Raw genomic sequence first — 230,686 nt, 5'->3', positions numbered from 1 at the left:
CACCACCGACCCGCTCGCGGTCCGCATCGTCTTCCCCGCCGACGCCTCCCTCGACGGCGGGGAGGTCGCCTGGGCCTTCGGACGCGAACTGCTCGACGCAGGCCTCCACGAACCCGCCGGCGAGGGCGACGTGCACGTGTGGCCGCGCAGCGGCACCAGCACGGTGATCGAACTGCTCTCCCACGAGGGCGTCGCCGTCGTGGAGTTCGACAGCGCGGATCTGCGCTGCTTCCTCCTGCGCTCGTACGACGTGGTCGCCGCGGGTCAGGAACACGGCGAGACGGACGTGGAGACGGGCCTGGCCGCCCTGCTGCGCGGCGTCTGACCCGCAGGTCGGAGGTCTCCCGACCTCGTGCCCGACCCGATGTATGTGCCCGTGAGCTCCGGGCGAGCGGCCCGGGAACCGTGCACCGTGCTGCCCCGACAGACAGCCACCGCCCACGAGTTGCCGCCCCGCGAAACCGCCCGGGTACCCGCTCGGCCGTCGCACCGACGGCCACGCCACACCGTTCGCCGCCTCCGTCCACGGGAGCCGCACGGGCGTGGCCCGGCCCTCCTGCCGTGACGGCCCTTCGGCGCCGCACCTGTGCACGTACCCGCTCCGACCGCGCCTCAGCAGCGCCCTCGATCCCAGCAGCGCCCTCGATGGCAACGGCGGGCCCGGTGGCCGTCCGTCGGGGCTGCCGAAATGGTTCGGGGAGGGCGCACCCCCGGCAGGGTCGGTGCGCCCTCCCCGCGTGCCGCGCCGTGCCCGCGTCACGTCTCCATGGCGAGCGCCGCTCCGTGACGGCGCGCGATGTCCCCGGGCACGTCACGTCCGCGGGAGCATCACGCCCCCGGGCACGTCACCTCCGCGGGCCCGTCCCGCCATCCGGCGTCTCACCTCTCCATGGCGCCCGACTCCCGTCGGTGCGCCACGACTTCACGGCGGGCAGATCACCGCTTCGCGGCGCGCTCCCCCTCGTCCGCCGCGCCGCCCGCGCCCACGAGCCCGGTGCGGGTGCCCGCTTCGGCGAGCCGCGGTTCGATGCGGCGCATCTCCCGCTGCCCCACCGTCCCGATGACGGACGGCAGATAGCCGCGGATGCCCTGCATCCCCCGCAGCCACCACTGGCCGTACACGTGGCGGGACCGGCGTTCGATGCCGGCCACGATGCGGTCGACGGCCGGGCCCAGCGGGTACGTGCGGTTCGCCGGCCACGGGAGCCGCTTCCGCAGGTCCCGCATGACCTCGTCCTCGTCGGCGCCGCGCACCATGTCGGTGTCCGTCCAGGACAGATAGCCGACGCCGACCCGTACCCCCTTGTGGCCGACCTCCGCACCCAGGCAGTGCGCGAACGCCTCCACGCCCGACTTCGAGGAGCAGTACGCACTCATCATCGGAGCGGGCGTGATCGCGGCGAGCGAGGCTATCTGGAGGAAGTAGCCGCGCGAGGCGATCAGTTGGGGCAGAAACGCCCGACCGGTCACGGCGCCGCCGATGAGGTTGACCTCGATGACGCGGCGCCACGAGACCGGATCGGAGTCGACGAACGGCCCGCCGCTCGCGACGCCCGCGTTGGCGACCACCAGGTCGACCTTGCCGAACCGGTCCTTGACCTCACCGGCGATCCGGGTCATCGCGTCATGGTCGGTGACGTCACCGTGCCAGTGCGCGGAGTCCGTGCGCAGGGACTCGCTGACCCGCTTCAACTCATCGGGCTCCAGGCCGATCAGCGCGACCTTCGCACCGCGCGCGGAGAGCTTCCGCGCGAGCAGCTCCCCCACACCGCGGGCGGCTCCGGTGACGACCGCGACCTGCCCCTCCAGGCTCCGACGACGGCTCACGGCGTCTCCTCCTTCTTCTCGGTCCTCGACTCCGGCTGCTGCGACTTGCGCTTGGTCCCGGACTTGGTCCCGGTTCCGGACTTGCCGGCCCCGGACTTGGCCTTGGTCCCGGTCTTGGTCTCGCCGGCCGCCCCCTGCTTGCCGGTCCCCTGCTGCGCAGGGATGCCGGCCCGCTCCGGAGCGGCGTCGGTGAGGTGGTCGCGTACGAGTTCACGCAGCACCCCGCTCACCATCGACGGCGTCTCGACCGGCGTCATGTGCCCGCGTCGCGGCAGCTCGTGCAGGCCGGTGCACTGCGGGAGCGCGTCCGCGATTTCGCGGGCCAGCGCGGGCGGTGTCAGCCGGTCGGCCGCGCCGCTGATCACGGCCGTCGGGACGCCGAGCTCGCGGGCGTTCGCCGCGATGTCCAGCTTCGAGAGCACGCGCCCCCAGGCTCCGCGCTCGCGCGGCCGGCAGGCGTGCACGATGCGGGCCACCACGAGGACCTGTTCGGGTGTCGCGTCCGGGCCCATCGTCCCGTACTTCATCGCCCTCTTCGTCAGCGGCGACACGGGACCGAGCGGCAGCCCGGAGTGCAGCAGGAACCGTTGCGCCCGCTCACGGGCACGCTCCGAGCGCAGAGGGATGACCCGCGCGGACGCGACGAGCCGGTGCGCACCCGTGTTGCACAGCATCAGGGCGGCGGCCCGCTGCTCGAGGACGGGACGCCCCGCGGCGGCTATGAGGGTCATGGCGCCCATGGAGTGACCGCCCAGCACGGCCCGTTCGCCCGGCTTCAGCGCCGCGTCCAGCACGGCGCACAGGTCGTCCGCGAGCGTGGCGGGGCTGTAGGCGTGCGGGTCCGTGCCCGGCGTACGGCCGTGGCCGCGCTGGTCGTACGCGATCACCCGGTGACCGGTCTGCGTCAACTCCCGTATGACGGCGCCCCAGAAGCGGGTCGAGCAGGTCCAGCCGTGGATCAGCACCACGGCCGGGTCCGTCTCCTCCCCGTGGATCTCGACGTGCAGCCGGGCGCCGTCGGCGGACGTGGCCGTCAACTCCCGTGCGGCGGGCGGCGGGTCGTAGGGGCCGGGCGTCCTGCCCAGCGCCGAGGTCAGGCGCGCCATCAGCCCTCCTCCGCCGCGTGAAAGGCCGCGGTCTTGGCGCCGCGACCGGCCGAGCCGGGCACGGTCGCGCCACCGGCATTGACGCGAGCGGCGGTCGAGGAGTTCTGCGAGGGCCGGCGGTGCACCACGTACTCCTCCAGCCGGACTTCGCTCGTCACCTTGTTGAACTCGGAGGTCGTGCCCGGCCAGACGGTCGTGTTGCGGCCGTTGGCGTCGAGGTACCAGCTGTCGCAGCCGGTGTTCCACACGCTCCGCCGCATGCGGTCCTGCACGTGCCTGTTCCACGCATTGACGGCCTCGGGCCGGGCGTCGAAGGCGACCTTGCCGGACTCCCCGCCCAGGGTCTCCAGCTTCTTCACGTAGTCGACCATGTAGTTCAGCTGCGACTCGATGATGAGGATCATCGAGCTGTTGCCGAGGCCCGTGTTGGGCCCGATGACCGTCATCAGGTTGGGGAATCCGCTGGCGGAGCAGCCGCGCAGCGCCTCCATGCCCTCCGACCAGGACTCGGCGAGCGTCGTGCCGTCGGCGCCCTTGACGCGGTGGGCGATCGGCATGTCCGTCACGTGGAATCCGGTGCCGAAGATGATCGCGTCCACTTCGGCCTCGGTGCCGTCCGCGGCGACGAGGGTGTTGCCGCGCACCTCCTTCAGACCGGAGGCGACCAGTTCGGTGTTGGGCCGGGCGAGCGCCGGATAGTAGCTGTTGGACAGGAGGATGCGCTTGCACCCGATGCGGTACTCCGGCGTGAGCTTGCGCCGCATCTCCGGGTCCTTGATCGCGCGCTTCATGTGACGGGTGGCGAGCCCCTCGATGAGGCCGAGCATCCTCGGGTGCTTGGCGAAGGCCGAGACCTGCAACTCGCGTATCCCCCACAGGATCTGCCGCCGCAGGAAGTGCGTGGCCGGCACCTTGGCGTGCAGCTTGCGCTCCAGGGCGGTGATCTCCCGGTCCGCCCTGGGCATCACCCACGCCGGGGTGCGCTGGAAGAGGGTGAGCCGTTCGACCTCGGGCTGGATCGCGGGCACGACCTGGATCGCGGAGGCGCCCGTGCCGATGACGGCGACGCGCTTGCCGCGCAGGTCGTAGTCGTGGTCCCACTGCGAGGTGTGGAAGACCTTGCCCCCGAAGCTCTCCAGGCCGGGGATGTCCGGGATCCTGGCCTCGGAGAGCGGGCCCGTCGCGCTGACCACGAAGTCGGCGGTCAGCCGGGTTCCCTGCCCGGTGGTGATGCTCCAGTGGAGCTCCTCCGGATCCCAGCTCATCAGCTCGACCTCGGAGTTGAACCGGATGTGCTGCCGCAGCCCGAAGGTGTCGGCCACGTTCTCCAGGTACGCGCGGATGTGCTCCTGGCCCGAGAAGGTCCGCGGCCACTCCGGGTGGGGCGCGAAGGAGAAGGAGTACAGGTGGGAGGGCACGTCGCACGCGCATCCCGGATAGGTGTTGTCGTGCCAGGTGCCTCCGACCGCCTCCCGGCGTTCGAGGACGACGAAGTCGGTGACTCCGGCGCGGCGCAGCCGTACGGCGGCCCCCAGGCCGCCGAATCCGGATCCGATCACCGCCACCCTTACGTGCTCGTGTTCGCGCTCGGCCGCCATGCCGCCGCCTCCCGGGGGTCCGACTGATTCGCCGCCATCAACATGCCAGTAATCACTGGCACGGTTGGAGCGTAAGCCAGACGGATACCGATGGGTAGGGGTCGTGCAAGGGAAGTTACCGCAGGTTGCACCGAGCGCCGGCCGACGCAGGCCGCGGACGCAGTCCCGGGCCGGACCGGTACATACCGACGATCCCGCTGGTTAAGCTGCCACGATGACCGACGACAGCGAGCGAGCGCCCGACACGGACCGGGCCGTCCCGGGCGGCGCCGGTCACGCCGTGCCCAACCAGAACGGCGCCGGGGACCGGAGACATGCGCACGGCGTGGCCGCACAAGTGCCGCCCGGCGACGCCACGGTGGACGCGGGCGCCCGTGCCGGTGCCGGGACGACGGACGCGAACGCCGGGACCGGGGCGGCGGACGAGGGCACCGGTGCCGGGACGGCGGCCGGTGCGCGGGAGTTCCGTGCGGCGGAGCTGGCCGAGCTCGCCGGCATCACCACCCGCACCCTGCGCTTCTACCGCGAGCGCAAGCTGCTGCCGCCGCCCCGCCGCGACGGCCGCATCGCCTGGTACGACGAGCACCACCTGGCCCGGCTGCGCACCATCTCCGGACTTCTCGCCCGCGGCCACACCCTGGGCGGCATCGCCGATCTGCTCGGGGCCTTCGAGAGCGGACGCGACTCGCACGGCACCGCCGAGCTGCTCGGGCTCGAATCCTCAATGATCACGGCCCTCTTCGCGGAGGAGACGCCGATCCGGCTCACGCCCGAGGAGCTGGCCGACCATTACCAGGGCGAGGTCACCGTCGAGAACCTCGCCGCCTCCCTCGACATCGGCTACATCGCCGTCGACGGCGACGAGTTCGTCCACGTCAGCCGCCGTCTGCTGGACGCCTCCTCGGAGCTGGTGAAGAAGGGCATCCCGCTCGCCGCGGTGCTTGCCGCGGGCCGGGAGTTGCGGACGCACGCGGAGGCGGTCGCGGAGGTCTTCACGGAACTCTTCCGCACCCACCTGCTGCCGAAGGAACAGGCCGCGGCCCCCGACGGCCTCGACGCCGAGTGCCTCAACGAGTTGCTGACTCAGCTGCGTCCGCTCGCGAAGCAGGTCGTCGAGGCGGAACTCGGACTGGCACTGGACCGCCGCGTGCGGGCGGAGATCGATCAGTGGATGGCCCGGGGGATCGAGGCGCGGGCCGACGGCGCCACGGGCAAGCCCTCGGACGAGGGCACTGCTGCCGGCTGACTCCGCGCGGAGGAAACCGGTTGCCGGTTCTCCTGCCCTCGGACAGGGTCCGGCCATGACTCACGCCGACCGGACCTCGCACCCCGACGCCCCGGTGCTCGCCGCGGAGATCACCGCGTATTACGAAAGGGGCGGGGAGTACAACCGCCTGCGGGAGGGCGACGGGCGCCTGGAATTCTGGCGCACCCAGGACGTACTGCGCAGACTCCTCCCGCCGGCCCCGGCCCGGATCCTGGACGTGGGCGGAGGCAGCGGGATCCACGCCGAATGGCTCGCTGCCGACGGCTACCGCGTCGACCTTGTCGATCCGGTCCCCTCACACGTCGAGCAGGCGGCAGGCATACCGCGGGTCCGGGCGCACGTCGGTGACGCGCGCTCGCTCGACGTGCCGGAAGGGACGGCGGAAGTCGTCCTGCTCCTCGGCCCGCTCTACCATCTGACCGCCCGTCGCGAGCGTGTCGCGGCCCTCGCCGAGGCGCATCGCGTCCTGATCCCCGGCGGACTGGTGGTCGCCGCGACGATCAACCGCTTCGCCGGGATCCACGACACCCTCAACAAGGGCGCTTACTTCGACCCCGGTCTGCGCCCGCAGATCGAAGCCGCCGCCCACGACGGACGGTTGCGCGCCGCGGAGGGGGAGAAGTCCATGTTCACCACCGCCTATTTCCACCAACCCGAGGAAGTCCCCGCCGAGTTCACGGCGGCCGGCCTGACACCCACCGGCCAGTACGGCTTGGAGGGCGCCGCCTGGCTGATGGGGGGCCTCGCCTCCTGGCTGGACGATCCGGGCCGGCGCGAGCTGGTCCTGCATGCGATGCGCCGGACCGAATCCGTGCCGTCGCTGCTCGGCGTCAGCGGCCACGTCCTCACGGCGGGCCGCAAGCAGGACGACGCACCGGACGCCGCCGGTTCATAGCCCGCGGGGCAGCGGCAGGCCCGGCGAGGCAGCGGGGCGTCAGGACCGCCGGGCGTCAGGACGCCCTGGGCGATCAGGCGACGAAGTCCACGCTCACCGGGGCGTGATCGCTCCAGCGCTCCTCATGACTGGCGGCCCGCTCCACGACCGCCTTGATGGCGCGGCCCGCAAGTCCCGGCGTCGCGACCACGTAGTCGATGCGCCACCCCGAGTCGTTGTCGAAGGCCCGCCCCCGGTAGGACCACCAGGAGTACGGGCCCGGGACGTCCGGGTGCAGCGCCCGTACGACGTCCTCGTAACCGCCGTCCGAGGGGTCGAAGACCCGCGAGAGCCACTCCCGTTCCTCCGGCAGGAAGCCGGAGTTGCGGCGGTTGCCGCGCCAGTTCTTCAGGTCCGCCTCCTGGTGCGCGATGTTCCAGTCGCCGCACACCAGCACCTCACGCCCGTCCGCCGCGGCGCGTTCACGCAGGTCGCGCAGGTACGGAAGGAAGGCGGACATGAAGCGTTCCTTCTGCGCCTGCCGTTCGGTGCCGACGTCGCCCGACGGGAGGTAGAGGCTGGCCACCGTCATGCCGGGCAGGTCCACCTCCGCGTAACGGCCGGAGTCCTCGAACTCCTCGGCGCCGAAACCGATCCGCACCTGGTCCGGTTCACGCCGCGTGAGCACCGCCACCCCCGCCCGTCCCTTGGCTGCGGCGGGCGCGTACACCGTGTGCCAGCCCTCGGGCGCACGCACGTCGTCCGGCAGCTGGTGCGGCTCGGCCCGCACCTCCTGGAGGCACACCACGTCCGCGTCGGTGGCCGCCAGCCACTCGCGGTAGCCCTTCCGGGCCGCGGCCCGCAGCCCGTTCACGTTGATCGTCGTCACCTTCGGCATTCCGGTCACCTTACGATGCGTGCATGCGCCTCGACCGTGTGCCCTACGACCACCCCGACGCGATGAAGCTCAACGACGCCGTGCAGCTGGAGTACGCGGAGCGCTACGGCGACGGCGGCGACATCACGCCGCTCGACCCCGCCATGTTCGAGCCCCCGAAGGGCCTCTATCTGATCGCGTACGAGGACGACGGACGCCCCGTCGCGACCGGTGGATGGCGCACGCAGAACCGCAACGACGAGGGATACGCGGACGGCGACGCCGAGATCAAGAGGATGTACGTGGTGCCCGAGGCCCGCGGGCGCGGCCTCGCCCGTCTGGTCCTGGCCGCCCTGGAGGACGACGCGCGTGCCGCGGGGCGCACCCGCATGGTGCTGGAGACAGGAACGGAACAGCCCGAGGCGATCGGCCTGTACTCGTCCTCGGGCTACGGGCTCACGGAGAAGTTCGGCCTCTACCGCTTCGAGCCCGCGAGCCGCTGCTACGCCAAGCCGCTGTGACCGGCTGAGCCGAGCCGCTCCGACGGACAGGTCCTACGCCGAGCCGCTCCGACGGACAGGTCCTACGCCGAGCCGCTCCGACGGACAGGTCCTACGCCGAGCCGCTCCGGCCGGGATGCGGTCCGCCGGGCGCGGCAGGCCCGGCGGGCATGCCCGGATGCCCGCCGGCGGGCCCACGCCAACCGTCCGGTCCGTCCGGCCCGTCCGGTCCGCCGCCCTGTCCGGGAGGTGGGACGGGCGGCGCCCCGCCGGCGGCCGACCGTGCCAGCTCCGCTGCCGCCGCGATGCCGTGCTCCTCCACCGACACCGCCCGCATGCCCGGCAGTTCGGCCGCCAACTGTGCAGTGAGCACCCGGCCCGGCGGCAACTCGACGCAGCAGGCGACGTTCTTCGCCGCCAGTGCCGACGTCACGTCCCCCCAGCGCACGGGCCGCGCGACCGACCAGGCCAGGTCGTCGAAGACGGCGTTCGTGTCGCCGAGCAGGGAACGGCCCTGCACTCCGCCGACGTAGGCGACCGACTGCGGTCGCCGTTTGACCGTCGCCAGATGCTGCGCGAGCCGGATCGCGACGTCGCCCCCCGGCTCGTTCGTGCTCTCGGCGGCGTGCAGCAGCTCGCCGCGCAGCCGGACGGCCCGCAGGGCCTCCTCGAAGGTGAGCACGTCCGCGAGCACCGCCGCCGCGTAACCGCCGATGCCGTGTCCGGCGACGCAGACGGGACGCACCTCCTCGTCCTCCGTCAGCGCACGCGCCCCGGCGACTCCGGCGATCAGCAGCGCCAGATGGCAGGCGACCGGTGAACGCTCCAGCGCCTCCCGGGAGTCCAGCTCGACGATGCCGTCCGCGTACTCACGGCCGGGACCGGGGCCGGGGCCGGAACCGGCGCCGCCGGCACCGCCGGTGCGGGAGGCGAGCTTCCTCAACGCCCAGTCCGCCTCGGCCAGTACGGTCGCGGACGCCTCGGTGTCGGGCAGCCGGTGCAGCATGCCGGGACGCTGCGAACCCCGGCCGGGGAAGAGGAACGCGATGCTCATGGGGTCAGACTGGCCCGCGGTGCGCCCGGGGCGCCAATCGGGCCCGCCCACGAAGGCCCGTCGAACTGCCTTGCCCACAAGGCCGGGAGAGGAGCCGGTCCACTGTCCGGCGCCCCGGGCCCGGCCCCCGGTGAGGCCCCTGGAAAGGGGCGGAAAGCGGTTCAGCTCCTCACTCGTCCGTGTGAGGGTGACTCCATGCAGTCTCCCGAGGACCCCCCGCTGGCAGAGAAGATCCAGGCCGACACCGCGCACTCGGCACGCGTGTGGAACCACCTGCTGGGCGGACGCGACAACTACCGCCCGGACCGCGACGTGGGCGACATGATCCTCAAGCTGTTCCCCGGGATAGCGCGCATCGCCCGCCTCCAGCGCCGCTTCCTCGTGCGCGCCGTGCACCACCTGGCGGCCGAGGCCGGAATACGTCAATTCCTCGACGTGGGCACGGGATTGCCGACCGCGGACAATACGCACGAGGTCGCACAGCGCGTCGCTCCCGCGAGCAGGATCGTCTACGTCGACAACGACCCGCTGGTACTCGTCCACGCGCAGGCACTCCTCACCAGCACCAGGGAGGGCGCCTGCGACTACGTCGACGCCGATGTCCGCGACCCCGCCGCGATCCTCGAAGCGGCAAGCAGGACGCTGGACTTCGGCGAACCGGTCGCACTCACGCTGCTGGGCACCATGGGGCAGATCCCCGACTCCGACGACCCCGCCTCCGTCGTGGCGCGGCTCATGGACCCGCTTCCGCCCGGGAGCCATCTCGCCCTGAGCGACGGGACGGACACCGACGAGGCCCTCAACGAGGCCATCGCCGCCTACAACGAGAACTCCGCGAGCTCGTACCACCTGCGCAGCCCGGACCACATCGCGAGCTTCTTCGACGGCCTGGAACTGGTGGAGCCCGGCATCGTCAGCACCTCCGAGTGGCGCCCCGACCCGGCCGACGCGCACGAGGCGGCGCGTGCGGCACGTGCGGCCGGGGCGGACGGACCGGTGGACGCCGTCTGCGGCGTGGGGCGCAAACCGTGAGGCGCATGCCGGGGACCGGCGCAGGCAGCGCGGCCGTTGCGGGTTCTGCCGGGCGGCGTCCCGCATGACGGCTGCCCCGGCCGGCCCGGCCGGCCCGCACCCCCTGCTCGGCCTCTTCCTCGCGGCAGCCGGGGGACGCTTCCCGCCCGCCGACGGCGGCGTGACCGTGCTCGGCCCCCTCCCACGCGGCCTGGAGTGCTCCGTCGCCTTCACCGGGCACGCCGTCATCGCCACATCGCTCCCGGCGGAAGAGGTGGAGGCCATGAGGCCCGACGGCTTCGGAGGTTCCCTCTCCCCGGACGTCCTGCGCGCCCTCGCCGGGCCGGCCGGCACGATCGGCTGCGTCGACGCCACGCTGACCGCCCGCGGCACCGGCGGCACACCCCGGCTGCCCGGACGCCCCTGCCTGCAGGACCACCCACGCGTCCTGCACGCACGCGAACTACGCACGGACGTAAGGACGTTCGGCGACGAGCGCGGACTGGTCACCCTCGCCGAGGGCCTGGCCGGACGACGCGAGATCAGCACCGAACTCCATGACACGGCAGGAAACGCGGGCCGCGGTCTCGGCCGCTCCCTGGTCCGGGACGCCCTCTCCCTGGTGCCCGCCGGCGAGCCCGTCTTCGCAGCCGTCTCCCCCGGCAACGCCCGGTCGCTCCGCGCCTTCCTCGCAGCGGGCTTCACCCCGGTGGGGAGCGAATCCGTCATCCGCCCCTCCCGCACGGGACGCGCGAGGCCGGGCGCGGGCGGGAGAGCTCCGCTCGGCGCGAGAATCGCCGAGGCGGAAGGAGACGGTGCGACCCCATGAGCGCGGACCGGCACCCCATGGACCTCGACGCGTACGAGTTCCGCACCCGCTCCGGGCCCTGCTTCGTGTGCGCATTCGTGGCCGGTGACCCGGAGTTCGCCCACGAGGCGGTATACGAGGACGAGGAGCACATCGCGTTCCTCGACCGCTGGCCGACGCTGCCCGGCAAGGTACTCGTCGCTCCGAAGCGGCACGTCGAGCACGTCGTACGCGACCTGGACGAACCCGCGTATCTGCGCCTGATGCGTGTGCTGCGCGGCGTGGCCCTGGGCGTGGAGGACGTGCTCGCGCCGGAACGGACGTATCTGCTGTCGCTCGGCAGCCGGCAGGGCAACGCGCATCTGCACTGGCACGTCGCGCCGCTGCCGGAGGGAGTGCCCTACCGGGAGCAGCAGTTCCACGCACTGATGACGGAGAACGGCGTGCTGTCCATGTCTTCCGAGGAGTCGGCGGAGCTCGCGGCGCGGCTGCGCCGGGCGTGCGCCGCGAGACTCGGCGGGTAGTACAGGACGGCGGGGCGGCACGAAGGCGTGATCGCGCCTGTGCAAAGCCGGTGTCCGGTGCTTCCATCATTGTCATGACCATTGTCATGACAATGAACCGCCGTACGTTTCTGCGGGGCACATCGGCACTCACCCTCACCGCACTGGCCGGTGCCACGACGGCGGGCGAGGCGCACGCGGCAGCCACCGGGACCGGCGGACGCGCCGGACCGGAAACGTGGATGTCACAACTCCCGGACGGCTCTCTCCTGCGCGAGCTGACCATCCCAGGCACCCACAACTCCGGTGCCCGCCACGGCGGTCCGTGGACCGAGTGCCAGAACACACCGATCGCGGATCAGCTCTCGTCCGGCATCCGCTTCCTCGACATCCGCTGCCGCCTCTTCGAAGGCTCGTTCACGATCCACCACGGGCCCTCCTACCAGCACCTCAACTTCGATGACGTGCTGGTCAGTTGCCGCGACTTCCTCGCCGCCCACCCGTCCGAGGCGGTCCTGATGCGCGTGAAACAGGAGTACTCGGAGGAGAGCGCCGAGCAGTTCCGGCTCGTCTTCGACGACTACCTGGACAACCGGGGCTGGCGCTCACTGTTCCGGCTCGGCCCGGAACTTCCCAACCTGGGCACCGCGCGAGGCGGCGTCGTCCTGCTCGGCGACTCCGAAGGGCTGCCCGGCGTGCGCTACGGGGACGAGCGGCTCTTCGACATCCAGGACGCGTACATGGAGGAGCCCGGCGCCAAGTACCCCCTGATCGAGGAGCAGTTCCGCAAGGCGGTCGGCCGCCCGGGCAAGCTGTACGTCAACTACGTCAGTACGGCGGCGCTCCTCCCGCCCCGCTCCAACGCCGACCGGCTCAATCCGCGCGTCCGGGATCTGCTGGGCTCGCCCGGGAACGCGGCCTGGCAGGGGCTGGGAATCGTCCCCATGGACTACCCGAACGAGCACGGCCTCACCGAGGCGCTGCTGAGCCACAACCCCCGCGCGGCGGCGTTCACGCACCGTCCGGACACGGCTGCCGCCCGCCACGTCGGGTAGCGGGCAGCCGGTTGCAACTCTCAGGTCACTTCTGCTTTATGTCCTCGCGCTTCACCTCCAGATTCACGAAGCGGGGCTCCGACGTGCACAGCTCGCGAACCCGTTCCGCGTTCTTCTGCGTCCCGGGAAGCTTGCTGTTCTCCATCGCCGCCTCGTACGAGGGGAATTCGACGATGTCGACGAAGTGGGCGGGCTTGTCACGGTCCTGACCGTGCATCTCGTGCATCACGGTCCGCTTGCCCTCGGTGTCCTTCATCCACTGATCGAAGATCTTGTCGAGTTCCTCCGGCCTGTCCGTCTCGTACTCGATGAGCTGAACGAATGTCATGACACTGCCTCCTGCCAGCGCTCTGTCAGTTTCCTGTCGCACCTGTCAGGACACCGCCCGACCGCCGCCGGCCCGTCCCGCCCGGGCTCCTGACCTCCGTCAACGCGGACCACCCCTTCGCTCACACTCGGAGCGGCACCGGGTGAATCTCGTCCACGGGGTGCCCGGCCAGTTCGTGCACGCGCCGCACCGCGTCCTCGGAGGGCGCCTCCGACAGGCAGAACACGGTCCCGCTTCCCGGGTCGGCCCAGACATGCTCGAAGTGCACGCCCTCGGCATGCTCGGCGGCCAGATCCGCCCGGTGGGCCTCGTCGAGCTGTTCCGCCGTGATGCCGGTCATTCCGCGCGTGACGTCCATGAACTTCGGCACAGTGCTCTACCTCCGGCGGTCGCAGTTACGGTCCCGCTGCATCCATGGTGCAACCGACGGACAAAAACCCCCAAATACCCTCTGCTCAGCATATCGAACACACTGCTCCCCGGCAGCGCCGGTAACCCTTCACGACGGTGACAAAGACGCCCGCGCGCCGAGGACGCGATCTAGAGTCGTGGGGCCTTCTCAGTCCCAGGGAGCGCTGATGAGAGACCAGTTGTCACCAGCCGAGGCCGGCAGCACCCAGCGGCGCGACGAGGGGGCGCCACTGGGAGCCCGGCCGAGGCGGCTGGGCAGGCTCGCCCTCCCGGCACTCGCGGCGGCCTCGGCCGTCGCGCTGCTCGGCGGGTGCAGCGGGGACTCGGGCACCGCCGCGGTGGCGAAGTCCTCCAAGCCTCCGACGGTGGAGAAGCTCGCTTCGGCACTCAAGTGCAAGGCCGACATCCAGAAGAAGGTCGAGGACTACCGCCTGGGCGTCTGCAAGTCTGGCAAGACCACCTACACCTTCGTCACGTTCAAGGACAACCGCGCCAAGCGCGGCTGGCTGGACTACTCGAAGGACTACGGCGGCACCTACCTCGTCGGCTCCCGCTGGCTCGTGGTGACGGTGAAACCGTCGAAGCTGGGACCGATCCAGGCGAAGTACGGCGGCACCATCGAACGCGGCAGAGCCCACGGCGGCCACGGCCGCTCCTAGCGGTCCGCCCTCCGGACAACTCCCGGGACACCGGCAGCCCCGGACTCCCCTGCGTTGCCACTCATGAGCGCGCCGGCACCGCGACCGTACGCTCGGCACATCCTCGTGGGCACGGCCTGACCGACCGGCCCCGGGGCCCTGCCCTGCCCCTGCCCCTGCCCCTGCCCCTGCCGTCAAGTGGTGCCACCGGACGGGCAGTTGCGATGCCGGGACCAGGGGCTCTCCGACGGCCGTGACGGCGCGGGACCGTCGTGACGGCACATGACCGCCATGACGGTGCAGGTCTCGCAGCGCGTCCTGCGCATTCCGGGACGGCCGTCGCACCCCTTGCCGTTGCCGTCGACCGCCCTCGCCGTGCGTCCAGCCGGCGAGGTCCGCCGCGCGACATGCTCCCCCTGTGCCTCAACTGCCGTACGGCGGCGACGCATTGGGGGATACGGGCCTGCTGCCGTACCGCCTCGGACCTCCTCCCGCCCCCGCGCACGCCGGGGGAATCCGCGGCTCCGCACCCATTGACCCACGCGAGTTCACGATCTTAGCCTTCATTCTCATATATAAACGCCGTCCATGTACGGAGCGAGGATTCATGGCGCAGATCGACGCGGGGTCCAAAGAAGCCGCAGGACGCCTCCGCGGCCACGTCGGCAGAGACGCTCCGCCCTCCCTCGCCGCGAGCTTCCGCTTCCCTGACGGCGAGAGCTTCGCCCCTGCGCCGCAGCCCACGTGTCCGAGGGCCCGTCCGGCCACCGGACCGGGCACCGGCTCGCCCGCCCACGCAGCCGAGGAGTTCAGCGCGTTCAACATTCTGAACGAAGGTGAGTGCCGCAGAACCGGCACCGGCGCTGCCGGGCCCGCCTTCCCGCACCACCTGACGCACCGCACCCCACCCGTACCCCGGCGCGTCCCACGCCCCGGCCCCCACAGTTCGAAGGGGAACTGAGATGCCTCTCCTCGTAGTCGGGATCAGCGTTCTGATCCTGCTCTTCCTCATGACGAAGCTGCGCCTCAACGGCTTCGCCGCACTGCTGCTGGTGGCGGTGGGCGTCGCGCTCGTCCAGGGAATCCCGACGGCGAAGATCCCGGAGGTCCTCGCCGGCGGCATCGGTGACCAGATCGGTGACACGATGCTCACCATCGGCCTGGGCGCCATGGTCGGCCGCGTCATGGGGGACTCCGGCGCCGCACAGCGAATAGCCGGCAAGCTCCTCGGAGCGTTCGGCCCCCGCTGGGTGCAGGTGGCCATGGTGGTGACGGCCATGCTCATCGGCGTCACGATGTTCTACGAGGTCGCCTTCGTCATCATCGTGCCCATCGCGTTCACGATCGTGCGGGTCACGGGGAAGAACCTGCTGTGGGTCGGGCTTCCGATGTCGATCGCGCTCTCCACCATGCACAGCTTCCTCCCGCCCCACCCGGGCCCCGTCGCCGTGGCCGCAACGTTCCACGCGTCCGTCGGTCTGACGCTGTTCTACGGGCTGTTCATCGCCGTGCCCGCCGGTGCGCTCATCGCCCTGATGTGGCCCCGCCTCCCGTTCGTCAAGGCGATGAACCCCTCCATCCCCGAAGGCCTCGTCAGTGACCGCGTGTTCGAGGAAGAGGAGATGCCCGGCCTGGGGTGGTCCCTGTCCGTGGCCCTCTTCCCCGTCGTGCTGATCGCGGGCGCCGCGGTCACGGACATGGCCGTCTCCGGGCCGAGTTCACTGCTGAACTTCGTCCTGTTCATCGGTTCGGCCCCGATCGCGCTTCTGCTCACGCTGGTTCTGGCGATATGGGCCTTCGGGCCCCGGACCGGACGCAGCCTGGCGGACGTGAGCGCCTCCTGCTCCTCGGCGGCCAGGGCGATGGCGATGATCCTGCTCGTGATCGGCGCCGGCGGCGCCTTCAAGCAGGTCCTCGTCGACGGCGGCATCTCCGACTACATCAAGGACCTCACCCATGGATGGCCCATCTCGCCGATCATTCTCGCGTGGCTCATCGCCGTCATCCTCCGTATCGCGCTGGGGTCCGCGACCGTCGCCGTCGTCACGGCGTCGGGGGTCGTGCTGCCGCTGCTCTCCGGCAGTGGAATCCAGCCCGAGCTGATGGTGCTGGCCGTCTCCTGCGGTTCGATCGCGTTCTCGCACGTCAACGACCCCGGATTCTGGATGTTCAAGGAGTACTTCAACCTCTCGGTCATCGACGCCATCAAGGCCCGCACCACCTACACGACCGTCCTGGCCGTCCTCGGTCTCGGCGGTGTCCTGGCACTCGAGTGGGCCGTCGACGGCCTCAGCCTCTGACGCCACGCCGCCACCACGCCACATCGCCACCACGCCGCCCGAACGGCACGGACGGCACGCGGACGGAAGGACCCCGGGTGATCGGCGCACGCCCCACCACCCGCACCTCGACCACGCACACCGCCCCACCGCAGCCAACTGCCGCCGCTCACCTGGAGGTTCACTGCCATGAAGCAGCCGACCGTCACCGGCTTCTCCGTCTACCCGGTCGCCGGCCGGGACTGCATGGAGCTGAACCTCTCCGGCGCGCACGGCCCGTACTTCACCCGCAACGTGGTGGTCCTCGAGGATTCCGAAGGACGCACGGGGCTCGGTGAGGTCCCGGGCGGTGAGAAGATCACGCAGACCCTGCGCGACGCCCGCCCCCTCGTCGTCGGGGCGAGGACCGGTGACTACAAGCGGGTGCTGCGCGAGATCGGCGACCGGTTCGCGGGACGCGACACGGGAGGGCGGGGCAGCCAGACCTTCGACCTGCGTACGACCGTCCACGCCGTCACCGCAGTCGAGTCGGCCCTGCTCGACCTCCTCGGACAGCACCTCGACGTCCCCGTCGCCGCCCTCCTCGGCGACGGGCAGCAGCGGGCCTCCGTGCGCGTCCTCGGCTACCTCTTCTACGTCGGCGACCCGGGCCGCACAGATCTGGAGTACGTCCGCGAACCAGGCTCGGCAGTGGACTGGTACCGCATCCGGCACGAGGAGGCCCTCACGCCCGCGGCGATCGTCCGCCGGGCCGAGGCCGCCCACGACCTGTACGGCTTCCGCGACTTCAAGCTCAAGGGCGGCGTACTGGAAGGCTCCGAGGAGGTACGTGCCGTGCGCGCGCTCAAGGAGCGCTTCCCCGAGGCCCGCATCACGCTCGACCCGAACGGCGCCTGGTCGCTGCGCGAGGCCACCGAACTGTGCCGGCCGCTGGTAGGCACCCTCACCTACGCCGAGGACCCCTGCGGAGCGGAGGACGGCTACTCGGGGCGGGAGATCCTGGCCGAGTTCCGGCGCGCCACCGGCCTGCCCACGGCGACCAACATGATCGCCACGGACTGGCGGCAGCTGACCCACGCCCTGGCCCTCCAGTCGGTCTCCATCCCCCTCGCCGACCCCCACTTCTGGACCATGCAGGGGTCGGTACGGGTGGCTCAGCTGTGCAACGCGATGGGCCTCACCTGGGGATGCCACTCCAACAACCACTTCGACATCTCCCTCGCCATGGTGACCCACTGCGGTGCGGCGGCCCCCGGCGAGTACAACGCGCTGGACACGCACTGGATCTGGCAGGAAGGACTGGAGCGGCTGACCACCGACCCGCCCCGCATCGCCGACGGCGAGATCGCCGTGCCCGACGCCCCGGGCCTCGGAGTCGGAGTCGACATGGACCGGCTCCTCGCTGCTCACGAGCTCCACCGGGAAAAGGCGCTGGGCTCGCGAGACGACTCCGCCGCGATGCAACACCTCGTCCCCGGCTGGACGTTCGACAGCAAACGCCCCTGCCTCGTGCGCTGACACCGCGCCGGTCCCCGGCGGCGCATCCCCGGTCCGAGAGCACCCGAGCGCCTCACATCCCCCGGCGTCGCGGCCGTCAATCGGCGAGGGGACCAGGAAGGCGGACAGTACCTGTCCGCAAGCGGTGTCAGGGTGCCTCCATGGACACATCCGAATCCGGATGGAACCGGACCCTGTGCGAGCAGTGGCAGTTCCACTGGAACCATCAGCTCCGGGAGCGGCTCGAAGGCCTCTCCGACGACGAGTACTTCTGGTCGCCTGTACCAAACGCCTGGAGCGTGCGGCCGCGCGGCACATCGAAGGCGCCCGTCACAGCCGGTGCCGGGGAATTCACCATCGACTACGCATTCCCCGAACCGGTCCCGACACCGTTCACCACGATCGCCTGGCGGCTCGGTCACGTTCTCGTCGGCGTGCTCGCCGCACGCAACGCCTCGCACTTCGGCGCGCCCGCCGCCTCGTACGAGACCTGGGAGTACGCCGGAGACGCGGCCACCGCGCTGGACCAGCTCAGGACCCAGCTCGATGTCTGGCTGGCCGGGGTACGGGCGCTCGGTGAGAGCGGACTCCGGTCCCCGGTCGGCCCGGAGGAGCCCTACCCCGAACTGACCATGGCCGATCTGGTGCTGCACATCCACCGCGAGCTGATCCACCACCTTTCCGAGGTATGCCTCCTGCGCGACCTCTACCTGCACACGAACCCACTTCGAACGGAGTGACCCGATGAGCCGTCACATCCAAGTCACCTTCGACGCCCACGACCCGCGGGCACTGTCGACGTTCTGGCGCGACGCGCTGGGCTACATCCACCCCGCCCCGCCCGGAGCCGACCTGCCCGAAGGCGCCGACGTGCTGGCCGCGTGGGACGACTTCCTCGCGCGGGTGGGCGTGCCCGAGGAGCAGCGCAACACGAGATCGGCCGTCGAGGACCCGGACGGGCACGGCCCGCGGCTGTTCTTCCAGCAGGTACCGGAGGACAAGGTCGCCAAGAACCGCCTCCACCTCGACGTCCGCGCGGCTCCCGGCCTGGAGGGAGAGGAACGGATGGCGGCGCTCGAAGCCGAGTGCGACCGGCTCGTCGCGCTGGGAGCGACCCGGCTGCGCCGCGACGAGCCCGCTCCCCCGCTCAGCGCCGGCTTCATCGTGATGGCCGACCCCGAGGGCAACGAGTTCTGCCTGGACTGAAACCTGCGGGCCGGTCTCCGGAGGGCTCCGGTGCCCCCTCACACCCACGCCGCAGGGACGCTGCACGCCCGCCGCGCCGGAGCCAGGTCCCCCCAACTCAGCCGGTTCCAGGCGTGCTTGGGCCGCCGCGCCTCACCCAGCCGCTCGTACACGGCGACTGCCACGTCCGGCAGATCCCGGGGGCGTCAGGTCACCCAACGCAGCAGCAGCCGTACTCCGCTGCTGTACGGCACGGCAGAGCCCCCGCCGGAACTCCTCTCCGACGGGGGCTCTGACCTGCGGTTGGGTGTTCACGAGTACGTCTGACCAGCAACATTACGGACGTCTGAAGATCGTTCCCCAAGTCGCAAGTGATCGTTTCCCAGATCTTGGCCGGTCACTGATGGCTACGGAGCCATCGCCTCTGACTTGGCCTGTCATTCGATTGCTATGCCCAGGACACAGTCCGACCGCCACGGTCAACTCCACCGCGGCCAGCCCTCACGGCGTCAGCAAGGTCAGCGGGGTGAGGCCAGGTCGGCCGCGCCGGTTCGGCGCGGCCGACCTGAGCGTCAGATGCGTTCCCAGGCAGCACCCAATTGGTCGGGGGAATAGCGGCTGTTCAGTCCGGCGACGACCCAGGCGAGCGCCTCGTAGGCAACGAGCGCGCCCTCAACAGGCGTGTCACCCTTCGCCAGGGTCTTTTGCAGCCGGTAGAGGTGCGTGAAGGCTTGCTTGGTGTCCCCGCGCTGGAGAAGATTCTTGACTTGACCGGCAGCCTTCGCGGTAGCGGCTTCGGCGTCGCCGTCCGGGACTTGGCCCAACTCGGCGAGAGCCGCGTGCACGTCCAGGAAGCGCTGCGCAGTCTCCAACTGCTGGGGTTTGATGGACAAGGTTTCCTGAGCCGCCGCAGCCGTCAGCATGGTGAGTTCGAGGACGTCCTGCTCGACGCCATCGGACTTCCCAGTGACCTGGCCGACAAGCACGACGTCGGGGGCGCGCTCAGGCATCGGCCCAGATTCCGGCTCGGCAAGCAGCAGCCTCAGTGCCAGCAAATCGGACTCGATCGCGGACGACGGGCCTACCACGCTGAGTTCTGCCTGACGCGTCATCGGGTCCAGTGCAGCGAGGATCGCCCTCGGATTCACCTGCACAAGGCTGCCGCCGTCCTGCTGACCGGCCGACACGACAGTACGACGCTCCTGATCCCAGTGGATCTTTTCCGCGCCCTCAGCGGTGAACGTGGCGACTGCGAAGGAACCCGCCCCGAAGTCCGTGTATTCACAGGCCAGTTCACGGGACGCGAGGATGCGGAAGTACTCCGCTTGTGCCGCTGGTACGTCGAGCCCGTCGGTGGCTCCGGTCCGAATGGCTGTCCCGGCCTTCACCACGGGCGGTGTGAGCCAGGTCTCCGGGCTGCCGTCGTGACTGGCAGGAGCCAGGGCGAAGCGAACGGGAAGGCCGACCTCCCGGCCGAAGGCCAGGTCAGCCCCGTCGTGCCCCGGGTTGACGAGGACGGCACCGGTACCGAATTCCGGCTTGACCCAGGCAGCGGTCCAGATCGGCAGCAGGTCGCCGGTAAGGGGATGGCGGCAGTACCGGCCCGTGAAGGCAAAACTGCGACCGGCAGGCAGACCAGAACTCAGCGGGTGCCCCGGATACACGGCGATGGCGCATGCCGCGGGGCTGGGTGACCAGTCGGTGGTGAAGACCTCCAGCGTGGGATCCGAGTGCTCGGGGTTCTCCAGCGGAAAGGTAAACAAGGCACCCGTTGTGCGGCGGATGGCCTTACGCTGACGAGCCGCTACGGACTGCGGCCACATGCCATCTTCTTCGGCCCCGACGCGCTCCCGTGCCGCGCGGGTCGGCACGTACTGAATCTCTCCCGTGAGGGGCGGCTCACCTTTGCAGGTCAGTGCACTGGCTGCCGCGAGTCCTGTCAGCGCTGAGGCAGCATCGGCACTGCCGTCGATGGCGGTAGACGTACGGCCCTTGATGCCGGCGAGCCGACCGGCGAATCCGGCGTAACTCCGGCAGCGCATGGTCACCAAGGGCGACTGAGGGTCCATAAGGGACAGGGTGATGTGGTTCACACGTCTCTCCAGTGTGGCGGTCGTGCATGCATGCCAGACCCAGCACGTGACGAAGTAGGCAGGTGACGAGGACGCGTCCTGCCTGCCATGCGGGGCCAGAGCAGCGTCGACCACCAACGGACACGGCAGAGCGTCCAGTTGGCAGCAGGTGATCAAGACGCGGCTCTGCGGCGATTGTGTCAAAAGGCGAGGAACTCAGGACGGTACCGACGGCTGTGGCGGCAGCGGTGAGATCGGCAGGACTCACGGCGAACTACTCCATGATTCGGGTGGCACCGGGACCACCGCCGAGGGGGCCGCCAGCAAGCTCCGGTCCTGGATCAGGCCTGGTGCTTGAGGATGTAGCCCGTTGCGTCGCCCACGGTCTGAAGGTCCTTGACCTCGTCGTCCGGGATCTTGACGCCGAAGCGCTCTTCGGCGGCGACTACGACCTCGACCATGGACAGCGAGTCGACGTCGAGGTCGTCGGTGAAGGATTTGCCCGGCTGGACGTCCTCGACCGGAATGCCGGCGATTTCGTTCACGATCTCGGCGAGACCGGCGACGACCTCTTCCTGAGTGGCGGTCATGTGGACTCCTTCTGTGTTGTTGGCGATGTTGGCTGCTTGCAGTTGGAAGGGGTTGGCTGTGTGCGGAGCCACTGCTGTTCTGCCCGCCGGTCGTCTGAGAGACCGCCGCATCGAGAGCGGGACCTGGTCGGCTGACTTGGGGTGGTTCCGGATTACAGATTGCGCACGAGGCCGCCGTCGCAACGCAAAGCCGTCCCGGTGACGTACGACGCCGGCGCGCTGCACAAGAAGGCGGCGGCTGCGGCGAATTCGTCGGGGCGACCGTAGCGGCGAGCCGGAATCGTCGCGATCGATGCCTCTTCCACCTCGGCGGTGGTACGCCCGGAACGCTCGGCGTTCGAGGCATCGACAGCAGCGGTGCGGTCAGTCTCGATTCGGCCAGGCAGCAAGAGGTTGACGGTCACCCCGTCCGCGGCGACCTCGGCAGCCAGCGTCTTCAAGTACCCCGCCAGCGCAGCGCGCCCGAGGTTCGACAGCGCAAGGTTCGGCAAGGGAGCGGCGATTCCACTGGAACCCACCGCCAGGATTCGGCCCCAACCGCGTTCACGCATCGCCGGCAGCGCGAGCGAGACGAGTCGGATGTGCTGGCGCAGCGTTGCGTCGAGCGCTGCGTCGATGTCAGCGGAATCGACATCGACCGCAGGTGCCGGCTTGGGCCCGGGCCCGTTGAGTACGAGGACGTCGGGTGGACCAAATGCCGCTACCGTTGCCTCGAACAGCTTCGCCGGGCCGTCCTCCGAGAGGCTGTCCACCTCGACGCCGACTGCGCTGGGCAGGCCCGCGGCGATCTTGGTCGCCCGTTGCCCCCGCCTGCCGCAGACCACTGTGCTGGCTCCTTCCTCGGCCAGGGTTCTGGCGATCGCTTCGCCGATGCCTCCCGTCGAGGAACAGACGAGGGCCGTACGGTCTGACAGCCCGAGATTCATCAGACCGCCTCCGCACACGGCGCGACGGCTCGCCGACACGGCATGGTCGCCGCCCCGGAGGACGGCGGCACGGTCCGCGACCGCATGGACTCGCTCCGAGCGCCGCCATCGGCATCGGTCCGCTGCGCGAGCGCACAGGGACACCGCCGTATCCCGCCTCTGCCGACAGCAACTTCCTGGAGGCGCAGCCGCTCGCCACGCAAAGTCATCAGGCAACCTCCTCAAAGACTCGCCGACCTGTCGCAGTGCTGACGCCGAGCGCTGCGGAGGCTCGCCATCCGGCTGTGACAGTCAGCAAGGGGTGTGATCAGAACCGGTTTTCTCCCTGACGTGGGAGCCTCATAGCGCCTAGGCAGTGCTGCGGAATCGGGAGCCGCGCAGCTGGCGCAACGGCCTGTTGCCCAGGACGGCGAAGAGCGCCCCGCCCAGCATGATCAGCGTGCCGATCAGCTGTATGCCTGTGAAGGACTCACCAAGGAAAAGAGTTGAGGAGAAGGAACCGAAGACCGGCACGGTGAACATCATGATCGTCGCCGTGGACGGACTCACGCTACGCAGCCCCCGGTAATAAAACAGGTAGGCGATCGCGGTCGGTCCTACAGCGAGGAAGATGACGTTCGCCCACGCAGGGCCCGAGACGGACTGCCATGACACGTCCGCCACCGCTGGCACAGCGAGCAAAGTAAGTCCCAGCCCGCCGATACCGGTTCCCCAAGCAGTCGCCCGCAGCGGGTCCACTCCTGCTAGGAGCGACTTCGACAAGATGCTGTAGGCGGCCCAGCACGCGGCTCCTGCTACGAAGATCAGGTCGCCGATCAGCTGGGTGGATCCGGCGGCATCCCCTCCGATTCCCAGGAAGAAGAGCAGGGCCCCGGTCGCACCGACCGCCAGCCCGGCGATCCTCGCCCACGTCGCCCTTTCCCGGCCCAGCAGGATGACCGTGGCAGTGGTCAGAATCGGGCTCAGCACGGGCACGATGATGCTGCCGTCGAGCGAGGGGGCCAGGGACAAGCCCCAGAAGAAGAAGATGTTGTAGGCCAGAACACCGAGCAGGCCGACCAGCCCCGCCCGCACGGCCGCTGCGCGCCCGATGGGACGTGAACTGCCGCGGAACACTGTGGCCAGGATGATCAGCAGCAGTCCACCGCCCCCGAACCGGAGGGCTGCGGCGACCTCATGCGGCATCTCGCCGACGACGACCTTGGAGCTGGCGAATGCGCTGCCGAACATGACCATGGTTACGAGGAGGTTCAGATAAGGAGCAGCGGCAGAGCCTTCCTTCGCGGCCACAGGCGAGGCTTCCGCCACAGGAGCGTCACCGCTCCCTTCACCGTCCTGTCGGTGTGCTTCCCCGGACTGTGCACCAATCGCGAGCTTGGTCCGGGGTTGACCGGGTGGCTCGTGTTGTTCATTTTCCATGGATCTGAACCCTACTGTTGCGGCGTCACACTGACTTCAAGCGGTGTACGTGGCTCGGCGGGAGCAGGCGCGGCACCAATCCGGCGGCCTCGTACCACAGTTGGTGCCGCACAGTCCGACCCGGTCGGACTCGGTCCGCAGCCCCTGGGAGGATCGGGACCGCTCCGCGAGCCTGTTCACGGGACGGAAGCCGACCGGGCCGACAGGCGGCAGGATCAACGGCAGGTGCTAGCGGCCGGCGACCCTGTCCAGAACTTCCTCGCCCTCGGGATTGCGCTTCGCACTGATGATCTTCTTGTGCGGGTCGCTGTCCATGACCAGCGGAAGGACTCCCGTCTGAGAGCCGCTGCCCGCGAACGGTGACCACAGCGGCCCGTCGTGGAGAGCCTGCAGATCAGTCAGGCTCAGTCCGCTGATCCGTTCCAGGCGGGCGGCGAGCGCGCCCGCCTTCTCCTTCCCGGCCAGCAGTGCACGGATCCGGTCTTCGTCCTCCAGGAGCTCGGGGTGCTCTCCTTCGAGGTAGTCGCGCAGGTTCACCGCCCCTCCCGCGAAGGGGGAGTAGACCATGCTCACCAGTTGCGTGGTGTCCACGCCGAACGCGTCATCGCCGTACCGGGTCGCGGCCGCGCGCATCGACTCGACACCGACGTCGGTGCGGTAGCGCGCCTCCATCTCCTCGACAAGATGCTCGGGGAAGTGCTTCCGGCGCATCAGCTCCAGGGCGAAGTCGACGTATTGGGCGATGCCCTCCTGGTAGGTGCGCTTGTATACGTGCTCGGTCCTCAGGCCACGCAAGTGCGCCATGAGTGCGGGGTTCGCACAGTCGGACTCGGTGAAGTTGAACGCGATCTCGTCGAAGACGAAGCCGAGGTAGTCCGTCAGGAGCCGCCAATGGGCTCCCGAGGCATAACTCGTGTAGTCGTAGACCGAGAAGAACTGCAGCGCCGTGGGGATGTCCGAGGTCACCCCGCGCTCCTTGACACGATCGACGTTCTCCGTGCCGTGGATCTCCTGGAAGTAGGCCTGCGCCAGCCCGTCGAGCGTCTCCAGAGTGCCCCTGAAGCCCTTCTTGCTGTCGGCGGGCTTCTGCCCGGCCCCACGAGCGAGTTGACGAATCCACAGCGCGTAGTCGCGCTGCTCCTGGGGAGAGTCGCCGGTGATGATCAGATCCACGCCCTGGCCGTGACGGGCTGCGACGCCGAAGGAACTCGCCACGTTCAGGTTGCAAGCATTGCAGAACGTGGCCCTGCCATCGCCGTAGGACCGATGTCCGGACATGAGCATGTCGGTGCGGTTGAACGCGATAAGGCGGTGCGGCATGCTGCGATCCCGGTCGAAGGGCACCACCTGCCCACCCTCCACAAGCAGCAGCTCCACATCCGGGTCGTCGTAGAGCCCCAGCGCGCGGTAGGTACGGTCGATGTTCAGCATCACCTGATACGGCATGCCTCCGTGCCGCATGGTCACCACCCGCAGGCGGAAGGTCTCGCCGCGTCGCTCGGCAAGAGTCAGGTGGACCGCACGCACGAACGCGACAGCGTAGGCGCTGTCCTTGCCACCGCCATACGCGACCATCACCGTGTTCTGGCCGACCTCGTCCTGTCGTGGGAGGGCGTTGTAGAGCTCGGTGGTGCAGTCCTCGACGGCCGGCACGTCCTGCTCGGGGAGAGCTTCCCTCAGGTTCTTCAGAATCGTCGTGCGCATCGACATCCTTCCTGGCTGCTCATCCCGAAGGACGCAGCCGACATCAGTCGTCAAAGCCTCAGGCACCGAGGCTTGTTGTCATGGACGGACGCATGGAACAGCGCTTGATCGCTCCGCTGGCCAGCAGGCGTGCCTAGCTGTACATCCGAAAACGAGCCGCCCGACCGGTTCTTTGTATTCCTCGGTTTCTAAGTCGTAGAACCCGCCCTGTGGGCTACACGTGGCGTACGAGATTAGGCTCTTCAAAGATTCACAAAGAATTCCACCGCTCGTTAACCTGCTGGTTACCCAGGGCGCGCACCTGCGGCGCCCAGGACAGGCATAAAGAGCTCGACTTACCAGGTGTGCCCGGTCGGTCAGGCTCACAGAAGTTCAAATCGTTGAACCCTGAATGAGCGCCCCCGTCGGTAGCCGTTGGCGGCTTCGGTGTTATCCCAACAACACCAGAATGGCGATGTCAATCGGAATCCGAGGTTCTGGATATGGAGAGCGTGTCCTGCATCACACTCCCCATACGGAAACACGCGGTCATTGCCGCCCTGGGGATTCGGTTGGTCTGAGAATGTCCGGATTTAGAATCCCTGTAGGGCTGTTCGGATAGTGAGACAGGGCTTTCGGGGTCGATCCGCCTCTCCTAACGTCCGGGTCGACGACGCAACGACTTGACAGGTAGTCAATGTCTCAGTGTTAGCGTCGAGTTGACCGATTCGGCTGACGGTCACATCGCAGAGGGGGAAGCTGAGTCACTTTTCAGGCCCACGGCCCGTGCTGGCCTTGTGCGGCCTATCTGAGCGCGCCCGGATTTCGTGTGTGCGCAGCGCGTAGTTCTCTATCGGAACCATTCGGCCGTCCGCATTGGCGAATGTGCGGGAGAAAACGCCCAGCCCACAACCCGTTGTACTTGTACTGTCGGCGCCCATTACTGGCGGCACTGTATGCCCCGGTAGAGCCGACAGAGGTCACGCCTGCCCAACTCGGTGAACATTGACCAAAGTCACGTCGATCCAATGAGCTCCGGAGGATACGTATGTCCAAAGAAAAGGCTCCACAGTTCGATCCGCAGAAGGCGGAGATTCTCGATGCGACGCTGCGAGACGGCTCGTACGCGGTCGACTTTCAACTCGATGAGAAGTTCGTCAGCGAGCTGCTGGGCCGGCTCGATGAGACGCCAATCCAGAAGGTCGAGATCGGGCACGGTCTCGGGTACGAGGCGGAGCGATCGGGCATCAAGGCCTGCAACATCGATCTCAAGCGCTGGTGCCAGATCGCGCGGTCGGAGATGACGGCCACCTCGTGGGGGATGTTCGCCCAGCCCGGATTCAGCCGGCTCTCCACGCTGTCGGATCTGTGCGGCGAGGGGATGTCGTTCGTCCGAATCGGTGTGGAGCCCGAGCGGGTCCCGGAGCACCTGGAGTACATCGAGCGTGCCACCGAGCTCTGCGGTGAGGTCTACCTGAACCTGATGAAGACCAGCGGTACGCCCGCCGAGGAGCTGACCGGGTTGCTCAGCGAGGTCACTCCGTCCATCGCCGGTCTGTACGTGGTCGACTCCTACGGCTCCATGCTGCCGAGCGACGTCCACCGCTACGTGACCCTCGCCAAGGAGTCTTTCCCCGTTATCGGGTTCCACGGTCACGACAACCTCGGCATGGCGAACGCGAACAGCATCGCTGCGCTCGAGGCCGGCGCCACGATCATCGACGGCACGCTCGACGGCATCGGCCGCGGCGCCGGCAACGCAGAGACCGAGTCGCTTGCCGGCATCTTCCGCACCCTCGGCGAGGACAGGTTCGACTACAAAGCGCTGGCCAAGCTGGCGTACTTCTGCCGGACCAGCCTCGAACTCCTTCCCGAGGACCGGAATATGCAGGTCCTGGGCGGGGTGATCGGGATGCATTCAGGGTTCTTCCCGCTCATCGAGCAGCTGTGCGCCGAGCTGACCGTGGACCCGGCCTCGTTGATGGAAACCGCCGTGGAGCTGGCCCCCCGAAGCGCCGGCAAGAGCGACATCCGTGCCGCGGCACAGCGGATTTCCCAGAGCAAGGAAGCGGCCTGACGCCGCCGCGCCGACTGCACCCCAACGCAAGATCGGAGGATCGCGTGCGACTGGCACGATTCAGCACTGAAGACGCTCACGAAATATTCGCTCACCATCAGGGCGGCTGGGTTCAGCTGTCCGGCATCGAAGGCTACGAAGCCCCGGGCCGCCTTGTGGACCTGCTGGACGAGACCTCCAGGAGGGAACTGGCGGCACTGCTCGATCCCATGCCGCAGGCTGGGCAGGACGATGTGCGGCTGGAAGATGCCGCGACAGTCGTCGAGGTCGGCGATATTTGGGGAGCGGGCCTGAACTACAAGGGTCACTCCGCTGATCTCAACACCGATCAGCCCGCATCGGGGCCGGGGTCGTATCTGCGGCCGGGCAACTGCCTGATCGGCAACGGCCAGCACATCCGGCTGCCTTCCTGGAGCAAGAGGGTGACCGCCGAGGCGGAGCTGGGCCTGGTCATCGGCACCTCATGCAAGAACGTGCGGCGACAGGAGTGGCGGTCGGTCATTGCCGGCGTCACGGCCGTCCTGGACATGACGGCGGAAGACGTCATCCGTGAAAACCCCCGCTACATTCCCTGGGCGAAGGGGTTCGACACCTTCTGCAGTGTCGGCCCCCAGCTGGTGACCCTCGACGAGTTCGAGGACGCGGATCTGCAATCGCTACGGGTCTCGACCGTGCTCAATGGCGAGACCGTCGCCTCCGCACCCGTGGCCGACATGAAGTATGACCTCGGCTTCCTGGTCGAGTACTTCACGGCCGATCGGACTTTCACCCCGGGCACCGTCATCTGCACCGGAACCCCGGGTGCCGCGGTGATCAACCCCGGCGATTCCATCACCTCCGTAGTCGAGGGAGTGGGCACTCTCGCTCACACCGTGAAGTAACAGCGACTGACTGGAACATGGCCAGGTTAGATCCAGCGTGAAGGACTGAAGACTTGACCGTACAGCAGATATCAGTGGTCGACGCGATCGAGCGCACCATTCAAGAGCATCCGGAATGCAGTGCCATCGAAACCGTGAACGGCGTGCTCAATTACCAAGAATTCGGTGGCCACGTCCGCGACTTCGCCGCACAACTCGAATCGTCCACAGAGCCCAGCGAGTTCATCGGAATCGAAGCCGTTCGGACCTCAGGCTCCATCGTCGCCATGGCCGGCGCCCTGCGCGCCGGACGCCCGTTCGTGTTCATCGACCCCCGCGACAGCAGCTCCTCCAACTCGAGCAAGGTGTCTTCCCTCGGCATCAACCAGGTCGCCAGGAGCACACCCGCCCTGTCGCACCGGCCCGAGCTCATTCCGACGCCGCCCGAGTGGCGTGCTGACGCAGGAGATCACCGCCTCGCGACACCCGCGGAACTCGCCCCACACCAAGGCAGTATCGGCTACGCGATCCACACCTCGGGATCGACGGGTGAACCCAAGTGCGTGCTCGTACGCACCGAACCGCTGGCGCGAATGATCCAGGACCATGTGCGCTCGCTGGAATTGACCACGCAGAGCCGCAGCCTGCAGTTCGCCCGCCTCACGTTCGACGGATGCATCACAGAGATTCTGTGGACCCTTACCGCCGGCGCGTGTCTGGTAGTCCTCGGCGAGGAACAGCTGAGCCCGGGAGCAGTTCTCCAGGAAACGTTGGAGAAGTACCGCATCACCCATCTCAAGACAACGCCGTTCGCGTTGACGGCGACCGAGCCGACGAGCGCGATGAGACTGGAGCACGTCATCAACGGTGGCGGAGCCTGCCGTCAGGCGGTCGTCCAGAAGTGGTCGCCGACAGCGGGATTCCACAACGCGTACGGGACCACCGAAACCACCGTCTGCAACTTGCTCAGCGATCCTCTGGACCCCAACGACTGCACTGTGTCCGTTCCCCTCGGCGCAGTGGTGGGCGACTGCGACTACGACATTCTTCCGCTACCGGCGACGGACGGGGAAGAGCGCCCCAGGTCGACGATGGCACGCGGCGAGCTCGTCATCACAGGCGAGAGCGTCGCGATCGGCTACCTGACCGCGCAGGGCTTGCGGCTCTTCGTCGACGATGACGGCAACCGGGTCTACCGAACCGGCGACATCGTCGAACGCCGCGGCGGACAGGTCTTCTTCGTCGAACGGCTCGACCGGCAGCTGAAGGTCCGCGGCTATCGCCTCGATCCGGGTGAGATCGAGAACGCTGCCTGCCGACTTGACGGGGTCGTGGAAGCGGTAGTGACCGCCGAGTCCCATGCCAGCGCGGACGACTCCGCCACCGATGCGCTGGTCTGCTACTACCAGGGTGCCGCTACGCCCCGCGAGATGCGCACGCACTTGGAGTCGGTCCTCGACTCCTACAAGACCCCCTCCGTGATCCAACAGATCGAGAAACTGCCCTACACGCAGAACGGCAAGGTCGACCGCGATGCACTCCGGGCAGGGCGCCATTCCGCACCGGACACGAGCAGAACGATCACACCGGAAGAGCAGATCCTCAATCTGGTGCGCCAACTCACCGGTGTGGACGACGTCGGCCTCGACGACGACTTCTTCGATGTCGGTGGCGATTCGGCCTCCACGGTGCTCCTGGTCAACAAGCTGAAGGAACTCGGCTGGATGGACGCCGGCGTCCGGGATGTACTCCGAGCGGAGAACTTGAAGGTCCTTGTCGATGAACTACGTGACCGGGGTGTGTGATCACGATGTGTGGCGTGTGCGGGACCTTTTCACCGAACGGCGGGGGCGACCGCAGCATCGCTGCTGCGATGCACTCCCGGCTTGTCCATCGCGGGCCCGACGAGACCTACTCGCTGAACACCCAGACGATCTCCGTGAAGCTCGGCCGCCTCGGGTTCACCGGCCTGGTCGACGGTTGGCAGCCTGCGGAGGATCGCAGCGGCCGCTATGTGGCTATGACGAACGGTGAGGTGTTCAACTCCCAGGCTCTTCGCGAGAAAGTGGGCACCGACCGGCAGATCAACGGCGTTGACGTATCCGTCGTCCCAGAACTCGTCGCGCAGTACGGGATCGAGGGACTCCGACTGGTGGACGGGCAGTTCGCCACAGTGATCTTCGACCGAGCCGCGAATTCGCTGTTCCTGGCCAGGGACCGGTTCGGCATCTGCCCGATGTACTACACCGTGACCGGCTCGGACGTTCACTTCTGCTCAGAGATGAAACCACTGGTGCAGTGCGTCGACCGGCCGTGGAAGGTGGACATCGGTGCGGTTGACCAATACTTCTCCATGGGCAACATCGTCGCACCGCGAACCCTGGTCAAGGAGGTCCAGGCCGTTCCCCCCGGGGGCGCCGTCAAGTTCGACGCCAACGGCCAGGAGACTCAGCGATATTGGCGGTACGGCGAGTTCTCGCCGGCTACAAGGCCCGTGTCCGGGGAGGCGCTTCGAGAAGGTCTGAAAGAGTCGATCCGTGACCGCCTCCAGGCTGACGTGGAAATCGGCGCCTACTTGAGCGGGGGTTTCGACTCCACCGCGATCCTGATGGAAGCGGCCGCTCTTGCCGACCAGCCTGTGCGGACCTTCTCGGTGGTATTCGACGATCCGGGGCTCGACGAGGGGCGCTTTCAGCGTCAAGTGGCAGACACCGTCGGCAGCAAGCACGAACAGATCCTCTGCAGCCAGAACGACATCGCATCGCGGTTCGAGGAGATGGTGCGCCACTGCTGCTACCCGCAGCGCGAGACGTACAACGTGGCCGCCATGATACTGGCGAGCACCGTGCGTTCGTCCGGCATCAAGGGAGTTGTGTCCGGAGAGGGCGCGGATGAGTTGTTCTTCGGCTACGACTCCTACGCCTTCGACAGCGCGACCCGATCGAACCGCAGCTCGCGCGCCGAGAACGAACAGGCATGGGGCAGGGCGGATTTCGGCTGGGAGGTCAACTGGCGCAAGCTGAGCCAGCGTCGGGAGGCGTACCTTGCCCCTCTGGCACAGGAAGCGCTCAAGGGCCACGAGTTCTGGCGTACGAGGCTGATCCCGTTCTCCGACGACGAGGTCAAGTCGCTCTCTGCGATGCAGCTGCGCTCGATCGCCGATGTGTACGTCCAGATGTCGGGCCACCTGCTCGGTGACCACGGCGACTCGATGCTCATGGGCAATTCCATCGAAGGCCGCTACCCGTTCCTGGGCAATTCGGTCGTCTCGCTCGCTCTCCAAGCCGAGGACAGTGCGAAGGTGGTCGATTTTGAGGGCAAGGCATGCCTCAAGTCGGCCTACGAAGGAATCGTCCCCGAGTCGGTTCTGCGCCGGGGGAAGCACGGGTTCACCGCATACGACCTGCGCTCGGTCACGGACGCCCGGACCTGGGATGACTGGCGCGGCCTGGTCGAAGCCAGCGGCATCTTCACTCCCGACTGCATTGAGAAAACTACCGGTCAGGGCGGGGCGGACAAGTGGGACTTCCGGCTCAGTGCGATCAGCATCGCCATGATCATGGACGAGCTGGGGCTAGGACTCTGAACCCGATCGCACTCCGATCCGCCGGTGCCCACCGGCGGATCACGGAATGGAATCGGCGACGGCAAAGCACGGAGCCACCCATGCCCCCAGATTGGAGAAACCAGTGAATCGCGAGAGCGCAGGCGTCTTCGTCTTCCCGGGCGCCGGCTCCTTCGGCAGCGAACTGACACTTGTGCTCGAGGAGTTGAAGCCTTCAGCCTGGCTCCTCAGGTACCCGGGTCGCTTCGGCAGAGATTTCGGCAGGGCCGCGACGTCCTTCGAGGAGGTCGTGGAATCGTGCGTCAGCCAGGTTAGGCGCGTGCAACGAGCCCGCCCCGTCCTCGTCGGACACAGCTATGGCGCCTACGTCGCCCATGCCACAGCAGGAGAACTGGAAAATCTTGGCACGGAGGTTTCCGCACTGGTGGTCGCCGGCGCCACCGCGCCGGCACAGCTCACAGTGCCCGAGTCGGCCACCAGAGATCAGTCGGACACCGCAGCCTATTTGGACAGCATTGACCCCGGTCTCATTTCGGATGCTTCCAGTGAGTGGCAAGAAATCATTATCGAAACCGTGATGCAGGATCTCAGACTCCTGAAGGAATTTGCAGCGTCAAAGTATCCGAAAGTGCGATGCCCGATCTTCGCCGCCCGCGGCGACGGAGATCCGCTGACGTCAACCACAGGAATCGGCGAATGGGTCGACGTCACCGTCGGCGGGTTCACTCAACGAGTCTTCCCCGGCGGTCACTCGGATCTGCTGAACTCGCCTGAGTTCGCCTCGTGGTTGCGCGAGGTGCGAAGCGGATGAGTGCGTCCAATCACCTCTGGCATCGCGGCACGCACGCTGATCCTGGAGACCGCTGGATGAGCGATGCGATACGCGCGCCGCTCGGATCTCAGATCGCACGGAAGGAGGAAGTGCGCGCCCCTTCAGCGCTGCCGGACCAGGGTGGCCTGCCGTGCCTGAGTGCGTTTCCCAGCCAACATCGAGCGGGCTTCAGTCCAAAGTCTGAGCCCCCCAAAGAAGGTCAACCGTGGGCAAGAGGATAGTCATAGTCGGAGGCGGGGCCACGGCTGTAAGCGCAATGGCACATATCGTCCGAATATCCGGCGTGGAGAGTGTGACATTCGTGGCCCCGCGGTCGGTCGGTCTAGGAACGGCCTTCGGCACGACTGACCCCGCCCTGCTGTGCAACACGTCGGTGGACGTCACATCGCTGGTGGCTGAGGGAGAGTCGGATCTCCTGGCCTACCTGGCGGCCCGGGGGCACGCCGTCCACGCGGATGACTTCGTGCCCCGCTACATGGTCGGCCAGTATTGCCGTGAGCGCTTCAACCGGTATGTCCGAGAGGCGCGGCGCGCGGGCATCCGCGTCACGCATCTCGGCGACCGCGCCGTCGCAGTCGACCGGCTCGCCGACTGGAACTACCGGGTGGTCCTTCACTCCGGGGCCTCCGTTACCGGGACGGCCGTCCTGCTGTGCCACGGCGCCGACGTTCCGATCCTCCCGGCGGAAGTTCGGCAGTATTCGAGGCACCCCCGCCTCATCGCCGCAGCCCACCCATCGCAGAGGCTGCGGGAACTGCCCTCGCAGTCACGCGTCTTGGTGATAGGGACCAAGCTGTCCGCCATCGATGCCGCCCTCATCCTGGGTCGCGACGCACAGCGTCACACCGTGCTGACCTCCCCCTCGGGGGTCCTGCCGTCCGTGCGCAACCGGCTTCGCCGCATGCCCTCCCCCGGCTTCGAAGAGGACGTGTGGGCCGACCTCGATCCTGACGACGAACGCCTGGGCCGCATCCTGGCCCGCCAACTACTCGCGGCTGTCCGCTCCTTGCAGCCGGGCACACCGGCGAGCCGCCCCCGTACCACTGGCGAGGCTGCCGAGATCCTCTACGAGGAGATACGTCTGGCCACTGCGTCGCAGGTCCCCTGGCAGGACATCGTGGCGGAGCTGATCGACGTGATCAACGAGTACGCGTCGCGATGGGACGCCGATGCCCGCTCCGCTGTCCTGGGCCGCTACAAGGCACTGATGTCCCGCTACATCTCCGCGATTCCCCTTCACAACGCATCCCTGCTGGCCGGATACCTCTCAGACGGCCGATTGCGGATCGCACCGCGGTATCTCCGCAGCATCGGTCCCCATGGATCCGGTTGGACGGTGGAGTGGCCCGACGGCAGTCGCGAATCCTTCGACTACATGGTCTGCGCCGCCGGCTACGAGGCCTTGCCGATGCGCTGTCCCCCCGACGGGCTGCACATCGGTCACGGTTCTGACGGGTCTGCGCCGGAGGTCCTTGAAGACCTCCGTGTGCGATTCGCCCCGGAAGACCCGGCCGAGCGCATCTGGGCACTCGGTGCCTGCGCCGGCACCCGCTACCCGATCGTCAATTACCTGCGAGCCGCTGCCCAGCATTCGGCCATCGTCGCCGCCCAACTCGCCGAGGACAGCGTGGAAGATCTCGAATTGCGCGTGGAAAGGACTTCCCTGTGATCGCCCTCATCAACCCGGTTTCCAGCGGTGCCACACTCGCTGACGCCTTCCAGGAGGAAGGCGCTGACTGCCTGCACATCTACACCCAGGACCAAGAGTCCGCGTTCCACGCCGCAGCGAGCGGAACGGCCAAGGCCTACCTCCACGCCCAGCTCAGCGAGACCGCCGAGCACCTGCGCTCAGTGGGGGTGAACACGGTAGTCGCAGCAAGCGAGTTCGGCGTCACGCTCGCCGATGAGCTCTCCGAGCTGCTCGAACTGCCCCACCAGCGGCACGAGTTGCGGGCCGCACGGCGAGATAAGTACCTGATGGCTGGAGCGCTGGCCGATGCCGGCCTCTCCCACGCCCGCACCGTCATGGTCCGCAGCGAGGGCGAGTTGCGTGACGCCCTGGACGGTTGGGACGCGTTCCCTGTCGTGATCAAGCCGCTCAACAGCGCGGGCAGCGACGGATGCCACATCAGCGCCGACGCCGACGAAGCCCTCAGCGCCTACCGCGGGGCCGCCGGTCGCCTCAACCTCATGGGAGAGGTCAACCAGGGGGTCCTGGTGCAGGAGTTCCTCGACGGCACTCAGTACATCGTGAACACCGTGAGCATGGAAGGCCGGCATCTGCTCACCGAGGTATACGCGGAGCGCATCGACCGCGTGGAAGACGCCCCCGTGCTGCGGCACATCATCTCGCGCCCGGCTCTCGAGGACGCGGAGCAAGACCTCGTGGACTACGTGCTGCGCTGCCTGGACGCCCTGGGGGTACGCGAAGGTGCTGCGCACACGGAGGTGGTGCTGACCAGCCGGGGGCCGCGGTTGGTGGAGGTCAATTCCCGCGTCATGGGACCGTGCCTTGCCCCCGACCCGTACCACGCGGCATACGGCTACAGCCACCAGCACCTCACAGTCGAGCGGTTCCTACGTCCAGAGGACTTCCGGAAGCGGTTCGACCTGCCCTACGGTCCCGCGCGTACGGTCGCCAAGGTCTTCCTGCGTTCACACCGACCCGGTGTCGTGCTGGCCATGGACGGACTGCGCACGATGAGGCGGTTGCCCGGCTTCCACAGCATTGCCCGGCTTCCCGCGATCGGCGTGCCGGTCCAGGACCGCTACCTCACGACCGGTGCGAGCGGCATCGCCTTCTTCGTCCACGAGGACGACGAACTCCTGGAGCACAGCCTGGCCACGCTGCACGACATCGAGGACGCGGCCGGGATGTACCGAATCGCGGAAGTCGACGGCTGAGTCATGGCGGTCATATGCATCGTGGGATCGGTCCTGCTTCAGGCGGGCATGTTCGGCTACATCTCCGGCCGTCTAGACCCCACAGACAGTCTCTACCTCTCATGCGCGGGCTTCGGATCCGCCGCGGTGCTGTTCAACGCACTCCTGCTGTTCCGCAGGGGCAACCGCCCCCGCCGCGCAGACCCAGAGCCCAAGGCCACGGGATTGCTCGTGCTGATGAACATCGTCACGGCGATCACCTTCCTCGGCTTCTACACCTCGCTGGCCTGGATCCCCGCTGCACTGGCCAGCGGCACAGAGGCGGCTGTCGGGCCGATCGCCATCGCCCTGCTCGCGCTCGTCGGGTACGGGCAACGAGCCACCCGGCGAGGGTGGTTCGCCGCCGGTCTCCTGGTCCTGCTCGGGGCAGGCGTCGCCTACAGCCTGACGGACCTCGACGGCTCAGAACCGGCGGCGACAGCCTTCGGCCTCGCCCTGGTTGTCATCGCGGGCGTCGGAGCAGCCGGACTGGCGCTGATCTCCGCGGAGTTGGGGCGCCGCGAGATCGACCCCGTGCGCGTCACCGCACATCGCTTCCACCTGACCTACCTTGCCGGCGGGGCGCTGCTGGTGTCACAGGGTGGGCCCGGAGACGACTGGACGGCCCGGCTCCCCGAAATGCTCGCGACGGGCGCTGCCGCCGTGGCAGTTCCTCTTTTCCTGCTCCAGGCGGGGATTCAGCACGTCGACTCCATGGTGGCGATGGCGCTGCTGACCACCCTGCCCGGCGCCACATACCTCGCTGAGACGGCTTTCCACGGAGAGTTCAGCGGAACCTCTTTCGGGCTCATCCTCTGCCTCACCGCCGTGGCGGCTTGGTACGCCAAGACGGCGACCAAGGAGACGGACAGTGCGCCGGCAGGTGGTGACGGCGTGGAGTCACCTCAGGGTCCGCGCACGAGTGCGGCGGATCCTCAGCCTGACGCGGTACGGAGATCCCGTATCACCGAGATGCCATGAAGGAGCGACAACGAGGCCCCTGGAAGGAAATCGGTCCGCGCAAGCCCCGCCAAACGTCGCGTCGGCACCACTCGACGGGCACCCGTGCACCGCTCAGTCGCCGTACGGCAGCAGCCGACTCGTGACAGTGCATCAACTCAAGGCCGCACCGGTATCAGCAAGCTGCCGGCAGACCGTCTGCCGCAGGGCGTTCCCGATGACGTGTGCGCGGACGCCGGCTACATCGATTCACTCGCGGATTTCGATGCAGGATTCTTCAACATCTTCATGAACGGCAAGGACGACAGCGACGTCGCCGACATCTGCTACACATCGAACGTCGGGCGCACCCACCACTCCTGGCGAGTATCCGCCCCGGTGACAACCGCGGCGGACCTCACCCGGTTCGTCGAGCGGCAGCAGCACCGGGTCGAACGGCTGCGCTCGACCACCGGCAGGAAGAACGTCGCGCTGATGTTCTCCGGCGGCGGCACCCAGTACCCGGGGATGGGGCTGTCGCTTTTGGGCGTCTGAAAGGCGAAGAGTTGGACATCGGCAACCCGAAGCACCGTCCGGCACCTGGGCAGGTCGCGCAAACCCTGCTCACAGCCATCATGATCACTGTCGGCAACCTCGACATCCTGGATACCTGGCTCGAGGTGCGCACAGGATCCAACCTGGTCGACCTGGACTACGAGTCCATCCCGGCTGCCGCACCGCCCCAGGCAGAAGCCCCCGAGACGGCTATTCGACCTCCACCCCAGGGCAGCTGACCAGGCAGCGGCACAACTCCACATCCATGCCAGTCGGCCCCCGACCGAGGGGCCAACTGGCATGCCCTGACAGGGGCGGTGCTGCGTAGCCAGGCTCTTCCAGCACTGCACGCCCCGCCCCACCACCCCGAACACGCATCGAACGGACCTCGGAAACGCAAGAATCCCGTCCGATCTCCATGATCGAACGGGATCTCGTCAACCGCTCTCGCGCTATCTCAAGAACGGCCCGCGGTGGGGTGTTCACGAGTACGTCTGACCAGCAACGTCCCAGGCTCACGAAGATCGTTTCCCAATCCACGAGTGATCGTTTCCCAGATGGCCCGCTCGCTGCTGGAGGGCCCAACAGGCATTTGCCGCCCTGGACGGCGAAGCCGACATCGCCTGACAGCCGTTCAACCTCGAAGAGCCGCCGCCCGACCTTGAGCCGGGTGGCCCTTCGAAGGGTGGTCTAGCGCGCGGCGATGCCGGTGGCGCCTCGTGCCGACGAAGTGTGTTTCCCCCGGCTACCGCGGGCCGCTCACGTGTCCTGCGCGACCACCGGCCTCTCGGGGGTGCGTTCTGTCGCCTCGTGTCCATCGTCTCCATCAAGCGAGACCGATCGCGTCTCCTTAGTGAGCGTCAACACAGCAATCGTCATCAAGCCCATGGCGATGAGGTAGACGACCACCGGCCACGGCTCGCCACCTGCTCCGGCCACGAGAGCTGTGGCAATCATCGGCGCGACGCCGCCGATGATTGATGTCGCGTGGTGGGTGAACGATGTGCCGGTGTAGCGGATGCGTGTGGGGAACAGCTCGGCCAGGAACGTGCTCTGGACGCCGTAGTTGGCGAGTTCGACACCGCGTACATGGCCAAAGCCCAGGATGATCAAGCCGGTCGAGCGTGTATCGAGGAGCCAGAAGAAGGGGAATGCAAGGCCGATCCCGACCAGCGCGCCGCCCAGGAACACCGGAAGCCGGCCGATTCGGTCGGCGAGCTTGCCGAACATCGGCGCCGTCCCGAGCGCGACCGCGGCGCTGACCGCAACGGCCACGGTTCCGGGGAGTCCGATGTCGTTGGCTATGTAGGTCAAGCGACCGTGATAACGACATAGCCCTGAACAGCGAGGCAGGCCAAGTCGTCGTCCCCGGCGTGGTGGTCAAACTGTCCCGCACACCGGGCACCGTGCACATGGCTCCCCCCGACCCCGGGCAACAGCCACGACTCGCTGAGGAAGCCGCGGATGACGGCCAGAACTCCACTCCAGTATCGAGGGGGTGACGGTTGACGACGGCTGATCCCGCCCCGGCGGAACAGTCGGCCAGCAGAATGGCTGGGCCCGCAGCATGCCGACATTGACCAGCCAGTCCCCGTCCAGGGCCACTCCAATGGCCACGCCAGCAGGATCTTGCCCCGGAGCGTGCACATCCGCGCCCTTGCCCATGGCGCCAACGCCCCAGATAGCGCTGGTCCCAGCCCCCGGACCATCCCGTCCAGCAACGCCCCCTTGCCTGTAGACGACCAGTGTGAGTCCGAACCCGGTATGGACATGCCGAATCAACCCGGTACGCTTCGTCACTTGGAGAGTGCCTTCCACCGTGGAGAGCCTTCGACGAACCTCGTCCACCCAGCTCAAGAGGTCTCTCTGCTTACTTGATCGGCCACTGGCACGGGTTGCCGGCGGCGGCAGCATGACGACGGCACGGGGGTGCGGTGAACACGTCGGCAGGCCAAGGAGGGGCATCCGATCCCAGAACTCTGGGCGGGCATGCTGCGTATCTGCTGGATCAGGCACTGCGCACCGGAGACCAGAAAGCGCTGGGAAAGTCGATCGGCTTGCTGCGGCAGGCGCTGGCCTCGGGCCCGGTCGATCACCCGAGCAGAGCCGACTGGCTGTCCAATCTTTGCGGTGCGTGTCTGCTTCGGTTCCAGCAGAGCGGGGAACCGAATGACCTTGACGAAGCGGTGAGCGCAGGGCAATCCGCGCTTGCGGCGTTACAGCATGCTGGCTCCTCACGCACCGGGACACTGGGCAACCTGCTGGGAGCCCTCCAAACGAGGTATGCACGTGCTGGGTCGCTCGGTGACTTGGATGACGTGATCACCGTTATCCGCGCACTTCTGACAGCTACGCCAGATGACGATCAGGACAGATTCGGGCACTTGCACGGACTCTGCAGTGCGTTGCAGGACAGATTCAACGCGACCGGCACACTGGCCGACCTCGACGAGGCAATCGAGGTGAGCCATGAGATGGCGAGATCGACACCGCCCGGACACCCCAACCGCGCGGCAGTGCTGGGCAATACCGGCAACGCGCTGTTGATTCGGTTCCAGCGCACCGAGGAAATGGCCGACCTTGACAAGGGTGTAGCAGCAATACAAGAGGCCGCCGAGGCCATCCCGGACAGCAGCCCCGACCGGCCAGCGGTGCTGTCCAATCTCAGCGTGGCTCTGAGGGCAAAGTTCGAACGCACCGGGGAACTCACCGACTTAGATCAAGCCGTAAGCATGGCCCGGGAGGCCGTAGCCCTGACGCCCCGGCAGCACACCGCGCGGGCCAACCGGGTAGGAGTTCTGGGCAACGTTCTGAAGGCCAAGTTCGAACGCACCGGGGAACTCACCGACCTGGATCAAGCCGTAAGCATGGCCCGGGAGGCCGTAGCCCTGACTCCGAAGGGGCATTCCGATCGCGGCGGGTACCTCTCCAGCCTAGCCCTGGTACTGCATGCCCGGTATGCGCATACCGGGTCGCTCGATGATCTGGACGAGGCAGTCAGCACGGGGCGAACCTCAGTGGCAGACACCCCCGGCCAAGGCGCCGACCGTGCAAGAGCACAGGTAAACCTGGGTCTCGCGTTGGCCGCCCGGTTCGAGCGTACGGGCTCCGTCGATGACTTGGATGACGCGATCACCCTGAGCAGAGCCGCTCTGTCGCATACAGCGGACGAATTCCACGGACGCGCCGCGGCCCTCACCAATCTCAGCAGCGCCCTGCAGCAAAGGTTCGACTTGCTCGGCGAGTTGAGCGACTTGGAGGCTGCGGTAAGCGCAGGACGCGATGCAGTCACTGCAACACCACCCGGTCATACCGCCCTTCCAAGCCACCTTGCCCATCTGGCAAGTGCTCTACATGCCCGTTTCGACCGCAGCGGCGAATTGACCGACATCGACGAGGCAATCCGTCTGCAACGCGCTGCCCTCGCGGCGACCCCCGATGGTCACCCGCAACGCATCGGAATGCTCAACAATCTCTCCAACGCCTGCCAAAAGCGCCTTGACCACAGTGGAGACTCCGCGGACATCGACGAGGCAGTCGATCTGCAACGCGCCGCAGTCGCGGCCGTACCGGAGAACCACCCGGGCCGTGCATCGGTACTGTCCAACCTCTGCGGGGCCCTGCAGGACCGGTATCGACGCAGCGAAGATACGCGAGACCTCGACGAGGCAATAGCCGCCGGCAGGTCTGCCCTCGCACTCGTCCCGGAGGACCAACCGCACCGTGCCACGATACTGATCAGCCTCGGACTCGCCCTGCAGCAGCGGTTCAACTACACAGGATCGCCTGGTGATCTCGATGCCGGAGCGGCGGCCTACCGTTCGGCGGCGGAAATGGCGGCGGCTCCGCCTACCCTGCGGCTGCGGGCAGCCCGCGGCTGGGGCAGTCTGGCCGTCTTGGGCGAGCGATGGACGGAAGCAGTGCAGTGCTTCGCGTCAGCCACGGCGCTGCTAGAGCGAGTTGCACCCCGCAGCCTCGCACGCGCCGATCAAGAGCATCGCTTGTCCGAGTCCGGTGGATTCGCCTCGGAAGCTACAGCCTGCTGCTTGCAGGCCGGCCTCCCCGCACGTGCCGTGGAGCTCTTCGAGGAGGCCCGCGGGGTGCTGCTGAGCCAGGCTCTGGACACGCGCACGGACCTGACCAACCTTGCCGCGCGTCATCCGGAACTTGCCGAAAAGTTCACCGCACTGCGGGACAGTCTGGAAGCGCCTTCCCAGCCGGGAGCACTCGGGCAGACTGCGGCCTCCGTCGGCCTGACCGGTGGCAGCTCGCCGTCAGCGCTGCCTGCTGATCCGATACCGGACCGCCGGGAGAAAGCGGAGCAACTCGACGAGCTCATCGCAGAAGTCCGCATGCTGCCCGGCTTCGAGACTTTCCTGCTCCCTCCTTCAGCCGATCACCTGGCGACCGCCGCCACCGACGGCCCCATCATTCTGATCAACGTCTCTCACATCCGCTCCGATGCCCTGATCATCACCCCGCTCGGTGTCCGGAGCCCTGTGGCCCTGCCGAATCTGACCCCTGACGCCGTGTATGACCACTTACTGCAGTACATATCGGCCCTGGAAGAAGGCCCCGGAACCTCCACCGAGACTATTGAGCGCTCCGAAGAGAAGCTCACCGCCGTCTTGCAGTGGCTATGGGACTCGGTGGCCGGTCCGGTCCTGGAGGAATTGGGCATCACCAGCACACCCGCAGACGACGAGTCGTGGCCCCGGCTGTGGTGGTGCCCTTCCGGACTCCTGTCCTTCCTGCCACTGCACGCCGCTGGCTACCACAACAGCCGTTTCACACCCGCCCCCCGTACGGTGCTGGACCGGGTCGTCTCCTCCTACACCCCGACCGTACGCGCGCTGACCCACGCACGCCGTGGCCACGCTGATGTCCCGCTCGGTGAACACCGCACTCTAATAGTGACGATGCCACGCACTAAAAACACCCCCGATCTCCCCGGAGCGCTGGCTGAAGCCGAACTACTTCGGGAGCTGCTGCCGGGACCGGTGCAGATCCTCCGTGGCCCGCAAGCCAACTACGCCAGCGTGCTGGAGGCGCTGCCACAAGCGAGCCGGGCACACTTCGCCTGCCACGCCTCCAGCGATCTGCTCAGCCCGTCTTCCAGCCATCTCGCGCTCCATGATCACGAAACCAGACCCCTGACGGTCACCGACATCGCCCGGCTGCGCCTTGCAGATGCGGATCTGGCGTTCCTGTCGGCGTGCTCAACGGCCCAACCGGGTGCTGTATTGGCCGACGAAGCCATCCAGCTGTCGTCAGCCTGCCAACTCGCCGGTTACCGCCATGTCATCGGCACGCTGTGGTCGATCAGAGACCGTCAGGCCGTCGACCTCGCCCGCGACGTGTACACGTCGCTGATCAACGCGGGCAGCACGGATGACGCAGCGCGTGCCCTGCACACGGCGACCCGTCGGCTGCGTGCGGTCTGGGCAGCGGCTCCCTCGGTGTGGGCGGCACACATCCACAGCGGAGCCTGAAGGGGGGTCTATGCGTACCTCGCTTGTCCCCTGGCTGCGGATTACAAGGAAGGGATTCGGCGTGACAGCAATGGAGGACGGGGTGCTGGAAGCAGCCCGCGCGATTCGCCCGTACTTGCGGCAGCTGGCGGGGCCGGCCGCGCAGGAACTGGATCGGCAGATCGCCGATCTACTCACCGAGACAGCGGAAGGGAACAGGGCCGGGCGCCTGCGGAGATTGCTGGACAGCAATGACAGCACCGGAGGATTCCTGGTCGCGGTTCTCCATGACGCACCGGAATTCCGGCCGCCCTACCTCCAACCGGAATACCAGCTACGCACCTCAGCAGACACAGCGCCGCCCGGCGACGCGGCACCTGTGCTGCATTCTGGCCGGTTCACATGCCCGAATGGTGACTACACTTGGTATCGGCCCGACGTCGGCACCTCCGTGCCGGAGTGCCCCACACACCACATCCCGCTCACTCGGTCCTGACACATGACCGCGTTCTGGAACGCCCTAAGCGGGAAAATCGCCGACCGGCTGGCGGCCATCTCCGTACACGCGCTGGTGTTCTGGCTCGGTGGACTCATTGCCTGGATCCACCACGACCGCCGTGAAGTGTCAGCCCTCCTGACAAGACTGGAACAACAAGGCGTTCCAGCCCAGATGCTGGTCATCTTCACCGTCTTGTTCGCCGTTGCCGCCTCCGGAATCGTCGTCGCCCACCTCGTCACACCTTGTCTGCGGCTGCTGGAAGGCTACTGGCCGTCCTTTGCCGCACCGGTTCGCCATCGGCTTGCTGCCTGGTACGCAGGGCGGGCTGCCCATGAGGCGACCGCCTGGCAGCAGGCGTACGCTCAAGTACGTGCGCCGGGCAACCCCGACGCGGCAGACCAGGCGACGTACGCGCGGCTGGAGCAGCACCGACGTCGACGGCCTTCATCAGCTGCATACTTCATGCCCACGCCGATCGGCAACATCTTGCGTGCCGCTGAGCGCCGCCCCGTCGACAAATACGGCCTCGACACCGTCGCCCTGTGGCCCCGGCTCTGGCTTCTTCTCCCCGAAGACACCCGCCACGAGCTCACGTCAGCACGTGCATCCCTCGACAACTCCGTCAGCACGGCGATCTGGGGACTGGTTTTCTGTGCCTTCGCCCCTCTCACTCCACTGACCGTGCTCATTGGGCTGGTAACGACCACCTCTGCGGTCGGAGTTGTGATACCGGCTCGAGCACAGCACTTCGGCAATCTCATCGAGGCTGCGTACGACCTTCACCACATCGCTCTCTACCGCCAAGTCCGCTGGCCTCTACCGGAGAATCCGCAAGACCAGCGCGTCCAGGGTGAACAACTCACCGCCTACCTGTGGCGTGGCTCCGATGATGTGCAACCGACGTTTACTGAGCCGCCACCGTGAAAAGGCATCCCAGTGACCCCTGTGAAGCGAACCTCGCGCTCACCCCTGGCACCTTGACGCTGCCCTGTCTGCTGTTCTTGCCTACTGCCACACCTCATTGCACGCAAATTTGGGTGTGTCCAACGAACGGTTGATCTGTGGTTGTTGGTTGGTTCAGCGGCGGGCTGCGGAGAGCCGGCCTTCGAAGGCGATCTCGAAGGCGTTCAGCGGCGCTTTCCAGCGCATGGTCCATCGGCGGCGTCCCTTGCCGGTGGGGTCCAGAGACATCAGCGCCATGTAGACGCACTTCAGCGCGGCCTGCTCGTTGGGGAAGTGCCCGCGGGCGCGGACGGCCTTGCGGATGCGGGCATTGACGGACTCGATCGCGTTGGTCGAGCAGATGACCTTGCGGATCTCCACGTCGAAGGCGAGGAAGGGCACGAACTCGGCCCAGGAGCGCTTCCACAATCTGATGGTCGCCGGGTACTTCCGTCCCCCAGGTTTCGGAGAACTCGCCGAACCGTGTGGTGGCGGCCTCCTCGGTCGGTGCGGTGTAGACGGGCCTGAGCGCCTTGGAGATCTTGTCCCAGTCCGCGCGGGAGGCGTAGCGGAAACTGTTGCGCAACAGGTGGATGATGCAGGTCTGCACGATCGTGGCCGACCAGACGGTCTCCACATCCTCCGGCAGTCCCTTCAGTCCGTCGCAGACCAGCATCAGGATGTCCTCGACGCCGCGGTTCTTGATCTCGGTGAAGACCTGCAGCCAGTACTTGGCGCCTTCGCCGCCGTCGCCAGCCCAGATGCCGAGGATGTCGCGGTGCCCGTCGACGGTGACGCCCATGGCGAGGTAGATGGGGCGGTTGGCGACCTGGCCGTCGCGGATCTTCACACGGACGGCGTCCACGAAGACCACCGGGTAGACCGGGTCCAAGGGCCGGTTCTGCCACTCGCTCATGCCCTCGATCACCGAGTCGGTGATGGTGGAGATCGTCTGCCGGGAGACACTGGCGCCGTAGACCTCGGACAGGTGGGCCGATATCTCACCATGGGTCAGGCCCTTCGCGGACAGCGGGAGGACCATCTCATCCACCCCCGACAGGCGACGCTGCCGCTTGCGCACGATGCCCGGCTCGAAGCTGCCCTCGGTATCACGGGGCACGCTGATCTCCACGGGACCGACATCGGTGGTGACCGTCTTCACCCGGCGCCCGTTGCGGGAGTTACCGCCGTTCTTCCCGGCCGCATCGTGCTTCTCATAGCCGAGGTGGTCGGTCATCTCACCCTCGAGCGAGGACACCAGCACCCGCTTGGTCAACTGCTGCAACAGCCCGCCCTCACCGGTCAGCTGCAGCCCCTCAGCACGAGCCCGGTCGACCAGCATCCCGACCAGTTGCTCATCCACCGCCCCAGTACCCGCCCTGGCCGCCGGCTCCGACGGCTTGACGGCGGCCTCGGCCCCGTTCACAACATCAGTCATCCGGTGTCACTCCATGATCGGCAGTTCCACCGTTCGTTGTACACACCCTCGCCAGGATGGTGTTGCCCCGCAGGTAGGGATAGGAGTCGAAGCTGAGCTCGACGCCCAGGTCGCGGCGGACCGTTTCGAGGGCGCTTTCAATCACGTCGGCCGGACCGTGCAGATGCGAGATGTTTTGATTAAGATCCACTACGCGCAGTGTGACTGAGAGCAACGGACGGCTTAGTCCCTCTAACCATGGGCGGCAAGGGCCCCGGCCTGGAGACTTCAAGCTGTCCGCCGTCGCCAACAGACGGTCTGGGGAGCTTCGCGTACTGCTGCTTTGGGAACTGCCCAAGAACTCCCCGAAACAGGAGTCGGGACCGCCTCGGCCACCGGGACCCGTCCGTCACCTTGCGCGTCTACGCCCACGTGATCCGCGACCGCGCGGCGGACATCGCGAGCGTCTTCGAGCGCACGATGTACGACGAGAACGCCGGACAGTAGGCGAGCGACATGACCTCGTGTGGAAGCGCCCAGCCTCAGACTTCCCGCGCATCAGGCGAAACGACAGCCTGCTTGGCACCGCGAGCGAACTCATAGTAGGCATCGAGCGCCGTCCTGTTCGCCGCCCAGAACTTGTCCCACCGACGGTTGGCTGACCCTCGCTCGGTGATCGCGATGTACCAGTCACGGCAGACGTCCTTCAAAGCAGCTTGAGCGTTGAGCAGTTCGTCCGGAACCTTCTCGAAGTTCGCAGGGGCGTGGAAGATCGCGTTCGAGCATTCACGCGCCATCTGCCGCCACGCGTCGATATAGCGGTCGTGTACGGCCGCGTATCGCTCCCGTACCGGTGCTTCCATGCCGAGCTCGCTCGCCAGCTCATGACACGTGGTCCGGAAGGTCTCCACAGAAGCCATGTAGACGACGAAGGCGTCTCGCCGAGCATCGAGCTGAGCTGCCTTACGTGCTTCGGCGGCTTCCTCGCGCTGCTGGGCGAGCGCTGCTGCGAACTGCTCCTGTTGAAGTCTCCGGTTCTCTTCTGCCTGAGCCTGCTGCAGAGCGCGGGTCTCCTCTGCTTGGTCCCGCTGCAAGGCACGGGTCTCTTTGGCCTGCAGCTGCTGGAGCTCACGCGTCTGTTCGGCTTGCGCAGCCGTCTGCTCGATCTGCTTGCGTCCGATGAAGACAGTGCCGAGTGTCACGACGACCGCACCGGCGATGGCGCCTGTGGCGCCGATCAGGATTTCGGCATTCATGGGCAGCACTCGATCACGGCGTCAGGGAAGCCGCTGGGCTGTTGCCTGATCGAAATCGAGTCCTCCGTGACCCCGGCGGGGCCAGTCCTATCGCCGCGTTGACGAGAACCTTCGTTACGCTCCGTACTCCGCCTCGGCGCCTTTCGAGGTCGCGCGACGAGCGCCGCGAGTCTCGTCGAGGGTGCCCTCGATGAGACTACGAGGGGCCCGCGTTAGCAAGAGTGTTAGCAACCAAGATCAAAGAGGCTGGTTCCAAGATCGGAACCGCCCTCTGACCTGCGAGCCGCCTGGGTGGCTCCGACAGCATCCACACACGGGGGCGGTTTTCTGCGCTGTGGTGCTGTCTGGATGGTGAGTGCCTGGTCGGGCATGGTGCCGGTGATCCTTTCGGTTGTCTCGACAAGGTCGGGCAGGTAGTCAGAGGGAAGCTTGATCGTGATGGTCAGGTCGTCACTGTGCATGTGGTTGGACGGTGAGCTGGGTGATCTCGAAGAGGCGGCGCAGGAGTGGTTCTGGCGCTTCGGCAAGGTGCAGCGTGAGGTAGGGCAGCGCGTCCAGCAGATCGCCTGTATCGGCACGTGGACGTGCGCGCTGTGCCTCTGCGTCCGCTTCGACTTCGGTGAGGGTGGCAAGAGTTGTTCTGCGCTGTTCCACAAGGGCGTTGTAGGTATCCCGGAGTCCTTTGGTGAACGGGTCATCGGGTTCGCCGTGCTGGGCCTGGCGGAGAATGTTGTCCTAACGCCGGGCGAGATCAGCGAGAGTGCGTTGCAGTCGTTCTCGTTCGGCCTCTCGGTGCCGAGGGTTTCGGTCACCAACTTGCGCGAGTTCAGCAGCGAACAACTCTCGCCGATGCGGGCCGAAGCCTCGGTCAGCGAAGAAGGCGCACACGGCATCGAGAAGGATCTTCTCGCCTATGTAGAAGATCTTGTGATGCCCGGCAATGGCTCGGGCCGGCCACGGTTGTTGCCCTTGGGCCAGCACTTGTAATACGTGATGCGCCTGCGGTGAGCGCCACTCATCCGGCGGCTGCAGGGGCACAGGGACATCCCGCGGAAGAGGTAGGTACGGCGCGTTGCTGGGCGGGTGTTTGGGGCGATTCCGTCCCAGGAGCCACGCTTGGCCGTACGGCGGGCGTTGAGTTCGTCGAACATCCACTTCGGGATCAACGGCTCGTACGTGGGCTCGTGGGACCAGACCCACAGCGTGGGGTCGTTGTAGGCGCCGCCGCGGGAGCGTGTGCCGCGGCGGTTGAAGTCCTGGTAGCCGGTGTTCCTTGGGGTTGCGGAGGATGTCGCAGACGGTGGAATTGCTCCAGGCAGCGCGGGCGCGCGCTTTGCCGCCGGGCGGTTCCGGGAACGGGTGGCGGTCGGGGTCTGCGTTGAGGCGGTTGGTGATGGTGACGTAGCCGAGGTTTCCGTAGTAGCGCCAGTGCGCGATCTGCGTAACGGTCTCTCCGCGCAGTCCGTCGGGTTCGAACCGGGATTGGTGACGCCGCGCTCGGCCTTGGTGGGGTTGGGATGGCGGTAGCGCCTGGCGGCGTAGCCGTAAGGGGGCTTGCCGATGTTCCAGCCCTCGCGGACATGGGTGCACATGCCGCCCGAGGAGATCTCCAGGGCGTTGAAGACCTCGTATTCGGCAACCGACTGGTTGATGCGGCGCTGCAGGACCTGCTGGGCTCGTCCGCCGTCGAGTTTGATCGGCTCGTTCCAGGCGAACAGCGGCACCTTGGGCCCGCTCCAGTGCCCGCTCGATCGAGAGGTTCTCGAACATGCGCCGGGCGGCTGATCGCTGCTGCGGCAGCCGCCCTTCCCTCTGGACTGGCAGCAACGTCTCAGTCTCTGATGACGGGTAGCGGCCACGGATCGCCAGATCATCCTCGTCCGCCTCCCGACAGGCGGCCAGCCGGCAACCGGCGGGGGCGTAGAAGGAGGAGTGGCGCGGTTCAGGACACGGCAGAGGAATGCGACGCTGTGGGTTGTCTTCTCTGCCTTGATGAAGCGTGCACCTTGCTCATCAGTCCCTCCCTCGCGAAGAAGACCGTCGCTTTCGCAACACCTCGATGGTCTGCTGCTGTTCGCGGTTCGGCCGTCGCCTGCGCAGTTCGTCCTTCTCAGCCGAGGTCAGCTCACCCGCAGGGCCTCGCCGCGGTCGCCGAGCTCCCGGGTGACCTCGGTCACCGTCCGGCCCGAGGACCGGACCAACTCCACCGCCTCCCGTCTGAACTCGGGCGTATGCTGCTTGCTCGTGTTGCTCTGAGATCCCGTACCGATAATGGGTCTTGGCGCCTATGAGGATGCGTCATGGGCAGCGGAGGTGACGGTGAGCGCTGACGGGGGGCCTGGGCTCTGGCGCCCCGGAGCGGAAAAGCACGTGGTCACATCTGTCGGGGACCTGGTCTGAGGCGATCACGACGCGGAAACTGCCTGCTCTTTCACCCACGCCCCTGACGACAGCAGGCCTGGAGCGCGTGGAGCCGGCGCACAACGCGGAGGCGATGCAGCCGGCGAGGCGTCCGTGATGCCGACCCCTCGATCCTGGTCGGGGTACAGGCCAAGCGCCCGCTCCTGCTGACCGCCTTGCATCGCCAACTGCGCTCATCCGGAAGTCTTGCGTCGGAGCCCGGATGTGTCGCGGATGAGGAACAGCACGACGCCCATCGCCACCAGCACGATGGTGAACATGCCTGTGCGCCCGCTCAGGTATCCCTGGATGCTGTCCCATGTGCTGCCCTGGGATGGTGTTTGAACTGTGTCGCCAAGCCAGATCGACCCGTCTGATGCTCTCGCGGGCTGTTCGGTCGACTTCTGTATCGTCTGCGGCAGTTGTGGCAGCTGCCGGTTCATGTCCTCAGCGCTGACTTTTCTCGTGTTGAGTTGGCCGAAGTCGACACCGCCGGTCGTCGTCACGTAAGTGATGGTCGTGTTGCCGACCTTGGCCGTGCGCTTGTAGGTGAAACTCCCGTTGCGAATCGAGCGGAGATATGCGTCGTACACCTGCTGCGGCCGCCATGTTCCTCGCATCGTGGCGGGGCCCAGGTCACCTGAGTCGATCAGTTTGTCGAATGATGTGGTGTGGCCGCTGTTGTGGCGGTCGCGGATCCACTGCGCCACGACGCGGGCCAGAAATGCCTGTCGCAGTGGCGCGTACTCGGGGTCCGTGTTGACCGCTTTCGCGATTTTCGGCACCACCATTTTCTGTTCCAACCGCTCGTTGCGTGCCGTTTGCTGCGGGTCAGCATCGCATGAAAGCCCCTTCGCGGAGATGTCTTCTGCTTTGGCTTTCACGTCGAGCTTGGCTTTGAGGACGTAGAGTGAGTCACCGTCCTGTCGTACCTCCACGCGCCCGGGAATGATCCACATCCGTGAGGAATAGCAGGTTTCCCCCGATGAGCGGCTGAGCTTCTTCCAGTACTCCGCGCCGAGCGAGGTTTTGGGGTTCAACAGCTTTCCCGCTGTCTGCTTCATTCGCCAGTCTGCCTCGAGTAGTGCGCGACCGGCGTTGGTCCGGCCAAGTTCCGTATCGATGATGCGATTCGGCTCGTCCGGGTTGAGGTTGACCCAGAACTTGTTCGGGTTCAGCACCAGCCAGGTTCGCAGATCGGCCATGCTGCCGATCAGCGCACTGTGCCCCGTGCGGGAATCTTGTACGACTCCACGTTGGGCGGCCTGCGCAGAGAAGGCGTACTTCACGCCGGAGCCGGCGTCGTCCGACATGTATCGAAGCTGCAGACTGGATAAATCGACCCCGCCGTAGTTCTTTGACGTGAGTGCACTCTCCTGGCTACTATCTTCGCCCTCACCACAAGGTGCGGCCATCGGCACAGACGCAATGTTCAGCGACTGGGAATTATTCGAAGGCGGGCACGGCAACCCAAGCATTTTCTTGGGGTCGTCGGCCAGTTCCTTCTCCCATGTCACATCTTCTCGCTCCAGCCTCTTTGGGAGCCTCCCGACTATGCTGTTCGAGATCTTAGCCTGCTTCGATCCAGTCTTGTCGAATCTAGTGATGGCAAAATTGCGCTTGAAACTGTATCCATTTTTTGCAACATTGCCCCTACAGGCATTGCAAAAGGTTCGGGGGCCCGCTATTCCGGCTCCTGATTCTCCTTTGATCCTCCTAACCACCCCCTCAATGTTGTGGGCCTGAGCGCCAGGAAGTTCTCGGAGGGCATTTTTCACGCTCCGCGACATCCACTCGTCCATAGCATCTTCGGAGTGTTTACCCTTCCCGCGGCTTCCTGTTGCGATTCTCAGGAGCGTATTATTCCCGAACCCGTCCACTCCCCTCACTTTTAGCTGCTCGAAGAGGTCCCAGAGGAGGAAATTTTCGTTGTCCATCATGCCGACGCTCAGCGGATACTCCCATTTGGGATCAGAGCTAGGCGATTCGATCTCATCGGAGAGTTCGTGCAGGAACATGCGGGAGTTTTCCCGCACCCAGGCTGGCAGCACTGTGTCGGTTGCCATCCAGCCGAAGTCAAAGAATGCCACGGAGGTATTAGGCGGCGGATCGGGAAGCTCAAGATTCTTTTCTATGGCATACCACAACTCGCGACCCATCGGATCTCTGATGATCTTCCTGGCGATATCATCTAGCTCTTCCCCGTTCGGGTTATGACCTTTTCGCACCAGGAGAATGTGTTTCTTTTTCTTCTGTTTCTTATCAGGTGTAACGGAAGGCGACACCGCAGCTGCAAGTTCGCCCAGCAGGGATGGAGCAAAGACGATGAACAGCGCGGTGAACAGTGCGACCAGGCGCAGCGCTTTACGATGCATGATCCTGGCCGGATGTCGGGGTGATAATGCCTGTTGCGCTCAGATAGGTGGTAAGGGCAGGGCTCTGGCTCCTCTGGTCCGACGCAGAGGAGCCGGTCTGCCGCTCACCCTTTCTGAAGACGAGCAGGCCTGCGGTGGCCAGCGCGCCAAGAGCGAGGATGGCGACAGTGACTGCGCCGGCCGCGGAGGTGGAGGTCGAACAGGTCCTGTCGTCGTTCAGATCGTCGATAGTTATCGAGGGCTTGTAGCCGTAGCCGACGTCGCAGGCGGACGCCGCCTGCGGGGCCCAAAGCATGGTGCAGGCCGTCAAGACTGCGCTCGCGGCCAGCCGTCCGGCGATCCTTCGACCGCGGCCGTTGCGGCTCATGAGTTCACCGCCCGGTGCTCGTCCTTCATTCGCATGACGCGTGCTCTCAATTCGTCCCCCTCAGCCGCAGCTGCTGGATGGTTCTGTGCACGCCAGGCCGCTAGTTCCAACTGGGCGGACTGCAGTTGGTGCAGTGCCCGCGCCGTAGGGCGTCCGTACGCGCGCCAAGTGCTCACCAGCGCCCAGAACCGGAGTACGGGTGAGGCAAGGATCTTTGTCTCGGCTTGCGAGATGGCGGCAGACTCCGTGGCCTCTGCTGCGACCGCTTTCCGCAGCACGGGGGCACGAGAGCACAGCCCCGTCACCAAGAGACCGGCTGCCAGTGCCGTGAACGGCAGTTGCGGCAACAGCCAGAAGAATGGCGAGATCACCAGCGTGTCGAGCGTGCTTCCGATGTCCACGTGGTCTCGGGCCTGGCCGGCAAGCCAGCCTGATAGCGTCTCGGCTCCTGTCGACCCGCCGATTGCTGCTATCAGGCTCGCTGTGACAATGAATTTGCGTCGGCGGGCGCTTCGGGCTGCGGCCAGTCCGGCTCCGAGTAGCGCTCCGAACGTGACTTGTCCGCCGAGCAGGCCGATCGACTGACGAATCCAGTACTCGAAGCCGCCTGTGGGTCCGAGGAAGGTGCCTATGGAACCGTAGACCTTGATGATCAGGACGTTTTCCACGAAGTTGTAGCCGAGTCCGATCGCGGCACCGAGGACCAGGCCCGTCACCGAGTCAGTGATGCGATGGCGCAGGAGCGTCAGGAGCAGTACAACGCCGGCCCCGATGGAGAGCGCGTTGAAAACGCTCAGGTGCATGATCATAAATTCGATGGTGTGCGACAGGCCATTGTTGAAGCTGCCGAGTTGGGTTCCGGCCGCTGGACCTGTGTACCCCCACAGGGTGCCGAAGCCCAAACTGCTGTAGGCGCGGCTGAGCCCGAAGACGATCAAAGCGCCCCAGGCGAACGCGGCCAGCAGCGCCGACCACGACATTCGGGAAAACCGCACCGCCGCGCGTAGCAGGAGCAGCACGATGGCGGTGCTGGGCAGGCACAGCAGCGCTACCGGGAGGTACTGGATGACCACGGTCAGGGGGATCAATGCGAAGGGAAGCAGCAGGCATCCCAGGGTGATCCAGGTCAGCATGATCGCTCGCTGTGCGCTGTCGCTGCCACCGGCCCGGTTCTTCACTGCGGCGAAAATCTGGACCGCAGCTCCTGCCAAGATGCCCGCCAGTACTACCCAGAAGACAATCTCCGGCATGGCCAGGAATCGGCTCAGCGACCCGGAGGATCCGGGAAGTTTGTAAAAGATCGACAGAGGCGGCTCGTCGGGCAATAGGTGAGGTCGGGTCAGGTTGAGCAGCAACTCGACCAGGTAGACCCCGATCGCGATGCGTGCGATCAGCAATGCCCGCGCCCGAAGCAGCGGATCGTCTGGAATCGAAAGAGAACGCGGACCGGTCACGAGCCACCTCCGGGCAGATCTGGCAGGTCCGGCGCACTGGGTTGATCGGTGGGGATTGGGGGGAGGCTAGGAGCTTCCGTGGGCAGGTCGGTGGGCACATCGGGAACTGACGGCAAGGAGGTTGGCAGAGACGTCGGCAGGTCGGACGGTGTTGGCCTGCTGGGAACGCTCGCGTCATTGGCTCCCGTAAGAACCACGACCAGCGACGCTGCCAACAGCGCCGCGCCGAGCACCCCTCCAGCAGCAATAAGCCGGATCTGGGCGCGCGGCGGATCGGCCTCCACACGCGCGGTGTCATGGATACCCACCACTGGTCCCCCCTCCTGGTGAGGCGTCGGCTCTACAGGATCTTCAGCTCACTGAGCCTGCTGATGGCCAGTCAGCTGAGCGAGTACGGCATTGAGTTGGAATGGCATGGGTACATCTGCGTGGTCCCGTTGTGCTGCCACGTAGCGCAGCTCTCCCGCGACGAGTTGGGAGAAGTCAACGCTTCCGTCGGATACAGCACCCCACACACGTTCTGCTCAGGACCCTGCTCATGGGGCAGCGGATCTGGCCCGACTGCGGAAAGGAACACGAAAGCAGCACTGTGCATCTCGCGCTCATGGCGGCGGTCCTGTGCGGCCTAGGCATCGGCATCAGACCAGAAACAGGAGACGGAGAGGTGATCGCTCTTCTTCGCAACCTGCTTGCCGTCGCGCTCGATCGTGCACGTGAACGGCTCGCTCGGCGCCTCAAATCCCGGGATCACTCCGCTGAGGGTGAGCGGATCGTCACCTTTGACGATGACCTTCTTACGCCACGGCAATGACATCTTGGACTTCTCGACTTTTCCCTTGTCGCTTTGGTAGGCGATGTCGACCTTGCCGCGCCCGGTGATCTCGTAGACGACGGTGTGCTTTTTCTTGTACGGCGGAACCGTCTCGCCAGACCCTGGTTTCGCACCAGTCGAACCACACCCGGTGGCGAGTGTTAGCACCACCGGAAGTATCCAAAGACCACGCGCAAGCTTCCTTATCTGCATAAGCAGGGTTACGTTCTCTTGCCAACGCACATATATCTCCCCCAAGTTGTCTTGCTAAGTGGAGAGTCGAGATGATTCTCCGTGTGTGGAAGCAGGAACCCTGCACTGTCACGGCTCCATCGTCGGAACGCCCAACGGCGGCAGGCAACCGTCGCGGACGGTCTCGCACGAACTCGTACACCCGCAGACGTCGGCACCTCGCCCCGACCATGGGCTGCCCCCGCGGTCCCCCGCCGTGACACTGCGCGTTTCATCTACTGAGATTCAACGCGTTGTGTCCTCGGCAGTCAGCGGTTGATGGTCAGGCCGGTCTCGGCGAGGCAGCCGTCGATGAGCTCGGTCCGCTACTGGATGTGGCGTAAACCGCGGCGGATGCGCTGGATGAGGTGCTCAGGTGTGGTGAAAGACCCGCCACCAGACGAGATTGTCCAGCTTGCTCAAGACATGCTTCGCAACGGCATGCCTGAAGTAGTTGACCCAGCCTTGGGTGACCCGGATGAGGTTGATCAGCACCACGGCCAAGTCCTGTTCCGCTCGGTGATGTCGGTCAGCAACAGCCGGTTGGCGGCATCCTTTGCGAAGTCACGCTGGCCGGGACCGTCGTCCACGGGCCCAGGGTCTTTTGTCGTTCATTGGCCACTTCCTCCCGGGCACGGAGCACAGGCGCCGTCCCGGCAGATCCTCCACGTGGTCGGCTCGCTCATGCGCTCACAGGCCATCTGGGCTCACCGGCGAGGAACCGGTAGCCGAACTCAGGGGCATCGCGTGGGCGTCGAGTAGCGCGTTGGACCGGTAGCCCGGTGATCTCGGCGTGGTCAGGGTAGAGCCTCTTGAACGCAGGTTCGCCTGCGATGGATACGCACCGCGCGACGACTTCGTTCTCCTTCGCCAGCAGCCGGGCCCGCTTCTTCAACTCACGGTTCTCCGGCAACTCAGCCCACCAGACGCCCGGCTTCTCGTCGTCCTCGACCGCGGCCTGGAATATCCACTCGACAGCGTCATCTCATGGACCGGGGCGAATTGGGTGGCCGAGTCCCGGAAGCGGCCTGGTGCCTCGGCAGCAGACTTCGGAGCAGCTTCGACCTCGTTGAACTCGATGTCTCCGGCCCTGCCCGCACTCTTCAACAAGGTGGTTGGTAGCCGATGTCGGGCAGGTGCGTGCGCCACTCCTGCTTGCTTATGGATTCGCCGACAGTGGTGCATGTTCTCTTGATGAGCTTGTCCTCGTCGAGCGGCCACAATCGGATAACACCGGGAACGCTGGTGGCGGCCAGCAGTTCGCCGCCCGGGTGGAACGCGAGCGAGTTCATCTGTCCGATCCCTGGGCTGAAGGTGGCGTAACGGGTGGGATGGCGCGGGTCGCTGACATCGAATAGCCACACGGCGCCCTTGCTGTCGGTGGCGGCAAGCATCGTTCCGTCCGGGTGGAACGCCAGCTTCGGCACGGCGTTGACCGGCCCGGTGATGCGGCCCAGCAGGCGGGGGCGATTCGGGTCGCGGATGTCCCACAGGCGGATGACACCGTCGAGGCCGCCGGCGGCGAGTATCGTGCCGTCGGGGCTGAACTCGGCGAGATGGGCCTCGCTGTCGAAGGCATCGAGGACGGCGATCCGATTCACCTTGCTTCGATCGGATACGTCGTAGACGCTGACCTTGCCGTCGGCGCTGGCCACTGCAAGCAGGTCGCCCTGAGGTTGCCACCGAACGCCGAGCACCCTTGCCGTTGGCTCTTTCAGCTCGGTGATGAGTTGTGGATTCCGCGGGTCGCTGATGTCATGCAGCCGGACGGCTGTGTCGTCGCCGCCGGTGGCAACCAGCCGCCCGTTAGGGCTCAACGCCAGGCTTTGCACGAGGCCGTCGGTGTCGGCGGAGAACTCCGACAACCGGGTCGGCCTGCCGGGGCCGGCCAGATCGAACACCGCGGCCTTCCCCCCGACATAGCTGTGGACGAGCAGTGATCCGTCGGCACTGATGTCACCGTCACCGACTGACTGCTCGTCGCCATCGTCGGGTATGAGGTGATCAGGGTCCTGGCGGACACCGGCCTTTACATCGGACCATGCTGCGGCCGCATCCTCGGCGAACACGGCCAACTGGCCGGTGTCCGATGCGAAGGTAGTCCTCCACGCTCGCCCGGACATCCGCGCGGGAATGGCTGTTCGGGTATCCCAGCTCCACGCCGTGCCGTCTTCGGTGATCGTCATGGGGACGTTCCGGTTTCCGAAGCCTACCCAGCTGACGAAATTGGGGTGCGGAAGGTCGGTGACGGTGGTCCAGGATTGGGTGTCCCAGACCCGTACCACCGATTCGGAGCTGGCGGCGAGCAGAAGGGTTCCGTCCGGGCTGAAGGTTGCCCTGTTGACCCAGCTGTCGAATTGCGGATCGGCGATCTTGCGCTGCTTGGGTTTCGTGGGGTCGGTGATGTCCCAGACCGATACGCTGCGCCCGAGCGCGGTTCCTGCGGCCAGGATCCTGCCATTGGGGCTGAATGCCACAGTTTTCACTTGTCCCTTGCCCGCGGAGAGCTCGGCCAGCGGTTCCGGCCGTTTGCTCAGGTCCCACAGCTCGACCTTCGCGTCATCGTTGCCGACGGCGAGTACATCGCCGTCGGGCCCGTACGCAACGCTGTGCAGGTTTCCGGACATGGAGATGCGAGGAAGCTCCTTCGGCGCCGACGGTTCGCTGATGTCCCATCGGTAGACATCGTCGGCAGTGCCCACTGCAGCCAGCTCTTCGCCTCCGGGGGCGATCGCCAGGTCGTGTGTCCCCCGGGGTGCGGTTATCGCACCGAGACGGGTGGGCCGAGAGGGGTCGGTGATGTCCCACAGCGCGAGGCGATCCGTGCGTTCCTGCGTCACCAGCACCTTCCCGTCCGGTGACAGCGCGATCGGATCGGCAGGCCCCGTGTGAGGCCGGTGGGCGCGCAGCTTGACTCTGCCGACCGGCTCCAGCGATGACCCTGCGACCTTGTACAGCCGCACCACAGAGGTGCCGGCGTAGTGCGCCGCGAACAGCTTTGCCGAGTGGGACGTGGCTGCGACGGGGTAATCGTCCGCGGCGGGGCGGTGGCGGGTGGGGAAACCGCCGGCGGCGAGGTCCATCATGGCCGAGCGGGCCTCACTCGTCGGCGCAAGCCGATAGCCGGCGATCGCCAGCTGTACTGCCGCAGCCGGGTCGTCCGCGGCGAGCTGGCGGGCTGTCACCGCCATCTGCCGCGAGCGCGCTTCGTCGCGTGCGGTTGCGGCCTGCTGCTTCGAGACGGCGAACATTCCCGCGAACGCGGTGGTCAGCACGGCCAGTAGCGTCATGACGAAGGCGAGCCATCGGAGCCGGCGATACCGGGATCGCTGCGCTCGGATACTGGTCGTCACGAAGTCCCGCTCGGCGACGTTGAGGAGCACCTTGCCGGGCTCATCGTCGTCGAGCAACTTGCGCATCGCTTCCAACCGAGCACCCCGCGCAAGCTCGGCAGGGTCACGGTCGTGCGCCAGCCACGACTGCGTGCCGTCGGCCACGCGGTGATGGGCCCGTATGTGGTCCCGCGCTTCGTCGATCCACTGACGCAACCGTGGCCAGTGCACAAGCAACGCCTCGTGGCTGATCTCCACAGAATCGGTGTCGGCAGTAAGCAGCCGATGGGTGATAAAGCCGTCCAGCACCTCTGCCATGTCTTCCAGGTCGATATCCGGCCGAGCGGCAGTGACCTCATCGATGCTCAGCCTGCGGCGGGTATCCGCCGTGGTGTCGCTGACGTACACCAGGCTCAGCAGCAAGCGTCGTGCCAGCTGCCGCTGACGGTGGGAGAGCTGCTCGTAGGCCGTATCGGCAGTACGGGCGATCGCCGTGGTGACGCCTCCGGTGCGCGAATAGTGCTCGAGGGCAAGGGTTTTCGCGTCGGAGGACAGCGCGAAAGCCTCATGTAGAACGTGAGCAAGCAATGGCAATGCGCCCGGCTCATGAGCGGCGATGTGGTGGCGACCGGCTTCGCGCGGCGCGATCTCACCCAGAAGGCGCTCGACGACCGCGCTATCGACGTCCCTGCCGACAGCACGAGCGGGTCCCGTGATCACCTCGCGCAGTTCCTCCGCGTTCATCGGCGGTACCAGGAACTGCGCCTCGCGAAGTAAGCCGGCCAATTGCGGGAGATGCAAAGCGCGGTCGTAGAAGTCTGCCCGCAGTCCCAGCACGACTGCATGACGCCTGGGCACTTTTCCGCCTGCAGCGAGCCCCGTCAGCGAAGCGAGGAACCGGTCCCGGTCTTCCTCGTCGATGTGGGGTGCGAAGATCTCTTCGAGTTGGTCGACGACCACGAGCAGCCGCTGCGGAACGAGCTGCGAATCGAGCCGGCCGACGAGCGAACCGGTCTCGTCGTCCGGCCCGTCGACGAGCACGTCGGCCCCCTCGCTTGTCAGCGGCGCCAACGCGGAGACCAACTCGCGCATGGGCCTCTTCCCCGGAGTGAGCAGCGCTGGCGCCCAAGCATCGGACACGGCTGGGATAAGACCTGCGCACAGGAGAGATGACTTACCCGCACCAGAAGGGCCCACCACCACGACGGGTGCCCGCGCGGCCTGGTCGCCAGTAGCCATGGCGACCAACTCCGCGATCAGTGCCGCCCGGCCGTAGAAGAAGCGGTCATCACCGATGCCGTACGGACGCAACCCCGGGTAGGGGTTCGTCGCGACGCTGTCCGGTGCCTTGGCACGGCGCAACCGGTCAGCCGATAGCAGCCAATCCTCCTGCTCCTGCTCGGCGGTGATGCCGAGGGCATGGAGAAGGGCGCGGAACTGCTCGCCGACACCGGCTTGGGGCAGGTGCCTGCCGCGGCAGTAGCCGTTGATCGTGCTGAACCCGAGCCCGCTGGACGCGGATAACTGCCGCAGCGATATCCCGGTCCGCTGCTTCAACGATGTCAAAGCCGCCCCGAAGTCCGCTGCCGAGTCGAACAGGCCCGGTTCCGGGACCCGGTCACCAGACTCGTGCGTGTTCTCAAGCATGCGGCCTCCTCACCGTTCGAACAGAAACGGATCATTCGTACAGGACCAGGCATCGTCGCGATGGATGGGATGCGCGCCGAACTCTAGCCGGAACCCGTCGCGCACGGAGCTGGTGTACGAGTTCGTGCGAGACCACTCAGAACCGTTGCCCGCCACCCAGCGGCCTCCCGACGATGCCAGCGTCACAAGGACAGCACGCGACGATGCACACGCTGCCCGCCGCATGACTCTTGGGGGGACGATCGGGGATGCTTGACCACCGTGCGCAGGGTGACCACGAGCGAGTCGAGCACCTGCAGAGGGTCGCCTCCTCGCTTCTGATGCCTATTCGGGTTCAGATGCTGGGCCAGGGCACATTTCGGGCACGAGTGGACGCTGACAATGGCATGAGCCCGCGGGAGTTCCGCCGGCTCCATCACACCGGCAAACCCGACCTGGCAGGCCTGTCTCGGGTAGCAGGAGTGGAAAGATCGAATCTAGTGGCAGCATTTCCCCAGCTGAAACGTCGCAAGCCGTAGATACGGAGTCTGGCCTCTCTTGTGGTGGCATTCATCGTCTCGGTTCCCTTTCACTGGCCACTTCTGATCACCGCGGTCGTGGCGACGCGGTGGCGTCTGTGCCCTGCTCGGAGGCGAGTCGCGTGACACTCTTGCAGGCGGCTGCTGGAACTACCACAATCCGAACAGAACAAGAAAGGCTTGGCACGCAAATGAGATCAGAAGTGGTGAAAGGCTACGCCATCTTGGCAGTGATATTAAGCGTCATCGGCGGTCTCGTATACGGTGTGTGGTTGCTGGCGTTCGCCAAGAATGACCCGGTGCCAGCGAGGGATCCGATAAAGGAAGTAAGCGACCTCGGGATCATGTGCGACCGGACGGACCCGGAATTCTACGCTGATGCTGCCCCCTACCGTGGCGATGCCCCGCATCCAATTAGGGTTTTTGAGGATGGGTTCCACCCCACATCGCTCCTATGGGGGGATGGAGAAACAATTACACCGAAATTCCTCATTCCAGAGAAGCCCGAACAGGTGCAGCTCATAGCCTGCCTGAGTGAGCCCGACGAGGCGGAGCAGGTGGGAACTTGCTCCTTCGATGAACCAGAGGTGGAGGTATTCGACTTGTATCGCGGCGTGTATGACGTGACGGTCTACGAGGCGAAAACCGGAAAGACCGTGGCCGAACTAGAGGGGATAACGGGAGAGGACAACAATGGATGTCCACCCATCACGTCCTACAGAGAGGGAGACGAACCCGAATTCCATACTCCGATCGACAAGGATACTTTGCGTCAGAAGCTTAAGCCGTACGTGGAGGAATGAACCACTTCCGAGACTGGACAACACGCGCCCCGACACACACCATGCTTCAGGCCGATATCCCCAGCGACGGTTATCGCAGGGCTGAGCAGCCGACGAAGGCGAGAATCCAGCGTACTGCGCACGACTTCCGCTGATGTCTGTTTCTAGGTGATGGTGGGGCAGGACTGCTGGTCGTAGGGCTCGGTCGGCTACCGCTTCCTTTGAAGCTGCCGCCGTCGGCTTCGACGAGGATGGCCGAGCTTGATGAGGCTTTCAGATTGGCGCGGGTGCCTCGATGTTCTTCGGCAGCAGTTCGCGGTCGAGAGTTCGCAAACGTCGCGGACCCGCAGCGGTCTGGCCGGGCCTCGCTCGGTCGACACCATGATCGGTCGGGCACCTGACCCCAGAGGACTGATGAACGCTCAGTCTCGGCTGGCGTCCACTGCCACGGGTAGAGCCCGGTGAAGTCGGCCAGCCGCGGACAGATCGTGCCGCTCTCGTTCAGGAAGTGCGCCCGCCGCAGCCGAGCCCCACAGTCGAGCATCGCACGGAAACAGTCGACTCCGGATCCAACGGCCGTACAGTCGCCGCCAGTTCCATGTCCGAAGAGTCGGGCGACTCTGCGGCCTCGTGCTGGCCGGTGCTTGCGGTTGACCGACAGGGACTACGAGTCCATCCGGCCTCCTGCTCTGACCGACTCTGAGGCCGAACAGCCGCCAGCGACCGCTGCTCGTGGGCCGGTAGAGCGCCTCGCCGCCGGGCTGGATCCCACACGATGCGGGCAGGGAGTGGCGCGCACGTGGCGCTCGACCCGGTGACCGCGACCGACGTTCGCCCCTCCTGGACTGGGTTAGGTGGGTTCAGGACCGCGGCCGAGGATAGCGGGTGACAGAAGCGCCGCGGAGATCTTCAGCGCCATGAACGTCAATCGCACCGTTGATTTGAATCTTCAGGTCCGAATAGTCACGGAACGGAGTCAGGTCAACATGCCTATCCCCTTCAAAGCAGGAGAGTCTGAGCATTTTGAGATTCGAGAATCTGCTGGGCAGCAGTGTGAGGTCGCAATCATCTTTGTGATTGAGCGAGAGTTCCCTTACCTGTGGCATGGGGGGAAGATTTTTGAGGAGGGAATAGCCGTTCTTGAAATGCAGCAGAAGCTTTTTCAGGAATGGAAGTTCAGCCACCTCCTCGAATCCCCTAGTTGGACCCATTATGTTGAGATTTGTTATGTTGGCCCATCGGGTGATTCCGTAAAGCGTCAAGGAAGCGCAGGTCCTGGGGCCAAGCCACAGGGTCTTGAGGTCGCTGCGTATGGGGAGAGCGTCCACGTTCCCCGCTGGAAGATCCATGTGGAGATTCAAGTGCTCAAGTCCTGTAAGCCTGCCCAGGCCCTTGAGGCTTACTGAGTTGCAGTCCAGGAGAGATAGGTCGCTGATCATGCAGTCCGTGAGTGGGGAGAGATCTGTGACTGCTGGGCAGTTTAGAAGGGTGAGTCGCCATAGTCCTGGCAATTGCTTAAGGAATTCGAGGTTCTCCAAGCTCGGATTATCCTGAATGCTAAGGTGCTCGAGCCGCTCCGGGTCAAGGGGGGCAATCATGGAGGTATCCCGGAAGTGGCCTTGGTAGATGATCATTGGAGGTGTGTGCCATCCATGTAGCAATGCCCTCTGATCCTCTGAGGTCACGTGCACAAGAGGAAGATTGGGCACAGCTTGCAGAACCTCACGGGCGTAAGTCTCGGGGTCGAAACGGCCCCACGCATTCTGCAACTCCCACGGAACCTGTCCCTCAGTGCAGGTACGGAATCTCTTATGAACTTGCATCGCCGCATCGCCGCCAATAAGGGTCGCGGTGCGGACGACCATCTCCTTTTCATCGTCCTCGATGCTGCTGTCTGGTCCGGGTAGGAGGTCTAGGATGACGGGGCCGACGTCCGCGAGCGACTGGGCCTCCTCAAAGCTGCGTGGGGGCAGTAAGGCAGCTGCGCGAGTCCGAACTTCTTCACGCACCTCGGCATCGAGTTCAGTCGCGTACTCCAGGCAGGCGGTGGCCAGCAGGTGTAAGCGGGTGCGGTGACGGTTCGCGCGGTCCCCTCGGGAGATTAGACGGCGCAGCAACTTGGCGCGCTCTTCCGGCCGGGCATGGCCGACAGCCATGCGTAGCACATCTTCCCATTGGTCATCGTGAGCGTTGCGTACTAATAGCGGTAGATCGCGGGCTTCCAGGGCGGCTTTGGCGCCTAGATAGTCCTGAAAGGTGCGGTGGACGAAGTCGACTGTATCGGCGGCTGGTGTACGCAGCAGGCCGCTGCGCCCCAGCAGGTGGGTTAATACGTGAGTAGCACTGCCTTGGACAGCGATGACGGGCATGGCTGGCAGCGCTTCTTCGATTAGCGCGAGAGCCGTGTCGTGATCCATCTCGGCTTGGCCGTTTCGGATCAGCCAGTAGGCCAATCGCTGCAGCAATTGGATGCTTTGGTGCTCGGTGAGAGAAATTCCCTCTGGGGTTTCGATGTCACGCTCGCGGTCACGGCGGGTCAGTAGCATTGACAGTGCTGCTGCATACAACTCCATCCTGCCCTGTGGTAGATGCCCGCGTCGTTCGCGATGCAGCGCACACACCAGCGCGCACAGCAAGGGAGTTGTGGTCAGACGCGCCAAATCGCGCTGGGAGCGGACTGCGTCTGTGAGCGCCTCCTTCAAACGGGTCAAGTGCACACGTGCTTCCTCGCTGTCACTAACGCCGGCGGCCGTGTGCCAACGTGCAACGAAGACTGCGACGTCCCGCGCACTCATCGGACGCACCGAGAGTTCCGCGAAGTCGTTCTCCGCAAGCCACCCTTCATGAACTGCCGAGGGCCGCGTCGTCACCACGTAGCAAGAGTCGGGATAGGCAGCGAGCAGTTCACGGAGCCAGGACTTTGTAGTGCTTCTTTGGTCCTTAGGCACTTCATCCACGCCATCGATTAGGACCAGAGCTCGGCCGTTCGCAAGCAGGCGGTCGGCCCACCCGTTCGGTTGCGCCGTGTGCAGGGGACACCCGGTGGACGACAGATATTCGGTGGGAGAGGGCAGAGCGCCGCTGCGGCTGCGTACCAATGTGCGCAGCGGCAGCACAATCGGTATGCAGTTGCGTAAATGGGTCAAACTTGCAGGCAGCTTCCGGTCCGCAGTTGCGATCGCGAGCCACTGAAGAAGGGTGGTCTTACCGCTTCCAGCCAGCCCTCGGACCAATACCCGGCGTCGTCCTGCCAGAGCGTGCTCGGCACGCTCAACACGCAGTTCACTACCAGGCGGACCCACTTCCGCGGGGTCGGAACTGCTGACGAAGAAGCTGTCATCGGACGAAGCAAGATCAAGGCTCAGATAAGCAGCGTCCAACGGCCAACTTGCCTGCTCGGGACGCGACAGATCCAATCCGACCACTGACAGTTGCCCGTAGCGCCGCTTTACATACTCGCGATAGCGACCTTCGAAGTCATCATCCGCAGCAATGCTGGCTGCTGTGCCAAGTCCTGTGCCGCGTTCTGTCTCAGCTGATGTTGCCGCAGGCGGTAGGGCGCGCCGGCGAAGCTCGAGCAGTGGCTCGGCTTCAGCACCGAGTGCACGAGCCAAAGCAATCAGCGACGCCTCGCTGGGCAGAGCGCTTCCGTTCATCGCCTTGCTGACGGTGGTGTGTCCTAGGCCCGCCCGCCGTTCCAGCGCTGTCATCGAGATACGACGCTCGGCACGTAAGCGCCGTAACCGCTTCTTCAGCTCTTCCAGCGCTGATCGCTCCATGCTGGCCCTCCCGCCTAACCGCCCGTACCGACACGTTCGTTCTCATGCGGCCGAACGCCACCGTACGCGGAAGTCGCCACCGTGATGCACAGGAACGCATTGGTGACGAAGCGGAGGACATCCATGCCCCTCTCATCTACGTCTTTGCTGGTACTTGCTCTCGCCCTGCTCGGTGCGACAGTGCTAGCTATTCTGGCTGGTCTAAGCACTGCGCTGCTTGTCCGTTTGGATGGTGCGAGCCTCCCTGCCGCACTGCTACGTGCCGGTGCAGCGTTCGGAGCGACCCTCACCTTGCTCGTTGCCCTCCTTGCCTTGATAGTCAACGTGTGCACGTAGGGAACGGACCTCTGCACGTGCTCGTGGGCCCACTTGCAGGGCGCCGGCTGTCACAGGGCGAACCCGGCTCTTGGACGGCCACGGCTCGCGGATGTCTGGGAGCAGCCCCCTGTCCACGGCACCAGGTACCCCACAAGAGCCTGAGGGGCACCTGGTTCAACTGCCGTGGCTTGCTAGCCCGGTGACTCATCGTTGTCCGTGAGAGCCTGCGCGAACGTCTCCGCGACGTCTGCAATCTGGTCCTTGATCACGTGAGCGTAGACGCGCGACGTGATTGAGGAATCCCGATGACCCAGACGTACCGCGACGACGTGAACTGGCACCCCGGTCAGTGGCAGCATCGTGGCGTGTAGGTGCCGGAGGTCATGCAGTCTTGCTGTCGGAAGCGGGGGTGCCGGCTGCGTGCCGTCCTCACGGGAGCCTGGAGGAGCCCGGACTCGTCCAGCAACTGGTTTCCGGAGGTGATGAATGCGGGGTGAGCAGCGACGCTTACCGGAAACCCAGCAATTGAAGCCAGGTAAGGTGACGAACGGCCCCAGTAGTTGGAGACGTGCCACGCGGAGCATCGTGAACAGGGAACGATCGGTCGGCGATGTCGCAGTCACGGTCACGGGCGCCCTCCACGAACTCGGCGTCACCCGGACTCTGTTCGCCAGCGTGACGCCGAAGCGGCAGATCGGTGCCATGACCGAACACATGCGGCTGGCCAGCGACTGTACTCCCCGGGAAAAGCCGCCCCCTGAAAGGCAACAATTGCCGGAGGTTGGGCCTCTCAGCTCGTAGACGCCACTACGGCACGGCCTTGGGGGTGATCGTGGATCCAGGAAAGGCCTCCTAGGTCAAGGTGTTGGCGAGCTCGGGTGACGGCGACGTAGGAGAGGCGGGCTTCGCCGAGGTCGATCGGGCCAGGCAACGGATTTCCGTGCTCGTCCTGTTGGTTCTCGTCGTCCGGTGGTGGAGTGAAATCGTCAGCGATGCGGATCGACGGCCACTCCCGCCCCTTCGCCTTGTGAGCGGTGGAGATGGTGATCTGGGCGCGGTCCTCGTGAGTTAGCTCCTCAACGGCGGTGAGGATGGCATCGGTGCCGTGCTCATCGACGAGGTCCACCAGGGGGGCCAGGTCCCGGCCTGATGGGTCCTTGTCGGCGTAGTCCTGCAGCTCACCCCACGAGCGGAAGAGGATGAGCTCGGGGTGCGTTGTGCGGCGGCCGGATTTCAAATCCCGGGCCGCGACGGCGAGAGCTTGCAAGGCCCCTCCTCCGCCCGCGAGGGCGACGCGTCTGCCGGCCTCGAGATGGTGCAGGACTTCGATCATGGCACCGACGTTGGTGCGGCAGAGCACTGCGGCCGGCGATTCGGTGCTCGCGCTGACTGTGGTCTTGATGTCGGCGGTTCCGGTGAGGCGGATGGGTGCTTCGGCGAGGGCGAGCCATCGGTTGGCTTCGTCCGCCAGACGGGGTCCGAAGCGGAAGGAGCGTGAGAGGTGCAGTTGGGTGCCGTCGAAGCCTGTCATGACATCGCGGGCACCGCGCCAGCCGTAGATGGCCTGTGCTGAGTCTCCGACCATCACCAGTTGGGCGTGGTCGCGTTGGTCGTGGAGAACGTTCTCCAGAACAGGGTTGGTGTCCTGGGCTTCGTCGAGCAGGAGGAAGTCGGCAGGGATCCGGGGCCCGGTCAAGGCCCAGATCTTGAGGTAGTGGTCGTGTTCGAAGCGGACGATGCCTTCGTCGGTCTGCTGGAGGTCTTCCCAGGCCTTGCGGGCGTACGGCAACACCAGTTCAGCCAGCTCTGCTCGTTCTGCCGGCGCTTCGATGCCTCGCAGCGGCGGGACATGGCGAGTTGCCAGTTCGGCGTCGGAGGAGTGGCAGAAGCGAGTGACCGTCTGCAGCATGCTGTGGGAGAGAGCTCGCGTACTGACATCCCGCGTTCCGATGCGGGTGCCCTTGGTGATGCCCAGCTCTTGTCCGATCCGCCAACTTGCTGTTCTGGGCGCGTTCATGCGGGACAAGTACTTGTGGCCCACTGCTGCGAAGGCCATCGCGTGGGCGGTCTTGCACAGTACGTGACGAGGAAAGGTGCGAGCTGCTGCTGTGGCAATGGCTTTGTTGAAGGCGATGTAGCGGCCGTGGCTGGTAACGCTGTCGGCAAGCATCACCAGCGTGGTGGTCTTTCCGGTTCCCGCCCCTGCCTGTAGTGCAAGGTGTTGGCCGTTACGGAAGGCGTCTACAGCAGCAGACTGTTCGTCAGTGGGATCCAACATGCGGAGAGCTTCCAATCGAGACGGCAACAGGGTCGTACGTGGACCGACCGCTCGCCCCCGGAGACGGCGCGCAGGTATGGCCATTGCAGCGCGGCACCGCTCATCCTGGCTTGGCAGGAAGGGCGGTCGTGCATGGCGCGAAGGTGGCAGCCGCCACGCCCTCATAGTCGCGACTCTGCCGCTGTGTCCCTCTTATGCAGCACGGGAACCGCTCACCCGTTCCCTCAACCGAGCACATGTTCCCGCTCAGTCATCCCTTCAGGCAGAACTCTCCGCCTGGTCGCCACGGGAGACCGGGTCGACTCAGGCCGCTATTGCGCTGGCGGTACCGGGGGTTGGTGGTTGTCGCACAGGTGGGACAGAAGACCACCCACTGAAGCCCCCAAAGCGTGGGCCAGTGCGTGCCAGGTTCGCAGAGTCCCGACGGTGCGCCCCTGCTCGATCTCGATGACCGTGCGCCTGGCCAGGCCACTGCGCTCGGCAAGCTCGTCGTAGGTCCAGCCGCGCTCCGCCCGCAAACGCGAGAGCTCCAAGCGCATCGCTTCGAGGTCCGGCTCGGGCGGGAAGATCGTCACTCAGTAATCGGACGGTGCAGACCCCTGCCCTGTCAGTGCAGACATCTGCCCTATCTGACGGGGCTTCAACACGCCTCTGCGGAGGGCAGAGGTCTGCACTACAGTGCCGCCGCCTGCGGCTTTCGCAGCAAGCCCTGTCCGACGAAGGGAAGGTGACCGGTGACGGTCGCAGCGCCAGCCTCGGTGACGCCCCCACCCCGCGTGTGGACCGTCGAGGTTCTTCCGCACCATGGTTCAACCACACTGAAATGCACGAGCTGCGGCCCGCTCAGCCGTGCCACCGGGGTAGCGGGGGTGCGCCAGGAGTCACTGAGACACCTGGCGGAACACGCACGCGGCAGCTGGCTGCCTCCCCACCTCCGCACCTGTCGATGCAGGGAGGGTGGCTGCCGATGGCACACCCGCCATCGCGGTTGCGGAGGGGACATCGTGCTCGCCTTGAGCCAGGGCGCTCGGTTCTGGCGCCTTGCAGACGCCTGCCGCGAGTGTGCCAGGGCTACGACAGCCACAGCTCGCGTAGAAGAGCCGGGTACCAGCCAGCACTCGCCGCCGTCCGTTACGCCGGCGCGGATCCTGCCCTGGGACGCTGACGAGTTGGGTACGTGGTGGTCGACACCTGAAGGCGACCAGCCCACGGAGCCGGGATGAACAATGGCTGGGCAGTCGGCCCGATGCCACGCATCGCTGAAGGAAGACCGGTTGGAATTCCCACAGGCTCGATTGATCATTCCAGCCTTCCGGCTGGGTACGCATCGGCAATTGGATGACCTGACCGCAATGTTGATCTGGCGCCGGACGACGTTGAGGGGGCGATCAGCTGACTCAATTTCAACTTTGACTTGTTCACTGTCTATTGGCAGCAACACTTGGTCTCTATCGTCATATCCATGGCCAAAGGGGTCTTCCACACTGGATACGAGATTGAGATCAACCTGACGCGTCAGGATCTGGGTCACCCCGATCGACCCGACTTATTGCTAGAGATCACTCAGCCTGTCGATCAGCGCCCCAGGGACTTGCTGCAGTGTTTGAAGGACCGGGAGGGTCAGGGACGGTGCCAGTGCGCCCTCGCCGACAAGACACCTTGGATGTTCATTCGTCGGCAACGCGTCGGCGGGAAGGTCGTTTGGACCGCGGCTCATCTTCCAATCACGCACACCGCGACGCCGGTGGAGTCGGAGAAACACAAGGCGATGAAGGAACGCATCGCTCGCATTGCCTCCGTGCATGGCCTTGACGTCCAGACTGAAGCCCGCTCAGCAGATGGACGAGTCGTCACCGACGTGTTGGTGACCGGCGCCGGAGCGAGTGTGGGGTGGGAAGCACAGTATTCTCCCATCAGCGCCGGCACTGTCTGGCGGCGCTCCGCCCGGGCGAGAGAGAACCAGATCCGGCCGCTCTGGGTGACGGCAGACGACTCGTCCGCGGTGATTGACCGTGCTCCCTGGGCGCGGGTGGACAACGTTCCGTGGCAGCGCATCGCCTCGCCCTTGGCCATGATCATCCGCGGTGGGGTGCGGCATCTGCAGATATGGAAGTGCACGCCGGCGAGCGAGCGCCCCTGCCCACGAACTGGTCAAGCCTGCGGCAAGTGGCACTACGGCTGGTTTGTGCCAGCCCTCTGCCTGCCGCAGGAACGCGCCACGTCACTCGATGAGCTCATCGTGACCAGCGCCGACGGGGAACACGCAGCCCTGCGGGTACGTGACTCCGAAGACCCCAAGCGCATCTCCCATCTCTGGGCGCTCAAGAGTGATGCACACCGCTGGTACGAGCTCCATGGAAAGGCGAATACCGTCTCCGAGGCTGACCTCGACGACGAAGAACAGGTCACCTATACAGACGAGGAGCTCGATACCAGCTGTCGATATGGAGAGAGGGGCTTCTACACCAGCTCCCCACGTCCCCGACGAGGCACGAGCGCGGTCACCGGCTTATACACCTTGGACGCGGCACCCGATCGTCTACGTTTGCCCAGCCGTCCCGTCCAGCTGCGTCTCAGCGAACAACAGCGACGCACCATTGCGGCTGAACTTCGCTGCCCACCCTGGGAGGTTGGGCCATGCAGCCTGTGCGCGCAGCCGATTCACCGATACGGACCCAATAGCCCGCTCGTCTGCAATGCCTGCCGCACCTCGGCGTCCGCTTCCTGAGGAGGTCCTCCCTGAGCAGGCAGCGGCACCTACGCGCGCCGCCCAAGGCGGAGACTAATCGAGGCCGTGCACCATGCGGGCAGTGTCGTGGACTTCCAGCGCTCGTCGCCGGAGACCGACGGCGTAGTCAATTGCCTTCTGGCTGCCCCCTGTGAGGATCGCCGTGGACATTCCGAGCAGTTCAGCGCTGCTCAGACACGCGGCATCAAGAGTGAGTGCCAGCATCTCGGGTGAGATGTCACCGATGTGCGGCTGGCCGCTGCGCTGGCGGACCATGTGCAAGTACCCGATCGGCGTGCTGTGAGTGACCTGACTGAGCAGGGAGTACGCCACCACCAGCCAGCCAGGTTCCGGGTAGGGCGCACCCATGAGTCGCAGCATTGCCTCGATCCGCGGGAGCGGTTCGCGCCCCTTCGTGATCTCCTGTGGCCCCTGGATGACGTTCTCCGGCAGTTGCAGCAGCCGTGCAGCCACGGCCTGAGGCACTCCGTTGCTGACAAGCGCACCAAGGGTCTTTTTCTCCCGGGCGCGCCACTGGTCGAAGTATCGAGTACTGCGGGCGGTGAGCTCTTCATCGGAGGGTGGGCCATCGGCGGGATGGTGGGAGAGCCAGGTGAAGCGCGCTGCCTCTTCAAGGAGCATGCGCGCGGCGAAGGTCGCGGTGACTGCAGATGGGCCGTCATAGGTGGCCATCACGGTTTCAAAGGTGGAATACGTGCCGAGGTAGGCGAGGACATTCACCAGCTTGGGCTTGGTCTGGCTGTGGGGGTTGATGAACCAACTGTTGCGGTAACGGCTGTAGGCCTCGGTAGCCGCAATGACATCTTCTGCGGAGTTGATGTCAGGCAGCAGAGCCTCATGAGACAACAGTGCTTGTGGGCGCAGCCTTGCCTCTCTGGGCTGGACCTTGGTCCTACTCGTGCGGGGTGGCGTGGTGCGGGTGCTCCGCAAACCGTGGATGACGGTCGCGGCAGAGGCCACGTCGGTCGTCAGTCGCAGTGTGTCGGTGAGGAAGGCTTGCTGTTCGACCTCTTCCGGCCAGGAAGCCGGAGCAGCGATGCACACACCGAGCAGGGTGACGGTGACGCCGACGGCGGCAACGTGCAGGAAGAGTGCCTCGTGGTCAGGGCGCAAGTCAGCACCGGCTACCCCGTCACGGGTAAGACTGCTTTGCAGGCCAAGGAGGTTTCCGTGCCCGGCGTGCTCAAGGACCATCACCGCGCCCCGCAGTCCTGACAGGGTCAGCATGCTGCGCGCCGAGGCCAGCAGCTGTCCAGGAGATGTGCCGCTAGTCGTAGGTGGGCCTGCATGGGGCAGCTCGGGCTGGGCCAGGAACTGGTCGAGCAGGTCCGCCGCAGTGGGAACTGAGGGGGCACTCAGCCACGGCAGGGAAGCACCTGTCATGTCGCTGATCGCGTAGAAGGGGGCGAACCAGCGGGCCAAGATCGGGCAGGACGCGTCGCTATCTTCAAGACAGCTGAGTATCCGGTTGCGCTCGTCCAGCATGCTGCCCAGCAGCGAAGGCCGCCGCTCATCGGCTGCTTGGGCGATCCATTGCCAACGCAGACCGTCTTCTAACAGGCTGCGAGCCAGGGCGCCGACCACCGTGCCACCGAATCCTGCGCCGATCAGCGACTCGGCACAGGCATAGCGCTGCCGGGCCAGAGGAAAGGCCACCTCGGCCAGGAACTGGTCTGCCGGGCCGGCATGATGGAAGACCACAGGGAGTTCGTCGAGGTGCAAGCGCAACGCTCGTGTGGCAGCCCGGAGTTGCAGCGTTGGCTCGTCTGAGATCCGGCCGTCAGGGCGCGTCTCGTCGCCCGTAGTGCTGTAGGCCATGCGCTCCTCCATCACGTGGGACCCGCTGCTTCTCCCGGTGGACGCCGGTAGATGCAGTACTGGCTACTCAGTCATCCCAGGACAGTCGCACTGAACATCGAAGTTGGGTGGCGTAAGGCGACGTAATCACTACGGGACACGGCCCTCGTGCGCGATCGGTCGCAGAGGAGTGCACCGCGGCTGGATCCACCTATCTGGGTCGAAACAGATGATACTGGGCGTCTGCGCCTTGCTGCATGGGCGCGCATCAGCCCCCGCATCCGCGTGATTTTCGCTGGCAACTGGGCCGAAACGTAGTCGAGTTTTCGACTTCCGACGGCCGGGGCTCATGCCGCTCCGAGAGTTGCAGTGGGGAGCGTGTGACCACAAAGTGCCTGCTGAGGCCGCCGGGAACGGGAGATGACGATGGCACGATTCCATGGAGCCTGACCGTGGTTGATCCACAGCCCCTCGGCGCCTTTGGCTGACCCCAGACAGCCAACTGGCATGCGTAGTTGGCCGTTTGGGTGACTGGCATAGCTGGCGTTCTCTACGATGACTGGCGTCGCGTTGTCATGCCGACAGGGGTGCGGGAGGGTCTGGATGGTTTCCGGGCGCGTGGATGAGGCGGAAGCGGCGGAAGGTTTGCACACTGCGGTTCGCTTTTACACGAGAAAGGCAGAGCGGCTGCGCAAGCGTCAAGCTGAACTGCAGGCCCAACTGGAGGAACTGCAGGCAGAGCTGACGAAAGCCTCCACTGCACGAGATCAACTTGATGAGGCGCTACGCGAGATCGTCGGCAAGCCCACCTCTCTGTCGTCCACAGTGCGTGAGCAAGAAGCACCGGCTCCGGCCGCCGAAACAGCAGCCACCGAGACCCGCACCACGGCGCAGACCAAACGTGCAGCACCCTCCCGGCACCCGGGGCCTCGACAGCCAGCGGCCGTGAAGCCGGAAGACAAGCCGGTCGAACTGTGGCGTGAAGTACTGCAGGTTCTTGCAACCTCTGGGCGGCCGATGCGAGCGAAGGAGATCGCAGCAGCGCTGGGCCGTCCGACGAAGGGTAAGGCGGGGACGTCGGCGGTGGAGACGGTCCGTGCGACGTGCAAGCGGCAGGTCAAGCACGGCCGGGCAGTAGAAGAGCCAGCGGGAGTGTTCGAGATCGCTCGTGGCGATGAGGCCGTACTGAAAGGGGTCGCCTAGCGGAACGCCGAACAATGAACTCCGCCTCCCCGCAAATGCGGAGAGGCGGAGGCGGCGCCGATGAGTTGCACCTCAAGGCGCCTCACGCGGACCCATAGCTAACGGCTCGCGTACCCCCGAGGTTAGAGCAACACTGCTCGTCTCGGGGGTGCGTGGCCTGATTCGTCGTCCCTTCTGGTCCTCAGTCGGGACGGAAAGGCCTGTTTTGTCCTCGGAACATCTCGCCACTGGGCGGGTACAGCGGAGTACCCAGGGAATCTTCCAAGCGAACGAGTGTCGCGACGTCAGGCCAGCAGTTTCCGACGATCAAGTCGGCGATCGCTTGCCGATTGACACCGGAGCGCTCGGCGCAGCGACGAAGGCTCAGCCCCCGCTCTTCGATGACCCCACTGAGACTGCGGGCGATGTGTTGGATCACTGCCGCTGCGGGATCGGCAACATCAGCCCGCGGCCAGGCTTCAGGATTGCCGGCAAGGTCACGCGGCGGCCTTCTGCGGGCGAAACCTCCCACCACGTTGATGCACTCCTTTCCGTGAAGATCGGCTTCGACCACTTCACCGGCTGCTTGTCCAGCCAGTTCAGTTGGTCTGTGACGTTGAGCCCTGAGGTGTCCCGGCGAATCCGCGAGTACAGTCCCGATCTGCCCGGGCGCCAATGGCGGCCGGTCGCAGAACACGTCAGAGCGACAGTGGCTGCGGCTATCCCCGCAACGCCCTACCAGGCGGAGCACCTGATGCATGTGGTCGGTCGGTTGGCCGTGTGGGCGGACGGACGCGGCCTGCCCCGAGAGCCCGGCGTGTGGATGCGCTCCGAGACCATCGATGCGTTCGTGCTGGTGGGTTGCGCGGGAATGGACGGTTCCACGGTGCAGACGTACCGGTCCTGGCTTCGGCGCGTGCGCGAGGCACTCGTCTGGGTACAGCGCGGCGAGGCTCCGCCGGCCCGATTCTCCTCGCCTCGGCAACCGCAACCGCCCTACGACGAGGAACAGATCGCGGGCCTCAGGTTCTGGGCCGCGCAGCTGCCCGGCCAAGCATGCTGGGACGGGCTCGCTCTCATGGCTCTCGGTGCCGGCTGCGGGCTCGCTCCAGGTGAGATCGCCCGGGTACGCGGTAACGACATCCGCGTCACCGATCTCGGCCACGCGGTGATGGACAAGCGCATGCTGGGGCGGGTCGTTGCCTGTCGTGCGAGGTGGGAGACGGTCCTGGCAGAGGTGGCCGAGCGGGTAGAAGGGGACTACGTGTTCCGTCCCGGTCGCAAGGTGGATGCCGCGAAGAACCTGATCTCTTCGTGGCCTCGGCGGCACACACCCCCGAACGGCCTCCCGCCCTTGTCCGCGCGCCGGCTTCGCTCGACCTGGATCGTGAACCTGCTCGCGGAAGGTGTCAGTCCGACCGTTGTTGCCGACGCCGCCGGCATGACATCTCCTGCTGCCCTCAGCCCCTACCACCACTGGGTGCCGCCGCTAGCGAAAGGGGAAGTCTTCCGACTGCTGCGCGGACGTCGGTGAGGGCGCGGCCACCGCAGGACCAGGCTGCCGCACGTGCCCTGCGGCCTCGGCTTCGTCCGGGAAAAGTGACAGAAATTCCCGACTCCAAGGTCGGTCAGCTGCTGACGTTGCTGGACCGTTCCGGCGTGCCCGATCAGCTGGAGTCGCTGTTGCAGGGCCGTCCTGGGCCAGCGGGAATTCGACCGCGCACGGTCTTGGCCGGGCTGCTCTTGGCTGCGTACTACACGGGGCGTGCGACCGTGGCGGCAGCGTGGCGCATCCTTCACTTCAGTCTCCAGCGGCGGGCACGCGGGTGGCTCGGGATTCCGCACCAGTCCCCAGGAACCGCTCACGAGTGCATCGCATCCAGTCGACGCCTCTACCGGGCGCTGGATCGCATCACGACGGTGCTGGATCCGGCACGGCACGATCGACGTCGCCGACTGCCCAAGGAGATCGCCAGCGAATACGCGAAGGTCTGGAACTCGCCTGCGGGACGTCAGGCTGCGGCCTTGCTGCAGAGACTGGCGAACCAGCTCGTGCTTGCACCCGTCCGTCTCGCTCAAGCCCGCGGCCACCTTCGGGGGTGGCAGGGTGATGTCGGCGTAGACGCGACGCCTATCCCGGTTCTGGCCCATCCGGACAGCGGACGTAGCCACACCGCCTCTGTGGAGATCACCGCTGGCTGGCACTACAGCGCAGGATCGAGCGACGGCATCTTCGGATACAGCGCCACGCTGGTGGTAGCCGCGCACACGAAGCGCCCGGAGCAAGGCAAGAAGGCACTGCCGTACCCACAGCTGTGCCTCGGCCTCGCGCTGGACACCCCCACTGTCCGAACTGGCCAGAATGCGATCGCGGCGTTGACCCAGCTCGGCGACCTCGGCCTTCCGACAGGGACGTGCGCCGCAGATCGTGCCTATACGGGCTGTTCGCCTGGGAACTTTCAGGTCCCCGCCCGCCAACTCGGATACCGACTCGCCCTCGACTACAAGGCCAACGAACGTGGGGTTCAGGGAAGTTGGGAAGGAGCCCTGCTGGTCGACGGCTGCCTCGCTTGTCCTCACATGCCTACCGCGCTCGCGCAGGTCACAAGGGGCGCCAAAGATGGCACGGTCCGCAACCCGCCTCAAGAAATGAAAGCCGCGCTCGAAGAACGTGCGCCCTTCTACTTCAAGACCAAAGAGAGCCCTGACGCCCGCGGCACCATCCGATTGCAATGCCCGGCGCGCGGCCCCTCCCCCACTGTCAATTGCCTCCGCCATGACCGGCTCCGGCCAGACCGGACTGGCCCACCCACCACAGTGATCAACTTGCACGACGCCCGAGCCCGAGCGCGCCACCCAGCCGCTCTGCCTACAGTTCAACTGCCGGCATCCGAGTGGCACGAAGAAGCTGACAGGGAGCATCTCCCCCCGGCCTGTGTCCAATCCTCGATCAGCGTCCCCGCAGATGCCGCCGGTGACTGGCGCACTGCGAAGTACCGACAGGACAGCCAGTACCTGAGCGATACGTGGAAGCGCACCTACCAGCCGATCCGCTCTCACAACGAAGGCATCAACGGGCGTCTGAAAAGTGAAGAGTTGGATATCGGCAACCCAAAGCACCGCCCGGCACCTGGGCAGGTTGCGCAAACCCTGCTCACAGCCATCATGATCACTGTCGGCAACCTCGACATCCTGGATACCTGGCTCGAGGTGCGCACAGGATCCAACCTGGTCGACCTGGACTACGAGTCCATCCCGGCTCCCGTATCGACCCAGACCGAAGCCCCCGAGACGGCTATTAGACCTCCACCCCAGGGCGGCTGACCCACCGGCGGAACAACCCCACATCCAAGGCAGCTGGCCCCAAGCCCAGGGGCCAACTGGCATGCCCTGATAGGGGCGAACCCGCGCACCAGGGCACTTCCAGCACCGCACGCCCCACCCCACCACCCCGAACACGCATCGAACGGACCTCAAAAACGCAAGAATCCCGTCCGATCTCCATGATCGAACGGGATCTCGTCAACCGTCCTCGAGCTGACTCAAGAACGGCCCCGCGGTGGACCTGAGGGGATTTGAACCCCTGACCCTCTCGTTGCGAACGAGATGCGCTACCGGACTGCGCCACAGGCCCTTGCGACGGGTGAAACCTTAGCATCCTCGCCGCACCGGGCGTTAATCGGTTCCGGCCCTGGTCACCGCCCCTCCCGGCGCTGCCGAAGGGCCGAGCGCCCCGGTGACCGGCCCGGCGGCGGCGCCGGAGCCCGGTCACCGGGGGTCACTCGTTGGCGGCGCGCGGGCGGTCCTCTTCCTCGCACTGGTCGAAGAGCGGCGTCTGCCGCCGGCCCCGTCCACGCCGCGAACCGCTGCCGTGCTCCTCGTCCTGCTCCTGGCCGGAGCCGGAGGCGCCGGCCGAGGGCTCACCGGCGGCGCTGGAGCGCGCGGAGCTCCATGTGCCGGGGGCCTCCAGGTCCACGCCGCGTGTGCTGCGCGGGGCGACCGGCGCGCTGACATATGTCGGAAGCGGCACCGGCACCGGCTCCCAGCCCTCGGTGGGCTCGCGGCCGCTGTCGCGCTGCTGGTCGACCCACTCCGCGTGGTCCGTCTGCTCGACGAGTGCGCGCCGGCCGACCGCGGCGGGCTCTTCCGCGTGCGCCGTCGCGCCGGGCTCGGCCGCCGGAGCCTGCCCGGAGGGGCGGGGGTGGGCTTGGGTGTGCGCGGCCGTCGGGGCGCCCGCGTCGTCCCCGGGCTGCTGTGCCCGCCCGTCCTGCCCCGCGGCCTCCGCGCGGCGCTTGTCCATGACGGCGGCGAAGCGGCGGCGTTCCTGGACGCGCAGATGAACGATGTAGGCGCTCAGCAGCAGCCCGGGCACGCCCGGTGCCCACAGGAAGGCGAGCCCGCCGACGGCGGCGACGATCGTGCCTGCGGTGAAGGCGAGGAAGAGAACCATCGTGGTGCGGCGACGCCGGGCGAGCACCTTGGCGCGCTTGTTCTTCTGCCTGGCCTTGTCACGCTCAACCTTGTCGCGTTCCGTCTTCCCGCGTTCGGCGCCGTCCCGCTCCGGGGTGCTGCCGGTGTTCTCGTTCCGGCTGCCGGAGTTGGCACCGTCCGGGGAGCCGGAGGCTGCGAACGCTTCGGTGGGAACGCCCGTACCGCCTTCGCCCACCATGGTCTTGGGGTCGGCGTAGGCACGTACGTCGACCGATTCGTCGACGTCCGCCGCATCGTCCACGCCGTGCGCGTTTCCGGGGGTGCCGTTGTCGGGGGCCGGGAGATCTCCGTGTTCCCCGTCGACTTCACCGTCGCGGCGCTCGTTCTCCTTCGCGTAGCGCCTTTCCATCGCCGCCTTGCCGGACAGCAGACGGATGGCGGTGCTGAAGCGTTCCGTCGGGCGGGATTCGTTCAGCTCGTCCTGCCTGCGGAGCCACATCGGCACCAAGTAGGCAGCCCAGGCCCCGACGATGACTGCGTAGATGAGGCCACTGCTGTTCACCCTCACACGGTAGAGGGGTTGAGCCGCACCCATCTGCCAAATGCGGCGGTGTGTCGCATGATCCGGCTGATCTCTCCATGTTTTTCACCGGCGTTGGGCACGGAACTTCGCGTGTTCAATTCCTGTGCGCGCGCCGGTTGTTCAGTCGGACGCCCTTAATATCGAACGTCTTTTTCATTTTCTGGACGTGCCCGGAGCTGTCCGGTGCCAGCGTGCGAGGAGGCCCTCCGGCACTTCTTCGACAGTCAGGGCGAATACGAGATGGTCGCGCCAGGCACCGTCGATATGCAGATAACGCGGCCTCAACCCCTCCTCGCGGAAGCCGAGTTTCTCCACCACGCGCCGGCTCGCCGTGTTCTCCGGACGGATGCAGATCTCGACGCGGTGCAGTCCGACCGTGCGGAAACAGTGGTCCGTCGCCAGCGCGACGGCCGTCGGCATCACCCCGCGGCCGGCGACCGCGCGGTCGACCCAGTAGCCGATATGGCCGGAGCACATCGACCCCCAGGTGATGCCCGCGACCGTCAACTGGCCCGCGAGACGCCCCTGATGCTCCACGACGAACGGCAGCATCCGGCCCGCCTGCGCCTCGGCGCGCAGGTGACGGACCATCTGCCGGTACGAGGGGCGGCTCGGCGGTGTGAGCCCTGACGGTGCGGGCGGAATGGTGGCTTCCCAGGGCCGCAGCCATTCACGGTTGCGCTGGTTCACCTCGCGCCAGGCACGCTGATCGCGCAGCTTTATGGGACGGAGGGTGGTCTTACCGTCCGTCAGCACGATCGGCCAGGAAGCGTTCAGTTGAGGTCCCCTCTGGAATGGTCACCGCCGTGGATCTGCTCGACGGCGTGCGTCAACAACCGTTCCAGCACCACGAGTCCGTCGCGTACTCCGCCCGACGAACCCGGAAGGTTGACGATCAGAGTGCTGTTCGCGACGCCCGCGACGCCGCGGGACAGGACCGCCGTCGGGACCTTCTCCGCGCCCCGGGCGCGGATCGCCTCCGCGATGCCCGGGATCTCGTAGTCGAGGACGCGGCGCGTCATCTCGGGGGTGCAGTCGGTGGGCGAGACGCCGGTGCCGCCGGTGGTGACGACGACGTCGTAGCGGGCCTTGACCGCGGCGTCGAGGACTTCCGCGACGGGTTCGCCGTCGTGCACGACGCTGGGCCCGTCCACTTCGAAGCCCATGGCCGACAGGGCTTCGACGATCAACGGGCCGCCGGTGTCCTCGTAGACGCCTTCGGCTGCGCGGTTCGACGCCGTGACCGCAAGGGCTCGGTAGGGATGCAGGGCTGGACTCATACGCCGGACTCCTCTTCGCTGGACTCGCCGGACCGGCCGTTGCCCCCTTGCCGGACGCGTGACGAACTCGCCTCGTCGCGCGTCCAGTTGCCGGAGCGGCCGCCGCTTTTCTCCTCGACGCGAATGTCGGATATGACCGCCGCCTTGTCCACGGCTTTCACCATGTCGACCACGGTCAGGGCCGCGACCGTCACGGCCGTCAGCGCCTCCATCTCCACGCCCGTGCGGTCCGTCGTCCTCACCTGCGCGGTGATCTCGACGGCCTCGTCGGTGACCGACAGATCCACCTTCACGCCGGAGACCGCGAGCGGATGGCACAGCGGGATGAGGTCGGGCGTCCGCTTGGCGCCCATGATGCCCGCGATACGGGCCGTGGCCAGGGCGTCTCCCTTCGGCAGCCCCTGACCTTCCTCGCCGCGCAGCAGCTCCACCACGCGGGGAGAGACCAGCACACGTCCCGTCGCGCGGGCCGTGCGCGCGGTGACGTCCTTCGCGGAGACGTCGACCATGCGTGCCGCCCCGCCCTCGTCGATGTGGGTGAGGTGCTGCTGTTCTGCGCTGCTCATCGTGCTCCCGGAACCGTCCCTGTGTCCGGATACGGTACCGGGCCTGCGGCGGGGTGGCTCCGCCTCGTCCCTACTGGTCGAGCGGGACGACGGTCACTTCCTCCCCCGGGGTGACGCGTGTCGTCTTCTCCGGGACGTCGATCAAGGAATTCGCCTGGGCCAGAGCACCGATCAGATGGGAACCCGCGCCGCCGACGGGACGGACCGTCCCCACCGCCTCCCCCGCCTGCGGCGGAAGGTAGCCACCGCGCAGGAACTGGCGCTTGCCGTCGGGCGACGTCAGCGCCTCCTCGGACTCCAGCCGGGCCCTGGCCGTCTCGCGCCGCACGGACGCGCGGCCCATCAACGCCCGCACGGCGGGCCGGACGAAGAGCTCGAAGGAGACGTACGAACTCACCGGGTTGCCCGGAAGGGCGAGGACAGGGGTGCGGTCCGGGCCGATCAGGCCGAAGCCCTGCGGCTTGCCGGGCTGCATCGCGAGCCGGCGGAACTCGACGTCGCCGCTGCCGCCGTCGATCCTCGAGAGCACCTCCTTGACCACGTCGTACGCGCCGACGCTGACGCCGCCGCTGGTGACGACGAGGTCCGCGCGGATCAGCTGGTCCTCGATCGTGGCGCGCAGGGTGTCCGCGTCGTCGGCGACGGCGCCCACCCGGTAGGCGATCGCGCCGGCGTCGCGGGCGGCGGCGGTCAGCACGAAACTGTTGGAGTCGTAGATCTGGCCCGAGCCCAACTGCTCGCCGGGCTGGACGAGTTCACTGCCCGTGGACACCACGACCACCCGCGGCCGCGGGCGCACCGTGACCGTGCCCCGGCCGATCGCCGCGAGCAGGCCCACCTGCGGCGGGCCCAGAAGCGTGCCCGCGCTGAGAGCCACCGCCCCGGCCCGCACGTCGCTGCCGCGCGGACGCACGTGCTGCCCGTCCTCGACGGGACGGTGGACGCGGACCTCGCCGGCCGCTCCACGCGGGTCGAGGCTGCGCGCGCTCATCGCCTCCACGGGGCCGCCGCCCAGGCCTCCGTCCGTCCACTCCACGGGGACGACCGCGCCGGCTCCCGGGGGAAGCGCCGCGCCCGTCATGATGCGGGCCGCCTGGCCGCGCTCGACCACCGGCAGATCTCCCTCGCCGGCCGCCACATCCCCTATGACGGTGAGCACCGCGGGGAACTCCTCCGTGGCGCCCCGGACGTCGGCCGTGCGCACCGCGTATCCGTCCATCGAGCTGTTGTCGAAGGGGGGCAGGGAGACGGGCACCGTGACGTCCTCGACGAGCACGCACCCCTGCGCGTCGAGCAGTTGCAGCTCGATGGGCTCAAGGGGGCGGACGCTGCTGAGGATGTCGTCCAGGTGCTCCTCGACCGACCAGGTCTCGCTCAAGCCTCACATCTCCTCGGTGACGAAGCCGCGCAGCCAGTCCCGGAAGTCCGGGCCCAGGTCCTCACGTTCGCATGCCAGTCTGACAATGGCCCGCAGATAGTCGCCGCGGTCACCGGTGTCGTAGCGGCGGCCGCGGAAGACGACACCGTGCACCGGGCCCCCGAGGGCGGGCTCCGCGGCGAGGGTCTGCAGAGCGTCGGTGATCTGGATCTCGCCGCCGCGGCCGGGGTCGGTCTTGCGCAGCACGTCGAAGACGGCCGGGTCGAGGACGTAGCGTCCGAGGATCGCGAGGTTCGACGGGGCCTCGTCGGCCGGGGGCTTCTCCACCAGGTCCGAGACCTTGACGACGTCCGGCTCCCCGGTGGGTGCCGCGGCCGCGCAGCCGTAGAGGTGGATGCTCTCCGGGGGGACCTCCATGAGCGCGATGACGCTGCCGCCGTGCTCCTCGCGCACCTCGATCATGCGCGTCAGCAGCGGGTCCCGCGGGTCGATGAGGTCGTCGCCCAGGAGCACCGCGAAGGGCTGGTCGCCCACGTGCGGCGCGGCGCAGAGGATGGCGTGGCCCAGGCCTTTGGGGTCGCCCTGGCGCACGTAATGCATGGTGGCGAGGTCGCTCGACTCCTCGACCCTGCTCAGCTTGGCCTCGTCGCCCTTGTCGCGCAGGACCTGCTCGAGCTCGTAGTTGCGGTCGAAGTGGTCCTCGAGAGGGCGCTTGTTGCGGCCCGTGACCATCAGAACGTCCGGCAGCCCGGCAGCGACCGCTTCCTCGACCACATACTGGATCGCCGGCTTGTCGACGACCGGAAGCATCTCCTTCGGAGTTGCCTTGGTGGCGGGCAGGAAACGGGTGCCCAGACCCGCTGCCGGGATGACAGCCTTGCTGATCCGTGCTCGGGAAGTAGTCATGTCCCGCACGATAACCGGTGGCTTTGTGCAGATGACAACGCTTCGCGCGGATATGTAGCGCTACGAGCAACAACGCACGAGACGGAAGGGATCCGAGGCGCCAGTGGGCGAAATCGACGCTAGTAAGCACGCGTTGCGGGAGAGCATCCTCGCGGTGAGGGCCCGGTTGACGGCGCGGGACGCGGAGGCGACGGCCGGCGTCCTCGCCGAACGCGCGCTGGAACTCCCCGAACTGGCCGAGGCACGCACTGTCGCGGCCTATGTCTCCATAGGCCGGGAGCCCGGCACCGGGCCGCTGCTGGAGGCGCTGCGCACGCGGGGAGTTCGGGTGCTGCTTCCGGTGCTGCTGCCGGACAACGACCTGGACTGGGGCGTGTACGAGGGTGCAGGCCGGCTTGTGAAGGCCCGGCGGGGACTGCTGGAACCGGAAGGACCGCGCCTCGGGCCCGACGCGGTCACGGAGGCGGACGCGGTGCTGCTTCCCGGCCTGGCCGTCGACGGGCAGGGCCTCCGCCTGGGCCGCGGCGGCGGCTCGTACGACCGGGTGCTGGCGAGAATCGGGGCCGCCGGTGCCCGGCCGGCGCTGGCGGTGCTGCTGTACGACGCCGAACTCGTCGGCGCCGTACCGGCGGAGCCGCACGACCTGCCCGTGGCGGCGGCGGTGACGCCTTCGGCCGTCCACCGCTTCAAGGCCCCGCCGCCGCACCACGCCTGAGCGCTGCCGGGCGGGGGCGCCGGGCGGAGGCGGCTGCCGGCCGGGGCGCGGGGCGGAGAGGGCTGCCGACGGCCGCGTCCGGCGCACCGACGCCGTCCCGCCACGTCGCCCTGCCACGCCGTCCCCGCCACGCCGACCCGGCCGTGGACCGGTGCGGACCGGGTCCGTCTACGGCGTCAGTGCCATCTTCTCCTCGGTGCCCTTCTCCACCGCCCGCTGGCTGAACGCCCAGGGCAGCAGTTTCCCTTCGGACCACTTGTCCATCTGGTCCACGTAGTGGGGGTTGTAGGCGTGCCCCGAGGCGCCGGTGAGGTTGATCCAGCGCGACTTGTCGAAGTCGTCGAGGTTGACGACCATCCGCATCGACGGCACCCAGATCACGTCGTAGCCGCCCGCGGCGTTCCAGCCCGTCGCGTTGACCGCGTCCTTGCCGCCGCCGAGGTCCCACGGGCCGCGGTTGAGCAGGAACTGCATGAAGCCCGGACCGTCGGTGCCTATGGTCTGGTTCTTCAGCATCAGGTGGTGCAGACGGCCCCAGCTCCAGGTGTCTATGTCCTTGCCGAGTTTGGACGTCAGCTCCCAGCGGGCGTTCTTCATGGCGTGGGCGAGGAGTTCGTCGCGGTTCTCGTCGCCCCGGCGGCGGTCGGTGCCGGGCGTCTTCCACCACTCGCTGTCCTCGTCCTTGATGAGCTTGCGCACGACCTCGTACCAGCGGTCCCCGCCGTCCGGTTGCGCCGAGGCGGCGTCCCGTACGCCGCACTCGCGCACCAGGCGGGTGTTGCCCTGGAGGTCGTCGACGGGGCCGGACTCGTCGGAGGGGCGCACGTTGAGGCAGTCGCCCTTGACCCTCAGCTCCTTGGGGAGTTTGTTGCCGAAGGCGAGCAGCAGCATGTTGCGCCAGACCGCGTTGAAGTACGCGGCGGGCGCCGAGTCGCGGTCCTGGGTGTAGTCCCAGCCCTCGAGGAGCCGCTGGGCCTCGCGCACATACTTGTCCTCGACGTTGATCTTCAGCAGGTACGGCACGAGCAGCTTCGCGATCTCGCTGCTGTTGTCCATCTGCATGGTCTGCATGTCGCCCATGGAGATCTTGCCGCCGTCGGCGATCTTCGAGCTGATCAGGTCGTTGATGCGCTGGCTGCGTGTGCCGTAGCTCCAGTCCTTGGTCAGCAGGTAGGGGTACTTCTCCTCGTCGACGACGGCCTGGTTGGCGGTGACTATGTATCCACGGGCGGGGTTGTACTCCCAGGGCAGCGCCTTCTGCGGTACGTAGCCCTTCCACCGGTAGCGCGGGTCCCAGCCGGGCGCCGGGTAGCGCCCGTCGCCCGCGCCGCGCACCGGGATGCGCCCCGGTGCCTGGTAGCCGATGTTGCCCTCGGTGTCGGCGTAGATCAGGTTCTGCGAGGGCACCGCGAAGTCGCGTGCCGCGGCGCGGAACTCCTTGAAGTCCGAAGCCTTGTTGAGCTTGAAGACGGCGTCCATGGTCTTCGTGGGGCTCAGTGCGGTCCACCGCAGCGAGATCCCGTAGCCGTCGCCGCGGTCGGGTGCCGCGTTGTCCACGGGGGACGTCTCGCCCACCTTGCGCAGTTCGCTGTCCCGGTCGGAGAGGACGGGACCGTTATTGGTCTCGCGGACCGTTATCTCCCGGTTCGAACCGCCGGCGACCTTGATGGTCTCCTTGCGGGTCTTGTACTCGCGGCGCCTGCCGTCGTACAGGTACCCGCCGTCCTTGAACTTCTCCAGGTACAGGTCGGTCACGTCCGCACCGAGATTCGTCATGCCCCAGGAGATGTCCTGGTTGTGCCCGATGACGACGCCCGGCAGCCCCGCGAAGGTGAACCCGGAGACGTCGTACGGACAGGACTTGGTGACGTTCCTGCAGTGCAGCCCCATCTGGTACCAGATCGACGGCAACTGCGGCGACAGATGCGGGTCGTTGGCCAGGAGCGGCTTGCCCGTCGTCGTGTGCTTCCCGGAGACCACCCAGGAGTTGGAGCCGATTCCGCTGTTGCTGGGGCCGAGCAGTGCGGGAATCTTGTCGAGGCGCGTGGCGAGGGAGCTGAGCTGCGAACCGGCGCTGCGCACGGCCTGCTGGGCGCCGGCGACGTCGTCCGGTGAGAGCGCGGCCCCGCCCTCGGGGTCGAACTCCTTGCTGCCGCGGTCCACCGCACCCTCGGTGATCGGCTTGTTCCGCTCGGCCGGGTAGTCCGGGTACAGCTCGGCGATCTGCTCGCTGGAGAGGCGTCCGGCCATCAGCGCGCGGTCGATCTCGGAGGACATGTTGGCGCGCAGGTCCCAGGCCATCGCCTTGAGCCAGGCCACGGAGTCGACCGGGTCCCACTTCTCCGGTGTGTAGCTGTGCTCCAGGTCGAGGGCGGCGTACTCCAGGGAGGCGGAGGACCCCTTGTGGTCCTTGAGGTAGGCGTTGACGCCCGCGGTGTACGACTTGAGGTTGGCCCTGGTCTCCTTCGACAGCCCCGCGTACTCGCGTTCGGCGACCTTGCGCCAGCCGAGCGTGCGCAGGAAGGCGTCCGTCTTCACCTGGCCCGGGCCGAACATCTCCGACAGCCGCCCGGACGTCATGTGCCGCCGTACGTCCATCTCCCAGAAGCGGTCCTGTGCCTGGACGTATCCCTGCGCCGTGAACAGGTCGCTCGAACTGTCCGCGTACACCTGCGGAATGCCCTGGCGGTCGCGCTGGACGGTCACCGGGTCCTCCAGGCCCTTCAGCTTCAGCGAACCGCTGGTCTGGGGAAAGGAGTCGCGGACGGTGCTGATCGTCCAGAAGGTCCCGCCGCCGACACCGGCCACGAGCAGCAGCACGACGGCGATCACGATCACACGGGCGCGTCGCGAGGTCTTCTTGGCAGGCATCGCTGTCCTTCGAGGGCAGGGTGGACCTTGGGTTGTGAGGCCCGGAGCGGAACCCGCGGAGCCCACACCGGACCAACCATAGGCGGAGCCGGAGCAGGGCTACACAGGGAGTCACCACCCGGCCGTCCGCAAGATTCAAGCGATGGTAAATTGTTAGCCACGCGAACGAACTCGCGAACCCGGACGGGACTTCGCGGTTCGAGCGAGAGAGAGGATCCGCCCCTGAGTGTCGACCGCCTCAATCAACTGCTTCTCCTCAGCACCCTCGTCCTGCTGTTCGCGGTCGCCGCGGTAAGACTCTCATCACGCAGCGGGCTGCCCAGCCTGCTGATCTACCTCGGGATCGGCATCGCACTCGGGCAGGACGGCCTGGGCCTGCAGTTCGAGAACGCCGAACTGACCCGCACACTCGGCTACGCGTCCCTGGTCGTGATCCTCACCGAGGGCGGGCTGAGCACCAAGTGGCGCGAGATCCGCCCCTCGGTTCCGGCCGCCGGCGTCCTCTCGACGGTCGGCGTGGCCGTCAGCGTGCTGGTCACGGCCTCCGCCGCCCACTACCTCATCGGGCTCACCTGGCAGACGGCACTCCTCGTGGGCGCCGTCGTCTCCTCGACCGACGCGGCGGCCGTCTTCTCCGTGCTGCGCAAGGTGCCGCTTCCCAAACGGCTGACGGGCGTGCTGGAGGCGGAGTCCGGCTTCAACGACGCACCCGTCGTCATCCTCGTCGTCTCCTTCTCGTTGCACTACTCGCCCGGCACCTGGTACGTGCTCGTCGGCGAGATCCTGCTGGAGCTGGCGATCGGACTGGTCCTCGGGCTCGTGGTCGGCAAGCTGGGCGCCCTGGGGCTCGGCAGGGTCGCGCTGCCCGCCTCCGGCCTCTACCCGATCGCCGTGATGGCGCTGTGCGTGCTGTCGTACGCGAGCGGCGCGATGCTCCACGGCTCCGGGTTCCTCGCCGTCTACGTCACGGCGCTGATCCTGGGAAACGCGAAACTGCCCCACCGGCCCGCGGTGAGGGGCTTCGCCGACGGGCTGGCGTGGATCGCGCAGATCGGACTCTTCGTACTGCTGGGCCTGTTGGTCACACCGCACGACCTGATCGACGACATCTGGCCGGCCATCGGCGTCGGGCTCGTACTGACGGTCGTGGCACGGCCGTTGTCGGTGATCTGCAGCATGCTCCCCTTCGACCAGCGCTGGCGCGACCAGGCGCTGCTCTCGTGGGCGGGGCTGCGCGGAGCGGTGCCGATCGTCCTCGCGACGATCCCGCTCGTCGCCGACCTCCCCGGCAGCGAACGCATCTTCAACATCGTGTTCATGCTCGTGATCATCTTCACGGCGGTGCAGGGACCGACACTGCCCTGGGTGGCACACAAGCTGAACCTCAGCGACGGCGACGAACCGATGGACATCGACATCGAGTCCGCGCCGCTGGAACGGCTGCGGGGCCACCTGTTGTCGGTGGCCGTCCCCGCGCACTCGAAGATGCACGGCGTCGAGGTGGGCGAGCTGCGCCTGCCGCCGGGCGCCGCGGTCACCCTGGTCGTGCGGGACGGCAAGAGCTTCGTACCGCTGCCGACGACGATGCTTCGCCACGGCGACGAACTGCTCGTCGTGGCGACCGACCCGGTGCGGGACGCGGCGGAGAAGCGGTTGCTGGACGTCGGCCGCGGCGGCAAACTCGCGGGCTGGCTCCGCGGGTCCGCGCAGGACTGAACCGGGGCTGACTCACGGGGCCGGTCCACGGGGCTGATTCACGGGCTTCCGGGTACCGACGAGGCCGTTATCCTGCTGAAGGCAAGAGAATTCACCGTTCCTGCCTGACGCAGGGCTGGCGCGGCCGGACGGCACCGCGCGAGAGGACAGCCTTCGGCGCGCACCGCGCTACCAGGCGGCAGAGAGGTTCGGCCGTGGCAACCCCGGCCACAGCGACCGGCGCCCGCCGGACCGGATACGGCGCACTGCTGCGCACACCCGGCGCGTGGCGCTTCCTCATACCCGGCTTCCTGGCGCGGCAGCCCATCGCGATGCTCGGCGTCGGCACTGTGCTGCTCGTCGAGCACACCACCGGCTCCTACGGTGCGGCAGGCATCGTCATCGCCGTCTCAGGGGTCTCGATGGCGCTGCTCGCGCCGCAGGGGGGCAAGCTCACCGACCGGTTCGGGCAGGGTGCCGTACTCGTGCCGCTCGTACTGCTGCACGCGTTGTCGGTCTCGGCGCTGATCGTGCTGGCGTTGCGCGATGCGCCGGTGTGGACGCTCTTCGCCGCCGCGGTACCGGCGGGTGCCACCATTCCGCAGATCAGCCCGATGGTGCGGGCACGCTGGTCGGCGTCCCTGGGCGGTGGAGACGGCACGGACGGGCGGAACGGCCACCGGAGCGACCGGGGCGGCAGAGGCGGCCGGGGCGGCAAGGGGGACACGGACGGCGAGGGACACACGGACGGCGAGGACGGCGGCCGGGCGGGCGGTGACACCGGCACGGGCGGGCCCGGCGCACCGTCGCTCCTGAGCACCGCGGCGGCCTTCGAGTCGGTCACGGACGAATTCAGCTTCGTCGTCGGACCGCTGCTCGCGACGGCGCTGTGCACAGGGGTGCACCCGGCGGCCGGCCTCGCCGCGGAGGTCGCCCTGATGCTGGGCAGCGGCCTGCTCTTCGCGGCGCAGCGCGGCACTCAGCCCGAAGTCCGCACGAAGGTCCGCACGAAGGTCCGCACGAAGGTCCCGCACCGTGACGGTTGCTCCACGGACGGCGCGTCCACGAGTACCGCGTCCACGGGCGGCGAAGGCGGCGTCCGGTCGGCGCTCGGCGTCCGGGGCGTGCGGGTTCTCATCGCCGGGTTGCTGGGCATAGGCACCGTCTTCGGCGGCATGCAGGTCTCGGTCGCGGCGTTCACGGAGTCCGCGGGGGCACCGGAGCTCAACGGCGTGCTGTACGGGGTCTTCGCGGCGGGCAACATGTCGGCCGCTCTCGCGGTCGGAACGGTGCAGTGGCGGCGCAGTGCCGACGTGCGGCTGCTGACCGCCTATCCGGTGCTCGTGCTCGCGGCCCTCGCGCTTGCCGTGACGGCGCAACTGTCGCCGTGGCTGCCGCTGCTGGGCGGGCTCGGGCTGGTGCTGGGGCTGTGGGTCGCACCTTCCATGATCGCGGGCTTCACGCTGGTGGAGCTGCTGGTCCCGGCGGCCTTCCGTACGGAGGAGTTCACCTGGCTGACCGGAGCGGTGGCGCTGGGACAGGCGTCCGGCTCCATGGCTGCGGGCCAGCTGACGGACGCGGCCGGCGCGGGAGCGGGCTTCCTCGCCCCGCTCGCGGGTACCGGGCTGGCGCTGGCCGCACTGGTCGTCTTCCGCCGTCGGCTGGCGATACGCGCGGGAGATCGCTCGTCCGGAGGTGGGCTCGGTCACCGTCCACCTGTCCCGGTGGACTGACGCGCGGGAATACTGCAATATGGAGCGTCGTTAGCACTCACCCAGTAAGAGTGCCAGGAGGAGAACGTGCCGACGTACCAGTACCAGTGCACCGAGTGCGGCGATGGCCTCGAGGTGGTGCAGAAGTTCACCGATGACTCGCTGACCGAGTGCCCCAGCTGTGAGGGCCGCCTGAAGAAGGTGTTCTCGGCCGTCGGCATCGTCTTCAAGGGGTCCGGCTTCTACCGGAACGACAGCCGCAGTTCGGAGAGCTCCGGGAAGTCGTCGTCCGGCTCCTCCGAGTCGTCGTCCAAGAGCAACGGCGACTCCTCGTCGTCCTCCTCGTCCTCGTCCTCGGATTCCGGCTCCGGATCGGGCTCCTCGGACTCGGCGAAGGCGGGCTCCTCGTCCTCCTCGTCCGGCTCGTCCTCCTCGTCGAACGGCAGTGGCTCCAAGAGCACGAGCAAGGCGGGCAGTTCGGCGGCCTGAGGCCACGGCCGCACCGGCCGGGAACCGGGAACCGTGCGGGTCTCCCGGTGAATCCCCGCACGGAAGCCCGCCCCGGAACTGTCACGGCGGGCTTCACGGCCCACCGGCGCGCGTGCGCATGCGCCCCTTAGGGTGGGCCGCATGAGCGAACAGGCAGAGATCGGCGTCATCGGCGGTTCGGGCTTCTACTCCTTCCTCGACGACGTGACCGAGATCACGGTCGACACCCCGTACGGCGAACCGAGCGACTCGCTGTTCCTCGGCGAGCTGGCCGGCCGTCGCGTCGCCTTCCTGCCGCGGCACGGCCGCAAGCACCATCTGCCTCCGCACCGCATCAACTACCGCGCCAACATATGGGCATTGGCCTCCGTGGGGGCGCGGCAGGTGCTCGGCCCGTGCGCGGTGGGCGGCCTGCGCCCCGAGTACGGACCCGGAACGCTGGTGGTCCCCGACCAGCTCGTGGACCGCACCAAGTCCCGTGCGCAGACGTACTTCGACGGAGAACCGCTGCCCGACGGGTCCGTGCCCAACGTCGTGCACCTGGCCTTCGCCGACCCGTACTGCGAGGCAGGGCGGCAGGCCTCGCTGGCCGCCGCGCGGGAGCAGGGCTGGGAGCCGGTGGACGGCGGCACACTGTGCGTGGTCGAGGGGCCCCGCTTCTCCACCCGCGCCGAGTCCCGGTGGCACGCAGCGCAGGGCTGGTCCGTCGTCGGCATGACCGGCCACCCGGAGGCCGTACTCGCACGTGAACTGCGGCTCTGCTACTCCTCGTTGAACCTCGTGACGGACCTGGACGCGGGGGCGGAGACCGGTGAAGGGGTCTCGCACGAGGAAGTGCTCCGCGTGTTCGGCGAGAACGTCGGACGGCTGCGGGAGGTGCTCTTCGACGCGGTCGGGAAGCTGCCCAAGAAGCGCGAGTGCCAGTGCCCGCAGGCGCTCGGCGGGCTGGACCCGGGCATCGAACTCCCGGGCGCTCCGCAGGAGTAGGGACTCGGGGCCGGAGCACGGCGCGGGGCCGGAGCACCGGAGCACGGCGCCGGGCTGGAGCGTGCCGCCGGGCCGGCCAGGCGCAGCAGTGCGCAGCGCTGCTCGGCGGCCTCGGCGATCCCGGCGGTGCTCGGCGGCCCTCGGCGGTGCGCGGCACGGACCGGACCGGCTCTCGTTCATCCAGGGCCCGTGCTGCAGTCCCTGGCCCCTCACCGCATCCCTGCGCACAGCCGAACTGTCCACAACTGACTGGTTATCCACAGAATTCGGCGGGTTTCTCCTGGGACAGCGCGAAGGGTGCACTCTGGCAGCGCAAGACGGATTCTCCGACGCTCCGAGTGCAGGCGGTGATCGTGATGCCCCGGGATTCCCAACACCGGTTCCACGGTGGCGGCGTGGGCGGCCATGGTGACGGAGGCCGCGCACGGCTCCCCGGCCGTCGCGGCTCCGGCCACGTTCCGGGTCCGCGGGCGGTGCCTGATCTGACACCTGTGCGTCCCGCCTTCCGCGGCGGGCACCGCATTCGCCGGCTCGTGCGTGGGAGACGACGGGTGACGGCAGCCGGGCTCGCCGTCGCGGCGGCGGCGCTCGCAGCCTGGATCCCCAGGGGAGAACATGCCGGTTCCGCCCCTGCCGGAGCGGGCCGGGAGGCCCGGCCGGGTCCGGCCGCGGCAGGGCGACCGTCGCACCCGAATTCCCCGGGCGGACGGAGCCCGGGGCCCACGGTCTCCGCTCCGGTGCGCATCGCTGACGCCGCATCGGTACGGCTGCTCCACCGGGGAGACCGGGTCGATGTGATCGCCGGACCTGACGGGGCGGGGAAGGCAAGGGTCGTGGCCAGGGGGGTGCGGGTGGATCGGGTTCCCAGGCCGGTGGAGACTGACCCGGTCGGCGCAGCGGACGACGGAGCACTCGTCGTGCTCAGAGTGCCGCGCGGGACGGCCACCGCGCTCGCGGGCGCGGGGGCCGCCGGCAGGCTGGCGGTGACGCTGTGCTGAGCCTGCGAACGTCCCGCCCCCTGCGCCGCTGTCCGTACCGCACAGGAGCCGACAGGAGACGGGTCGAAGAACGTGACAGCTGTGGAGAGCGAGAAGAAGGGCCTGCTGGGGGGATTCAAGGAATTCCTGATGCGCGGCAACGTGGTCGAGCTGGCCGTCGCCGTCGTCGTCGGCACGGCCTTCAGCAAGATCGTCGATTCCGTCGTCAAGGGCCTGATCAACCCGCTTGTGGGAGCGATAGGGACGAAGGACCTGGAGAAGTACAGGTCCTGCCTGAAGGACCCCTGCAAGATCAACGAGGCGACGGGCGAGGTGACGCAGGGCGTACCGATCAACTGGGGCCCGGTCCTCAGCGCATCGCTGACCTTCCTGATCACTGCGGCCGTCGTCTACTTCCTCATGATCCTGCCGATGACGAGGTACAAGGAGAGGCTGGCGGCGAGGAAGACCACCCCGGAGCCGCCTCCGGAGGTGAACGAGGTCGATCTGCTGACGGAGATCCGCGACCTGCTCGCCGCGCAGCGTGCGGATCCGGACGGATCGCTCGGCCGGCAGCGCGAAGGCCGGGACGGGCCGGTGAGCACGGAGAAGCAGTAGACGCGCCTCACAGGTGGTGGGGCGGCTTCTCCTCGAGGAAGCGGGCGAGGTCCGCGGCGGCGTCCCCCGGCTGTCCGCCGCGGGCTCCGCTGCCGGTGGCGCCTGCGCCCGCCCGGTCTTCGCCCCAGCCGCTGTCGGTGTCGTCCGCCGAGGGCAGGCTGAGCGGGTCCTCGAACTGGAGCCGGGCAGCCGGGTCTGCGGGCTGTTGCGAACCGGTTGTCATGCATGAAGCGTACGGCGTCCCGGCGTGCCTGGTATCCATGCCGCATGACTACTCAGGACGCTCTGACGGACGTGCCGGGTGTGCGGGTCGGCCATGCACAGCGGACGACCGCGGACGGGCCGGGCTGGCTGACCGGCACGACCGTCGTGCTGGCCCCGGAGGGCGGCGCCGTGGCCGGTGTCGACTCCCGCGGCGGCGCCCCGGGCACCCGGGAGACGGACGCGCTGGACCCCCGGAATGTGGTGGAGCGCATCCACGCGGTGGTGCTCACCGGTGGCAGCGCCTTCGGGCTCGACTCGGTCTCGGGGGTGATGGGCTGGCTGGAGGAGCAAGGCCGGGGTGTGCGTGTGGGACCCGACCCGGCGCAGGTCGTGCCCGTGGTCCCGGCGGCCGTCCTCTTCGATCTCGGCCGCGGCGGCAATTGGCGGGGCCGCCCGGACGCGGCGCTGGGCCGAGAGGCGGTGGAGGCCGCGGCAGCCGCGGAGCCGGGGTCGCCGGTTGCGCAGGGCAATGCCGGTGCCGGCACGGGAGCGGTCGTCGGCGGCCTCAAGGGCGGCATCGGCACGGCGAGCACGGTGCTTCCGTCAGGGACGACCGTGGGTGCCGTCACGGCGGTCAACGCGGTCGGTTCGGCGGTGGACCCGGCCACCGGCGTCCTCTACGGGGAGATGTGGGACGGGCTGCCCCACGTACCGGACGGCAGCACGCACGCGGAGGCTCAAAGGCGTCTCACGGAGGCACGCGACGAGACGAGCAGGCGTTCCGCGGGCACGCTGCGGCCCCCGCTCAACACCACGCTGGCGGTGGTCGCGACCGATGCCACGCTCACGCGTGCACAGGCCCAGAAGACGGCCGGCAACTGCCACGACGGGCTGGCGCGCGCGGTGCGGCCTCTGCACCTCATGCACGACGGCGACACGGTGTTCACCCTGGCAACCTGCGAACGCTCCCTGGCGGACGGAGAGTTGAACGAACTTCTCGGCGCCGCCGCGGATGTGCTGACGAGGGCCGTGGTCAGGGCCGTGCTCGCGGCGGAGGGAGTGGACGGGCCGGGAGGTGTGTTCCCGTCCTACCGGGACCTGTACGGCTCCGGCCGCCAGAGCTGACCGCCAGGGCCTGCCGGCCACGGCGGGGTGCTGAGGGCGCCGCCGCGGATGTGCTGACGAGGGCCGTGGTCAGGGCCGTGCTCGCGGCGGAGGGAGTGGACGGGCCGGGAGGTGTCTTCCCGTCCTACCGGGACCTGTACGGCTCCGGCCGCCAGAGCTGACCGCCAGGGCCTGCCGGCCACGGCGGGGTGCTGAGGGCGCCGTCGCGCACCAGCCGGTCCCCGGTCCGCGCGGCAGGCGGGTCGTCCAGCCCGGCCCCGGGCCACGGAAGAGTCCCGGCGCTCGGGGGAAGGCACCGGGACTCGTCCTGGGGCGGCCAATGGTTGCCGCCGCTCACTGTGCGGTCTTTCCGCTGTCCGTCTACGCGGTCCGTCTGCGGGGTCCGTCTGCGCTGTCATGCCGCGGGCCCGGTCAACCGGTCGCGGCCACGGCGCGGCCGTCAGGCGGCCGCGTCGAACCCGGTGTCCGAGGCGAGCTTCTTCAGCTCCAGCAGGGCGTGCTTCTCGATCTGCCGGATGCGCTCACGCGTCAGGCCGTGCTGCTTGCCGACCTCGGTGAGCGTGCGCTCCCGGCCGTCGACCATGCCGTAGCGCGCCTTGATGATGGAGGCGGTACGCGAGTCGAGCCGGCCGATGAGCCCGTCCAGCTCCTCGCGGCGCAGCAGAGTCATCACCGACTGCTCGGGCGAGGCGGCGGAGGTGTCCTCCAGCAGGTCGCCGAACTGCGTCTCACCCTCTTCGTCCACGGACATGTTCAGGCTGACCGGGTCGCGTGCCCAGTCCAGGACGTCGATGACGCGCTCCGGCGTGGAGCTCAGCTCCGCGGCGACTTCCTCGGGCTCCGGCTCACGCCCGTGTTCACGGTTGAACTCCCGCTGGACGCGCCGGATGCGGCCCAGCTCCTCCACGAGATGGACGGGAAGCCGGATCGTCCGGGACTGGTCGGCGATGGAGCGCGTGATGGCCTGCCTGATCCACCACGTCGCGTACGTGGAGAACTTGAAGCCCTTGCGGTAGTCGAACTTCTCGACCGCCCGGACCAGGCCTGCGTTGCCCTCCTGGATCAGGTCCAGCAGGGGCAGCCCGCTGCGCGGATACCGCCGGGCCACGGCCACGACGAGACGGAGGTTGGAGCGGATGAAAACGTCCTTCGCGCGCTCGCCCTCGGCGACGACCGCTTCCAGCTCCTCGCGGGTCGCTGTCGCGCTGGCGGAGTCGGTGCTCAGCGGCTCCTCGTCCTTGTTCAGTATTCGCCGGGCGTAGACCCCGGCTTCGATGGCGAGCGACAGCTCGACTTCCTTTGCCGCGTCGAGCAGCGGTGTACGCGCGATCTCGTCGAGATACATGCCGACCAGGTCGCGGTCCGCGACTTCGCTGCCTGCGGCGCGAACACTGCTTGCCGCGTCAGTGGCACCGGTAGCGGTGGCCTGACGACGGGCGACGGCACGGGTTGCCATGCGTGCTCCCTTGCGAGTGGACTCGTTCAATCTGGTCGGTGGCTTGGGTCGGACACCCCCCGGGTGCCCCCATCCGTAGGAAACAACGAGCGGAAACCGGACTTAATTCCCAACCAGCGCGTCGTTTTCCTGATCATGCAGTACCCTGTGCGGCCACGCTCGGGCCTCCACGGCCCGACGAGCACCTTGAGGTGCTGGTCGGAGCGGGTACCGGCGGGAGGACCCCGGGCGCTGCGCGGCACTCGAGGGGTGCGCGCGAACCCTCCGACGTCTTCGGCACTGTTCGTCACGCCTGCTGAGGAGCGGGGCGACGAGCGCTCTCCCCGTAGAGACGACTCGACGACGCGGATAGTTGCACCGGAACGCCCCGTCTTACGGAAAAGTCGCCCCCGCCCGGACAGCGGGCGAATGCCCGGGACCGCCGACGCGCACCCCGGACCGGGCCCGGCGGGACCGCATCCGGCCAATCTCACTCGGGGCCACCGACCGGCTACGGGGCCTTCGGGCCGTTGTCCGGGCTCCTCAGGTCCGGCTTGTGCGCCGCAAGTGACCGCGTTCACCACACACCGGCGCCGCCTCCCCTCCCCACCCCGCCCGCGACTCCACGGTCCCGCTCCTCCAGGCCCGGACGGCTGACCCCGGTCGTGGCGCCGTAGTCACGCTCGCCCCTCGCCTGACACGTCGGTCCGTCACACAGGCGGCCCCTCGCACGACCTCCGATCCCCGGGTCACGGTGAATGAGAGCCGAAAGAAGGGGTAGTTGCCGCTTCAACGACCTCCCTGCTGGAGGACGTGTGCGAAGGCGTGCCCGTGGCACCCAACGCACAGAAACCGCACGTCACTTGGACAGGAGTTCCATGAACACCCCGACAACGGCCGACGCCGGCTCCGCCCAGCTCAAGGTCGCCGTCATCTACTACTCCTCCACCGGCACCGTCGCCGCCCTCGCCAAGGAGATCGGCGAGACCGCGGAGAAGGCGGGCGCAGAGGTACGCCTGCGCCGCGCACCCGAATTGGCCCCCCAGTCGGCGATCGACTCCAACCCCGCCTGGGCCGAGAACCAGCGCGCCACCGCCGACATCCCCGAGGCCTCCCCCGAGGACGTCGAGTGGGCGGACGCCGTGCTGTTCGGCACGCCGACCCGCTTCGGGAACGTCTCGTCACAGCTCAAGCAGGTTCTCGACCAGCTCGGCGGCCTGTGGGCCGAGGGCAAGCTGGCCGACAAGGTCTACAGCGGATTCACTTCTTCCGCCTCCCTGCACGGCGGTCAGGAAACGACCCTGCTCGCCCTGTACACCACCATCCACCACTTCGGAGGGCTCATCGCCGCCCCCGGGTACACCGACCCGTCGAAGTTCACCGACGGCAACCCCTACGGCACGTCGCACACCGACGCCCAGGGAGCCAACCCGGTCGACGAGACCGCACGCACAGCCGCGCGGGTCCAGGCCGAGCGCGTGGTCCGGATCGCCCGCGGCGTCAAGGCCGGTCTGGCGGCCTGACAGCCTGCCTGCCTCGCTGACGGCCTGACAGCCTGCCGACCTGATGGACTGACGCCGCGTCAGTCCGGGCAGTCCGGCAGTCCGGCAGTCCGGCAGGCAGACAAGCGATCCGGCAGATCCGGCAGCTCCGGCAGTCCGGCTGCGTGCCCGGCCCGCACACCCGCGGGCCGGGCACGGACGCCACCGCCCGCCCTCGGGATGCCGGACAGCGGCACCCCGCCCCCGGCGCAACAACCACCCCACAGAACCCACCAGCACTCCGGCGGGGCCCCGCCGCCAGTGGACTGGACCGATGAACATCAGCGCGGCGTCTGGCCCTCCAAACGCCGCGCTGCAACTATGTGCGCTCCCGTATGCCCGGCTCCATGGCCCGTGTGAGGAGCACCCATATGCACCAGACGCCGCCACCGCAGTCCACCTCCCGCAGACAGATCCTCGCCGGAGCCGGGGCAGCCGGTATCGCGGCGGCCCTCGCCCTTCCCGGCAGTACGGCGTCGGCAGCCACCCCGGACGAGGAACGCATCAGGCGCACGGCGCGCGCCCTGCTCAAGCGCATGTCGCTGAAGGAGAAGATCGGGCAGCTCTTCGTGGTCGAGGTCTACGGGAAGTCGGCGGACACCGAGCACGCCAAGAACAAGGATCTGTACGGGGTTTCGACGCCGGCGGAGGTCATCACCAAGTACCGTCCCGGCGGCGTCATCTACTTCGACGCGCGTCGCGGCCCGGACAACCTCAAGGACCCGCAACAGATCGCCGGCCTCAGCAACGGCCTGCAGCGCGCGTCCCTGCGCACCGGCGCACGCGTCCCGCTTCTGGTCTCCATCGACCAGGAAGGCGGCAGCGTCGTCTACCGCATGCTGGAGCCGGCCACCCAGCTGCCGGGCAACATGGCGCTGGCGGCGGGCCGTTCACCGGGCGACGTCCGCCGCTCGTCCGAGATCATCGGGACCGAACTGGCCGCGATGGGCATCAATCAGAACTACGCGCCCGTCGCCGACGTCAACATCAACCCCGCGAACCCGATCATCGGCGTCCGCTCCTTCGGCTCCGACCCCTCGCTGTGCTCGCAACTGGTCGCCGAGTCCGTACGCGGCTACCACCGCGGCGAAGTGGCCAGCGCGGCCAAGCACTTCCCCGGCCACGGCGACACCGACACCGACAGCCACACCGGTCTGCCCGTCATCAACCACACGCGCCGGCAGCTGGAGGACATCGACCTGCCGCCCTTCCGCGCCGCCATCGCACGCGGCGTCGACACGATCATGACGGCCCACATCGTCGTCCCGGCGCTGGACTCCAGCGGCGTTCCGGCGACCATGTCGAAGCCCATCGTGACGGGGCTGCTCCGCGAAGAGCTCGGCTTCACCGGCCTCATCGTGACCGACGCCCTCGACATGGGCGGAGCCACCGAGGACTTCCCGCCGGACGTCGCTCCCGTGCGGGCGCTGAAGGCCGGCTGCGACCAGCTCGTGCTCGCGCCGAAGACCGACGTCGCTCACGCCGCCGTCCTCGAGGCCGTCGAGAGCGGCGACGTGACGGAGACCCGGCTCGACGCGTCCGTGCTGCGCATCCTGGAACACAAGCTGCGCAACGGCCTCTTCCCGCGTCCGTACGTCGACGAGAAGCGCGCCGTCGGCGTCGTCGGCAACCGCCGCCACACCGCGGACTGCACCCGCATCACAGGGCGCACGATCACGCTGGTACGCAACGAAAACGGCACCCTGCCCCTTTCGGCCGCCAAGCGCACCGTCCTCGTCACCGGCTGGGACGCGAGCCAGGTCGGGACCGTCGCCGACACGGTCGGCAAGCGCTCAGGTCAGGCGGCCACCCCGCTGGCGACCGGCGCGGCCCCCGGAGCCGCGAAGATCGAGGAGGCCGTCACCGCGGCAGGGCAGCACGACGTGACCGTCGTCCTCACCAACGCCGCGGCGTCCGCCGCGGACAAGGGAGTCGCACAGGCGGACCTGGTCAAGGCTCTGGCGCAGACGGGCAAGCCGGTGATCGCGGTCGCGGTGCGCAACCCCTACGACATCCGCCGCTTCCCGGACGTGCCCGCCTACCTGGCCACGTTTTCGTACACCAAGACGTCTCTGACGTCCCTCGTGCAGGTCCTGTACGGCGACATCGGCCCGGCGGGCAGGCTTCCGGTGAGCATCCCGGAGCTCGACGAGGGCGGCGGGACTCTCTACGAGTTCGGGCACGGCCTCGGTTACTGATCGCGGCCACTGATCGCGGTCACTGACGCGGGCGGACGGGCGCGGGCCCGGCCGCCCGCGTTCCGCGCAACGGCCGGGTTTCCCCGGTGCGGCCCCTCGGTGCTGGGGCCCCTCGGTGCTGGGGCTCCTCGGTGCAGTGCCCCCGGCCGCCAGCACGGGCGGGGCGCTGCACCTTTGTGTGCGGGTGCTGCACGGTGTGCGGGGCCCGTACGCACGAGGGCCCGTGCGCACGAGGAGACGTTCGGGAACAACGGGACGTTCGGCCCGTCATCGGGCCCTTCCGGACCTCGGCGGAGGGTGGCGCCGGCAGGAGTCTTGCCAGTAGACGGACAACGCGGCTCGCGTCGCGCAGTGATCTCCCGGCGGCGGCCGGGAAGGCAGCAGTGGCCGGGCATGTGGAGTTCGTCCACGACGGCCCCGTCGACGGCGGCCGCCGCAGTCGGACCGAGGGAGTGTTGATGTCCCCCACCTCATTCGCCCGAAGCGAGGTGGTCGAAAGTCTCGTCCGCGATGCCTCCATGGCGCCGTCCATGCACAATGCGCAGCCATGGCGCTTCCGCTACAGCCGGGGCGGCGACTCGATCACGCTGCGCGCGGACCCGGAGCGGGCCATGCCGCACGCCGATCCGCAGCTGCGGGCGCTGCATCTGGGCTGCGGGGCGGCTCTGTTCAATCTGCGGGTGTCGGCACAGCACGCGGGGTTCCGGCCCGTCGTGACGCCGCTTCCCGACCCGGACGACTGGCAGACCCTGGCGCATGTGTCGCTGCGGGAGTCCGCGGGGACCATCGACCCCGGTCTGGCTGGGCTCTACCCGGCGATCGCGCAGCGGCGCACGAGCCGTCAGCCGTTCGACGAGCGGCCGATACCGGACGAGCTGGCGAACCGCCTGGTCGAGCAGGCGCGTGCGGAGGGCGCACAGCTCGCCTTCCTCTCCGGCTGGCACCTCTCCCTCGTCCTCGACGTCATCGAGGAGGCCGAACTGGACTCGCAGCACTCCGGCGACCCGGACGAGCAGCGATGGGTACGTACGGGCGTGCAGCTCTCGGACGCGGTACCGGACGGCATCCCGGAGACCGCCTTCGGCCCCCGCAAGAAGGACGGCAGGGCCCCGGTGCGCGACTTCACCCGGGGCAGGAGCCCGGCGGGTGACACCGAGCCGGGCACGGCCTCGTTCGAGCACATGCCGCTGCTGGGACTGCTGTGCACCGAGCACGACCACCCGTACGACTGGCTGGCCGCGGGGCAGGCCATGGAGCGGACGGTGCTGGCGGCGACGCGGGAGGGCCTGGCCACCTCGTTCTCCACGCAGGCTCTGGAGCGCTCAGAGCTGCGCTGGCTGCTGCGTGACCCGGTGTGGGGAGCCGGCCCGGTGCAGATGGTGATCCGGCTGGGATACGGAGCGCCTGGGCGGGCGACGCCGCGCCGCCCGGTGCGTGAGGTGCTCGACATCGTGGAGTAGATGCTCGACGTCGTGGAGTGTGGAGCCGGTGCTCGACATCGTGGAGTGAGGACCCGGTGGGTGGTGAGGATCCGGTGGGTGGTGGTTGGGCCCGCCGATCGCCGAGGTGGGCCCCGGGTAGGCCCCGGACTCTAACTCCTGGCGGCTCCACTTGGACTCTCAGTCCCTGCGGCTCCACTTGGGGCCGACCGTGGCCCACTCGCGTTCCCATGCCTTGTCCCGGGCTGCATCCAGGCGTCTGCGCACCACCCAGCAGCCGCCTCCCACCAGGAAGCACGTGGCCACGGCCGCGGCACCACCGGCGGCCCCGCCCTGGACGGCCGCCTCGCCCGGACCGGGCGGCGGCTGGTGCGGCATGCCCTGCCGGTCCAGCCACAGCGGTACGCGCGTGCCCTTCTTCGTTCCGGTCTCCACCGGGGCCCGGCCCGTGCGGGTGTCACCGTCCGCGGTCTTCCACTGGACCTTCGTGAGCACGGTCGGGTCGTCGGAGACGGTGGAGATGCCGTCCGTCGAGGGCGCGTCCTCGCGGAGCACGGCCGACGTACGGTACAGGCCCGGCTGCTCGGCGAGGTTGCCGGCGACCGCGTCCGAGGCCAGTGCGCCGGTGAGCGGGGCGCTCACCGCCATGATCACTCCGGCTGCGACGCCCGCCCACGCCTCGGCACGGTCCGAGCGGCGCCGGAGCGGATTCCTCCGCCAGCGCCACAGCCATCTCCTCGTCCTCATGTGCCGACTCCCCTCGCGGCGCCAAAGAGCACACGGGTGCGAGGTGATCCGACGCGCGTCCTCTAAGGGGGGCCGGAAGGTCCACCGGTGCCGGTACGAGTGGCCCCCTCCTGCGTCGGCAGGGGTCCGTTCGGCCCTATCCGGCCGATGCCCGGCAGGGCGACGATGCGAAGAGCGGCGCCCGACAGGGGAAGGGGTGCGACATGAGCGAACTGCGGACGTACTCCGAGCAGAACCCCATCAGGGTCCTGCTGCTCGACGATCACGAAGTGGTACGGCGAGGCGTGCACGACCTGCTGGACGCAGAGGCCGACATCGAGGTCATCGGCGAGGCCGCCACCGCGGAGCAGGCAATGGCCCGCGGCCCCGCGCTCCGCCCGCACGTGGCCGTGCTCGATGTGCGGCTGCCGGACGGCGACGGCGTGACCGTCTGCCGCGAGCTGCGCTCCCGCATGCCGGACCTGGCGTGCCTGATGCTGACGTCCTTCGACGACGACGACGCCCTTCTGGACGCGATCATGGCGGGCGCGGCGGGCTACGTACTCAAGCAGATCAACGGCTCGGACCTCGTCTCGGCCGTACGTACGGTGGCGGCGGGCCAGTCCATGCTGGACCCGGCGACGACGGCCCGGCTCATGGGCAGCCTGCGCGGTCCCGGGACCCGGGACGAGGAGCACGCCGGGGACGCGTTCGCGGATCTCTCGCCCCGTGAGCGGGACATCCTGGACCTGATCGGCGAGGGGATGACCAACCAGGAGATCGGCAAGCGTCTGTTCCTGTCGGAGAAGACGGTGAAGAACCACATCTCGCGGCTTCTGGCGAAGCTCGGTGTGGAGCGGCGCGTGCAGGCGGCCGTGATGGCGACGCAGGCGCGGACGGAGGAGAAGGAGAGGCACCGCCGTCACTGAGCTCCCGCGAGGGGGACGAGGACATGGACGATCGATCCGGGCCGGGCCGGGCCGGACGGTTGATCCGCGCCGGGACGGGCCGGACGGTTGATCCGCGCCGGGACGGGAGCGGCGAACAGGGCAGTCCGGCCGAGACGAGCGGAGCAGCGAGCAGGGCGATCCCGGCCCGGATCAGGAGGAGCAGGGCGGCGAGCCCGAACAGTCCCGCGGAACGCCCCGGCGCCGAGCCACGGGAACCGGCGGCCGGCCGGCCAGCGCGGACTCAGGTCCCGGCCCCACCGGCTCAGGGTCCCGCGCCCGCACCGTTCAGGGGGACGCGCCAGGTCAGTCCCGTACCGCCGCCGGAGGGTGTGACGAGCCGCAGCTCCCCGCCGAGCCGCTCGGCCCGCTCCGAGAGGTTCTGCAGCCCGCTGTGGTGACTTCCCTCCGGTATTCCGCAGCCGTCGTCGACGACGCTCAGCGTGAACGCCTCCCCCTCCGTCTCCGCCGCGACCTCCACGCTGCTCGCCCCGGCGTGCCGGGCAACGTTCGACAGCGCCTCCCGCAGCACCGCCACGGCCTCGTCCGCGACGGGAGCGGGCACGTCCGTGTCGAGCAGTCCGCCCATGCGGAGAGCCGGTGTGAAGCCGAGGGCGGACGCCACATCCTGCACCGCCTGGGTGACGCGGCTGCGCAGCCCGTCACCGTCCGAGTCGTTGTCGTGCGCGCGCAGACCGAAGATCGTCGAGCGGATGATCTTGATGGTCGCGTCGAGGTCGTCGACGGCTCTGACCAGCCGCTCGCGCGCCTTGGGGTGGTCCACGAAACGCGTGGCGCTCTGCAGGGTCATGCCCGTCGCGAACAACCGCTGGATCGCCAGGTCGTGCAGGTCGCGGGCGATGCGGTCGCGTTCCTCGAGGAGCGTGATCTGTTCGGCGTCGCGGCGGCGCTCGGCGAGCTCCATCGCGACCGCCGCCTGTCCCGCGAAGGCGCTCAGCGGCGCGATCTGCGGCTCGGCGAAGGGCTGCCGGGGCTTGGCCCGGGCGAGCAGCAGCACACCCCGTGGCATGTCGTCGGCGATCATGGGCACCGCGACCGCGGGCCCGAGACCCGCCCAGCGCGGCGGCCCGGCCCTGATGCGCGGATCGTGCTCCACGTCGGCGCTCGTGATCACCTCCCCCGCCTTCACGGCGGCTCCGACGAAGGAGCCTTCGCGCGGCAGCAGCAGCCCCCGGTGGTGCTCTGCGTCGGTGCCCGCCGCGACCGCGACCCGGAAGGAGTCGCCGCCCTCGGGCAGAGCCAGAGCCCCGAGGTCGGCGGTGAGGATGGTGCGCGCCAGTTCGACGATCAGCCCGAGTACGCGCCGTTCCTCGACGCCGGAGAGCAGTGCCCGCGTGACCTCGGCGTTCGCTTCCATCCAGCGCTGGCGGTAGCGCGCCTCCTCGTAGAGCCGGGCGTTCTCGACGGCGACGCCCGCCGAGGCGGCCAGGGTCGACAGCACGGTTTCGTCCTCGCTGTCGAACTCCTTGCCCTCCCGCTTCTCGGCCAGGTAGAGGTTGCCGAACACCTCGTCCCGCACCCGGATCGGGACCGCCAGCAGGGAACGCATCGGCGGATGGTCCGGGGGAAGGCCCTCCGACGAGGGGTGACGGCTCAGTTCGGGCAGGCGAAGCGGTGCCGGGTTCCGGATCAGTTCGCCCAGCAGTCCGTGCCCCGCCGGGAGCGCCCCAATGGCTTCCGCCTGCTGCTCGGTCACCCCCACGGGTATGAACTGGGAGAAGTTTCCGTTCTCCCCGAGCACTCCGAGCGCCCCGTACTCGGCGTCGACGAGCAGCACGGCGGCCTCGGTGATGCGGTGCAGCACCTGCGAGAGTTCGAGTTCACGGCCCACGGAGAGCACGGCGTCGAGCAGGCCGTGCATCCGGTCCCGCGTGCCGCGCACGGCGTCGATCCGGACCTGCAGTTCCTCCAGCAGGTCGTCGAGCTGCATACGGGGCAGATGACCGGGGCCGGGGCCGGGGCCTTCGCCGTCCGCGTGATGCACAGTGCCGCTCATACCCCCTCCGCATGAATAGGGAGGATTTGTCCGTTTCTCTAGTCCAAACAGTAGCTCCGAAGGGGCCGAACGGCACCGGAGCGGCCACTCCCCCGCGGCCGGGCGGCCCGTCCCGGACGGGACGACCGGCGCCACACGCCGGGTTCCTCCGCCCCTCCCCCCTCGGCCGGCCCCGGTCCGACACTGAACGGTGCGGGGCTTGGGAGGTGGGGAAATGCCGTACCGCACCGTGGGCGAGCTGATGACGAGCCCGGGGCTCGGGGTGCACCGGAGCGCCGCCGCCGACGAGGCGGCCCGGCTGCTGGACGAGCACGGTCTCTCCGCCCTCCCGGTCGTGGACGACAACGGCTGCCCGGTCGGCGTCGTCTCGCGCAAGGACCTGCGCGAGCGCCTCGACGGCGCGCGCACGGCCCGCGGGGCGGCTCCGTACCCCTCGCGCGGCCTCGGACACCCTCCCGGCGCCGTCACCGCGGACGCCGTGATGACGAGCCCCGCGGTCACGGCCCGCCCCGGCTGGACCGTCTCGCAGGCCGCCCGCACCATGGACCGCCGCCGCGTCAAGTGGCTGCCCGTCGTCGACGAGGCCACGGACCGGCTCGTCGGCTTCCTCAGCAGGGGCGACCTCCTGCGGGTCTTCGTCCGTACGGACCGCGCCGTGCGGCAGGAGATCGCGCGGGACGTGCTCGACCGCACGCTCGGCATCGGTCCCACCCAGGTCACGGTCACGGTGGCCGAGGGCCGGGTGACGCTCCAGGGCATCGTCGAGCGCCGTGCGCTGCTGCCGGTCGTGGACCGGCTGACGCGGGGCGTGGACGGCGTCGTGGACGTCCGCAACCACCTGGCGTACCTCAACGACGCACCGCCGGGAAGCGTGCCGTCCGCTGCCGGTCCGGCGCTGACGTGACCGGACGGGCGGGCGGCACCCGCCCCGGGAGGCCGGCCGGGGAGTGGCCCCGGCCGGGAGTGACGCCGGCCGGTGAGTGAGCGGGTGCTTCCGGTCGCTTTCAGGTGAGGGCCCCGACGTGGTGCCGGTGTCGTCAGGGGCGTTCGCCCACGCCCGTACGAAGCTCCCGGAGCCGGCCGCCCGGCAGCCTCCGTGTCAGCGTGGGCGTGGACGCGCCGGAGACGTTCCGCAGCCCGGTGAGGAAGGCGCCCACGGCCTCGTCGGCCGTCCACCGCGGCGACCAGCCCAGCTCCTGCCTCGCCCGTCCCGGGTCCATCAGCGGCAGGCGCAGCACCGCGTCGAACAGCTGCGGCGAAGCGGGCAGGAGATGGGAGTGCCAGCCAGCCGCGAGCGCCGTGCGCACCGGACGCAGCGGCATCCGTACAACCCGGGCCCCGAGCAGTCCGGCAAGCACTTCGGCGTCGATGACCGGGTCGGCCGCGAGGTTGAACGCGCCCCGTGCGGCGCCGGTGGCGGCGGCGCGGAAGGCTTCGGCCGCGTCGTCCGTGTGCAGCGTCTGCATGCGCAGTCCGGGCAGGTCCGGCACGAGCGGCACCAGTCCCGGCCGTACGAGCCGCTGCGGCAGGAAGGGGCCCGCGAACAGCCGTCGTTGCTCACTCGCCGCCTCCTCCTTGAAGAGGAAGCCGGGACGCATGCGTACCACGCGGATGCCGGGGTGCTCGCGCTCGAAGCTGTCCAACGCCCGCTCCAGATAGGCCTTCTCCCGGCAGTAGGCGGCCTCCGGCCAGCCGTGCGTGGGCCAACTCTCGTCCACCTGACGGTCCTTGGGCCCCGGCGAATACGCGCCGACGGACGACGCGTGCACCAGGGCGGGCACACCGGCCGCCGCGACGGCGTCGAAGACGCGGAGGCTGCCGAGCACGTTCGTTCGCCAGGTGGTGGCGGGGCGGTGCGTGGGCTGGAACAGCCACGCGAGGTGGACGACCGCGTCCGCGCCGCGGAAGAGCCGCACCAGTCCGTCGCGGTGCCCGTCCCCCCGGGCGTCCTCGCGTGCGATGTCGGCGGAGGCCCACTCCGTCTTCGGCGGCGACCATGACGGAAGGCGGCGCGCGATGCCGAGCACCGAGCCGACCTGCGGGTCGTCCGCGAGGGCGCGCACCACGCTCGTGCCGACGTTGCCGGTCGCACCCACGACGACGATGCGCAGTCCGGCGCCGCCCGTGCCGCCCGCCCCCTCGGGGGAGATGTCAGGTTCCGAGGTCGTCATGGCCCCTCCTGGTTCTCGTGTGCTCTTGCCCGTACATGCCGGTTCCCGGCTGCGGGCCCGTCCGCCGGGCTGTACGTCCTCGCCGGCGTCGCGTTCAGCCGCGAGCCCGCTCCGAGGGCAGCACCTCGCGGATGCCCGGCGGCAGCACGTCGGCGAGCTTGATCATCAGCTCCGGTGCGACGGCGGCGTCCAGCACCTCGAGCACCGCACTCGCCCGCCGGAGTGCCTCGTCCTCGGACGTCTCCCCCCGCCATGCCACGCGTCCGGCGAAGACCGGCAGGTCGAATCGCTCTCCGCTCACCCGGCGCTCGGCCCGCTCGTGGGGAGCCGTCTCGTGCACGGCGACGACCCGGCGCAGCGACTCGGCGGCCTCGTGCGGAAGCTGCGCGGCGAGGTGGTCGGCGACGCCGTCCGGCACCCGCTCGGCGACGGTCTCGAGCGTCGCCCGCACGGCCTGCTCGGCGGCCTGCCTGCTCCCCAGGTCCGCGCGCGCCTGCACCCGGCCGGTGAACTCCTCGTAGCGCATCGGTCCTGCCACCCCTCCGGCTCCGGTCGGCGTTCGTGCGCCCGCACGCACGCTGCTTTCGTGCCGGGTGACCGCGAGACCGCGTCCGACACTCCAGCCGGACGCAGACTGCCCGCCGCGCCCGCTGCCCGCGGTCCCCGGCAGGGCGCGCCGCCGAAGCAAGTCCTCCGAACCCCGCGCGCGCATGACGAGGCAGGCCGGAGCAGGCGGAGCAGCACCGTCAGCCCTGCCGCGCCCCGCCACCGGCCGTCGTCACGAGTGAGGAGCTGTCGGCCCGGTAGACCTGCTCCCCCTTGAGCGCGACCTTCAACGCACCCGTCCCGGCGGCCCCCGCGAAGACCTCGTACGCCTCCTCCACCGCCCCGAGTTCGAAGACGTGCGTGACCATCGACGCCGTCGGCAGCCGTCCCGCGGCGAGCATGCTCAGCAGCATCGGCGTCGAGGAGGTGTCGACCAGTCCCATCCGGATCGTGAGGTCCTTGATCCACAGCTCCTCCAGGTGCAGCGCCACAGGCTTCCCGTGCACGCCGACGTTGGCGACGTGACCGCCGGGCCGCACCATGCGCGTGCACATCTCGAACGTCTCCGGCGCACCCACCGCCTCGATCGTGACGTCCGCACCGAGACCGCGCGTCAGGTCGTCGACGAGCTGTTCCGGCCTGTCGGAGGCGAGCACCTTCGCGTCCGCACCGAAGCGGCCCGCCGACTCCAGGCGCTCCGGCGTCAGATCGACGGCGACGACCCTGTCCGGCGAGTAGAGGCGCGCGGTGGCGATCGCGGCCAGACCCACCGGGCCCGCGCCCACCACGACGACGGTGTCTCCGGGGCGCACCTGCCCGTTCAGCACGCCCACCTCGTACCCGGTGGGGAAGATGTCGGCGAAGAGCACCGCGTCCTGGCTGTCGATCCCGCCCTGGAGCAGGTGCAGCGAGTGGTCCGCGAACGGCACGCGTACGTACTCGGCCTGCGTTCCGTCGATGCGGTGCCCGAGAATCCAGCCTCCGCCCCCGCGGCACTGCCCGTAGGAGCCCTCACGGCAGTAGCCGCAGCGGCCGCAGGCGGTGATGCACGAGATCAGGACACGGTCGCCGGGACGAACCGTCCGCACGTCGCGGCCGGCCTCGACCACCTCGCCCACGGCCTCGTGCCCCAGCACCGTGCCGGGCTGCACGCCGGGCACGTCGCCGTTCAGGATGTGCAGGTCGGTGCCGCAGACGGTCGTGGTGTCAACGCGTACGACGACGTCCTGGGAGTCGTGGACGTCCGGATCGGCCACCGTCTCCCAGACGGCCCTTCCGGGCTCATGAAAGACCAGCGCCTTCATGGTCGGTCTCCTCCCGTGTCCAGTCCGGCGGCCCCGCGCCACGGACACTTCACCTGGAGTCTTCACCGGGAAGTCGTCACCGGGAGTCCGTGCGGGACCCAGTGCCCAGGCTGGCCCGCGGCGCGCGGCACCCGCATGGGCCGTCCGGCCCACGGCCCGCCGCCGAGAGGCCCGGGACGGCGTCCGCCCGGGGACCTCGGCGCCGAGAGGCCCGGGACGGCGTCCGCCCGGGACGTTCGGTCTCTCCCTCGGGCCTCCCGGCCCCTCCGCCACGGGACCTGCCCGCAGCACCCTGTCACTGAGAGCACATGCCGTGCGTCCGTGCTTGCGCGCGTTGCAGGCGGGAGGGAGACGTCATGTTCCAGTCCGTCACGGTGGGTCTGGACGGCACGCGGGAGAGCCTGGCCGCCGTCGACTGGGCGGCGCGAGAGTCACTGGCACGCGGCGTCACGATGAACATCGTCCAGGTCCGTGAGACCGGCGCGTATCCCTACTCACCCCTGACCGACGACGACATCGAACGTGAATGGGCACAGTCGATCACGAGCGAAGCGCTCGACGACCTCAACAGCCGGATGCCCGACCTGGCCGTCACCGTCGACATGCTCGCCGGGCGCCCCGCACACGTCCTCTCCGACGCCTCCGCCGAGACCGACCTGCTCGTGCTGGGGTCCCGCGGCCTCGGCAGCATCCTCGGCTACATCGTCGGTTCGACGGCGCTGCCCGTCGCCGCGCACACGGTGTGCCCCCTCGTCCTCGTCCGCAGCCGCCCCCAGGGCAGCACCCGGGAACGGGACGAGCACCACGTGGAAGCGGGCCTCCTCGAACCGGAGCACCACCCGGCGTCCGAGACCCCGGGCGGAGACATCGTTCTCGGACTCGACCTGGGCCGCCCGGCCGACGACCTCATCGCCTTCGCATTCGACACCGCGGCAAGGCACTCGGCGCAGCTGCGCGTCCTGCACGCCTGGGACCTCCCCCCGACGTACGGCATGCGGCCCCTGCCCGTACCGCCCGCGATGACCAACGAACTGCTCGCCGCCCAGAACCAGGCACTCATCGCCGCACTGCACCCCTGGCAGGACGCGCATCCCGACGTCAAAGTGCAGGCCGAGGCGGTCATCGGGCAGCCGGCGCGGCTGCTGGTGGAGGCGGCGGCGCAGGCGTCCATGCTCGTCGTCGGCCGGCGAAACCGCCGCTCCCGGCTCGGAACGCACGTGGGGACGGTCACCCACGCCGTCATGCATCACGCACGCACCCCTGTCGCGGTGGTGCCCCACGACTGAGACGGGTCCGTCCGGCCCCCGCCGGACGGACCGCTTCCAGGAGGTGTCCAACAGATGTCCGAGGCGAGGAAGACGGACCTGTACGAGCTGACGATGGCCATGGCCTACGTCCACGACGGGATGACGGCGCCCGCGACCTTCAGCCTCTTCGTACGTGACCTGCCGCCGGAGCGCGGCTTCCTGGTCGCCGCCGGGCTCGAACCCGCTCTCGACTACCTCGCGGACTTCCGCATCGGGCCCGACGACCTCGACGCCTTCGCCGAAGCGCTCGGCTGCCCCGCCCGCGAACTGGTACCGCTGCTCGGCATGTCCTTCGACGGCGAGGTCCGCGCCGTCCCCGAGGGAACCGTCGTCTTCGCGAACGAGCCGCTGCTGGAGGTCACCGCGCCGCTCCCGGTCGCCCAGCTCGTCGAGACATACCTGCTCAACCTGCTCAGCCACCAGACGGCCGTCGCGTCCAAGGCTTCGAGGTGCGTGCTCGCCGCCGGAGGCCGTCCCGTCATGGACTTCTCGATGCGCAGGACCCACGGGCTCGAAGCCGGCAACGCCGCCGCACGTCTGGGCGCCCTCGTCGGCTTCTCCGGCACGAGCAACGTGGACGCGGCCGCCACGCTCGGGCTGCACGCGATCGGCACCATGGCCCACTCCTACATCGAGGCGTTCCGCTCCGAGGAGAGCGCCTTCCACGCCTTCGCGCGCGCCCACGCCGGCCGGCCCCTGACGTTCCTCGTCGACACCTACGACACCGACGGCGGCACGCGCACCGCCGCACGCGTGATCAAGTCCCGCGGGCTGGGCGCCGGTTCGGCGATCCGGCTGGACAGCGGCAACCTCGGCGACCAGGCGGTGCGGGCACGCCGGATCCTGGACTCAGCGGGACTGAAGGACGTACTGATCGTCGCGAGCGGCGGGCTCGACGAATACCGCGTGGACCGGCTCGTACGGGAAGGCGCACCCATCGACGTCTACGCCGTCGGGACCCGCGTCGGCGTCTCCGCGGACGCGCCGTACCTGGACTCCGCGTACAAGATGGTCGCCTACGACGGCCGGCCCGTCATGAAGCTCTCCTCCGCGAAGGTCACCGCCCCTGGCCAGAAGCAGATCTTCCGCAGCCGCGACTCGGACGTCGTCGCCCTCCGGGAGGAGCAGCCCCCGTCCGGCGTACGGCCGCTGATGCGTCCGGTGATGCGGAACGGACACCGCGTCACCGAGGCCCCGCCGCTGCGCGAGGCACAGGATCGCTTCGCCGCCGAGGTCGCCCAACTGCCGCCCGAGGCACGGCGGATCACCGGGCCGGTGCCCCGCCACCCCGAATTCTCCGACCAGTTGAAGGCGCTGACGGAGCAGGTCCGCCGCCGCATCGAAAGCGAAATCCTCACCCCGGAACGGGTGTGAACCCGCGGGCCGGAGCCCGCAGTCAGGAATCAGCCAGGAGGTCACCATGCCGAACACACGAGAATGGAACGTACGCATCTTCCTCTACGAGGACGAGGGCAACACCACCGCACGCGCCGTCCTCGACACGGGCGAGACCACGCTCACCGGCAGAGGCGTCGCCCGCTGCAACCCCGAGGACGTGGACATCCCGGAGATCGGCGACGAACTCGCCGCAAGCCGCGCCATGGCCGAACTCGGCCGCCAGATGATGCGCGCGGCCGACCGCGACCTCCAGGGCGTCGGCGCGGGCCCGCTTCCGCCCAAGGCCCGTGCGGCCTTCGGATGGCCCGACATGAGCCTGTGACGTCGTCGGCCGCGGCGCCGTGAGCCCGCGAGCCCGCAGCCGGGAAAGACGGGAAAGACGGGAAAAGGGTGCACACCTGCCGGGACCGGCGGCGGAGAACACCGGTCCCGGCAGGTGTGGGCACAGGCAAGAGGCAAGAGGCAAGAGGCAAGGGCGACGGTTCGGCGTCGCCTCATTCGCCCTGGCTGATTGCGTCGCTGTCCACCAGCCCGGTGCCTTCCAGAACGGCAATGTGATCCAGGACAACGGAGTTGGCCTTGGTGGCCAACGACCGCACCATCGAGTTGCGGGTCTGGTCACGCACAAGTCCCACGAGGCCGAACATCTGGCCGTCGTGCTTCCGGACCCGGTTGACGAAGACCTCGTCGAACTTCTTGCCCTTGGCCTTCTCGATCTCGCTCATGTACTGCCGCTGGGCGTCCGTCGGCTGGTTCGGCAACGTCACCTTCAACGTGCGGCCGGCCTCGATGGCCCGCTTGTCCAGATCGGAGCATGCCTCCACCACACGGTCACCGACGGCCCGCACCGTCTTCTGGGTGCCTCGTTCCCGTGCGGCGCGCCCTGCGGGCACCTTCCACAGCCCGGCAGACCGCACACTCCGCAGGAAGTCGCGGTCGAGAGCGGTGAGCGGCCCGTACTTGGTCTTCCAGGTTCCCTTGCCGTCGTCCTGCCATCCGGCCCTGGAGAGCGCGATGGTGCGGTTCCCGTCGAAGAAGTAGACGGGAACCAGCAGCGAAACAAGCGTCGCGACGAAACCGAGAAGGACCAGCGCAGTGCCGGCCACTCGTCCGGACGGCTTGATGGAACGCATCGGAACCCTCCCCATTCAGGCCATCGAAGCGCGGTGGACACCTGGGTCATTATTCGTGTACGTGCAGCCTGAGTTGGCGGCTTAGTCCTGATCCGACAAGGTCTCCTCGACGTCCGGCGACTGTGCTGTATCAGGAGACGGGAGGAGAGAACGAGGATACGGGTGTGCCTGAGCCCTGTCGGCAAGTCCCCTGCCGCCGTCTGCGGCTGCTGTGGTGGAGGGCCTCATCGACCGGGGCGGCGGCCCCACCGATCAGCGCGACGACGAAGAGGACTCCGGCCCCACCAGGGCGCCGAGCCGGGCCGGCCGGAGATGCCGCGGAAGCCGCTGTCCCGGTGCGGCGATGCTGCGTCACCGCACGTACGCCGAAGGCCGTCAGCGCCCATGCCGCCTACAGGGCAAGTGCAAGCCGAGCCCAGCCGGTCATCGTGGAGTCTCACCTGTGGTGCAGCAGGAACAGCCGGGGCGGCAGCCGCACGCATCTGATGCGGCTTCGGCCGGCTGCCCGGCCGTCACGGCGGCTGGTGCTGCGCAGCAGCCTCGGCCCTGCCACGCGTCTCGGCCCTCCTTGACGGCGATGCCGGCGATGACCAGGGCGGCGACCGGGTCGGCCCAACTCCAGCCGAGCGTGGCGTTCAGTACCAACCCGGCCAGGAGCACGGCGGAGAGGTAGGTGCACAGCAGCGTCTGTCTGGAATCGGCCACCGCCGAGGCCGAGCCCAGCTCGCGCCCTGCCCGCCGCTGGGCGGCGGAGAGAAACGGCATGATCGCCAACGACAGTGCGGCCAGCACGATGCCGGGCGGCGAGGAGTCCGCCTCAGTGGTACCGGTCAGGGCCCGTACCGAGTCGATGGTGACGTAGGCGGCGAGCGCGCAGAAGGAGACGGCGATGATCCGTAGTGTGGTGCGCTCCCGGGCGTCGCGGACGGCGCGGTCACGGGCCGAGAACTGCCATGCCACCGCCGTGGCCGAAGAGACTTCGATGACGGAGTCCAGACCGAAACCGATCAGTGCGGTGGACGAGGCCAGCATGCCGGTCGTGAGCGCCGCGACGGCCTCGATGACGTTGTAGGTGATGGTCGCTGCGACCAGGAGCCGGATACGGCGGGCCAGGGTTTCCCGCCGGCCAGGCGATGGGCCCAGGGAGACGACCGTCATCAGCAGCAGCCCTTCTCCTCCGCCTCGGTGCACGTGCGGTCCGCGGCGACGGCCACCACAGCGGAGCGCAGATCATCGAGCGCATGACCAAGGCGTGGGTCGGCGAGTTCGTACCGGGTGCGCCGGCCCACCGGCACGGCCACGACCAGGCCGCAGTCGCGCAGGCATGCCAGGTGGTTCGACAGCCTCGTCCGGGAGATTCCCAACGTCTCGGCCAGATCGGACGGATGAGCCGGGGCCTGGCGGAGGGCGATCAGGAGCCGGCAGCGGATCGGATCGGCCAGGGCGCGACCGAACCGCGCCAGCACCTCGACGTCGGCAGCGAGTGTCAGCATGGACGTGACGATACATGGATTGATGAATTCAGGAAACTCTGAACTATCCACCATCCGCCCGACGGCCGCGCAGCAATTGCCGTTCAGGGACCCTTGGGCGCGCGAGCGCAGTCCCAGCGGGACCGGAACTCGTCTCGCATCCCGACCGACTACTCCGCAACAAGGCCGGCACGGGCACGACGCTGCGGAGACGGAGAGCGCCAATGAAGGCGGAGAGACAAGTGCCAAAACCCCCAACGGTGGCCGCCAGCACGGGTGTTCGGCGTGATTCCTCCGCAGTGTGGGCAACACGCTATGATCACGGCATGGTCACGGCCCGGTCGCTTTCCGGTGTGCCGCGGCTCCGTTCTTCGTCGGAGTCACGGCACTTGTTGCTGGTGGCCATGCTGCTGTTCGGCCTCGTGTACGCGCACGGGGTCAGCCCGGAGGGCGTCGCCCGGCATCTCACCCCGCCGACCACCATGGCGGCCGCCGCATCCGTCGCTCCGCAAGCTGACGGGGAGACAGAAAGGGTCGTGCGGGACACCCGTACGACGCACGAAAAGGTCACCGGACAGCACGAACACGATGCCTCGCATCCCGTGGAAAGTTGCGTGCCCGGTCAGCCGCAGAAGGGCTCAGGGGTGCACGCCCCCTGCGCCTCCCCGTGGACGGGTGGAGCAACCCACTCCACCCATTCCTTGGATGCGCCTGTCCGAAGCCGGGACGCATCAGATCCCCCGTGGTTGAGAGAGGCCACGGAGTCAGCGGTCCGGCAGATCTAGATTCCCGCAGTTCGCGCGGGGCGTCCGGCCATTGAGGCCTGGACGGCTGCATCGACCGTGCCGTCGTACATACCGGTGCACGGCACTTCCGGTCGGCAGCCGCCGGCCCGATGCACGCCGCCAACGCGGCTCCCCGGTCCTTGGCCATGTATCCCGTCGACTTCCGCCTCCGGGCAGGGAGTTCGGCCGCGCTGCGGAGGCACTGTGCCGTTCCACTCCGACGCTCGCCCCGCCCGTCCTGCTCGGGTCCTGCGTCGTCGCCTTCACGCTCTTCTCCTGAGCGCTCTCTTTCTTGTCACCTTCGACTGCGGAGTCTTACTCCACGGTCCGGAGCACTCCCACCACCCCGTCCATGCGGCCTCCGCCGAGTCAGCAGGCATGACCGACGAGGCAGTCGCTTCGGATTCGCCGTCAACGGTCGACGCATCCTGCTCGATGCTCGGACACGAGGGCGCAGACGAGAGCACAAGCCAAGCCCAGCCGGGCCCGCCGACGCTGAACCTCACGCCCGCGCTTGCGGCGCGGACCGTGGCACTCGCGAAGCGCACTGCCCGACCACCCGTCGGCAGCCCCATCCGAGCTCAGTCCGGCCGTTCCAGAATCACCACCGTGTGCCGATGGCGCATATAGGCCGAGTTCCGCGCAGCCGCACAAGGCGGCTGCCGCATGCCGTCGCCGGAGCAGAGCCATCAGGCCAAGCTTCAACGGCCGGCACGCGAGATGAGCACCAGATGCCCATCATCGAACGAGAGCGGAACATGCAATCCCAGACCACCACTGACATCACACCCCCCGCCCGCTCTGCCCTCTCCGGGCTGGTCGGCAACACCCCAGTCCTCCAGGTCTCCGAACCGCTCGCCTCCGCGGGGCGTGGGTTCTGGGCGAAGCTGGAGGGCTTCAACCCGGGAGGGATCAAGGACCGTCCCGCCCTGCACATGGTCGAGCGCGCCCGGTCGCGCGGCGATCTGCGTCCCGGTGCCAGGATCATCGAATCCACCAGCGGCACCCTCGGCTTGGGACTCGCCCTCGCCGGCATGGTCTACGGACACCCCGTCACGCTGGTCACCGACCCGGGCCTGGAATCCTCCATGACGCGGCTGCTGACCGCCTACGGAGCCCAGGTCGACATCGTCAGCGAGCCGCATCCGACCGGTGGCTGGCAGCAGGCCCGCCGTGACCGCGTGGACCAACTGCGCACCCGGCACCCCGAGTCGTGGTGCCCGGACCAGTACAACAACCCGGACAACATCTCCGCCTACACGCCACTCGCGCTGGAGATGGCCTCCGAGCTGGGCCACATCGACGTCCTGGTGTGCAGCGTGGGTACCGGCGGTCACTCCGCCGGCGTCTCCCGAGTCCTCCAACAGCTCTACCCGGAACTGAAGTTGGTCGGTGTGGACACCATCGGATCGACGATCTTCGGTCAGGCCGCCCGGCCGCGGCTGATGCGCGGGCTGGGCTCCAGCATCTACCCCGGCAACATCGCGTACGAGCGATTCGGCGAAGTGCACTGGGTGGCACCGGCGGAAGCCGTGTGGACGTGCCGTCAACTGGCCAACTCCCACTACGCCACCGGCGGATGGAGCGTCGGTGCGGTTGCCCAGGTCGCCGGCTGGCTGGCCCGTACGCTGCCCGCCGACACCAGGATCGCGGCGATCTTCCCGGACGGGCCGCAGCGCTACCTGGAGACAGTGTTCGACGACGACTACTGCGCCGCCCACGGGCTGCTCGACTCACCACCCGCCCTCGAACCGGAGGTGATCTGCCGCCCCGACGAGAAGGAAGTCACCCGCTGGACCCGGTGCACCACCGTCGTCGACCCCCTGGCCCTCACCGCCACCACCGAGACCTGCGAACCGGTCGGCCCGCCCCCTGAATCAACAACGCAGAAGCCGACAGAAGCGGATCGCTCGCCCCAGCAGGAGGAGAACCGATGAAGGGCGTCATCACACAGACCCGCTCCTACGAGCGCAGCACCCAGCTGTTGATGGTCAACCAGTTCACCATCAACTTCGGCTTCTACATGCTGATGCCGTACCTGGCCTCGCACCTGTCGGGAACGCTCGGCCTCGCCGGCTGGCTCGTCGGACTCGTCCTGGGAATCCGGAACTTCAGCCAGCAGGGCATGTTCCTCGTCGGCGGTACCCTCGCCGACCGGTTCGGCTACAAGCCATTGATCGTCGCAGGCTGTGTACTGCGCACTCTCGGCTTCGCCACCCTGGGCCTGGTCGACACCGTGCCTGCTCTGCTGGCGGCCTCCGCAGCCACAGGACTGGCAGGGGCGCTGTTCAATCCGGCCGTCCGCGCCTATCTCGCCGCGGACGCCGGAGACCGGCGGATCGAAGCCTTCGCCCTGTTCAACATCTACTACCAGGCGGGAATCCTGCTCGGCCCGATGGCGGGCATGCTGCTGACCGGCATCGACTTCCGCGTCACCTGCCTCGTCTCCGCCGCGATCTTCACGTTGCTGAGCATCGTGCAGATCCGCGCCCTGCCGGCCCGCCGGGGCGACGACGCGAAGGACAGCAGCGACGGAAAGCGGGAGGGTGTCCTGGCCCAGTGGCGCAGCATCGTGCGGAACCCGTCGTTCCTGCTCTTCTCCACCGCCATGATCGGCTTCTACGTCATGCAGTTCCAGGTCTACCTTGCCCTGCCGCTGGAAGTACGGCGGCTGGGCGGCCAGGGGACGTTCGGTACCGCTGCGGTGGCGGTGATGTTCGCCGTCTCCGGGCTGAGCACCATCCTCGGCCAGACCAAGCTCACCGCCTGGTGCAAGGCACGCATGGCACCGGGGCAGGCACTCGGCTGCGGCTTGCTGATCATGGGCGTGGCATTCGTCCCCCTCCTGGCGGCCACTGCGGTGCCCGTGCCGGATGGTGGCGTGGGGCTCTGGCTGATTGCTGCGGTCCCGCCGTCGCTGGCTGCGTTGCTGCTGGCCCTGGGCACGATGATCGCCTTCCCCTTCGAGATGGACACCATCGTCCGCCTCTCCGGCGACCGGCTCGTCGCCACCCACTACGGGCTCTACAACACCATCTGCGGCATCGGCATCACGCTCGGGAACCTGCTGACCGGCGCCGCCCTGGACGCGGCGCGCGCAGCCGGCGTCTCCGCCATCCCCTGGATCGCGCTGACCGCACTCGGCGCTACCTGCGCCGCGGCCCTGTACGGGCTGCACCGCTCCGGGCGCCTGGCTGCACCGGCGCCCACGGCCCGGCCCGAGCCCGCGACCACATCTGCCTAGCAGACCGGCTCGGCTGAGGGGGTCTGCCTGACAGACCGGCTCGGCTGAGGGGCGGGCGGCCTTGTCGCCGCCCGCCCCCGGCCAGAGCTGCGGCTTTCGTGGTCAGTACGGAATCGCCGAGTCCTCGCCACCCCGAGAAGCTCGATTCCGACACCACTGCGACGGAGGCGAATGTGGTCCGCGCTTCCAGCCATCGCTTGTCCGAGCCCAACTTGTCCGAGCCCAAGCGGAACTGACCGTGGTGGAGTTCCCGGACTTTGAATGCGAAGCGTGCGGCGCCACCTATCCCCCCTCGAGCGACTGCGCGAGGAGTACGCGACCGCGTCACCTTCGTCGCCCGCTGTTTCCCCATGCCCGGACACCGCAACGGGAAGCTCGCCACGCACACGGCCGAAGCCCTGACCGCCACCCGCTACACTGTGCGCGGCGGCGCAGACTTCGCTGTCCGCGACCGCCGCGGCACTGCCGGAAACCACGCTGGGTTGGTTCGTCCTACTTCGCACCAATTTCAGACACGTTTTCCGACAGATCCCCGCCTCCGTAGCTCAGGGGATAGAGCACCGCTCTCCTAAAGCGGGTGTCGCAGGTTCGAATCCTGCCGGGGGCACCATGTGATGTCTCAGGACATCGGAATGACCCTGAACCCACGATTGGGTTCGGGGTCATTGTCGTTGTGGCCGGGTGGGCGGCCGGTGGGTTGGTAGTCGCGGGTGATGTCGATGGTGAGCTCGCGGAGGAGTTCGCCGGTGGTGGCGTTGACGATGCGGACGTCCAGGTCGTTGATCAGCATGATGACGTGGGTTCCGGCGTGGGTTCGTCCGATGCCGATGTGGCGGAGGCGGCCTGCCACGCGGAGGGTGACGGTGCCGCCTGTGTCGATGCGGTCGTGGCGGACGCGGGTGTGGGTGTCGGTGTCGCGGCTGTGTGCCGGCAGGGCTTTGGGGAGTGTGGAGTAGATCGCTGCGGGAGTGGCGCGGTGGGACAGGGCCCGCCGGGCCGCTGCCGCTCACGGTCCGGGCCCGATGTGCCCGCCGGTTCTCCGCCGGCGCCGGCCGGGGCGTTTCTCCGCCGGGACGAAGTGTCCCTGGCGGCAGGTGTCCTGGGGGGTGGGCCGGTTACGCGCTCTCAGGGCCTGCCCGTACACTTAGGTTCGCCTAAGTTGATGATCGTCCAGATCACCGTCACATCGGAATGGATGCGATGTCCGCTGCCACGATCAGCAGCCCACGAGGTGCTCTGATCAGCCGCCGCATAGGCCTTACGGCTGCGGCCGTCGTCGCCCTGCTGCTCGCGGTGCTGCTCAGTCTCGCCGTCGGTGCGCGTCAGATCGCCCCCACCGAGGTCTTCGACGTCCTGCTGTACGGCGGGACGAGCGACGCCGCCGAGGTCGTACGGTCGATGCGGGTGCCCCGCACCGTCATCGGTCTGCTGGTCGGCGCGGCGCTGGCCCTCGCGGGCACAGTGATGCAGGGCGTCAGCCGGAACCCCATCGCCGACCCCGGCGTGCTCGGCATCAGCCAGGGCGCGGCGGCCGGTGTGGTGCTGGCGATCGCGTTCGGCGGGGTGCACACCCTCAACGGCTATATATGGTTCGCCTTTCTCGGGGCCGGAGTCGCGTCGGTGGCCGTCTACGCCGTCGCCTCCAGCGGGCGCGGGGGCGCGACCCCCGTGAAGCTGGCGCTGGCCGGTGCCGCCGTCAACGCACTGCTCATATCCGTCATTCAGGGGCTGCTGACCACCAAGTCCGCCACCCTGGAGGAGTTCCGCTTCTGGCAGGTGGGCTCAATATCCGGGCGGAACGCCGAAATGGCCGGTCAGATCTGGCCGTTCCTGGTCGTCGGCGCCGTGCTGGCGCTGGCTGCCGCGCGCGGACTGGATGCTCTGGCGCTGGGCGAGGACGTCGCCAAGGGGCTCGGCCAGAAGGTGGGGACCGTACGGATCCTGGGCGGCGTCGCCGCGACGCTGCTCACCGGCGTGGGCGTCTCGGCTGCCGGGCCGATCGCCTTCGTCGGCCTCGCGGTGCCGCACATCACCCGTGCCCTGGTGGGCACCGGCCACCGCTGGGTTCTGCCCTTGTCGGCCCTGCTCGGACCGGTCGTGCTGCTCGTGTCGGACGTCATCGGGCGGATCGTCGTTCCACCGGGCGAGGTGCCGGCGGGCGTGATGACGGCCCTGATCGGTGTGCCGTTCCTCATCGCCATGGCCCGCCGCAAGGCGGTGAGCGCATGACGGCCCCGTCCACCGAGCGCACGGCCGCCGCACCTGCAGGCGCCACGCCTGCGGGCGCCGTCCGCCCCGCCGGGTTCACACTGGTCAGGCGCGGCCGCGGCTCGTTCCTCGTACACCGGCGCGCGGCGGTCGCCGCGAGCGCGTTCGCCGTACTGACGGCCGGGGTCTCGCTCGCGTACCTCTGCCTCGGCGACTCCTATGTCGCACCGGCGGACGTGGTGAACGTGCTCACCGGCAGCCCCGCTTCGGCCGAGTTCATCGTGGAAGAGCTGCGGCTGCCACGGCTGATACTGGGGCTGCTGGTCGGGGCGGCCTTCGGCGTCGGCGGGGCGCTGATCCAGACCGTCGCACGGAACCCGCTCGCCAGCCCCGACATCATCGGCGTCTCCCAGGGCGCCAGTGCCCTGACCATCGGAGCGCTGACCTTCGGGGTCAGCTCGTTCAGCGTTCTGCCCTACTTCTCGGTCGCGGGCGGGGTCGCCGCCGCCTGTCTCGTCTACCTCTTCGCGTGGCGCGGCGGGCTGCATGCGGCGCGGTTCGTGCTGATCGGCATCGGCGTCGCCATCGCGCTGCGGTCCGTCACGCACCTGTTCATCACCAAGGGCGAGTATCTGATCGCCCATCAGTCCCAGGTGTGGCTGACCGGTTCGCTCAACGGGCGTGGCTGGGAAGAGGCCACGCCGCTCGGCTGGACGCTGCTCGCCCTGACACCGTGTCTGCTGTGGGCCGCACGGGCGCAGCGCACCGCCGCCTTCGACGACGACACCGCCAGGGCGCTGGGAGTTCCGCTTCAGCGGACGCGGTTCGGACTGGCGCTGCTGGGCGTCTTCCTCGCGTCGGTGGCGACAGGGGCGGCCGGTCCGGTGGACTTCGTGGCGCTGCTCGCCCCGCAGATCGCCAGGAGGCTGACGCGCACGCCGCAGATCCCGCTGCTGTCTTCCGGGTTGCTCGGCGCGTTCATCGTGGTGGCAGCCGACCTGCCGGCGCGGGTGATGTTCGCACCGGTCGAGGTCCCCGTGGGCGTGCTGACGGCGGCTGTCGGCGCGCCGTATCTGATCTGGCTGATCGTCCGCGGCCGTACTGGAGGAAAAGCGTGACCGTGACCGAGAGCAGGCTCACAGCCCGCGACCTGACGCTGGCCTACGAGGAGCGCACGGTCGTGGCGGACCTCGATCTGGACGTACCGGACGGCCGCGTCACCGTCATCGTCGGCCCGAACGCCTGCGGGAAGTCCACGCTGCTGCGCGCGCTGGGACGGCTGCTGAGACCGCGGAACGGCGCGGTGCTGCTGGACGGCACGGCGATGAGCCGGATGCCCACTCGCACCGTGGCGCAGTCCATCGGGCTGCTGCCGCAGACCCCCGTGGCGCCCGAGGCCATCACGGTCGCGGACCTCGTCTCACGCGGCCGTCAGCCGCATCAACACTGGTGGCAGCAGTGGTCGCAGGAGGACGAGCGCGCGGTCACAGACGCCATGGACCGCACCGATGTGACGGCGCTCGCCGGTCGGCCCGTCGACGAACTGTCGGGCGGCCAGCGGCAGCGCGTATGGATCGCCATGGCACTGGCGCAGGAGACCGATCTGCTGCTGCTCGACGAGCCCACCACCTATCTGGACATATCCCATCAGGTCGAGGTGCTGGACCTGATTCGGCAGCTCAACCGGGAGCGCGGCCGGACGATCGTGGCGGTGCTCCACGACCTCAACCAGGCGGCGCGGTACGCGGATCACCTCGTGGCGATGAAGGAGGGACGGATCGTTGCGCAGGGCAGTCCCTCGCAGAAGGTGACGGCGGATCTGGTGCGCGACGTCTTCGGTCTCGAGTCGGTCGTCGTGCCCGACCCGGTGACCGGCGGGCCGCTGGTCGTGCCCGGTACCCCCGGGCAGCAGGACGACTCGGCCGCCGCCGGCGCCGCCATCGCCGTCTCGGGGGAGTCCGGCTGAGCTCTTCCGGTGACTGGTGGCCGGTGGCCGGTGACTGGTGGCCGGTGGACGGTGGACGGTGGCCGGTGGCCGGTGGACGGCAACTGCCGATGCGTCATGCCGGTCCGGTCCCGGGGCGCAGGACTCTCCCTTGTGTGCTGTCCGGCCGGGGACGGACCACCCGGTGTCCGGCGGTCGGTGCGGGCAGTATCAGCGCCGGCCCGACGGGTGTTTTCTGACGGCCTGTCAGGCTCTCCGCATAAACCGAGTTGTGATCTGGGCGGACTTGTTCCCGGCTTCCACGTAAGGTTAGGTTTACCTAAGTAATCCACCCTCCGCGTTGATCCCCGTCCCCGAGGAAAGGTCCTCATACATGTCCGCCTCCGTCAGTCGTCGCGCTGCGGCCGTCGCAGCCGTCGCAGCCCTCGCCATCACCGCCACCGCGTGCGGATCCGCCGAGGAGGACGCGAAGAAGCCGTCCGCCGACGGCGGGGAGCACGCTGTGAAGACGGCCATGGGCAAGGTGGAAGTCAACGACAAGCCCAAGCGCGTGGTGGTGCTCGACACCGACGCCCTCGACTCGGTGGTCACGCTCGGGATCAAGCCGGTCGGCGCCGTCCTGCCCGAGCCCGGTGCACCGATGTCGTCCTACCTCCCCAAGGACAAGCTCGACGGGGTCAAGAACGTCGGCCTCATCGCCGAGCCCAACCTCGAGGCGATAGCCGGGCTGAAGCCGGACCTGATCCTGAGCAGCAAGGAGCGCGACGAGAAGAACTACAAGGAGCTGTCGAAGATCGCGCCGACCGTCTTCACCGAGACCACCGGCCCGACCTGGCGCAAGAACTTCGAGCTGCACGCCGATGCGCTCGGCAAGAAGGACGAGGGCGAGAAGGCCGCCGCCGACTACGACAAGCACGTGGAGAAGGTGACCGAGACCCTCGGCGGCCCCGAGAAGGCCGGGAAGACCGAAGTTGGCTTCGTCCGGTTCGTCGAGGGCGCGGAGACCCGCCTGTACAAGAACGACACCTTCGTCGGCAGCATCCTCAAGGACCTGAAGGTGGGCCGTCCCGCCAACGTGGACAACACCGGCTTCTCGCTCGACATCAGCCCGGAGAAGATCGACGAGGCCGACGCGGACGTCATCTTCCATTCCACCTACGGCGACCCGAAGAAGGCCAAGGAGACCACCATCACCAAGAGCGGGCTCTGGAAGAAGCTGGACGCGGTGAAGAACAAGAAGGTGTACGGGGTCGACGACGACCTGTGGATGCTCGGCATCGGATACACCGGCGCGGACATGGTCCTGGACGAGATGGAGAAGAAGCTCGGCTGAGGACCGCGGCGAAGCCGCGACCCAGCGATGCGCGACCCGGTGCCGGGCGACGCAGTGACGCCGGAGGCCACGCCACGGAGTTCCGTGGCGTGGCCTCCGGCGTATGCGGTGCGCGGCTCGCGGTGCGCGCGGTGCGCGGGCGCCGACTCCCGCAGCGCCGCCGGGACTTGCGGAGCGCCGGTGCCTCCGGGCAGCCACGGGCTCGGACGCGGTCGCTGCGGGCTTGTTCTCCCCCTCGGCCTTCGGCCTGGGGGGACCCCCACCCTCGGCCTTCGGCCTGGGGGGACCCCCACCCTCGGCCTTCGGTTTGGGGGACCCCCGCCGAGGCCGGAGGCCGTGGGGAGAGAATTCGGCGGTATGGAGAGGGCCGTTGGGACCCGCTGCGCCTCCGGCGCGGGAGGTGCCCCAGGGGGATCCCAGGAACGAGTTACAGGCGCTCAAAGCCGCGTACGCGTTCCCAGTCCGTCACCGCCGACTCGAAGGCGGCCAGCTCCGCGCGGGCGGCCTGCGCGTAGTGGCCGACCACCGCTTCGCCGAAGACCTTCGCCGCGATCTCGCTGTTCTCCCAGCGGTGCAGGGCCTCGGTCAGCGTGCTGGGCAGCCGCGGTACCGACGGGTCGGCCAGCGCGTTGGCGGTGTGCGGCTCCGGGAGCGGCAGCCGGTTCTCGATGCCGTACAGGCCGGCGGCCACCGCGGCGGCCGTGGCCGTGTACGGGTTGGCGTCGCCGCCCGGCACCCGGTGCTCGATGCGCAGCGAATGGCCGGAGCCCACCACACGCACCGGGCAGGTCCGGTTGTCCCGGCCCCAGGTGATGCCTGTGGGCGCGAATCCGCCCGGCTGGAGGCGCTTGTAGGAGTTGACGTTCGGCGCCATCAGCAGCGCGAAGTCGGCGAGACAGGCGAGTTGGCCCGCCACGAAGTGGCGCATCAGCTCGGACATGCCGCCGTCCGCGTCCGGATCGGCCAGCACGGCCGAGTCGTCGGCGCCCCGCAGCGAGAGATGGATGTGGCAGGAATTCCCCTCGCCCTCGTCGAACTTGGGCATGAAGGTGAGCGCGACGCCCTCCTGCGCGGCGATCTCCTTCGCGCCGTTCTTGAAGAAGACATGGTTGTCGCAGGTCGTCATCGCCTCGTCGTAGCGGAAGACGATCTCGTACTGGCCGGGGTGGCACTCGGCACGCGCGGTCTCCATGGAGAGTCCGGCGCGCACCATCTCCCGGCGGATGCGCCGCGCCACCGGCTCGATCTCCGCCAGGCCCTGCAGTGAATAGTCGACGTTGTACGAAGTGGCCGTCTCCAGGCCGTTGTAGCGGCGGTTCCACGCCTCCCGGTAGGACTCGCGGAAGACCAGGAACTCCAGCTCCGTACCGGAGTACGCCCTCAGCCCGTCCGTCGCGAGACGATCCAGCTGGGTTCGCAGCAGCTGACGTGGGGCCACCTCGACCGGCTCGCCACCCGGCCAGACGGCATCGGCCAGGACCAGGGCGGTGCCCTCGTCCCACGGCGGGGTCCGCAGGGTGGCGGGGTCCGGGCGGAGGGAGAAGTCGCCGAAGCCGATGTTCCAGGCGTCGATGGCGTAACCCGGTCCGGTGTCCATCTCGACGTCGGAGGCGAGCAGATAGACGCAGGCACCGAACCCTCCCCCCGACTCGGCCGGGTGGCTCCCCGCTGACTCCGTGGGGTCCTTCGGTGAGGCCGCCTCGTCGAGGAAGTACGGCACGGACAGCCTGGTGCCCTGAAGACGGCCCTGGAGATCCGGAACAGCGACGATCACTTCCTCGACGCGTCCGGCTTCGGCGTCCGCGCGCAGCCGCTCGTACGGTGAGGGGCGGCCCTGTGACGTACTCATATCTGCTCCTGGTGCTCCTGGGCTTCGGTGTTCAGGGGGTTGGCGAGACGGCCGTGAGTGACGTCGAAGCCCTCGTCCTTCTCGGCGCGGTCGTGGAAGCCGCCGCCGAGCAGCTGCTCACGGTTGAGTGCGATCCGGTCGAACTCGGGGGCGAGCAGCCCGAACTCCTCGAAGCGTTCGGCCAGTTCGGGGAAGCGGGCGTGATAGCGCCCGATCTCGGCGCGGACCAGGGCCCAGAACTCCTCCTCCCGTACTCCGAGATGCTCGGCCGCCAGCGGGGCGAAGAACCGGAAGTGCCCCGCGAAGATTGCGCTGAGCAGGGAGTGGGCCAGCTCCCTCGCGGGCCAGCGCAGCAGAAGCGCGTCGGCCCGCTCGGACAGGCCCGCGTACTCGGGGTGGCTGCCGGGCAGCAGGTTGACGTCCTCGGCGAAGTCCTTCACCGCGATGCCGATGGGGACGTCGGCCGAGTCGTAGAGGACGACGGTGTTCTCGCCGTGCGGGCAGTACGCAACGCCGTACCGGTAGAGGCTGTGCAGCAGGCCGGGCAGCAGGGCGCGGAGGAACCGCTCCAGCCATGCGCGCGGCTGAAGTCCGGACCGCTCGACCAGCTCGCCGGCCAGGGCCCGGCCGTCCGAGCCGACCTTGAGCAGCGCGGCCATCGTGCGGGCCTTTTCGCCCTCGCCCAGCAACTCGGCGACGGGCTCGCGCCAGACCGCGCCGAGGAGTTCGTGGTAGCGGTACGGGGCGTCCTTGACGGACTCGTACAGCGGGTGGTGCACGGCCACCCCGGCCACCTCGCCCAGCGGGTGGAAGCGCAGCTCGTCGCGGAGGTACGGGTCGGCGTCCCGTACCGAGTGCAGCCAGGCACTCACGTCCGGCGCGGCCTCGGTCGGCCGGGGAGAAAGGCCGCGCCAGACAAGGGTGTTGCGGATGAACAGCGGCACCTTGACGTTGCGGCGGTGCGGGTGGTCGAGGTTGGCCAGGGTGCGGATGGACTGGAGCGGGCGGTAGCGGTCCGGGCCCTCGCCGAGCAGGACGATCCGGCCGTCGGCGAGATAGGGGGCGAACAGGGGGGCGACAGCCTCGTCCCAGTGGAAGGGGTGCACCGGCAGCCAGCAGAAGTCGTCCGCACAGTGGCCGGTTTCGGCACACGTCTCCCGCAGGCCGGCCGCGAAAGCCTGGCGGGTGTCCCGGTCCAGCTCCTCGGCCAGCAGCGTCCCGGCGTCCAGCCCGGGAACACCGGAGTAGGAGGCGAGGCTGGTGTGCACGGCGGCCCACAGCAGGCGCAGCTCGCCGGCCGCCTCGGGCGCGTACGCGGCCGCGGCGGAGGCGGAGAAGCCCAGCCGGCCCTTGTTGAGTAGCATGCAGGGGTGGCCGTCCTGATGGGCCTCCAGGTCGAGGTGGTCCAGGTCGGCCAGTTCCGCGGCGGGCAGGGCGCGGGCGATGGTCTCGGCCTCGGCCCGCCGGGTGGCGGTGAGTTCGCGCAGCACCTCGGCGGTCGTCGGCCCGTCCCAGCCCAGTGACGGGCGGGCGTCGAGCAGGAGCCGCTCGGGGCCCGGCTCGCCGTCGCCGGCCCCCTCGCCGCCGTCGTCGTCGCCGTGAGCGGGGTGGCGCCGCACGGTGCCGGACACCAGCCGCCAGGTGCCGAAGGTGCCGCGGGCGGCGCGGAACGTCCAGTGGATCCCGTCGGCGAGTTCCAGCCGGTAGGCGTCCGGGGCGCCGGCCGCCGAGTCGGGCTCGGGGACGAGCAGTTCCTCGTATGCGAACTCCTCGATGGCCTTGACGAGCAGCCGTCGGCCGGCCTGCGTCCATGCGTCACGTGTGGTGCGGTTCATCGGCGGTTCTCCTTGGAGTGCGCGGATTGCGGCGCAGAGGGCGCGGATGCCACCAGAACGGATGCGGCCGGCTCGGCAGGCTCGACAGGCTCGCCCTGCTCCGGCTCAGCGGGCTTCCGCATGTCCCCGGCCGCGGTTGCGGTCTTGCTCCGGGTCTCCGGCACTTCGGCGCCCGAGGTGGCCGAAGGCACGCTTTGCGACCGCCGCATGGACAGGACAGCCGCCACGGCCAGTCCGGCGGCGGCGACGGCGAGGGGCAGCGCCAGGTCGTGGGAGACGGCGGCGGTGGCGGCGACGGGAGCGCCCAGCAGACCGGCGGACCTGGCGGTCTCCACGACGGTGAACGCCGGGCCCTTCGTCCCGGCCGCGCGGAACATCCGCAGCTCCACGGCGACTTGGCCGAGGCCGAGGCCGACGCCGAACAGCAGCCGCCCGCCGACCAGTCCGGGCAGGGATCCGGCCATCCAGGTCCACAGCAGCCCGGCCGTACCCACTGCCAGGGACAGCGGCAGCACCCGGTCGCCGAGCAGCTCGTAGCCGCGGTGCACCGCGGGAAGGACTGCCAGCGCGGACACGCTCGGCAGGAAGAACAGCACGGCGCTCTCCATCGAGCCGCTGCCGAGGTCTTGGGCGAACTCGGTGAAGAAGGGCCGCGCCACGTTGACCGAGAAGTCGAACGCGACCCCGATCAGGGCGGCGTAGCCCAGCACCACGATCCAGGAGCGGCGTCCGGCACGGCGGGCGGATGTGTCCCCTGCCCCCTCCGGCGCCGGGACGGGTGCGGGAACGCTGGGAACGGCGTTGGGGGCGGTGGCGGCGTTGGTGACGGCGGCGGCATTGGTGACAGTGACGGCGTTGGGGGCGGATGTGCCAGAGGCTTTCCGGACGCCGTCCGCCGTGCTGCTGCCGTCCGCCGGGACATGCCGCCTGCCCAGGATGCGATAGGTGAACACGGCGAGGACGGCGTCCAGCACCGCGAACGAGGAGATGCCGATGCGCGGTTCCGGCAGGGCGAGCACACCGGCGCCCACCAGCGTGGAGACGACGACCGACAGATGGAAGACGATCACCAGTGAGCAGATGCCGGTCAGCCGTGCCCGTACGCCGCTCTCCGAGTCGTCGCCGTGCTCGGCGATGAACGCCGGATAGGCCAGCAGCAGCGCGCTGTTGGTCGAGACGATGAGGGTCGAGAGCACCACGAACACGGTGTAGCTGGGCGCCATGCCGAGCAGCAGGTCGAGGACGCCGGTGCTGACGAGTCCGGCCAGTACCAGCCTGTGCAGGGGCCAGCGCCGCGCCGCAAGCCCCCACAGCGGGAGGGCGGCGAGGCCGGCGATCCGGCCGACCCAGATGAACAGGCCCGTCGCTCCCGGCTCGTCGATCCCGTAGAGCCGCTCGAAGAGCTGTGGCAGGAACGGGGTCAGGGCGGTCTCGGCGACCAGATGGAGACCGATCACGGACAGCAGGACCGACTTGGCGCTGCGCGCCGACCCCTTCTTCACCGGCTTCATCCGCTTCACCGGGGCGGCGTTCTTCCCGGCGACGCTCATCGACGTATCTCCGCCGGTCCGCTGACGGCCGTGGCGGCGGGCGCGGCTGCCGCGGCCACGGTCCGCTCCGGGACGGACGCCGCGTCCTGCGGTGCGCCGAAGGTGGTGAACGCCTGGCGCGGTGCGACGGGCAGCACGGTGCGTCCGGCGGCGGCATTGAGGATGGCCGCGGCGCGCCAGGCGCCGAGGGTGAGGTCGGGGGCGCTCACACCGTGCGTGTGCATCTCGGCGTTCTGGACGTAGAGCGCGCCCGAGACGCGGGGGTCGAGCGCGACCCGGTAGTCGCCGTCGACCTGGTAGCGGCCCTTGCCGTCCCAGTCGACGAGGCCGTCCAGAGTGTCCAGGAAGTCCGGGCGGCGGGCCGCGTAACCGGTGGCGGAGACGATGGCCGAGGTGCGGAACTCGAACAGCGACTCTTCCTGGCCGTGCCGGCAGGTGAGCACGTAACCGTCTGCGCCGTCGGGCTCGGCCGAGACGATCTCCACACCCGGGTGCAGCGCGGCGCGCGGCTCGCCGCCGCCGATGGTGCGCTCGTAGAGCTCGTCGTGGATCTCGCCCAGGGTCTCCTCGCTGACGCCCTTGTACAGCTGCCACTGCTCCTCGATCAGGCGCTCCCGGGTCGCCTCGGGGAGCGCGCGGAAGTAGCGGATGTAGTCCGGGGTGAAGTGCTCCAGGCCGATCTTGGAGTACTCCATGGGTGCGAACGCGGTGGTACGGGCCAGCCAGCGGACGTACGGGCCGCCCTCGCCGTCGCCGTCCTGGTGGCGCAGCAGGTCGAGCGCGACCTCGGCACCGGACTGGCCCGCGCCGATCACCGTGACGTCGCTCGCCGCCCCGAGCCGGGCGCGGTGGGTGCGGTAGTCCGCGCTGTGCAGCACCCGGCCCGCGTGAGTCTCCGTCAGCAGGGGCCGCAGCGGCTCGGGGACGACTGGGTCGGTGCCCACGCCGAGCACCACCTGGCGGGCCAGCACGCGGGTCTGCTCGCCGGCTGCGGAGCGGTGCACGACGGCGAACGCCTCCGCCGCCTCGTCCCACTCCAGTGCGGTGACGTGGGCGTCGAAGTGGCAGGAGGGCAGCCGCTCGGCGACCCAGCGGCAGTAGTGGTCGTACTCGCGGCGTGGAATGTGGAAGCGCTCGGAGAAGAAGAACTTGAACATCCGCTCGTGGTGGCGGAGGTAGTTGAGATACGACCACGGGCTGGTGGGGTCGGCCATGGTGACCAGGTCGGCGAGGAACGGCACCTGCAGTGTCGTTCCTTCCATCAGCAGCCCGGGGTGCCAGGAGAACGCCGGTTTGGCGTCCAGGAAGAGCGAGCGGAATCCAGGGACCGAGTCGGCCAGGGCGGCCAGCGACAGGTTGAAGGGACCGATGCCGATGCCGACCAGGTCGTAGGGGGCGTCGTGAACGGACGGGTCCGGGGAAGTCGAGGGCGCGGTCACCGCTGTGCCTCCGTGAGGGGGTTGGGAAGGTCGATGTAGACGGACTGGGTGTGGATGTCGCCGACGAGCTCGTCGAGGCCGTCCACACAGGTCAGGTAGTTGCCCTTGCAGCGCAGCGCGGGCGCGTCCAGCAGCAGGTCGAGCAGGCCCTTGGCGGCGGGCTCGGCCCTGCGCAGCGCTTCCAGCTCCCCGCGCAGTACGCGCAGCAGGTCGCCCTCGTCGGCCAGGCCGAGCGCGCCGAACGCGCCGACCAGTCCGAGCAGGTTGTTGATGCCCAGGTAGTAGGCGACCCGCTCGTCGACGAAGGCGTCGTCGAAGACCAGCTGGACGCCGTCGGTCGCGCCCGGCAGCAGCCGCTCGATGTCGGCGGTACGGGACTCGGCCAGGTAGTAGCCCTGGCTGTCCCGGTACCAGCCCGCGCTGGGCAGACCGTCGGCGGCCAGCGCGACAAGGGTGTTCTGGTGGTGCGGCTCCAGAGCGATGCCGTACCGGGCCTGAAGGCGGATCAGGGGCACGGCCAGCACGGCGAGATAGCGCTCCAGCCAGCGCTCCGAAGCTTCGGCGGTGCTCAACTCGTGTGCTCGGGCGGTGCGTTCGACGGCAGCGCACAGCAGGGCGCGGTGGCGCGGCGGGGTGCCGTCGCCCGGGCCGGTGCGCTCGGCCAGCAGACCGGCGACGCAGAGCCCTTCGGCGCGGCCGTTGCCGCCCCGGAAGGGGTTGTCGCGAACGGCGGTCTCCAGGCCCGTCTCGGCTCCCTCGGTCCCGGCCGAGATCCAGGCGAAGTCGCGCAGGATGCCGAACTGAGGGCATTCCGCGCGCAGCCACTCCAGGGGGCCGGCGGCCAGCAGCTGAGCGGCCCGTACTCCGAGGCTCATCTCGCTGCGCAGGTTGTTGCGGCGGGAGTTGGTGATCCGCATGCCGAGCGACAGTTTCAGCATCACCTCGGCGTCCGGTCGCTGCACGGTCCGTACCGAGGACGTCGGGTACCAGGCCGGCCCCGCCGCGCCGAGCGGGCGCAGCAGCCCGTCGTCGACGAGACCGGCGACCTCCGGGCGGGCCAGCACCTCGCGGGCCTGCCAGGGGTGGGCCGGCACCGGCACCATGCCGTCCGGCAGGTCGAGCCCGGCGGCGAGTGGACGCAGCCACTCGGCGGGGGACCGGCCGTCCGCGCTTGCGCCGACGACGACACCGGGGTGTGCGGCGAACCAGTGCAGCGGAAAGGAGCCGCGCAACTCGGGCGAATACGCGTCCAGTTCGGCGTCGGACGCCTCCTCGCGGCTCTTCGGGGCCGGATGGAACGGGTGGCCCAGCAGCAGCGCCTGCTCGCTGTCGAGAAACGTCGCCCGCCCCTGGGCGCCCGTCCCTTCGGCCGCGTCCGCTGCCTCGGCCCGCCGCCGCTCGATGTGGGTGGCGGTGCGCCGCGCGGAGTTCAGCACCCTGGCGGCGGCGTCTGCGCCATGGTGCGGCCGTGCCCCGCGGCCCAGCGTGGTCTCCCGGATCAGCGCCGCCGCCACCAGGGAGGCGTCGGCCGGAAGGAGGCCGCCGTCACCGGCGGCGACCAGACCGGGCTCGCCGAAGCGGTGCCAGCCGGTCGCCGACCGGTACCGCACGGGCACCCGCAGCACCAGCCCGCTGAACGGCAGCTCCAGCACCAGCACTAGACCGGCCTCCGGGACCCGGGTTCCGGTCTCGCGTACGTAGGCACGCAGCAGGGTCTCCATCGCCGCCGCGTCGCCCGCGCGCAGCGCGTCGCTGTCGTCGAGCGGGTCCGGGCCGTGGACGCCGGGGTGCTCGGTCACAGCTCCGCCTCCTCTGCCTGGCCCGCGGCGGCGACCGCATGCAGCAGCCGCTCGACATCGGCGGGTGTGGCGTGCGGGTTGAGCAGGGTGAGCTTGAGCCGGACGCGGCCCGGTCCCTCGCCCGGGAGTTCGGTGCGGCCGACGACCGCCCGTCCCTCGCGCAGCAGCCTGCGGCGCAGCCCGGCGTTCACCCGGTCCGCATGCGACGGGTCGGTGTACTCCGGGTTCTCGGGGTTCTCCGGTACGTAGCGGAAGAGGAACGCCGTCAGTACAGGGTCGGCGTGCAGCTCCAGCCGCGGGTGCGCGCGGACCGCCTCGGCGCCCGAACGCGCCAGCGCATGGCAGCTGTCGACGAGGCGGCCCAGCCCTTCGCGGCCCAGGGTCCGCAGAGTGACGGCGATCTTGAAGGCGTCTGTGCGGCGGGTGGTGCGCAGCGAGAGGCCGAGCAGGCTCGGGTAGCCGGCCTCCTCGTCGTCCTGCGGGTTGAGGTACACGGCCCGGCGGGCCAGCGAGGCGTACGTCTCGGCCTGCCGGACCAGGAAGACCCCCGCCGCGACCGGCTGCCAGCCCAGCTTGTGCCAGTCCAGGGAAACGGAGTCGGCGAGCGCGATACCGGCCATCAGCGGGGCGAGTTCGTCGGACAACAGAGCGCCGCCGCCGTAGGCCGCGTCCACATGCAGCCAGGCACCGTGCTCGGCGGCCAGCTTCGCGCAGGTGCGCAGCGGATCGACGGCACCGGTGTCGGTGGTGCCGGCTGTGGCCACCACGGCCACCGGCACATCGCCGCACGCCGCGCAGTCGCGGAGAGCGGCGGCCAGCGCGTCGGGTTTCATCCGCAGCTGGTGGTCGACCGGGACGGGCGTGACTGCGTCCTCGCCCAGGCCCAGCAGGGCCGCCGAGCGCTGCACCGAGAAGTGGGCGGCCTCGGAGGTGAAGATCCGCGGGCGCCGGGCCCCACCCTGCACGCCCGGCACGCCGCTCAACTCGATCTGACGGCCGGTCTCCCGGCCGAGCACCCGGTCGCGGGCGAGCATCAGGCCCATGAGGTTGGACTCGGTGCCACCGGAAGTGAGCACCCCGGCAGCCTCGGCCGGGTCGTAACCGGCCAACTGCGCCAGCTCCTCCAGCAGCAGGGTCTCCATGGCGGTGGCGGCGGGCGCCTGGTCCCAGGAGTCCTGCGAGGGGTTCAGCGCGGAGACCGCGAGGTCGGCTGCGACGGCCACGGCCAGCGGAGGGCAGTGCAGATGCGCCGCGCAGGACGGGTCGGCCGGGTCGGCGCTGCCGTGTGCCAGCACCTCGGTCAGTCCGTGCAGCGCCTCCTCGCCCTCCGCCTTGGCGAAGGCCAGCGCGACGTCGGTGGCCAGCTCGGCGGGACTCCCCGCGGGCAGCGGCCCGGCGCGGCGCGCCGCGCCCGCACCGAGGGCGTCCAGCACGGAGCGCAGCAGCGGCTCCAGGCTGCGGGGGCCCGCCGGTCCACCGGACAGCGCGGTCCGCGGGGCGCGGGGCTGCATCTGCTCCAACTGATCCAACTCCAACTCCAACTCCGCGGCGCCGTAAAGCGGTTCGGTCCGCTCCACGTCGTCGGCGGGGTCGGGGGCGAGGTGCATGCCGTGCCGCCCCTCACCGCCGTCGCCCTTGGGGACGAGTCCCTCGCCGTGCGGGACTCGACGGGTGCGCAGGCTCGCAACCTTGCCTTGCACGGCTTCCTGCACGGCTTCCTGCTCGATCGGTGCGTCCTGTGCGGCGCACACCTCCAGCGCGGGGCCGGAGCCGTCGCCCGGGCGCAGTTCGCGGATCGTGCCCGTCATGCCCGCACCTCCGCGGGCTGTGCGGGCTGTGCGGGCGTCACCACGGCGATGGCGTCGCCGAGCCGTTCCAGCACCGCTGCGACCTGCTCGTCAGTGATGATCAACGGCGGCAGCAGGCGCACCGTGAACTCGTCCTTCTCCGGGCTCGCCAGGTCCAGGATGTGCAGCGGGGCGCACCCGTCGACAGTGCGGCGGATCGCCTCCTGGACGACGGCGTGGTTGTGACCGAGGGCGAGGGTGCCGGCCCCGGACAGGCAGTCGAGGTACTGGCGGCCCTCGGTGTCCTCGACGGTCATGCCCTGGGCGCGGGCCGGGACGATGGGGAACGAGCGGGAGTAGGTACGGGCTGCCGACTCGCGGCCGCGCCGGCGGTCGAGGATCTCCTTCCCGCGGCTCGCAGTCCGGGCCGGGCCGGACGGATCGACGGAGTGCACAGTCATGGTGAAGCTCCTGGGAGGAGACGACGGTCGGGCGGGAGGAGGAAGCGGACGCACCACGGGGGCATCTCCCGGCGCCGGCCGGGTGGATGCGGACCGGTGAGGGCTGACGACGGGGTGCGTCGGGGGGTCGGGCTGCCTCAGAGCATCAGCCGCTCGGCGACGGGGTGCCCGAGGAAGCGGTGCATGGCGAACTCCCATCCGTAGGAGCCCGCGTTGGGGAAGACGACCAGGTCACCGGCGCGTACCCGGTCCACGTGGACATCGCGCAGCAGGGTGTCCTCGGGGGTGCACAGCTCGCCCACGACCGTCACCCGGACGTCCTCCGCGGCGGGCCGCGGACAGCCCTCGGGCCAGTCCTCGACCGGAAGCACCGCGATGTTGTGCACGATCTCCCAGGAGGTGGGCAGCTGGAAGTGGTTGATGCCGCCGCGCAGCAGGACGAACGACTCGCCGTACGACGTCTTCACATCCGTGACCTCGGCGGCGTACCAGCCGCAGTCGGTGACGAGGAAACGTCCGGGCTCCAGCGCCACCGTGACACCCTCCGGCGGCTCGGTCCGCGCGGCCAGCTCACCGAAGTGGGCGACGTCGAAGGGCTTTTCACCCTCGAAGGCGACGCCGATGCCTCCGCCGATGTCGATGTGCCGCAGCTCGATGCCGTTGTCCCGGGCGGTCCGCACGCTCCACTCCACGCACCAGCGCAGATACTCGGCGTGGGCCTCGGCGTCGAGGTTGTTGGAGGCGGCATGGATGTGAAAGCCCGCCAGCTTCAGACCCGGAAGCCGCAGCGCCTCGCGCAGTACGCCGGGCACATCGGGCTCCGCGACCCCGAACTGGGAGGGCACACCGCCCATGTTCAGCGAGCCGGTGACGGGGATCGTCGCGGGGTTGACCCGCAGCGCCACCCGGGCCCGTACTCCCTCGGCGACCGCGATCCTGCTGATGCGGTGCAGTTCCAGCAGGCTTTCGGCGTTGATCACCTCGGCTCCGGCTCGTACCAGTGCGGTCAGCACGGGAACGGACTTGGCCGGCCCGGCGGCGAGCACCGGTGCCGGGGTGTCCCCGGTCACCGGCTTGGCCGCTACGGCGAGTTCGAGCTCCGCGCGGGAGGCGACCTCGAACCCGTCGACGTGCGGAGCCAGCGATTCGACCACCCCGGGATGGGAGTTCGCCTTCACGGCGTAGTACACCTTCGCCCACTGCGGGAGCGCGCTGCGCAGCTCGCGCGCCCGCTCGGCGGCGACCGCACCGTCGTACACATAGGCCGACACCGGCGCCTCGTTCCGGGCCAGTTCCGCAAGACGGCGGCGGACCGCCTCGGGGAGCAGCTCGACGGGGTAGGCGGACAGCGGGGCCGCGGACGGCGGCAACTGTATGGACACAACTCTGCCTTGGGTCGGGGACAGGAGAGAGATGCGTGGGGTGTGAGGGGTCAGGCCGGGGCCGAAAAGCTCACGGAATCAGGTGGTGCTGCTGCTCGGGGTGCGATGCCGGCCGATGAGCGCTCACCGGCAAGTCCCGTGCGGCGACGCTGTGTTCCGGGCACCCACGCACGCGGGCGGAAACCGCCCGTGCCCCGGTGTCGGCCGGTGGCTCGCGAAGCACACCGTCAGAGGTCCGGCTGCCACGTCCGGGGCGTCTGCGGGACGCAGCGTTCCGATCGGGACACGACTCCTCCAGGGGTGCAGCTGCCTGGCCGCCGACATTCGGTTCGGCCGGTTTCTTAGGTGAGCCTAACCTAATGTGCAACCAAATGCCAGGCGCGCTGAGGGCCCTTCAGCGCCACAGGACGCACAGTTCCGCCTCATACCGGCTCGGATGTCCTGCGCGTCCGGAGTTGGAGGAGCCTCAACGGGGCCCCGTCCCGGGCTGACAGCACAGACCCCAGCCGTGACGTGAGGTCTGACACCAACTGGTCGGCCTGGGGCAGCAGTCGGGGCACGAGAGAAGAGGCCCCGATGGCGGTGGCCACTCCGGTCCAGGCCAGTGGACCCAAGGGCGTGCACCCGAAGAAGCGGCTGACGACGGGCGTCTGGACGAGAGCGACGAGGACGGCAGAGGTGCCGATGACCGTGCCGAGGATCAGGGGGCTGTCACGGCGTCCGATCACGGTCTGGGCGAGCTGGGAACCGATCACGCCGCACAGTGACATGGTGCTGGTGCGTTGTGCCGATCCGGGGGTGAGGCTGCCGATGAGCCACGCCGTGACCGCGCCTGCTCCGGTGATCAGGCCGCGTTGGCGGATCTCGTGTGCGAGCGGCTCCCCCAGGGTGGTGCGACCTACCGGGTGTGTTTCGCTCAGGTTCTCCTCCGAGGCAGGTTTCGGGTCGTGAGGAGTGACCGCGATCGCCATGGCCGGGAACATGTCGGTCAGAAGGTTGACCAGGAGCAGCTGCCGCGTGGACAGCGGTGACGTACCGGAGAGCAGCGTGCCCAGTACGGAGAAGCCCACCTCGCCGGCATTGCCGCCGAGGAGGATGCTGATGGCGTCGGCCACGCTGCCCCACAGGGCCCGCCCTTCGGCGATCGCGTCGATGAGCACCGAGAGTTCGCTGGTGGTGATCACAAGGTCGGCGGCATTGCGTGCTGCTGCCGAACCGCGCGCGCCGATGCCGATCCCGACATCCGCGGCCCGGATCGCGGCGGCGTCGTTCGCGCCGTCCCCGACCATGCCGACGACGCGTCCCGCCTCCCGGAGTGCCTCGACGACCTGGAGCTTCTGTTCGGGTGCGACGCGGGCCACGACGTCGCAGTTCTTGAGCGTGCGAGCCCGGCCCGCCCGGTCGAGCTCCGCCAGGTCGTGGCCCGTGACCACGGTGACGTCACAGGGCCAGCCGAGGGCGATCGCCATGCTCCGGGCCGTCTCGGGATGGTCGCCGGTCAGCATGACGGGCCGTACGCCGGCCTCGCGCAGCCCGGACACGAGCGGGGCGGAGCTGACGCGTGGGGTGTCGGCCAGAGCCACGAACCCGATGAGTTCCAGCAGTTCGAAAGGCTTGTCCAGGGCGTCGGCCGCCTCGCTGTCCGCGAGGGGCCGCCGGGCGACGGCGAGCAGCCGCAGCCCCCGGGCGGCGAGGGCGTGTGCCGTTTCGACAGCTGCCGGGTCCGCATCGGGACAGTAGGGCAGCACGACTTCCGGGGCGCCCTTGACCACCAGCGTCGCGTCGCCGTGCGCGCCACATCCGACGGCGGCTGCGAAGCCGCGGCTCGATTCGAAAGGCTCGGCCTTCACGGTGGTCCATGCGGTGTCGCGCGGGGCGGCCGCCAGGACGGCCTCGTCGGTGGCATGGGCGTGGTTGCCCGTCCGTTCCGTGGGGCCGGGGCACGCGCGGGCGGCGGTGCGCAGGACCGGGTGCGCCTCGAGGTCAGTCGTCCGGTGCTCGTCACCGCTCGCGGTGACGACGCTGACGACCCGCAGCTTGTTCTCCGTGAGAGTCCCGGTCTTGTCGAAACAGACGGCGTTGACGCGGCCCAGCGCCTCCAAGCTGCGCGGAGTACGGACGAGGACACCGAGCCCGCTGAGACGCCGTGCGGCGGCCATCTGCGCGACGGTCGCCACCAGGGGCATGCCCTCGGGTACGGCCGCTACCGCGACGGCGAGCCCTCCCTGGAGTGCCGTGCCCATCGGACGTCCGCGCAGCAGGGACAGACCGGCGACGGCGGCGCCCCCTGCGAGGGTGAAAGGCAGCACTCGCCTGGTCAGCCTCTGCAATCGTGCCTGCACTCCTGCCGAAACGGGGACCCGGGCAGCGAGGGTCGCCGCACGGCCGGCTTCCGTCTGGTGGCCGGTACCCACCACAACGGCCCGTGCGTAGCCGGCCACCACTGTGGTGCCCTCGTAGACCATGCAGCGTCGGTCGGCGAGTGCGGCACCCGGAACGGCGGCCACATGTTTGGGGGTCGGCAACGACTCGCCGGTCAGCGAGGATTCGTCGACTTCGCACCCGTCGGCCTCCAGCAGCCGTGCGTCTGCCGGCACCACGTCGTTGATGTGCAGCTCGATCGCTTCGCCCCGCGTCAGGCGGGCGGCCTCGACCACGGATACCTCACCGGTCGACGGCTCGAGCCGGCGGGCCATCGGACGCTGCTGGATGACGAGCGCGAAGAGTGCCTTCTGCGCGCGCAGCCGTTGGATTCCGCCGACCAGGGCGTTCAACCCTACGGCGCCGACGACGAGATAGGCGTCGACCGCCGACCCCAGGAGCGCCGATGCGGTGGCGCCGACCACCAGCACGGGGGTGAACGGGTCGTCGAGTTCGGCCCACACGGCGCGGGCGAGCTGAGCTCCCGTCCGCAGGGGTGCGAGCACCGGATATCCGGCCACCACGCGCACGAGACGACCGGCACGGCGCCGGGTCACCGACCACGCCGTCGGCGCGGCCCGCGGCACCTTTCGCAGCCGCGCGACGACCTCCTCCGGAGGCAGGGCATGCCAGGGCACTCGCGGTTCGGGCCGCGGCGGCCTTCCGGCAGCCACGGCCAGTGCGGCGGCCCAGCCCCACGTCAGCGAGGCGGCGGTGGCGAGGCTGACCGGACTGAGACGTACTTCGAGGGAGGCGGGCTGCTGGGACTGTGCCTCCCGGGTGAGCACCAGCAACTCGGAGAGCGTGGCGCCCGCCTCTGCGAAGAACCTGCCCCATCCGCTGACCGCTTGGGACATGGAAACGGCGGACAGCAACCGCCAGACGCCGTCGAGCCCGTGCAGGGAGAGCAGATCGGCGCCCCAGACGACGGCGCCGGCCTCGTCGGTGACCGCTACGGCGACGTCGCCGCGGAGCAACCCGTCGACGACGTCGCGGGCGGAAGGACCCGTCTTCGTTCGATGAGTCGTCCGGTCGTGCGGGACCCGCGCCACGGTGAGGACCGTACGGCCCTCATCCTGGAGCGCGGCGACGGTCCCGGCGAACGGGACCTCACCCGAGATGAGTTGGTCGGCCAGGGTGCCGTACTCGCCGAGGCCGTGCTCGTCGACCACCACGACGTGCAGTCCCGCCCGGCGGGCCGCGTCCAGCGAGGCCTCTGCCATGGGGTCGACGTCCCAGCCGACCAGGACGGTGCCCACATCCCTGCCCCGCGCCGATGCGATCATCAGCCCCGCCTCCGGCGACGTCTCAGCGGACACCGGACGGAGTTCGAGGTGAGGCTCCTCCCCGACCGGCGTCGCCCCGGCCCCGGCCCCGGCCCCGGCCCCGGCAGCGCTGAGGGTCTTCATGGCCGCGTGCCACAGCCGGCCATGGTCCCAGCCAGTCGTGTCCGGATGGACTTCGAGCACAGTGCGCCGAGCGCTGCGGAGTGCTCCGGAATGCAGCACCACGGTGTCCACGAGTTCCAGTCGCCGGAGCCTTCCGGGATCGCCGACCAGCACGTCCTCGCGCGCGAGAGCGGCGGCGAGCACCGCGGTGAAGGCCGACGGGCCGTACCGCGCGGCCTTGGGCACACCGGCCAGCACGGTCTCTGCCGCCTTGCCGACGCTACGGGTGAACAGAAGCGTGGCGAGGGCACCGCCGAGCATCCCGTTGACGGCCGCGTCGGAGTACGAGTCACCTGGGCTTGTCCGCAGCGCCGGACGCACGGTGCCGTCTCCGGTCACCGTCGGGCGGTCCGGGGAACAGAGCGTGTCGTGCACTGCCTCGAACGCCGCGAGCTGGGCGAGTGATCGCACCAAGTACGTGACGCGTAGCGCGCCGTCGAGCAGCAGAGGCGCCGGCGACCGCGCGATTCCGCACACGGCCGCGTTGGCTGCGCCCAGAACCAGGTCGACCGTGTCCGAACCCAGCATGCGGCTGAGTGCCGCACGTACCCGGGAGTCCTCCCGCAGGACGGAGACCGACGCCACGAGGGCTTCAGCCGCGCGCGGCTGAAGCGCCGTCCGCCCCGCGACGGCGGTGGCGATACCTGCCACGTCGAAGGCGAGGGCGGCGACGTTGACGCGGACGTTCGTGACGTCACCCGGGTGGGCGTGCTGCGGCGTCCGTCCGCCGACGTGTTCCAGGCCGTGCTCGGCCGCGAGTTCGGATGCCCTGTCCGCCACACGCTCGCTGACCGTGTCCTCGACGGTCCTGACGACCAGGCTCTCCAGGCCGGCATCCCAGTAGGCGAGCAGCACATCAGGGTGCTTGGCCAGTTCGGCGGCCACGTTCCGGGCGGCGGCCTCGAGTCGCTCCGCGGTGCGCCGGGGTGCGTCAGGGGGGTGCCGCAGGCCCAGGTGCATGCGGGAGCCCGCGTGCCACCGCCCGATTCCGGGCGTCATCGCGCTGCCGGCCACTCTGCCGAATCGCCCGGCGGACGCGGACACTTGCACCGCACCGTTCACCGCTTCACGCGCACCGGTGCTCACGACTCCGGCCGTCAGGCGCGCCGCCGAGGCCGCGGGCGGCATGATCCGGCGCGTGGTCCTGGCGGGCACGGCCAAAGCGTTCTGGAGAAGTGAGGAGGTCAGTCCGGGCAGCCTGGCCACCAGTCGAAGCAGCATTCCTCACCTTCGCGGGGGCTCCGTGCGGGCGCTGGGAAACGGTCGTCGCGGGGCGGGCAGGGAGGGCTCAGCTCTTCTTCCGTCCGCCGGCCTTCGCACGCGGTGCGCTCGCGGTGCTCTTGCTCTTGGTGCTCTTGGTGCTCTTGGCCGTACTCGTGGCCGGTCGCTTCCTTGCCGTCCTCGAGCCGTTCCCCGACGTGGAGGCGGACTGCCTCGTACGGGGCTTCTCCGTCCGGGCTGCGCCGGTCCCCTCAGCCTCCGCACCGTCCGTGTCCGCAGGGCGCGGCTGTGTCAGCCACACCGCCGCAGCGCCCGCCGCAGCCACCGGCCACTCGACGACACCCGCCAGGCCGAGGATTCCCGCCCCCGTGTACGCGGCAACGCGCCGGGCACGCGGGGAAACGATCCCGACGGTGTCCAGCATGTCGTCGAAGACTCCCTTGACGCGCTCCGCCCCAGGGACCTTCTCGGCGGCAGTCGTCATCGTTCGCAGCGGATACCTGACCGTCTCCTCCACGGGGTGTCGCTGCTGCGTGCCATCCGAGCGCTTCGAACTGGAACGGTCAGGCATGGTGGCTCTCCGTCCTCGAGAGGGGTGAGGTGCTGCTGCTGAGGGGCCCTGACACAGCTCACTCTTCGAACCCTGACCTGGACGGATGGGTCCGGCAAGCCCGCCGCGTCGTCATGCCGCCAAGCGAGGTAACCGGCATCCACGCCGCGGTCCGGTTCCGGTGCCGGAGCCGTCCGGTGCCGGAGCCGTCCGCTGCCGGAGCCGTCCGGTGCCGTCGCGTCGGAGCCCGCCGCAGATGACGTGGCCGGTGCGGTGGCCGGACGAAGGGCGAGCGCGTCGTGACGCCGGGCCGGTGGCCGAGGCCCCCTGTCCCGGCTGCCGGACCCCGGGCTCCGGATTCGGCCGCGTGCGGCCGGACGCGGCCGCACGCGGCCGGGCCGGGCGTCAGAGGCGGTCGATGACGGCCTTCTTGGCCGTGCTGAACTCCTCGTCGGTGAGGACGCCTTCACGGTGCAGTACACCGAGTTCGCGCAGGCGGTGCAGCAACCGGTTGTGGTCATCGGAAGCCGCGTCGCCCGGCTTGTCCGCCGAGCACCCGTCCCGGTCCTCGACGAGGAACGGGGAAAGCTCGTCCGCGCCTGCTCCCACAGGCCGCCTTGCCCCGGCGGGATGAGGCAGCCGGGCGGTCACCGCGGCGGCCAGCAGGACCGAGCCGCCCGTCTCACGGGCCTGCCGAATGCCCCACAGCAGCAGGCAGTTGTGGTCATGTTCGGGCTTGAAGACCGTGTGCGGGCCCTTCGGACGGAAGCGCAGCGAACCGTTCTCCCAGCCGATCGCGGGGGTCCACTCCACACCGTCGAGTTCATCGAGGGTGAAGGTGCGCGGGCCTCTGTGAGACTTGCTCTCCTTGGCCATCCAGTTCCACTCCAGCTGGACGCGCTCACCGTCGAACGAGGCCGTGCCATCGGTGCCGCCCGCAGTGAGCGGAACCGCGGGCCCAGGCAGCAGATAGCGGTCGCTGGGCGTGTCCGGCACCTCTTCCAGCAGCAGCGCGCGGCGCAGTTCCTCCACGAAGTACTCGGCGACGCCGGTGCGGTCCTTCTCCACCGGCAGTTGGTACGGGTCGGAGGGGTCCGGCAGGCGCCCGCTCGCCACCTGGGCGAGCGGGTCGGCTCCCTCCCGCAGGCGCAACCGCAAGCGGCCGCCCTTGCGGCCCGGCTCGTACGCGATGCCGGAGACGGCCGTGAGCGGTACAGCCACTTCGCCCAGAAACCTGCGCAGCGGGTGAACGTGCTTCTGCGAGGCAGGCACGATCCGCACGGTGTCGCCGTCGAACGTCCATGTGCCAGTGCGCTGGATGATCTCCGCCATGCGGCGATTATCCGACGCCGATCTCCCCCGGCAGGGCGCTGGAGGCCCCGCAACCCGCAGGACCGCTCGTCTGCGCGGAGGCGGTCGCCGCGCGGTGTGCTGTCCGGCGTGCTGTCCGGCGGCGCGACGACCAGCACGTCCGCTGGGTCGCCGGGGGCTCTTCCCTTGACCGCCCGTTCGTCCGCCCTGTCCCTGCGGTGGACGCCGCGTCACCGCAGACGGTCCCATTCCAGGTCCGGCCGCAGCACGATCGGGCCCTCTTCCATGATCCGGTCTTGTCCGGTCATGGAATGACGGTGTGGGTGTCGGTGCCGGTCGACGGGGCGAACTGGGGGTCGCCGTTGTAGGTGGCGGAGACGGCATGCGGCCCGATGGCCAGTCCCCTGTTGGTGACCGTGGCGACGCCGTTGACCAGCGCCGCCGTGAACGTGCCTCCGCCGCCACCTGCGATGGTGAAGGTGACGGTCCCGGTCGGGATCCCCGTTGCGGGAGGTGTGGGCGACACCGTGGCGGTGAAGGTGACGACTCGGCCGGGAAGAGAAGGGTCGGGTGACGAGACGACGGTGGTGGTCGTCGAACCGGGGTTGACGGTGTGGGTGTCCGTGCCGTTGGACGGGGCGAAGTCGGGTCCACCGCCGTAGTTTGCCGTGATCGTGTGCGGGCCGGTGCCCAGAACGCTGGTGGTGGTTGTGGCGACGCCGTTGACGAGGGGTGCTGTGACCGGCGTTGCGCCGTCGAACAGGAATGTCACCGTGCCCGTCGGGGTGCCTGCCACCGGCAGGTCCGAGGCGACCGTGGCGGTGACTGTGACCGTCTCGCCGAAGGTGGACGGGTCGGGGGCGGAGGAGACGGTGGTGGTGGTCGCCGCCCGGTTGACGGTGTGGGTGCCGGTGCCGGACGAACCGGTGAAGTTCCCGTCCCCCGCATAGGTCGCTGTGACGCCGTAGTTGCCGACGGAGAGGGCGCCGGTGCTGACCGTGGCGACACCCATGCCGTCGAGCGTCCCCGTGAGGGTGGGGCCGCCGGCGATGCCGAAGGTCACGGTGCCGGTGGGTGTTCCGGCACCCGGGGCCACGGGTGTGACGGTGGCGGTGAAAGTGACCGTCTGGCCGATGACGGACGGCTCGGGCTCGGAGGAGACGGCAGTGGCGGTCGCCGCCTGATTGACGGTGTGGGTGCCGGTGCCGGCGGACGTACTGAAGCCGGCGTCGCCGTTGTAGAGGGCGCTCACCGAATGGCCGCCCGTCGGCAGGGAGTTGAGGGTGAGCCGGGCCGTGCCGTCCGTTTCCACGGGCACGGTGGTGGGGCCGCCGCCGTCGATGGTGAAGGTGACGGTGCCGGTCGGGGTGCCCGCACCCGGCGGCACCGGAGTGACGGTCGCGGTGAAGGTGACCGGCTGCCCGAACACCGTCGGATCCGGGCTGGAGTTGACGGTCGTGGTCGTATCCGCCGGGTTCACGGTGTGCGTGTCGGTGCCGGTGGAGGTGTTGAAGCTGGGGTCTCCCGCGCCGTTGTAGGTCGCCTCGATGGTGTGGCTGCCTGCCGGGAGTGTGCTCGTACTGACGGTGGCCGTGCCGGTGCCGTCGAGGGTTCCGGTGAGGGTGATCGTGCCGTCGATGGTGAACGTGACCGCGCCGGCCGGGGTTCCGGCGCCCGGCGGTACCGGGGTGACGGTCGCGGTGAAGGTGGCGGTCTGCCCGAACACCGTCGGATCGGGGCTGGAGTTGACGGTCGTGGTCGTATCCGCCGGGTTCACGGTGTGCGTGTCGGCGCCGGTCGAGGGGTCGTAGTCGGTGTCGCCGCTGTAGTCCGCCGTGGCCGGGTGGGTGGCGACACCGAGGGTGTCGAGGGTGAGCTGGGCGGCGCCGTCGGCGTCCAGCGGCCGGCTGAAGGTGCCTCCGCCGGAACCGTGGACAGTGAAGGTGACGGTGCCCGTCGGTACCGGTCCGGGCTGTGCCGGGGTGACCGTCGCGGTGAAGGTGACCGCCTGCCCGAACACGGACGGATCGGGGCCGGAGGTGAGCGTGGTCGTCGTCGAGGGCTCCACCTCGACCGTGTGAGTGTCCGTCGCGGCGGACGTGACGAAATTGCCGTCGCCGTCGTAGGTGGCGGTGATGGTGTGGGAACCCAAGCCGAGGGTGCTGATGATGAGTTGAGCGGTGCCGGACGCGTCGACGGTTTCGGTGAAGGTCCCTCCCCCGGTTCCGGTGATGGCGAAGGTGACGGTGCCCGTCGGGGTGCCCGCTCCCGGAGCGACCGGGACGACGGTGGCGCTCACGGTGACCGGCGCACCGAGCGCGGACGGATCGGGAGTGGCGGAGAGAGCAGTCGTCGTCGATGCCCGGTTGACGGTGTGTGCGCCGCTGCCGGTCGAGGGGGCGTAGCCGGAGTCGCCGCTGTAGCTGACGGTGACCGAATAGATGTCCGCAGGCAGGGAGTTGAGGGTGAGCTGGGCAGTGCCGTCAGCCTCCAGCGGCACGGTGGTCGTGCCGCCGCTCCCGCTGAGAGCGAAGGTGACGGTGCCGGTCGGGGTTCCCGCCCCCGGGGCGATGGGCGTCACGGTGGCCGTGAAAGTGACGGGCTGCCCGAAGACGGAGGGGTCGGGCGCGGAGTTGACGGTGGTGGTGGTCGAGGCGGGGTCGACGGTGTGGGTGTCGGTGCCGGTGGAGGAGGCGAAGTTGCTGTCCCCGATGTAGGTGGCTTGGGCGGTGTGGCTGCCGGCGGCGAGTGCGCCGGTGCTGACCGAGGCGGTGCCGGAGGCGTCGAGGGCTGCGGTGAAGGTTCCTCCGCCGGCGCCGTCGACGGTGAAGGTGACCATGCCGGTCGGGACCCCCGCCCCCGGTGCGACGGGCGCGACGGTGGCGGTGAAGGTGACGGTCTGCCCGAACACCGTCGGATCGGGTGACGAGGCCACGGTGGTTGTCGTGGCCGCCACGTCGACCGTGTGGGTGTCGGCGCCGGCCGAGGGTTCGTAGTCGGTGTCGCCGCTGTAGTCCGCCGTGGCCGGGTGGGTGGCGACACCGAGGGTGTCGAGGGTGAGCTGGGCGGTGCCGGAGGCGTCCAGCGGCCGGCTGAAGGTGCCTCCGCCGGTCCCGGCGACGGTGAACGTGACGGTGCCGGTCGGTACGGGTCCGGGCTGCGCCGGGGTGACCGTCGCGGTGAAGGTGACCGGCTGCCCGAACACGGACGGATCGGGGCCGGACGTGAGCGTGGTCGTCGTCGAGGGCTCCACCTCGACCGTGTGGGTGTCCGTGCCGGTGGCAACGGCGTAGTCGGGAGCGCCGTTGTAGGTGGCGGTGATGGTGTGGGAGCCCAAGCCTAGGGTGCTGAGGCTTAGTTGGGCGGTGCCGGAGGCGTCGAGGGTTTCGGTGAAGGTGCCGCCGCCGGTTCCGGTGATGGCGAAGGTGACGGTCCCCGTCGGAATCCCCGCTCCTGGGGCGACGGGTGAGACCGTCGCGCTGATGGTCACGGGCTGGCCCGACGTGGACGGGTCGGGTGCGGAGGTCACCGTGACGGTCGTCGCCGCGGCCTGGACGCTTTGCGAGTCGGTGCCGGCGGACGTACGGAAGTCGGCGTCGCCGCTGTAGGTGGCGGTGATGCCGTGACTTCCGGTACCGAGCGTGCCGACGCTGACACTGGCGACACCCGACGCGTTGACCGGAGCGGTGAACGTGCCTCCGCCTGGACCGTCGACGGTGAAGGTGACCGTCCCGGTGGGAGTGCCCGAAGCCGGCGGAACCGCAGCCACAGTGGCGCTCAGCGTCACCGGCTGCCCGAACACCGACGGATCAGGGACCGAAGTCACCGTCGTGGTCGTCGCCTTCTGCGTCGGCGTCACCGTATGAGTGCCACTGAAAGTGGACGGCTGGAAATCGCCGTCACCCATGTAGATGGCGATCACCGACTGCGAGCCCGCCTGGAGTCCTGTCACCGTGACGGAGGCGACACCACTCGCATCGAGCCGCACCCACCTGACGGGAAGCGCGTCGATGACGAACTGCACGAGGCCGGAAGGCGTCCCGGCACCCGGAGCCACCGCGGTGACCGTCGCGGTGAACGTCACCGGCGCCCCCTCCTGCGACGGCTCGGGCGACGACGACACCTCCGTACTCGTCGCCGCCCTCGTCACCGCATGCTGGTACGAGCCACTGGAGCGCGAGAACTGAGCAGAACCGTTATAGGTCGCAGTGACCGTGTGTGTACCGGTCCCCAGGGACGCCGAGGCGACCGTCGCCTTGCCACTCGCATCAAGCGGCACCGTGTAACTACCGCCCCCCACTCCCGTAGATCACAAAAGTCACCGTCCCCGTCGGGACGCCCTGACCCGGAACCACAGACGCAACCGTGGCAGTGAAGACAACCTCCTGCCCGAACACCGACGACGTCGGCGAGGAAGTCACTTGGGTGATGGTGGGTGATGCCACGGTCCGCCCCTCTCGTCGCGCCCGCCGCTTCCTCATCACCCCGCGCCACTGCTGCGCGTCTTTGTGGTCCGGGCCCAATGCCCCCTTTCCGCATCGGAGTTGGGAGCAACGACCAGAGCACGTCTTCGAACGGTGCCCCGGCTGAACCGGGGCCCGGGTGACAGCGGCCAATACCATTGATGGACTCACGCCTCGAAACGGCACACCAGGGCAAAGTGTGTAATTACCCTGAATGGAGCAGCGCGCGGGTGTGTGGGGGGCGCAAACTTCGGCTCAGACCAGCGCGCGTTGTCGGCAGCCGCTTCTGGGGCGCCCCTTCCGGGGACTCGGTTCGCGGGTCGCCGGGCGCCGCTCCACCACCCCGCACGTCGCCGGCCGCCCGGATCACCTGCGCCGACGCCGCGCGTACGGCATCCGGCCCTGTTCTCACCGCAGTTGGCATGGCCCACCTGCTTGCGACGTGACCCGGAAGCGCTTGCATGCCTGCGGAACCGCTTCGCCCTGTGCTCCCGGAGTACCGGGGCAGGAGGCCGCTGTCGGCGGACCGGCGAACCAAGGGCCGGGTTTCCGGTGCTGCTGATGCATCACGATCCAGACGCGATCACAACGCACGACGCCGGATTCCCTGGCCAGAATGCGCCTTTCCTTTCTAAGCTCCCTCCTCCCCCTCACGATTCATTGCCGCGTGCGCGGCGTGTGCCGGCGCTCTTTCCACATCACAGGGAGAATCACGTGATCGCCCTGACCGTCCCCGTCATGATCACCTTCGGAGTCTTTCTGATCGCGATGGTCATGGTCGGCATCATGACGCACGAAGAAACGGCCACCTTCGACGACTTCACCGTCGGCAGCCGTCAACTCACCGCCCCGGCAGCCGCGCTGTCCGCAGGGGCCGCCGACATGTCCGGCTGGCTCTTCCTGGGGCTGCCGGGCGCCGTGTACGCGGCTGGCATAGGGGCCACCTGGATCGCCTGCGGCCTGATCATCGGCACTTACCTCAACTGGCTTCTTGTCGCACCCCGCTTGCGCGTCTACACCGAGCGGGTCGGTGCGGTGACCCTGCCGTCATATCTGGAGGAGCGGTTCGAGGACCGGAGCAGGGTGATCCGGTTCCTGTCGGCCGTCGTCACCGTGGTGTTCTTCACCATCTACGTCGCCGGCGGACTGGTCGCCTGCGGTCTCCTGGCCGACGAGATCTTCGGCACGGGCTTCGAATTGGGACTCACCGTCTTCGCCGTGGTGATCGTCATCTACACCATCCTCGGCGGCTTCCGCGCCCTGAGCGTCACCCACTCCATACAGGGCACGCTGATGTTCCTCACGGCCATTGCCCTCCCTGCGATCGCCATCGGGAAGCTCGGCGGCTTCGACGCGCTGCACAGTGAACTCACCGCCGCGGCCCCGGCACTGCTCGACCCGGGGACCGAGGCATCCTTCGCCGACGAGAAGTGGACGACAGGCGAGCCGCTCGGGGCCGTCGGACTGATCTCGCTGCTCGCCTGGGGGCTCGGCTACTTCGGCCAGCCCCACCTCCTGACCCGTTTCATGAGTATCCGCAGCACACGGGACATACCGCTGGCCCGCCGTCTGGGCGTGGGCTGGGTGACCGTCGTCCTGGTGGGGGCATCCCTCATCGGGCTTTCCGGGATAGCCGCGCTCGACAAGCCGCTCGCCAACCCGGAGACGGTCTTCATCACCCTGTCCGCACAGCTGACCTCTCCCTGGCTCGCGGCGGTCCTGCTGGTGGCCGTGCTGGCCGCGATCAAGTCCACGGCGGACAGCCAACTGCTGGTCTCGGCCACCTCCCTCACCGAGGACCTCTACCGGGCGTTCCGCAACCGACAGGCCTCCGACGCGTCACTGCTGCTGATCGGACGTCTGAGTGTGCTGGCCGTGGCACTGGTCGCCTATGCGATTGCGCTGAGCGGCGGCGCCGTGCTCGACATCGTCGCGTACGCCTGGGCGGGCTTCGGCGCGGCATTCGGCCCGGTGATCCTTCTGTCGCTGTTCTGGCCGCGGATGACGGCAGCCGGCGCGAAGGCCGGAATGCTCACCGGGGCCCTCACCGTCCTCCTCTGGAAGCAGATCGACCCGCTCCTGGGGCCGCTGGAAACGGGCGTTTACGAGATGGTGCCCGGGGTGCTCGCCGCCACCGCGGCGGCACTGCTTTTCGGCAGGTTCGCCGGACGCCGCCCAACGCAGGACTGGACCAGCAAGACAGCGAACCGCCACCCCGCATCGCACATGGACGGTCCGGGGGTCCTGACTCAATGACGCAAGTGCGGCACCTGGACGACCGGGGTGCGGGCAAGGGCCCCGGTCACCGACTGTCCGGCCGGAGTCCCCAAGCCGGCCCCGTTCTGCTTCAGATCGGTCCCACACCGGGGGCACCAGGTGATGCCTCGGGACATCGGAACGACCTCGAACCCACGTCGGGTCCGGGGTCGTTGACGTCGTGACCCGGGTGGCCGGCCGGTGGGCCTGTGGTCGGGGGCGGGCGGACTCGGCTCGCGGAGCGTCCGCCCACCGGTTCGCCCACCGGTGCCGACGGGTCGCGGCGGACGCGGGCGCCGGCGATCAGCGGCCGGGAGCCTCCGGCGCTGTCTGTTCCGTCCAGATGACCTTTCCGTGCTTGGTGTAGCGGGTGCCCCAGCGGTCGGTCAGCTGGGCGACGAGGAAGAGGCCACGCCCGCCTTCGTCGGTGGTGGCCGCGTAGCGCAGGTGCGGCGAGGTGCTGCTGTGGTCGGAGACCTCGCAGATGAGCGTGCGGTCGCGGATCAGCCGCACCTTGATGGGTCCGGTGGCGTGGCGGATGGCGTTGGTGATCAGTTCGCTCAGGATCAACTCCGTTGTGTCCACGAGGCCCTCCAGCTCCCATTCCGCGAGCCGTTCGGTCACGGCTACGCGTACCCGGCCGACGGCGGAGGGTTCGGACTCCACGTCCCACTCGGCGACCTGGTCCGCGCCCAGCACCTGGGTGCGGGCGACGAGCAGCGCGATGTCGTCCCTCTGGAGCCCCGGGAGGAGCGCGTCGAGGACGGCGTCACAGGTCTCCTCGGGAGCTTGCTCCGCGTGCGTGAGGGCCTCGCGGAGAAGCTGGAGCCCGGTGTCGATGTCCTGGTCTCGGCGTTCGACCAGGCCGTCGGTGAACAGGACGAGCCGGCTGCCCTCGGGGAGCTGCAACTCCGTGGTCTCGAAGGGCAGTCCGCCGATGCCGAGGGGGACTCCCGACGGTATGTCCAGGAACTCCACGGTGCCGTCGGGGCGTGCCAGCGCGGGCGTCAGGTGGCCGGCGCGGGCGATGGCGCAGTCGCGGGTCACGGAGTCGTAGATCGCGTACAGGCAGGTGGCGCCGGTGATGGCGGTCTCATCGCCGGCGTCGATCGCGTCCTGGTCGATGCGGGTGACCAACTCGTCGAGGTGGCCGAGGAGTTCGTCGGGCGGCAGGTCGAGCGCGGAGAAGTTGTGCACGGCCGTGCGCAGCCGTCCCATGGTGGCCGCGGCATGCAGTCCGTGCCCGACGACGTCTCCCATGACCAGCGCGACGCGGGCGCCCGGGAGCGGGATGACGTCGAACCAGTCGCCGCCGACGCCCTCCTGCGCGGGCAGATAGCGGGAGGCGACCTCGACGGCTTTCTGTTCGGGCAGCGCGCGGGGCAGCAGGCTGCGTTGCAGTGTCACGGCCATGCCGTGTTCGCGGGTGTAGCGGCGCGCGTTGTCGAGGGAGACGGCGGCTCGGGCGGCCAGTTCCGCGGCGAGGGACAGATCGTCCTCCTCGAACGGCTCGGGCTTCTCGGAACGCCAGAAGTTGACGACGCCCAGCAGTACACCGCGGGCATGCAGCGGTGCCGCGATCAGCGAGTGGATGCCGTACCCGATGACCTGCCATGCCCGCGCGTGATCGATCGCCTGCCATCCCGGGGACTCCGCCAGGCGGGGCACCAGAACGGCCTTGCCGGTCTCGAAGCTGCGTGACTGCGGCGAGGAGCGCACAAAGGTGATCAGGTCGCCGGTGGCGAACAGCGGGGCGTCGCTGTGGATACCGCTGAAGGCGAGGCGACGCATCCGCGTACCGCCGTCGCTCGTAGTGATGCCGGCGCCGTTGACCCCCGGTTCTTCGCCGCGCAGTACGGGCTCGGCAAGGTCGACGGTGACATAGTCGGCGAAGCGCGGGACGGCTACCTGGGCGAGTTCTTCGGCCGTATGCGTCACGTCGAGGGTCGTGCCGATGCCGCCGGTCGCGTCGTAGAGCAACCGCAGCCGCCCGCGGACCAGTTCGATCCGCTGTGACGCCTCGCCGATCATCTCCATCACGTCGTCGGTTCCTATCTGCTCCTCTCCGGCCACCGCGTCGACGGCGAGCCGCGCCGACGCCACACCGACCGAACCGGCGAGCTGCGCCTCCGCGTGATGGACGAACTCCGGGGACGCCTCCGTCTCCGGTGAGTCGGGCTGTCGTCCGGAATACGAGCGCATCGCCCGCTGGGCGCCGTCCCGTCCGAGGAAGCGCTCCAGCAGCCTCTGGAGGTCGCCGACCGTGGCGCGGACCTGCCAGCGCCGTTCCCGGACGGACTCCGCAAGGACGTCGACGAACTGCACGGCCTGTTCACGCTCGGCGGCGTCCGGCCGTCCGGCGAGGGAGACCGCGACGTACCCGCCGAGGTTCAGCAGCGCGCTCCAGAACATCGCATGGCTGATCGGGTCCATTCCCGCCAGGCCGAAGAGCTGCTCGGGCCGGAGCAGTTCGACCCCGAAGGGGCCCTCGCGCAGGAAGGAGGCGGGCAGCAGCCCGGACTCGGCGAAGCTGGGCAGCAGCAGCGTGTACGTCCACACGGCGAAACCGGCCACCAGACCGGTCAGCACACCCCGGCGGGTGCCGCCCTTCCAGAACAGGCCACCCAGGATCGCGGGCGCGAACTGTGCCACCGCCGCGAACGACACCAGCCCGATCGACACCAGCGTCGGCCCCTCGCCGGCGAGCCGGAAGTAGGCGTACCCGAGCAGCAGGACGAGCACGATGGTCGTCCTGCGGATGCCGAGCACCAGCCCGGTGAGGTCCGCCCGTTGGGCGATCCGGGCCTTGCCGCGCAGCAGCAGCGGCATCACCAGCGAGTTCGACACCATGGTGCTGAGCGCGACGGTCTCGACGATGATCATGGCGGTGGCCGCGCTGATGCCGCCGATGAAGACGAACAGCGCGAGTGCCTGCTGGCCCTCGGCCATCGGCAGGGCCAGCACATAGGTGTCGGCGTCGACGGACTTTCCGAACGTCAGCAGCCCGCCGGCCGCGACCGGCAGCACGAAAACGTTGATCGCGAGCAGGTACAGCGGAAAGAGCCACATCGCCCGCTTGAGATGCCGCTCGTCGACGTTCTCGACGACGGTGATCTGCCACTGCCGTGGCAGCAGCACGACCGCCAGCATGGACAGCACGTTGAGCCAGACCCACTCGCCGTATCCGGTCTGCTCCTGCAGCGTGAACAGCCGGGTGAGGCCGGCGTCCGCGGCCTGGGTGAACAGGTCGTCGAACCCCGAGAACATCCAGAAGGTCACGAAGATCCCGGCCGAGAGGAACATCACGAGCTTGACCACGGACTCGAACGCGATGGCGGCGACAACGCCCTCGTGGCGTTCGGTGGCGTCCAGGTGCCGGGTCCCGAAGAGGATGGTGAAGGCGGCGAGCAGCAGCGCCACGTAGAACGCGCTGTCCTGGAGCGGCGGGACGTGGCCGAGCTGCGACGTGGGGGTGATCGCCGGGTGCAGCCGGATGATCTCGAAGGTGTTGGAGACCGCTTTGAGCTGGAGAGCGATGTAGGGAACGATCCCGATCACGGCGATGACCGTGACCAGGCCGCCCAGCGCGGCGCTCTTGCCGTAGCGGGCGGAGACGAAGTCGGCCAGCGACGTGATCCGGTGCCGGCGGCTGATCCGGATGAGTCTGCGCAGCAGAAGCCAGCCCAGCGCGAGCATGAGCGTCGGCCCCAAGTAGGCGGACAGGAAGTTGACCCCGGCCGTGGCTGCCCGGCCCACACTGCCGTAGTACGTCCAGGAGGTGGCGTACACCGCGAGGGACAGCGCGTAGACCGTGCCGTTGTTGATCAGGCTCCGGCCGGCGTCCGCCCGCCGGTCGCCGAAGAAGGCCACGGCGAACAGCACGCCCAGGTAGGCGACCGACGCCGTGACGATGACCCAGGTCTGGAGCACGGCATTACCTCCGGCTCGACCTGCCGCCGGTGCCGGCGACCAGGGCCACCAGGACCACCAGGACCGCCCAGGCGAGGAAGAGATACGCCGCGAGAACCGGGACGCCGAGCACCTGGCCCATGCGGTCGAACTGCGGCAACAGCGGCGGAACGATCAGCACGAACCCTAATACCGCTACGGCCACCAGGCGCCCGTTGAGCTGCTCGTCCTCCCGCGACTCCGCCACAGACTGCCTCCGTATCCCTGCCGTCACGCCCCGCCACCGGCCCCGGTGTGACCAGTGTCATATCACGGCAGAATCGACACCGCCATGTCCGGAATCCTCGCCCGTCCAACTCGGGACCAGGACGCCCGTCACCGCGCCGGAGACCACCATGCCCCGGCACCTGTCGTCGGTGCGAACACCAGACGTGGCGGGTCACTTGAGCGGCATGGCAGCAGGGTGCTCCGCCCGCGGGCCGGAGTCGCCACCCGGTACGGGCAACCCGGTACGGCATCTCGGTACGGAGACTCAGTACAGGCCGATGCGCCGCGCGGTCTCCTCTCCGTGCCGCATGCGGGCGTGGGCCTCCTCCCCGAGTTCGATCAGCACACCGGCGACGACCGTCTCGATGACTGCGAGCGCCGGCACGAGGCTGTCGTAGGGGGACGGTGCGGCGACCTGGCTGGGCAGGACGACCTGCGCCTGCGCGGTCACGGGTGAGAGCCACGTATCGGTGAAGAGAATGATCTTTCCGCCGTTGTCGTGGGTGAGCTGCGCGATTGCCGCCTTGTCCTCCTCGTAACGCCGGTAGTCGAAGACGACGAGCACGTCACGACGGTTCAGCGCGGCCAGGTGTGCGGTGCGCTCCACCGCGCGGTCGGGCAGGAAGCGGACGTCGTCGCGGAGTTGCATCAGGTGCAGGCCCAGGTACTGGGCCAGCAGGTGGGTGAATCGCCCGCCGGCCAGGGTGATCCGGCGTTTGCGGTCGGCGAGCAGGTTCACGGCGTGGTGGAGGTCGTGCGGAGGCAGTTCGGCGAGGGTGCGCGACACCGCCTCGCCGAAGAGTCTGCTGCCCCGTTCGATGAGCGAGGAGCTGTCGCCCTTTCCGTCCCCGCCTTCGCGCCCGTAGCCGGCGGTCTCGTACAGCGACAGCGGGGAGGCGTTGCGTTCTTCCACTTCGCGCCGGAGCACTGTCTGGAAGTCGGGAAACCCGCGGTATCCGAGCCGGTTGACGAAACGGATGACGGTCGGTGCACTCACTCCGGCCCGCTCGGCGAGGGTGGCGATCGTCTCGAACCCCGCCGAGGGGTAGCCCGCCAGCAGCACCCGCGCGACTTTGCGCTCGGCGGGGCTGAGGTCACCGAGCTTCTGCCGGATCTCGTCGGCGAGGACGCTTGGGGCCATGGTCCGTTCCTTCCGTGGGCGGTGTGCGGGGGTGGATGCGGTCGGGGGCCGGGGAGCCTCTGGCGGGCCGATGCTGCCGGACCGCGGTGCGAGCGGGGTGCGGCGGCACGGGGGGGACGGTTCCCGTCCCCCGCATCCCGCGACGCCTCCCTTTCCCCCTCTCAACCCCGGCCCCGGTCTCCGAGTGCCGCGACGAGCAGCGCCAGCAAGGCTGTGCGGGCGGGCACCGTGCTGGTCTCCAGCCACTCGTCCGGTGTGTGGTCGCAGCCGCCGACCGGGCCCAGTCCGTCCAGCACGGGCACCCCCGCCCCCGCGATGAAGTTCGCATCGCCGACCCCGCCGGTGACACTGCGGCCGAGATCGATCCCGACTTCGGTGCCGATCCGACGGGCATGCTCGTACATCTCCAGGGATGCCGGCGTCTCCTCCAACGGCGGGCACACCTCCAGCTGCTGGACAGTCACCGAGGTTCCCTCGACGCGCGGCCGTGCAGCGATCTCCTCGATCGCCGCACGCACGGCGATGATCTCCCGCCGGCGCGCGGCACGCACCTCGACGTCCAACTGCGCCTCAGGACAGACGATGTTGGTGCGCGTGCCGGCCCGCACGATACCGACGTTGACGGTCACTCCTTCCCAGCGTCCGTTCAACTCCTGCAGTCCGATGACGAGATGAGCGCACGCCAGCGCGGCGTTGGCTCCTCGTTCCGGTTCGATGCCGGCGTGAGCGGCCCGTCCTGTGACGGTGAGACGGAAGTCGGCGACGCCCTTGCGGGCCGTCACCACGTCGCCGTTCTCCCGCGCGCACTCCAGCGCGAGGGCGAAGTCGGCGCCCCGGGCCAAGGCCTCGGTGTGCGGACGGCTGGCGGGCGAGCCGATCTCCTCGTCGGGCGTGGCGAGGAGGACCAGTTCGGCGTACTCGTCGAAACCGGAGTCGAGGAGGATCTCCAGCGCCGTCAGTCCGGCCAGCAGACCGCCCTTGTCGTCGCTGACGCCGGGTCCGTGGGCCCGGGTGCCGATCAGCTCGAAGGGACGCTGTGCCGCGCTGCCGTCCTCGAAGACGGTGTCCATGTGTGCGACGAGCAGTATCCGGGCTCCGCCCTCCGCTCGCGTCAGGCCGCCGGGGCGGCGCGCGACCAGGATGTCGCCGAACCGGCGGCCGTCCACCGCCGGGCAGCGGATGCGGTCGACGGTGAAACCGAGCCGCTCCAGGCGTCGCCCGGTCCAGTCGGCCACCCTGTCGACCCCGGCGGGGCTGTACGAACCGGAGTCGATGGAGACGAGTTCGGCCAGGTCCCGCAGAAAGTGCCCGTGCCGGGCACGTGCCAGCGACAGCAGCGCGGCGGTGCGCTGCTGCTGCCGCGCGAGCGAGGTCACAGGACCTTCGAGAGGAACGCCCGGGTGCGGTCCTGCTCAGGGTCGGTCAGCACTCTTCGGGGGTCTCCGGCTTCGACGACGACGCCTTCGTCCATGAAGACGGCGGTGTCGCCGACCTCACGGGCGAAGCCGGTCTCGTGGGTGACGACCACCATCGTCATACCGTCCTCGGCCAGCTGCCGCATGACGTCGAGTACGTCTCCGACGAGTTCCGGGTCGAGTGCGGAGGTCGGCTCGTCGAACAGCATGAGTTTCGGCTTCATGGCCAACGCCCTTGCTATCGCGACCCGTTGCTGCTGCCCGCCCGACAGCTCCGCGGGGTAGCCGCGAACCTTGTCGCCCAGGCCCACCCGTTCCAGCAGCGCATGCGCCGTTTCCCGCGCCTGCGCGCGCGGCACTCCTGCGACCTGGACGGGAGCCTCCATGACGTTCTCCTCCGCGGTCATGTGCGGGAAGAGGTTGAAGCGCTGGAAGACCATGCCGATGTCGCGGCGCCTCTCGGCGACTTCGCTCTCCCGCAGTTCGTGCAGCCGGGAACCCTGCTGCCGGTAACCGACGAGTTCTCCGTCGACGGTCAGCCTGCCGCCGTCGACCTTCTCGAGATGGTTGATGCAACGCAGAAAGGTGGACTTGCCCGAACCGGACGGCCCGAGCAGACAGCACACCTGTCCCCGTTCCACGGTCAGGTCGATGCCCTTGAGGACTTCGAGCCTTCCGAAGTGCTTGCGCACGCCCCGGGCGTGCAGCAGGGGGGTGCTCAACTCCGTACCTCCTTGCCGGTGTCCGTACCCTCTGCCTGTTTCGTCGCCGCCGCTCCCGGCAGTGCGGGGCGCCCGGCGGCGTCCCCCGTGAACAGGCGCCCCAGGAGCCCGGCCCGGTCGCTGCGCACGGTGCCGCGCCCGAAGCGTCGCTCCAGCCACGCCTGGGGCACGCTCAGCACCGACACCATGACCAGGTACCAGATCGAGGCGACCACGAGCATGGGGATGACCTGATAGTTGGCGGCATAGACGGCCTGGATGTTGGACATCAGGTCGTGTGCGTTGATGACGGAGACGAGCGCCGTCATCTTCAGCATGTTGATCGTTTCGTTGCCCATCGGCGGGATGATGACGCGCATGGCCTGCGGGAGAACGATGCGCCGCATCGTCTTGCCGGGACGCATGCCCAGCGACTGCGCCGCCTCGGTCTGCCCGGCGTCGACCGACTGGATGCCCGCACGGACGATCTCGCTCGCGTACGCAGCCTCGTGCAGCGCGAGCGCGAGAAGCGCGGCAAGTCCCGGGCTGAGCACGGAGTTCGTCCTGGCGGAGAAGAAGGTGATGTCCGTGAACGGGATGCCGATCATCACCATCGGGTACAGGGCGGCCGCGAAGCCCCAGAAGATGATCTGCACGAGCAGGGGTGTGCCGCGGAAGAACCAGACGAACAGCCCCGATACCACCGTCAGCACAGGGTTGTCCGACAGCCGCATCACCGCCAGCACGACGCCGAGCAGCACGGCGAGCAGCATCGCGCCCGCCGTCAGCCACAGCGTGGTGAACAGTCCGTCGAAGACGAGGTCCTTGAACAGGTTGTCCGCGACGATGTCCCAGCGCAGGTTCTCGTTGCGGGCCAGCGACCCCAGGAGCCCGGCGAGCGCCACCACCGCGAGGACGGCCGCGAGCAGCCTTCCCCAGTGGCGTACCCGCACGACGGTGAGTTCCCCGGCTGCCTCGGCATCCCTCGCCGGGGTGCCGGTGGGTGTGGTGGCCGTGGACATCGTCACTCCTTGCCCGCGTTGACGGTGGCCTTCTCCAGCGCGATGGACTCCGCTCCGTACTTGGCGCAGATTTTCTTCAGCGTGCCGTCGTCCATCAGTGCCTGCACGGCCTTGCGCACCGCTTCGGTCAGTTCGCGCAGCTGCTTCGAGACGGCGATGCCGTTCGGCGAGGCGCCGTAACCGCCTTTCGCGGAGGGGTCCTCCACGAGGTCGAAGGCGTTGCCCTGGTCGGCGGTCTTCGCCGTCCAGCCCGCGGCGGGCTTGGTGAGCACATCGGCGACGACCTTGCCTGCGCGCAGTGCGAGCTGGGCGTCGGAGTCCTTGGGAAAGGGCTGGATGTCGATCTTCTTCTTGCCGGCCGCCCGGCACTTGCGCTGGTGGCTCTTGAGCAGGTCGAGCTGGTTCGTCGCAGCCTGAACGGCGACTCCCTCGCCGCACAGGTCGTCGAGTGTGGCGATCTTCTCGGGATTGCCGTCGGCGACCATGATCCCCGAGCCGGACACGGAGTAGTCGACGAAGTCGAGCACCGCCTGACGCTCCTTGTCGTCGGTGATGGCCGAGATGGCGACGTCGAACTTGCCTGCCTGGATGGCGGGGACGATGCCGTCGAACTTCTGCGGCTTGAAGTCGAACTTCACGCCGAGCTTGGTCCCGACGGCCTGGCCGAGTTCGTAGTCGAGCCCGGTGATGGCGGTGCTGCCCTCCTTCTCGAACATCACGAAGGGGGGATAGGGCACGTCCGTGGCCACGCGCACGGTGCCGGAAGCCTTGATCTGCTCAGGAAGGGCCTCATGCAGCTCGGGGTCCTTCTTCACCTTCACGCCGGCGATCGTCGCGGTGGCCGGCGTGCTGGGGGTCTCGTCGTCCGTCCCGTCTCCCTGGCCGCACGCGGTGAGAGCGAGGAGGGCGCTCACCGTCACAGCGGCGGTGGCGGCGGGCGAACGGGGGCGGGAGGCTGGCGTCACGGTCGATCCCCTCTCGATGAGTGCCGACGGCCGAGTCGCACCGCGGCTGGTTCCGCAGGAAATTACATCAGGCGCCATTGAATGGCTATATGTAACGCGAACCTCGCAACGAAAGACCCCCGCGACCGAGCGAGTCAGCCGCAGGCAACATCCGGATCAGCCAGCACATTTGGGGGCGGAGTCCAGGAATGAACTGCCGTTCCACCCCCAGCACCACAAGAGAACGGTGTTACATCTTGCACTGAACCACGAGCATCTGTACTTTCCCGATGCGCGGGGTTGTCCCGAACCCCCGCTCCGGCCTCCGGCCCCCAGCCCCGGTCTCCCCCACGGGGCCGGAGGCCGGCGCACCGGGCGAAACGGCATGCGGCGGGCGAAGTCGCGGCATGCGGCGGGAGGAGTCCGGCCCGTCGCCGGGGCCGGTCCCGGGCGACCAGGCATTTGGCCTTTCCTGCCGCCGCGTCCGGCACCGCCGAGGAGGTCGCCGCCCCACGGGCCCGGGTCACCGGCAGCCGCCCGGCCGGTGACCGGCACAGGATCCCGCGACCGGGGTGGTCACCCCGGGGACGGTCCGGCTCAGCAGACGGGAACCGTCCGGCTCAGCAGAAGGGCCGGAACTCCTTGAAGTCCGGCGTCGGGGGCGGAGCGGGCAGCCGGTAGGCCCGGGTCCGCGGTCGGCCACTGGCCGGGTCGGTCGTCCCGCCGTCCAGGGCGCCCGGCATGGGACGCCACCCCAGATTGGTCTCGAAGTACGCCGCGGCAGCGCCCACCGAGGGCCACCAGACGTCGTCGAGCAGCACGACGCCGCCGGGCCGGACGATCCCGCCCAGGAAGTGGAGGTCGACGAACACGTTGTGGAAGTGGTGGCTGCCGTCGACGAACGCCGCGTCCGCGGCAAAGCCCACATCGGCCAGCCTCGCGAGAAAGCGCTGCGACGGTTCGGTCACCAGCTCGGCGACGCCGTCCAGGCCGGCGCTGCGCAGCAGCTCCCACCCCACACCGTCGTACACCGTGTACTGGAACGGGTCGATCACCACGTGCCGCGGGGCCCGGGTACCGGCACCCAGCAGCGCCTCGCCGATCGCCAGTGCGGAGCCGCCGTAGGCGAGTCCGATCTCGACGACCGTGCACGCCTGCTCGTCCGCCAGGAGGTCACGCACCTGATCGCAGTCGCGCTCCGGCAGCGAGACGGTGGCGTGGTCCGGAGCACCGTCGGGACTCCGCGGAGGTCCGTGCTCGGCGAGCTCACGGCGTACGGCAGCAACCCGCTCCGGCAACCCGCCTGCGGCTCCGTCCGGTTGCACCATCGAGCTCATCGGACACACTCCTTCTTGCCGAGGCACATCACGCGACCAACTGTGTCACTCGGAGGGGCCGGGCGAAGTGCTCGGTCACAGCATCCGGAAGAGGCGGGCGCGGTTCACCGGTTGTTCAGCAGCTTCAGCACCCCGCGCCGCCCGGACGTCGAACCGTCGGGTGCGGGCGCTCCGTAGCGGACGTCCACGCCCGACTCGGCTGCCCGGTCCACGATGTGGCGGCTGGCGCGTTCGGCGAGGGCCGCGACGGTCAGGGACGGGTTGACGCACAGCGACGTGGGCACCGCTGCTCCGTCGGTCACGAACAGGCCGGGGTGGCCGCGCAGTTCGTTGTGGTCGTCGAGTGCCGACGTGGCCGGGTCGTCACCCATGCGGCAGGAGGAGAGGGGGTGGGCGCTGAGCGAGCCGACCACCTCGCTCCAGGGGCGCACCCGGGCCAGGCCGTCGCGTTCGAGGACGGCGCGTGCCTCCTCGTCCGCAGCCTTCCAGCCGCGCAGCGTGTTGGCGGTCGGCCGGTAGCGGAGTGTGGACAGGCCGACCGACGAGGCGACGCGGGTGAAGCTGCCCGTCGCGGGCGGAAGCCCGAACCGGCCCTCGTTGTCGTCCTCGGTCATCGCCAGGACCGACAGCCACGACCTCCAGCGCGAGCGCAGCTCCTTCTTCTCCACACCGAACCAGCCGGACTCCGGCCTGTCCGTGGCCTGGGCGAGGATGTTCGTGATGCCGGGGAAGTAGATCTGCTGGAGGGAGAAGCGGGTGAACTCCTCGGCGTCCGCGTCGAGTCGGTCGTAGGACATCGACCCGATCGGTTTGCCGACGGGGAAGCCCTCGTACGCCGTGCCCGGGGACCGTTCGAGTCCGAGCAGTTCGCCGGCTTTCGACTCGTCCACATCGGCGATGGAGACCCTGTCTCCGTTGCCGGAGAAGTACCGGCCCACCGCGCGCGGCATCCCGCCGAGCAGTGCGGCCGAGCGCTGCAGCAGTACCGGGGTGCCCATGGCGCCGCCGGCGAGGACCACCACCTTGGCCTCGATGGACCCGGCGCCCTGGGCGAGCCGGTAGTCGTCCGCGTCGAGAACCGTGTACGCGACCCGGTACCGGTAGCCGGGGGTGGTGGCGGGCGCGATGGTCTGCACTTCGTGCAGGGCCCGCACCTCGGCGCCGGACGCGGTGGCGGCGGGCAGGTAGTTGAGCAGCATCGAGCGTTTGGCGTCGAAGTGGCAGCCGTTCAGCATCCAGTTGCAGTTGGTGCAGCTCTGCAGGTCCACGGCGACGGGCACCGGGTTGCACGTACGGCCGGCCCGCTCGCATGCCGCTGCGAACAGGCCGCCCGGGTAGGGCACTTGATTCCACTGCTGCCGGGCCACTGGCAGGGTCTCCTCGACCCTGTCGTACCAGGGGTCCAGGGCCGAACGGGTCAGGGCCCGGGGCCAGATGCGGCGGCCCAGGCTTCCCTCGCGCTCGAACACGAAGCCCGGCGCCCGCAGGGAGGCGGCGAAGTAGACGACGCTGGAGCCGCCGACGCAGTTTCCCGCGACGACGGTGATGCCGTCGCCCTGCACCAGGTCGACGATGCGGGTGTAGCTGCCGATGCGCTGGTCGTGTGTGAAGTCCCGGGCCCCCAGGCGGGGTCCGCGTTCGAGCACGACGACCCGGGCGCCGCCCGCCGCCAGGTGGTAGGCGGGTATGGAGCCGCCGAAGCCGCTGCCGATGACCAGGACGTCGGTACGTTCGGTGACGCTCATGCGGGGTGGCCTCCGGCGGTGGTGTGCGGATGCTCCTGCGCGAGCTGCTTGCCGTACGAGTACGTGGAGTAGCGCCAGAGGCCGTCCGCGTCGGGCTCCGGGAAGCGCAGCCACGTCAGTCCGGGGTGGCGCCGCTCCAGCGCGTCGGTGGTGTGCAGGTGGGCGGCGGTGTCGAAGGCCGCCGCGCTGAACAGCGCGAGCAGCACGTAGACCTTCTGGTCGGGCCCGGCGCTGCTCAGCAGCTTGCCCGCGAGGCGGGTCCGGTCGTCGAAGTCCAGTGCGACGAACGGGGGGCGGGTGGGAAGCAGCACACGGCCTCGGGCGAGGGCCCAGGCGGTGGCCTCCGTGTTCACCAGTGCCGCGAGCCCCGGGAGGAGCAATTCGACACCGAGTTCCGGGAGTTGCAGAAGCGCGACCGCTCCCGCCTGGACGGCGCCGGGGCCGGGCGCTGCGCCGGCGACGGCATGGTCGTGGGCGTGCCGCTTCTCGCCGGGGACCATGGTGTCGGCGAACGCCTCGATCGTCGCGACCGTGTCGAGGGGGCCCGGCGCGGGGCCGGCGGCCGCTCCGGTGCTGCTGGTCCCGGTGGGTGCCGCGCCCGCCGGCGTTGCGGAGAGAGCGCCGCTGCCGACGGCGGCCAGCGCGCCCGTCAGCGCCGCGACGAGCTGCCGCCGCGACGGCCCCGGGCTCACGTGCCGGTCCCCAGGCACGGGAGTGAGGCGGGGAGTTGGGCCGAGACGCCGCCGGCCGCCTTCTCGAGGGCCTCGGCGAGCCGCGGATCGTACGGGCGCAGCGCGGCAGCGGCCTCGCCGGCCTCGGCCGGCTGCCCCGCGACGGTCACGTTGCGCACCGACGCTCCCGCGGTGCCGGACGCCTTGTCGAACCAGTAGCTGCCGTCCCAGCCCACCAAGGCGGGATCGCCGGGCCGCACTTGCACGCTCCAGTGGTCCAGCTGCCAGTAGCGGCAGGCCGGAACAGCGATGGCGAAGCGGGCGGGCTCGGCCAGCAGGAACCGCACCGCGCCGCCGTTGGAGACGGTGATGTCCCGCTTGGCGTACTCGACGCACAGCGGCTCCGTCCCCAGCATGCTCAGCGGCGGCGTCTCGCCCTCGCCGAAGTGGTGGAAGGTGCAGTCCTCGGCGAAGGCCGGGTCGGTGTATCCGCCGACGCCGGGAGCGGTGGCCCCGGAGGCCGTGACGTCGGGGGACGTGACGTCGGGGGACGTGACGGCGGAGGTCGCGGCGTCGGGGGACGCGGCGCCGGCCGGTGCCGCACCGAACGCGCCGAGCGCGGAGAGCAGCAGAACGGCCAGGCCCGTGGCAGCGGCTCGGCGGATCGACGGCATGGCAGGACCTTCTTCCCGTTCCAGCCCCGGCGGGGCTCGGTTACTGGCGGGTCACTAGCGAGGTGAATCCTGATACCCGCGGTACGGCAGCGCAAGACCCCTGCACACGCCCCTACGAAACCTCCCCGGGACGGTCCGGTGGGCACCCGACGCGTCGTCCGGGCTCTTACGTGAACTGCACGAGCCGGGCGCGGCGGAGATCCGCGACGCCTTGGCGCAGCCGCGCCGCCCAGGAGGCCCCTCGCGCTCCGGCGGGCCGACAGGGCGCGGAGCGGGAACTCGTCAACCGGGCCCTCTCAGTCAGGCGTCACCGGCCAGATATCTCTCGATGTCCGCCATCGTCCGCGCGTTGTCCTCGAACAGCAGGCCCCGCATGCCCAGCGCTTCGGCGGCCTCGACGTTGACCGCACCCCGCCGATGTCGAAGATGACGCAACGCGAGCTCATTCGGCCCACTTTCCTCATCCGGGGGCGCGTAACGGAGGCCCGGTGATTGCCCGACGCGGTCACCCTCGGACTTCCCCCGAGGGCAAGGTCAAGGCGGCGGGCAGGTCGGCAAGACCGGAACTGTTCGCCTGCCCGGTGGGAAAGCAGCCGCGCCGAAAACAAGTTGAGGGCCGCCCGAGGGGACCGCGAGGCTGGCGGACATGCCAGACGCCGCCGGTGCCCGCCGTAATCGTCGCGATGACGGTTCCTCGCCGGAGGACACGCGGCTGCTGGGCCTGACCGGTCACACCCTCATCGCGCATCCCCGGAGCGCGGACCGACCGGCCGGGACCGTCCGCCCGACGGGCCGTGCGGCCCGTCAACTCGCCCCGTACGCACGGCTGTTCGCCGTACCCGGGGCTCGCGCCTTCACGGTGGGGAACCTGCTGGCCCGGCTTCCCATGGGGATGTTCGGCGTCTCCGCGGTCATCATGATCGCGAGTACGCGCGACTCGTACGCGCTGGCGGGTGCCGTGTCCGCGACGGGGCTGGCCGCCACCGGCGCGGTGGGCCCGTTGACGGCGCGGCTGATCGACCGGCACGGGCAGGCACGGATCGCGCTGCCCGCGGCGGTGATCGCGGCGGCCGGGGCGGCGTCGCTCGCGGCATGCGTACGGTTCGGGACACCGGACTGGACGCTTTTCATCTCGTACGCGGCAACTGCCACCACGCCGAACACCGGTGGCATGTCGCGGGCACGCTGGACACATCTCTTCCGGGCGGATCCCGCCGCCCGGCACACCGCCAACTCCTTCGAGCAGGCCGCCGACGAGCTGTGCTTCATGGCGGGCCCGCCCTTCGCCGCGCTGCTGTGCACCCGGCTCTTCCCCGAAGCGGGGATGCTGACCGGGGCCGTGCTTCTGCTGCTGGGAATGCTCGTCTTCACAGGGCAGCGCAGCACGGAGCCGCCGGTCGCCCCGCGTGACGCGGGCCTTGCCGCTCCGCCTCTCCGACTGTCCGCCCTCCTGCCGCTGTTGGTGACGTTCCTGTGCACCGGAGTCCTGTTCGGAGCGCTGGAGGTCGCGACGATCGCGTTCGCCGACGAGCGCGGAGAGCAAGGGGCCGCGGGCGTGGTGCTCGCGTGCCAGGCGCTGGGGTCGGCCGTTGCGGGCCTGTTCCTCGGCACGCGAGGTGCGCCGGCCACGGCTCTCCTACGGCGCTTCGCGCTGTGCGTCGGCGTGATGGCCGTTCTGGCGTTGCTGCCGCTCACCGCGGCCGCCGCCGGAAGCCTGCCCGTGCTCGCCGTCGCGCTGCTCGTCGCCGGCATGGGCACCGCGCCGACGATGGTGACGGGCATGACGCTGATCCAGGAGACCGTCCCCGCGGCCCGGTTGAACGAGGGCATGACGTGCGCCGTGACGGCACTGCTGGCCGGCGTCGCCGCCGGCTCGGCCGCCGGAGGGTGGTTGGCGGAGCACACGCGGCACCTGTCCTGGCCCGCCACGTTCACGGTGCCGCCGGCGGCAGCCGTACTCGCCGCGGCCGCGGCTTCCTCGGCGCTCGCCCTGTCGGTGTGGCGTGCCCGGACGGGGCGCGGCGGCTGACGAGCCGTCTCAGCCGGCGTCCGGCCGCCAGTCCCGCACGAGGAGCCCGAGCAGCACCTCGTCCAGGAACTCGCCCATCACCCAGGCCGAGGAACGCAGCACGCCCTCGCGGACGAAGCCGTTGCGCTCGGCGGCGCGCAGCATCGCGGCGTTGTCGCAGAGCGTGTCGATCTGCAGCCGGTGCAGGCCGCGCACGACGAAACCGTAGTGGCACAGCACCGCGACCACGTCGGTGCCGTAACCCTTGCCACGGCAGGACGGCAGCAGCCCCAGCCCGATGTGCGCGGACCGGTTGTGATTGTCGATGTTCCACAGCAGCGCACTGCCGACCAGCTCTCCGCCGTCCAGCTCCACCACGGAGAACGGGACGTGCCGCTGCTCCTTGTCGTCGACGACGAACTGCGCGTCCTTCGAGCCGGGCGTGATCGGCCGCCACGGCCGCGGGTCGGCCCGCGAGGCGTTGACCACGTCGCCGTGGAGCTCGGCCTGCAGGACCGGGACGTCCTCCTCGTGCCGGGCCCTGAGCCCGACCTTGCTGCCTGTGAGCATGCGAGCTTCCTATCCGGCCGTGCCGGCCGGCGGCAACCGAATAACCGGACGTCAGGGTCGGCATCAGAGGCGTGCAACTTCTCTGCATGACACGTCAGTTGGCCTGTCCCCCGTGCAGGCGCGGACGCCCTGCACGGGCGCTCCGCGGCGACGGCACGCCGCACCGTGTCAGTGCGGGACGACCGCCACGGGGACGGTCGCGTGGTGGAGCACCGCGTGTGTGACCGCGCCGATGGGTGTGGAGGCCGGGGCCCGGTGGACACGGCGGCCGACCACCACGACCGAGGCGTCCTGGGCTTCCTTCAGCAGGTGCCTCGCGGGGCGGCCCTGGAGTGCGCACTCGTCCACGCGGACCCCGGGGTACTTCTCCCGCCACGGCCGCAGCGCCAAGTGCAGGGCCTCGGCTCTCTCCTCGCCCAGCTCGGCGGGGAGCCTGGACGGCTCGGCCGTCTGGCGCACGGCGAGCATCGTCAGGGGCATCTGCCAGCCGTGGACGATGCGCAGCCCGCAGCCCCGCCGTGCGGCCTCGCCGAAGGCGAAGGAGACCAGCTCGTCCGCCGGGCCGGGGAGATCCACGCCGAGCAGCACATGCCCCGAAGCCGGTACGCCGGGCGGCGCGGAGGGCTCACGCCTCGCGGAGCGTACGAGGACGACCGGGCAGCGCGCGTGTGCGACGACACGGAGGGCGACGGAGCCGATCAGGAACCCGGCCACGGGATCCAGGTTGCGTGAGCCGAGGACGACCAGGTCGGAGCCGGAGGTCAGCTCGCACAGCAGCCGGTCGGGCCTCCCGGTCAGCACCCTGCGCGTCATACGCAGGCGGGGGTGCCGTTCGGCCAGCTCCTCGTCGGCCTCACGCGTGATCATCTCGCCCTGGCCGGGCACGGAGCCGAGCTCTCCGGCGGGGACCGCCGGCCCGGCCGACGGGCCGGACGCGACGACGTGCACAAGGTCGAGGACGGCTTCGCGGCTCACGGCCTCGGAAGCGGCCCACCGGGCCGCGGCCCGGCTCTGCGCCGATCCGTCGAGGCCGACGACGACGGTCCCGGTCATACGTCCACCTCCGGCAGGTGAGGACAGAGGCACGCCACGACCTCTGAACCACTGTGGGGGCTTCCGCCGCTTTACGCACTCGGGGCGGGGCCGGTCCGGCAGCGTTGCCGCGTTCGGCCCCGGCGCGACGGGACGGGAACGACCCGCTGCTCGGGAACCGCGAGTAGCGGGGCCGGGCGCCGGGGGACCCGCTCCTCTGCCGGGTGTGACCGGCTCGTGCGGGCAGTGGCCGGGGCCCGCCTGCCGGTGATCGCCTTGCGAGGCGAACCGGACTGCTGCGACGTGGACCTCGGCCCCGTCGGGCCTTGGCCGCCCTGTGCTCTGCGTACTGGACCGGGCGGGCCTTCCACCGCCCCCGTCCCCCGACTCCCCTCCGGCTTCCGCGAGTTCAGCGGGCCGGTGCGGCGCCCGGGGACGGGTGCCGTGGCATCAGCAGCCGTTGAGGACCGAGGAGAGGGCGCTCTTCTCCGTGGAGTCGACCGTGAGTCCGTAGTGGTGCTTCACCTGGACCCAGGCGCGGGCGTAGGTGCACCGGTACGCGGTGCGGGAGGGCCACCAGGTGCCGGGGTCCTGGTCGCCCTTGGACTGGTTGACGTTGTCGGTGACGGCGAGGAGTTGAGGCCGCGTGAGGTCGTTGGCGAAGTCCTGCCGTTTGGAGGTCGACCAGTTGTGGGCCCCGGAGTCCCATGCTTCGGCGAGGGGGACGAGGTGGTCGATGTCCACGTCGGAGGCCGCGCTCCAGGTGGCGCCGTCGTACGGGGAGTACCAACTGCCGCTGGTGGCGGCGCAGGACGAGTCGGTGACGACGCCGCTGCCGTCGCGCTTGAGGATCGTCTCGCGCGTGTTGCAGTTGCCGCTGATGCCGATCCAGTGCGGGAAGAGGTCGCGGTCGTAGCCGTCGCGGGAGTGCTCGGTCGTGACGGTCATGGAGGAGAGGTACGAGCGGGCCGTGGAGGCGGCGATGGGGGTGGGGAGTGCGGCGTGGGCGGGGGTGATGCCGAGCAGGGTGACCGCCGTCGTGCAGGCGGCTACGAGGGTGGCGAGAACGCCACGGCGTATTCGGGTGCGCATGGTTGTCGGCTCCCATGTGTTGGGGGGTGGAGCGGTGCGATTATCGTGATACTGAGTTGTCTATGCGGATAGACCTCGCGCGGTGAAATTTCCGTGACAACCCGCCAACGGGCACGCGTGAGCGGCTGGTTGGTGCCGCGCAGGGCAGGCCCCGGGCGCCTGTGCCGGGCCGCGGCGGCGCGGCAGCACAGCACGTCCTCGTCGAGCTGCGGAGGGGGCGTCACCATGGCCCGTCCGGCCGGTTCCCGGGCCCCGGGACTTGGGCCTTGTGCCTCAACCGGGCCGGAATGAGGGCGATTTGCGGGCGATTTGCGCCCGAGGGGGTTGCGGAGAGGGCGCTCGCCCGGAGAAAGCCCGACCGGAGAGGGCCCGACCTGGAGAGGGCCCGACCGGAGACCGTCCGCGCCGCTTCCGAGGCGTGCAACGGCCGGCTTCCGGGCCCGTCCGCCGAGGATGACGGACGGGCCGGGTGCGTGAGGGCCCGGACGCCGGGAACCTCGGAACGCGCCGGCGAACCGGGCTTCCGCACTGCGGCGTCCGGGCCCCCGGGCGGCCCGCCGTCCACATGCGGAGCCCGCGGCCTGACCGCAGGCCGCGGGCTCCGTATGTGGTTCGTGCCGGATGTGGTTCGTGCCGGGCGGCGAGGTGTACAGGCTGCCCGGCGGTCGGTGCCGGCTCTCAGGAGCCGTTCTCAGAGATGCTCAGAGAGCCCGAAGATGCCCGGAGATGCTCAGACGTTGGGGACCTTCAGCTTCTTCCAGCTGTCCGGCCCCGGGATGCCGTCCGCGTCCTTGCCTCGGTAGCCGCACTTGCGCTGCCACGCGGCGTACGAACGGCGGTCGACATCCGTCCAGCGGGGGCCGGGGCCGACCTTGTACTCGGAGCAGCCTTCCGCCACCAGCCGTTTGCCCATCGCGGTGATGACGGGGCTGACGCGTCCTTCGTGGAAGAAGTCGCTGCCGGGGAAGGGCTCGTGGGCGGGCTTGCTGCCACCGCCACCACCGCCACCGCCGCCTCCGCCGCCGTCACCCACCGGTCCTCCGTCGCCCGGCTTCTTCTTCAGCCGGTCGGCGATCCGTCCGCGCATGCTGTCCATCGTGAAGCCGCGCGGATCGACCTTGCCGGGCTGCCACTCCTTGTGACCGATGACGGAGCGTTCCGTCCAGTCGTGCGCGCGGCAGATGGCCGCCGAGACGCGGGTGATGGCCTCCAGTTGCGCCTTGGGCCACGGGTCCTTGCCGTTGCCGAGGTTGATGCACTCGAATCCGTAGAAGCGCGCGTTGCCGTCGGTGTCGGCCTCGTTGTCGTGGGGGAGCTTCCGCTCGGCGATCACCGCGCTCAGGACGTCCCCGTCGCCGAGACCGGCGTGGTTGGCGCGGCCGTTGCCGACGAGCCACACCTCGCCCTTCTTGTCGATGACACCGTGGCACAGCGGCCCGGGCAGGCCCGAACGCCCCTCGTAGCACAGGCGGACGCTTCCCTCGGTGCCCGAGGTCACGGTGTGATGGATCATCACACCGTTCAGCGGACCCCAGGCGCCCTTCGAATTGCGGTTGTGACGCCGCCAGTTGCGGACCTCGTGGACCGTCAGGCCCTCGGCCTTGAGGGCCTTCACCAAACGGTCCGCGCTCAGTGGTTTCGCCATCTCGGTATCCCCCTTCCCTGGATGCGCCGCCCTGGACGCGTCCCGTCCTCGCAGAACGTGGTGTGCCTGCTCGCTCTCTCCGTGCCGCTCGTCCGCACCGCCCCGGGCCCGGTCACTTGCCGCCGGTCCCGGGGTACAGCGGAGCCGCGTCGTCCTCGGCCTGCTGCTGTGCGAGGGCCTCCTCCTCGGCCGCCCGGACCTCCAGCGCCAACTCCTCCTCGCTCGCCGCGGGAACGGCGGAGGCCAGGGGCTTGAAGACGTACCGGAGGTCGGATGCGGTGCCCTCGCCCATCACCCACGCCAGCGGCGCGTAGTGGACGGCGATTCCCGCCGGGTCCTGGAGCAGCGGACGGCGGGCGGCGTCCACCGGCCACTCGACCTCGCCGTTCGCCGTGCGGGCGGGGACGAGCCAGTAGTCGCCCGTGCGGTATGTGCCGCCCTCGGCGAAGTAGACCTCGACGCCGTCCTCCAGGGCGAGCCAGCGTCCCTCCTCGACCGGGAGGGCACCCTCGCGCAGCCGACCCTCGTCTCCGTGCCTGCCGCCCTGGCCGTGGCCGGGGGCGCGGTGGTCCCAGCGGCGCAGGAAGGGGTACTTGCCGGGCCGGTACGTCTCCGGTTCGGCGGACAGCCGCACCTGCCGGCCGGGCAGGTCGACCTCCTCGATGCGCAGCAGCGGTGTCGCGTCCTGGCGGTCCGAGGTCGCCGTGTCGGTGAACTCGACGAGGTCGCCGACGTCCAGGCCGAGCGCCTTGTCGTCGCCGAGAGTGCCCAACGACGCCCAGGTGCCGTCGAGTTCGTCGACGGGGAAGGTGACGGAGCCGTTCTCGCGGGACCACTTGAAGCCGGCTGTCCCCGCGTCGCCGCCCTGGTGGATCTCCACGCGGTAGAGCTGGTTCTCCGGGCCGCGGTAGCGGGCGTCGGGACGGACGAGGCAGGGTTCGTCGTCCGCACCGTCGGGGCGTTCGCTGCGGGCCGCCAGCTTCCCTGCCGAAGTGTCCCTCGCCCGGGCCCACTTGGTGAACGCCTCGCGGAGGGCGTCCTTGTCCGGCTGGTCGTCCTCCAGGCCCAGCTCGTCGCCCGGCAGGGTCCGCACCTGCCAGATCACCTTGCGCCGGGCGGCGGTGTCGGTGACGGCGGCGCCGAGGGCCGTCTCCCGCAGGTAGGGGTCCTCGGCCGCGGTGACGGCCCGCTCCCACACCTTCAGGTAGGCCAGGTAGGGGCGCTGCGCGGGAAGCCGGTCGCCGGGGCGCTCCGGGTCCAGGTGGGCGCAGGGCTGGTCCCAGTACGTCCAACTGCTCTGCTGCTGCGGCTTCTTGCCGCTGTCTCCTTCGTCCTCGTCCCTGCCGTCCCGGTCCTTCTCGTCCGGCACGGGAACGCCCGGGTCGGGGCGGTCCGCTTCGCACAGGATGCCGTCGACGTAGTACCGGCCGGGGCCGATCTCCAGGTCGTCCAGCTCGCCGCTGGTGCCCACGAACCGGATGCGGAACCCCGCGGCGCCGGTGGGCCCGCCGTGCTGCCCGATCAGGTCGGCGGTGGTGGTGCGGGCGTGGTGCAGCTGGATGGCGGCCTGCTCGTTGGCGTCGGCGTCGAGCTGGACGCGGCCCTGCTGGGCCAGGACGGCGGAGTAGTGCCGCTGCGGCCGGAAGGTGCTGCGGGACAGATCTGCGTGCATGGAAGGAATCCCCCTCGGTGGTGCCCGCCGTGCGGAGCGGGCGGTGCGTGCGTACGGAAGCTTGCGGGCCGGGCTCGGACGGTTCCGGTCAACGAGCCTGCCGGAACCGTCCGTTCACTGGTTCACGTGACGAAGAAGATCCCGGCGTCCGTGCCGGCCGGGGCGTATTCGGCGAGACGTGCCCGGAGGCCGTCCGTGCGCTGCGGCTGGTACAGGTCGTGGAACGCGCCGAGTTCACCGCCGTCGTCGGCGCCGCGGCCGATGGCCTCGGGGCATCCCGCGGCCAGTTGCGCGTAGGCGGGTGTGCCGTAGCGCTCGCTGGTGAAGACGGGCCGCACCGTGCGGGTCTGCGGACGTTCCCGGTCGGGGACGCAGCGGAAGCGGCGCGGTGTGCGCGAGCCGTGCGGGACGTAGCTGAAGCGCATGCAGCCGATCTGTTTGCGTGCCACCTCGACCCGCCCGGTGAAGATGCTGTTCTCCGCGATCTGCACGGCGTGCGTGTGCACTTCACCGATGACGGTGGTGCGGTGGGCGTGGAGGACGGCGTGCGCGTGCCGGCAGTCGGGGGCGGAGAGCGCCTCCCGGTCGTGGCCCGTGGCGTCGAGGATGCTGTCCCGCAGATGCAGCGGCAGCGGGTCGGTGCCGGCCTCGTCGCCGATGACCTCGATCGTGCCGAGGATGCTGCGGTCGATCTCCACGCAGGCAGTGGTGGATTCGAGGACGAGGCTGGGTTCCTGCGGGGAGTGCGGGCCGCAGTCCTCCTCCAGGCTCCAGCCCGGCACGAGGGTGCAGTGCCGCAGCACGACGGCCCCGACCGGCCCGGTCACGTGGACGCCCCGGCCGGTGATGAGCAGCCCGTCGAGGACGGCCCGCGGCTCCTCGCCGGGTGCGCAGTCCCCTTCGGCGGCACGGATGTTGAGCGCGTCGGGACGGTTGCTGTACCAGTCCAGGAGGCGGACGACGGGGCGGGTGCCCTCGGCGGCGCGGATCCGGAGACGGTCGCCGGGCTCCAGGTCGAAGTCGAGCTGCTCCTGCCAGGTCCCGCTGTGGGCGAGTTCGATGATGCCCTCGCCGGGGCAGCGGCCGCCCGCCCGGTCCTCGCGCCACCGGGCGTAGGCGTCCATGATCCGCTCGTGTGCCTCGCCGGGACCGACCCGGTAGACGGTCGCGCCCGGCGTCGCCGGGCGTTCGCGGACGTACTCGCCGCCGCCCGTCTCGTCGGAGAAGGCGTAGTGGTAGGTGACCCACACGCCCTGCCGGGGTGCCGAGCGGGCGCCGAAGGCCATGCGGCCCAGCTCCGGGTCCACGGCGATCTGGCCGCGCCGCGGGCGGTAGCGCCAGTCGGTCAGGTCCGCGACGACGATGTCCTCCATCGGCACCGGCTCGTCCTGTCCGTCCCGCCAGACGGTGAAGCTCTTGCCGGGCCCGTAGTAGTCGGCGAGGCGGTCGGCGAGACGCCGGCGCCCGATGGCGTCGGGCAGGTTGTCCGCCGTGGCGATGTGCGCGGCGTGCGGCTCGGGTTCGGGCTTCGTCACGAGCGGGGTGTCGTTGCCCAGTACGGAGAAGGTGTACAGGTTGCGGGCCCGGTCGATGCAGTACGCGGGCGCACGGGTGACGGAGTACGGGCGCAGCCGCCACACGTACAGGCCGACGCCGGCCGGGGTGTGGCCGCCCTGACGGCGCCGGGAGTCCGCACGCCGCACGTCGGCGGTCCTCGCGAGGGTGCCGAACGGGCCTGCCGCCAGGTCGAGTTTGTCGCGCTCGCGCAGGTCGGCGAGTCTGCCCCGGCCTGCCCTGCGCACATCGGCGGCGGGTGTGGCCGCCCCGTAGAGCCGCACCGGCTGGTGATGGGCGAGCCCGCGGGAGAGTTCGACGGCCCGGGAGGGCCACCCGGCGATGCTCTCCGCGAGTTCCTCGAGCAGCGGAAGTGTGCCCTTGCGGCGCCGGTCGGCGACGGTGGCGGCGACGTCCCGGCGCGGCGAGAGGACTTCGGCGAGGCGCCGCCGTGAGGCGCCGGCCGGTCCGTCCGTGCCGGAGGCGAGAACCCGCTCGTATCCGGGGAGCGGACGGTGGCCCACGAGATCGCCGAGGTAGGGCAGGGCCCACTCGGCGGCGGTCTCCACGAACCAGTCGTCGTAGCCCTGTTCGACCTGGGTGCGTATCCGGTCGGACTGTTCCGCGACGACGGCGAGCAGGGCGCGCAGCGGCTCCCCCTGCTCGGCGTCCCGCAGGCGGTGCCACTGCGGGAGCAGGTCTGCGAGGTGGTCCGGCTGCCTGGTCACTGTTCGACCTCCGTCAGGACGAGCGAGTCGGCGTTGTTCGGCGGCAGCAGCACGAACTGGGCCGCTCGGATGCCGCGGAAGACACACACGGAGCGGCCGCGCGGCAGCGGGCGTGTGTCGGTGATGTCGGGGTTGAGCCGCAGCAGTTCCTCCAGGGAGATCCCCCGCAGGCCGGCGATGTGGCTAAGGGTTTCGCCTTCGGGCGCGGTGACGCGGTGGAACTGTTCGTCGTACCCCGCCGGGCGGGCCGGGACGGTGCCCGGCGGGCCGGGACGCGTCAGCCGGTCCACGATCTGCTGCGGCGGGGTGCCTTCGGGGATGCCCGTGAAGACGTCGAGGTCCACCCAGTCGACGCCGGGAACCGTGTGCGCTGCTGCGAGCGCGTCCGAGGGCCGGGCGGGCACGGCCAGGTCCCGGCCGGCGTAGCCCAGTTCGGCCTGGAGGGCCTGCCGCAGCCGCGGCTCCACGTACTGCCAGGAGTGGTCGCGGGCGACCTTCACCTTCGCGGCGACGACGAGCACCACGAGTTCCCGGGTCCCGACGCGCACCGGCAGACGTCCGTCGCCGTACTGCGCGAGCGCCGTGCGCAGCGCCCGCAGGGTCCGCGAGTGAGGCTCCAGCGGGATGTCGTCGTCCCCGGCGACGGTCAGATGCAGCAACCGCCGCCTGCCGTCGGTGACTTCACGGGCGACGGCCCTGCCGATCCCGGCGCGGGAGCGGGCGAAGTCCTCGTAGTCCTGCGCGGAGACGAGCCGGTCGAGTGCGGAGACGGCGAGCGGGATGCGGCGCCGGCCCGCGGGAAGACGTCCGGGCCTGCGGGACGCGGCGGCGTGCGCCGGCCCGTCGGGGTCGGCGCCGCCCGTGGCGGGCACGGGGTTGGTCACGCCCGTGACGCCGAGCGGGCGGGTGACGGGCTGAGTGATGCGCCCTGCGGCGACGTTGGCCTCCGCACCCGTGCCGAACCGGTAGCGGGCGCGGACGTTCTCGTGCCCGGACGGCAGCCGCGCACCGTGCACGCCGTCGCCGAAGGTGACCGTGGTGCGGCCGTCGCCCGCCGTGCCGGTGACGTACACGCGCTCGGTGGGGCCGCGGCCCGCGAGGCTGTCGACGGGATGCCACAGCAGCCCGTCGACGCGGATCTCCAGGGTGGGACGCGCGCCCAGCGGACCGGCGTCCGGCAGCCATGTCAGCGGCGCCTGCCAGAGCGTGAACGTCTGGTGCGTGCGGCCGGCGTCGCCGCTGCCGATGGCCTCCTCGCGGCTCTCGCCGTGGGTGGCGGAGACGACGTTGCCCTGCACGACGACGGTTTCGCGGCGGTACCGGTGCTCCAGGTCCCCGGTGAGGGTGAGCACGGTGTGCACGTGATCGCCGGGCAGCCGCGGGTCGAGGTACTGCTCTGCGCGGGCGACGACGGCGACTTCGGTGGCGTGGACGCCGGAGGTGTGGGGCACGTCGGTGCGTTCGCCGCTGACGGCGATCGTGCGGCCCGGGCGGATGCCCTCGTACAGCCGGTCCAGCACGATCTCGTTGCCGTGCACGTCGTCGTCCAACGGCTCGTCGGCGAGGCGCAGTTCGGTGCCCGCCGCGTACACGGTCGTGTCCCGGATGTGGGAGAGCAGCACGTCGCGCTCGTCGAGCCAGGGGTCGGCGAGGGTGAGTTCCGTACCGCGTCCGGTGATGCCGTAGTCCGCGTAGGAGGCGGTGCGCGCGGCCATGACGCGGGTGCTGACGAAAGCGAGGTCCTTGTCGCCGGGCACTCCTCCGTCGGCGCCCTTGCGGGGCCTGCTGACGACGACCCGGCTGCCCACCTCGATGTTCTCGTACACGCCGTCCAGCCGGAGGATGCTGCGGCCTTCGGGATCGGGCACCGTGGCGAGGACGACCTCGACGGAAGCCGGTTCGCTGCGGGTGGTGTAGCGGGCGGTGATCTCGATGTCGCCCTGACGTGCCCTCTGCTCCTCGCCGGGCTTCAGCAGCCAGCCCGCCGTCTCGCCGTTGTGCACGGCCACCTGGACGGCGCCCTCCTCGCCGGGACGTGAGATGAACACGGTGCGCTCGGGCAGGCCCGGATGCAGCCGGACGGTGACTCCGGGTTCCTGCGACGTCTCGGGCCGCCGGTTCAGCCAGCTCAGGCCGTGGTCCTGCCCGGTGCGGGAGTGCAGTTCGACCCGGCCGGGGCCGAGCGTGAACGAGGTGTCCGCGGGCAGGGCCTCGGTGCGCTGCCGGGACAGGTCGTAGCGGGCGTAGCCGAACTCGGCGCGCTGCGGCACCTTTCCGGCCGGGTCGAACTCGATGCGGATGCCGGTGAGTTCGGCGCCGCTCAGCGGCCAGTCCGTCGTCTGCACGACGCGGCCCGTGGTGTCCTGTACGGGCTTGAGCGGAGCGGTGGAACCGAACGGGGCGGCGGTGACCCCCATCGCCAGCAGCTCCCGCAGCGCGTCCGGCACCGGCGGAGCGGCAGCACCCGCGGGCTTCGCCCGCTGCCAGGCGCCGTACAGCTCCCGGCCCGTGGCGGGTTCCAGCGCGCCCAGCAGCCCGGCGGCGAGGACCGGGGCCGGACCGGCTCCCAGGCCCCGGCCGTGGCCGGCTCCGGAACGGCCGGCGGGCGGCGAGATCCGTCCCGACGAGCGGAACGCGGGCAGCACCGCGTCCAGCACACGCAGCGCGGACGTGCCGCCCCCGGGTGCCGGTGAGGACGGTGCGGGCTCCCCTACGGAACCCAACTCGGCGGCCCGCTCCGCGAGTTCGCCGAGCATCGCGGCGAGCTCCGCGAACCACGCGGCGGGCTCCTCGTACGGCGCGGCCAGGGCCTGCGCCTCGGCGAGCCGCTCGCGGGGCTGAGCAAGACGGTGCACGAACTCCCGTGCATTGACGAGGTGTTCGAGGTCCTCGCGGAGCGGGGCGAGAACCTGCTCGTCGAAGTCCTCGATCAGCCGGCTGACGGGGCGGGGATTCGGCGCGGGCCGGGACGCGGACGGGGTCTCCGCCGCCGCCTCCACCTCTCCGCCGTCGTTCCGCGCGTCCTCCGCGTTCTGCGCGTCGTCCGCGTTCTCCGCCGTCCCGGTCTTCTCCGCTCCGTCCGCCCCGTTCTCGGCGCTCTCCGCTTTCCCGGAGTCCTCCGCGTCCGCCGCGTTCTCCGCGTCCGCCGCGCCGGGCTCCTCCGGTTCGGGCACGGTGATCCACGAACGGAGGAGTTCCACCAGCTCCTTCAGGCTCGGCGGTGCGGAGTCCGGCAGCCGGATCGCGGTGACGTCGTCGTCGCGGTCGATGCGGGTGCCGGCGACGGACAGCAGCGCGGGCTTGCCGCCGCCGAAGACGAAGAGCAGGTCGTCCCCCTTCCGCAGGGGTACGTCCGTGCCCGCCACGAAGATCTCGGAGCGCTTCTTCAGGTCGCCGGGGACGATCAGCGAAGGACGGCGGCGGCGCACCTTCAGCCGGTTCCACTCCGCGCGCGCCGCGAGGTCCTCGTCGGTCTCGTACGTCTGCGCCTCGTCGCTCGTGGCCGCCGGCACGCTGTGGCTGCGGGAACCCCGCGGGATGAGCACCTCGGCATTCCCGTCCGCGCGCGGGTCGCGGTCGACCGTGTACGCGAGGTACGTGCCCGCGGCGACGCCGGGACGCGGCCTGTGACCGACGAGGCGGGCCAGCATCGCGAGCGAGCCGTGCTCGTCCGCCGTGCGCAAGTAGCCCTCGTCCGCGATGCGTTCGGAGTGGAAGGTGAGCAGGTCACCGAGGACGGCCCACGCGTCGAGCAGCGCGACGGCAGGGTCGTCGGTGGAACGCGCCGTGAGACCGCGCAGCGCCGGATAGGCGGGTGAGGCGAGCCGGTCGAGCATGGCGGCGAGGAACGATGCGTGGGTGCCGGTCCTCAGCTCCAGGGCGGTGCGCCCGGGAGGGTTGTGGAGAGCGGCGGGTGCGCGGTTCTCGTCGTGCCCACCGCAGCCGCAACCGCAATCGGAGGCGGGGCCGGGGCCGGGGCCGGGTGAACTCCCGGCGCATGGCGAGGTGTTGTGCGACGTGGTGTTCATCGGGCGTCACTCCCCCAGGCGTCGCCGGGGGTGCCCCCACCCGCGAGCGTGATCTCCAGCCTGCCGTTCTCCGGCAGCACCGGGTCGTTGTCGCACTGCGCGATCTCCAGCGGTCCGAGCCGCAGCACTCCGTCCTCCAGTTCTCCTCTGGGGGCACCTCCCCGCGAAGCGAGGGGGACCTCGTGGAACTGCCTGCGCAGCCTTGTCACTTGGATGCTCTCCACGCCCGCCACCGCCGCTCCCGCCGCGACCAGGCGGGAGAGCCTGACCGGTTCGCCGAAGGTGAGGGCGTCCGGGTGGAAGAAGCCGAGCCCGCGTCCGCCGGGCAGCCGGCGAGGGCCGAGCACGCGGTGCAGTTCCGCGAGGATCTGCCCGTGCTGATGGCCGGGAGCCGCGCACACCGTCAGGGCGATGTCGAGCGGGACGGCCAGCGCCGGACGGACGACCAGGTCGTGGCCGATCCTCCGGCAGCCCTCCAGCGCCTGCTCGACAGCGGCCAGCAGACTGGCCGGCGGCTCGTCCGAGCCGCACGCGTCGACCGCGACGTGCACCTCCGAGACGCTGCCCGTCCAGCGGATCTCCGCCGCCGCCCGCTGCACGCCCGGAACCCGCGCCGCCAGGTGCGCGTAGTCCTCGGCGGTGACGGCGCGGAGCCGGTCGCGTTTGAGGCCGAGGGGCGCCAGCTGCTTCACCTGGTCGACCGGTTCGGGAGCGGTGCCGCCGACCGCGGGCAGCGGGTTGCGCACCCCGGCGACGGGCATCGGCTCGGCCGCGTCCACCGCGTCCGGGTCGCGGCGCAGGACGAGATGGCCGATCGCCTCGGCGCCGACGTTGCCGGCGGTGCCGCCGCCCGTGCGGTAGTGCAGGGCGAGCCGGCTGCCCGGTTCGGGCACGGCCCCGTACAGGCCGTCGCCGAAGCGGAGGGCGAGGCGGCCGTCGTCCTCCAGCTCACCGGTGAAGTGCCTGTCGTACGGGCCGCTTTCGAGCAGATCGCGGCGCGGCAGCCACACGTGTGCGCGGTCCCCCGGCCCACTGTCGTCACCGCTGTCGCTGACGGCGACGACGGCGGGCAGCGCCGAGCGCGGGTCCTGCGCGGCGGCGGACGCCGCTCCTCCGTGCAGCACGGGATCGTCCGGGTGCAGCCCGGCCGCATACGCGGGGCCCCAAGTGCGGGTGATCTCCCAGAAGATGCGGTCGTCCAGCACGGTGCCGGCACGGGCCCGGGCGGTCAGCACGGCCAGTCGCCGCAGCTTCCCCCCGAGGTGGTGCTCCCTGCGGTGCAGCAACTCCCGCAGGGCTGCGACGGGATGCTCGCGCAGAGCCAGCCGCTCCAGCAGCCGCAGGCCGAACAGGACTGTCAGCTCGGCGATTTCGTCGTCGGAGAGTCCGTCGCGGTCACGGGCCGAACGCCACAGTCCGGTCAGCCGCCGCCGTACGGCCTCCGGCAGGGCGGCCAGCCGCTCGGCCTGCCCGGCGGCGATGTGCCGCGGCTCCGGGTAGGGCACGGCCTGCACGACGGACGGGTTCTCCAGCACGGGACGGGGACGAGGCGCGATGCCCGGGTAGACGGACTGGGCGAGCAGGGTCCGCAGGGCCGCGGCCTGTCCGTGCACGGTCGCCGGGTGGACCCGCTCCCCCCGAAGCCCCGCGTTCTCCAGGCCGATCCCGGCACGAGTGGTGGCGTCGGCACCCAGGACCGCGTGCAGTTCGCGCACGCCGTCCGGGGTGAGCTGATGACCGTGATCCGCCTTCCGCAGAAGGGAGTTGACCAGCCGGGCGGGCGGATTGCCGGACTGGCGGTCGGCGCAGCCGGACTCCGGTTCGCAGGACGGCAGCACGGCGGGCTCGGGCGGCAGCACCACCGTCTCCGGCTCCCCGCCGTTCCAGGTGAGAGAGCGGCCGTGGTCCGCCAGGACGGTGTTGCCGCGGGCCACGCTGACGTCGGTGACGTGCTCGCAGTCGGGCCCGCCGAGAGTGGAGAGCACCAGCGGGAAGCGGAGTGCGTCCTCGGGCGCCCACGTCACCTCCAGCACGGGCCGGCCCATCAGTTCGTCGACGGACTCGGTGACGGAGGTGAGCCGAACGGGCTGCCGGTGCGCCGGGTCCGCGTCCCCCGGGGTGCCGGTGCGCGGGCCGCGCACCTCTTCCAGGATCAGCAGGTCACCCGGCCTCAACTGCAGGATGCGGCAGGTGTGTTCGTCGTCGGCCCACTCGTCGCGCAGCGTCGCCGCGGTGGCGCCCCTGGGCAGGGAGCACTGCTCGTCGCCCCAGGTCCACAGCCGGATCGTGTTGTGCGCCGGGTGCAGGCGCAGCAGCCGGCCGTCGAGGGGTTCGAAGATCTCGGCGGCGCCGCGCTCGTCGAGACCGGCGAGTTCCTCCTCGTCGAGAACGGTGCCGGGGGCGGGCGGCTCGTGAAGTCCGGGCGTACGGAGGTCGATCGAGGCGAAGCGGTAGCTGCCGGGGTGCAGTACCAGCGGCTCGGCGACCTCCAGCGTGACGAAGGCCCGCGCGTTGCAGCCGTCGTGCATCGGATAGTCGATGAGCCGCACGTGCCGTCGCACCGACACACGGCGGCGGGCCGTGTCCAGATAGGCCTCGGTGGCGACGGCGTCCTGCTGGTAGCTGATCCGGTCGGCCGTGTGAGCCAGCAGCTCCACGAGGGTGACGCCGAGGTCCGCCGGGTGCCGCTCACGCCAGTCGGGCGCGGTCAACGCGAGGCGGTCCAGGACGACTTGGCGCAGCGTGTCGAAGTCGCGGGCCGTGTAGTCGATGACGGGCACGGGGGCGCCGCCTTCGCGCGAGTCCTCCGGGGGGCACTCGTCCCCGTCGTCCGCGCAGTCGAAAGGCGACGGGCAGTCGGTGCCGAAGCGGAAGTCGGCGCTGTAGTAGCGCTGGTCGAAACCCGGGTAGGGCTCGCTGCCCGGCCGTCCGCCGGGGCCCTCCGCGACGAGGGAGAGGCGGTACGGGGTGGTGTCGCCGGTGCGGTCGAGGACGACGAGCAGCCGGTCGTCCAGTTCGGGGTCCTCCTCCCGCTCGACGCTGACGCTCTCCACCGTCAGGCCCGTGATGCGGCGTCCGCCGTCGATGCGGACGTTGCCGGGACATATGCCGTGCGGGGCCTTGCCGAGGAAGGTGACGGTGAGGGTGCGTCCGTCGTCGCCCACCTCCACCCCGTCCACTCCGCCGAGGCGGGCGGCGCGGATCTTCGCCCGCCGGGTGTCGGTGCGGCAGACCAACTGCTGCTGCCGTGAGCTGTTCACGCGGCAGTCCTCCCTTCGAAGAGGTCGTCGCGGCGGACGGCGCCCGCGCCGTGCCGGATGACGTAGCGGAGCCGGACGCGCACGGTCTCCTCCTCGCCGGAGACGTCGACGCCCTCCACCTCGACGAGGTCGCCGAGCCAGCGCTGAAGCGCGCCCTGCACGGACATCTCGACGGTGGCGGCGAGTTCGGGACTGTTCGGCGCAAACGCGAGGTCCAGCAGCCCGCAGCCGAAGTCGGGCCGCATCACGCGCTCCCCGGGACTGGTGAACAGCAACTGCTCGATCAGGTCCCGCACATGCTCCTCGTAGGGGGCGTGCGCGGTGCGGCCCCTGCGGTCGATGCGGAACGGGAACGCGATGTCGGTGCGCGGCTTGCGCGTACTCATCGGCAGCTCACCCCCTGCTGTGACGTGCCGACGACGGGCGGACCCTGCGGCATGAGATCGGCGGAGAAACACTGTGCGGCCGTCGTGCTCAGCAGCACCGGACGCCCGTCCGTCAGTGGCCGGGCGCCGCTGCCGGGACTGAACCGGACGGTGACGCACGGACGGGGCCGGCCGCCGACGGTGTGGAGACAGCCGGTGACGACGAAGGCGTCACCGGCCCTGGCGACCGGCACCCCGGCGATGCGCACCCGGCCCGGGGCGCCCTGTGCGGGCCTCACGGTGCCGCCGTGCGGGCAGCGCAGGGCACTTGCGGTGGTGAGGGGACTCGAGACGGTCCCCGCGTTGTCGGACACGGTGTTAACTCCCCCTGGTTTCTATCGACGGCGTTCTGGCCGCCCTCAACGGCGGTGCTGCGTCGGCCGGTTGTTCGTCTTTCGGCTCTTGTGCCGTCCGCCCCTCAGCCGTCCCGCCGTACGGTCAGCCCGCCCTCGTTGATGTCGACGTCACGGCCGGAGACCGAAATGGACGCCCCGTGGCCGCTGTTGATGACGACGCCCTTCTCGTCGATCTGCACATACGCCCCTCCGGGAGCCTTCAGCAGAATCCCCGTGCCGCCCGGCACGTCCGACATGACGATCTTGTGTTTGCCCTCGGTCTCGATGACGACCGGATGGCTGCCCGGCAGCTCCTTGACGACGTCCACCGGCAGCTCCGCCGCCTCGCCGTACCAACACCCCGTCCAGATGGGGAAGCTGGGATCGCCCTGCTCGAACTCCACCCACACGCCCGCGCCCACCGCCGGCAGAACGAACTGCCCCGCCGCGGGGCCCGTGAACGGAAGGCACGGCAGCGCCCACGTCGACGCCTCGTCCCCGAGCACGTCCGGCACCTGCGCCGTGATCCGGCCGATGCGCAGCGGGTCCTCGTTGTCGACGACCCTGCCCCGGTACTTGCCGAGGAAGCGGTTGTTCTGTGCGGGTGCCATGCGGCGGGCTCCTTGGGCTGCTCGGGCTGCTGGCGGGTCGGTGGCTTACGGGCGGACACGGTCGCTGCGGGCGATCAGGCCCTCGCGGGAGAGGGTGAAGTTCTGCCGGAACGAACCGGGTTTGAGGTGGTGGGTGACGCTCTTGACGTAGTAGTCGCCGTCGTACGTACGTCCCGCGCCGCGCACGCCCACGAGTTCGCGGGGGCGCAGCACATAGCCGTGGCGGGTCACGTCGAGCTGCCCCGAGCCGGAGATCGCGTCGGCGGACGTGGCAGCTCGGGCCAGCGCCTCGGCCTCCGCCTGCGCGGGGTCCTTCTTCGCCGTGCCGGTGAGGGTCCTGCGCTTCAGCGCCGGCGTCGGCTGAAGTCCGAGCGGCGGCCGCAGCGGGTCGATGGGCCGCTGCGGAAGCAGCCGCGACTCCCGGCTGCGCGGGTCCTGCACGCGGGCCTGCGGCTCCTCGCGTGCGGTGCCGTCGTAGGCGAACGTCAACTGCTCGACGGTCGATTCGGTGTCCATGTTGACGGTCAGCGCGTGCTGCCGCCTGCCGAGTCGCTGTTCGGGACCCCAGTAGGCGGTGGAGCGCCCGGGACGCGGGCCGGGGTCGAGGTAGAAGGTGTAACCGTTCGCGCGGGCAAGGTCGTTGACGTATGCCAGGTCCGTGCCGGTCTGGTAGTCGACCCGCACCTCGCGGCGCGGCTGCTGCGGAATCTGCTCCCGGATGATGCGCGGTTCGATGCCGTAGTCGGCGTAGTGGCCGAGAATGCGGGCCACGCGCTGCGACGGCGCCAGGTTGGGGAAGCGGTCGGTGCGCTCCTCCAGGTCCATCAGCAGCGTCAGGTCCTCGCCGGTGACGGTCAGCGTGGAGTGGCCCGGCTGATTGCTCGCACCGACCTCGTGCCGCACGATCAATCCGTCCAGCAGCACCGTGGGCGTGCCCTTCACGGTGACGGTGACGATCACGCGCGTACGGGGGCTGAAGAACCCCTCGGGCAGCAGCCGCTCGATGATGGAGCCGCGCTTCGTCAGGTCGAACGCCATCTGGAATCCGCTGCGTTCACCCGACGTCATGGTGATCTGCGCCGACAGCAGCGCCTCGGTCACCTCCGGCGGCACGGGCTTCGTCAGCTTCGGCCCCATCAGCAGCCCCAGGTGGACGGGGCCGCGGCCGACGGGCTGCTCAGACACGCCGTCCCCCGCTTCCGCCGCTGCCACCGCTTCCGGGGAAGCCGCCGGCGAGCGGGATGTCGATCTCGGTGCCCGGCTCCTCGGTCAACTCCGCAGGATCGAAGACGGGGTTGGCGTCGGCGATGCGCCACCACTGGCCCGGGTCGCCGAAGTAACGCTGGGCGAGCAGGTCGGGCCGCTCCCCCGCGCTGACGGTGTGCGTCGCAAGGTCGTCCTCGTCCCCCTGACCCGGCAGCGGAGGCAGTAACCGCCGCTTGGTGTACCGCACTTCGGTGCCGTCGGGCATGCGGTGCACGCCGATCTCCGCATCGTGGTACCGGCTGTCGCTCGCATACGGGTGCGCGCCGGGAATCCGGTCCAGCGCACTCTCGTACGGCTCGATGCCTGCCATGTCTTTGTGCCCCCCTTGGCCCTGCTTGCCCTAGTCCCTGACCGGCCCGCTCGCGGCGAACGCGCCGCCGCCACTCGGGCTGCCGCCCAGGCCGCCCGCGCCGCCCAGGCCCAGCGCGCCGATGCCGCCCGCACCCCCGAGGGGCGTGGCGACGCCCGCCAAGCGCTCCTTCTGCGCCAGGTGCGCCATGTACAGCTCGGCCCCCCGGTGCCCGGCCGGCAGATCGCTGACCGTCAGCACCTTCATCCCGATACTCAGCGCCGCCCGCATCGGGTTCAGATTCACGTCGAACGCCGACTCGTTGACGGACAGTTCCGTCAGCCGCACCGGCATCACACGCTTGCTCCCCCACGTGAAGAGCGTCAACGGCTTTTCGATGGGGCTGATCTCGATCGCGCCCTTCTTCGACAGCCGGCTGTGCTCCCTGATCTGCGCCGTCGTGGGGTGCACCAGCATTTCCAGCGCGGCCAGTTGGGGGTGGATGCCATTGGGCGAGGCCACCTCCAGCTGATCGGTGGAGTCCAACTCCGCGGTGAACTTCCACGACTCCTGAGCCGGGCCTTTGAGGCGCAGGGCTTCGTTCTTGTCGCCCCCGCCCTGGCCTTCGCTCCCACCGCCGGCGGACTGCGGTTGCAGCGACCGCTCCAGGGTGTCCGGATTGAACTGCAGCACGATGACGCGCTGGGGTGTGCCCCGCTCCGGGTCGAGAATGACGATGCCGGAGCGGATGGGGCGGGGGATGTCGGCGTAGGTCACAGCCGGGCCTCCAGACGGGCGCGCAGGTCGGAGTAGTCGTGGTCGGGGAAAATGCGGGGGAAGACCTCCAGCATGGTCGTCAGCCGCTCGCCCGCACTCTTGAACTCCTCGCTGGACAGGTCTACTTCCGAAGGGTCCACGAATAGGTACTGCCAGCTGAAGGTCCCCTTGGTGATCCTGAGGGTCTCCAGATAGGTCGGGTAGTCGAGATTCATCCGGTGCGGCTCATAGGGGCTGGCGTGGAACCAAACCTCGGCGTCGGAAGCGCCCTTGGTGAGGCGCAGGAGTGCGAGGTGCCCCACCCCGGTGGTGGGAGTTCCGTCGAAAGGATGCAGTTCCTCAAGGAATTCATCGGAAAGTCCCGGGATTCCTGACCATGCCTCGGCCGGGGAGGGCGTGAGGGTGACCTCGAAGAGGTTCGTCACATGGAACTCACCTCCGAAGTGCCCCGGTGAGTCCCCGGCCCCGAACGTCCAGCACGACCCGAACTCCGAGAAACGCAGGTAATAAGACTTCCAGGCTTCGGGGAGTGTGACTTCGTTCAATGTCGAGATCATCGTGAAAACTCGATCGGCGTCACCGAGGCTCGACTTGAGGTCCCCTCGGACCTCGTGGGTGATGTGAATCTCCGGGTTGGACTGCAACCCGTCCAACGTGTCCCACCACGTCTGCTCGTACTCCGAGAACTCGCTCATGCGTCAACTCTCCTCCGTGATGCGGTGCTGCGTCAGGGAACGATCCGAGCCCACTCCCTCGTGAGAGCTGCGATCGCGTCTTTCCGTGCCTGTGTCATTCCCGGGCTTCCCTGGGACCCCGACGTCAGGTCCTTCATCTTCGTCAAGTCGGCGATGAGATCCACCTTGGTGTAGGACCCGGCACCACTGTTTGCTTGTACCAGCTCGCGCACGGCCTTTACGAAGTAGTCGCTCAAACCGAGATCCTTGAGCTCTTTAGGACCAGCGGTATTCAGGTCGACCACATTCGAGCCCGTCAGGTTCGGCACCGCGAAGTTCTCTCCCCATGTTCCGTTGAGGCCCGGTGACTTCTCCTTCCACCTGTTCCCGTCGGGCTTGTATCCGCCCCACTTCACGCTCACGTGGCTGGGAAAACCTGAATAACTCCGGCCGTGCCCCCACGTGATGTCGACCTTGTACCAGATCATCTTCTCGGAGTTGAGCGGGGTGGAGCCGCCATACTCGACCGACTTCCCGATCGCCTGCTGGGCCGGGTGCTCGACCGCGTGCATCGCCCGGGTATTGTGCCCTGTTCGTGCAGGAACCAAGTTGGATGTGCTCGCATGCCCACCCAGCCCTGCCGGGAGCATGTGCATACGGACCCAGTAGTTCTTGCGTTCAGTGAGTCCTCCCGGAAGACCGGACAGCGCATTCCAGCCGACTGGGTGCGCGTCGGGGCGTTCCTCCGCCTCAGTCCCCCGCTTGATGTCCCCCTTGATGTAAGAGGCCTTGAACCCGAAGGCGCGTGGACCGTCCACGAAGGGCGGGAGGATCGTCGGTGGGAGCGAAGGGGTGTTCGCCCCACGCTTGGCCAGAATTTTGGCGAGCTGCTCCATTTCCAGCTTGAGCTTGAAGACCCTGCGGTGGAGCGCGGAGTCACCGAGGGGGCCCTTTGCGATTCCGTGCCTGCTCCTCTTCCTGTTTGGCAGGCTGTCCTGTTCCTTCTCGATCCGGTCGTAGAGCTTCCATGCCTTGTCGAAGAGTGCGCCGTCCTTCTCGGCCTCTTCAGGGTTCCTCTCGCGGAGTTCGTCGTTCTCCGTGCGCCACTCGTCCAGGTACTCCCGTACCGGCGTCGGGGTGCTCCGAACGGTGAGATCGGCGCTACTGCCCTGGCCGTTGAAGAGCAGCGTGTGCCGGTCGCCCTCCTCCGTCTCGAAGCGCACCTTAGGCAGGTCAGCCGCCTGCTGAGCCGCCTGGGCTTCCTCGCGCTTCCGGATCTCTTCCTTGGCCTTGTCACTCTTCGGGCGGCCGGGTTCATCCTTGTCCTTGCCGTCCTTGCCGTCCTTGCCGTCCTTGCCCTTGGGCTTGGGCTTGGTCGAGTCGGCATCCTTGTCCTTGCCGTCCTTGTCTTTCGCCGGGCCCTTGTCGTCCTTGGGCTTCGTCGAGTCCTTGTCGCCCTTGTCGTCCTTCGGCTTGCCGGAGCCGTCCTTGTCGTCGTCCTTCGGCTTGGGCGTCGTGTCCGGGTCGTCCTTGGGCTTCGGCTTTGATTCCGGCTTGGGCTTGGGCCTGGCGGCCGGCGTGGGGCGGGTGTCCGGCTTGTCGTCCTTGGACTTCGGCTTGCCGTCCTTGTCCTTGGACGTGCTCGGCTTGCCGTCCGGGTCCTTGACGGGACGGGGCTTCGGCTTCGGCTTGGCAGGGGCGTCGGCCTTGTCCCCGTCCTTGCCCTGGTGGGCCTTGTCCCCGCCCTTGTAGCCCGGCTTGTCCAGGTCCGACTTGCCGTCGGACCTCGTGCCGGGCTTCGACTCCGGCTTGTCATCGGACTTGGTGCCGGGCTTCGTGCCGGGCTTCGTGCCGGGCTTCCCGTCGGACTTGGCGTCCGGCTTGCCGCTCGGTCCGGACTTCGGCTTCGTGGCCGTCGGCCGCACCCCCGACGCACCCGCCGTGCGCGGCGGCGCGTCCCCCTTCGCGTCGCCCTTGGCCGAGTCGGGCTCCTCTTCCTGCTTCTTCCGCTTGCCGCCCTTGCCGTCCGCCCCGTCGGCGCCCCCGCTCTTGCCGCCGCCGGGCTTGTCCTTCTTGCCGCCGAGCTTGGCGGCGATGCCCTTCAGGCGGCGGCCCACCTTGGAGACGTACTTGCCGATGCCGCTCAGCAGGGCCTCGTAGGCCAGTTCCAGCAAGGCGACGATGCCCGCCGCGACCGCCTTGGCGAAGAGGATGCCCGCGCCGCTCTGGCGCACGGCCTTCAGCCAGCTGATGACCGCGCCCATCGCCTTCAGGATCTCGCCGAGCGCACCGATGGCCGTGCGGATCGCGTCGATGACGGCCATCACCCAGCCGGCGCCGGGGATGAGTTTGGCGACGACCTTGGTGATGACGATCTCGCCGATGATGAAGGGGAGTTGGGGGACGATCGCGTCCCACGTCTCCTTGACGATCTTCTCCAGCGTCCAGCCGCCCTTGAGCAGCTTGTCGAGGATCGCCTTCGGAATCCCGATGATCTCCTGGATCTTGGACTGGAACCACGCCTTGACGGCCGCCTTGACCTCGCGGAACAGGTGGTTCTTCGCGCCGTCGACCGCCGAGTTCTTGGCGCCGCTGAGCCAACCGCCGGGGTCCGAGAGGAAGTCGACGGCGATGAGCATGAACTCGCCCAGCGCGCCGAGGATTTTGGAGGCGTACTCGAGGACGGTCTTCACCGCGTCGATGACGGCCTTGATGACGTCCTGGAGCATCTTCTTGAGGATGTTCAGGATGTCGCTCAGGAGCTTGGCGAGGGCGTCCAGCAGATCCTTGACGATCTGCTTGAGCATCCGGGCGAGCTTGTTGACGAGAGCGATCGCCGCCGCGATGAGGTCGGTGATGAACTTCCGGATGCGGTTGGCGAGTTCGATGACGGCGCGCACCATCGCCTTGGCGAACTCGATCAGGTCGTCGATGAAGTTCTTGATCGCGTCGACGATGGCCTTGCGGGCTTCGTTGATCCAGCGCTCGACCGTCTCCTTGAAGTTCTTGATGAAGCCGATGACCGCGTCGCGAGCGTCCTTGATGACCTTGACGATCGCGTTCTTGATCTCGATGACCTTCTCTTTGATCCAGTCGAAGGCTTTCGTGACCCAGTTGCCGGACTCGTTGGCGCTGTCGGTCTTCTTCTTCTCGGCCTTCTCCTCGGCCTTGACGCCCTCGTCCTTGATCTTCTTGTCGCTGCCCTCCTTCTCCTTGCCGACGTCCTTGTCGGTCTTCTCCTCCTTGTCCTTGACGTCCTTGCGGATCTTGTCGTGGCGGTCGGACTTCTTCGTGCCGAGCTTCTTCAGCTCGCCGTCCTGCTCCTTGCGCCAGTCCTCGCGCTGACCGTCGACGTCCTTGAGCGCCTTCTCCCGTTCGCCCGCCTGGGACTTGGTGTTGGAGGCGACCTCTTTGCCGACGCTGCTCTTGTGCTTCTCCTTGGACTTGCGGGAGTCCTTCTCCTTGGTCTCCCGCTCCTTCGCCATGCCCTTCCGGCCTTCGCTGAAGGCCTTCCGGAACTGCGGTCCGCGGTCGTGCTCGGCCACCTCCGAGGCAGCCTCGGGCGGCACGGCCCCGGTCTTGGCGCCGCCGGCGTGGCCTTTGCCGCCCTTGCCCCCCTGCCGGCCGGGGACCTTGCCCTTCATCTCCTCCTTGGGAGCGTCCGGGTAGACCTGGTTCTCGCCCATGTTGCGGCCGGCGTCGTCACGGCCCGTCTCGACGGACTCCTGGCCCTTGTCGTCGACGTGCCCGCCCTGCTCGTCGGCCTTTTCGCCGGCCGCGCCCTTCATTTCGACGCCCGGGGCGTTGCCCGCCTGGGCCTGCTTGAGGGCCTCGTCCTTGGTGGGCAGGCCGGCGAACTTCGCCGCCAACTCCGAGGCGTCGACCTCGAATCCGACCCAGCTGAGGACCTTGCCGATGCCGAAACCGAGGGCCATCTTGAAGGTGTCCCAGCCTCCGGGCTCCTCCGCCTTCTCGGCCTCGATCTGGCCCTCGGGCTTCTTCTCGCCCTTGACCTCGGCCTTCTCGTCCTTGGGTGCGTCGGCCTTCCGGGCCGGGTCCTGGGAGTACTGCGCCGGTGCGTCCGTCTTGGGCTTGCCGTGCAGCGTCTGCGGGGCGCCCGCCGGACGCTGCATCGACGGGGGCGAGCCGGCGAGCTGCTTGTGCTCGTCGCCGACCGTGCGGTCCACCGAGCTGCTGACGCCGCCCATGGCCTCGATCGCCTGGTGCGGCTTGAGACTTGACGCGGTGGACAGGCCCGCTTCCGGGGACATGCCCGACAGGTTCGGTGCGGCCTTGGACGCCTTCTTCTTGCCGCCCTTGGCCGGGCCGGCGCCCTTGCCGCCACCGCCGCCCCCTCTACCGGCTCCGCCGCCGCGGCTCCTGGACGCCGGTGCCGACTTCGCCGGTGAAGACTTGGGCGCCGCTGCGGACTTGGGCTCCGGGGCGGACTTCGGTTCGGACGCGGGCTTCGCAGCCGTCGGCGCGGCAGACGCCGACTTGGCGGAAGCGGATGACGGCGCCGACGCGGCAGGCGCGGACTTCTTCTCCGAGGAGCCGCCGGTGCGGGGGCTCTCCGTGACGGGCGTCCCCTCGCTCTGCTCCGAGGCCCCGCCCGAAGTACCCCCCGCATCGCCGGACGAGGAGCCTGATGACGACTCGCTGTCCGTCCCGCCCGCGCCGCTGGAGGTGTCCGTGCCGGACTGGCCCGTGACGTGGCTGTCGCGGGCAGCCGACGGGGACTTGGCGTCCGAGGCGGGACCGCCCTCCTTGTCCTCGGCCTGTACGCCCTTGTCCCCCGACGGTGTGCCCGTCTCCGCGCCCTTGTCCGCGTCCTTGCCGGACCCCTGGGCGCCGCCCTTCTCCGCCGAGCCGGACGAGGCTTTCGACTGCTCCCCGCCCTTGGCCTCGGACTGCGCCGAGCCGCTGCCCGCCGCCTTCTGAGACTCCTTCTCCTGCCCGCCCGAGTCCTTGTCGCCCCCGGCGGCAGTGCCCTTCTCCTCCTTGGCGGCCTGCTCCTTGACGTCCTTGTCGGCCTCGGCCTTGCCCGGTGCCTCCTGCACCGTCGCCTGAGCCGTGGCCGGACCCTCCTTGGGGTCGTCGCCGCTCTTCGGGTCCCTCGTGGCCGTGCCCGGCTTGGGGCCCAGCGCCTCCTCCAGGCCGAGCCCGTCCGCCAGTTGAGCCGGTCCGCCCTCCGTCTCGACCGATGGCGTCGATTCAGCGGGCGCGGTCTCGTCCCGCTCCTCGGGCTCCTCCTCGGCCGCCTCGTCCTCGGCGTCCTCCGCGTCGCGTTCGGCCTGAACCTTGTCGGCCTTCGTCACCGGGGGTGCCGGGAAGGACGGCATCGTGGGCGCGGCAGACGCGCCCGGGTCCAGCTTGTCGGCGGTCGGTACGGTGGAGACGTCGAGGTCCTTCTCCGGCAGGAAGTCCTCCGGTTGGAGCTTGATGTCCCAGGCGCTATTCTCTCCGCCGCCGACGTCGACCTCGGACTGGCTGTCCGGGCCGAACGGGTCGTCGTCGCCCTTCTCCTCCGGACCTTCCAGGTCCTGGTCGCGTACGCCCTCCAGCCGGCTCGACGGGCCGGGCAGCTCCTTGCCCTGCCCGGCGGGGGCGGGCGAGCCCTTCCCCTGGCCGTCCTTCTCGTCCTGTTTGCGCTGCTGACCGGCCACGAGGGGGTCGGCCGCACCCGGACGGTTCCTGGCTGCCGCCTCCTCCTCGCTCTCGGCCGGGGCGCCCTCCTGTTCGGTGTTCTCCTGCGCCTTGTCCTCGTCCTTGGCGCCGTCCTTCTTCTCGCCCTTCTCGCCGGAGCCGCCTTCGCGGGAGCCGCCGTCCTTCTCGGCGGACTTCTCCTGGCCCTGCTGCTCCCCCGACTTCTCGGCGCTCTTCTCCCCGGACGTGGGGCCCGACGCGGCGTCCTGCTGCCCGGACTGCTGTTCCTGGCCCGCCTCGGAGCGGGAAGCGGGAGCTGTCGGCTGCTCGCCGGTGGCGGCGGGGCTGGAGGCGTCGCCGCCGTTGTCGGTGCTGGGCTCCTTCTCCCGCTCCTGCGCGCCCTGTTGCGTGGCGCCGCCCTGTCCCGGGCCGCCGTTCTCGGGGGTGCTGCCCGCGGCTCCGCCGTCGCCCGTCCGGTTCTTCTCCGGGCCGGGCGCGGCTGCGGGCTTCTCCTCCCGCTCCCGCTTCTCCTCGGCGTCGCGCTGCTCGGCCTCCCGGTCGAGCTTCAGCTCCTCGACGGGGTCCGGGACGAGGGCCGGGGCGTCGAGAGAACCCAGCCACGCCAGGCCGCCGGTCTCCGCCTCGCCGCTCTGCTCGAACTCCTCCATCAGGTCCAGGACCCGGTCGTGCTCGGAGCTGAGCAGCCTGGTCTCCAGGCGTTCCAGGACGTCGTCCTGCAACCCCTCGGGAAGCCGCGCCAGTTGGCGGCGGGTGCGCTTCGAGCGGTCCTCCGGGTCGCTGCGCATCGAGCGCACCACGGAGTTCGCCAGCCGCTCCACCAGCCCCGCCGGGTCGAGCTGCTCCGTGCGCATGCGGTCCGCGTCGACGGTGGCGTAGCGCATCCAGGCGGGGGTGACTTCGCCCTGTTCGGCGTCCACAGCCTGTGAGGGCTCGGCCGCGGACTCGCCCGAGGTCTCCTCGCGCATCAGGCGCTGCGCCGTCGACTCCGCCTCCTGCTCGGCGGCCTCCTGCGGCAGGCTGACGGCACCCGGATCGCGGCCGGCCGTCAACGGGCCCGCGCCGTAAGGGTTCTGGACGGTGTGGAGGAGTTCGTGTGCCAGCAGCCGGTAGCCGTCGGCCGTGCCGGGGGCGTAGGCGCCCTCGCGGAAGAAGATGTCCTGGCCGACGGCGACCGCGTCCGCGCCGAGCATGTCGGTCAGGGTGCCCGCGTCGCGGTCTGTGTGCAGGCGTACGTTGCCGAGGTCGTGGCCGAGCTTCTCCTCCAACTCCCGCCGCACGCCCACGTCCAGGGGCTGCCCTGCGCCGCTGACGATGTCCTTCGGCTCGGGCGTGCGGGACTTGGCGGCGCGTTCCTTGCGTTTGCGCCGCCGTGCTTCGTTCGCGGCCTGCTGCTGGTCGGCGGGGGCATGTGTGCTGCTCATCGCCGCCTCCCGTCCGGGCCGCGCGTCCGCCGCGTCCGCTCGGGGTCCTCTCCGTCGCCGGCGAGACCCGCGTGGACGGAACGGGCGAGGGCTTCGCCGAGTCTGCCCGCGGAGACGGTCGCGGGCAGCGGCGGAAGCCCGGTGAGGGCGTCGAGGGTGTGCGGTTCGCCGTCGGCGGCGAGGGGCACGCCGTGTTCCCGTACGAGGCGCGCGAGTTCGTTCTCGAACGCGGCGAGGACGAGGCCGGGGTCTCCACGGAAACCGTCGAGCGCCAACTCGTCTATCTCGACGTGGATTTCACGCGGGGCGTCGCGCGGACCGTCGCCCGCCGCGCCCGCGCCGTGCCTCCCGTGCACTCCGTTCAGACCCATCCGCGGACCTCCGAGGGCGTCAAGGAGCGTTCCAGCTTCTGGTATTCGGTGCGTGCCGCCGCGAGCATGTGCCGCATCTGAAGCGCGTCGCCCTCTTCGGCCGCGAGGAACGCACCGGAGAGCGCGATGTTGCGGATGGAGCCGCCGGCGACGGTGAGCTGGGCCAGCGCGTCCGGCTCGATGTCCTTCATCGGGGCCTGCGAGGGCAGCACGCGCCGCCAGATCTCGGCGCGCTCCTCGTGCCCCGGGAAGGGGAAGTCGGCGACGAAGCGGATGCGCCGCATGAAGGCCGTGTCGAGGGCCTTCTTCATGTTGGTGGTGAGTACGGCCAGGCCGCGGTACGCCTCCATGCGCATCAGCAGGTAGCTGACTTCGAGGTTGGCGTAGCGGTCGTGGCTGTCCTTGACCTCGCTGCGCTTGCCGAAGAGGGCGTCCGCCTCGTCGAACAGCAGCAGTGCGCCGCCGAGTTCGGCCGCGTCGAAGACCTTCCGCAGGTTCTTCTCGGTCTCACCGATGTACTTGCTGACCACCTGGGACAGGTCGATGATGAACAGGTCGAGGCCGAGTTCCTTCGCCATGACCTCCGCCGCGAGGGTCTTTCCGGTGCCGGAACTGCCGGCGAAGAGCGCGGTGACGCCCAGGCCGCGTCGCAGCGTCCGCGCGAAACCCCACTCCTGGTGCACACGGGCGCGCTGGCGAACGTGGGCGACGATCTCGCGGAGGATCTTCAACTGCCGCTCGGCGAGGACGAGATCGTCCCAGCCCGCCTCCGGTTCGATGCGGCGGCCGAGCCCCTCCAGGCCGATGCGGGCCTCGGAGAGCCCCGCCTGCCAGGCAAGGCCGTGGGCCGCTCCGGTCCCGGCGGAAGCGTCCGGCAGGTCCCGGCGCACGGAGACGGCGGCGGACCGCACGGTGTGCGGCGGAAGCTGGAACTGCGCTGCGAGGGAGTGCAGTTGGCCCGCGTCCAGGCCGGGTACACCGTCGAACGCGTCCCTCCACAGCCGCTGCTGCTCCGCGTCGTCCAGCTGGGGCACGGCGACGCGCTCACCGCGCGGCCGGTCCGTACGGCGCGGCTCCGCTCCCGCGACGGCGATCGGCACCGCGGCGGACGCGATGAACGCCTCGGTGGCGGCGGCGTGTTCGCGGTCCAGCTCGCCCGTCTCCAGCAGCAGCGCGGCGGGCAGCAGCACGGCCTCGCGCTGCCAGAGGCGGGCGAAGGCGTCACGGGCCGCGGGCTCGGTGGGCACGTCCTCGGCGGACATCGCGTAGAGCCCGAGTCCCGCCCGGGCGGCGGCAGTTGCGGCGATGTCCTCGCGGGTGCGCAGGTCACCGCCGATCAGCTCGACGCGGAACGGCGCGTCGGGACGCCGGACGCTCCACCCCGCCGCGACGCGGTCCGCCGCCTCCTCGTGCGGCGTGGGCAGTTCGTCGGTTGCGGAGGCCGGACGGAGCATGCCGTGCAGCCGGGGATCGAGGTACGCGGAACCGGTGAGGAAGTGCAGGATGCGTTCGTCGAGCCGCAGCCGGGACGTGGTCAGCCGGGTCTCGTCGCCGAGTTCGACGAGCCGCCAGCGGCGCAGCGGCGCGACGGGAGTGAGGGCACTCCAGTGGGCGTCCTCGAACGCGGCCAGGGCGAGGGAGAACGTCGGGTGGGCGCGTTCGGGATCGCCGCAGGCGGCGGCGCAGCGGGCGGCGGTGGTGGGGTCGAGCTCCGCGGCGGCGCAAAGGAGAACGATGTCGCGCTCGAACGCGCTGAGCCCGAAGGCGGATTGGAGCTTCGCGAGCGGAGCGGGAACGGGCGGCTGCTGCCCGTCCTGCGCCTCGTCCTGCGCCTCGTGCTGCCGGCCCGGGGTACGGGCGCCGGTGCCCTTGCCGCGGTCGTCCTTACCACGGTCGCCCTTGCCGTCGGCGCCGCGCTCATCGGCGCCACCGCCGGCTGCGCCCTCCTCGCGGCGAGCACGGGCACGGCCGGCGTGCGCATCGACGCGTGCGAGCACGCCCGCGACGGCGGCGGACAGTTCCGCCACCTGACGCGTCTTCCCCTGGTCGGCCCCCGTTCCGTGCACCGCGCCTCAGCTCTCCTTGCCGTCGGAGGTGTTGTCCGTGCCGCTGTTCCGCGTGCCGCCGCCGGCTGCCCCGCGACCCGAACGGCCGCCGCCCGGCTGCTTCTTGGCGGTGGTCTTCCGCACCGCGGTGTTCTGCGCCGCGGACTTCTTGGCTGCGGCCTGCTTGACGGCGGTCGCCTTCTTGGCGGCGGTGTTCTTGGCAGCCGTGCTCTTTGCGCTGCTCTTTGCGGCCGTCTTCCTCGCCGCCGTGTTCTTCGCAGCCGTGCTCTTCGCAGCCGGCTTCGAGCCCGCCGCTTCCTTCACAGCGGGCCTCTCCGCAGGCTTCTCCGCGGGCAAGGCGGGACTCTCCGCGGGCACCTCCGCTTCCTTCACCGCGCGCTTCGCCGACGTCGCGCCTTCCCGGGCGTCGCCGTCCTCCCCCTCGGCTCCGTCCGCCGCGACGGACACGCCCGGCGCGCCAGGCGCACCCGCCGCACCCTGGCCACCGCCCGAACCGACGCCCGAACCGCCGTTCGCCGCACCGGTGTTGCCGTGCGGTGGGACCGAGGCGCCGACCGTCACCACGGTCCGCTCCACCGGGCGGCTGCGCTCCGGCTCCTCCCGTCCCTCGACCAGGACCAGCGAGCCCTGGTACGTCATCGACAGCGCGTACGGCGTCTGGTGGAGCATCCCCCACAGCTTCGAGGTCTCGTCGATGTCCATCTGGAGCGGCGTGAAGCGCACCTTCTGCTCCGCGAGGGCCAGGTTGCTTCCCGCCAGGTACGGGCGCTCGCCCGCCTCCTGGATCACGTCGGCGGGCAGGACGGGGAACTCGCGCAGGATCCGGGCCACGCAGCCGATGAGCCGCTGGCCGACCAGCTCGTTCTCCTCACCGTACGCGCTGATCACGTAGTGCAGATCGAGCGCTGCGACCGCCTTGTTGAGCAGCCTGCCGTCGGACGCGCGGGTGGGCAGGTCGTAGTTGCGCATCGACGGGTTGTGCGTGACCTGGTACAGGAAGACGGTGATCGTCGGCTCCAGCGGCGGCTCGGCCGGCGGCTTGCGGGTCTCGACGGATACGGCCATGTCGATCTCGGGACGCAGGTTGCTCTCGATCAGCAGCGCCAGCGCCTGCGTCACATGCGCGACCGCAAGTGCGTTGCTCATGGGCTCAGTTGCTCCTCTCCCCGTTCCGGCCGCGTGCGAGGTAGGTCTCCAGGCTCACCGTGGGCGCCGTACGGCCGGTCTGCTGCCGCCCCGGTTCGCCTGCTCCGCCGCGGCCTGCGCCCGGCGGGGTGGCGGCGCTCACTTCGAGCCGGCCGATCTGGACGTGGACGACGCGTTCGGCCGGACGGGCACCGCCGCGACGCCCTGCCGCCGCCTGCTGCCGGGCGCTGCGCGCCGCCGAAAGGTCACCGCTTCCCGGGCGTGCGGCGGCGGAGCGGGCAACGACCTCCCCGCTGCGGGCGACGAGCGCGGGCGCGGCGCCCGTCTGCGGTGTGCCGGTGCCGGCCGGGCCGGCGTCGCGCGACGCGCCCCGCCCCGCGGGTTGCACGGGCACGCTCGCGGCGGGCCTCGGCGCACGGGAGGGGACGGGCCTCAACAGGGCGCGTCCCGGGGAGTGTTGAGCCTGTTGCCGCTCGCCGGTCTCGGGCGCGGTCGACGTCTCGCGTACGACGGTGTGCCGTTCCGTGTGTATCTCCCGTACGCCGCGGGGCGCCGGGCCCTCGTCCGTGCGCGCCGGGCGCGGCGCCGGGACCTGCGGGCCCGCAGGGGAGAGTCCGTCGTCCCCGTCGTCCCGGTCGCGGAGCGCTTCGACGCGCTCGAACGGGCCGGGCAGCCGCGGTCTCACGCGCACCCGCCGCATGTCGGGTGCGGCATCGTCCGGCGCGGTCCGGCCGTCCCGGGGGACTTCCCCGGCGCCGGGCTTCCCGGCCGGGCCGCCGGCGCGCGGCAGGGACGCGTGCCGCGCCAGCAGCCGGTCGAAGTAGTCAGACATCAGCGCACAGCTCCAGGTAGTAGCGGCGCCGCGCCGGGCTGAGCGCCAGGATGTCCGGCTCCCGCCATCCGTAGGCGGTGGCGAGGAGGTGGACGTCGAGGAGCAAGTCGCGTGCCCAGGCGTCCAGTTCGGTCCACAGGTAGGAGGTGATGTCGAGCTCGGCGGGGGTGCCGGCTCCGCACTCCGGGCAGGAGACGTCGAGCGTGATCTCGGCTGCCGGGTCGGCCTGTTCGGCCGCCTCGGCGATCCGGTCCCGCACCTGCTCCGGCAGCAGTTCCGCGAGGCCCTCCGCGGGCACCTCCGTACCGTCCCTGCGGGCATTGACGGTGCAGGAGGCGACAAGCAGTGCGCGCGCCGCGGCCTTTGGATCCTCTGCGCCGGCCGCCCCCTCGGCCGCCGCTTCGAGGTCGGCGACGGCGGGCAGCCGGAAGTCGATCTCCCAGCCGTCCGCCGTCACCCGCAAGGGCTCCGGCCGCTGAGGCGGACGGGCCGCCAACTCGCCTGCGTCGAGGTCGAATTCCATGGCCTCGCCGCACGAGGCGCACTCGATCAGCACCTGCATCAGGTCGCCGAACAGCGCGCGCCGCAGCGCGTACAGGTCGGCTTCGCGCTCGCCGACCGGGACCCGCGGCAGTTCGCCGGGGCCGGCCTGCGGGCGTGCTGCCCGGTGCAGGATTTGCGCACGCTCCGCGCCGGTCCGGGTGAGTGCTTCCTCCCAGACCGCCAGCAGGCGTGCGGCTTCCGAGTGCGCCATCGCCGTCGCTCCCCCCGTCCGGCGTTCAGGCCGGGTGGGTGAAGGAGGGCTCGGCGGGCTCGGGGACCTCGTAGTCCCGCTCCCAGCCTTCGCACTCCAGCTTGAGGCTCTGGATCGCGACCGCGTTGGCGTTGGCGTCCATCTCACCCAGCACCTGGTACTCGCTCGGCCAGGAGCGGTACAGCTTGTGCGAGACGGCGACCTGGCCCGCTTCGTTCAGGACCTGGATGACGATGTCCTTGCGGAAGTCGGCCAGTGACACCTCGGAGCCGAGCCCGGCGCCGACCTGCCACACCTTGTTGGCCCAGCGGTCGAACTCCGGGTCGTGCGTGACTCCGCGCTCCAGGGTGACGCCCTCGAACTCGGAGCGTCCGGGCGACTTGCGCGGGGTGCTGGGGTCGCCGCCGTGGCGGTGCTTGACGACCTCGGTGGTCCGCTTCAGCGGGCTGATCTTGCTGATGCCCGCGACCGTACGTCCGTCCCACAGGACGAGGAACTTGAAGTTCTTGTACGGGTCGAAGCGATGGGCGTTTATCTGGAACTCAGCCATCGGATTCCTTCGGTTCCTCGGGTGATCGGTCACCCGGCCGCCGGCCTTCCGGACGGCGGCCGGCCCGTCAGGACGTGAACTGCCCTGCCATCTGCTGGACCTTGACGATCACGAACTCGGCCGGACGCACCGGCGCGATGCCCACGACGATGTTGACGATGCCGTTGTCGACGTCCTCGTCCGTCGTGGTGTCGTGGTCGCACTTGACGAAGTAGGCCTCCCGCGGGGTGCCGCCCGTGAAGGCGCCCTGCTGGAAGAGCGTGTGCAGATACGAGGAGACGTTCATCCGGATCTGCTGCCACAGCTGTTCGTCGTTGGGCTCGAAGACCGCCCAGCGCAGGCCGCGGTGGAGGCTCTCCTCGACGTGCAGTGCGAGCCGCCGCACCGGGGTGTACTTCCATTCGCTCTCGCGTGCGTCGGAGCCCTCCAGCGTGCGGGCTCCCCAGACCACGGGGCCCACCATCGGGAACGTCCGCAGGCAGTTGACGCCGAGCGGGTTGAGCAGCCCGTTCTCGCGGTCGGTGAGCCGCACGGACAGCGAGTGAACCTCGGCGAGGCGCGCTTCCGTGCCGGCCGGTGCCTTCCACACGCCGCGTTCGCCGTCCGTACGGGCGATGACGCCCGCGACGGCGCCGGAGGGCGGGAAGGAACGCAGCCGTCCGGTGAGCGGGTCCGTCATCTGCAGGTGCGGGAAGTACAGACCCGCGTGGCTGCCGCGGACGGGTTCGAAGGCGGCGATGCCCGTGCGGACGGCGTCCACTCCGGACCAGGCGGCGGGCGCGTCGACGAGGAGGTAGATGCGTTCCTCGCGGCACAGCCGCTGGGCCGCGGCCAGGACACTGATCATGTCCTCGGTCGATTCGTACGCCGCGAGTTCGGGCAGTGCGAGCAGGTTGACGTCGTCGACGTCGCGCAGCGCGTGGAGCCCGGACTTGCGGGCCTCGCTGCCGATCAGATCGCGCGGACCGGGCGCCTCGCCGTCCTCGCCGCCCTCGAGGGCGAAGACGGGCGGGTTGACGGAGGCTTCCAGGCCCAGGTCGTTGGCGCACTCGCCGACGAAGCGGACGACGGCCTCCGGGTCGTTGCTGCCGGCGACGGTCTGGAGCCGGTTGCCGAAGGCGGTGACTTCCGCGCCGGCGAAGTCGTGGCGGCCCGGCGCGTCCGGCAGGGCCCGCAGCTTCCGCTCCAGGAGCAGGGCGAGTTCGGCGACGCTGCGGGGAGCCTCCCCGTCCTCGTCCGGGTCGTGGAGGACGAACTCCCTCTCGACATCCCCGATCTTCACGGTCAGTTCGACACCGAGGTCGGGCAGGTCCCCGGAGAAGGGCTTGGAGACCGTTCCGGACGGGTCGGGGCGTCCCTCGCCGACGACCTCGGCGCGCACGAGCGTGGAGCCGGCGTTGACGACGGTCTGGACGTAGCGGCTGTGGCACGGGTCCATGGACAGACCGCCGAAGAACTCGCGGGCCTCGCCCCTGGCGTCGAAGACGCGCAGGTTGAAGGTCTCCTCGGGTGCCGGGGTGTCGTAGTCGACGGACACGCGCAGACCGCAGCCCCACACGCCCGGCTCACGGGCGGTGATCTCCAGCACGGGGCATTCGCTGCGGCCCTCGGTCGATTCGAGGGTCACCGAGGCCGCCTTGCCCGAACCGGCCTTGGCCACGCGCACGATGACGGCGATGGAGCCGCCGTTGCCGAAGAACTGGTGCACGGCGTATGCGACGGCGCTCTGGGAGGTCAGGCCCCCGAAGCGGCGTTCGAACTCCGCGTAACTGGTCACCCTGACCGGCTTGTTGAGAGGCCCGCGGCGGGTGTGGCCCACAAAGGCGGTGGCCGCTGTGGTGACCTGCGTGATGGTGCGGACGCTGCTGGGAATCTCTTCGACGTAAACACCGGGATAGGTCGGCTTCGTCGGCATTCCCCCTCCAATCCCTACGAGCGCCTGGACAACGGCATTCAGTGGGAAAGGGGGACACAGGTCCGTGGTGGTACGGCGGCCTGGGCGCACGCGACGACGCACTCGCGAGCTTCCCCCCGTGCCTCGCCGCCGACCGGGGCGCCCCGTACCCATGCGGTACGTGCGGGGCACACCGTCCTGTGGCGCGACTCCTGATGCCCGAGTGCATCGACATTCATATCGGGAATACCCGACGGCTCGACACCCGTTAAATCCGGCCACACCGGTGCGAGAGGAAAAGGTTCCGCCAACACCGGTGGCGATGAAGCGAGTTGGCGTCTTGACGAAGGCGCAGGTCAGGTGCCCGCGCACTTCGGCGGGCAGGCACGCTTCAGCGCGATGGGCGAATTCTCGTCACCTGGCGGACGCCGCCCTTCGACACGGGCATCGGCGCAGCTCAACAGGGCCGTTCCGGGTGCGGAAACAGAGCCGAAGTATCCGGAATGCAACGATCCGCCACCGAACGTCCAGCCGCCCCGCGACTCCTTCGCACGCCCTTCCACCAGGGATCTCACCTGCAACAATGCAACGAACCACGGGAGTTGACGGCGCCGAGAGCCGGAGCCCGGCGTGGCACCCCAACCACACCTCCGCACCACCCCTTCCCCGGAGGGGCGCATTCCGGCATGTGAACATTCTGGGGTCGCACATGCAGAAACCGTGACCTTGACACAAAAGGGACGCATGGCGCACGCCGGGCCCGGATACAGATGCCCCGCCCCTGCCCCGACCCGAAGGAACGCAGTCCGCGGAAGCCCGGTGCGCGTGGTCGCCGGCCCCGGCTCGGCGGGCGCCCGGCCGAGCCGCCCATCGCCCCATGGCACACTCGTCGTGGCGTGCAGCCCCGGCCCGGAAGGCTCCCGGCCGGTCCGTCTCCGGGCAGGGAGGCCACATGGGCGGGGAGGATCCGCACATTCACGTCGAGGTGAAGGTCGTGCGCCGCGACGCCGACGTCCGCGACCTGATGGCCTCCACGTTCGGCCTGGCAGGGGACCTGCCGAGTCAGGTCGCCACCGGATGCGGCCTGCGGGTGCCGTACGCGATGACCTCCCCGCGTCCCGGCGCGGTGACCTGCCTTGCCTGCCGTGAGCATGCGCGGGTCGAGCACCTGCGTTTCGCGGACGAGGTCGAACGCCTGGGCAGCACGCCCGGCTCGACCATCACCGCCGGCCAGGCGAAGCTGGCGGCGGACAGGCATCGCGAGCTGGCGGCGGGATTCTCCGGCGCGGAGAGCTGAGCCTCCGGCAGCGGAGACCCGGGCGTTGCCGCAGTGGGAACGGCGCGGCCCACCCCGTCGGCGAGGGACGACGGTCCGGCACGCCGCATACCCCGGGCCACTTCCCGTGGTGCGGGGCTTCGAACGGAACGGCAGGGCGGGGCACTTCGCCGGCCGGCCCTCACCGGACGGCCCCACCGGAACGGCGCTCACCGGCCTCACCATCCGGCGCTGACCGGCCGGCGGCAGCAGGACGGCAACGACAGCACCTTGCCGCCCTCACGCGTACAACCCTTCCGCGCGCTTGATGGTCTGTTGTGGCGTCAGTACCGATACGGGGGAAAGGTCCCGGATATGGGTGCACAGACCTTCCGTTCCGCCGCGCTCGGCACTCTCGCGGCGCTCTCGGCCCTGGGCCTCACGCTCGCCGCGAGCAGCCCGGGCGTCGCCGCGGGCGCGGCGAAGAAGAACCGGGCGCCGGGCTTCCTGTCTCCCGCGGACCTGCCGCCGCACCCCTCGTCGCCCTGGTTCGCGGGCAAGGTGACGGCCGGACTGCCGGACACCGAGCCCTTCTGCGTGGAGGGTGAGCTGCCCGCCTCCCGGAGTCATCACCGTGAGTTCCACACGGAGTTGGACACCAACGCCACCCAGGTCGGTGTCGTCGCCGCGAGCACGGGCGCGGCGAAGAAGCTGGCCGCGTCGCTGAAGAAGAGCGTCGCCGCCTGTGCCGCGGACTGGCTTCGCGAGACGCCCGGCGGCACCGCCTCCTGGGACGACTACGGCGGGCTGGCCGTCGGCAACGGCGCGCACGTCTACGGGGTGAGCGTCTCCGTGCCCGAGTCCGAGACCAATGTGCACCTCTTCGGTGTCGGGCGGGACGGCAAGGCCGTGACCGTGGTCCGCTGGGGCCAGATGGGCGATCTCGGGGACGCCCCGCTCGCGGACTTCAAGCGGACGACGAGGACCGCGGTCTCGAAGCTCAATTGAACTGCCGCCACTGCCACTGGCGCTGCCGCCGCCGGGGCCGCCGCCCGGGCCTCTCCTGGCGGCGGGCGCCTCTCCCGGCGGTGGGCGCCTTCCCTGCCCGGGCCGCACCGCTTCCCTGCCCGGGCAGTGCCCCTTCCGGGCCCGTCCCGCTGATCGAGTGCGCACCACGGTTACCGGTTCGGCCACGGTGCGCGGCTGTGTGCGTAGGGTCGCCGCCGACCGATACCCGTGCAGCGGCGAACAGGAGACGGAATGGCAGTCAACGCGCAGCCCGGCAGCGACGGTGGCCAGGGGGCGCCGCTTTCGCCCGCGGAGCGTCGCGTCGCTGAACTGTACGCAACGGACCGGCAGTTCCGGGAGGCGAAGCCGCTGGACGAGGTGACCGCGGCGATACGGGCACCGGGCATGGCGCTGCCGCGGATCTTGGCGACTGTCATGGAGGGTTACGCAGACCGGCCGGCCTTCGGCGAGCGCGTGCGGAAACATGCGAAGGACCCGCGGACGGGCCGCACGGAATCCGTGCTGCTGCCGGAGTTGCGGACCCTCACCTACCGCGAGGTGTGGCTCGGAGTGCAGGCCCTCGCGAGCGAGCTGACGAACCACCCGAAGTTCCCGGCAGACGCCGGGGACTTCGTGTGCACGCTGGGCTTCACCAGCGGCGACTACGCCACCGTCGACCTGGCGTGCGTCTACCTGGGGCTCGTCTCCGTACCGCTGCACACCAGCGCGACGCTCGGCGAGCTCGCGCCGGTCGTCGCCGAGTCGGCCCCGCGAATCCTCGCGACGAGCGCCGAACTTCTGGACACGGCTGTCGAACTCGCGCTGGGCGGCGAGTCGTTACGGCGGCTGGTCGTCTTCGACTGCGACCTGGATGTGGACGACGATCGCGAACGCTTCGAGGCGGCGGCCGCACGACTGGCCGCCGCCGGTTCGCGGGTGGCCGTCGACACGCTGGCAGCCATGCTCGAACGAGGGCGTGCCCTGCCGCCGGCGCCGCTGTGCACCACGCTGGACGAGCAGTCACTGACCTCGCTGCTCTACACGTCGGGAAGCACCGGCGCACCCAAGGGCGCCATGTACACACAGCGGCTGGCCACCTATCTGTGGGGCGCTTCGTGGCGTACCACCGACACTCCCGTGATCAGCCTCAACTTCCTGCCCATGAGCCATCTCGCCGGGCGCTACACGCTGTTCAGCACCCTCAGCGCGGGAGGCGTGCACTTCTTCACGGCGAGGAGCGACCTCTCGGCGCTGTTCGAGGACATGTCGCTCGCACGGCCCACCGACCTGATGCTGGTGCCGCGCGTCTCCGAGATGCTCTTCCAGCAGTACCGGAGCGAGGTCGACCGGCGCGTGGCCGCGGGCGGTGAACCTGCCGTCGTCGAGGCGGAGTTGCTCACGGAGATGCGGGAGGAGACCCTCGGCGGCCGGATCGTGCGGGTCATGTCCGGCAGCGCTCCGCTGGACTCCGCGACGGCGGCTTTCCTGGAGGCGTGTCTGGAGCTGAAGCCGCTCGACGGCTACGGCGCGACAGAGGCCGGGATGATCACGACGGGCCACAAGCTGGCTCCACCGGTGACGGCCCACAAGCTGGCGGACGTGCCCGAACTGGGCTACTTCGGGACCGACTCGCCTTACCCGCGGGGCGAGTTGAGAATCAAGACAGAAATGATCATGGCCGGTTACCACAAGCGGCCCGAAGCCACCGCGGAGGCCTTCGACGAGGAGGGCTTCTACCGGACCGGCGACATCATGGCGCAGGCCGGTCCGGACGAGTTCGTCTACGTCGACCGCACCAAGAACGTGCTGAAGCTTTCGCAGGGCGAGCTGGTGGCCGTCTCCCGGCTGGAGACCGTCTTCGCCGCCGACCCGCTGATCCGGCAGGTCTTCGTCCACGGAAACAGCGAACGCTCCTACCTCCTCGCCGTCGTCGTGCCGACACCGGAAGCGGTCGAGGCCGCCCAGGGCAGCGAGGCGGCGCTCAAGTCGTCGCTGGGCGCGGCGATCCGGCGGGCCGCGAAGTCAGCAGGGCTCAACCCGTACGAAATCCCACGGGACTTCATCGTGGAGACCGAACCCTTCACCACCGCCGACGGCCTCCTCGGCGATGCCGGCAAACTGGCACGGCCGAGGGTCAAGGAGCGCTACGGTGCGCGCCTGGAGCAGATGTACGCCGATCTCGCCGCGGAGCAGACGCGCGAACTGGGCGCCCTGCGCCGCGAGGGCCGGGACCGGCCGGTGCCGGAGACCGTCGGCCGGGCCGCCAAGTGCCTGCTCGGCTGCTCCTCCACCGACCTCGGTCCAGAAGTGCACTTCACCGACCTGGGCGGCGACTCGCTCTCCGCGCTCTCCTTCTGCCGCCTCCTCGGCGAGATCTACGACATGGACGTTCCGGTTGCGGTCGTCACCAGCCCGGCGACCGATCTCCGGCAGCTCGCGCAGTACATCGAGCGGCGCCTCGGCTCCGGCCGGGACCGGCCCTCGTTCGCTGCCGTGCACGGTGCGGACGCCGACGAAGCGCGGGCCGGCGACCTGAACCTTTCGGCGCTGGTCGACACCGAAGTCACCGATGCGGCACAGGCGTTGCCGCGGCAGGATCCCGGCGAGCCCGTGCGGACGGTCCTGCTGACCGGGGCCAACGGCTATCTGGGCCGGTTCCTTTGCCTCGAATGGCTGGAGCGGCTCGCGGACTGCGGCGGAACCCTGATCTGCATCGTCCGCGGCAGCGGCACCGAGGCGGCCCGCCGCAGGCTCGACGCGGCCTTCGACAGCGGCGACCCCGAACTCCTCGCCCGCTACCGCAAGTCGGCCGCCGGACGTCTGCGGGTGCTCGCCGGCGACATCGCGGAGCGGAACCTGGGCCTGGACGAGGAGACGTGGACCGGGCTCGCCGCCGATGTCGATCTCGTCGTCCATCCGGCGGCGCTCGTCAACCATGTCCTGCCCTACGAGCAGCTGTTCGGCCCCAATGTGACGGGCACGGCCGAGCTGATCCGGCTGGCGGTCACCACACGGGTCAAGCGCTTCGTGTTCCTCTCCAGCCTTGCCGTGGGAACCCAGCTCGCGGATGCACCTCTCCCCGAGGACGCCGACATCCGCACGGCCGTCCCCGCCCGCCGGCTCGACGGGGCGTACGCGGGCGGCTACGGAACGAGCAAGTGGGCGGGCGAGGTGCTGCTTCGCGAGGCCCACGACCGGTGGGGCCTTCCGTGCGCGGTCTTCCGCTCGGACATGATCCTCGCGCACAGCGAGTACCGGGGGCAGTTGAACGTGCCGGACCTGTTCACGCGCCTGCTCCTCAGCGTCGCCGCGACGGGGATCGCTCCGCGTTCCTTCTACCGCACGGGCGCCGGTGACGGCCGTCCGCGGGCCCGGTTCCATGGACTGCCCGCCGACTTCACCGCGGAGGCGGTCACGACGATCGGCGAACGCGCGGTGGACGGTTTCCACACCTACAACGTCGTCAACGCACAGGACCACGGCGTCAGCCTCGACGTCTTCGTCGACTGGCTGAGGCAATGCGGACGGCGCATCCAGCGCATCGACGACTACGACGAGTGGTTCGCGCGATTCGGGACTGCTCTGCGCGGTCTGCCGCAGGAGCAGCGGCGGCACTCGCTGCTCCCGCTCATGGACGCCTTCCGCGAGCCGCAGCGTCCCGTTCCGGCGCAGGGTGTCGCCGCGGGCCGGTTCGGGGCGGCCGTGCGGGACGCCGGTGTGGGCGGGGACGGCGAGATCCCCGTGCTGCGGCCGTCGCTCGCCGCCAAGTACATCACCGACCTGGAGCACGCCGGACTGCTCTGAGGCGGGGCACGGGGGACGGCTGCGGCCACGCTCACATCCGCGCGGGGCGGCGGGGCCCGGGGAGGAGGACCCGGGCACCTGACGGGCCCGGACCGTTTCCCGGCCCCTTTCCCGGTCCGGGCCCGGTCCGGCCCCCTTGCGCAGGGGGTGAGCGCCGGGCGACTCAACTGCTGGGCGAGCAGGAGGGGTTGGCGGCCGAGACGCACCCGGCCCCCGGCCCCGAGGGCACAGCCCCAGGCCCCGAGGGCACGGCCCCCGTCCGTCCCCGGCACGTGCCGGCGGCGCCTTCGCCGCAGCCGGTGCACGGCCGCGCGCCCCGCGGACACGCCGCGCCCGTCCATCCGCCCGTCGCGCACCGGCCGTCGGACGGCGAGCGTGGCCCGGCGCCCGGCGTCCCGCGGCACGCGCCCCGCGGCACGCGCAGTCGCTACGAGGCGGTCTCCGCCAGCACCTTCGTGCGCGCGGTCGTGGCGTCGGGCGCTGCCAGGGCGATGCCGGCCAGGTGCCGGCAGTCCTCAAGCGTCCGCTCTGCCAGGGCCGTTCGCACGCCGCTCAGGCAACTCGGCGCCGCCGACAGGCTGGTCACCCCGAGACCGACGAGGACCACGGCCAACGCCGGGTCTGCGGCGGCCTCTCCGCACACGCCGACGGGCCGGTCTTGCCGCGCGCCCGCTTCGGCCGCCATGCGGATCAGGTCCAGCAGGGCCGGCTGCCACGGGTCGAGGAACTCGGCCAGGCCGCCGAGTGTCCGGTCGGCGGCGAACGCGTACTGCGCGAGGTCGTTGGTGCCGACGCTGAGGAAGTCGCAGACCCGCGCCAGCCCGTCGGCACGCAGCGCGGCCGCCGGCACCTCCACCATGGCTCCGGCCGACCGCAGGCCGTGAGCGCGTACCCGCTCGGCGAACTCCGCGGCTTCGCGGGGCACCGAGACCATGGGGGCCATCACCCACACCTCGGCACCGCTGCCCGCCGACGCGTCCGCTATGGCGGCGAGTTGGGTCTCCAGCAGTTCCGGGTCGCGGGTGGCGGTGCGCAGACCCCGTACGCCCAGCGCCGGGTTCTGCTCGTCCGCCGCGGTGGCGAACGGCAGTGGCTTGTCGGCGCCCGCATCCAGCGTGCGGACGACGACACGGCGTCCGGCGAAGGCGGTGAACACCTCCCGGTATGACGCGATCTGCTCCTCGGCCGAGGGGGCCCGGTCCCGGTCGAGGTAGAGGAACTCGGTGCGGAAGAGACCCACGCCCTCGCTGTCCGCCGCTGCCGCCGCCGCCAGTTCGTTCGACGCTCCGAGGTTGACCAGCAGCTTCACCGGGTGGCCGTCGGCCGTACGGCCCGGCCCGTGCAGCGACTCCGACCGGCGGCGGCGGTGCTCCTCGCGTTCGGCGGCCTCCGTCACGGCCTGCGGCGACGGATCGACGTGGATCGCCCCCGCCGTGCCGTCCACCAGAACGGAACTGCCGTCCGTGAGTGTGGCGGCGCTGTCACAGCCGACCACTGCGGGCAGGCCCAGGGTCTTGGCGAGGATGGCGGTGTGGCTCGTGGGCCCGCCCCGTTCGGTGACCAGGGCCAGCACCTGCGCGGGGTCGAGCAGTGCGGTGTCGGCGGGGGCGAGGTCCGCGGCGACCAGGACGTAGGGGTGCCCGGGGTCCGGCAGCCCCGGCATCGGCAGGTCCAGCAGCGAGGCCACGGAGCGGTCACGCAGATCGTCGAGATCGGCCACCCGCTCGGCGAAGTAGCCTCCCGCGTTCTGCAGCGCGGCGCGGAACTCGCCGAAGGCGTCGGTGATCGCGTGCGCCCCGTCGGAACCGGACCGTATCCGGGCCTCGACCTGGTCGCTCAGTGCGGGGTCGGCGACCATCAGTGCCTGCGCGGACAGCACATCGGCGGCCTCACCCGCGACGGCGGCGGCTCGCCGCTCCAGGTCTGCGGCGACCTGCCGCAGCGCGTCGCGGGCGGCGGCGACCTCGGCCGGCACGTCCGCCTCGGTGAGGGCGCGGGGCTCCGGCAGGGCGGGCGTCGGTGCCATGCGGGCGACCTCGCCGGCCGCGCTTCCCGCACTGACTCCGATCCCCGTCAACACGGCACTCGTCACGTCTGCTCCTCGGTGTCTTCGGTGCGGGCGGTGGCTTGTACGGGCGGCGGGCCGGTGCAGGCGCGCGGCCCGGTGCGCGTACGGGGGACTGCGGGCGGCAGAGCCATGTGGATTTCCTCCGGCATGGTTCGGAGAGGGAGTTGAGGGCGCGAGGAGCCCCGCGGGCCGGGGCCCCTCGCGAGTGGGTCGTTCAGGCCGGGCGTCCGGAACGGCGGCCCGGGCCGGCACCCGGAACGGGAACCGGGCCGGTTGCCGAGCCGGTTGCTGGGCCGCTTGCCGTTCCGGTTGCGGCCCGGACTCAGGCCGGGACCGACTCCCGGGATTCGCGGCCGGAGCCGGCCGGGGCCGCGGCGGACGGGCTCTCCGTCGCCGTACCGGTCGTGTTCCGGCGGCGCTTGAGGAGGATGACGAGTCCGCCGGTGACGCACGTGCCGGCCGCGACGGCCACCAGGTACAGCAGCGGCTGGCCGATCAGCGGCACGACGAAGACACCGCCGTGCGGCGCGCGCAGCGTGCTGCCGAACGCGGTGGTCAGCGCACCGGTGACGGCACCCCCCGCCATGGATGCGGGGATCACCCGAAGCGGGTCGGCGGCGGCGAACGGAATGGCACCCTCGCTGATGAAGGAAGCACCCAGCACCCAGGCGGCCTTGCCGTTCTCCCGTTCCGCCTTGGTGAACAGCTTCCCCCGCACCGTGGTCGCCAGGGCCATGCCGAGCGGCGGCACCATGCCCGCGGCCATCACGGCGGCCATCACCGTGAGGCTGCCGTCGGACGGGTTGGTCAGGCCGCCGACCGCGAAGGTGTAGGCGACCTTGTTGACCGGGCCGCCCAGGTCGAAGCACATCATCAGGCCGAGCAGCACGCCGAGCAGTACGGCGTTGCCGCCCGAGAGTCCGCCCAGCCAGTCGGTCATGCCCTTCTGTGCCGCGGCGATCGGCTTGCCGACGACGACGAACATCAGGAATCCGACGGCGAGGGACGAGAGCAGCGGGATCACGACCACCGGCATGATGCCCCGCAGCACCGGCGGGATGCTCAGCCGCTGAATCGCCATCACCACCGCACCGGCGATCAGGCCGGCGACCAGCCCGCCGAGGAATCCGGCGTTGATGGTCATGGCGATGGAGCCGCCGACGATGCCCGGAACCAGCCCGGGCCTGTCGACCATGCCGTACGCGATGTAACCGGCGAGGACCGGAATGAGGAACTCGAAGGCGGCGCCGCCGGTCTGGAAGAGCAGCGCGGCCCAGCTCGCCAACTCGGTCCACACGAAGTGCTCCCCGACCGACGGCGCCTTGTTGATCTCGTAGCCGCCGACGGCGAAGGCGATCGCCATCAGGAGGCCGCCCGCAGCGACGAACGGAACCATGTAACTCACGCCGGTCATCAGCCACTTGCGCAGCCGCGTGCCGAAGTGCTCCCCGGCGGTGTCCGGTTCGTCGGCGGCCGGCGCCTCCCCGGCGGGAGCGGAGACCTCGCCGCGCCGCGCCTTCTCCCGTACTTCGGCGACGAGTTCGGCGGGCCGGTTGACGGCGGCCTTCACACCGACGTCCACGACGGGCTTCCCGGCGAACCTTTCCTGCTCCCGCACTCCCACGTCGTGCGCGAGGATCACTCCGTCCGCTGCGGCGACGACGGCGGGGTCCAGGCGCGTGAACCCGCCGGAGCCCTGTGTCTCCACCACGACCTCAACGCCCTCGGCCTCACCGGCCTTCTGGAGGGCCTCGGCAGCCATGTAGGTGTGGGCGATCCCGGTGGGGCACGAGGTGACGGCGACGATGCGGAAGGGTTCCGGCGACTGCCCCGCCGGCTCGGACTTCGCCTCCGCCCCTGACCCTGGCGTGGGCGTGGGCGTGGGCGTGGGCGCGGGCGCGGGCGCGGGTGCGGACTCCGACGCCGGCGCGGACTCCGGGACCGGCGAGGGCTCCTCCCCGCGGAGCAGGGCGGCAACGGCGTCCGGGGACTGCTCGCCGCGCAGCGCGGTCGTGAACTCCGTGTCCGTGAGGCGGCGGGCCAGGCTCGACAGGATGGACAGGTGGTCGTTGTCGGCTCCGGCCGGGGCGGCTATCAGGAAGATCAGGTCGGCCGGACCGTCGTCCGCGCCGAAGTCGACGCCTCGCGCGCTGCGTCCGAAGACCAGCGCCGGTGCGGTGACGTGTTCGCTGCGGCAGTGGGGGATGCCGATGCCGCCTTCCAGACCGGTCGGCATCCGGTCCTCGCGTGCGGCGACGTCGGCGAGAAATCCGTCGAGGTCGGTGACGCGTCCGGCGGTCACCAGCCGCTCGGCCAGCGCGCGTACGGCTGTTTCCTTCGTCTCGGCGGACAGGTCGAGATCGACCAGCTCCGCGGTGATCAACTCACTCATCGCGCGGCTCTCCTTGCTGGGTGGCCGCCCTGCCGGACGGCGTCGGGGACGTGCGGGTTCGGGGGTTCACGTGGGTTTCGCGAGGGGGGTTCACGTGGGGGTTCACGGGGGTTTCGCGTGGGGGTTCAAGGCGCCGGCTCCGTGAGTGCACGGTCCAGCGGCAGGTCCTCGGTGACCGACACCGCGGACAGGTCGAGATCGGCCGGTGTGGGCATGGCGCTGCCGGGCAGCTGCACGGCGGCGGCGCCGTGCCCGACCGCCGCCGCCAGCGCGGCGGGGCCGGTGCCTCCGGCGGCCAGGAAGCCCGCCAGCGAGGCGTCGCCGGCGCCCACGTTGCTGCGGACGGCACCGACGGGCGCGCTGCCGAAGTACGTGCCGGACGCGTCGAGCAGGAGCTGCCCGTCCGCCCCGAGGCTGGCCAGGACAGCCTGGGCGCCGCGTGCGTGCAGCTCCTCGGCCGCCTTCACCGCGTCGCCGAGCGTGGCCAGGGGACGCCCGACGGCCTCGGCGAGTTCCCCGGTGTTCGGCTTCACCACGTCCGGACGTTCGGTGAGCGCGGCGGCCAGGGCCGCACCGGAGGTGTCGAGGGCGATCCGCGCTCCCACGCGGTGGATTCGGGCGACGAGTTCGGCGTACCAGTTGGGCGGCAGCCCGCGCGGCAGGCTTCCGCAGCAGGCGATCCAGTCGGGGTCCGCCGACAGCGCGCGCACCGCCTCCAGCAGCGCCTCCGCCTCGGCCTCGGAGATCTCGGGGCCGGCCGCGTTGACCTTGGTCAGGGTGCCGTCGGCTTCGACGAGCGTGGCGTTGACCCGCGTCGAGCCGGTCAGGGGGACGCCGGAGACCTCGATGCCCAGGCCGCCGAGCAGCTGCGCGAGCAGCGCGCCTTCCGGGCCGCCCAGCGGCAGGACCGCGACGGTGCGGTGACCGGCGGCGGCCACGGCACGGGAGACGTTGACGCCCTTGCCGCCGGGGTCGACCCGGTCGGTGACCGCCCGCAGGACGGTGCCGCGGTCCAGCGACGGCAGTTCGTAGGTGCGGTCCAGGCTCGGGTTCGGGGTGACGGTGAGGATCATGCGCGCACCACTTCCGGGCCCTGCTCCTCGATGGAGCGTGCGTCGTCGGGGTCGAGCCCGGTGTCCGTGATGAGCAGGTCGACGTGGCTGAGGTCGCCGAAGCGGCCGAAGTACTCCTTGCCGAACTTGCCGGAGTCGGCGAGGAGCACGACCCGGCGGGCGGCCGCCATCATGGCCTGCTTGACGGCGGCCTCGGCCAGGTCGGGGGTGGTGAGGCCGCCCCCGATGGAGAAGCCGTTGGCCGCGAGGAAGACGACGTCGGCGTTGATCTCGCCGTAGGCGCGCAGCGCCCAGGCGTCGACCGCGGCACGTGTGCGGTGCCGCACGCGTCCGCCGACGAGGTGGAGCGCGATTCCCGGGTGGTCGGCGAGGCGCGCGGCCACAGGCAGGGCGTGGGTGACGACGGTGACCGTGGAATCGACGGGGACGGCGGCGGCGAGACGGGCCGACGTGGTGCCCGCGTCGATGATCACGCTGCGGTCGGGGGGCAGTTCGGCCAGGGCGGCCTGGGCGATGCGGTCCTTCTCCTCCGCCGCGACGGTGTCCCGCTCGGACAGGTCGAGTTCGAAGTCGAGCCGTCCGGCGGGGATGGCGCCGCCGTGCACCCGGTGCACCAGCCCGGCCCTGCCCAGGGCCTTCAGATCGCGCCGGACCGTCTCGGCCGTGACCCCGAACTCATCGGCGAGGGACAGCACGTCGACCCGACCGCCCTCCCGGGCCAGCCGCAGGATCTCCTGTTGGCGCTCCGCTGCGTACATGTGGATTTACGTCCGTTCCGTGCCCGACCTTGTTGCTTTCGGGGCACAGTACGCGGGAGTCGCCAGGCCGTAAACATGTCCGGGCAAAAAAGTGGGCATGAACGGACGCGCACGCTTGTGTGGGCACCGGAGCTGTGTGCTCGTTCGCGCCGCCCCGCCCGGGGCAGCCGGGACTTGGGGCACCGGCCTCCGCCGACGTGGGCGCCGGGCCCGGCGGGCGGCGCCGCGGCGAGGCCGTGGAGCGGGAAGTGCGGCGGCCGGGCCCGCGGCAGGGGTGCCTCACTCCAACCGGCCGCCGCTTGCGGACCGTTGGGGAGCAGGCGAAGACCGGTCGGCGGCGGGCGCCTTGCCTGTGCCGAGGCGCGGCGGGACCCCGGCGGACGCGTCCGGCTCACATGCCCGCTCCCATGCCGGTTCACGTGTCCGCCGGGGGCGGGACCGCTGCGTCAGTGCCGTCGGGTCCGTATCCGTGCCGCCCGACGGCAAGGGCACGGAGCCGCCCGACGGCAAGGCACAGAAACGGGCACGTGCCCTGGCCTCAGCGGCCTGACCGGCGTGCGCCCGCCGTCCGCGTCCACCCGTGCGTGGCGCGGACGGCGGTGCTCACCGGCGGGCGGCCGTGCCGGTCCCGGCCGGAGCGGTCCAGTCGTCCGGCACGTGGGCGACGCGGACGCGCTGGGGGTGGTCCCCGACGGGAACCGACGCCGTCTTCTCCCCGGTGGCGAAGTCGATGGCGGTGACCCGGTCGCTTCCGCTCTCGGAGATGACGCAGGACTTGCCGTCGCCGCTGACCGTCGCCCAGTACGGCTTGGAGGCGGGCACCAGCGGCCCTTCCTGCAAGGTGTCACGGTCGACGACGGTCACGTAGTCGTCCATGGTCCCCGCGACGCAGAGCTTGCCGCCGTCGGGGCTCATCGACATTCCGTGGTGGCGGGAGTCGTTGACCCAGGTGGTGCGGTCCTCGCTGGTGCCGGGGTTCTTGGGGAGCGTCTTCACGCGGGTGATCTTGTCGTCGGCGACGTCGTACTCGAGGAAGCCGTTGAAGAAGGAGACCTGGAAGTAGAGCGTGGACTCGTCGGGCGTGAAGGCCACGGGCCGCACGGCGTCGGAGAGGTCCTCGCGGCCGAAGGCGTCGAGCCTGTCGCGCATGTCGATGACCTTGACCTCCTTGAAGGTCTCCGCGTCGACGACGGTGATCCTGCGGTCGCCCTTCGTCCAGTCCAGCCAGGGGTCGTCGGCGGCGGTGTTGACCTCGCCGATCGACATGTTCCACAAGTACTCGCCGCCGTCGGTGAAGACGTTCTCGTGCGGCTTGTCGCCGGCCTTGAACGAGCCCGCCTCCTCCCCCGTTCCGATGTCGAGGACGTGGACGGTGTTGGAGGTGGACGCGGAGACGGCGACGCGCTTGCCGTCCGGCGAGACGGCCATGTGGTCGGAGCGGTAACCGGAGACGGGGAAGCGCCAGTTGATCTTCCCGGTCGCCACGTCGACGGAGACGACGTCGGCGAAGCTCGGACGCGAGACGACCATGGCCTTCCCGTCGGGCGTGGAGTACATGTCGTCGACGAACTGGTCGTGCCCCTCGCCCGGCCCGTTGCGGATGCCCAGGAAGTAGGCGAGCTTGACCGGGTTGGTGTAGATCTCGGCCAGGCGCTCCTGCTTGTCGGGGATGACGTTGATGCGGCCGAGCTTCTCGAAGCCGCCGCTGGACCTGATCACGTCGGCGGTGCCGTCCCAGTTGTTGCCGACGAACATCACCTCCTGGAGGCCCGCGGCCTTCTCGCCGCCCTGCGCCTTCCCGCTCTCCGGGCCGGGTGCGGGTGCGGCGGCGGCCATGCCCGTCGTGGAGGCAACGGCCACGAGCGCCGTGGCGAAGGCGAGCGGCAGCAGGCGCCGGCGAGGGCGGGTGCGCGGGAGCGGGCGGCCGGGCGAGTCCGCGTCGGCCTTCGTCCTGGGTCCGGGCATGGCACTCCTTGGCGTAGCGTCTCGGCGCCCGCCGGGCCTGAGGCCGTACGCGAGCGTGAGGATGCCTGGCTCTCCCCGCAGGGATCGGCGGGGCTCTGCGGGGAGAGCAGGCAGCTCGGGTGGCTTCCGCTGCGAGCGTGACTCGACGTCACATGTCGTCCGACCAGGCACTTCTCATGAGGCATGCCGGGCGGCACAATGTGAAAAGCCCTCTGTTCACATTGGGTACTACCGAAGGTAACGACGGCCTCCGGGTTCTTCAACCCCCCTGCGGGAAGACGACCGCCGGAAGGCGAGCGAGAGAGCGGGCGAAGGAGAGTGGTGGAGCAACGGCTCAGGCGGCCGACCGGCCGTTACGCGGGCAAGGCGGCGAGCGAGCGGCAGGCGGAGCGGCGCCGGAGATTCCTCGACGCGGCGCTCGAGCTCTTCGGGGCCTCCCCCGGCTACCGGTCGACGACCGTCACGGCGCTCTGCGAGGCGGCCGGGCTGTCGACCCGTCAGTTCTACGAGGAGTTCCGCACCCTCGAAGACGTGCTCGCCGTCCTGCACCTCCAGGTCAACGACTGGGCCGAGGCCGCGGTCCTCGACGCTCTCGAGAGGACCGGGGACCTGCCCTTCGCGGAACGCTACGGCTTCGTCTTCCGTGCGTACGCGGCGAACCTCGCCTCGGACCCGCGCCGCATACGGATCGCCTTCACCGAGATCGTGGGCATCAGCCCGCGCATCGACGAGCAGCGGCTCTCGCGGCGCGCCCGCTGGGTCGAGCTGATCCGGGCCGAGGCGGCATCCGCTGCGGCGCGCGGCGAGGCCGCCGACCGCGACTACCGCCTCACCGCCGCCGCCTTCATCGGCAGCGTCAACGGCCTCGTGCACGACTGGTCCGCGGGCTGGGTCGACGCGACCCTCGACGAGGTCGTGGACGAACTCGTGCGTCAGCTCCTCGCGCTGCTGCGACCGTGAGCCGGGCCCCCATCCGGCGACGGCATCCGCGGCGCACCACCGGGGGCCGCACCCGGAGGGCCACAGCCCAGGCGCACCACCGGAGGGCCGCGGCCGGGGCGGGCCGGTCCGTCCACCGCCCGGCGGTCGGGCGTCCGCGCCGCCCGTGACGCTCCTGCGGCACGGCCCCGCGCGACCTGCCGCGAAGCCCACTCGGGTGGCAGGCGCCGCCCGCACGCCCGCTTCCGCGCAGGAGCGGGAAAGGCCACCGCGTGCCGGCTGTCCCCGAATCCCTCACCGACCTGGCAGGGCTCCGCAACGCACCCGCGGTCGCCCAGACTCTGCGGTCGACGGCAGCGGCCGTGCTCAGCTACCTGGCGGCCCTCTGGCTCACCAACGCCCAGGTGCCGCTGCTGGCCCCGCTGACCACGCTCCTCGTCGTCCAGGTCACCCTCTACGCCACCCTCACCCGGGGCATCCGCCGGGTGAACGCCGTGGTGGCGGGGGTGCTGGTCGCCGTCGCCTTCAGCAATCTGGTCGGGCTGAGCTGGTGGTCGCTGGGAATCCTGATCCTCGCCTCGCTGACGGTCGGACACCTCGTACGCGTCAACGAGTTCGTGCCGGAAGTCGCCATCAGCGCCATGCTCGTCCTGGGTGTGAGCGTCACGCGGGTCGCCGCGACGGCCCTGGACCGTGTGGTGGAGACCCTCATCGGCGCCATGGTGGGTCTGCTGTTCAACGTGGTCTTCGTACCGCCGGTGTGGACGCAGACGGCGAGCGAGGCCATCGAGGAACTGGCCGGACGCCTGCGTCGTCTGCTCCGCCGCATGGGCGAGGAACTCGGCCGCCACACCCCGGTGGAGGACGCCGCGGAACAACTCAGGGAAGCGCGCCGCCTCGACCACGACGTCGTGCAGGTCGACGCCTCGCTGGCGCAGGCCGAGGAGAGCCTGAAGCTCAACCCGCGCGTGAAGGAGGCGCTGCTCTCCCGAGTGGTGCTGCGGACCGGTCTCGACACCCTGGAGATCTGCGCCGTGGTGCTGCGCGTCACCGCCCGGACCCTGACCGACCTCGCCGCGAGCCGGCAGCACGAGCCGCTCTTCCCGCCGCAGGAGGCCGAGGCGCTGGAGGAGTTGTTCGCCCATCTGGCCGCCGCGGTCAAGGCGTTCGCCGTCCTCATCACCAGTGACGTCACCGCGGACGCGGAGACGGCCGAGGCCCGGCTGCTGGAGGAACTCTCCGCGGCCCGCGAGGCCCGTGACCGCGTGGCGGACCTGCTGCTCACCGGCGTCCGGAACCACCCGCGCCAGTGGCAGCTGCACGGCGCCCTGCTCGCCGAGATCGACAGGCTGCTCGACGAACTCGACGTGGAGAAGCGTTCGGTGCGGCTCGCGGAGGAGCTCGACCGCTACACGCGCGAGATGGTCGACCGGCACCCGCGGCTGACGAAGGCCGCCGAGCGGCTCCGCCTCCCCGTCCCGGGCAGATCGCGCAAGCACCGCGGTGCAGCGCGCTGATCCCCCTCACCCGAACGTCCGGACAGCCGGGGCCCGGACAGGCGTGGCCGGACCGGGGCCGACGGGCGCCGGGGGAACAGGGAGGGGCCGGGCGAAACACCCAAGGCCCGCCGGAACCGGTGAACCGACCCGCCCGCTACCGGCCGGTGCCGACCGTGTCCGCCCCCGCAGTGTCCGACTCCGCAGTGTCCGCCGTGTGCGCCGACTCCGCCCCGCTCGCCGACTCCGCCGCGCTCACCATGTGCGCCGACTCCGCCGTGCTCGCCGCCAGGGCCGGAATGACGCCGCCCGCCCGTACGACGTCCCGCTGCCGGGCGGAGAGACGGTGCCTCACCGCATACGCCTCGTCGCGGGTGACGTTCCGCAGGCGCAACGTTCCGCCTGTCACGTCCGCATCCTCCCCGAGGGCGTCGCGCAGGCCGTCGAGGCGCAGCACGTCACCGCTGCTGATGCGCTCGCCGTCGCCGCAGTCCTCGAACTCCAGCGGCAGCACACCGAAGTTGACGAGGTTCTGCCAGTGGATGCGCGCGAAGGACTTGGCCACGACGGCACGCAGCCCCAGATGGCGCGGCGTGATCGCGGCATGCTCCCGCGAGGAACCCTGACCGTAGTTGTCACCGCCGACGACGAAGTGCCCGTTGCCGCTCTCCTGCCCGGCCGCCTCGGCAGCCCTGCGCGGATAGTCTGGGTCGAGGCGGGCGAAGGTGAACTCGGCGAGCTTCGGGATGTCCGACCGGTACGGCAGCGCCCGGGCGCCGGCCGGTGAGATCTCGTCCGTGGAGACGTCGTCGCCCGCCTTCAGCAGCACCGGACCCTCCAAGGTCTCGGGCAGCGGGTCGAATTCGGGCAGCGCGGAGACGTTCGGTCCGCGTTCGAGTTCCACGGGGGCCGCGTCGTCGACGGGAAGGGGCGCCTCCAGCAGCTGCCTGTTCACGGCGGCCGGCTCCGGCAGTTCGATGCGCGGCGCCGCCATCCCGGCGTCGGCGGCCCAGTCGCGCGGGTCGGTGATGACGCCGGTCAGCGCGGAGGCGACGGCGGTCTCCGGGGAGCACAGCCACACGGAGTCCTCCTCCGCCCCGGAACGCCCGGGGAAGTTGCGCGGAAACGTGCGCAGCGAGTTGCTTCCCACGGCCGGCGCCCGGCCCATGCCGGTGCAGCCGAGGCAGCCGCTCTGGTGCAGCCGGGCACCGGCGGAGACGAGGTCGAGGGTGCCTCCGGAACGGGTGAGGTCCTGGAGGATCTCGCGCGACGTGGGGTTGACGTCGAGACTCACGCCCTCGGCGGTTCGGCGCCCCGCGACCATGGCGGCGGAAACGGCGAAGTCCCGCAGCCCGGGATTGGCGCAGGAGCCGATCACGGCCTGGTCGACGGGCCGGCCCGCGACCTCGCGCACGGATACCACGCTGCCCGGCGAGGAGGGCCGGGCTATGAGGGGTTCGAGGGACGAGAGGTCGATCTCCTCGTCGAGGTCGTAGACGGCGCCGGGCTCCGCGGCGAGCGGGACGAAGTCCTCCTCGCGGCCCTGGGACCGCAGGAAGTCCCGCACGGCGTCGTCGGAGGGGAAGACGCTCGCGGTGGCGCCCAGTTCGGCGCCCATGCCGGCGATGACGTGCCGGTCCATCGCGCTCAGGGAGGCCAGGCCCGGGCCGTGGTATTCGAGGACGCGGTTGACGGCGCCCTTGACTCCGTGGCGGCGCAGCAGCTCCAGGATGACGTCCTTCGCACTCACCCACGGCGGCAGCTCTCCCGTCAGGCGGACGCCCCAGATCCGGGGCATCCGCACGTACAGGGGGCGGCCTGCCATGGCCAGCGCCACCTCCAGCCCGCCGACCCCGATGGCCAGCATGCCGAGCGAACCGGCCGCACACGTATGGGAGTCGGAGCCCGCGAGGGTCTTGCCGGGAACGCCGAAGCGCTGCATGTGGGTGGGGTGCGAGACGCCGTTGCCGGGCTTGGAGTACCAGAGGCCGAAGCGGCGGGCGGCGGAACGCAGGAACGCGTGGTCCTCGGCGTTGCGCCCGTCGGTCCGGAGGATGTCGTGGTCCACGTACTGGACGCTGACCTCGGTGCGGACGCGGTCCAGGCCGAGCGATTCCAGCTCCTGCATCACCAGCGTCCCGGTGGCGTCCTGGGTGAGGGTCTGGTCGATGCGCAGACCGATCTCCTCGCCGGGCCGCGCCTCGCCTTCGGCCAGGTGGCCGTCGATGAGGCGCTGCGTCACGGTTCCCCGGGCGGCGCGGCCCGTGACCGTCGTGAGCGCCTCCTCGTCCGCGCCGGCCATGGCGGGGCTCCCTCCTGCTGTGGTGTGCTCCGGTGCTCGCCTTCGGCTACCCGGCGGGAGGGTGTTGTACGTGCGGGGGAATCACGGAGTCCGGAACCGGCACCCGAGAACCCTCCGGAGGGCAGCGGCACCAGCGGGTCCACAGGGGTTCGTCAGGGGTTCGTCAGGGGCGGAGGTCGCGTTTGTGCTGTTCGTCGAAGTCGCCCACGGACAGCGGCCCTCCGGGCAGGGAGGTGTTGCCCGGGCGGGCCCGCAGACCGTCGAGCATGAGCCCCATGGCCCGTTCCGCGGCGGCACCGGCCGAGCCGTCGGGCGGGTCGGGAGCGCGGCGCAGCAGGAGCGAGAGCAGGGCGGCGACGTCGCCGGTGCCGATGTCGCCGCGCAGCGTCCCCTCCTCCTGGGCCGCCTTCACCACCCGGTCGAGGACGCCGAGCAGCTCGTCGCGGAACCGGCCCGTACCGGGGTCGTCCCGGACGGTGTCGCGTACCAGCCGGGAGTGGACGGCGAGCTGGACGCTCAGCTGAAGCTCCTGGGAGCTGCACAGCATCCGTACGAGTGCCTCCCACGCGCCCGGCTCCTCGGCGACCGCCGCGCGGGACTCCTCCAGCACGCGGGCGAAGGTGTCCCGGGCGACCGCGCGGATCAGGGCCTCCCGGTCGGGGAAACGCCGGTAGAGCGTGGCGACTCCGACGGAGGCCCGGCGGGCGACGTCCTCCATCGGTACGTCGGGCCCGCGGAGGGCGAACATCTCCTTGGCGGCCGCGAGGATCTTCCGCCGGTTGCGCAGCGCGTCCGCCCTCAGGGGCGTTCCGGTGCCGGTGCCGGAGCCGGAGCCGCTTCCGGTCGCCGAAGCGGACGCGGTGCCGGACTCCACGGACGCCGCTTCCCTCCCCGAGCAGGACGGCATGCCCGTCACGGCATCGGTCACCGAGTCCGTCACGGACCGGGAGCTTGCGCTGGAGCTGGAGCCGGCCGCCATGTCCCCGCCTTTCCACGGAAGTTGGCCGATTCTTTCACCTGGTTATGTGGACGAAAATCATCCACATAACTACCGTGAAACGGCGCGCTGTTGAAGATCCGCCACGTGAAGTCCATGTCCCTGATTGGGGTTCCATGACGAGCGATCAGCCCACGGTGACGCTCCCCGTCCCGCGTACGTGCCCGTTCTCACCGCCCGCGGAGTACGAGCGGATGCGCGAGAGAGAACCGGTCTCCCGCGTCGCCCTGCCCGGCGGCCGCACCGCCTGGGCGCTGACCCGGCACGAGGACGTCCGGGCTATGCTCGCCGACCCGCGCTTCAGCTCCGACCGCACCCGGCCCGGCTTCCCCGTCCTCGTCGAGGGGCAGCAGCAACTGGCCGCACGGTTCCGGCTGTCGCTGATCTCGATGGACCCGCCCGAACACGGGCAGGCCCGCCGGGCGGTGGTCGGCGAGTTCACCGTCAAGCGGATGGCGGCGCTGCGGCCGCGCATCCAGCAGATCGTGGACGAGCACGTGGACGCCCTGCTGGCCGGCCCCCGTCCGGCCGACCTCGTCCGCGCGCTGTCGCTGCCGGTCCCGTCCCTGGTCATCTGCGAGCTGCTGGGAGTTCCGTACGCCGACCACGAGTTCTTCCAGTCACGCTCGGCGCGGCTGCTGCGCCGGACCGAGCCGATGGCCGGGCGCGAGCAGGCCCGCGACGAACTCCGCACGTACCTCGACGAGTTGATCACGGCGAAGGAGCAGGACCCCACCGACGACCTGCTCGGCAGGCAGGTGCTCAAACAGCGGGAGACGGGCAGGGGCGACCACGCGGACCTGGTGAGTCTCGCCGTGCTGCTGCTCATCGCGGGACACGAGACGACGGCGAACATGATCTCGCTGGGCACGCTCGCCCTCCTGGAAAACCCCGGCGAGCGGGCACGGCTCGGCGAGGACCCGGACGCGGTAGCGGACGCCGTCGAGGAACTGCTGCGCTACTTCAGCATCGTCGACGCCGTCACCTCCCGGGTGGCCACCGAGGACGCCGAGATCGGCGGAGTGCTCATCAGGGCCGGTGAGGGCGTGCTCGGGCTCGGCAGCTCCGCGAACCACGACCCCGCCGTCTTCGCCCGCCCCGGCGAACTCGACGTCGGGCGCGGAGACCGGCACCACGTGGCCTTCGGGTACGGCGCCCATCAGTGCCTCGGCCAGAACCTGGCACGGATGGAGCTGCAGCTCGTCTACGAGACCCTGTTCCGGCGCGTTCCGGGACTGCGCCTCGCAGTGCCCGTGGACGAACTGCCCTTCAAGGACGACAGCACCGTCTACGGACTCCACGAACTGCCGGTCACCTGGTAGCGCTTGCAGCGCCCGCCGCAGGACCCGGAGACGGCACAGGAGAAGGAGGAACGATGCGCATCGTCGCGGACACCACGCTTTGCGTCGGCGCAGGCCAGTGCGTGCTCAGCGCGCCCTCGGTGTTCGACCAGGACGAGGAGGACGGCACCGTCCTCGTCCTGGCCGAACGGCCCGCGGAGGCCGCACTGGACGACGTGCGGGAAGCGGTCGGAACATGCCCCAGCCAGGCGCTCTCCCTCACTGAGGAGTGACCGCTCTCCCTCACGGAGGAGTGACGGGGAGCGGGGCGGTCGTGCCCGGGCCGTGGACGCGGTCCGTCAACCCGCCTGGCTGCTGTCCTTCAGTGAGCCCCAGCCGTGCCACCGGTCGATCCCGATCCACGCACTGACCCTGCCGCGGTCGCGCCGCGGATACTGCTTGCCCAGATAGTGGTTCGCGAGCCGGTCGATGTCGGTCAGGCCCTCGTCGTCACGGAACTCGGTGACCCGGCCGATGAGACTCACGTGGGTGTACCAGTTGCCCTCGTCGAGGACGGTGAGGGTGACGCGGGGGTCGTTGCGCATGTGTGCCAGCCGCTTGCGGCCCTCGTCCATGTTGACCAGAACCCGGCCCTGCTCCCACAGGTACCAGGTGGCCGTGGACACCGGCTGGCCGTCGGACCGCAGCGTCGTGATGACGGCCGGGTTGGCCTTCTCCAGCACGGCCACGGCCTCGTCGGGAAGCGGCGGTTTCGACATGGTCGGACTCCTCGGCTCTCGTGTCTGCTGCTGCGTTCGCGTTGTGACGCGTAGCCGCGTACCCGGAGGCACGGCCGCCTACCCGGAGGCACCGCCCCGCCCCGGAGGCCCGCCTCCCGGGCACGGGCACGGGCACGGGCACGGCGAGTGTTCACAGCAGTACGACGGCGGTGGCGAGGACGAAGGTGTACCACCACTCCACGAACCGCTGCGTGCGGTGGTCCTGCGCGGGTGTGCGCAGCAGCAGGACGCGTGCGGCGAGCAGCAGGCTCAGGCCGGCCAGTGCCGCGTCGATGGCGGCCGTCCACCAGTGGAACCCGGCGGGCTCCACCATCACGAAGTGCGTGACGGGAAGCAGCACCACGAAGCTGCCGGCGAAGTAGACGCGGCAGGGAAGGTCGCCGAGGACGACGGGCATCGTGCGCCGTCCCAGGGTCAGGTCGCCCTCCACGTCCCGCAGATCCTGGACGCCGATGATCAGGAACGTCATCGCGGCCATGGTGAGGACCCAGTGCCACACGGGTGTCGTGAGAGGCGTGACCATCTGCCAGGCGGGGGCGAGCTGGGAGACGACGCCGAGGGCGATCAGCAGGTTCTTGGCGAACCAGTGCCGGTGGCCTCCCCACGCGTAGTGGAGCATGAACAGCAGCTGCCACAGCAGGGCCCACTCCACCACGCCCAGGAGCAGTCCGACGGCGGGGAAGAGCACGTGGACGGCGGCCAGACGGCGCTTCGCCCCGAGCATGCTGCTCTCCCCGGTGACCAGGGGACGGAAGGGCTTGTTGAGCCTGTCCTCCGCCACGCCGGTGATCTGGTTGATGAGGCTCGACCCGTAGATGAAGAGCCAGAAGTACAGCACCGCCCCCGCCACGGTGACGGCGGCGGCGAACGGCCCGAGCCCCGCGTTCCGTACGGCGGCGACGACGAAGCAGGACGCGGGTACGACGGTGGACCACAGGTCGTTGCTGTTGAAGCGGTAGCTGATGAGGATCTCGCGCCACAGGTGGGCGGGCAGCCGGCCCAGCGCCGCCACGACGCCCTGCAAGTCCCGCAGGACCCGCAGGTCCCGCAGGCCCCCGGGTAACGCGTGGCCCGCCGGTTTCTCCCCTGCCGGCTCCTCGCCCGCCGGGGTTCCGTTCCCGGTCCCGGTCCCGGTCCCGGTTCCGGCCCGGGCCCGGCGCGAGGACGGGGGACGGGGCCGCGTCCGGGTCGACGCCCCGGTCGACGCCCGGGTCGACGCCCGGGTCTTCGGACCGCTCTCGGTCCTGGTGATGCGCGGGGCTCCGGCGCGAGCCGCCGGGCGCCCGCCCGGCACGCCTGTGGGGGATGCCTCCGCGTCCGGGTACTCCTGTCCGTCGAGCATGGTCGTCGCGCCTTCCGTGAAGAACCTCGGTGGTGCTTCTGGCAGCTGCTGCGTGCGGACGTGCGAGTTCGGTCCGTACGTGGGCAGACGCGCGACGTGCCCCTGCTCCCCCTCCCCGTACGGTCCGGGCCGGCCGGAGCGCGGCCCATGGTCGATTCCCCCCGGCCGGGGCCGCGGGAGGGACGGCGCGGCTCACCGCCCGCCGCCCCCGCCGCTGCCGGAGACCGGCCGGAGAGGGGCTAACCCGCCGGCCGGCCGAGCCGTACGGGCAGCGTGGTGACGCTGTTGGAGAACATCGAGGGCACCGGGTCGAGGGTCCCCGGCACCGCTCCGAGGATCATGTCCGGGAAGCGCGTGAAGAGTTCACGCAGCGCGATGGTCGCCTCCAGCCGCGCGAGGGGTGCACCGAGACAGGCGTGCACGCCGTGCCCGAACGAGAGGTGCCGTGCCTGCTCGCGGCTGATGTCGAAGGTGTCCGCGTCGGGGCCGTGCTGCTGCGGGTCCCTGCCGACCGCGCTGTACGGGGCCATGATCGGCTCGCCCGCCGGGATGGTGACACCGGCGATCTCGATGTCCTCCGTCGAGTACCGGAAGGGGAAGTTGCCGATGGGCGCCTCCCACCGCAGCGTCTCCTCGACGACCGCGGGCCACATGTCCTCCTCGCCCTTGGTGAGGGCCAGTTGGTCCGGGTGCGTCAGCAGGGCGCGCACGGCGTTGACGATCAGGCTGAGCGTGGTCTCGTGCCCGGCCGAGAGCATCACGAGGAGCGTGCCGACGAGTTCCTCCTGCGTCAGCGCGTCCGGCTCGGCCTCCCGGGCGGAGATGAGGGCGCTGGTCAGGTCGTCCCCCCGTTCACTGCCGCGCAGTTCGACGACGCGGGCCAGCAGCTGGTAGACGGCGATCTGGTTCGCGCCGACGACCTCCGGGGACAGGTCGGAGCGGAAGATCTTGTCCACCGCCTCGCGCAGCTCCGGCCGTTCGTGGTCCGGGATGCCGAAGAGATCGCTGATGACCTGCATGGGCACCGGGTAGGCATAGTGCTTGCGCAAGTCGACGGTGCCGTCGGGGTCCGCGTGCGACGGCAGCGCCTGCAGGAGGTTCTCGACGATCTCGGAGGTGCGGGGCCGCAGTTCCTCCACGCGTCGTGCCGTGAAGGTCTGGCTGACGAGCTTGCGCAGCCGGCGGTGCTCGGCACCGTCCGCCGTCACCATGTTGGTGACCTTGACCATGCCGATCAGCGGCCAGTCGTCGGGGATCTCGCCCCGCTGCATGGCGCCCCAGTTGTGCCAGTCCTTGGAGATGCGCGGGTCCATCACCAGGTCGTTGAGAAGGCTGTGGCGCGTGACGCTCCACGCCTCCACGTCCCCCGGCAGTTTCACGCGCACCACCGGGCCGAGCCCGCGCAGTCTCGCGGCCTCCCCCTGGTGGTCGCGGCCGTGGGGATCGAGTTCCAGGACGGGTACGCCCGATGCGGATGCTGCCTGGTCGGCCGTCATACGGTCTCTCCAATGGGACGGGCGGCGGATGCCGGCGCGGTGCGGATCTCGTGGGGTACGGCGAAAGCGACGGGCAGTCGGGTCGGGCAGCGGGTCCACGGCGACGGGTTCCAGGTGACCTCGCCGGGTGTGACGGTCAGCCGCAGGCCGGGCAGCAGGTGCAGCGCGGTGTCCACGGCGGTACGGGTGATCACGCGTGAGGTGTCCTGCGCGGGACACATGTGCGGTCCGGCCGAATAGGCCACGTGAGCACGGTTGCTGGCCGGACGCTGTCCGCCCGGCGCGAGAGCCGGGTCCGAATTCGCGGCGGAGAGCCCGAGGATGAGCACGTCGCCGTGGCGGATGAGCTGGCCGCCCAGTTCGATGTCGCGCAGCGCGTAGCGCGCGGGCATGTGCGTCATGGGCGGTTCGCGCCACAACACCTCGTCGAGGGCGTCGTCCACGCCGAGCTGGCCGCTGCGCAGACGGTCGTCGAACGAGGTGTCCGTGATCATCCGGTAGAGGGTGTGCGCGATCCAGCAGGTCGTGGTCTCGTTCCCGGCGGAGATCATCACCACCATGGACTGGAGGACTTCGGGATCGTCCTGAAGGTTCGGGTGGTTCATCAGGGCGGTCGTCAGATCGTCGGTCGGGTTCTGCTGCCGCTCACGCAGGGTGTCGAAGAGGATCTGCTCGAAGCTGCGGTTGCCGACCTGGGAGTCGGTCTGGCTGCTGAACAGCGCGATCAGGGCGGCGCGCAGCTCGTGGCCCTGGCGGGTGTCGAGCCCGAAGAGTCTCGCGACGGCCAGCATCGGCACGTACGCCGCGTAGTCCGCGACCAGGTCGGCCTTCCCGAACCGGGCGAAGGTGTTGATGAGTTCCTTGCAGATGCCCTGCACCTGGCGGCGCAGCGCGCGGTGGTTGATGCGTCCGACTCCGTCGTCCAGGGGCTGGCGCAGGCGCCGGTGCTCCTGCTGGTCGGCGCCGATGACGTTGGGCCGGTAGGCCATCATCGGCAGCAGCCCCGAGTCCGGCGAGACGATGCCGTCGTTGAGGTCCCGCCAGTTGCGCGCGTCACGCGAGAAGAGCGCCTCGCGTTCGGTGATGATGCGCAGCTGTTCGAGACCCATCACGAGCCACCCGGGCACTCCGGGCTCCAGCTCGACGGGGGCCACCGGGCCGTGCTGGAGGCGGAGTTGGTGGTAGATGCGGTGCGGGTCTCTGGACTGGGTGATGTCCGTGAGGGAGACGAGCGTCCCGGAGTCGAGGGGACGCGTCGGTGCCGGTGTGGTCACGCAACCTTCTCCTGAGCTTTGATGCGGGCGGCGTACTCGACGAGGGAGATCAGTGCCTGCGTCGAGGAATGACGGTCGCGGGCGTCGACGTGGACGAGCGGGGTCTCCGGAAGCAGGTCGAGCGCCTCGCGCAGATCCGCCTCGCTGTAGTGGGCCGAATCCGGGAACTGGTTGATGGCGACGGCGAACGGGAGGCTGCGCACGTCGAGTTGGTCGAGAATCTCGAAGCTGTCCTCGATCCTTCTCGTGTCGACGAGCACCAGCAGCCCGATCGACCCGATGACCAGCCCCTCCCACAGGTCCCAGAAGCGGCGCTGGCCCGGCGTGCCGAAGAGGTAGAGCACCATCCGGGAGCTGAGCGTGATGCGCCCGAAGTCCATGGCAACGGTCGTCGCGGTCTTCCCCGACAGTCCGGTGAGGTCGTCCACGCCGGTGCTGGCCTGGGTGATGGTCTCCTCGGTGCGCAGCGGATCGATCTCGCTGACGCTCCCCACGAGCGTCGTCTTGCCCACCCCGAAGGAGCCGACGACGAGGATCTTCAGCGCCTGGTCGACTGTGGGTGCCAGGTAGCGCCTCTCAGGCGCTGAGTTGTCTGCGGAGTCCATCCAGTACCTCTTGGAGTATGTGCACGTCGGGAAGCTGCGCCTTGGGGACCTGAGAGCGAGTGGTCAGGTAGCCGGCGTCGATCAGGTCGCAGGCGAGGATCGTGACGACGCTGACCGACAGCCCCAGGTGCGCCGCGGACTCCGCCACGGAGATCCTGTTGCGGCACATCTGCCACAGCATCCGTTCCTGCCGGCTGGCGGTCACCGGGAGTTCGGTGCCGTCGGGGTCGACGGACTCCAGCAGCGTCTCGACCGCCAGCCGTTGACGAGGGCGAGCGCGCCCGCCGGTCAGCACGTAGGGGCGCACAGGTCCCCTTCTCGGTCCTCTCGGTCGGGTCACGTCGCTAGTGCCTCCTCGGCGGGCTGCCCTGGTGGTCGCCGAACCGCTGCACCTGGAGCACCATCTGGGAGGCGATCACTCCCGGGTCGACCTTGTTGCTGGTGATCACCGCGAGACGCGACCCGTCCCCTGCTCCGCGCAGGAAGAGGAAGCCGCCTTTCCACTCGACCATGTGCTGTTTCAGTCCGCCTTCGCCGAAACGCCCCGCCAGGCTCACGCCCAGCGACTGGAGCCCGGCCGCCGCCGCGGCGAGCGTGTCGGCCTCGTCGACGCCGAGATCGTTCGTACGGGCGCGGACCAGCCCGTCGGCGCTGAGGACCACCGCGTGCTGCACGCCGGGGACGTCAGCTACGTCACTGAGCATCCAGGACTGGTCGTGCGCGGCTGCTTCGTGACTCATCGGTGGTCGTCCCCCTGGGGCGAATCGGTTTCATCATCGGTCGAAGAGGTCCGGCCTCCCAGCACGAAGGAGCTCATGAAGGAAGCGGCGGCTTCCGGGTCCTCGTCGCCGCCGACACTGGTCTGTTCCGTCTCGACGGGAGCGGCGGGGCGTGAATTGCGCGGCGAGCGCCTGCGCGGCAGGCCCACGGCGGGAGCCTCCGGACCCGAGGGGGCCTCGGAGCTCTCGGTCCGCTCCCGGGCGAACGCGGAAGCGGGCTCGGTAGCGGGCTCGCCAGCAGGCTCGCCAGCGGGCGCCGGCGTGCGGACCGGCGCGGCCTCCTGCACACGGGGGCGCACCGGGAGGGGGTTCTCCCTCCGCTCGGCATGCCGGGTCTGCTCCGCCTCCGGTTCTTCGGCCTCCCGGCCGGCGGTGCCTTCGGGCACGGGCATCGTGTACACCGGGTCGATCGCTTCGAGGAGGTCCATGGGCACGAGTACGACGGCGCGGATGCCTCCGTACGGTGAACGCCCCAGGCTCACCCTGATCTTGAGCCGGCGTGCGATGTTGCCGACCACCGCCAGGCCCACCTGCGGGGTCTGGAGGTCGCGGATGCTCACGTCGCGCGGGCCGGCGACGAGTTCGAGGGCCTTCTGGAGACGGGCCTCCGTCATGCCCGTACCGCGGTCGTCGATCTGGATGACGGCTCCGGACGGGACGGCCTCCAGCTGCGCTGTGACCTCCTTGCTGCTGGGGCTGTAGGTCGTCGCGTTCCCCAGGATCTCCGCGACGAGGTGGATGAGCCATTCGGCCGCGAAGTCCTTGACGCCCAGGTCGGGATCGCCGCCGATGACCACACGCTGGTAGTCGGTGATCTGGCCGCCGGCGGCGCGGACGATGTCCGTGAGAGGGACCGTCTCCTGCCACTGCTGCCCGGTCCACGAACCGCCGAGAATGCGCAGGCTCTGCGCGTGGTGGGCGAAGGTCGTCGCCAAGTGGTCGATCTCGATGCCGAGTTCGGGCAGTCCGGGTTCCGGCCGGTCGATCAGCGCGCCGGCCTTCTCCTGGATCTGGAGGCCGCCGGTCTGGAGCCGCTGGGCGAGGAAGACGATCGCGTGCTCGCAGGCGTCCTGGATGTCGACGAGTTCCTCGTCGACCTCGTCGAGCGCGCCGCTGAGCAGCTTCGCCGTCTGAGGGCTCAGGTTGGGGAGGGGGGAGTCGGGCTTGCGCCGCTCCGTCAGCACGACGTGCAGATCGCGGCACCACGTCTCGAGGGACTCGTGGAAGGCTTCGAACTGGGACTGCGACCAGGTCTGCCACTGTTCCGTCAGGCGCGCCCTCTCCGATCCGACCTGGAGGTCGGCGGCGCGCTGTGCCTGCTCGGCCTGCTCCGTGCAGCGGTCGGCGTGGCGTATGTCCTCACGGTGCATCCGCCAGAGATGCGGCAGGCACGCCAGAAGTCCCACGGCCGCGACGGATCCGCTCGCCATCACCGCGGGGGACCGCGTCCACCAGCCGGCCATCTGCGCGATGACCGCGACAGCAGCGAACAATAGCGCGGCCGGCCACACGGTCTGGCGTCTGAACCCTGTCCGGCCTGTTAAAGATTCAGTACTCAATAGGTTGACCGCAACTTTCAGTTATCGATGACAAGTGGAGCGGGCTGACGCGGCGTCAGTGTAGATGCCGTCACCCTGAGTGGGAAGCTCGGGCAGAGCGAAGTTGAGAGCCTGTTTCAAACGCCGCCGCAACGCCCGTCGGCACTCATTCATCACGCCTGTGACTTGGCATTTCCCCGGGGACGGAAGCCGGTCGATTCCGTTGCTCCGTCAAACGGAGTCACAGGCGCGGCAGTCGGCGCAGGGCCGGTTCCACGCCCCGCACTTCTCCCCCCCCATTCCTTTCACCGCTGGTGAGCGGAACGCACAGGTGACACCGGGCAATGCCTCAGTGGACGGGCGTCACGGCGAATCCGCGCGGCAATCCCCACCGAATCGCCCACCAACAGGATCAATTTCCACCAGCATCGTGAGAGCGGATCAGCGAGAAAAACAACAGAAACAAGAGAAACAACAAAAACAAGAGGAACACGAGAGAAACACCGGAAAACCCGCTGGAACGCCCCGCACTCGGGTCGGCTCGGGTCGGATCGGTGCAACAGGTGCATCGCCCGGGAAGACCGCTTCCTGCACCGGTCCAGCACGTCGGCCGGCCTTTCCGCGGTCTCACACCACCCGTCATTGCGACGCTTACCCGAGTTCGGCTTTCAAAACCGGTCGGCCGGTCAGGAATTCCGGCAGGCGTTCATTCCCGAGCGGTCCTCGGGTGGACGGCAACGGGCCCCGCCGGGACGATCCGGGCCGGAACTCGCCCCGCCCGGCCGGCTCGTCCCGGCTCACCTCGTCTCGGCTCGTCGCGGCTCGTCGCGGCCCACGAACGGCCTCGCTCCCCCTCGCCGCAGTCCTGTACAGGCGTGCGTGCGGGCCCCGGTACGTTGCCGGGGCCCGCAGCCGCAACGGCCGACGGCCCGCGCGCGTCAACGGCGCGCGCGTCAACGGCCGTCAACGGCCTGTGCGGGTCAATGCCCCATCCGCAGCCCCTGCTTGTCGGCACCCCTGCTGAGCACCGCCTTGCGGATCGTGCGGAACGCCTCGGCCCGGCCCGTGCCCGCGTCGCGGGCGTTCGCCTGGCTCAGGTCGACGACGCTGATGCGGGGCGAGTTCTGCACGAAGAAGGGGATGTACTCGGCCTTCCTGACCTTCCATTCGCCCGCCCGCCCCTGACTCACCGCGCCCTTGCCGGACTTGGCCCCCTTCCGGCTCTTGTGATCCTTGTGCCCCTTCGCGTCCCGGGCCGCGTCCGCGTGGGCGGCCGGCCTTCCCGCCTTAGGCGGCACGAACGTGAAGCGGGCGGCCGAACTCATCGAACCGCGCGGGTCGTTCATCTTGCCCGCGAGCTGGTCTCCCATCCCGTAGACGACCCACGTGCCGTTGACCTTCTCGTACGGCTGCGGCACGTGGGCGTGGGTGCCGATGATGAGGTCGATGTCCTTGCGGCCGTCGGAGTCGCGGGATGCCGTGAGCTGCTTGGCCAGCTTCTTCTGCCGGCTGTCGGGCTCCTGCTGCCACTCGGTGCCCCAGTGCATGCTCGTGACGACGACGTCGGCACCGGCCCGGCGGGCCGCGCGCGCGTCGGCGATGATCCGCTTCGGCTCCATGAGGTTCACGGCCCACGGCTTGTTCTTCGGTACGGGCAGGCCGTTGGTCCCGTAGGTGTACGCGAGCTGGGCGACCTTCGCGCCGCCCGCCTTCATCATCGTGATGTGGCTGCGTCCGCGGGCCGACGCCGCCGAACCGGCGTGCTTCAGGCCCGCCTTGTCCATCTCGGTGACGGTGCGGCGGACTCCGTCCATGCCGTCGTCCATGGTGTGGTTGGAGGCCGAAGAGCAGCTCTCGTAGCCGGTTTCCTTGATCGCTTGGGCCACGTCCGGGGGCGTCTTGAAAGCGGGGTATCCGGTGAACGGGCCGCCCCGGGGGCCGTAGACGGTTTCCATGTGGCATATCGCCAAGTCGGCCTTCGACGCCACCGGCTTGGCGCCCGCGAGCATCGTGCGGAAGTCGTATCCGGAGCCGGCGGCGTCCGTACGGGCCTGACGTATGACGGAGTCGTGGGCCAGGATGTCGCCGGTGGCGACCAGCGTGAACGGCCGCAGCGAGGCCGTCGCGGACGCCTCGCTCTTCGCAGCGGCATTGTCTCCCCGGTCCCCCTGCCGGTGGCCGTGCTGGCTGCCGCAGCCGGCGACGATCCCCAGCAGCACAGTCGTGGCGGTGGCCAGAGTGGCGTGACGTATGTACGTGCTCATGGCGGGCTCTCGCTTTCTCAGGGAAAGTCGACAAACCCACATATATGGGTGCGCGGAGGTGCCCGCGCGGCCGCGCCGCCATACGGCGCAACACGGGCGTCCGCCCGTGTCCCGCTGCCCGGAACATGCGTCCGGCCATGGGGAAAGGCACACGGAACGTACTCGCGTTCCCGGGCGGGGCCGTGCCCATGAGCGACCGGCCGGCCGCGGACTCCCCGCGCGCCGTGCCGCACCGCGCACGCCTCGAACACGCAGCGGCCCCGCCACCACCGGGTGCATTCCGGGGGCTGCGGGGCCGGCCGGCCGTCATGCCGCGCAAGCGGCACACGCCGGACGGGAGGTCACGGCTTCCGGCCGACGCCCCCGTACATCGCCACGTCCTCCGCGTCCAGACTCGCCCCCGGAAGCCAGCGGGAGCAGGCGACGACGCCGGGCTC

Annotated in this window: 171 protein-coding genes, 2 tRNA genes and 5 pseudogenes (2 of these 178 only partly in view); 66 read left to right on the top strand and 112 right to left on the bottom strand. The window is 69.6% G+C overall.

From position 1 onward, the window contains the following. Window positions 1–325, top strand: partial view of an SsgA family sporulation/cell division regulator gene (locus H180DRAFT_RS02645; RefSeq protein WP_055484269.1) — the 3' portion only. It extends 89 nt beyond the left edge of the window; 325 of the gene's 414 nt are visible here — the last part of the coding sequence; its start codon lies off the left edge, out of view; it ends in the stop codon at window positions 323–325. A gap of 611 nt (window positions 326–936) precedes the next feature. On the opposite strand, the gene H180DRAFT_RS02640 is transcribed toward H180DRAFT_RS02645, so the two are convergent. From H180DRAFT_RS02640 to H180DRAFT_RS02630, 3 genes are read right to left on the bottom strand one after another with little or no spacing between them, the layout of a single operon-like run. Beyond that, complete coding sequence (locus H180DRAFT_RS02640; protein WP_055484268.1) at window positions 937–1,827, bottom strand: SDR family oxidoreductase; 891 nt, start codon at window positions 1,825–1,827, stop codon at window positions 937–939. Continuing rightward, window positions 1,824–2,933: an alpha/beta fold hydrolase gene (locus tag H180DRAFT_RS02635; protein ID WP_074466568.1), complete on the bottom strand. Its 1,110-nt coding sequence runs from the start codon at window positions 2,931–2,933 to the stop codon at window positions 1,824–1,826. The genes H180DRAFT_RS02640 and H180DRAFT_RS02635 overlap by 4 nt, the downstream gene beginning before the upstream one ends. Beyond that, window positions 2,933–4,531, bottom strand: coding sequence for a flavin-containing monooxygenase (locus H180DRAFT_RS02630; protein WP_079099775.1), 1,599 nt, complete (start codon window positions 4,529–4,531; stop codon window positions 2,933–2,935). Before H180DRAFT_RS02630 ends, H180DRAFT_RS02635 begins: the two co-directional genes overlap by 1 nt. Window positions 4,532–5,009: 478 nt before the next feature. Between H180DRAFT_RS02630 and H180DRAFT_RS02625 the strand changes: the two genes are divergently transcribed. After that, window positions 5,010–5,777 (top strand): MerR family transcriptional regulator, encoded by a 768-nt coding sequence (locus H180DRAFT_RS02625; RefSeq protein WP_055484491.1) that lies wholly within the window; start codon window positions 5,010–5,012, stop codon window positions 5,775–5,777. A gap of 55 nt (window positions 5,778–5,832) precedes the next feature. Continuing rightward, window positions 5,833–6,693: a class I SAM-dependent methyltransferase gene (locus H180DRAFT_RS02620; protein ID WP_055484267.1), complete on the top strand. Its 861-nt coding sequence runs from the start codon at window positions 5,833–5,835 to the stop codon at window positions 6,691–6,693. A gap of 73 nt (window positions 6,694–6,766) precedes the next feature. Here the strand turns inward: H180DRAFT_RS02620 and xth are convergent, their stop codons facing one another. Then, window positions 6,767–7,570, bottom strand: a complete 804-nt coding sequence (gene xth, locus H180DRAFT_RS02615) for an exodeoxyribonuclease III (protein WP_055484266.1) — start codon at window positions 7,568–7,570, stop codon at window positions 6,767–6,769. Between the two features lie 23 nt (window positions 7,571–7,593). Between xth and H180DRAFT_RS02610 the strand changes: the two genes are divergently transcribed. Further along, window positions 7,594–8,070, top strand: a complete 477-nt coding sequence (locus H180DRAFT_RS02610) for a GNAT family N-acetyltransferase (RefSeq protein WP_055484265.1) — start codon at window positions 7,594–7,596, stop codon at window positions 8,068–8,070. A 91-nt stretch (window positions 8,071–8,161) separates the two neighbouring features. Here H180DRAFT_RS02610 and H180DRAFT_RS02605 read toward each other — a convergent pair whose 3' ends face one another. Beyond that, window positions 8,162–9,103, bottom strand: coding sequence for an ACP S-malonyltransferase (locus tag H180DRAFT_RS02605; protein ID WP_074466567.1), 942 nt, complete (start codon window positions 9,101–9,103; stop codon window positions 8,162–8,164). A gap of 195 nt (window positions 9,104–9,298) precedes the next feature. On the opposite strand from H180DRAFT_RS02605, the gene H180DRAFT_RS02600 reads away from it, so the two are divergent. The 4 genes from H180DRAFT_RS02600 to H180DRAFT_RS02585 all read left to right on the top strand — a co-directional run bounded on the left by H180DRAFT_RS02600 (window position 9,299) and on the right by H180DRAFT_RS02585 (window position 12,480). Further along, the gene (locus tag H180DRAFT_RS02600; protein WP_055484264.1) at window positions 9,299–10,135 is read left to right on the top strand and encodes an SAM-dependent methyltransferase; all 837 of its coding nucleotides are present in this window, start codon (window positions 9,299–9,301) and stop codon (window positions 10,133–10,135) included. 64 nt (window positions 10,136–10,199) lie between these two features. After that, window positions 10,200–10,943 (top strand): hypothetical protein, encoded by a 744-nt coding sequence (locus tag H180DRAFT_RS02595; RefSeq protein ID WP_254665828.1) that lies wholly within the window; start codon window positions 10,200–10,202, stop codon window positions 10,941–10,943. Further along, on the top strand, window positions 10,940–11,446 hold the full coding sequence (locus H180DRAFT_RS02590; protein WP_254665827.1) for an HIT family protein: 507 nt from the start codon (window positions 10,940–10,942) through the stop codon (window positions 11,444–11,446). The genes H180DRAFT_RS02595 and H180DRAFT_RS02590 overlap by 4 nt, the downstream gene beginning before the upstream one ends. Window positions 11,447–11,520: 74 nt before the next feature. After that, complete coding sequence (locus H180DRAFT_RS02585; protein WP_254665826.1) at window positions 11,521–12,480, top strand: phosphatidylinositol-specific phospholipase C; 960 nt, start codon at window positions 11,521–11,523, stop codon at window positions 12,478–12,480. 25 nt (window positions 12,481–12,505) lie between these two features. Here the strand turns inward: H180DRAFT_RS02585 and H180DRAFT_RS02580 are convergent, their stop codons facing one another. After that, window positions 12,506–12,808: a hypothetical protein gene (locus H180DRAFT_RS02580; protein WP_055484262.1), complete on the bottom strand. Its 303-nt coding sequence runs from the start codon at window positions 12,806–12,808 to the stop codon at window positions 12,506–12,508. 121 nt (window positions 12,809–12,929) lie between these two features. After that, the gene (locus tag H180DRAFT_RS02575) at window positions 12,930–13,178 is read right to left on the bottom strand and encodes an SCO4226 family nickel-binding protein (RefSeq protein WP_055484261.1); all 249 of its coding nucleotides are present in this window, start codon (window positions 13,176–13,178) and stop codon (window positions 12,930–12,932) included. Between the two features lie 208 nt (window positions 13,179–13,386). On the opposite strand from H180DRAFT_RS02575, the gene H180DRAFT_RS02570 reads away from it, so the two are divergent. The 5 genes from H180DRAFT_RS02570 to H180DRAFT_RS02545 all read left to right on the top strand — a co-directional run bounded on the left by H180DRAFT_RS02570 (window position 13,387) and on the right by H180DRAFT_RS02545 (window position 18,839). Continuing rightward, the gene (locus H180DRAFT_RS02570; RefSeq protein ID WP_139151349.1) at window positions 13,387–13,878 is read left to right on the top strand and encodes a hypothetical protein; all 492 of its coding nucleotides are present in this window, start codon (window positions 13,387–13,389) and stop codon (window positions 13,876–13,878) included. A 941-nt stretch (window positions 13,879–14,819) separates the two neighbouring features. Next, complete coding sequence (locus H180DRAFT_RS02560; RefSeq protein ID WP_055484258.1) at window positions 14,820–16,157, top strand: gluconate:H+ symporter; 1,338 nt, start codon at window positions 14,820–14,822, stop codon at window positions 16,155–16,157. Window positions 16,158–16,325: 168 nt separating this feature from the next. Continuing rightward, complete coding sequence (locus tag H180DRAFT_RS02555) at window positions 16,326–17,654, top strand: enolase C-terminal domain-like protein (RefSeq protein ID WP_055484257.1); 1,329 nt, start codon at window positions 16,326–16,328, stop codon at window positions 17,652–17,654. A gap of 140 nt (window positions 17,655–17,794) precedes the next feature. After that, window positions 17,795–18,373: a DinB family protein gene (locus tag H180DRAFT_RS02550; protein WP_055484256.1), complete on the top strand. Its 579-nt coding sequence runs from the start codon at window positions 17,795–17,797 to the stop codon at window positions 18,371–18,373. A gap of 4 nt (window positions 18,374–18,377) precedes the next feature. Next, a complete protein-coding gene (locus tag H180DRAFT_RS02545; RefSeq protein WP_055484255.1) occupies window positions 18,378–18,839 on the top strand; it encodes a VOC family protein in 462 nt (153 codons plus the stop codon). A gap of 551 nt (window positions 18,840–19,390) precedes the next feature. Here the strand turns inward: H180DRAFT_RS02545 and H180DRAFT_RS02540 are convergent. The 5 genes from H180DRAFT_RS02540 to H180DRAFT_RS02520 all read right to left on the bottom strand — a co-directional run bounded on the left by H180DRAFT_RS02540 (window position 19,391) and on the right by H180DRAFT_RS02520 (window position 25,529). Continuing rightward, window positions 19,391–20,911: a class I tRNA ligase family protein gene (locus tag H180DRAFT_RS02540; RefSeq protein ID WP_055484254.1), complete on the bottom strand. Its 1,521-nt coding sequence runs from the start codon at window positions 20,909–20,911 to the stop codon at window positions 19,391–19,393. A 320-nt stretch (window positions 20,912–21,231) separates the two neighbouring features. Further along, window positions 21,232–21,480, bottom strand: coding sequence for an acyl carrier protein (locus tag H180DRAFT_RS02535; protein WP_055484253.1), 249 nt, complete (start codon window positions 21,478–21,480; stop codon window positions 21,232–21,234). A 152-nt stretch (window positions 21,481–21,632) separates the two neighbouring features. After that, entirely contained in the window at window positions 21,633–22,406 is a 774-nt protein-coding gene (locus H180DRAFT_RS02530; RefSeq protein ID WP_055484252.1) for an SDR family oxidoreductase, read from the bottom strand. A gap of 348 nt (window positions 22,407–22,754) precedes the next feature. Then, entirely contained in the window at window positions 22,755–23,696 is a 942-nt protein-coding gene (locus H180DRAFT_RS02525) for a DMT family transporter (RefSeq protein WP_055484251.1), read from the bottom strand. Between the two features lie 357 nt (window positions 23,697–24,053). After that, complete coding sequence (locus H180DRAFT_RS02520) at window positions 24,054–25,529, bottom strand: hypothetical protein (RefSeq protein ID WP_107097547.1); 1,476 nt, start codon at window positions 25,527–25,529, stop codon at window positions 24,054–24,056. Between the two features lie 1,027 nt (window positions 25,530–26,556). Here H180DRAFT_RS02520 and H180DRAFT_RS02515 point away from each other — a divergent pair. From H180DRAFT_RS02515 to H180DRAFT_RS29460, 10 genes are all read left to right on the top strand, one after another. Next, window positions 26,557–27,585 carry a beta/alpha barrel domain-containing protein gene (locus H180DRAFT_RS02515; protein ID WP_055484249.1) on the top strand — a complete coding sequence of 343 codons (1,029 nt, stop codon included), beginning with the start codon at window positions 26,557–26,559 and terminating at the stop codon, window positions 27,583–27,585. Between the two features lie 44 nt (window positions 27,586–27,629). After that, on the top strand, window positions 27,630–28,466 hold the full coding sequence (locus H180DRAFT_RS02510) for a fumarylacetoacetate hydrolase family protein (protein ID WP_055484248.1): 837 nt from the start codon (window positions 27,630–27,632) through the stop codon (window positions 28,464–28,466). 53 nt (window positions 28,467–28,519) lie between these two features. Continuing rightward, window positions 28,520–30,250 (top strand): AMP-binding protein, encoded by a 1,731-nt coding sequence (locus tag H180DRAFT_RS02505; protein ID WP_199822466.1) that lies wholly within the window; start codon window positions 28,520–28,522, stop codon window positions 30,248–30,250. Window positions 30,251–30,255: 5 nt separating this feature from the next. Further along, window positions 30,256–32,031, top strand: a complete 1,776-nt coding sequence (gene asnB / locus H180DRAFT_RS02500) for an asparagine synthase (glutamine-hydrolyzing) (protein WP_055484488.1) — start codon at window positions 30,256–30,258, stop codon at window positions 32,029–32,031. 103 nt (window positions 32,032–32,134) lie between these two features. Then, window positions 32,135–32,821 (top strand): thioesterase II family protein, encoded by a 687-nt coding sequence (locus H180DRAFT_RS02495; protein WP_055484247.1) that lies wholly within the window; start codon window positions 32,135–32,137, stop codon window positions 32,819–32,821. A 226-nt stretch (window positions 32,822–33,047) separates the two neighbouring features. After that, window positions 33,048–34,511, top strand: a complete 1,464-nt coding sequence (locus H180DRAFT_RS02490; protein ID WP_074466566.1) for an FAD/NAD(P)-binding protein — start codon at window positions 33,048–33,050, stop codon at window positions 34,509–34,511. After that, the gene (locus H180DRAFT_RS02485; protein ID WP_055484245.1) at window positions 34,508–35,746 is read left to right on the top strand and encodes an ATP-grasp domain-containing protein; all 1,239 of its coding nucleotides are present in this window, start codon (window positions 34,508–34,510) and stop codon (window positions 35,744–35,746) included. Before H180DRAFT_RS02490 ends, H180DRAFT_RS02485 begins: the two co-directional genes overlap by 4 nt. A gap of 3 nt (window positions 35,747–35,749) precedes the next feature. Further along, window positions 35,750–36,745, top strand: coding sequence for a DMT family transporter (locus H180DRAFT_RS02480; RefSeq protein ID WP_055484244.1), 996 nt, complete (start codon window positions 35,750–35,752; stop codon window positions 36,743–36,745). 84 nt (window positions 36,746–36,829) lie between these two features. Continuing rightward, window positions 36,830–37,258 (top strand): CurL C-terminal domain-containing protein, encoded by a 429-nt coding sequence (locus tag H180DRAFT_RS02475; protein ID WP_139151348.1) that lies wholly within the window; start codon window positions 36,830–36,832, stop codon window positions 37,256–37,258. An 11-nt stretch (window positions 37,259–37,269) separates the two neighbouring features. After that, a complete protein-coding gene (locus tag H180DRAFT_RS29460; RefSeq protein WP_139151347.1) occupies window positions 37,270–37,497 on the top strand; it encodes a hypothetical protein in 228 nt (75 codons plus the stop codon). Between the two features lie 520 nt (window positions 37,498–38,017). Here H180DRAFT_RS29460 and H180DRAFT_RS02470 read toward each other — a convergent pair. Then, the gene (locus H180DRAFT_RS02470) at window positions 38,018–38,572 is read right to left on the bottom strand and encodes an MFS transporter (RefSeq protein ID WP_074466565.1); all 555 of its coding nucleotides are present in this window, start codon (window positions 38,570–38,572) and stop codon (window positions 38,018–38,020) included. 620 nt (window positions 38,573–39,192) lie between these two features. On the opposite strand from H180DRAFT_RS02470, the gene H180DRAFT_RS02465 reads away from it, so the two are divergent. From H180DRAFT_RS02465 to H180DRAFT_RS02455, 3 genes are all read left to right on the top strand, one after another. Further along, complete coding sequence (locus H180DRAFT_RS02465; RefSeq protein WP_139151346.1) at window positions 39,193–42,750, top strand: CHAT domain-containing protein; 3,558 nt, start codon at window positions 39,193–39,195, stop codon at window positions 42,748–42,750. 61 nt (window positions 42,751–42,811) lie between these two features. Further along, the gene (locus tag H180DRAFT_RS02460; protein ID WP_175437706.1) at window positions 42,812–43,225 is read left to right on the top strand and encodes a hypothetical protein; all 414 of its coding nucleotides are present in this window, start codon (window positions 42,812–42,814) and stop codon (window positions 43,223–43,225) included. Between the two features lie 3 nt (window positions 43,226–43,228). Continuing rightward, the gene (locus H180DRAFT_RS02455; RefSeq protein WP_055484238.1) at window positions 43,229–44,152 is read left to right on the top strand and encodes a hypothetical protein; all 924 of its coding nucleotides are present in this window, start codon (window positions 43,229–43,231) and stop codon (window positions 44,150–44,152) included. Window positions 44,153–44,305: 153 nt separating this feature from the next. On the opposite strand, the pseudogene H180DRAFT_RS02450 reads toward H180DRAFT_RS02455, so the two are convergent. From H180DRAFT_RS02450 to H180DRAFT_RS02445, 3 genes and pseudogenes are all read right to left on the bottom strand, one after another. Next, window positions 44,306–45,512: pseudogene (locus H180DRAFT_RS02450) on the bottom strand (IS256 family transposase). 88 nt (window positions 45,513–45,600) lie between these two features. Then, window positions 45,601–45,798 (bottom strand): hypothetical protein, encoded by a 198-nt coding sequence (locus tag H180DRAFT_RS29455; RefSeq protein ID WP_139151345.1) that lies wholly within the window; start codon window positions 45,796–45,798, stop codon window positions 45,601–45,603. Between the two features lie 331 nt (window positions 45,799–46,129). Further along, window positions 46,130–46,843, bottom strand: coding sequence for a hypothetical protein (locus H180DRAFT_RS02445; protein ID WP_139151344.1), 714 nt, complete (start codon window positions 46,841–46,843; stop codon window positions 46,130–46,132). A gap of 465 nt (window positions 46,844–47,308) precedes the next feature. Between H180DRAFT_RS02445 and H180DRAFT_RS02440 the strand changes: the two genes are divergently transcribed. Continuing rightward, on the top strand, window positions 47,309–47,830 hold the full coding sequence (locus H180DRAFT_RS02440) for a hypothetical protein (protein ID WP_139151343.1): 522 nt from the start codon (window positions 47,309–47,311) through the stop codon (window positions 47,828–47,830). A gap of 1,607 nt (window positions 47,831–49,437) precedes the next feature. Here the strand turns inward: H180DRAFT_RS02440 and H180DRAFT_RS29450 are convergent. From H180DRAFT_RS29450 to H180DRAFT_RS02405, 7 genes and pseudogenes are all read right to left on the bottom strand, one after another. Further along, window positions 49,438–51,618 carry a hypothetical protein gene (locus tag H180DRAFT_RS29450; protein ID WP_139151342.1) on the bottom strand — a complete coding sequence of 727 codons (2,181 nt, stop codon included), beginning with the start codon at window positions 51,616–51,618 and terminating at the stop codon, window positions 49,438–49,440. Next, window positions 51,608–51,985, bottom strand: a complete 378-nt coding sequence (locus tag H180DRAFT_RS02430; protein WP_055484234.1) for a hypothetical protein — start codon at window positions 51,983–51,985, stop codon at window positions 51,608–51,610. The genes H180DRAFT_RS29450 and H180DRAFT_RS02430 overlap by 11 nt, the downstream gene beginning before the upstream one ends. Beyond that, window positions 51,982–53,439 (bottom strand): PrsW family glutamic-type intramembrane protease, encoded by a 1,458-nt coding sequence (locus H180DRAFT_RS02425; protein WP_139151341.1) that lies wholly within the window; start codon window positions 53,437–53,439, stop codon window positions 51,982–51,984. Before H180DRAFT_RS02425 ends, H180DRAFT_RS02430 begins: the two co-directional genes overlap by 4 nt. Window positions 53,440–54,064: 625 nt before the next feature. Beyond that, the gene (locus H180DRAFT_RS02420) at window positions 54,065–54,493 is read right to left on the bottom strand and encodes a hypothetical protein (RefSeq protein ID WP_139151340.1); all 429 of its coding nucleotides are present in this window, start codon (window positions 54,491–54,493) and stop codon (window positions 54,065–54,067) included. Between the two features lie 314 nt (window positions 54,494–54,807). After that, window positions 54,808–54,870 (bottom strand): annotated as a pseudogene (locus tag H180DRAFT_RS30190) (IS630 family transposase); the annotation flags it as partial. Continuing rightward, window positions 54,854–54,976: a group II intron maturase-specific domain-containing protein gene (locus tag H180DRAFT_RS02410; RefSeq protein WP_254665853.1), complete on the bottom strand. Its 123-nt coding sequence runs from the start codon at window positions 54,974–54,976 to the stop codon at window positions 54,854–54,856. The pseudogene H180DRAFT_RS30190 and the gene H180DRAFT_RS02410, both read right to left, overlap by 17 nt. A 608-nt stretch (window positions 54,977–55,584) precedes the next feature. Continuing rightward, the gene (locus H180DRAFT_RS02405) at window positions 55,585–59,460 is read right to left on the bottom strand and encodes an nSTAND1 domain-containing NTPase (RefSeq protein ID WP_055484231.1); all 3,876 of its coding nucleotides are present in this window, start codon (window positions 59,458–59,460) and stop codon (window positions 55,585–55,587) included. A gap of 709 nt (window positions 59,461–60,169) precedes the next feature. Between H180DRAFT_RS02405 and H180DRAFT_RS02400 the strand changes: the two genes are divergently transcribed. Then, window positions 60,170–60,781 (top strand): hypothetical protein, encoded by a 612-nt coding sequence (locus tag H180DRAFT_RS02400; protein ID WP_139151339.1) that lies wholly within the window; start codon window positions 60,170–60,172, stop codon window positions 60,779–60,781. A gap of 839 nt (window positions 60,782–61,620) precedes the next feature. Here H180DRAFT_RS02400 and H180DRAFT_RS02395 read toward each other — a convergent pair. The 4 genes from H180DRAFT_RS02395 to H180DRAFT_RS02375 all read right to left on the bottom strand — a co-directional run bounded on the left by H180DRAFT_RS02395 (window position 61,621) and on the right by H180DRAFT_RS02375 (window position 67,710). Beyond that, window positions 61,621–64,539 carry an NACHT domain-containing protein gene (locus H180DRAFT_RS02395; RefSeq protein WP_074466562.1) on the bottom strand — a complete coding sequence of 973 codons (2,919 nt, stop codon included), beginning with the start codon at window positions 64,537–64,539 and terminating at the stop codon, window positions 61,621–61,623. 509 nt (window positions 64,540–65,048) lie between these two features. Then, a complete protein-coding gene (locus tag H180DRAFT_RS30900; RefSeq protein WP_368073105.1) occupies window positions 65,049–65,441 on the bottom strand; it encodes a tyrosine-type recombinase/integrase in 393 nt (130 codons plus the stop codon). Between the two features lie 206 nt (window positions 65,442–65,647). Beyond that, window positions 65,648–67,135, bottom strand: coding sequence for a UvrD-helicase domain-containing protein (locus H180DRAFT_RS02380; RefSeq protein ID WP_074466559.1), 1,488 nt, complete (start codon window positions 67,133–67,135; stop codon window positions 65,648–65,650). A 311-nt stretch (window positions 67,136–67,446) separates the two neighbouring features. Further along, entirely contained in the window at window positions 67,447–67,710 is a 264-nt protein-coding gene (locus H180DRAFT_RS02375) for a helix-turn-helix transcriptional regulator (protein ID WP_055484229.1), read from the bottom strand. An 887-nt stretch (window positions 67,711–68,597) separates the two neighbouring features. Between H180DRAFT_RS02375 and H180DRAFT_RS29445 the strand changes: the two genes are divergently transcribed. After that, entirely contained in the window at window positions 68,598–69,863 is a 1,266-nt protein-coding gene (locus tag H180DRAFT_RS29445) for a competence protein CoiA family protein (protein ID WP_074466605.1), read from the top strand. 54 nt (window positions 69,864–69,917) lie between these two features. On the opposite strand, the gene H180DRAFT_RS02365 is transcribed toward H180DRAFT_RS29445, so the two are convergent. Beyond that, entirely contained in the window at window positions 69,918–71,702 is a 1,785-nt protein-coding gene (locus H180DRAFT_RS02365; RefSeq protein WP_139151338.1) for a hypothetical protein, read from the bottom strand. A gap of 582 nt (window positions 71,703–72,284) precedes the next feature. Between H180DRAFT_RS02365 and H180DRAFT_RS29440 the strand changes: the two genes are divergently transcribed. Further along, window positions 72,285–72,884, top strand: a complete 600-nt coding sequence (locus H180DRAFT_RS29440) for a hypothetical protein (RefSeq protein WP_139151337.1) — start codon at window positions 72,285–72,287, stop codon at window positions 72,882–72,884. 181 nt (window positions 72,885–73,065) lie between these two features. Here the strand turns inward: H180DRAFT_RS29440 and H180DRAFT_RS02360 are convergent, their stop codons facing one another. Then, window positions 73,066–73,437, bottom strand: coding sequence for a helix-turn-helix domain-containing protein (locus tag H180DRAFT_RS02360; protein ID WP_254665824.1), 372 nt, complete (start codon window positions 73,435–73,437; stop codon window positions 73,066–73,068). Here H180DRAFT_RS02360 and H180DRAFT_RS02355 point away from each other — a divergent pair. Next, a complete protein-coding gene (locus tag H180DRAFT_RS02355) occupies window positions 73,417–74,397 on the top strand; it encodes a site-specific integrase (protein WP_055484486.1) in 981 nt (326 codons plus the stop codon). The two genes, H180DRAFT_RS02360 and H180DRAFT_RS02355, sit on opposite strands and share 21 nt — an antisense overlap. A gap of 65 nt (window positions 74,398–74,462) precedes the next feature. Continuing rightward, entirely contained in the window at window positions 74,463–76,187 is a 1,725-nt protein-coding gene (locus tag H180DRAFT_RS29435; protein WP_139151336.1) for a hypothetical protein, read from the top strand. Window positions 76,188–76,423: 236 nt separating this feature from the next. On the opposite strand, the gene H180DRAFT_RS02350 is transcribed toward H180DRAFT_RS29435, so the two are convergent. From H180DRAFT_RS02350 to galU, 7 genes are all read right to left on the bottom strand, one after another. Then, a tRNA-Ala gene (locus H180DRAFT_RS02350) sits at window positions 76,424–76,497 on the bottom strand. A gap of 144 nt (window positions 76,498–76,641) precedes the next feature. After that, window positions 76,642–77,889 carry a divisome protein SepX/GlpR gene (glpR, locus tag H180DRAFT_RS02345; protein WP_055484227.1) on the bottom strand — a complete coding sequence of 416 codons (1,248 nt, stop codon included), beginning with the start codon at window positions 77,887–77,889 and terminating at the stop codon, window positions 76,642–76,644. 141 nt (window positions 77,890–78,030) lie between these two features. Beyond that, window positions 78,031–78,636, bottom strand: a complete 606-nt coding sequence (locus tag H180DRAFT_RS02340; RefSeq protein WP_055484226.1) for a GNAT family N-acetyltransferase — start codon at window positions 78,634–78,636, stop codon at window positions 78,031–78,033. Window positions 78,637–78,650: 14 nt separating this feature from the next. Beyond that, window positions 78,651–79,157, bottom strand: coding sequence for a MogA/MoaB family molybdenum cofactor biosynthesis protein (locus H180DRAFT_RS02335; protein ID WP_055484225.1), 507 nt, complete (start codon window positions 79,155–79,157; stop codon window positions 78,651–78,653). Then, window positions 79,154–79,723, bottom strand: coding sequence for a cyclic pyranopterin monophosphate synthase MoaC (moaC, locus tag H180DRAFT_RS02330; RefSeq protein ID WP_079099768.1), 570 nt, complete (start codon window positions 79,721–79,723; stop codon window positions 79,154–79,156). The genes H180DRAFT_RS02335 and moaC overlap by 4 nt, the downstream gene beginning before the upstream one ends. A gap of 70 nt (window positions 79,724–79,793) precedes the next feature. Beyond that, window positions 79,794–81,101 (bottom strand): molybdotransferase-like divisome protein Glp, encoded by a 1,308-nt coding sequence (gene glp, locus H180DRAFT_RS02325; RefSeq protein WP_055484224.1) that lies wholly within the window; start codon window positions 81,099–81,101, stop codon window positions 79,794–79,796. Window positions 81,102–81,104: 3 nt separating this feature from the next. After that, window positions 81,105–82,007, bottom strand: a complete 903-nt coding sequence (gene galU / locus H180DRAFT_RS02320) for a UTP--glucose-1-phosphate uridylyltransferase GalU (RefSeq protein WP_055484223.1) — start codon at window positions 82,005–82,007, stop codon at window positions 81,105–81,107. Window positions 82,008–82,110: 103 nt separating this feature from the next. Here galU and H180DRAFT_RS02315 point away from each other — a divergent pair, with 103 nt between their 5' ends. Then, window positions 82,111–82,722 carry a 5-formyltetrahydrofolate cyclo-ligase gene (locus tag H180DRAFT_RS02315; RefSeq protein ID WP_055484222.1) on the top strand — a complete coding sequence of 204 codons (612 nt, stop codon included), beginning with the start codon at window positions 82,111–82,113 and terminating at the stop codon, window positions 82,720–82,722. Between the two features lie 168 nt (window positions 82,723–82,890). On the opposite strand, the gene H180DRAFT_RS02310 is transcribed toward H180DRAFT_RS02315, so the two are convergent. After that, window positions 82,891–85,593: a penicillin acylase family protein gene (locus tag H180DRAFT_RS02310; protein WP_055484221.1), complete on the bottom strand. Its 2,703-nt coding sequence runs from the start codon at window positions 85,591–85,593 to the stop codon at window positions 82,891–82,893. 222 nt (window positions 85,594–85,815) lie between these two features. Here H180DRAFT_RS02310 and H180DRAFT_RS02305 point away from each other — a divergent pair, with 222 nt between their 5' ends. The 6 genes from H180DRAFT_RS02305 (at window position 85,816) to mscL (ending at window position 92,071) form a co-directional block, all read left to right on the top strand. After that, complete coding sequence (locus H180DRAFT_RS02305; protein ID WP_079099813.1) at window positions 85,816–87,309, top strand: potassium/proton antiporter; 1,494 nt, start codon at window positions 85,816–85,818, stop codon at window positions 87,307–87,309. Window positions 87,310–87,503: 194 nt separating this feature from the next. After that, the gene (locus H180DRAFT_RS30180; protein ID WP_055484219.1) at window positions 87,504–89,021 is read left to right on the top strand and encodes an MFS transporter; all 1,518 of its coding nucleotides are present in this window, start codon (window positions 87,504–87,506) and stop codon (window positions 89,019–89,021) included. Between the two features lie 66 nt (window positions 89,022–89,087). After that, window positions 89,088–89,489 carry an FmdB family zinc ribbon protein gene (locus H180DRAFT_RS02295; RefSeq protein ID WP_074466556.1) on the top strand — a complete coding sequence of 134 codons (402 nt, stop codon included), beginning with the start codon at window positions 89,088–89,090 and terminating at the stop codon, window positions 89,487–89,489. A 141-nt stretch (window positions 89,490–89,630) separates the two neighbouring features. After that, window positions 89,631–90,476 carry an S-methyl-5'-thioadenosine phosphorylase gene (locus tag H180DRAFT_RS02290; RefSeq protein ID WP_055484217.1) on the top strand — a complete coding sequence of 282 codons (846 nt, stop codon included), beginning with the start codon at window positions 89,631–89,633 and terminating at the stop codon, window positions 90,474–90,476. Window positions 90,477–91,348: 872 nt separating this feature from the next. Further along, on the top strand, window positions 91,349–91,474 hold the full coding sequence (locus H180DRAFT_RS30895) for a hypothetical protein (RefSeq protein WP_368073102.1): 126 nt from the start codon (window positions 91,349–91,351) through the stop codon (window positions 91,472–91,474). An 81-nt stretch (window positions 91,475–91,555) separates the two neighbouring features. After that, on the top strand, window positions 91,556–92,071 hold the full coding sequence (gene mscL, locus H180DRAFT_RS02280; RefSeq protein ID WP_055484216.1) for a large conductance mechanosensitive channel protein MscL: 516 nt from the start codon (window positions 91,556–91,558) through the stop codon (window positions 92,069–92,071). A gap of 7 nt (window positions 92,072–92,078) precedes the next feature. On the opposite strand, the gene H180DRAFT_RS02275 is transcribed toward mscL, so the two are convergent. Next, a complete protein-coding gene (locus H180DRAFT_RS02275) occupies window positions 92,079–92,294 on the bottom strand; it encodes a hypothetical protein (RefSeq protein WP_055484215.1) in 216 nt (71 codons plus the stop codon). Window positions 92,295–92,338: 44 nt separating this feature from the next. Here H180DRAFT_RS02275 and H180DRAFT_RS02270 point away from each other — a divergent pair, with 44 nt between their 5' ends. Continuing rightward, window positions 92,339–93,400: a P1 family peptidase gene (locus H180DRAFT_RS02270; RefSeq protein ID WP_055484214.1), complete on the top strand. Its 1,062-nt coding sequence runs from the start codon at window positions 92,339–92,341 to the stop codon at window positions 93,398–93,400. A gap of 439 nt (window positions 93,401–93,839) precedes the next feature. Here H180DRAFT_RS02270 and H180DRAFT_RS02265 read toward each other — a convergent pair whose 3' ends face one another. Further along, window positions 93,840–94,856 (bottom strand): sigma-70 family RNA polymerase sigma factor, encoded by a 1,017-nt coding sequence (locus tag H180DRAFT_RS02265; RefSeq protein WP_055484213.1) that lies wholly within the window; start codon window positions 94,854–94,856, stop codon window positions 93,840–93,842. Window positions 94,857–95,713: 857 nt separating this feature from the next. Between H180DRAFT_RS02265 and wrbA the strand changes: the two genes are divergently transcribed. From wrbA to H180DRAFT_RS02250, 3 genes are all read left to right on the top strand, one after another. Next, window positions 95,714–96,358, top strand: a complete 645-nt coding sequence (gene wrbA / locus H180DRAFT_RS02260; protein WP_055484212.1) for an NAD(P)H:quinone oxidoreductase — start codon at window positions 95,714–95,716, stop codon at window positions 96,356–96,358. 389 nt (window positions 96,359–96,747) lie between these two features. Then, window positions 96,748–98,574, top strand: a complete 1,827-nt coding sequence (locus tag H180DRAFT_RS02255; RefSeq protein WP_055484211.1) for a glycoside hydrolase family 3 protein — start codon at window positions 96,748–96,750, stop codon at window positions 98,572–98,574. Between the two features lie 458 nt (window positions 98,575–99,032). Continuing rightward, entirely contained in the window at window positions 99,033–100,034 is a 1,002-nt protein-coding gene (locus H180DRAFT_RS02250; RefSeq protein ID WP_055484484.1) for an Acg family FMN-binding oxidoreductase, read from the top strand. Window positions 100,035–100,193: 159 nt separating this feature from the next. Here H180DRAFT_RS02250 and H180DRAFT_RS02245 read toward each other — a convergent pair whose 3' ends face one another. Continuing rightward, complete coding sequence (locus H180DRAFT_RS02245; protein WP_055484210.1) at window positions 100,194–100,760, bottom strand: Rv1733c family protein; 567 nt, start codon at window positions 100,758–100,760, stop codon at window positions 100,194–100,196. Between the two features lie 203 nt (window positions 100,761–100,963). Between H180DRAFT_RS02245 and H180DRAFT_RS02240 the strand changes: the two genes are divergently transcribed. Beyond that, complete coding sequence (locus tag H180DRAFT_RS02240; RefSeq protein WP_055484209.1) at window positions 100,964–101,668, top strand: response regulator; 705 nt, start codon at window positions 100,964–100,966, stop codon at window positions 101,666–101,668. Between the two features lie 283 nt (window positions 101,669–101,951). Here H180DRAFT_RS02240 and H180DRAFT_RS02235 read toward each other — a convergent pair whose 3' ends face one another. Further along, window positions 101,952–103,703 (bottom strand): sensor histidine kinase, encoded by a 1,752-nt coding sequence (locus H180DRAFT_RS02235; protein ID WP_055484208.1) that lies wholly within the window; start codon window positions 103,701–103,703, stop codon window positions 101,952–101,954. Between the two features lie 214 nt (window positions 103,704–103,917). On the opposite strand from H180DRAFT_RS02235, the gene H180DRAFT_RS02230 reads away from it, so the two are divergent. Then, a complete protein-coding gene (locus tag H180DRAFT_RS02230) occupies window positions 103,918–104,607 on the top strand; it encodes a CBS domain-containing protein (RefSeq protein ID WP_055484207.1) in 690 nt (229 codons plus the stop codon). 133 nt (window positions 104,608–104,740) lie between these two features. Here the strand turns inward: H180DRAFT_RS02230 and H180DRAFT_RS02225 are convergent, their stop codons facing one another. The 3 genes from H180DRAFT_RS02225 to H180DRAFT_RS02215 form a co-directional block, all read right to left on the bottom strand. Next, window positions 104,741–105,874 carry an NAD-dependent epimerase/dehydratase family protein gene (locus H180DRAFT_RS02225; RefSeq protein WP_055484206.1) on the bottom strand — a complete coding sequence of 378 codons (1,134 nt, stop codon included), beginning with the start codon at window positions 105,872–105,874 and terminating at the stop codon, window positions 104,741–104,743. Between the two features lie 94 nt (window positions 105,875–105,968). Continuing rightward, on the bottom strand, window positions 105,969–106,400 hold the full coding sequence (locus H180DRAFT_RS02220; protein ID WP_055484205.1) for a DUF2267 domain-containing protein: 432 nt from the start codon (window positions 106,398–106,400) through the stop codon (window positions 105,969–105,971). Between the two features lie 220 nt (window positions 106,401–106,620). Beyond that, entirely contained in the window at window positions 106,621–107,724 is a 1,104-nt protein-coding gene (locus H180DRAFT_RS02215; RefSeq protein ID WP_055484204.1) for an alcohol dehydrogenase catalytic domain-containing protein, read from the bottom strand. 356 nt (window positions 107,725–108,080) lie between these two features. On the opposite strand from H180DRAFT_RS02215, the gene H180DRAFT_RS02210 reads away from it, so the two are divergent. From H180DRAFT_RS02210 to H180DRAFT_RS02200, 3 genes are read left to right on the top strand one after another with little or no spacing between them, the layout of a single operon-like run. Continuing rightward, window positions 108,081–109,010, top strand: a complete 930-nt coding sequence (locus tag H180DRAFT_RS02210; RefSeq protein ID WP_055484203.1) for a universal stress protein — start codon at window positions 108,081–108,083, stop codon at window positions 109,008–109,010. 54 nt (window positions 109,011–109,064) lie between these two features. Further along, window positions 109,065–110,405 carry a nicotinate phosphoribosyltransferase gene (locus H180DRAFT_RS02205; protein ID WP_055484202.1) on the top strand — a complete coding sequence of 447 codons (1,341 nt, stop codon included), beginning with the start codon at window positions 109,065–109,067 and terminating at the stop codon, window positions 110,403–110,405. A 46-nt stretch (window positions 110,406–110,451) separates the two neighbouring features. Further along, window positions 110,452–110,751, top strand: coding sequence for a DUF1876 domain-containing protein (locus H180DRAFT_RS02200; RefSeq protein ID WP_055484201.1), 300 nt, complete (start codon window positions 110,452–110,454; stop codon window positions 110,749–110,751). Window positions 110,752–110,923: 172 nt separating this feature from the next. On the opposite strand, the gene H180DRAFT_RS02195 is transcribed toward H180DRAFT_RS02200, so the two are convergent. From H180DRAFT_RS02195 to H180DRAFT_RS02185, 3 genes are all read right to left on the bottom strand, one after another. Next, complete coding sequence (locus tag H180DRAFT_RS02195) at window positions 110,924–111,562, bottom strand: DUF4142 domain-containing protein (RefSeq protein ID WP_055484200.1); 639 nt, start codon at window positions 111,560–111,562, stop codon at window positions 110,924–110,926. 423 nt (window positions 111,563–111,985) lie between these two features. Continuing rightward, window positions 111,986–112,720, bottom strand: a complete 735-nt coding sequence (locus H180DRAFT_RS02190) for a cation efflux transmembrane domain-containing protein (protein WP_055484199.1) — start codon at window positions 112,718–112,720, stop codon at window positions 111,986–111,988. Further along, entirely contained in the window at window positions 112,720–113,055 is a 336-nt protein-coding gene (locus tag H180DRAFT_RS02185; protein ID WP_055484198.1) for an ArsR/SmtB family transcription factor, read from the bottom strand. The genes H180DRAFT_RS02190 and H180DRAFT_RS02185 overlap by 1 nt, the downstream gene beginning before the upstream one ends. Window positions 113,056–114,577: 1,522 nt before the next feature. Between H180DRAFT_RS02185 and H180DRAFT_RS02180 the strand changes: the two genes are divergently transcribed. The 4 genes and pseudogenes from H180DRAFT_RS02180 to H180DRAFT_RS02165 all read left to right on the top strand — a co-directional run bounded on the left by H180DRAFT_RS02180 (window position 114,578) and on the right by H180DRAFT_RS02165 (window position 117,673). Next, window positions 114,578–115,756 carry a PLP-dependent cysteine synthase family protein gene (locus H180DRAFT_RS02180; protein WP_079099811.1) on the top strand — a complete coding sequence of 393 codons (1,179 nt, stop codon included), beginning with the start codon at window positions 114,578–114,580 and terminating at the stop codon, window positions 115,754–115,756. After that, window positions 115,753–117,063, top strand: a complete 1,311-nt coding sequence (locus H180DRAFT_RS02175; protein ID WP_055484197.1) for an MFS transporter — start codon at window positions 115,753–115,755, stop codon at window positions 117,061–117,063. Before H180DRAFT_RS02180 ends, H180DRAFT_RS02175 begins: the two co-directional genes overlap by 4 nt. A 98-nt stretch (window positions 117,064–117,161) precedes the next feature. Continuing rightward, a pseudogene (locus H180DRAFT_RS30890) lies at window positions 117,162–117,461 on the top strand (DsbA family protein); the annotation flags it as partial. A 136-nt stretch (window positions 117,462–117,597) separates the two neighbouring features. Then, a tRNA-Arg gene (locus tag H180DRAFT_RS02165) sits at window positions 117,598–117,673 on the top strand. A gap of 9 nt (window positions 117,674–117,682) precedes the next feature. Here the strand turns inward: H180DRAFT_RS02165 and H180DRAFT_RS30030 are convergent. After that, on the bottom strand, window positions 117,683–117,853 hold the full coding sequence (locus H180DRAFT_RS30030; protein WP_199822464.1) for a hypothetical protein: 171 nt from the start codon (window positions 117,851–117,853) through the stop codon (window positions 117,683–117,685). 410 nt (window positions 117,854–118,263) lie between these two features. Here H180DRAFT_RS30030 and H180DRAFT_RS02155 point away from each other — a divergent pair, with 410 nt between their 5' ends. The 4 genes from H180DRAFT_RS02155 (at window position 118,264) to H180DRAFT_RS02140 (ending at window position 122,549) form a co-directional block, all read left to right on the top strand. Continuing rightward, window positions 118,264–119,292, top strand: coding sequence for a FecCD family ABC transporter permease (locus tag H180DRAFT_RS02155; protein ID WP_055484483.1), 1,029 nt, complete (start codon window positions 118,264–118,266; stop codon window positions 119,290–119,292). Further along, window positions 119,289–120,389 carry a FecCD family ABC transporter permease gene (locus H180DRAFT_RS02150; protein ID WP_079099766.1) on the top strand — a complete coding sequence of 367 codons (1,101 nt, stop codon included), beginning with the start codon at window positions 119,289–119,291 and terminating at the stop codon, window positions 120,387–120,389. Before H180DRAFT_RS02155 ends, H180DRAFT_RS02150 begins: the two co-directional genes overlap by 4 nt. 2 nt (window positions 120,390–120,391) lie before the next feature. Next, the gene (locus H180DRAFT_RS02145) at window positions 120,392–121,237 is read left to right on the top strand and encodes an ABC transporter ATP-binding protein (protein ID WP_079099810.1); all 846 of its coding nucleotides are present in this window, start codon (window positions 120,392–120,394) and stop codon (window positions 121,235–121,237) included. Between the two features lie 352 nt (window positions 121,238–121,589). Then, entirely contained in the window at window positions 121,590–122,549 is a 960-nt protein-coding gene (locus H180DRAFT_RS02140; RefSeq protein ID WP_055484194.1) for an ABC transporter substrate-binding protein, read from the top strand. Between the two features lie 427 nt (window positions 122,550–122,976). Here the strand turns inward: H180DRAFT_RS02140 and H180DRAFT_RS02135 are convergent, their stop codons facing one another. From H180DRAFT_RS02135 to H180DRAFT_RS02080, 12 genes and pseudogenes are all read right to left on the bottom strand, one after another. Further along, window positions 122,977–124,398 (bottom strand): glutamine synthetase family protein, encoded by a 1,422-nt coding sequence (locus H180DRAFT_RS02135; RefSeq protein WP_055484193.1) that lies wholly within the window; start codon window positions 124,396–124,398, stop codon window positions 122,977–122,979. After that, window positions 124,395–126,233: an IucA/IucC family protein gene (locus H180DRAFT_RS02130; protein WP_055484192.1), complete on the bottom strand. Its 1,839-nt coding sequence runs from the start codon at window positions 126,231–126,233 to the stop codon at window positions 124,395–124,397. Before H180DRAFT_RS02130 ends, H180DRAFT_RS02135 begins: the two co-directional genes overlap by 4 nt. Beyond that, window positions 126,230–127,783, bottom strand: a complete 1,554-nt coding sequence (locus H180DRAFT_RS02125) for an MFS transporter (protein ID WP_055484191.1) — start codon at window positions 127,781–127,783, stop codon at window positions 126,230–126,232. Before H180DRAFT_RS02125 ends, H180DRAFT_RS02130 begins: the two co-directional genes overlap by 4 nt. Then, entirely contained in the window at window positions 127,780–129,222 is a 1,443-nt protein-coding gene (locus H180DRAFT_RS02120; RefSeq protein ID WP_055484190.1) for a lysine N(6)-hydroxylase/L-ornithine N(5)-oxygenase family protein, read from the bottom strand. Before H180DRAFT_RS02120 ends, H180DRAFT_RS02125 begins: the two co-directional genes overlap by 4 nt. Then, window positions 129,219–131,021 (bottom strand): IucA/IucC family protein, encoded by a 1,803-nt coding sequence (locus H180DRAFT_RS02115; RefSeq protein WP_055484189.1) that lies wholly within the window; start codon window positions 131,019–131,021, stop codon window positions 129,219–129,221. Before H180DRAFT_RS02115 ends, H180DRAFT_RS02120 begins: the two co-directional genes overlap by 4 nt. After that, window positions 131,018–132,829: a pyridoxal phosphate-dependent decarboxylase family protein gene (locus H180DRAFT_RS02110; protein ID WP_368073101.1), complete on the bottom strand. Its 1,812-nt coding sequence runs from the start codon at window positions 132,827–132,829 to the stop codon at window positions 131,018–131,020. Before H180DRAFT_RS02110 ends, H180DRAFT_RS02115 begins: the two co-directional genes overlap by 4 nt. 122 nt (window positions 132,830–132,951) lie before the next feature. Continuing rightward, window positions 132,952–133,269, bottom strand: a pseudogene (locus tag H180DRAFT_RS02105) (aminotransferase class III-fold pyridoxal phosphate-dependent enzyme); the annotation flags it as partial. A 137-nt stretch (window positions 133,270–133,406) separates the two neighbouring features. Next, complete coding sequence (locus H180DRAFT_RS02100; protein ID WP_199822463.1) at window positions 133,407–134,651, bottom strand: type III PLP-dependent enzyme domain-containing protein; 1,245 nt, start codon at window positions 134,649–134,651, stop codon at window positions 133,407–133,409. A gap of 422 nt (window positions 134,652–135,073) precedes the next feature. Then, complete coding sequence (locus tag H180DRAFT_RS02095) at window positions 135,074–139,741, bottom strand: cation-translocating P-type ATPase (protein WP_074466555.1); 4,668 nt, start codon at window positions 139,739–139,741, stop codon at window positions 135,074–135,076. Window positions 139,742–139,808: 67 nt separating this feature from the next. Then, window positions 139,809–140,312 (bottom strand): hypothetical protein, encoded by a 504-nt coding sequence (locus H180DRAFT_RS28915; RefSeq protein WP_175437705.1) that lies wholly within the window; start codon window positions 140,310–140,312, stop codon window positions 139,809–139,811. Between the two features lie 384 nt (window positions 140,313–140,696). Then, on the bottom strand, window positions 140,697–141,623 hold the full coding sequence (locus H180DRAFT_RS02085) for a DUF4429 domain-containing protein (RefSeq protein ID WP_055484186.1): 927 nt from the start codon (window positions 141,621–141,623) through the stop codon (window positions 140,697–140,699). A 283-nt stretch (window positions 141,624–141,906) separates the two neighbouring features. Further along, the gene (locus H180DRAFT_RS02080) at window positions 141,907–145,686 is read right to left on the bottom strand and encodes a beta strand repeat-containing protein (RefSeq protein WP_055484185.1); all 3,780 of its coding nucleotides are present in this window, start codon (window positions 145,684–145,686) and stop codon (window positions 141,907–141,909) included. Here H180DRAFT_RS02080 and H180DRAFT_RS30730 point away from each other — a divergent pair. Both H180DRAFT_RS30730 and putP read left to right on the top strand, forming a co-directional pair. Further along, on the top strand, window positions 145,664–145,789 hold the full coding sequence (locus tag H180DRAFT_RS30730; RefSeq protein ID WP_302622422.1) for a hypothetical protein: 126 nt from the start codon (window positions 145,664–145,666) through the stop codon (window positions 145,787–145,789). The genes H180DRAFT_RS02080 and H180DRAFT_RS30730 overlap by 23 nt on opposite strands. Before the next feature lie 990 nt (window positions 145,790–146,779). Next, a complete protein-coding gene (putP, locus tag H180DRAFT_RS02065) occupies window positions 146,780–148,321 on the top strand; it encodes a sodium/proline symporter PutP (protein WP_107097546.1) in 1,542 nt (513 codons plus the stop codon). 303 nt (window positions 148,322–148,624) lie between these two features. On the opposite strand, the pseudogene H180DRAFT_RS02060 reads toward putP, so the two are convergent. The 12 genes and pseudogenes from H180DRAFT_RS02060 to H180DRAFT_RS30725 form a co-directional block, all read right to left on the bottom strand. Next, window positions 148,625–150,337: pseudogene (locus tag H180DRAFT_RS02060) on the bottom strand (SpoIIE family protein phosphatase); the annotation flags it as partial. A gap of 1,918 nt (window positions 150,338–152,255) precedes the next feature. Beyond that, window positions 152,256–152,477 carry a hypothetical protein gene (locus H180DRAFT_RS02055; protein WP_055484183.1) on the bottom strand — a complete coding sequence of 74 codons (222 nt, stop codon included), beginning with the start codon at window positions 152,475–152,477 and terminating at the stop codon, window positions 152,256–152,258. Window positions 152,478–152,762: 285 nt separating this feature from the next. Continuing rightward, a complete protein-coding gene (locus H180DRAFT_RS02050) occupies window positions 152,763–153,638 on the bottom strand; it encodes a MurR/RpiR family transcriptional regulator (RefSeq protein WP_055484182.1) in 876 nt (291 codons plus the stop codon). Window positions 153,639–153,799: 161 nt separating this feature from the next. Continuing rightward, the gene (locus H180DRAFT_RS02045) at window positions 153,800–155,014 is read right to left on the bottom strand and encodes a M20 family metallopeptidase (RefSeq protein ID WP_055484181.1); all 1,215 of its coding nucleotides are present in this window, start codon (window positions 155,012–155,014) and stop codon (window positions 153,800–153,802) included. Beyond that, window positions 155,011–155,775 carry an amino acid ABC transporter ATP-binding protein gene (locus tag H180DRAFT_RS02040; RefSeq protein ID WP_055484180.1) on the bottom strand — a complete coding sequence of 255 codons (765 nt, stop codon included), beginning with the start codon at window positions 155,773–155,775 and terminating at the stop codon, window positions 155,011–155,013. The genes H180DRAFT_RS02045 and H180DRAFT_RS02040 overlap by 4 nt, the downstream gene beginning before the upstream one ends. Continuing rightward, window positions 155,772–156,776 carry an amino acid ABC transporter permease gene (locus tag H180DRAFT_RS02035; protein WP_055484179.1) on the bottom strand — a complete coding sequence of 335 codons (1,005 nt, stop codon included), beginning with the start codon at window positions 156,774–156,776 and terminating at the stop codon, window positions 155,772–155,774. The genes H180DRAFT_RS02040 and H180DRAFT_RS02035 overlap by 4 nt, the downstream gene beginning before the upstream one ends. Window positions 156,777–156,778: 2 nt before the next feature. After that, entirely contained in the window at window positions 156,779–157,741 is a 963-nt protein-coding gene (locus tag H180DRAFT_RS02030; protein ID WP_254665823.1) for an ABC transporter substrate-binding protein, read from the bottom strand. 599 nt (window positions 157,742–158,340) lie between these two features. Beyond that, complete coding sequence (locus H180DRAFT_RS02025; RefSeq protein WP_055484178.1) at window positions 158,341–159,057, bottom strand: class I SAM-dependent methyltransferase; 717 nt, start codon at window positions 159,055–159,057, stop codon at window positions 158,341–158,343. A 104-nt stretch (window positions 159,058–159,161) separates the two neighbouring features. Next, window positions 159,162–160,802 carry a GMC family oxidoreductase N-terminal domain-containing protein gene (locus H180DRAFT_RS02020; protein WP_055484177.1) on the bottom strand — a complete coding sequence of 547 codons (1,641 nt, stop codon included), beginning with the start codon at window positions 160,800–160,802 and terminating at the stop codon, window positions 159,162–159,164. Then, window positions 160,799–161,494, bottom strand: a complete 696-nt coding sequence (locus H180DRAFT_RS02015) for a DUF5987 family protein (RefSeq protein WP_368073100.1) — start codon at window positions 161,492–161,494, stop codon at window positions 160,799–160,801. Before H180DRAFT_RS02015 ends, H180DRAFT_RS02020 begins: the two co-directional genes overlap by 4 nt. Next, window positions 161,491–162,147 (bottom strand): hypothetical protein, encoded by a 657-nt coding sequence (locus H180DRAFT_RS02010; protein WP_055484176.1) that lies wholly within the window; start codon window positions 162,145–162,147, stop codon window positions 161,491–161,493. The genes H180DRAFT_RS02015 and H180DRAFT_RS02010 overlap by 4 nt, the downstream gene beginning before the upstream one ends. Window positions 162,148–162,447: 300 nt before the next feature. Continuing rightward, window positions 162,448–162,582, bottom strand: a complete 135-nt coding sequence (locus H180DRAFT_RS30725; protein WP_302622421.1) for a hypothetical protein — start codon at window positions 162,580–162,582, stop codon at window positions 162,448–162,450. A gap of 211 nt (window positions 162,583–162,793) precedes the next feature. Here H180DRAFT_RS30725 and H180DRAFT_RS02005 point away from each other — a divergent pair, with 211 nt between their 5' ends. Further along, window positions 162,794–164,176 carry an MFS transporter gene (locus tag H180DRAFT_RS02005; RefSeq protein WP_074466553.1) on the top strand — a complete coding sequence of 461 codons (1,383 nt, stop codon included), beginning with the start codon at window positions 162,794–162,796 and terminating at the stop codon, window positions 164,174–164,176. Window positions 164,177–164,185: 9 nt separating this feature from the next. On the opposite strand, the gene H180DRAFT_RS02000 is transcribed toward H180DRAFT_RS02005, so the two are convergent. From H180DRAFT_RS02000 to H180DRAFT_RS01890, 23 genes are all read right to left on the bottom strand, one after another. Next, window positions 164,186–164,725 carry a GNAT family N-acetyltransferase gene (locus H180DRAFT_RS02000; protein WP_055484175.1) on the bottom strand — a complete coding sequence of 180 codons (540 nt, stop codon included), beginning with the start codon at window positions 164,723–164,725 and terminating at the stop codon, window positions 164,186–164,188. Between the two features lie 168 nt (window positions 164,726–164,893). Beyond that, the gene (locus H180DRAFT_RS01995) at window positions 164,894–165,778 is read right to left on the bottom strand and encodes a universal stress protein (protein ID WP_055484174.1); all 885 of its coding nucleotides are present in this window, start codon (window positions 165,776–165,778) and stop codon (window positions 164,894–164,896) included. Between the two features lie 429 nt (window positions 165,779–166,207). Continuing rightward, window positions 166,208–166,849, bottom strand: a complete 642-nt coding sequence (locus H180DRAFT_RS01990) for an HNH endonuclease family protein (RefSeq protein ID WP_055484173.1) — start codon at window positions 166,847–166,849, stop codon at window positions 166,208–166,210. Between the two features lie 730 nt (window positions 166,850–167,579). Continuing rightward, a complete protein-coding gene (locus tag H180DRAFT_RS01985; RefSeq protein WP_055484172.1) occupies window positions 167,580–168,494 on the bottom strand; it encodes a peptidoglycan-binding protein in 915 nt (304 codons plus the stop codon). A 112-nt stretch (window positions 168,495–168,606) separates the two neighbouring features. After that, complete coding sequence (locus H180DRAFT_RS01980) at window positions 168,607–170,166, bottom strand: DUF6519 domain-containing protein (protein ID WP_055484171.1); 1,560 nt, start codon at window positions 170,164–170,166, stop codon at window positions 168,607–168,609. 122 nt (window positions 170,167–170,288) lie between these two features. Then, window positions 170,289–172,448, bottom strand: a complete 2,160-nt coding sequence (locus H180DRAFT_RS01975) for a hypothetical protein (RefSeq protein WP_055484170.1) — start codon at window positions 172,446–172,448, stop codon at window positions 170,289–170,291. Then, window positions 172,445–176,476 (bottom strand): putative baseplate assembly protein, encoded by a 4,032-nt coding sequence (locus tag H180DRAFT_RS01970; protein ID WP_055484169.1) that lies wholly within the window; start codon window positions 176,474–176,476, stop codon window positions 172,445–172,447. Before H180DRAFT_RS01970 ends, H180DRAFT_RS01975 begins: the two co-directional genes overlap by 4 nt. After that, the gene (locus tag H180DRAFT_RS01965) at window positions 176,473–179,736 is read right to left on the bottom strand and encodes a putative baseplate assembly protein (RefSeq protein ID WP_254665822.1); all 3,264 of its coding nucleotides are present in this window, start codon (window positions 179,734–179,736) and stop codon (window positions 176,473–176,475) included. The genes H180DRAFT_RS01970 and H180DRAFT_RS01965 overlap by 4 nt, the downstream gene beginning before the upstream one ends. Beyond that, window positions 179,733–180,122 carry a GPW/gp25 family protein gene (locus H180DRAFT_RS01960; protein ID WP_055484168.1) on the bottom strand — a complete coding sequence of 130 codons (390 nt, stop codon included), beginning with the start codon at window positions 180,120–180,122 and terminating at the stop codon, window positions 179,733–179,735. The genes H180DRAFT_RS01965 and H180DRAFT_RS01960 overlap by 4 nt, the downstream gene beginning before the upstream one ends. After that, window positions 180,119–180,475: a hypothetical protein gene (locus H180DRAFT_RS01955; RefSeq protein ID WP_175437704.1), complete on the bottom strand. Its 357-nt coding sequence runs from the start codon at window positions 180,473–180,475 to the stop codon at window positions 180,119–180,121. The genes H180DRAFT_RS01960 and H180DRAFT_RS01955 overlap by 4 nt, the downstream gene beginning before the upstream one ends. Before the next feature lie 104 nt (window positions 180,476–180,579). Beyond that, window positions 180,580–181,107, bottom strand: coding sequence for a phage baseplate assembly protein V (locus H180DRAFT_RS01950; RefSeq protein WP_055484167.1), 528 nt, complete (start codon window positions 181,105–181,107; stop codon window positions 180,580–180,582). A 45-nt stretch (window positions 181,108–181,152) separates the two neighbouring features. After that, window positions 181,153–182,292: a hypothetical protein gene (locus H180DRAFT_RS01945; RefSeq protein WP_055484474.1), complete on the bottom strand. Its 1,140-nt coding sequence runs from the start codon at window positions 182,290–182,292 to the stop codon at window positions 181,153–181,155. Beyond that, a complete protein-coding gene (locus H180DRAFT_RS01940; RefSeq protein ID WP_055484166.1) occupies window positions 182,285–182,683 on the bottom strand; it encodes a LysM peptidoglycan-binding domain-containing protein in 399 nt (132 codons plus the stop codon). The genes H180DRAFT_RS01945 and H180DRAFT_RS01940 overlap by 8 nt, the downstream gene beginning before the upstream one ends. 30 nt (window positions 182,684–182,713) lie before the next feature. Beyond that, complete coding sequence (locus tag H180DRAFT_RS01935) at window positions 182,714–183,439, bottom strand: hypothetical protein (protein ID WP_055484165.1); 726 nt, start codon at window positions 183,437–183,439, stop codon at window positions 182,714–182,716. Next, a complete protein-coding gene (locus tag H180DRAFT_RS01930; RefSeq protein WP_055484164.1) occupies window positions 183,436–184,134 on the bottom strand; it encodes a hypothetical protein in 699 nt (232 codons plus the stop codon). Before H180DRAFT_RS01930 ends, H180DRAFT_RS01935 begins: the two co-directional genes overlap by 4 nt. Before the next feature lie 32 nt (window positions 184,135–184,166). After that, window positions 184,167–191,201, bottom strand: a complete 7,035-nt coding sequence (locus tag H180DRAFT_RS01925) for an eCIS core domain-containing protein (protein ID WP_055484163.1) — start codon at window positions 191,199–191,201, stop codon at window positions 184,167–184,169. Further along, the gene (locus tag H180DRAFT_RS01920; RefSeq protein ID WP_254665820.1) at window positions 191,198–191,572 is read right to left on the bottom strand and encodes a hypothetical protein; all 375 of its coding nucleotides are present in this window, start codon (window positions 191,570–191,572) and stop codon (window positions 191,198–191,200) included. Before H180DRAFT_RS01920 ends, H180DRAFT_RS01925 begins: the two co-directional genes overlap by 4 nt. Then, window positions 191,563–193,638 (bottom strand): ATP-binding protein, encoded by a 2,076-nt coding sequence (locus tag H180DRAFT_RS01915; RefSeq protein ID WP_055484162.1) that lies wholly within the window; start codon window positions 193,636–193,638, stop codon window positions 191,563–191,565. The genes H180DRAFT_RS01920 and H180DRAFT_RS01915 overlap by 10 nt, the downstream gene beginning before the upstream one ends. A gap of 6 nt (window positions 193,639–193,644) precedes the next feature. Then, the gene (locus H180DRAFT_RS01910) at window positions 193,645–194,784 is read right to left on the bottom strand and encodes a Pvc16 family protein (RefSeq protein ID WP_074466552.1); all 1,140 of its coding nucleotides are present in this window, start codon (window positions 194,782–194,784) and stop codon (window positions 193,645–193,647) included. 4 nt (window positions 194,785–194,788) lie between these two features. Further along, complete coding sequence (locus H180DRAFT_RS01905; RefSeq protein ID WP_055484161.1) at window positions 194,789–195,616, bottom strand: hypothetical protein; 828 nt, start codon at window positions 195,614–195,616, stop codon at window positions 194,789–194,791. Then, complete coding sequence (locus tag H180DRAFT_RS01900) at window positions 195,609–196,370, bottom strand: T4 family baseplate hub assembly chaperone (RefSeq protein WP_055484160.1); 762 nt, start codon at window positions 196,368–196,370, stop codon at window positions 195,609–195,611. Before H180DRAFT_RS01900 ends, H180DRAFT_RS01905 begins: the two co-directional genes overlap by 8 nt. A gap of 25 nt (window positions 196,371–196,395) precedes the next feature. Further along, entirely contained in the window at window positions 196,396–196,920 is a 525-nt protein-coding gene (locus tag H180DRAFT_RS01895; RefSeq protein WP_028436610.1) for a phage tail protein, read from the bottom strand. Window positions 196,921–196,987: 67 nt separating this feature from the next. Next, a complete protein-coding gene (locus tag H180DRAFT_RS01890) occupies window positions 196,988–198,835 on the bottom strand; it encodes a phage tail sheath C-terminal domain-containing protein (RefSeq protein WP_055484159.1) in 1,848 nt (615 codons plus the stop codon). A gap of 931 nt (window positions 198,836–199,766) precedes the next feature. On the opposite strand from H180DRAFT_RS01890, the gene H180DRAFT_RS01885 reads away from it, so the two are divergent. The 3 genes from H180DRAFT_RS01885 to car all read left to right on the top strand — a co-directional run bounded on the left by H180DRAFT_RS01885 (window position 199,767) and on the right by car (window position 204,881). After that, window positions 199,767–200,111, top strand: a complete 345-nt coding sequence (locus H180DRAFT_RS01885) for a hypothetical protein (RefSeq protein WP_055484158.1) — start codon at window positions 199,767–199,769, stop codon at window positions 200,109–200,111. A gap of 333 nt (window positions 200,112–200,444) precedes the next feature. After that, entirely contained in the window at window positions 200,445–201,077 is a 633-nt protein-coding gene (locus H180DRAFT_RS01880; RefSeq protein WP_055484157.1) for a hypothetical protein, read from the top strand. 252 nt (window positions 201,078–201,329) lie between these two features. Continuing rightward, window positions 201,330–204,881 (top strand): carboxylic acid reductase, encoded by a 3,552-nt coding sequence (gene car, locus H180DRAFT_RS01875; RefSeq protein ID WP_199822462.1) that lies wholly within the window; start codon window positions 201,330–201,332, stop codon window positions 204,879–204,881. 427 nt (window positions 204,882–205,308) lie between these two features. On the opposite strand, the gene ptsP is transcribed toward car, so the two are convergent. The 5 genes from ptsP to H180DRAFT_RS01850 form a co-directional block, all read right to left on the bottom strand. After that, window positions 205,309–206,973 (bottom strand): phosphoenolpyruvate--protein phosphotransferase, encoded by a 1,665-nt coding sequence (gene ptsP / locus H180DRAFT_RS01870; protein WP_055484156.1) that lies wholly within the window; start codon window positions 206,971–206,973, stop codon window positions 205,309–205,311. 298 nt (window positions 206,974–207,271) lie between these two features. Next, window positions 207,272–209,341, bottom strand: coding sequence for a PTS fructose transporter subunit IIABC (locus tag H180DRAFT_RS01865; RefSeq protein WP_055484155.1), 2,070 nt, complete (start codon window positions 209,339–209,341; stop codon window positions 207,272–207,274). Window positions 209,342–209,466: 125 nt separating this feature from the next. Beyond that, window positions 209,467–210,414 carry a 1-phosphofructokinase gene (pfkB, locus tag H180DRAFT_RS01860; protein WP_055484154.1) on the bottom strand — a complete coding sequence of 316 codons (948 nt, stop codon included), beginning with the start codon at window positions 210,412–210,414 and terminating at the stop codon, window positions 209,467–209,469. After that, entirely contained in the window at window positions 210,411–211,172 is a 762-nt protein-coding gene (locus H180DRAFT_RS01855) for a DeoR/GlpR family DNA-binding transcription regulator (RefSeq protein WP_055484153.1), read from the bottom strand. The genes pfkB and H180DRAFT_RS01855 overlap by 4 nt, the downstream gene beginning before the upstream one ends. A gap of 603 nt (window positions 211,173–211,775) precedes the next feature. Beyond that, a complete protein-coding gene (locus H180DRAFT_RS01850) occupies window positions 211,776–213,008 on the bottom strand; it encodes a YncE family protein (protein ID WP_254665850.1) in 1,233 nt (410 codons plus the stop codon). Between the two features lie 450 nt (window positions 213,009–213,458). On the opposite strand from H180DRAFT_RS01850, the gene H180DRAFT_RS01845 reads away from it, so the two are divergent. After that, window positions 213,459–214,097: a TetR/AcrR family transcriptional regulator gene (locus tag H180DRAFT_RS01845; protein ID WP_055484151.1), complete on the top strand. Its 639-nt coding sequence runs from the start codon at window positions 213,459–213,461 to the stop codon at window positions 214,095–214,097. Between the two features lie 251 nt (window positions 214,098–214,348). Continuing rightward, entirely contained in the window at window positions 214,349–215,593 is a 1,245-nt protein-coding gene (locus tag H180DRAFT_RS01840; protein WP_055484150.1) for an FUSC family protein, read from the top strand. Window positions 215,594–215,729: 136 nt separating this feature from the next. Here H180DRAFT_RS01840 and H180DRAFT_RS01835 read toward each other — a convergent pair whose 3' ends face one another. Both H180DRAFT_RS01835 and H180DRAFT_RS01830 read right to left on the bottom strand, forming a co-directional pair. Continuing rightward, a complete protein-coding gene (locus H180DRAFT_RS01835; RefSeq protein WP_079099762.1) occupies window positions 215,730–217,874 on the bottom strand; it encodes an aconitate hydratase in 2,145 nt (714 codons plus the stop codon). A 163-nt stretch (window positions 217,875–218,037) separates the two neighbouring features. Then, window positions 218,038–218,814, bottom strand: coding sequence for a TetR/AcrR family transcriptional regulator (locus H180DRAFT_RS01830; RefSeq protein WP_254665819.1), 777 nt, complete (start codon window positions 218,812–218,814; stop codon window positions 218,038–218,040). A gap of 173 nt (window positions 218,815–218,987) precedes the next feature. Here H180DRAFT_RS01830 and H180DRAFT_RS01825 point away from each other — a divergent pair, with 173 nt between their 5' ends. Further along, a complete protein-coding gene (locus H180DRAFT_RS01825) occupies window positions 218,988–220,193 on the top strand; it encodes a cytochrome P450 (RefSeq protein ID WP_055484149.1) in 1,206 nt (401 codons plus the stop codon). A gap of 53 nt (window positions 220,194–220,246) precedes the next feature. After that, a complete protein-coding gene (locus H180DRAFT_RS01820) occupies window positions 220,247–220,444 on the top strand; it encodes a ferredoxin (RefSeq protein ID WP_055484148.1) in 198 nt (65 codons plus the stop codon). 66 nt (window positions 220,445–220,510) lie between these two features. On the opposite strand, the gene H180DRAFT_RS01815 is transcribed toward H180DRAFT_RS01820, so the two are convergent. The 10 genes from H180DRAFT_RS01815 to H180DRAFT_RS01765 all read right to left on the bottom strand — a co-directional run. Further along, window positions 220,511–220,930: a PPOX class F420-dependent oxidoreductase gene (locus H180DRAFT_RS01815; RefSeq protein WP_055484147.1), complete on the bottom strand. Its 420-nt coding sequence runs from the start codon at window positions 220,928–220,930 to the stop codon at window positions 220,511–220,513. 151 nt (window positions 220,931–221,081) lie between these two features. Then, window positions 221,082–222,293 carry a UbiA family prenyltransferase gene (locus H180DRAFT_RS01810; protein WP_107097545.1) on the bottom strand — a complete coding sequence of 404 codons (1,212 nt, stop codon included), beginning with the start codon at window positions 222,291–222,293 and terminating at the stop codon, window positions 221,082–221,084. Between the two features lie 239 nt (window positions 222,294–222,532). Beyond that, window positions 222,533–223,789 carry a cytochrome P450 family protein gene (locus H180DRAFT_RS01800; protein ID WP_055484146.1) on the bottom strand — a complete coding sequence of 419 codons (1,257 nt, stop codon included), beginning with the start codon at window positions 223,787–223,789 and terminating at the stop codon, window positions 222,533–222,535. Next, entirely contained in the window at window positions 223,786–225,003 is a 1,218-nt protein-coding gene (locus H180DRAFT_RS01795; RefSeq protein WP_055484469.1) for a cytochrome P450 family protein, read from the bottom strand. Before H180DRAFT_RS01795 ends, H180DRAFT_RS01800 begins: the two co-directional genes overlap by 4 nt. 56 nt (window positions 225,004–225,059) lie before the next feature. Next, entirely contained in the window at window positions 225,060–225,668 is a 609-nt protein-coding gene (locus H180DRAFT_RS01790) for a GTP-binding protein (protein ID WP_055484145.1), read from the bottom strand. Further along, window positions 225,640–225,975: a DUF742 domain-containing protein gene (locus H180DRAFT_RS01785; RefSeq protein WP_079099761.1), complete on the bottom strand. Its 336-nt coding sequence runs from the start codon at window positions 225,973–225,975 to the stop codon at window positions 225,640–225,642. The genes H180DRAFT_RS01790 and H180DRAFT_RS01785 overlap by 29 nt, the downstream gene beginning before the upstream one ends. Window positions 225,976–226,012: 37 nt before the next feature. Further along, window positions 226,013–226,408: a roadblock/LC7 domain-containing protein gene (locus tag H180DRAFT_RS01780; protein ID WP_055484143.1), complete on the bottom strand. Its 396-nt coding sequence runs from the start codon at window positions 226,406–226,408 to the stop codon at window positions 226,013–226,015. Then, entirely contained in the window at window positions 226,405–227,877 is a 1,473-nt protein-coding gene (locus tag H180DRAFT_RS01775; protein ID WP_139151335.1) for an ATP-binding protein, read from the bottom strand. The genes H180DRAFT_RS01780 and H180DRAFT_RS01775 overlap by 4 nt, the downstream gene beginning before the upstream one ends. Window positions 227,878–228,965: 1,088 nt before the next feature. Then, window positions 228,966–230,249: a CapA family protein gene (locus H180DRAFT_RS01770; RefSeq protein ID WP_055484141.1), complete on the bottom strand. Its 1,284-nt coding sequence runs from the start codon at window positions 230,247–230,249 to the stop codon at window positions 228,966–228,968. Between the two features lie 341 nt (window positions 230,250–230,590). Then, window positions 230,591–230,686: the end of an SAM-dependent methyltransferase gene (locus H180DRAFT_RS01765; RefSeq protein ID WP_055484140.1), read on the bottom strand. The gene runs 726 nt beyond the window's last position; the window shows 96 of its 822 coding nt (coding positions 727–822); the start codon falls outside the window, past its right edge; its stop codon occupies window positions 230,591–230,593.

The sequence above is a fragment of the Streptomyces sp. WMMB 322 genome (assembly GCF_900090145.1).
GTDB lineage: Bacteria > Actinomycetota > Actinomycetes > Streptomycetales > Streptomycetaceae > Streptomyces.
The sequence above is the reverse complement of the archived record's forward strand: the minus strand, read 5'-3'. Positions and strand labels throughout refer to the sequence as shown.

Excerpts from the sequence above, each read along its gene's own strand:
- H180DRAFT_RS02635 (WP_074466568.1), bottom strand. The coding sequence starts at position 2,933 with ATGGCGCGCCTGACCTCGGCGCTGGGCAGGACGCCCGGCCCCTACGAC.
- H180DRAFT_RS02630 (WP_079099775.1), bottom strand. The coding sequence starts at position 4,531 with ATGGCGGCCGAGCGCGAACACGAGCACGTAAGGGTGGCGGTGATCGGA.
- H180DRAFT_RS02620 (WP_055484267.1), top strand. The coding sequence starts at position 5,833 with ATGACTCACGCCGACCGGACCTCGCACCCCGACGCCCCGGTGCTCGCC.
- xth (WP_055484266.1), bottom strand. The coding sequence starts at position 7,570 with ATGCCGAAGGTGACGACGATCAACGTGAACGGGCTGCGGGCCGCGGCC.
- H180DRAFT_RS02610 (WP_055484265.1), top strand. The coding sequence starts at position 7,594 with ATGCGCCTCGACCGTGTGCCCTACGACCACCCCGACGCGATGAAGCTC.
- H180DRAFT_RS02605 (WP_074466567.1), bottom strand. The coding sequence starts at position 9,103 with ATGAGCATCGCGTTCCTCTTCCCCGGCCGGGGTTCGCAGCGTCCCGGC.
- H180DRAFT_RS02600 (WP_055484264.1), top strand. The coding sequence starts at position 9,299 with ATGCAGTCTCCCGAGGACCCCCCGCTGGCAGAGAAGATCCAGGCCGAC.
- H180DRAFT_RS02595 (WP_254665828.1), top strand. The coding sequence starts at position 10,200 with ATGACGGCTGCCCCGGCCGGCCCGGCCGGCCCGCACCCCCTGCTCGGC.
- H180DRAFT_RS02590 (WP_254665827.1), top strand. The coding sequence starts at position 10,940 with ATGAGCGCGGACCGGCACCCCATGGACCTCGACGCGTACGAGTTCCGC.
- H180DRAFT_RS02585 (WP_254665826.1), top strand. The coding sequence starts at position 11,521 with ATGACCATTGTCATGACAATGAACCGCCGTACGTTTCTGCGGGGCACA.
- H180DRAFT_RS02580 (WP_055484262.1), bottom strand. The coding sequence starts at position 12,808 with ATGACATTCGTTCAGCTCATCGAGTACGAGACGGACAGGCCGGAGGAA.
- H180DRAFT_RS02570 (WP_139151349.1), top strand. The coding sequence starts at position 13,387 with ATGAGAGACCAGTTGTCACCAGCCGAGGCCGGCAGCACCCAGCGGCGC.
- H180DRAFT_RS02560 (WP_055484258.1), top strand. The coding sequence starts at position 14,820 with ATGCCTCTCCTCGTAGTCGGGATCAGCGTTCTGATCCTGCTCTTCCTC.
- H180DRAFT_RS02555 (WP_055484257.1), top strand. The coding sequence starts at position 16,326 with ATGAAGCAGCCGACCGTCACCGGCTTCTCCGTCTACCCGGTCGCCGGC.
- H180DRAFT_RS02550 (WP_055484256.1), top strand. The coding sequence starts at position 17,795 with ATGGACACATCCGAATCCGGATGGAACCGGACCCTGTGCGAGCAGTGG.
- H180DRAFT_RS02545 (WP_055484255.1), top strand. The coding sequence starts at position 18,378 with ATGAGCCGTCACATCCAAGTCACCTTCGACGCCCACGACCCGCGGGCA.
- H180DRAFT_RS02535 (WP_055484253.1), bottom strand. The coding sequence starts at position 21,480 with ATGACCGCCACTCAGGAAGAGGTCGTCGCCGGTCTCGCCGAGATCGTG.
- H180DRAFT_RS02530 (WP_055484252.1), bottom strand. The coding sequence starts at position 22,406 with ATGAATCTCGGGCTGTCAGACCGTACGGCCCTCGTCTGTTCCTCGACG.
- H180DRAFT_RS02520 (WP_107097547.1), bottom strand. The coding sequence starts at position 25,529 with ATGCGCACGACGATTCTGAAGAACCTGAGGGAAGCTCTCCCCGAGCAG.
- H180DRAFT_RS02515 (WP_055484249.1), top strand. The coding sequence starts at position 26,557 with ATGTCCAAAGAAAAGGCTCCACAGTTCGATCCGCAGAAGGCGGAGATT.
- asnB (WP_055484488.1), top strand. The coding sequence starts at position 30,256 with ATGTGTGGCGTGTGCGGGACCTTTTCACCGAACGGCGGGGGCGACCGC.
- H180DRAFT_RS02480 (WP_055484244.1), top strand. The coding sequence starts at position 35,750 with ATGGCGGTCATATGCATCGTGGGATCGGTCCTGCTTCAGGCGGGCATG.
- H180DRAFT_RS02455 (WP_055484238.1), top strand. The coding sequence starts at position 43,229 with ATGACCGCGTTCTGGAACGCCCTAAGCGGGAAAATCGCCGACCGGCTG.
- H180DRAFT_RS02445 (WP_139151344.1), bottom strand. The coding sequence starts at position 46,843 with ATGAATGCCGAAATCCTGATCGGCGCCACAGGCGCCATCGCCGGTGCG.
- H180DRAFT_RS29450 (WP_139151342.1), bottom strand. The coding sequence starts at position 51,618 with ATGCATCGTAAAGCGCTGCGCCTGGTCGCACTGTTCACCGCGCTGTTC.
- H180DRAFT_RS02430 (WP_055484234.1), bottom strand. The coding sequence starts at position 51,985 with ATGAGCCGCAACGGCCGCGGTCGAAGGATCGCCGGACGGCTGGCCGCG.
- H180DRAFT_RS02405 (WP_055484231.1), bottom strand. The coding sequence starts at position 59,460 with ATGCTTGAGAACACGCACGAGTCTGGTGACCGGGTCCCGGAACCGGGC.
- H180DRAFT_RS02400 (WP_139151339.1), top strand. The coding sequence starts at position 60,170 with ATGAGATCAGAAGTGGTGAAAGGCTACGCCATCTTGGCAGTGATATTA.
- H180DRAFT_RS02395 (WP_074466562.1), bottom strand. The coding sequence starts at position 64,539 with ATGGAGCGATCAGCGCTGGAAGAGCTGAAGAAGCGGTTACGGCGCTTA.
- H180DRAFT_RS30900 (WP_368073105.1), bottom strand. The coding sequence starts at position 65,441 with ATGCTCCGCGTGGCACGTCTCCAACTACTGGGGCCGTTCGTCACCTTA.
- H180DRAFT_RS02380 (WP_074466559.1), bottom strand. The coding sequence starts at position 67,135 with ATGTTGGATCCCACTGACGAACAGTCTGCTGCTGTAGACGCCTTCCGT.
- H180DRAFT_RS29445 (WP_074466605.1), top strand. The coding sequence starts at position 68,598 with ATGGCCAAAGGGGTCTTCCACACTGGATACGAGATTGAGATCAACCTG.
- H180DRAFT_RS02365 (WP_139151338.1), bottom strand. The coding sequence starts at position 71,702 with ATGGCCTACAGCACTACGGGCGACGAGACGCGCCCTGACGGCCGGATC.
- H180DRAFT_RS29440 (WP_139151337.1), top strand. The coding sequence starts at position 72,285 with ATGGTTTCCGGGCGCGTGGATGAGGCGGAAGCGGCGGAAGGTTTGCAC.
- glpR (WP_055484227.1), bottom strand. The coding sequence starts at position 77,889 with ATGGGTGCGGCTCAACCCCTCTACCGTGTGAGGGTGAACAGCAGTGGC.
- H180DRAFT_RS02335 (WP_055484225.1), bottom strand. The coding sequence starts at position 79,157 with ATGAGTCCAGCCCTGCATCCCTACCGAGCCCTTGCGGTCACGGCGTCG.
- moaC (WP_079099768.1), bottom strand. The coding sequence starts at position 79,723 with ATGAGCAGCGCAGAACAGCAGCACCTCACCCACATCGACGAGGGCGGG.
- galU (WP_055484223.1), bottom strand. The coding sequence starts at position 82,007 with ATGACTACTTCCCGAGCACGGATCAGCAAGGCTGTCATCCCGGCAGCG.
- H180DRAFT_RS02310 (WP_055484221.1), bottom strand. The coding sequence starts at position 85,593 with ATGCCTGCCAAGAAGACCTCGCGACGCGCCCGTGTGATCGTGATCGCC.
- H180DRAFT_RS02290 (WP_055484217.1), top strand. The coding sequence starts at position 89,631 with ATGAGCGAACAGGCAGAGATCGGCGTCATCGGCGGTTCGGGCTTCTAC.
- H180DRAFT_RS02275 (WP_055484215.1), bottom strand. The coding sequence starts at position 92,294 with ATGACAACCGGTTCGCAACAGCCCGCAGACCCGGCTGCCCGGCTCCAG.
- H180DRAFT_RS02270 (WP_055484214.1), top strand. The coding sequence starts at position 92,339 with ATGACTACTCAGGACGCTCTGACGGACGTGCCGGGTGTGCGGGTCGGC.
- H180DRAFT_RS02265 (WP_055484213.1), bottom strand. The coding sequence starts at position 94,856 with ATGGCAACCCGTGCCGTCGCCCGTCGTCAGGCCACCGCTACCGGTGCC.
- wrbA (WP_055484212.1), top strand. The coding sequence starts at position 95,714 with ATGAACACCCCGACAACGGCCGACGCCGGCTCCGCCCAGCTCAAGGTC.
- H180DRAFT_RS02255 (WP_055484211.1), top strand. The coding sequence starts at position 96,748 with ATGCACCAGACGCCGCCACCGCAGTCCACCTCCCGCAGACAGATCCTC.
- H180DRAFT_RS02250 (WP_055484484.1), top strand. The coding sequence starts at position 99,033 with ATGTCCCCCACCTCATTCGCCCGAAGCGAGGTGGTCGAAAGTCTCGTC.
- H180DRAFT_RS02245 (WP_055484210.1), bottom strand. The coding sequence starts at position 100,760 with ATGAGGACGAGGAGATGGCTGTGGCGCTGGCGGAGGAATCCGCTCCGG.
- H180DRAFT_RS02240 (WP_055484209.1), top strand. The coding sequence starts at position 100,964 with ATGAGCGAACTGCGGACGTACTCCGAGCAGAACCCCATCAGGGTCCTG.
- H180DRAFT_RS02235 (WP_055484208.1), bottom strand. The coding sequence starts at position 103,703 with ATGAGCGGCACTGTGCATCACGCGGACGGCGAAGGCCCCGGCCCCGGC.
- H180DRAFT_RS02230 (WP_055484207.1), top strand. The coding sequence starts at position 103,918 with ATGCCGTACCGCACCGTGGGCGAGCTGATGACGAGCCCGGGGCTCGGG.
- H180DRAFT_RS02225 (WP_055484206.1), bottom strand. The coding sequence starts at position 105,874 with ATGACGACCTCGGAACCTGACATCTCCCCCGAGGGGGCGGGCGGCACG.
- H180DRAFT_RS02220 (WP_055484205.1), bottom strand. The coding sequence starts at position 106,400 with ATGCGCTACGAGGAGTTCACCGGCCGGGTGCAGGCGCGCGCGGACCTG.
- H180DRAFT_RS02215 (WP_055484204.1), bottom strand. The coding sequence starts at position 107,724 with ATGAAGGCGCTGGTCTTTCATGAGCCCGGAAGGGCCGTCTGGGAGACG.
- H180DRAFT_RS02210 (WP_055484203.1), top strand. The coding sequence starts at position 108,081 with ATGTTCCAGTCCGTCACGGTGGGTCTGGACGGCACGCGGGAGAGCCTG.
- H180DRAFT_RS02205 (WP_055484202.1), top strand. The coding sequence starts at position 109,065 with ATGTCCGAGGCGAGGAAGACGGACCTGTACGAGCTGACGATGGCCATG.
- H180DRAFT_RS02200 (WP_055484201.1), top strand. The coding sequence starts at position 110,452 with ATGCCGAACACACGAGAATGGAACGTACGCATCTTCCTCTACGAGGAC.
- H180DRAFT_RS02195 (WP_055484200.1), bottom strand. The coding sequence starts at position 111,562 with ATGCGTTCCATCAAGCCGTCCGGACGAGTGGCCGGCACTGCGCTGGTC.
- H180DRAFT_RS02190 (WP_055484199.1), bottom strand. The coding sequence starts at position 112,720 with ATGACGGTCGTCTCCCTGGGCCCATCGCCTGGCCGGCGGGAAACCCTG.
- H180DRAFT_RS02185 (WP_055484198.1), bottom strand. The coding sequence starts at position 113,055 with ATGCTGACACTCGCTGCCGACGTCGAGGTGCTGGCGCGGTTCGGTCGC.
- H180DRAFT_RS02180 (WP_079099811.1), top strand. The coding sequence starts at position 114,578 with ATGCAATCCCAGACCACCACTGACATCACACCCCCCGCCCGCTCTGCC.
- H180DRAFT_RS02175 (WP_055484197.1), top strand. The coding sequence starts at position 115,753 with ATGAAGGGCGTCATCACACAGACCCGCTCCTACGAGCGCAGCACCCAG.
- H180DRAFT_RS30030 (WP_199822464.1), bottom strand. The coding sequence starts at position 117,853 with ATGCTGATCAACGACCTGGACGTCCGCATCGTCAACGCCACCACCGGC.
- H180DRAFT_RS02155 (WP_055484483.1), top strand. The coding sequence starts at position 118,264 with ATGTCCGCTGCCACGATCAGCAGCCCACGAGGTGCTCTGATCAGCCGC.
- H180DRAFT_RS02150 (WP_079099766.1), top strand. The coding sequence starts at position 119,289 with ATGACGGCCCCGTCCACCGAGCGCACGGCCGCCGCACCTGCAGGCGCC.
- H180DRAFT_RS02140 (WP_055484194.1), top strand. The coding sequence starts at position 121,590 with ATGTCCGCCTCCGTCAGTCGTCGCGCTGCGGCCGTCGCAGCCGTCGCA.
- H180DRAFT_RS02135 (WP_055484193.1), bottom strand. The coding sequence starts at position 124,398 with ATGAGTACGTCACAGGGCCGCCCCTCACCGTACGAGCGGCTGCGCGCG.
- H180DRAFT_RS02130 (WP_055484192.1), bottom strand. The coding sequence starts at position 126,233 with ATGAACCGCACCACACGTGACGCATGGACGCAGGCCGGCCGACGGCTG.
- H180DRAFT_RS02125 (WP_055484191.1), bottom strand. The coding sequence starts at position 127,783 with ATGAGCGTCGCCGGGAAGAACGCCGCCCCGGTGAAGCGGATGAAGCCG.
- H180DRAFT_RS02110 (WP_368073101.1), bottom strand. The coding sequence starts at position 132,829 with ATGACGGGCACGATCCGCGAACTGCGCCCGGGCGACGGCTCCGGCCCC.
- H180DRAFT_RS02095 (WP_074466555.1), bottom strand. The coding sequence starts at position 139,741 with ATGCTGCTTCGACTGGTGGCCAGGCTGCCCGGACTGACCTCCTCACTT.
- H180DRAFT_RS28915 (WP_175437705.1), bottom strand. The coding sequence starts at position 140,312 with ATGCCTGACCGTTCCAGTTCGAAGCGCTCGGATGGCACGCAGCAGCGA.
- H180DRAFT_RS02085 (WP_055484186.1), bottom strand. The coding sequence starts at position 141,623 with ATGGCGGAGATCATCCAGCGCACTGGCACATGGACGTTCGACGGCGAC.
- H180DRAFT_RS02050 (WP_055484182.1), bottom strand. The coding sequence starts at position 153,638 with ATGGCCCCAAGCGTCCTCGCCGACGAGATCCGGCAGAAGCTCGGTGAC.
- H180DRAFT_RS02035 (WP_055484179.1), bottom strand. The coding sequence starts at position 156,776 with ATGTCCACGGCCACCACACCCACCGGCACCCCGGCGAGGGATGCCGAG.
- H180DRAFT_RS02025 (WP_055484178.1), bottom strand. The coding sequence starts at position 159,057 with ATGAGCTCGATGGTGCAACCGGACGGAGCCGCAGGCGGGTTGCCGGAG.
- H180DRAFT_RS02020 (WP_055484177.1), bottom strand. The coding sequence starts at position 160,802 with ATGAGCGTCACCGAACGTACCGACGTCCTGGTCATCGGCAGCGGCTTC.
- H180DRAFT_RS02010 (WP_055484176.1), bottom strand. The coding sequence starts at position 162,147 with ATGCCGTCGATCCGCCGAGCCGCTGCCACGGGCCTGGCCGTTCTGCTG.
- H180DRAFT_RS02005 (WP_074466553.1), top strand. The coding sequence starts at position 162,794 with ATGCCAGACGCCGCCGGTGCCCGCCGTAATCGTCGCGATGACGGTTCC.
- H180DRAFT_RS02000 (WP_055484175.1), bottom strand. The coding sequence starts at position 164,725 with ATGCTCACAGGCAGCAAGGTCGGGCTCAGGGCCCGGCACGAGGAGGAC.
- H180DRAFT_RS01995 (WP_055484174.1), bottom strand. The coding sequence starts at position 165,778 with ATGACCGGGACCGTCGTCGTCGGCCTCGACGGATCGGCGCAGAGCCGG.
- H180DRAFT_RS01990 (WP_055484173.1), bottom strand. The coding sequence starts at position 166,849 with ATGCGCACCCGAATACGCCGTGGCGTTCTCGCCACCCTCGTAGCCGCC.
- H180DRAFT_RS01985 (WP_055484172.1), bottom strand. The coding sequence starts at position 168,494 with ATGGCGAAACCACTGAGCGCGGACCGTTTGGTGAAGGCCCTCAAGGCC.
- H180DRAFT_RS01980 (WP_055484171.1), bottom strand. The coding sequence starts at position 170,166 with ATGCACGCAGATCTGTCCCGCAGCACCTTCCGGCCGCAGCGGCACTAC.
- H180DRAFT_RS01970 (WP_055484169.1), bottom strand. The coding sequence starts at position 176,476 with ATGAACACCACGTCGCACAACACCTCGCCATGCGCCGGGAGTTCACCC.
- H180DRAFT_RS01960 (WP_055484168.1), bottom strand. The coding sequence starts at position 180,122 with ATGAGTACGCGCAAGCCGCGCACCGACATCGCGTTCCCGTTCCGCATC.
- H180DRAFT_RS01950 (WP_055484167.1), bottom strand. The coding sequence starts at position 181,107 with ATGGCACCCGCACAGAACAACCGCTTCCTCGGCAAGTACCGGGGCAGG.
- H180DRAFT_RS01940 (WP_055484166.1), bottom strand. The coding sequence starts at position 182,683 with ATGGCAGGCATCGAGCCGTACGAGAGTGCGCTGGACCGGATTCCCGGC.
- H180DRAFT_RS01930 (WP_055484164.1), bottom strand. The coding sequence starts at position 184,134 with ATGAGCGAGTTCTCGGAGTACGAGCAGACGTGGTGGGACACGTTGGAC.
- H180DRAFT_RS01925 (WP_055484163.1), bottom strand. The coding sequence starts at position 191,201 with ATGAGCAGCACACATGCCCCCGCCGACCAGCAGCAGGCCGCGAACGAA.
- H180DRAFT_RS01920 (WP_254665820.1), bottom strand. The coding sequence starts at position 191,572 with ATGGGTCTGAACGGAGTGCACGGGAGGCACGGCGCGGGCGCGGCGGGC.
- H180DRAFT_RS01910 (WP_074466552.1), bottom strand. The coding sequence starts at position 194,784 with ATGAGCAACGCACTTGCGGTCGCGCATGTGACGCAGGCGCTGGCGCTG.
- H180DRAFT_RS01905 (WP_055484161.1), bottom strand. The coding sequence starts at position 195,616 with ATGTCTGACTACTTCGACCGGCTGCTGGCGCGGCACGCGTCCCTGCCG.
- H180DRAFT_RS01900 (WP_055484160.1), bottom strand. The coding sequence starts at position 196,370 with ATGGCGCACTCGGAAGCCGCACGCCTGCTGGCGGTCTGGGAGGAAGCA.
- H180DRAFT_RS01895 (WP_028436610.1), bottom strand. The coding sequence starts at position 196,920 with ATGGCTGAGTTCCAGATAAACGCCCATCGCTTCGACCCGTACAAGAAC.
- H180DRAFT_RS01890 (WP_055484159.1), bottom strand. The coding sequence starts at position 198,835 with ATGCCGACGAAGCCGACCTATCCCGGTGTTTACGTCGAAGAGATTCCC.
- H180DRAFT_RS01885 (WP_055484158.1), top strand. The coding sequence starts at position 199,767 with ATGGGCGGGGAGGATCCGCACATTCACGTCGAGGTGAAGGTCGTGCGC.
- H180DRAFT_RS01880 (WP_055484157.1), top strand. The coding sequence starts at position 200,445 with ATGGGTGCACAGACCTTCCGTTCCGCCGCGCTCGGCACTCTCGCGGCG.
- car (WP_199822462.1), top strand. The coding sequence starts at position 201,330 with ATGGCAGTCAACGCGCAGCCCGGCAGCGACGGTGGCCAGGGGGCGCCG.
- H180DRAFT_RS01865 (WP_055484155.1), bottom strand. The coding sequence starts at position 209,341 with ATGAGTGAGTTGATCACCGCGGAGCTGGTCGATCTCGACCTGTCCGCC.
- pfkB (WP_055484154.1), bottom strand. The coding sequence starts at position 210,414 with ATGATCCTCACCGTCACCCCGAACCCGAGCCTGGACCGCACCTACGAA.
- H180DRAFT_RS01855 (WP_055484153.1), bottom strand. The coding sequence starts at position 211,172 with ATGTACGCAGCGGAGCGCCAACAGGAGATCCTGCGGCTGGCCCGGGAG.
- H180DRAFT_RS01850 (WP_254665850.1), bottom strand. The coding sequence starts at position 213,008 with ATGGCCGCCGCCGCACCCGCACCCGGCCCGGAGAGCGGGAAGGCGCAG.
- H180DRAFT_RS01835 (WP_079099762.1), bottom strand. The coding sequence starts at position 217,874 with ATGGCCGGCGCGGACGAGGAGGCGCTCACGACGGTCACGGGCCGCGCC.
- H180DRAFT_RS01825 (WP_055484149.1), top strand. The coding sequence starts at position 218,988 with ATGACGAGCGATCAGCCCACGGTGACGCTCCCCGTCCCGCGTACGTGC.
- H180DRAFT_RS01820 (WP_055484148.1), top strand. The coding sequence starts at position 220,247 with ATGCGCATCGTCGCGGACACCACGCTTTGCGTCGGCGCAGGCCAGTGC.
- H180DRAFT_RS01815 (WP_055484147.1), bottom strand. The coding sequence starts at position 220,930 with ATGTCGAAACCGCCGCTTCCCGACGAGGCCGTGGCCGTGCTGGAGAAG.
- H180DRAFT_RS01810 (WP_107097545.1), bottom strand. The coding sequence starts at position 222,293 with ATGCTCGACGGACAGGAGTACCCGGACGCGGAGGCATCCCCCACAGGC.
- H180DRAFT_RS01800 (WP_055484146.1), bottom strand. The coding sequence starts at position 223,789 with ATGACGGCCGACCAGGCAGCATCCGCATCGGGCGTACCCGTCCTGGAA.
- H180DRAFT_RS01790 (WP_055484145.1), bottom strand. The coding sequence starts at position 225,668 with ATGGACTCCGCAGACAACTCAGCGCCTGAGAGGCGCTACCTGGCACCC.
- H180DRAFT_RS01780 (WP_055484143.1), bottom strand. The coding sequence starts at position 226,408 with ATGAGTCACGAAGCAGCCGCGCACGACCAGTCCTGGATGCTCAGTGAC.
- H180DRAFT_RS01775 (WP_139151335.1), bottom strand. The coding sequence starts at position 227,877 with ATGGCGAGCGGATCCGTCGCGGCCGTGGGACTTCTGGCGTGCCTGCCG.
- H180DRAFT_RS01770 (WP_055484141.1), bottom strand. The coding sequence starts at position 230,249 with ATGAGCACGTACATACGTCACGCCACTCTGGCCACCGCCACGACTGTG.